This is a genomic window from Antiquaquibacter metalliresistens (genome assembly GCF_029211225.1).
Classification (GTDB): Bacteria; Actinomycetota; Actinomycetes; order Actinomycetales; family Microbacteriaceae; genus Rhodoglobus; species Rhodoglobus metalliresistens.
Map to the genome: position 1 here is coordinate 225616 of NZ_JARGEM010000001.1, position 224550 is coordinate 450165.

Annotated in this window: 234 protein-coding genes and 6 tRNA genes (2 of these 240 cut by a window edge); 134 read left to right on the forward strand and 106 right to left on the reverse strand. The window is 68.7% G+C overall.

Annotated features, from left to right (window positions below):
• Together PYV02_RS01115 and PYV02_RS01120 are read right to left on the reverse strand one after the other, a co-directional pair.
• A protein-coding gene (locus tag PYV02_RS01115) for an FAD-dependent monooxygenase (protein ID WP_275755333.1) crosses the window boundary here: on the reverse strand, positions 1-1391 show its 5' portion. The gene continues 220 nt to the left of window position 1, outside the view; the window shows 1391 of its 1611 coding nt (coding positions 1-1391); it begins with the start codon at positions 1389-1391; its stop codon lies beyond the left edge, outside the window.
• A 5-nt stretch (positions 1392-1396) separates the two neighbouring features.
• Positions 1397-2239, reverse strand: coding sequence for a fumarylacetoacetate hydrolase family protein (locus PYV02_RS01120; protein ID WP_275755335.1), 843 nt, complete (start codon positions 2237-2239; stop codon positions 1397-1399).
• A 131-nt stretch (positions 2240-2370) separates the two neighbouring features.
• Between PYV02_RS01120 and PYV02_RS01125 the strand changes: the two genes are divergently transcribed.
• Positions 2371-3072 carry a GntR family transcriptional regulator gene (locus PYV02_RS01125; RefSeq protein WP_275755336.1) on the forward strand — a complete coding sequence of 234 codons (702 nt, stop codon included), beginning with the start codon at positions 2371-2373 and terminating at the stop codon, positions 3070-3072.
• Between the two features lie 16 nt (positions 3073-3088).
• Here the strand turns inward: PYV02_RS01125 and PYV02_RS01130 are convergent, their stop codons facing one another.
• The 17 genes from PYV02_RS01130 to PYV02_RS01210 all read right to left on the reverse strand — a co-directional run bounded on the left by PYV02_RS01130 (position 3089) and on the right by PYV02_RS01210 (position 17083).
• The gene (locus PYV02_RS01130) at positions 3089-3964 is read right to left on the reverse strand and encodes a VOC family protein (protein ID WP_275755339.1); all 876 of its coding nucleotides are present in this window, start codon (positions 3962-3964) and stop codon (positions 3089-3091) included.
• A gap of 22 nt (positions 3965-3986) precedes the next feature.
• On the reverse strand, positions 3987-4700 hold the full coding sequence (locus tag PYV02_RS01135; RefSeq protein ID WP_275755341.1) for an SDR family oxidoreductase: 714 nt from the start codon (positions 4698-4700) through the stop codon (positions 3987-3989).
• Positions 4697-5317 (reverse strand): TetR/AcrR family transcriptional regulator, encoded by a 621-nt coding sequence (locus PYV02_RS01140; protein ID WP_275755343.1) that lies wholly within the window; start codon positions 5315-5317, stop codon positions 4697-4699. Before PYV02_RS01140 ends, PYV02_RS01135 begins: the two co-directional genes overlap by 4 nt.
• 77 nt (positions 5318-5394) lie before the next feature.
• The gene (locus PYV02_RS01145; RefSeq protein WP_275755345.1) at positions 5395-6231 is read right to left on the reverse strand and encodes an ABC transporter ATP-binding protein; all 837 of its coding nucleotides are present in this window, start codon (positions 6229-6231) and stop codon (positions 5395-5397) included.
• Complete coding sequence (locus PYV02_RS01150; RefSeq protein ID WP_275755348.1) at positions 6221-6994, reverse strand: ABC transporter permease; 774 nt, start codon at positions 6992-6994, stop codon at positions 6221-6223. The genes PYV02_RS01145 and PYV02_RS01150 overlap by 11 nt, the downstream gene beginning before the upstream one ends.
• Positions 6991-7794, reverse strand: a complete 804-nt coding sequence (locus PYV02_RS01155; protein ID WP_275755350.1) for an ABC transporter permease — start codon at positions 7792-7794, stop codon at positions 6991-6993. Before PYV02_RS01155 ends, PYV02_RS01150 begins: the two co-directional genes overlap by 4 nt.
• Positions 7795-7937: 143 nt before the next feature.
• On the reverse strand, positions 7938-8930 hold the full coding sequence (locus PYV02_RS01160; protein WP_275755352.1) for an ABC transporter substrate-binding protein: 993 nt from the start codon (positions 8928-8930) through the stop codon (positions 7938-7940).
• Between the two features lie 132 nt (positions 8931-9062).
• Positions 9063-10715: a bifunctional 3-(3-hydroxy-phenyl)propionate/3-hydroxycinnamic acid hydroxylase gene (locus tag PYV02_RS01165; RefSeq protein WP_275755354.1), complete on the reverse strand. Its 1653-nt coding sequence runs from the start codon at positions 10713-10715 to the stop codon at positions 9063-9065.
• On the reverse strand, positions 10712-11464 hold the full coding sequence (locus PYV02_RS01170; protein WP_275755355.1) for an HpcH/HpaI aldolase family protein: 753 nt from the start codon (positions 11462-11464) through the stop codon (positions 10712-10714). Before PYV02_RS01170 ends, PYV02_RS01165 begins: the two co-directional genes overlap by 4 nt.
• Complete coding sequence (locus tag PYV02_RS01175; protein WP_275755357.1) at positions 11461-11913, reverse strand: nuclear transport factor 2 family protein; 453 nt, start codon at positions 11911-11913, stop codon at positions 11461-11463. The genes PYV02_RS01170 and PYV02_RS01175 overlap by 4 nt, the downstream gene beginning before the upstream one ends.
• Positions 11906-12703 carry a 2-keto-4-pentenoate hydratase gene (locus PYV02_RS01180; RefSeq protein ID WP_275755359.1) on the reverse strand — a complete coding sequence of 266 codons (798 nt, stop codon included), beginning with the start codon at positions 12701-12703 and terminating at the stop codon, positions 11906-11908. The genes PYV02_RS01175 and PYV02_RS01180 overlap by 8 nt, the downstream gene beginning before the upstream one ends.
• A gap of 5 nt (positions 12704-12708) precedes the next feature.
• The gene (locus PYV02_RS01185; protein WP_275755361.1) at positions 12709-13572 is read right to left on the reverse strand and encodes an alpha/beta fold hydrolase; all 864 of its coding nucleotides are present in this window, start codon (positions 13570-13572) and stop codon (positions 12709-12711) included.
• The gene (locus PYV02_RS01190) at positions 13569-14510 is read right to left on the reverse strand and encodes a 3-carboxyethylcatechol 2,3-dioxygenase (protein ID WP_275755363.1); all 942 of its coding nucleotides are present in this window, start codon (positions 14508-14510) and stop codon (positions 13569-13571) included. Before PYV02_RS01190 ends, PYV02_RS01185 begins: the two co-directional genes overlap by 4 nt.
• Before the next feature lie 181 nt (positions 14511-14691).
• A complete protein-coding gene (locus PYV02_RS01195) occupies positions 14692-14934 on the reverse strand; it encodes a hypothetical protein (protein ID WP_275755365.1) in 243 nt (80 codons plus the stop codon).
• Positions 14931-15536: a DUF308 domain-containing protein gene (locus PYV02_RS01200; protein WP_275755367.1), complete on the reverse strand. Its 606-nt coding sequence runs from the start codon at positions 15534-15536 to the stop codon at positions 14931-14933. The genes PYV02_RS01195 and PYV02_RS01200 overlap by 4 nt, the downstream gene beginning before the upstream one ends.
• A 21-nt stretch (positions 15537-15557) precedes the next feature.
• Positions 15558-15995 (reverse strand): DUF6326 family protein, encoded by a 438-nt coding sequence (locus tag PYV02_RS01205; protein WP_275755369.1) that lies wholly within the window; start codon positions 15993-15995, stop codon positions 15558-15560.
• Positions 15992-17083 (reverse strand): head GIN domain-containing protein, encoded by a 1092-nt coding sequence (locus PYV02_RS01210; RefSeq protein WP_275755371.1) that lies wholly within the window; start codon positions 17081-17083, stop codon positions 15992-15994. Before PYV02_RS01210 ends, PYV02_RS01205 begins: the two co-directional genes overlap by 4 nt.
• A gap of 58 nt (positions 17084-17141) precedes the next feature.
• Here PYV02_RS01210 and PYV02_RS01215 point away from each other — a divergent pair, with 58 nt between their 5' ends.
• Both PYV02_RS01215 and PYV02_RS01220 read left to right on the forward strand, forming a co-directional pair.
• On the forward strand, positions 17142-17807 hold the full coding sequence (locus PYV02_RS01215; RefSeq protein WP_275755373.1) for a MerR family transcriptional regulator: 666 nt from the start codon (positions 17142-17144) through the stop codon (positions 17805-17807).
• A 73-nt stretch (positions 17808-17880) separates the two neighbouring features.
• Entirely contained in the window at positions 17881-18798 is a 918-nt protein-coding gene (locus PYV02_RS01220; protein ID WP_275755375.1) for an NAD(P)-dependent alcohol dehydrogenase, read from the forward strand.
• A gap of 36 nt (positions 18799-18834) precedes the next feature.
• Here the strand turns inward: PYV02_RS01220 and dnaB are convergent, their stop codons facing one another.
• The 6 genes from dnaB to PYV02_RS01250 all read right to left on the reverse strand — a co-directional run bounded on the left by dnaB (position 18835) and on the right by PYV02_RS01250 (position 23880).
• The gene (gene dnaB, locus PYV02_RS01225; RefSeq protein WP_275755377.1) at positions 18835-20214 is read right to left on the reverse strand and encodes a replicative DNA helicase; all 1380 of its coding nucleotides are present in this window, start codon (positions 20212-20214) and stop codon (positions 18835-18837) included.
• Between the two features lie 407 nt (positions 20215-20621).
• On the reverse strand, positions 20622-21074 hold the full coding sequence (gene rplI, locus PYV02_RS01230) for a 50S ribosomal protein L9 (RefSeq protein ID WP_275755379.1): 453 nt from the start codon (positions 21072-21074) through the stop codon (positions 20622-20624).
• A 9-nt stretch (positions 21075-21083) separates the two neighbouring features.
• On the reverse strand, positions 21084-21347 hold the full coding sequence (rpsR, locus tag PYV02_RS01235) for a 30S ribosomal protein S18 (RefSeq protein ID WP_097061567.1): 264 nt from the start codon (positions 21345-21347) through the stop codon (positions 21084-21086).
• A 33-nt stretch (positions 21348-21380) separates the two neighbouring features.
• Positions 21381-21878 carry a single-stranded DNA-binding protein gene (locus PYV02_RS01240; RefSeq protein WP_275755385.1) on the reverse strand — a complete coding sequence of 166 codons (498 nt, stop codon included), beginning with the start codon at positions 21876-21878 and terminating at the stop codon, positions 21381-21383.
• Positions 21879-21881: 3 nt separating this feature from the next.
• Positions 21882-22310, reverse strand: coding sequence for a 30S ribosomal protein S6 (rpsF, locus tag PYV02_RS01245; protein ID WP_420833586.1), 429 nt, complete (start codon positions 22308-22310; stop codon positions 21882-21884).
• Positions 22311-22455: 145 nt separating this feature from the next.
• Positions 22456-23880, reverse strand: a complete 1425-nt coding sequence (locus PYV02_RS01250; RefSeq protein ID WP_275755389.1) for a CCA tRNA nucleotidyltransferase — start codon at positions 23878-23880, stop codon at positions 22456-22458.
• A 103-nt stretch (positions 23881-23983) separates the two neighbouring features.
• Here PYV02_RS01250 and PYV02_RS01255 point away from each other — a divergent pair, with 103 nt between their 5' ends.
• The 6 genes from PYV02_RS01255 to PYV02_RS01280 all read left to right on the forward strand — a co-directional run bounded on the left by PYV02_RS01255 (position 23984) and on the right by PYV02_RS01280 (position 30961).
• A complete protein-coding gene (locus PYV02_RS01255; RefSeq protein ID WP_275755390.1) occupies positions 23984-25582 on the forward strand; it encodes a DUF6049 family protein in 1599 nt (532 codons plus the stop codon).
• Positions 25575-27236, forward strand: a complete 1662-nt coding sequence (gene murJ / locus PYV02_RS01260) for a murein biosynthesis integral membrane protein MurJ (protein WP_275755392.1) — start codon at positions 25575-25577, stop codon at positions 27234-27236. The genes PYV02_RS01255 and murJ overlap by 8 nt, the downstream gene beginning before the upstream one ends.
• A gap of 66 nt (positions 27237-27302) precedes the next feature.
• Positions 27303-28271, forward strand: a complete 969-nt coding sequence (gene trxB, locus PYV02_RS01265) for a thioredoxin-disulfide reductase (protein WP_275756003.1) — start codon at positions 27303-27305, stop codon at positions 28269-28271.
• Positions 28272-28290: 19 nt separating this feature from the next.
• The gene (gene trxA, locus PYV02_RS01270) at positions 28291-28617 is read left to right on the forward strand and encodes a thioredoxin (RefSeq protein ID WP_275755394.1); all 327 of its coding nucleotides are present in this window, start codon (positions 28291-28293) and stop codon (positions 28615-28617) included.
• 89 nt (positions 28618-28706) lie between these two features.
• Positions 28707-30011, forward strand: a complete 1305-nt coding sequence (locus PYV02_RS01275) for an aminotransferase-like domain-containing protein (protein WP_275755395.1) — start codon at positions 28707-28709, stop codon at positions 30009-30011.
• Positions 30011-30961 carry a D-alanine--D-alanine ligase family protein gene (locus PYV02_RS01280; protein WP_275755397.1) on the forward strand — a complete coding sequence of 317 codons (951 nt, stop codon included), beginning with the start codon at positions 30011-30013 and terminating at the stop codon, positions 30959-30961. The genes PYV02_RS01275 and PYV02_RS01280 overlap by 1 nt, the downstream gene beginning before the upstream one ends.
• On the opposite strand, the gene PYV02_RS01285 is transcribed toward PYV02_RS01280, so the two are convergent.
• From PYV02_RS01285 to rpmH, 9 genes are read right to left on the reverse strand one after another with little or no spacing between them, the layout of a single operon-like run.
• Positions 30958-31248 carry a DUF4287 domain-containing protein gene (locus PYV02_RS01285; RefSeq protein ID WP_275755399.1) on the reverse strand — a complete coding sequence of 97 codons (291 nt, stop codon included), beginning with the start codon at positions 31246-31248 and terminating at the stop codon, positions 30958-30960. The two genes, PYV02_RS01280 and PYV02_RS01285, sit on opposite strands and share 4 nt — an antisense overlap.
• Positions 31249-31252: 4 nt before the next feature.
• Complete coding sequence (locus PYV02_RS01290; protein WP_275755401.1) at positions 31253-32218, reverse strand: ParB/RepB/Spo0J family partition protein; 966 nt, start codon at positions 32216-32218, stop codon at positions 31253-31255.
• Positions 32218-33135, reverse strand: a complete 918-nt coding sequence (locus tag PYV02_RS01295; RefSeq protein WP_275755403.1) for a ParA family protein — start codon at positions 33133-33135, stop codon at positions 32218-32220. Before PYV02_RS01295 ends, PYV02_RS01290 begins: the two co-directional genes overlap by 1 nt.
• Before the next feature lie 55 nt (positions 33136-33190).
• Positions 33191-33811, reverse strand: a complete 621-nt coding sequence (gene rsmG / locus PYV02_RS01300; protein ID WP_275755405.1) for a 16S rRNA (guanine(527)-N(7))-methyltransferase RsmG — start codon at positions 33809-33811, stop codon at positions 33191-33193.
• Between the two features lie 19 nt (positions 33812-33830).
• Complete coding sequence (locus PYV02_RS01305) at positions 33831-34352, reverse strand: Jag family protein (RefSeq protein ID WP_420833587.1); 522 nt, start codon at positions 34350-34352, stop codon at positions 33831-33833.
• Between the two features lie 5 nt (positions 34353-34357).
• Positions 34358-35323: a membrane protein insertase YidC gene (gene yidC, locus PYV02_RS01310; protein ID WP_275755407.1), complete on the reverse strand. Its 966-nt coding sequence runs from the start codon at positions 35321-35323 to the stop codon at positions 34358-34360.
• Positions 35324-35330: 7 nt separating this feature from the next.
• Positions 35331-35657, reverse strand: a complete 327-nt coding sequence (gene yidD / locus PYV02_RS01315; RefSeq protein ID WP_275755408.1) for a membrane protein insertion efficiency factor YidD — start codon at positions 35655-35657, stop codon at positions 35331-35333.
• The gene (rnpA, locus tag PYV02_RS01320; RefSeq protein WP_338056597.1) at positions 35654-35992 is read right to left on the reverse strand and encodes a ribonuclease P protein component; all 339 of its coding nucleotides are present in this window, start codon (positions 35990-35992) and stop codon (positions 35654-35656) included. The genes yidD and rnpA overlap by 4 nt, the downstream gene beginning before the upstream one ends.
• A 9-nt stretch (positions 35993-36001) precedes the next feature.
• Complete coding sequence (gene rpmH, locus PYV02_RS01325; RefSeq protein ID WP_022895130.1) at positions 36002-36139, reverse strand: 50S ribosomal protein L34; 138 nt, start codon at positions 36137-36139, stop codon at positions 36002-36004.
• A gap of 291 nt (positions 36140-36430) precedes the next feature.
• Between rpmH and dnaA the strand changes: the two genes are divergently transcribed.
• The 10 genes from dnaA to PYV02_RS01375 all read left to right on the forward strand — a co-directional run bounded on the left by dnaA (position 36431) and on the right by PYV02_RS01375 (position 47313).
• Positions 36431-37840 carry a chromosomal replication initiator protein DnaA gene (gene dnaA, locus PYV02_RS01330; protein ID WP_275755410.1) on the forward strand — a complete coding sequence of 470 codons (1410 nt, stop codon included), beginning with the start codon at positions 36431-36433 and terminating at the stop codon, positions 37838-37840.
• A gap of 334 nt (positions 37841-38174) precedes the next feature.
• Positions 38175-39320: a DNA polymerase III subunit beta gene (dnaN, locus tag PYV02_RS01335; RefSeq protein WP_275755412.1), complete on the forward strand. Its 1146-nt coding sequence runs from the start codon at positions 38175-38177 to the stop codon at positions 39318-39320.
• Between the two features lie 9 nt (positions 39321-39329).
• Complete coding sequence (gene gnd / locus PYV02_RS01340) at positions 39330-40214, forward strand: phosphogluconate dehydrogenase (NAD(+)-dependent, decarboxylating) (protein WP_275755414.1); 885 nt, start codon at positions 39330-39332, stop codon at positions 40212-40214.
• Between the two features lie 7 nt (positions 40215-40221).
• A complete protein-coding gene (gene recF, locus PYV02_RS01345) occupies positions 40222-41376 on the forward strand; it encodes a DNA replication/repair protein RecF (protein ID WP_275755416.1) in 1155 nt (384 codons plus the stop codon).
• Complete coding sequence (locus PYV02_RS01350; RefSeq protein ID WP_275755419.1) at positions 41369-41863, forward strand: DciA family protein; 495 nt, start codon at positions 41369-41371, stop codon at positions 41861-41863. Before recF ends, PYV02_RS01350 begins: the two co-directional genes overlap by 8 nt.
• Positions 41864-42030: 167 nt before the next feature.
• On the forward strand, positions 42031-44025 hold the full coding sequence (gyrB, locus tag PYV02_RS01355) for a DNA topoisomerase (ATP-hydrolyzing) subunit B (protein ID WP_275755421.1): 1995 nt from the start codon (positions 42031-42033) through the stop codon (positions 44023-44025).
• A 9-nt stretch (positions 44026-44034) separates the two neighbouring features.
• Entirely contained in the window at positions 44035-46605 is a 2571-nt protein-coding gene (gene gyrA / locus PYV02_RS01360) for a DNA gyrase subunit A (protein ID WP_275755423.1), read from the forward strand.
• Positions 46598-47005 carry a DUF3566 domain-containing protein gene (locus tag PYV02_RS01365; protein ID WP_275755426.1) on the forward strand — a complete coding sequence of 136 codons (408 nt, stop codon included), beginning with the start codon at positions 46598-46600 and terminating at the stop codon, positions 47003-47005. Before gyrA ends, PYV02_RS01365 begins: the two co-directional genes overlap by 8 nt.
• Before the next feature lie 50 nt (positions 47006-47055).
• Positions 47056-47129, forward strand: a tRNA-Ile gene (locus PYV02_RS01370).
• Positions 47130-47237: 108 nt separating this feature from the next.
• Positions 47238-47313: transfer RNA gene (locus tag PYV02_RS01375), tRNA-Ala, on the forward strand.
• Between the two features lie 276 nt (positions 47314-47589).
• Here PYV02_RS01375 and PYV02_RS01380 read toward each other — a convergent pair.
• Positions 47590-50943, reverse strand: coding sequence for an AAA family ATPase (locus tag PYV02_RS01380; RefSeq protein WP_275755428.1), 3354 nt, complete (start codon positions 50941-50943; stop codon positions 47590-47592).
• An 84-nt stretch (positions 50944-51027) separates the two neighbouring features.
• Between PYV02_RS01380 and PYV02_RS01385 the strand changes: the two genes are divergently transcribed.
• Positions 51028-51519: a hypothetical protein gene (locus PYV02_RS01385; protein WP_275755430.1), complete on the forward strand. Its 492-nt coding sequence runs from the start codon at positions 51028-51030 to the stop codon at positions 51517-51519.
• A gap of 102 nt (positions 51520-51621) precedes the next feature.
• Here PYV02_RS01385 and PYV02_RS01390 read toward each other — a convergent pair whose 3' ends face one another.
• From PYV02_RS01390 to PYV02_RS01405, 4 genes are all read right to left on the reverse strand, one after another.
• Complete coding sequence (locus PYV02_RS01390) at positions 51622-52539, reverse strand: DUF2637 domain-containing protein (RefSeq protein WP_275755431.1); 918 nt, start codon at positions 52537-52539, stop codon at positions 51622-51624.
• Positions 52540-52551: 12 nt separating this feature from the next.
• Positions 52552-52845 carry a hypothetical protein gene (locus PYV02_RS01395; RefSeq protein WP_275755433.1) on the reverse strand — a complete coding sequence of 98 codons (294 nt, stop codon included), beginning with the start codon at positions 52843-52845 and terminating at the stop codon, positions 52552-52554.
• Positions 52846-52975: 130 nt separating this feature from the next.
• Positions 52976-53266, reverse strand: coding sequence for an HU family DNA-binding protein (locus tag PYV02_RS01400; protein WP_275755435.1), 291 nt, complete (start codon positions 53264-53266; stop codon positions 52976-52978).
• 168 nt (positions 53267-53434) lie between these two features.
• Positions 53435-54832 carry a hypothetical protein gene (locus tag PYV02_RS01405; RefSeq protein WP_275755437.1) on the reverse strand — a complete coding sequence of 466 codons (1398 nt, stop codon included), beginning with the start codon at positions 54830-54832 and terminating at the stop codon, positions 53435-53437.
• A 127-nt stretch (positions 54833-54959) separates the two neighbouring features.
• Between PYV02_RS01405 and PYV02_RS01410 the strand changes: the two genes are divergently transcribed.
• Entirely contained in the window at positions 54960-55424 is a 465-nt protein-coding gene (locus PYV02_RS01410) for a helix-turn-helix domain-containing protein (protein WP_275755439.1), read from the forward strand.
• Positions 55425-55435: 11 nt separating this feature from the next.
• On the opposite strand, the gene PYV02_RS01415 is transcribed toward PYV02_RS01410, so the two are convergent.
• The 3 genes from PYV02_RS01415 to PYV02_RS01425 form a co-directional block, all read right to left on the reverse strand.
• Entirely contained in the window at positions 55436-55558 is a 123-nt protein-coding gene (locus tag PYV02_RS01415) for a hypothetical protein (RefSeq protein ID WP_275755441.1), read from the reverse strand.
• 160 nt (positions 55559-55718) lie between these two features.
• Positions 55719-56030 (reverse strand): hypothetical protein, encoded by a 312-nt coding sequence (locus tag PYV02_RS01420; RefSeq protein ID WP_275755444.1) that lies wholly within the window; start codon positions 56028-56030, stop codon positions 55719-55721.
• Positions 56031-56071: 41 nt separating this feature from the next.
• On the reverse strand, positions 56072-57874 hold the full coding sequence (locus PYV02_RS01425) for a type IV secretory system conjugative DNA transfer family protein (RefSeq protein ID WP_338056598.1): 1803 nt from the start codon (positions 57872-57874) through the stop codon (positions 56072-56074).
• Here PYV02_RS01425 and PYV02_RS01430 point away from each other — a divergent pair.
• Genes PYV02_RS01430 through PYV02_RS01445 form a run of 4 tightly spaced genes read left to right on the forward strand, consistent with a single transcriptional unit; the run spans position 57792 to position 59990 of the window.
• A complete protein-coding gene (locus tag PYV02_RS01430; protein WP_275755446.1) occupies positions 57792-58025 on the forward strand; it encodes a hypothetical protein in 234 nt (77 codons plus the stop codon). The genes PYV02_RS01425 and PYV02_RS01430 overlap by 83 nt on opposite strands.
• The gene (locus tag PYV02_RS01435) at positions 58022-58876 is read left to right on the forward strand and encodes a hypothetical protein (protein WP_275755448.1); all 855 of its coding nucleotides are present in this window, start codon (positions 58022-58024) and stop codon (positions 58874-58876) included. The genes PYV02_RS01430 and PYV02_RS01435 overlap by 4 nt, the downstream gene beginning before the upstream one ends.
• Positions 58873-59640 (forward strand): hypothetical protein, encoded by a 768-nt coding sequence (locus tag PYV02_RS01440; protein WP_275755450.1) that lies wholly within the window; start codon positions 58873-58875, stop codon positions 59638-59640. Before PYV02_RS01435 ends, PYV02_RS01440 begins: the two co-directional genes overlap by 4 nt.
• 2 nt (positions 59641-59642) lie before the next feature.
• Positions 59643-59990, forward strand: a complete 348-nt coding sequence (locus tag PYV02_RS01445) for a hypothetical protein (protein WP_275755451.1) — start codon at positions 59643-59645, stop codon at positions 59988-59990.
• A gap of 52 nt (positions 59991-60042) precedes the next feature.
• On the opposite strand, the gene PYV02_RS01450 is transcribed toward PYV02_RS01445, so the two are convergent.
• Complete coding sequence (locus PYV02_RS01450) at positions 60043-60846, reverse strand: helix-turn-helix domain-containing protein (RefSeq protein WP_275755453.1); 804 nt, start codon at positions 60844-60846, stop codon at positions 60043-60045.
• A 79-nt stretch (positions 60847-60925) separates the two neighbouring features.
• Here PYV02_RS01450 and PYV02_RS01455 point away from each other — a divergent pair, with 79 nt between their 5' ends.
• Positions 60926-61198: an antitoxin VbhA family protein gene (locus PYV02_RS01455; protein WP_275755455.1), complete on the forward strand. Its 273-nt coding sequence runs from the start codon at positions 60926-60928 to the stop codon at positions 61196-61198.
• A 3-nt stretch (positions 61199-61201) separates the two neighbouring features.
• Here the strand turns inward: PYV02_RS01455 and PYV02_RS01460 are convergent, their stop codons facing one another.
• Together PYV02_RS01460 and PYV02_RS01465 are read right to left on the reverse strand one after the other, a co-directional pair.
• Positions 61202-61819: a recombinase family protein gene (locus PYV02_RS01460; RefSeq protein ID WP_338056599.1), complete on the reverse strand. Its 618-nt coding sequence runs from the start codon at positions 61817-61819 to the stop codon at positions 61202-61204.
• Between the two features lie 141 nt (positions 61820-61960).
• Complete coding sequence (locus PYV02_RS01465) at positions 61961-63004, reverse strand: MT-A70 family methyltransferase (RefSeq protein ID WP_275755459.1); 1044 nt, start codon at positions 63002-63004, stop codon at positions 61961-61963.
• Between PYV02_RS01465 and PYV02_RS01470 the strand changes: the two genes are divergently transcribed.
• Together PYV02_RS01470 and PYV02_RS01475 are read left to right on the forward strand one after the other, a co-directional pair.
• Entirely contained in the window at positions 62984-64708 is a 1725-nt protein-coding gene (locus PYV02_RS01470; protein WP_275755461.1) for an McrB family protein, read from the forward strand. The genes PYV02_RS01465 and PYV02_RS01470 overlap by 21 nt on opposite strands.
• Positions 64701-66080: an McrC family protein gene (locus PYV02_RS01475; RefSeq protein ID WP_275755463.1), complete on the forward strand. Its 1380-nt coding sequence runs from the start codon at positions 64701-64703 to the stop codon at positions 66078-66080. Before PYV02_RS01470 ends, PYV02_RS01475 begins: the two co-directional genes overlap by 8 nt.
• Before the next feature lie 53 nt (positions 66081-66133).
• On the opposite strand, the gene PYV02_RS01480 is transcribed toward PYV02_RS01475, so the two are convergent.
• Positions 66134-66526 (reverse strand): hypothetical protein, encoded by a 393-nt coding sequence (locus PYV02_RS01480; protein ID WP_275755465.1) that lies wholly within the window; start codon positions 66524-66526, stop codon positions 66134-66136.
• 113 nt (positions 66527-66639) lie between these two features.
• Positions 66640-66801: a hypothetical protein gene (locus PYV02_RS01485; protein ID WP_275755468.1), complete on the reverse strand. Its 162-nt coding sequence runs from the start codon at positions 66799-66801 to the stop codon at positions 66640-66642.
• A gap of 169 nt (positions 66802-66970) precedes the next feature.
• Between PYV02_RS01485 and PYV02_RS01490 the strand changes: the two genes are divergently transcribed.
• Positions 66971-67234 carry a hypothetical protein gene (locus tag PYV02_RS01490; protein WP_275755471.1) on the forward strand — a complete coding sequence of 88 codons (264 nt, stop codon included), beginning with the start codon at positions 66971-66973 and terminating at the stop codon, positions 67232-67234.
• A 261-nt stretch (positions 67235-67495) separates the two neighbouring features.
• On the opposite strand, the gene PYV02_RS01495 is transcribed toward PYV02_RS01490, so the two are convergent.
• The 4 genes from PYV02_RS01495 to PYV02_RS01510 form a co-directional block, all read right to left on the reverse strand.
• Complete coding sequence (locus tag PYV02_RS01495) at positions 67496-68308, reverse strand: hypothetical protein (RefSeq protein WP_275755473.1); 813 nt, start codon at positions 68306-68308, stop codon at positions 67496-67498.
• A 9-nt stretch (positions 68309-68317) separates the two neighbouring features.
• Positions 68318-68983, reverse strand: coding sequence for a hypothetical protein (locus PYV02_RS01500; protein ID WP_275755475.1), 666 nt, complete (start codon positions 68981-68983; stop codon positions 68318-68320).
• Between the two features lie 54 nt (positions 68984-69037).
• Positions 69038-70849 carry a DNA primase family protein gene (locus tag PYV02_RS01505; protein ID WP_275755477.1) on the reverse strand — a complete coding sequence of 604 codons (1812 nt, stop codon included), beginning with the start codon at positions 70847-70849 and terminating at the stop codon, positions 69038-69040.
• Positions 70850-70936: 87 nt separating this feature from the next.
• Positions 70937-71164: a helix-turn-helix transcriptional regulator gene (locus PYV02_RS01510; RefSeq protein ID WP_275755479.1), complete on the reverse strand. Its 228-nt coding sequence runs from the start codon at positions 71162-71164 to the stop codon at positions 70937-70939.
• Positions 71165-72031: 867 nt separating this feature from the next.
• On the opposite strand from PYV02_RS01510, the gene PYV02_RS01515 reads away from it, so the two are divergent.
• Positions 72032-72337: a hypothetical protein gene (locus PYV02_RS01515; RefSeq protein ID WP_275755482.1), complete on the forward strand. Its 306-nt coding sequence runs from the start codon at positions 72032-72034 to the stop codon at positions 72335-72337.
• A 107-nt stretch (positions 72338-72444) separates the two neighbouring features.
• Positions 72445-73440, forward strand: a complete 996-nt coding sequence (locus PYV02_RS01520; protein WP_275755484.1) for an IS481 family transposase — start codon at positions 72445-72447, stop codon at positions 73438-73440.
• Here the strand turns inward: PYV02_RS01520 and PYV02_RS01525 are convergent.
• The gene (locus tag PYV02_RS01525) at positions 73437-74447 is read right to left on the reverse strand and encodes a hypothetical protein (RefSeq protein ID WP_275755486.1); all 1011 of its coding nucleotides are present in this window, start codon (positions 74445-74447) and stop codon (positions 73437-73439) included. The two genes, PYV02_RS01520 and PYV02_RS01525, sit on opposite strands and share 4 nt — an antisense overlap.
• A complete protein-coding gene (locus PYV02_RS01530; RefSeq protein ID WP_275755488.1) occupies positions 74444-74704 on the reverse strand; it encodes a helix-turn-helix domain-containing protein in 261 nt (86 codons plus the stop codon). The genes PYV02_RS01525 and PYV02_RS01530 overlap by 4 nt, the downstream gene beginning before the upstream one ends.
• 105 nt (positions 74705-74809) lie before the next feature.
• On the opposite strand from PYV02_RS01530, the gene PYV02_RS01535 reads away from it, so the two are divergent.
• Positions 74810-75292 carry a helix-turn-helix domain-containing protein gene (locus tag PYV02_RS01535; protein ID WP_275755490.1) on the forward strand — a complete coding sequence of 161 codons (483 nt, stop codon included), beginning with the start codon at positions 74810-74812 and terminating at the stop codon, positions 75290-75292.
• On the forward strand, positions 75289-76467 hold the full coding sequence (locus PYV02_RS01540) for a tyrosine-type recombinase/integrase (RefSeq protein WP_275755492.1): 1179 nt from the start codon (positions 75289-75291) through the stop codon (positions 76465-76467). The genes PYV02_RS01535 and PYV02_RS01540 overlap by 4 nt, the downstream gene beginning before the upstream one ends.
• A 40-nt stretch (positions 76468-76507) precedes the next feature.
• On the opposite strand, the gene PYV02_RS01545 is transcribed toward PYV02_RS01540, so the two are convergent.
• Entirely contained in the window at positions 76508-77413 is a 906-nt protein-coding gene (locus PYV02_RS01545; RefSeq protein ID WP_275755494.1) for a Fic family protein, read from the reverse strand.
• Positions 77414-77712: 299 nt separating this feature from the next.
• Here PYV02_RS01545 and PYV02_RS01550 point away from each other — a divergent pair, with 299 nt between their 5' ends.
• The gene (locus tag PYV02_RS01550) at positions 77713-78744 is read left to right on the forward strand and encodes an Abi family protein (RefSeq protein WP_275755497.1); all 1032 of its coding nucleotides are present in this window, start codon (positions 77713-77715) and stop codon (positions 78742-78744) included.
• Between the two features lie 204 nt (positions 78745-78948).
• On the opposite strand, the gene PYV02_RS01555 is transcribed toward PYV02_RS01550, so the two are convergent.
• A complete protein-coding gene (locus PYV02_RS01555) occupies positions 78949-79320 on the reverse strand; it encodes a hypothetical protein (protein WP_275755498.1) in 372 nt (123 codons plus the stop codon).
• A gap of 96 nt (positions 79321-79416) precedes the next feature.
• Between PYV02_RS01555 and PYV02_RS01560 the strand changes: the two genes are divergently transcribed.
• The 5 genes from PYV02_RS01560 (at position 79417) to PYV02_RS01580 (ending at position 81885) form a co-directional block, all read left to right on the forward strand.
• Positions 79417-79740, forward strand: a complete 324-nt coding sequence (locus tag PYV02_RS01560; protein ID WP_275755500.1) for a hypothetical protein — start codon at positions 79417-79419, stop codon at positions 79738-79740.
• A 1-nt stretch (position 79741) separates the two neighbouring features.
• The gene (locus PYV02_RS01565) at positions 79742-79900 is read left to right on the forward strand and encodes a hypothetical protein (protein ID WP_275755502.1); all 159 of its coding nucleotides are present in this window, start codon (positions 79742-79744) and stop codon (positions 79898-79900) included.
• 370 nt (positions 79901-80270) lie between these two features.
• Positions 80271-80795 carry a dihydrofolate reductase family protein gene (locus tag PYV02_RS01570; protein WP_275755504.1) on the forward strand — a complete coding sequence of 175 codons (525 nt, stop codon included), beginning with the start codon at positions 80271-80273 and terminating at the stop codon, positions 80793-80795.
• The gene (locus tag PYV02_RS01575; protein ID WP_275755506.1) at positions 80795-81274 is read left to right on the forward strand and encodes a GNAT family N-acetyltransferase; all 480 of its coding nucleotides are present in this window, start codon (positions 80795-80797) and stop codon (positions 81272-81274) included. Before PYV02_RS01570 ends, PYV02_RS01575 begins: the two co-directional genes overlap by 1 nt.
• A gap of 2 nt (positions 81275-81276) precedes the next feature.
• Positions 81277-81885 carry a GyrI-like domain-containing protein gene (locus PYV02_RS01580; protein ID WP_275755508.1) on the forward strand — a complete coding sequence of 203 codons (609 nt, stop codon included), beginning with the start codon at positions 81277-81279 and terminating at the stop codon, positions 81883-81885.
• On the opposite strand, the gene PYV02_RS01585 is transcribed toward PYV02_RS01580, so the two are convergent.
• On the reverse strand, positions 81882-82958 hold the full coding sequence (locus PYV02_RS01585) for a DUF998 domain-containing protein (protein ID WP_275755510.1): 1077 nt from the start codon (positions 82956-82958) through the stop codon (positions 81882-81884). The genes PYV02_RS01580 and PYV02_RS01585 overlap by 4 nt on opposite strands.
• A 156-nt stretch (positions 82959-83114) precedes the next feature.
• Between PYV02_RS01585 and PYV02_RS01590 the strand changes: the two genes are divergently transcribed.
• Entirely contained in the window at positions 83115-83735 is a 621-nt protein-coding gene (locus PYV02_RS01590; RefSeq protein WP_275755512.1) for a hypothetical protein, read from the forward strand.
• A gap of 25 nt (positions 83736-83760) precedes the next feature.
• Here the strand turns inward: PYV02_RS01590 and PYV02_RS01595 are convergent, their stop codons facing one another.
• A complete protein-coding gene (locus tag PYV02_RS01595) occupies positions 83761-84324 on the reverse strand; it encodes a DNA helicase (RefSeq protein WP_275755515.1) in 564 nt (187 codons plus the stop codon).
• A gap of 115 nt (positions 84325-84439) precedes the next feature.
• Here PYV02_RS01595 and PYV02_RS01600 point away from each other — a divergent pair, with 115 nt between their 5' ends.
• Together PYV02_RS01600 and PYV02_RS01605 are read left to right on the forward strand one after the other, a co-directional pair.
• A complete protein-coding gene (locus PYV02_RS01600; RefSeq protein WP_275755517.1) occupies positions 84440-84973 on the forward strand; it encodes a peptidylprolyl isomerase in 534 nt (177 codons plus the stop codon).
• On the forward strand, positions 84974-85801 hold the full coding sequence (locus PYV02_RS01605) for a rhomboid family intramembrane serine protease (protein ID WP_275755519.1): 828 nt from the start codon (positions 84974-84976) through the stop codon (positions 85799-85801).
• 60 nt (positions 85802-85861) lie between these two features.
• On the opposite strand, the gene PYV02_RS01610 is transcribed toward PYV02_RS01605, so the two are convergent.
• Entirely contained in the window at positions 85862-86107 is a 246-nt protein-coding gene (locus tag PYV02_RS01610; RefSeq protein ID WP_275756011.1) for a cell division protein CrgA, read from the reverse strand.
• A 73-nt stretch (positions 86108-86180) separates the two neighbouring features.
• Between PYV02_RS01610 and PYV02_RS01615 the strand changes: the two genes are divergently transcribed.
• Genes PYV02_RS01615 through PYV02_RS01625 form a run of 3 tightly spaced genes read left to right on the forward strand, consistent with a single transcriptional unit; the run spans position 86181 to position 87744 of the window.
• Positions 86181-86951: a class E sortase gene (locus PYV02_RS01615; RefSeq protein WP_275755521.1), complete on the forward strand. Its 771-nt coding sequence runs from the start codon at positions 86181-86183 to the stop codon at positions 86949-86951.
• A complete protein-coding gene (locus PYV02_RS01620; RefSeq protein ID WP_275755523.1) occupies positions 86951-87109 on the forward strand; it encodes a hypothetical protein in 159 nt (52 codons plus the stop codon). The genes PYV02_RS01615 and PYV02_RS01620 overlap by 1 nt, the downstream gene beginning before the upstream one ends.
• Entirely contained in the window at positions 87106-87744 is a 639-nt protein-coding gene (locus PYV02_RS01625; RefSeq protein ID WP_275755525.1) for an anthranilate synthase component II, read from the forward strand. The genes PYV02_RS01620 and PYV02_RS01625 overlap by 4 nt, the downstream gene beginning before the upstream one ends.
• Before the next feature lie 12 nt (positions 87745-87756).
• Here the strand turns inward: PYV02_RS01625 and pknB are convergent, their stop codons facing one another.
• The 7 genes from pknB to PYV02_RS01660 form a co-directional block, all read right to left on the reverse strand.
• Positions 87757-89466 (reverse strand): Stk1 family PASTA domain-containing Ser/Thr kinase, encoded by a 1710-nt coding sequence (pknB, locus tag PYV02_RS01630; RefSeq protein WP_275755527.1) that lies wholly within the window; start codon positions 89464-89466, stop codon positions 87757-87759.
• A gap of 65 nt (positions 89467-89531) precedes the next feature.
• A complete protein-coding gene (locus PYV02_RS01635; protein ID WP_275755529.1) occupies positions 89532-91187 on the reverse strand; it encodes a protein kinase domain-containing protein in 1656 nt (551 codons plus the stop codon).
• Complete coding sequence (locus PYV02_RS01640; RefSeq protein WP_275755531.1) at positions 91184-92635, reverse strand: peptidoglycan D,D-transpeptidase FtsI family protein; 1452 nt, start codon at positions 92633-92635, stop codon at positions 91184-91186. Before PYV02_RS01640 ends, PYV02_RS01635 begins: the two co-directional genes overlap by 4 nt.
• A complete protein-coding gene (locus PYV02_RS01645) occupies positions 92632-94077 on the reverse strand; it encodes an FtsW/RodA/SpoVE family cell cycle protein (protein WP_275755533.1) in 1446 nt (481 codons plus the stop codon). The genes PYV02_RS01640 and PYV02_RS01645 overlap by 4 nt, the downstream gene beginning before the upstream one ends.
• Positions 94061-95305, reverse strand: coding sequence for a PP2C family protein-serine/threonine phosphatase (locus tag PYV02_RS01650; RefSeq protein WP_275755535.1), 1245 nt, complete (start codon positions 95303-95305; stop codon positions 94061-94063). The genes PYV02_RS01645 and PYV02_RS01650 overlap by 17 nt, the downstream gene beginning before the upstream one ends.
• 2 nt (positions 95306-95307) lie before the next feature.
• Positions 95308-95814, reverse strand: a complete 507-nt coding sequence (locus tag PYV02_RS01655; RefSeq protein ID WP_275755536.1) for an FHA domain-containing protein FhaB/FipA — start codon at positions 95812-95814, stop codon at positions 95308-95310.
• Positions 95814-96548: an FhaA domain-containing protein gene (locus PYV02_RS01660; RefSeq protein ID WP_275755538.1), complete on the reverse strand. Its 735-nt coding sequence runs from the start codon at positions 96546-96548 to the stop codon at positions 95814-95816. The genes PYV02_RS01655 and PYV02_RS01660 overlap by 1 nt, the downstream gene beginning before the upstream one ends.
• 71 nt (positions 96549-96619) lie before the next feature.
• On the opposite strand from PYV02_RS01660, the gene PYV02_RS01665 reads away from it, so the two are divergent.
• The 13 genes from PYV02_RS01665 (at position 96620) to PYV02_RS01725 (ending at position 107068) form a co-directional block, all read left to right on the forward strand.
• Entirely contained in the window at positions 96620-97321 is a 702-nt protein-coding gene (locus PYV02_RS01665; RefSeq protein WP_275755540.1) for an MOSC domain-containing protein, read from the forward strand.
• Positions 97322-97358: 37 nt separating this feature from the next.
• A tRNA-Leu gene (locus tag PYV02_RS01670) sits at positions 97359-97441 on the forward strand.
• A gap of 138 nt (positions 97442-97579) precedes the next feature.
• Positions 97580-98305, forward strand: coding sequence for a hypothetical protein (locus PYV02_RS01675; RefSeq protein ID WP_275755542.1), 726 nt, complete (start codon positions 97580-97582; stop codon positions 98303-98305).
• Positions 98306-98441: 136 nt separating this feature from the next.
• Positions 98442-99083, forward strand: coding sequence for a M15 family metallopeptidase (locus PYV02_RS01680; RefSeq protein ID WP_275755544.1), 642 nt, complete (start codon positions 98442-98444; stop codon positions 99081-99083).
• A complete protein-coding gene (alr, locus tag PYV02_RS01685) occupies positions 99080-100207 on the forward strand; it encodes an alanine racemase (protein ID WP_275755546.1) in 1128 nt (375 codons plus the stop codon). Before PYV02_RS01680 ends, alr begins: the two co-directional genes overlap by 4 nt.
• Positions 100204-101148: a D-alanine--D-alanine ligase family protein gene (locus PYV02_RS01690; RefSeq protein ID WP_275755548.1), complete on the forward strand. Its 945-nt coding sequence runs from the start codon at positions 100204-100206 to the stop codon at positions 101146-101148. Before alr ends, PYV02_RS01690 begins: the two co-directional genes overlap by 4 nt.
• On the forward strand, positions 101145-102149 hold the full coding sequence (locus tag PYV02_RS01695; protein ID WP_275755550.1) for an acyltransferase family protein: 1005 nt from the start codon (positions 101145-101147) through the stop codon (positions 102147-102149). Before PYV02_RS01690 ends, PYV02_RS01695 begins: the two co-directional genes overlap by 4 nt.
• The gene (locus PYV02_RS01700; RefSeq protein ID WP_275755552.1) at positions 102146-103321 is read left to right on the forward strand and encodes a sensor histidine kinase; all 1176 of its coding nucleotides are present in this window, start codon (positions 102146-102148) and stop codon (positions 103319-103321) included. Before PYV02_RS01695 ends, PYV02_RS01700 begins: the two co-directional genes overlap by 4 nt.
• The gene (locus PYV02_RS01705) at positions 103318-103983 is read left to right on the forward strand and encodes a response regulator (protein ID WP_275755554.1); all 666 of its coding nucleotides are present in this window, start codon (positions 103318-103320) and stop codon (positions 103981-103983) included. The genes PYV02_RS01700 and PYV02_RS01705 overlap by 4 nt, the downstream gene beginning before the upstream one ends.
• A 58-nt stretch (positions 103984-104041) precedes the next feature.
• Complete coding sequence (locus PYV02_RS01710; protein ID WP_275755556.1) at positions 104042-104440, forward strand: hypothetical protein; 399 nt, start codon at positions 104042-104044, stop codon at positions 104438-104440.
• Positions 104441-104484: 44 nt separating this feature from the next.
• Positions 104485-105537: a type III polyketide synthase gene (locus tag PYV02_RS01715; protein ID WP_275755558.1), complete on the forward strand. Its 1053-nt coding sequence runs from the start codon at positions 104485-104487 to the stop codon at positions 105535-105537.
• Complete coding sequence (locus tag PYV02_RS01720; RefSeq protein WP_275755560.1) at positions 105534-106058, forward strand: isoprenylcysteine carboxyl methyltransferase family protein; 525 nt, start codon at positions 105534-105536, stop codon at positions 106056-106058. Before PYV02_RS01715 ends, PYV02_RS01720 begins: the two co-directional genes overlap by 4 nt.
• Complete coding sequence (locus tag PYV02_RS01725) at positions 106055-107068, forward strand: NAD(P)/FAD-dependent oxidoreductase (RefSeq protein ID WP_275755562.1); 1014 nt, start codon at positions 106055-106057, stop codon at positions 107066-107068. Before PYV02_RS01720 ends, PYV02_RS01725 begins: the two co-directional genes overlap by 4 nt.
• Positions 107069-107395: 327 nt before the next feature.
• On the opposite strand, the gene PYV02_RS01730 is transcribed toward PYV02_RS01725, so the two are convergent.
• The gene (locus PYV02_RS01730; protein WP_275755564.1) at positions 107396-108274 is read right to left on the reverse strand and encodes a bile acid:sodium symporter family protein; all 879 of its coding nucleotides are present in this window, start codon (positions 108272-108274) and stop codon (positions 107396-107398) included.
• 34 nt (positions 108275-108308) lie between these two features.
• Positions 108309-108764 (reverse strand): MarR family winged helix-turn-helix transcriptional regulator, encoded by a 456-nt coding sequence (locus tag PYV02_RS01735; RefSeq protein WP_275755567.1) that lies wholly within the window; start codon positions 108762-108764, stop codon positions 108309-108311.
• 42 nt (positions 108765-108806) lie between these two features.
• Here PYV02_RS01735 and PYV02_RS01740 point away from each other — a divergent pair, with 42 nt between their 5' ends.
• The gene (locus tag PYV02_RS01740; protein WP_275755569.1) at positions 108807-109028 is read left to right on the forward strand and encodes a hypothetical protein; all 222 of its coding nucleotides are present in this window, start codon (positions 108807-108809) and stop codon (positions 109026-109028) included.
• Here the strand turns inward: PYV02_RS01740 and PYV02_RS01745 are convergent.
• Genes PYV02_RS01745 through PYV02_RS01755 form a run of 3 tightly spaced genes read right to left on the reverse strand, consistent with a single transcriptional unit; the run spans position 109006 to position 111653 of the window.
• Complete coding sequence (locus PYV02_RS01745) at positions 109006-109665, reverse strand: HAD hydrolase-like protein (RefSeq protein WP_275755571.1); 660 nt, start codon at positions 109663-109665, stop codon at positions 109006-109008. The two genes, PYV02_RS01740 and PYV02_RS01745, sit on opposite strands and share 23 nt — an antisense overlap.
• Positions 109666-109669: 4 nt before the next feature.
• Complete coding sequence (gene nucS, locus PYV02_RS01750) at positions 109670-110365, reverse strand: endonuclease NucS (protein WP_275755572.1); 696 nt, start codon at positions 110363-110365, stop codon at positions 109670-109672.
• A gap of 10 nt (positions 110366-110375) precedes the next feature.
• Positions 110376-111653 carry an MFS transporter gene (locus tag PYV02_RS01755; RefSeq protein ID WP_275755575.1) on the reverse strand — a complete coding sequence of 426 codons (1278 nt, stop codon included), beginning with the start codon at positions 111651-111653 and terminating at the stop codon, positions 110376-110378.
• A gap of 70 nt (positions 111654-111723) precedes the next feature.
• On the opposite strand from PYV02_RS01755, the gene PYV02_RS01760 reads away from it, so the two are divergent.
• The 8 genes from PYV02_RS01760 (at position 111724) to PYV02_RS01795 (ending at position 126518) form a co-directional block, all read left to right on the forward strand.
• Positions 111724-112779 carry a LacI family DNA-binding transcriptional regulator gene (locus tag PYV02_RS01760; RefSeq protein ID WP_275755577.1) on the forward strand — a complete coding sequence of 352 codons (1056 nt, stop codon included), beginning with the start codon at positions 111724-111726 and terminating at the stop codon, positions 112777-112779.
• Positions 112780-112790: 11 nt separating this feature from the next.
• The gene (locus PYV02_RS01765) at positions 112791-114749 is read left to right on the forward strand and encodes a M13 family metallopeptidase (RefSeq protein WP_275755579.1); all 1959 of its coding nucleotides are present in this window, start codon (positions 112791-112793) and stop codon (positions 114747-114749) included.
• 32 nt (positions 114750-114781) lie between these two features.
• Entirely contained in the window at positions 114782-115651 is an 870-nt protein-coding gene (locus PYV02_RS01770) for a serine hydrolase (protein ID WP_275755581.1), read from the forward strand.
• Positions 115652-115910: 259 nt separating this feature from the next.
• Positions 115911-117968, forward strand: a complete 2058-nt coding sequence (locus PYV02_RS01775) for a hypothetical protein (protein WP_275755582.1) — start codon at positions 115911-115913, stop codon at positions 117966-117968.
• 226 nt (positions 117969-118194) lie between these two features.
• Positions 118195-120321 (forward strand): hypothetical protein, encoded by a 2127-nt coding sequence (locus PYV02_RS01780; protein WP_275755584.1) that lies wholly within the window; start codon positions 118195-118197, stop codon positions 120319-120321.
• A gap of 230 nt (positions 120322-120551) precedes the next feature.
• On the forward strand, positions 120552-122963 hold the full coding sequence (locus PYV02_RS01785) for a hypothetical protein (protein ID WP_275755586.1): 2412 nt from the start codon (positions 120552-120554) through the stop codon (positions 122961-122963).
• Positions 122964-123037: 74 nt separating this feature from the next.
• Positions 123038-124282: an MFS transporter gene (locus PYV02_RS01790; protein ID WP_275755588.1), complete on the forward strand. Its 1245-nt coding sequence runs from the start codon at positions 123038-123040 to the stop codon at positions 124280-124282.
• Positions 124283-124286: 4 nt separating this feature from the next.
• Positions 124287-126518, forward strand: a complete 2232-nt coding sequence (locus PYV02_RS01795) for a glycoside hydrolase family 3 C-terminal domain-containing protein (protein WP_275755590.1) — start codon at positions 124287-124289, stop codon at positions 126516-126518.
• Here the strand turns inward: PYV02_RS01795 and PYV02_RS01800 are convergent.
• Entirely contained in the window at positions 126498-127064 is a 567-nt protein-coding gene (locus tag PYV02_RS01800; RefSeq protein WP_275755592.1) for a GNAT family N-acetyltransferase, read from the reverse strand. The two genes, PYV02_RS01795 and PYV02_RS01800, sit on opposite strands and share 21 nt — an antisense overlap.
• Positions 127061-128284, reverse strand: coding sequence for a glutamyl-tRNA reductase (locus tag PYV02_RS01805; protein WP_275755594.1), 1224 nt, complete (start codon positions 128282-128284; stop codon positions 127061-127063). Before PYV02_RS01805 ends, PYV02_RS01800 begins: the two co-directional genes overlap by 4 nt.
• Positions 128285-128300: 16 nt before the next feature.
• Here PYV02_RS01805 and hemE point away from each other — a divergent pair, with 16 nt between their 5' ends.
• The 11 genes from hemE to PYV02_RS01860 all read left to right on the forward strand — a co-directional run bounded on the left by hemE (position 128301) and on the right by PYV02_RS01860 (position 137572).
• The gene (gene hemE / locus PYV02_RS01810; RefSeq protein ID WP_275755596.1) at positions 128301-129359 is read left to right on the forward strand and encodes a uroporphyrinogen decarboxylase; all 1059 of its coding nucleotides are present in this window, start codon (positions 128301-128303) and stop codon (positions 129357-129359) included.
• Entirely contained in the window at positions 129352-130563 is a 1212-nt protein-coding gene (locus tag PYV02_RS01815; protein WP_275755598.1) for a protoporphyrinogen/coproporphyrinogen oxidase, read from the forward strand. Before hemE ends, PYV02_RS01815 begins: the two co-directional genes overlap by 8 nt.
• A gap of 52 nt (positions 130564-130615) precedes the next feature.
• On the forward strand, positions 130616-131278 hold the full coding sequence (gene hemQ / locus PYV02_RS01820) for a hydrogen peroxide-dependent heme synthase (protein ID WP_275755600.1): 663 nt from the start codon (positions 130616-130618) through the stop codon (positions 131276-131278).
• A gap of 38 nt (positions 131279-131316) precedes the next feature.
• Positions 131317-132483 (forward strand): ferrochelatase, encoded by a 1167-nt coding sequence (locus tag PYV02_RS01825; protein WP_420833588.1) that lies wholly within the window; start codon positions 131317-131319, stop codon positions 132481-132483.
• Positions 132480-133373 carry a hydroxymethylbilane synthase gene (gene hemC / locus PYV02_RS01830; protein ID WP_275755602.1) on the forward strand — a complete coding sequence of 298 codons (894 nt, stop codon included), beginning with the start codon at positions 132480-132482 and terminating at the stop codon, positions 133371-133373. The genes PYV02_RS01825 and hemC overlap by 4 nt, the downstream gene beginning before the upstream one ends.
• Entirely contained in the window at positions 133370-134335 is a 966-nt protein-coding gene (hemB, locus tag PYV02_RS01835) for a porphobilinogen synthase (protein ID WP_275755605.1), read from the forward strand. Before hemC ends, hemB begins: the two co-directional genes overlap by 4 nt.
• Positions 134332-135618: a glutamate-1-semialdehyde 2,1-aminomutase gene (gene hemL / locus PYV02_RS01840; RefSeq protein WP_275755607.1), complete on the forward strand. Its 1287-nt coding sequence runs from the start codon at positions 134332-134334 to the stop codon at positions 135616-135618. The genes hemB and hemL overlap by 4 nt, the downstream gene beginning before the upstream one ends.
• Positions 135619-135749: 131 nt before the next feature.
• The gene (locus PYV02_RS01845; RefSeq protein WP_275755609.1) at positions 135750-136082 is read left to right on the forward strand and encodes a YtxH domain-containing protein; all 333 of its coding nucleotides are present in this window, start codon (positions 135750-135752) and stop codon (positions 136080-136082) included.
• 7 nt (positions 136083-136089) lie between these two features.
• The gene (locus PYV02_RS01850; protein WP_275755611.1) at positions 136090-136509 is read left to right on the forward strand and encodes a phage holin family protein; all 420 of its coding nucleotides are present in this window, start codon (positions 136090-136092) and stop codon (positions 136507-136509) included.
• Between the two features lie 14 nt (positions 136510-136523).
• Positions 136524-136751: a DUF3618 domain-containing protein gene (locus PYV02_RS01855; RefSeq protein ID WP_275755613.1), complete on the forward strand. Its 228-nt coding sequence runs from the start codon at positions 136524-136526 to the stop codon at positions 136749-136751.
• Between the two features lie 44 nt (positions 136752-136795).
• Positions 136796-137572 (forward strand): uroporphyrinogen-III synthase, encoded by a 777-nt coding sequence (locus PYV02_RS01860; protein ID WP_275755615.1) that lies wholly within the window; start codon positions 136796-136798, stop codon positions 137570-137572.
• Here PYV02_RS01860 and PYV02_RS01865 read toward each other — a convergent pair.
• Entirely contained in the window at positions 137569-137973 is a 405-nt protein-coding gene (locus PYV02_RS01865; protein WP_275755617.1) for a DUF1304 domain-containing protein, read from the reverse strand. The genes PYV02_RS01860 and PYV02_RS01865 overlap by 4 nt on opposite strands.
• A gap of 60 nt (positions 137974-138033) precedes the next feature.
• A complete protein-coding gene (locus PYV02_RS01870) occupies positions 138034-139059 on the reverse strand; it encodes a 6-phosphofructokinase (protein ID WP_275755619.1) in 1026 nt (341 codons plus the stop codon).
• Positions 139060-139187: 128 nt separating this feature from the next.
• Here PYV02_RS01870 and PYV02_RS01875 point away from each other — a divergent pair, with 128 nt between their 5' ends.
• The 3 genes from PYV02_RS01875 to PYV02_RS01885 all read left to right on the forward strand — a co-directional run bounded on the left by PYV02_RS01875 (position 139188) and on the right by PYV02_RS01885 (position 141129).
• A complete protein-coding gene (locus tag PYV02_RS01875) occupies positions 139188-139532 on the forward strand; it encodes a DUF4190 domain-containing protein (RefSeq protein WP_275755622.1) in 345 nt (114 codons plus the stop codon).
• Positions 139533-139601: 69 nt separating this feature from the next.
• Positions 139602-140525 carry a DNA-3-methyladenine glycosylase family protein gene (locus PYV02_RS01880; RefSeq protein ID WP_275755624.1) on the forward strand — a complete coding sequence of 308 codons (924 nt, stop codon included), beginning with the start codon at positions 139602-139604 and terminating at the stop codon, positions 140523-140525.
• A gap of 55 nt (positions 140526-140580) precedes the next feature.
• Positions 140581-141129, forward strand: coding sequence for a thioesterase family protein (locus tag PYV02_RS01885; RefSeq protein WP_275755626.1), 549 nt, complete (start codon positions 140581-140583; stop codon positions 141127-141129).
• Positions 141130-141141: 12 nt separating this feature from the next.
• Here PYV02_RS01885 and PYV02_RS01890 read toward each other — a convergent pair whose 3' ends face one another.
• The 4 genes from PYV02_RS01890 to PYV02_RS01905 are packed head-to-tail and all read right to left on the reverse strand — an operon-like array spanning position 141142 to position 145049.
• The gene (locus tag PYV02_RS01890; RefSeq protein WP_275755628.1) at positions 141142-141609 is read right to left on the reverse strand and encodes a cytochrome C5; all 468 of its coding nucleotides are present in this window, start codon (positions 141607-141609) and stop codon (positions 141142-141144) included.
• A 41-nt stretch (positions 141610-141650) separates the two neighbouring features.
• A complete protein-coding gene (locus PYV02_RS01895) occupies positions 141651-143009 on the reverse strand; it encodes an FAD-binding oxidoreductase (RefSeq protein ID WP_275755630.1) in 1359 nt (452 codons plus the stop codon).
• Positions 143010-143035: 26 nt separating this feature from the next.
• Positions 143036-144562, reverse strand: a complete 1527-nt coding sequence (locus tag PYV02_RS01900; RefSeq protein WP_275755632.1) for a phytoene desaturase family protein — start codon at positions 144560-144562, stop codon at positions 143036-143038.
• Positions 144555-145049 carry a MarR family winged helix-turn-helix transcriptional regulator gene (locus PYV02_RS01905; RefSeq protein WP_275755634.1) on the reverse strand — a complete coding sequence of 165 codons (495 nt, stop codon included), beginning with the start codon at positions 145047-145049 and terminating at the stop codon, positions 144555-144557. Before PYV02_RS01905 ends, PYV02_RS01900 begins: the two co-directional genes overlap by 8 nt.
• Before the next feature lie 79 nt (positions 145050-145128).
• Here PYV02_RS01905 and PYV02_RS01910 point away from each other — a divergent pair, with 79 nt between their 5' ends.
• Positions 145129-145716, forward strand: coding sequence for an NADPH-dependent FMN reductase (locus PYV02_RS01910; protein WP_275755637.1), 588 nt, complete (start codon positions 145129-145131; stop codon positions 145714-145716).
• A gap of 87 nt (positions 145717-145803) precedes the next feature.
• Positions 145804-149259, forward strand: coding sequence for a bifunctional proline dehydrogenase/L-glutamate gamma-semialdehyde dehydrogenase (locus PYV02_RS01915; RefSeq protein ID WP_275755638.1), 3456 nt, complete (start codon positions 145804-145806; stop codon positions 149257-149259).
• 13 nt (positions 149260-149272) lie between these two features.
• Here the strand turns inward: PYV02_RS01915 and PYV02_RS01920 are convergent, their stop codons facing one another.
• A complete protein-coding gene (locus PYV02_RS01920; RefSeq protein ID WP_275755639.1) occupies positions 149273-150517 on the reverse strand; it encodes a sensor histidine kinase in 1245 nt (414 codons plus the stop codon).
• A complete protein-coding gene (locus PYV02_RS01925) occupies positions 150514-151224 on the reverse strand; it encodes a response regulator transcription factor (protein ID WP_476693112.1) in 711 nt (236 codons plus the stop codon). The genes PYV02_RS01920 and PYV02_RS01925 overlap by 4 nt, the downstream gene beginning before the upstream one ends.
• A 94-nt stretch (positions 151225-151318) precedes the next feature.
• On the opposite strand from PYV02_RS01925, the gene PYV02_RS01930 reads away from it, so the two are divergent.
• From PYV02_RS01930 to PYV02_RS01945, 4 genes are read left to right on the forward strand one after another with little or no spacing between them, the layout of a single operon-like run.
• Positions 151319-152068, forward strand: coding sequence for a hypothetical protein (locus PYV02_RS01930; protein WP_275755642.1), 750 nt, complete (start codon positions 151319-151321; stop codon positions 152066-152068).
• Entirely contained in the window at positions 152065-153108 is a 1044-nt protein-coding gene (locus PYV02_RS01935) for a peptidoglycan-binding protein (RefSeq protein ID WP_275755644.1), read from the forward strand. The genes PYV02_RS01930 and PYV02_RS01935 overlap by 4 nt, the downstream gene beginning before the upstream one ends.
• Positions 153105-153809 carry an ABC transporter ATP-binding protein gene (locus PYV02_RS01940; protein ID WP_275755646.1) on the forward strand — a complete coding sequence of 235 codons (705 nt, stop codon included), beginning with the start codon at positions 153105-153107 and terminating at the stop codon, positions 153807-153809. The genes PYV02_RS01935 and PYV02_RS01940 overlap by 4 nt, the downstream gene beginning before the upstream one ends.
• Positions 153806-155002 carry an ABC transporter permease gene (locus PYV02_RS01945; protein ID WP_275755649.1) on the forward strand — a complete coding sequence of 399 codons (1197 nt, stop codon included), beginning with the start codon at positions 153806-153808 and terminating at the stop codon, positions 155000-155002. The genes PYV02_RS01940 and PYV02_RS01945 overlap by 4 nt, the downstream gene beginning before the upstream one ends.
• A gap of 20 nt (positions 155003-155022) precedes the next feature.
• Here PYV02_RS01945 and PYV02_RS01950 read toward each other — a convergent pair whose 3' ends face one another.
• On the reverse strand, positions 155023-155418 hold the full coding sequence (locus PYV02_RS01950) for a GntR family transcriptional regulator (protein WP_275755651.1): 396 nt from the start codon (positions 155416-155418) through the stop codon (positions 155023-155025).
• 36 nt (positions 155419-155454) lie between these two features.
• Here PYV02_RS01950 and PYV02_RS01955 point away from each other — a divergent pair, with 36 nt between their 5' ends.
• Positions 155455-156447 carry an MBL fold metallo-hydrolase gene (locus tag PYV02_RS01955; RefSeq protein WP_275755653.1) on the forward strand — a complete coding sequence of 331 codons (993 nt, stop codon included), beginning with the start codon at positions 155455-155457 and terminating at the stop codon, positions 156445-156447.
• On the opposite strand, the gene PYV02_RS01960 is transcribed toward PYV02_RS01955, so the two are convergent.
• Positions 156425-156862 (reverse strand): Lrp/AsnC family transcriptional regulator, encoded by a 438-nt coding sequence (locus PYV02_RS01960; RefSeq protein ID WP_275755655.1) that lies wholly within the window; start codon positions 156860-156862, stop codon positions 156425-156427. The genes PYV02_RS01955 and PYV02_RS01960 overlap by 23 nt on opposite strands.
• Positions 156863-156965: 103 nt before the next feature.
• Here PYV02_RS01960 and ddaH point away from each other — a divergent pair, with 103 nt between their 5' ends.
• The 3 genes from ddaH (at position 156966) to PYV02_RS01975 (ending at position 160183) form a co-directional block, all read left to right on the forward strand.
• Positions 156966-157772: a dimethylargininase gene (gene ddaH, locus PYV02_RS01965; protein WP_275755657.1), complete on the forward strand. Its 807-nt coding sequence runs from the start codon at positions 156966-156968 to the stop codon at positions 157770-157772.
• Between the two features lie 110 nt (positions 157773-157882).
• Complete coding sequence (rocD, locus tag PYV02_RS01970) at positions 157883-159142, forward strand: ornithine--oxo-acid transaminase (RefSeq protein ID WP_275755660.1); 1260 nt, start codon at positions 157883-157885, stop codon at positions 159140-159142.
• Between the two features lie 9 nt (positions 159143-159151).
• Positions 159152-160183, forward strand: a complete 1032-nt coding sequence (locus PYV02_RS01975) for a Gfo/Idh/MocA family protein (protein WP_275755662.1) — start codon at positions 159152-159154, stop codon at positions 160181-160183.
• Positions 160184-160199: 16 nt separating this feature from the next.
• Here PYV02_RS01975 and PYV02_RS01980 read toward each other — a convergent pair whose 3' ends face one another.
• Complete coding sequence (locus tag PYV02_RS01980) at positions 160200-160778, reverse strand: GNAT family N-acetyltransferase (protein ID WP_275755664.1); 579 nt, start codon at positions 160776-160778, stop codon at positions 160200-160202.
• A 131-nt stretch (positions 160779-160909) separates the two neighbouring features.
• Between PYV02_RS01980 and PYV02_RS01985 the strand changes: the two genes are divergently transcribed.
• The 8 genes from PYV02_RS01985 (at position 160910) to PYV02_RS02020 (ending at position 168933) form a co-directional block, all read left to right on the forward strand.
• Positions 160910-161659, forward strand: coding sequence for a GntR family transcriptional regulator (locus tag PYV02_RS01985; RefSeq protein WP_275755667.1), 750 nt, complete (start codon positions 160910-160912; stop codon positions 161657-161659).
• The gene (locus PYV02_RS01990) at positions 161656-162579 is read left to right on the forward strand and encodes a BadF/BadG/BcrA/BcrD ATPase family protein (RefSeq protein ID WP_275755669.1); all 924 of its coding nucleotides are present in this window, start codon (positions 161656-161658) and stop codon (positions 162577-162579) included. Before PYV02_RS01985 ends, PYV02_RS01990 begins: the two co-directional genes overlap by 4 nt.
• Positions 162576-163316 carry an SIS domain-containing protein gene (locus PYV02_RS01995; RefSeq protein WP_275755671.1) on the forward strand — a complete coding sequence of 247 codons (741 nt, stop codon included), beginning with the start codon at positions 162576-162578 and terminating at the stop codon, positions 163314-163316. The genes PYV02_RS01990 and PYV02_RS01995 overlap by 4 nt, the downstream gene beginning before the upstream one ends.
• The gene (locus PYV02_RS02000; RefSeq protein WP_275755674.1) at positions 163313-164707 is read left to right on the forward strand and encodes a protein O-GlcNAcase; all 1395 of its coding nucleotides are present in this window, start codon (positions 163313-163315) and stop codon (positions 164705-164707) included. The genes PYV02_RS01995 and PYV02_RS02000 overlap by 4 nt, the downstream gene beginning before the upstream one ends.
• Positions 164704-165963 carry an ABC transporter substrate-binding protein gene (locus PYV02_RS02005; RefSeq protein ID WP_275755676.1) on the forward strand — a complete coding sequence of 420 codons (1260 nt, stop codon included), beginning with the start codon at positions 164704-164706 and terminating at the stop codon, positions 165961-165963. The genes PYV02_RS02000 and PYV02_RS02005 overlap by 4 nt, the downstream gene beginning before the upstream one ends.
• Before the next feature lie 86 nt (positions 165964-166049).
• Complete coding sequence (locus PYV02_RS02010; protein WP_275755678.1) at positions 166050-166919, forward strand: carbohydrate ABC transporter permease; 870 nt, start codon at positions 166050-166052, stop codon at positions 166917-166919.
• The gene (locus PYV02_RS02015; RefSeq protein ID WP_275755681.1) at positions 166919-167740 is read left to right on the forward strand and encodes a carbohydrate ABC transporter permease; all 822 of its coding nucleotides are present in this window, start codon (positions 166919-166921) and stop codon (positions 167738-167740) included. The genes PYV02_RS02010 and PYV02_RS02015 overlap by 1 nt, the downstream gene beginning before the upstream one ends.
• Positions 167740-168933 carry a kynureninase gene (locus PYV02_RS02020; RefSeq protein WP_275755683.1) on the forward strand — a complete coding sequence of 398 codons (1194 nt, stop codon included), beginning with the start codon at positions 167740-167742 and terminating at the stop codon, positions 168931-168933. The genes PYV02_RS02015 and PYV02_RS02020 overlap by 1 nt, the downstream gene beginning before the upstream one ends.
• A gap of 2 nt (positions 168934-168935) precedes the next feature.
• On the opposite strand, the gene PYV02_RS02025 is transcribed toward PYV02_RS02020, so the two are convergent.
• Positions 168936-169391, reverse strand: coding sequence for a winged helix-turn-helix transcriptional regulator (locus PYV02_RS02025; protein ID WP_338056600.1), 456 nt, complete (start codon positions 169389-169391; stop codon positions 168936-168938).
• Positions 169392-169427: 36 nt separating this feature from the next.
• Between PYV02_RS02025 and PYV02_RS02030 the strand changes: the two genes are divergently transcribed.
• Genes PYV02_RS02030 through PYV02_RS02055 form a run of 6 tightly spaced genes read left to right on the forward strand, consistent with a single transcriptional unit; the run spans position 169428 to position 174438 of the window.
• Positions 169428-169799, forward strand: a complete 372-nt coding sequence (locus tag PYV02_RS02030; RefSeq protein ID WP_275755685.1) for a DoxX family protein — start codon at positions 169428-169430, stop codon at positions 169797-169799.
• A gap of 16 nt (positions 169800-169815) precedes the next feature.
• On the forward strand, positions 169816-170910 hold the full coding sequence (locus PYV02_RS02035; RefSeq protein ID WP_275755687.1) for an acyl-CoA dehydrogenase family protein: 1095 nt from the start codon (positions 169816-169818) through the stop codon (positions 170908-170910).
• A 54-nt stretch (positions 170911-170964) separates the two neighbouring features.
• Positions 170965-171912 (forward strand): 1-phosphofructokinase family hexose kinase, encoded by a 948-nt coding sequence (locus PYV02_RS02040; RefSeq protein WP_275755689.1) that lies wholly within the window; start codon positions 170965-170967, stop codon positions 171910-171912.
• Positions 171913-171932: 20 nt separating this feature from the next.
• The gene (locus PYV02_RS02045; RefSeq protein ID WP_275755691.1) at positions 171933-172379 is read left to right on the forward strand and encodes a nitroreductase family deazaflavin-dependent oxidoreductase; all 447 of its coding nucleotides are present in this window, start codon (positions 171933-171935) and stop codon (positions 172377-172379) included.
• A gap of 9 nt (positions 172380-172388) precedes the next feature.
• Positions 172389-173747, forward strand: coding sequence for a TrkH family potassium uptake protein (locus PYV02_RS02050; protein ID WP_275755693.1), 1359 nt, complete (start codon positions 172389-172391; stop codon positions 173745-173747).
• Positions 173740-174438 carry a potassium channel family protein gene (locus tag PYV02_RS02055; RefSeq protein ID WP_275755695.1) on the forward strand — a complete coding sequence of 233 codons (699 nt, stop codon included), beginning with the start codon at positions 173740-173742 and terminating at the stop codon, positions 174436-174438. Before PYV02_RS02050 ends, PYV02_RS02055 begins: the two co-directional genes overlap by 8 nt.
• Here PYV02_RS02055 and PYV02_RS02060 read toward each other — a convergent pair.
• A complete protein-coding gene (locus PYV02_RS02060; RefSeq protein WP_275755697.1) occupies positions 174435-175061 on the reverse strand; it encodes an alpha/beta hydrolase in 627 nt (208 codons plus the stop codon). The genes PYV02_RS02055 and PYV02_RS02060 overlap by 4 nt on opposite strands.
• 17 nt (positions 175062-175078) lie before the next feature.
• Entirely contained in the window at positions 175079-175468 is a 390-nt protein-coding gene (locus PYV02_RS02065) for a DUF4260 family protein (protein ID WP_275755699.1), read from the reverse strand.
• Between the two features lie 116 nt (positions 175469-175584).
• On the opposite strand from PYV02_RS02065, the gene PYV02_RS02070 reads away from it, so the two are divergent.
• Genes PYV02_RS02070 through PYV02_RS02080 form a run of 3 tightly spaced genes read left to right on the forward strand, consistent with a single transcriptional unit; the run spans position 175585 to position 179005 of the window.
• A complete protein-coding gene (locus PYV02_RS02070) occupies positions 175585-177237 on the forward strand; it encodes a circularly permuted type 2 ATP-grasp protein (RefSeq protein WP_275755701.1) in 1653 nt (550 codons plus the stop codon).
• Positions 177231-178160, forward strand: a complete 930-nt coding sequence (locus PYV02_RS02075) for an alpha-E domain-containing protein (protein ID WP_275755703.1) — start codon at positions 177231-177233, stop codon at positions 178158-178160. Before PYV02_RS02070 ends, PYV02_RS02075 begins: the two co-directional genes overlap by 7 nt.
• Positions 178157-179005, forward strand: coding sequence for a transglutaminase family protein (locus PYV02_RS02080; RefSeq protein WP_275755705.1), 849 nt, complete (start codon positions 178157-178159; stop codon positions 179003-179005). The genes PYV02_RS02075 and PYV02_RS02080 overlap by 4 nt, the downstream gene beginning before the upstream one ends.
• Here the strand turns inward: PYV02_RS02080 and PYV02_RS02085 are convergent.
• Positions 179002-180327 carry an MFS transporter gene (locus PYV02_RS02085; protein ID WP_275755707.1) on the reverse strand — a complete coding sequence of 442 codons (1326 nt, stop codon included), beginning with the start codon at positions 180325-180327 and terminating at the stop codon, positions 179002-179004. The two genes, PYV02_RS02080 and PYV02_RS02085, sit on opposite strands and share 4 nt — an antisense overlap.
• Positions 180324-180740 (reverse strand): MarR family winged helix-turn-helix transcriptional regulator, encoded by a 417-nt coding sequence (locus PYV02_RS02090; protein ID WP_275755709.1) that lies wholly within the window; start codon positions 180738-180740, stop codon positions 180324-180326. Before PYV02_RS02090 ends, PYV02_RS02085 begins: the two co-directional genes overlap by 4 nt.
• Positions 180741-180810: 70 nt before the next feature.
• Here PYV02_RS02090 and PYV02_RS02095 point away from each other — a divergent pair, with 70 nt between their 5' ends.
• From PYV02_RS02095 to PYV02_RS02115, 5 genes are read left to right on the forward strand one after another with little or no spacing between them, the layout of a single operon-like run.
• On the forward strand, positions 180811-181674 hold the full coding sequence (locus PYV02_RS02095; RefSeq protein ID WP_275755711.1) for an alpha/beta fold hydrolase: 864 nt from the start codon (positions 180811-180813) through the stop codon (positions 181672-181674).
• A 24-nt stretch (positions 181675-181698) separates the two neighbouring features.
• Complete coding sequence (locus PYV02_RS02100) at positions 181699-182748, forward strand: lipoate-protein ligase LplAB (protein ID WP_275755713.1); 1050 nt, start codon at positions 181699-181701, stop codon at positions 182746-182748.
• The gene (locus PYV02_RS02105) at positions 182745-183785 is read left to right on the forward strand and encodes a FecCD family ABC transporter permease (protein WP_275755714.1); all 1041 of its coding nucleotides are present in this window, start codon (positions 182745-182747) and stop codon (positions 183783-183785) included. Before PYV02_RS02100 ends, PYV02_RS02105 begins: the two co-directional genes overlap by 4 nt.
• Positions 183782-184540, forward strand: coding sequence for a heme ABC transporter ATP-binding protein (locus PYV02_RS02110; protein WP_275755716.1), 759 nt, complete (start codon positions 183782-183784; stop codon positions 184538-184540). Before PYV02_RS02105 ends, PYV02_RS02110 begins: the two co-directional genes overlap by 4 nt.
• A 14-nt stretch (positions 184541-184554) precedes the next feature.
• A complete protein-coding gene (locus tag PYV02_RS02115; protein ID WP_275755718.1) occupies positions 184555-184863 on the forward strand; it encodes a hypothetical protein in 309 nt (102 codons plus the stop codon).
• Here PYV02_RS02115 and PYV02_RS02120 read toward each other — a convergent pair.
• From PYV02_RS02120 to PYV02_RS02150, 7 genes are all read right to left on the reverse strand, one after another.
• Positions 184853-185137, reverse strand: a complete 285-nt coding sequence (locus PYV02_RS02120; RefSeq protein ID WP_275755720.1) for a GNAT family N-acetyltransferase — start codon at positions 185135-185137, stop codon at positions 184853-184855. The genes PYV02_RS02115 and PYV02_RS02120 overlap by 11 nt on opposite strands.
• 10 nt (positions 185138-185147) lie before the next feature.
• The gene (locus PYV02_RS02125) at positions 185148-186173 is read right to left on the reverse strand and encodes a LacI family DNA-binding transcriptional regulator (protein ID WP_275755722.1); all 1026 of its coding nucleotides are present in this window, start codon (positions 186171-186173) and stop codon (positions 185148-185150) included.
• Positions 186174-186199: 26 nt separating this feature from the next.
• A complete protein-coding gene (locus PYV02_RS02130) occupies positions 186200-187642 on the reverse strand; it encodes a GH1 family beta-glucosidase (RefSeq protein WP_275755724.1) in 1443 nt (480 codons plus the stop codon).
• A 12-nt stretch (positions 187643-187654) separates the two neighbouring features.
• Positions 187655-188560, reverse strand: a complete 906-nt coding sequence (locus PYV02_RS02135; RefSeq protein ID WP_275755727.1) for a carbohydrate ABC transporter permease — start codon at positions 188558-188560, stop codon at positions 187655-187657.
• Entirely contained in the window at positions 188557-189543 is a 987-nt protein-coding gene (locus PYV02_RS02140) for a carbohydrate ABC transporter permease (protein WP_275755728.1), read from the reverse strand. The genes PYV02_RS02135 and PYV02_RS02140 overlap by 4 nt, the downstream gene beginning before the upstream one ends.
• A gap of 92 nt (positions 189544-189635) precedes the next feature.
• Positions 189636-190898 carry an ABC transporter substrate-binding protein gene (locus PYV02_RS02145; RefSeq protein WP_420833581.1) on the reverse strand — a complete coding sequence of 421 codons (1263 nt, stop codon included), beginning with the start codon at positions 190896-190898 and terminating at the stop codon, positions 189636-189638.
• 246 nt (positions 190899-191144) lie between these two features.
• Positions 191145-192881, reverse strand: coding sequence for an MDR family MFS transporter (locus PYV02_RS02150; RefSeq protein WP_275756017.1), 1737 nt, complete (start codon positions 192879-192881; stop codon positions 191145-191147).
• Between the two features lie 211 nt (positions 192882-193092).
• Here PYV02_RS02150 and PYV02_RS02155 point away from each other — a divergent pair, with 211 nt between their 5' ends.
• Entirely contained in the window at positions 193093-193920 is an 828-nt protein-coding gene (locus PYV02_RS02155) for a M15 family metallopeptidase (RefSeq protein ID WP_275755732.1), read from the forward strand.
• On the opposite strand, the gene pgm is transcribed toward PYV02_RS02155, so the two are convergent.
• Positions 193911-195536, reverse strand: a complete 1626-nt coding sequence (gene pgm / locus PYV02_RS02160; RefSeq protein WP_275755734.1) for a phosphoglucomutase (alpha-D-glucose-1,6-bisphosphate-dependent) — start codon at positions 195534-195536, stop codon at positions 193911-193913. The genes PYV02_RS02155 and pgm overlap by 10 nt on opposite strands.
• Before the next feature lie 35 nt (positions 195537-195571).
• Here pgm and pheA point away from each other — a divergent pair, with 35 nt between their 5' ends.
• On the forward strand, positions 195572-196504 hold the full coding sequence (pheA, locus tag PYV02_RS02165) for a prephenate dehydratase (protein WP_275755736.1): 933 nt from the start codon (positions 195572-195574) through the stop codon (positions 196502-196504).
• Here the strand turns inward: pheA and PYV02_RS02170 are convergent.
• Positions 196501-197484, reverse strand: a complete 984-nt coding sequence (locus tag PYV02_RS02170) for a diacylglycerol/lipid kinase family protein (protein ID WP_275755738.1) — start codon at positions 197482-197484, stop codon at positions 196501-196503. The two genes, pheA and PYV02_RS02170, sit on opposite strands and share 4 nt — an antisense overlap.
• A 39-nt stretch (positions 197485-197523) precedes the next feature.
• Between PYV02_RS02170 and serS the strand changes: the two genes are divergently transcribed.
• From serS to PYV02_RS02195, 5 genes are all read left to right on the forward strand, one after another.
• Complete coding sequence (serS, locus tag PYV02_RS02175) at positions 197524-198789, forward strand: serine--tRNA ligase (protein ID WP_275755740.1); 1266 nt, start codon at positions 197524-197526, stop codon at positions 198787-198789.
• On the forward strand, positions 198782-199579 hold the full coding sequence (locus PYV02_RS02180; protein WP_275755741.1) for an HAD family hydrolase: 798 nt from the start codon (positions 198782-198784) through the stop codon (positions 199577-199579). Before serS ends, PYV02_RS02180 begins: the two co-directional genes overlap by 8 nt.
• A gap of 58 nt (positions 199580-199637) precedes the next feature.
• A tRNA-Ser gene (locus tag PYV02_RS02185) sits at positions 199638-199722 on the forward strand.
• Between the two features lie 43 nt (positions 199723-199765).
• Positions 199766-201076: an LCP family protein gene (locus PYV02_RS02190; RefSeq protein WP_275755743.1), complete on the forward strand. Its 1311-nt coding sequence runs from the start codon at positions 199766-199768 to the stop codon at positions 201074-201076.
• A 46-nt stretch (positions 201077-201122) separates the two neighbouring features.
• Positions 201123-201211: transfer RNA gene (locus PYV02_RS02195), tRNA-Ser, on the forward strand.
• 54 nt (positions 201212-201265) lie between these two features.
• Here the strand turns inward: PYV02_RS02195 and PYV02_RS02200 are convergent.
• On the reverse strand, positions 201266-202384 hold the full coding sequence (locus tag PYV02_RS02200) for a tyrosine-type recombinase/integrase (protein WP_275755746.1): 1119 nt from the start codon (positions 202382-202384) through the stop codon (positions 201266-201268).
• Positions 202381-202590 (reverse strand): helix-turn-helix transcriptional regulator, encoded by a 210-nt coding sequence (locus tag PYV02_RS02205; RefSeq protein ID WP_275755748.1) that lies wholly within the window; start codon positions 202588-202590, stop codon positions 202381-202383. Before PYV02_RS02205 ends, PYV02_RS02200 begins: the two co-directional genes overlap by 4 nt.
• 110 nt (positions 202591-202700) lie before the next feature.
• On the opposite strand from PYV02_RS02205, the gene PYV02_RS02210 reads away from it, so the two are divergent.
• Positions 202701-203417, forward strand: a complete 717-nt coding sequence (locus PYV02_RS02210; RefSeq protein WP_275755750.1) for a hypothetical protein — start codon at positions 202701-202703, stop codon at positions 203415-203417.
• A 231-nt stretch (positions 203418-203648) separates the two neighbouring features.
• Here PYV02_RS02210 and PYV02_RS02215 read toward each other — a convergent pair whose 3' ends face one another.
• The gene (locus PYV02_RS02215; RefSeq protein WP_275755752.1) at positions 203649-205955 is read right to left on the reverse strand and encodes an MMPL family transporter; all 2307 of its coding nucleotides are present in this window, start codon (positions 205953-205955) and stop codon (positions 203649-203651) included.
• Positions 205956-206105: 150 nt separating this feature from the next.
• Between PYV02_RS02215 and PYV02_RS02220 the strand changes: the two genes are divergently transcribed.
• The 5 genes from PYV02_RS02220 to PYV02_RS02240 are packed head-to-tail and all read left to right on the forward strand — an operon-like array spanning position 206106 to position 210598.
• Positions 206106-206681: a TetR/AcrR family transcriptional regulator gene (locus PYV02_RS02220; protein WP_275755753.1), complete on the forward strand. Its 576-nt coding sequence runs from the start codon at positions 206106-206108 to the stop codon at positions 206679-206681.
• A gap of 30 nt (positions 206682-206711) precedes the next feature.
• Entirely contained in the window at positions 206712-207476 is a 765-nt protein-coding gene (locus PYV02_RS02225; protein WP_275755756.1) for a patatin-like phospholipase family protein, read from the forward strand.
• A 28-nt stretch (positions 207477-207504) separates the two neighbouring features.
• Positions 207505-208665 carry a glycosyltransferase gene (locus PYV02_RS02230; protein WP_275755758.1) on the forward strand — a complete coding sequence of 387 codons (1161 nt, stop codon included), beginning with the start codon at positions 207505-207507 and terminating at the stop codon, positions 208663-208665.
• Positions 208662-209780 (forward strand): thiamine pyrophosphate-dependent enzyme, encoded by a 1119-nt coding sequence (locus PYV02_RS02235; protein WP_275755760.1) that lies wholly within the window; start codon positions 208662-208664, stop codon positions 209778-209780. Before PYV02_RS02230 ends, PYV02_RS02235 begins: the two co-directional genes overlap by 4 nt.
• Positions 209777-210598: a glycosyltransferase family 2 protein gene (locus PYV02_RS02240; protein ID WP_275755762.1), complete on the forward strand. Its 822-nt coding sequence runs from the start codon at positions 209777-209779 to the stop codon at positions 210596-210598. The genes PYV02_RS02235 and PYV02_RS02240 overlap by 4 nt, the downstream gene beginning before the upstream one ends.
• A 37-nt stretch (positions 210599-210635) precedes the next feature.
• Here the strand turns inward: PYV02_RS02240 and PYV02_RS02245 are convergent, their stop codons facing one another.
• Positions 210636-210839 (reverse strand): Sec-independent protein translocase subunit TatA/TatB, encoded by a 204-nt coding sequence (locus PYV02_RS02245; RefSeq protein WP_275755764.1) that lies wholly within the window; start codon positions 210837-210839, stop codon positions 210636-210638.
• Positions 210840-211157: 318 nt separating this feature from the next.
• On the opposite strand from PYV02_RS02245, the gene PYV02_RS02250 reads away from it, so the two are divergent.
• From PYV02_RS02250 to mobF, 5 genes are all read left to right on the forward strand, one after another.
• Complete coding sequence (locus tag PYV02_RS02250) at positions 211158-212477, forward strand: phytoene desaturase family protein (protein WP_275755767.1); 1320 nt, start codon at positions 211158-211160, stop codon at positions 212475-212477.
• A 1-nt stretch (position 212478) separates the two neighbouring features.
• Positions 212479-213852, forward strand: coding sequence for a protoporphyrinogen/coproporphyrinogen oxidase (locus PYV02_RS02255; RefSeq protein ID WP_275755769.1), 1374 nt, complete (start codon positions 212479-212481; stop codon positions 213850-213852).
• Positions 213853-213911: 59 nt separating this feature from the next.
• On the forward strand, positions 213912-215243 hold the full coding sequence (locus PYV02_RS02260; protein WP_275755771.1) for a phytoene desaturase family protein: 1332 nt from the start codon (positions 213912-213914) through the stop codon (positions 215241-215243).
• 79 nt (positions 215244-215322) lie between these two features.
• Positions 215323-215898, forward strand: a complete 576-nt coding sequence (locus tag PYV02_RS02265) for a TetR/AcrR family transcriptional regulator (RefSeq protein ID WP_275755773.1) — start codon at positions 215323-215325, stop codon at positions 215896-215898.
• 293 nt (positions 215899-216191) lie between these two features.
• The gene (gene mobF / locus PYV02_RS02270) at positions 216192-219662 is read left to right on the forward strand and encodes a MobF family relaxase (RefSeq protein ID WP_275755777.1); all 3471 of its coding nucleotides are present in this window, start codon (positions 216192-216194) and stop codon (positions 219660-219662) included.
• On the opposite strand, the gene PYV02_RS02275 is transcribed toward mobF, so the two are convergent.
• Positions 219652-220101 carry a PIN domain-containing protein gene (locus PYV02_RS02275; protein ID WP_275755779.1) on the reverse strand — a complete coding sequence of 150 codons (450 nt, stop codon included), beginning with the start codon at positions 220099-220101 and terminating at the stop codon, positions 219652-219654. The two genes, mobF and PYV02_RS02275, sit on opposite strands and share 11 nt — an antisense overlap.
• A complete protein-coding gene (locus PYV02_RS02280; protein WP_275755781.1) occupies positions 220098-220379 on the reverse strand; it encodes a type II toxin-antitoxin system Phd/YefM family antitoxin in 282 nt (93 codons plus the stop codon). Before PYV02_RS02280 ends, PYV02_RS02275 begins: the two co-directional genes overlap by 4 nt.
• 150 nt (positions 220380-220529) lie before the next feature.
• Between PYV02_RS02280 and PYV02_RS02285 the strand changes: the two genes are divergently transcribed.
• Together PYV02_RS02285 and PYV02_RS02290 are read left to right on the forward strand one after the other, a co-directional pair.
• The gene (locus PYV02_RS02285) at positions 220530-220901 is read left to right on the forward strand and encodes a hypothetical protein (protein ID WP_275755783.1); all 372 of its coding nucleotides are present in this window, start codon (positions 220530-220532) and stop codon (positions 220899-220901) included.
• Positions 220902-221092: 191 nt separating this feature from the next.
• A tRNA-Ser gene (locus tag PYV02_RS02290) sits at positions 221093-221183 on the forward strand.
• 254 nt (positions 221184-221437) lie between these two features.
• Here the strand turns inward: PYV02_RS02290 and PYV02_RS02295 are convergent.
• The 3 genes from PYV02_RS02295 to PYV02_RS02305 are packed head-to-tail and all read right to left on the reverse strand — an operon-like array spanning position 221438 to position 223856.
• Complete coding sequence (locus PYV02_RS02295; RefSeq protein ID WP_275755785.1) at positions 221438-221908, reverse strand: RidA family protein; 471 nt, start codon at positions 221906-221908, stop codon at positions 221438-221440.
• 26 nt (positions 221909-221934) lie between these two features.
• Positions 221935-223113 carry a MalY/PatB family protein gene (locus tag PYV02_RS02300; RefSeq protein ID WP_275755787.1) on the reverse strand — a complete coding sequence of 393 codons (1179 nt, stop codon included), beginning with the start codon at positions 223111-223113 and terminating at the stop codon, positions 221935-221937.
• Positions 223110-223856: a helix-turn-helix transcriptional regulator gene (locus tag PYV02_RS02305; RefSeq protein WP_275755789.1), complete on the reverse strand. Its 747-nt coding sequence runs from the start codon at positions 223854-223856 to the stop codon at positions 223110-223112. Before PYV02_RS02305 ends, PYV02_RS02300 begins: the two co-directional genes overlap by 4 nt.
• A 158-nt stretch (positions 223857-224014) precedes the next feature.
• Between PYV02_RS02305 and PYV02_RS02310 the strand changes: the two genes are divergently transcribed.
• Positions 224015-224550, forward strand: partial view of an APC family permease gene (locus tag PYV02_RS02310; RefSeq protein ID WP_275755791.1) — the 5' end (the start) only. The gene runs 910 nt beyond the window's last position; the window shows 536 of its 1446 coding nt (coding positions 1-536); it begins with the start codon at positions 224015-224017; its stop codon lies beyond the right edge, outside the window.

A 224550-nucleotide genomic window follows, 5' to 3' on the forward strand; every position in this document is an offset into this window, starting at 1 on the left:
TACTGCGTGCCGAGCGCGGCCCAGTACGGGTCGGTGGGGGATGCCTCGGCTCCGCCCCCGAGCTCGACCAGAGCCCACCCCTCGCCGAGGTGGTCGTCGAGGGGTGACGTGCGGCCATCCGCCGCCGCCACCGTGGGCTGGCCGAGCGCGAAGCCGACCCACGCGGCGAGCCGGCGGTCGATGTCGCGCGACGCCGGCACCGCGACGCCGTTGCGGTAGTCCGGCGGGGTGATGAAGCGCATCCTCGCCAGGTACTCGTGCACGGCGGGCACCACGCTGACGGTGCGGAACAGCGCGTCCCGAGCTCCCGCCCGCACCCGACCGACCGCCATGACGACGGCGCCGGTGCGACGGGAGATCTTCATCATCTTGGCGCCGTGACGGCGACGTTCGCTCTGGTAGGTGTCGAGCAGCCGAGGCCCGGCGACGCCGCGTCGCGCCTCCAGCAGCTTCCAGGAGATGTTGAGCGCGTCGCGCAGGCCGGCGTTCAGACCCTGCCCCGAGAAGGGCGGCATGAGGTGGGCGGCGTCGCCGACCAGGAAGGCTCGACCGACGCGGTACGAGCGCGCCACGCGCTGGTGCGCGACGTACACCGCGGCGCGCCTGATGTGCTCGGGTCGCACGTGCGGATGGAACGGTCGCACCAGTTCGAGGATGCGCGCGGGCGCCGTCATCACGTCGGGGTCCTCGTGGGCGAACAGCATGTACTCGAGCCGCAGCCGCCCCTTGATGCCCGGCACCAGCACGTAGGGCCGGGTGCCGTTGCCGTGGAACTCGGCGAACGGCTCGCGCTGACCGGGCACATCGAGCAGGTCGATCACGATCCAGCGCTCCTGCTGGGTCGAGCCGACCAGGGGCACGCCGAGTGCGTCGCGCACGAAGCTGCGTCCGCCGTCGGCACCGATCAGCCAGTCGCCCGTCACCGAGTCCGGTGCCGCAGGGTCGCCCTGCTCGAGGGTCGCCGTGACGCCGGTCGCGTTCTGCGTGATGGCGACGGCGCGCCTGCCCGTCAGAAAGTCGATGCCGGGGGCGCTCGCGGCGCGATCCCAGAGCAGCTCCTCGAGCACCGGTTGGTCGAACTGCGACTTCGCCGGATGCCCGATACGTGACGGCACCGGACGCGATGATGCGAGCAGCCGATCGTTGCGCCCGAAGTACCGGCTGCCCGTGTCGAGCAGCGACTCCGCCTTCAGCGCATCGGCGATCCCCAGCCGCGACATGATGCGGAAGGTCTCGTCGGCGATGCTGATCGCGCGCGGCAGGTCGCCCGGTCGCTCGGCCGCCTCGATCAGCGCGACCCGTGCGCCCCCGCGCTCGAGCAGCAGCGCCGCCGTGAGTCCGACCGGACCCGCGCCGACGACCACGACGTCGTACCTCCGCGCGCTGTGCATGATCGTCAGCCGACGAGCACGTTCCGCAGCGTGCCGAGCTTGGTGATCTCGACCTCGACCACATCGCCCGGAACGAGGAAGGTCGGCGGCTCCATGAAGAGGCCGACGCCGCCCGGGGTACCGGTCACGATGACGTCGCCGGGGGCGAGAGGAGTGAACGAGGTGACGTACTCGATGATCGAGGGGATGTCGAAGATGAGGTCGGCGACGCTCGCGTGCTGGCGCACCTCGCCGTTGACGCGGGTCTCGACGACGAGCTGCTCGACGTCGCCGAGCTGCTCGGCCGTGACGAAGTAGGGGCCGAACGCGCCGCTGGCGGGGAAGTTCTTGCCCGGGGTCCACTGGCCGGTGTGGCGCTGCCAGTCACGCGCACTGAGGTCGTTGAAGGCGGCGTATCCCGCGATCACGCCCCACGCGTCATCCTTGCTGACGTGGTCGGCGGGCGCACCGATCACCAGGGCGACCTCGCCCTCGTAGTCGTACATGGTGCTCTCGGCCGGAACCGGCAGCGCCTCGCCGTGCGCGGCGAGCGTGTCGGCGAAGCGGGTGAAGACCGTCGGCGCCACCGCGTCCGCTCGACCGGTCTCCTGCTGGTGGCTGCGGTAGTTGACGCCGATGCAGATCACCTTGTTCGGCATCCCCACCACCGGAAGGAATCGTGTGCCGTCCACGGCCTGCACGGGGGCGCCGTCGAGGGCCGGCTCGGGGGCGAGCAGTCCCGCGGTGATCGCGGCCTGCAGGGTGTCGGCGACGGCGAGTCCGGTCGGCCCCAGATCGTGCAGTGCACCATCGCGTTCGGCGCCCCAGGTGGCCTCGCCGGTCTCGGTCAGGTAGCTCGCGTACCGCATGTGCATCCTCTCGCCGTCATTGGCGTCTCTCGTCGGCGTCGCTTACGCCGGTGTCAGCATATCCAAATACTGCATTCTTTGGCAAAGAATGCATCCTTTGCGTTGGTATGCCCTTTGCTAGTCTGAGGTTCATGTCACGCAGGGAGAACGCCGAGACCATCAGCGGCGAGGTCCGGGAGTCGCTCAGGGCGGACATCTTCGCCGCGCAGTGGGCGCCCGGCACACGCTTGCAGATCGGCGAGCTGTCGGCGCGCTACGCCGCGAGCTCGACGGTGGTGCGCGATGCGCTCACCCGTTTGGCCGGCGAGAAGCTGCTGCAGTTCCAGCCCAATCGGGGGTACTACATCGCGGAGTACACCCTGGACGAGCTGCGCGACATCGGCGAGCTCCGCTGCCGCATCGAGGAGTACGGCCTCACCCTGTCGATCGAGCGCGGCGACCTGACCTGGGAATCCGACCTCATCGCCGTGCACCACCGGCTCGAGCGCACGCCCCGGCGCGTCCCCGACGATCCGCACCACATCTCGGCCGAGTGGTTCCACGCGCATCAGGCCTTCCACGCGAAGCTGCTCGAGGCCTGCCGAGTGCCGATGCTGGGCGACTTCGCGGCGACGCTCGGTGACGCGACGGCCCTGTACCGCCTGTGGACGGCCCCGGCCCCGCGGGCGGAATCCCGGGACATCGAGGCCGAGCACCAGGCGATCGTCGACGCCGTGCTGGCCCACGACGCACCCACCGCGCGGGCGCTGCTTCGCGAGCACTACATGAGGACGATCGCGATCATCGGTGAACTCGAGTTCGCGGCGACGGCGGAGGAGACCGCCCGCAGCTGAGTTCCCGGCCATCGGCTCAGGAGAGCGCGAGCGGGAACGCGCCGTGCGAGCGGAAGTCCTCGCCGTTGTAGACGCCCCACCGGTTGAACCAGGTGCGGTCGTCCTCGGCCCACTCGATCGGCGGCCTCGTCGCGTCGTAGATCTGCTCGAGGTCGGTGTACAGCTCGACGACCGTGCCGTTGGGCTCGACGTAGTACGCCGCGATGTTGTGTCCGGCGCCGTGGCGCACCGGCCCCCAGATCAGGCGGCGACCCAGCGCGAACAACCGGTCGCCGAGACGGCCGAGGTCCGCGATGCTCTGCGTCTGCCAAGCGTGGTGGTGCAGGCTGCCGCGGCCCTTGATGAGCGCGATGCCGTGGTGGTCGGGGTTGCAGCGCACGAAGTATGCGAAGTCGTTGCCGATGACGTCGGAGACCATGAACCCGAGCAGGTCGACGAAGAAGTCCTTCATGCGGGTGGGATGCTGCGGGTGGATGTTGATGTGACCGTAGCGGTCGGGCCCGAACGCCGCCGGCCCGTGCCGGAACGAGCTCATGCCGGTGTAGATGTGGAAGAGGTAGCCCTCCGGACCCTCCACCAGGAACCCGTCGCCGATGGCACGCTCGAACGGCGTGCGGGAGAGGATCGGGAAGCCGGCATCCTCGAGTCGACTCCGGATGAGCTCGAGGGACTCGACGCTCTCCGCGACCAGACCGATGTGGTCGATGCCGTCGGTGTCGCCCTTGATGTAGACCAGTTCGTGGTGCGTGTCGGCTGCCGACAGGTAGGCGCGGTCGCCGACATCCAGCGTCACGCGCAGCCCGAGCGCTCCCGTGGCCAGGGCGAGGCTCTCGTCGTAGTCGCGCGTGCGCATCGCGATATAGCCCATCTCGGAGATCGCACCAAGGGTCATCGTTCCACTTCCTGTCGTCGGGTCAGACCGAACGCGACGCGCCGCCGTCGGCACGCAGGTTCTGTCCGGTGATGTAGCTGGCGTCGTCGCTCACGAGGAAGCGGATGACGCGACCGATCTCCTGCGCGCTCGCGGCTCTGCGCAGCGGTATCCGCGCCGTCCACTCCGCGGGCACCGTCGTCGGGTCTTCCTTGGTGAAGCCGGGCAGCACGTTGTTCATGCGGATCCCGGCCGGCCCGTACTCGTCGGAATAGAGCTTCGTGAAGGCGGCCAGGCCGGCACGCACGGTCGCCGAGACGGGATAGTTCGGGTTCGGCTCGAACGGCGAACTCGTGGAGACGTTGACGATCGCGCCGCCGCCGGCCGCGATCAGGTGCGGGGTCACGAGCCGGGCCATGCGCACGACGCTCAGCAGATAGAGCTCGAAGCCCTCCACCCAGTCCTCGTCGCTCAACTCGAGCACGGGCTTGCGGGCCGCGTGACCGGAGCCGTTGACGACCGCATCGATGCGCCCGTACTCGTCGACGGCCAACTGCACCAGCGCCGCGAGATCGTCGGGGGAGCGATTGGAACCGGTCAGGCCCACGCCCCCGAGCCGCCGGGCCAGGTCCGCCGCGCTCCCGGAGGGCGACATCGCGGCCACGCGGTAGCCGTGCGACGCCAGCTCGCGCAGCGCGGCGGCGGCGATGCCCTTACCCCCGCCGACGACGATGGCGACCCTCGTTGACTCGCTCATCGCTGCGCCCGCGCGCCGATCTCCTCGTAGTGCTGCACGAGCTTCTCGATGGCCAACGCGCTCAGCGCCGCGGCCTCGACGAAGTCGACGTCGTCCCCCGCGGACGCGGAGATGTAGAAGCCGTCGGTGAGAGCCCGGCCGAGCATCACGACCTTGCGGGCGAGGTCGGGTTCCGCCGCGAGAGCGGTCGCCGGAAGACCCGCGCCCACGGTCTCCACGAGCAGCTCGTACATCTCGCCGCGCACCGCCAGGTAGCGCTGCCGTGCCGCGTTGTCCTCGAGTCGCTTCTCGAGCGCGAAGATGAGGCCGATGATCCAGAACGCCTCCTCGGCGTGCTCGGCACTCGTCGAGTTGGCGGCCGAGCCGGCGATGCTGGTGTGCAGGATGGCGCGGTTGGAGGGCCCGCGATGACGCTCCTTCCACACCTCGAAGCAATAGTCGATGAGCGCCGCGAACAGCTGCTCCTTGTTCTCGAAGTGCCAGTACACCGAGCCGATCGGCAGGCCGGAGACCCGTGCGACCTCGGCCATCGTCGTGCCCTCGTAGCCGGTGGTCACGGCGAGCGAGAGCACCGCCTCGAGAATCGCACGCTCGTTCTCCGGTGTGGACTGGTGCACCCTCCGGCCTCGAGGCATGCCAGACGTCCCTCCCGCGCGCGATCCTGCGCGCGCCTCGGTCAGCCTAGTCTTCGCCGTCATCGGCTCTCCGGCGCCGTCGCGATCGAGCGGGTGCCGCCCGGATTGCTCTTGGCGAACTGCACCTGCTCGTACACATGGGCCCGCAACTCGCCGAATCGAGCCAGCGAACGCGTGTCGACCTGGTCGCGCTCGGCCGGGAGGTCGATGGTCAGATCCTCCTGGATGATCGTCGGCGAGCTCGAGAGCACGAGCACGCGCTCCGCGAGATACACCGACTCGTCGATGTCGTGGGTGATGAACAGGATCGTCATGTTCAGCCGCTTCCAGACGTCGCGAACCAGGTCCTCGAGTTCGCCGCGCGTCTGCGCGTCGACCGCCGCGAAGGGCTCGTCCATGAGCAGCACGCTGGGGTGGGATGCGACGGCCCGCGCGATCGCGACCCGCTGCTGCATCCCGCCCGAGAGCTGCCAGGGGTAGCTCTTGGTCGCGTGCGAGAGGCTGACCGCCTCGAGGGCCTCCGCCGCGCGGCGACGACGTTCGTCCTTCGGCACACCGGCCGTCTTCAGCGGCAGCTCGACGTTGGCCTCGACGGTGAGCCACGGGAAGAGGCTGCGGCCGTACTCCTGGAAGACGACCGCCATGCCCTTGGCCGGCCCGTCGACGCGCTGGCCGTCGAGCACGATCTCTCCGGAGGTCGGCTCCAGCAGACCCGCGATGCACTTCAGCAGGGTGGTCTTGCCCGAGCCGGAGGGCCCGACGAGGCACGCGAACTCGCCGGCGTGCAGGTCGAAGGAGAGCGAACGCACCGCCTCGACCTCCTTGCCGGTGCCGAGACCGTAGACCTTGCGGACGTCCTTGACGCTCAGCCGGACTTCAGCGGGGTTAGCCGTCATTCGATGCCTCCTTGAGACCGTAGTACCAGCGCAGAGCGCGCTTCTGAACCGCCTGGAACGCCACCGACAGCAGCACGCCGATGATGCCCAGCAGCACGATGCCGCTCCACATCTCCGGGATCGCCACGCGGTTCTGGAAGTTGATGATGGCGTGGCCGATGCCGTCGGTGGAGGCGAACATCTCCGAGACCACCATGAGGATCAGGCCGATCGCGAGGCTGTGACGGATGCCCGCCATGATCTGCGGCAACGCACCCGGGAACACCAGGTAGCGCACGCGCGCGAAGCCGCGAATGCCGTAGACCCGCGCCGTGTTGGTCAGCACCTCGTCGAGGGAGCGCACGCCCTCGATCGTGTTCAGCAGCACCGGCCACAGACAGCCGAGCACGATCACGGTGATCTTCATCGCGTCGTTGATGCCGATCAGCAGCAGCAGCACGGGAATGAGGATCGTCGAGGGGATGGCGCGCACGAACTCCAGCAACGGCTCGAGCAACCAGCGCAGCGGTCGGGTGAGCCCGATCGCGATGCCGAGCGCGATGCCGATGACGATGGAGATCGCCAGTCCCAGCAGCAGTCGTCCGATGCTCGGCACGACGTCGGCGAAGAACCGCTCGCTGAACCACACGCTCACGAACTTCTCCGCGAGCTTCGCCGGGGTCGGCACGAAGAAGTTCACGCCCTGCGAGGTGGCCAGCCACCAGATCGCGATCAGGATGACGGGCAGGCCCAGCCACATCCCGAGCTTCTTGAGGAATCTCATGCCGCGACCTCCGATCGCACCGAGGCGTGCCAGAACAACACCTTGCGCTCGATGAAGCGGAACACCACGTTCACGATGATGCCCAGCACCCCGGCGGTGAGGATGAGTGCGAACATCGCGGGCGGGTTGTCGTTGAGCTGCGCCTGGGCCACCGACTTGCCGAGACCCGGGGTGCCGATGATCAGCTCCGAGCTGATGGCCAGGATGAGGGCGACGGTCGCCGCGAGCCGGATGCCCGTGATCAGGTACGGCAGCAGGGTCGGCAGCACGAGGAATCGAACGCGGTCGATCCAGTTCATGCGCATCGTGCGCACGGTGTCATTGGCGACCTTGTCGACATCGGCCACGCCGTAGAGCACCTGGATGAGCACGATCCAGAAGCATCCGTAGATCACGACCAGCAGTTCGGAGCCGATGCGCGGGCCGAACAGCAGCGCGGCGAGGGGGATGAGACCGACCGAGGGAATGGGACGCAGGAACTCGATCGTCGAGTGCGTCGCCTCGCGCAGGAACCGGCTCGACCCGATCACGAGGCCGACCGCGAGGCCGCCGAGCGTCGAGAACGTCAGGCCGAGGAACCAGGCCCAGAGCGTCTGGCCGATGGTCTCCCAGAACGCCGTGAAGCCGAGGTTCTGCACGAACACGGGGATGACGAGCGTGGGGGGCGGCAGGTGGCGGGAGTTGACCGGGCCGAACATGGAGAAGAGCTGCCAGAGGGTCAGGAATCCGAGGATGCCTGCGAGGCCGAGCGCGTACGGCCCGACGGCGACCCAGCGCGCACGTCGACGCTCGGTCGACACGCGCTCAGGGCGAGCCGGCATGCTGCCTGCGCTCTGCGGTGATGAGTGCGGATCCACGCTGTCCCTGCCCCTCGGCCTTCCTGGTGTGATGCGGTGATGGCTGGGGCGGACGGGAACCGCCCGCCCCAGCCTTCGGGGTGTGCCTACGGCTGCCACACGATCGCGGCGACGTCGGGCTCAGTCTCCACGATCTTGTACTTGAACAGCAGGTCCGCGAACAACTGGATCGTGTCGTTGTCCAGACCGGCGTCGTAGATCGACAGCTTGGCCCGGTCGGCGGCGGCGGGGTCGGTGCCCAGCACCTCCGGCATGGCGGCGCGCACGAGGTCGTTGTTGTCGTGCAGGAAGCTCAGCGCGGCCGTCATCGCCTCGGAGAACTGGGCGACCAGCTCCGGGTCGCTGTCGACGAGCTGACCGCTCGCGATCGTCACCAGTTCGTTCGCGCCGAGGCCCGTCTCCTGGATGAAGTCGCTGACGACACGGCCGCCCGCGCCGATCACCTGCTGCATGAACGGCGAGCCGGCCATGCCCGCGTCGATCTGACCGGCTTCGAGCTGCGCGGCGACCTCGGGGAAGGAGAGCTGCACGAAGTTGATCGTGCTCGGGTCCCCACCGTCGAGCTCGACGGCCTCGCGGATGCCGATCTCGCCGACGCTGCCCAGAGCGTTGACCGAGACGGTCTTGCCTGCCAGGTCCTTGGCGCTCTCGATGGACGATCCGGCGCCCACGACGACGGCGGTGGAGTCCTCGACGGTCTCCGGGTCGTTCTGGGTGACACCGGTGACGATGCGCACGTCGAGGCCCTGAGCCGACGCGGTCAGCGCCGTCACGGGGCTGGCGAGCATGAAGTCGAGCTCGCCCGAGGTGAGCGCCGGCAGCTGCGCGGCACTGCTGCCGGCTCCGACGACGAGTTCGAGGTCGATGCCGTGCTCCTCGAAGATCCCCTCGTCGATCGCGACCTGGAGGGCGGCGACGGTGCTCGAGGGGAACAGTCCGTAGGTGACGTGCGTGAGCTCGCCCGAGGCGGTCTCTTCGGGGGTGCTGCCGCCGTCGATCGAGCCGGAAGCGCAACCGCTCAGCGCGAGGGCGAGCCCCGCGACGCCGACGACGAGGGCACGAGTGCCGAGTGATTTCATGTGATTCGCTCTCCTTTGAGTGACCAGTGCGCGATCGGTCGCGCCGTCCGTCTGCTGTGAGGGACTGACGTAACCGTACGTCCCGTCAAACGCATTTGTCAATGTTTTGTGCAGTCTGGATTCAGTTATGCATTATCGGGATGCCGGGTCCGGCACCCGCTCGGACGATGCGGCCGCGATCACGCGCCGCACGGTCTCGTCCAGATCCTGGGCGAGGCACTCCGCGGCGGCGACGTGATCCGGGCGGACGATCACGGCCGAGACCGGCCGGGCATCGAACCAGCTCTTGAGCACCCCGTCCGGATCGCCGACCACGGTCACGCCGGCGGGCGCCGTGGCGCGCACCCACGGAAGCTGTGCGGCCGGCACGACCTGCACCAGCGTCGCGCCCAAGCGATCGAGTTCGTCTCGGGTCGATTCCGACAGCAGCGCGAAGGGGTCGTTGTTCCACACCAGCACGCGCCAGCCCTGTCCGGTCGCGTCGTCGAGCAGCATCGGCTGCCCCGAAGCGTCGCACACGCGCGGCTGCGGGAAGATCATCCCCGTCACCCGAGGGGCCTCGTCGCGGTCGGGCAGCGACTTGTAGCGCGGCACGTCGGTGAAGACCACCACGCCGCGCTCGTACTTCGGCATCGGCTTGAATCCCTGGCTGTTGACGCGAGCCTTGGTTCGCGGCATCCGGTCGACGACCGAGGCGACCAGGTCGCGCACCGCGGTGCGCACCCGATTGTGGTCGGTCACCAGGTTCGCCATGCTGAGCGAGAGGGCCACCATCGCCTTCACGTGGTCGCGCCGCTCGGCCTCGTAGCTGTCGAGCAGCGCCTCGGTGGCGTCGCCGCGCACCACCGCGGCGAGCTTCCAGCCGAGGTTGAGCGCGTCGCGCATGCCCGAGTTCCAGCCCTGCCCGGCGACCACCGGCATCACGTGCGCGGCGTCGCCGGCGAGGAAGCACCGGCCGACCCGGAATCGCTCGGCGACCCGCGCGTGGTGCGCGTAGACGCGGCGGCGGATGATGTCGAGCCGACTCGGATCCGGCACGTGGCTCTTGAGCAGCCCGTGCACGAACGCGTCGTCATCGGCGAGGTCTTCGGACTCGCCCTCGAAGAGCGTGAACTCCCAGCGACGGATGCCGTGCGGCAGGCTCAGCGTCGCGTACCCGCGACTCGGGTCACCGCCGAAGACGGCGTGCGGCGTGCCGATCGGATCGTTCGCGACGTCGATCACGAGCCCGCGCGTGCTACGCGTCTCTCCGACGAAGTCGAGCCCCAGGTGCTGGCGGGTGAACGATCTGCCGCCCTCGCAGCCGACCACGTACCGCGCCGAGACACGCTCCGTCGTGCCATCGGTCGTCGCGATCGTGACCGTGGCGGACTCGTCATCCTGGGTCAGATCGGTCACCTCGGTGCCGAAGCGCACCGTCACGTTCGGGAATCGATCGAGCCCCTCCAGCAGCACCTTGTCGACGAGCGGCTGCACGAATCCGTTGCGGCGCGGCCAGCCGAACTCGCGCGTGGTCGGGTTGATCTCGGCGATCACCTTTCGATCACCGTTGATGATGCGGATCTTCTGGTCCGGCACGGTGTGCGGCAACACCCGGTCGACGAGACCGATCGTCTGCATCGTGCGCAGCGCCTCGTCATCGATGCCGACGGCTCGCGGGTAGTCGATGAGTTCGTCGCGGGCCTCGAGCACGGTCACCTCGATGCCGTACTGGCCCAGCAGGTTGGCGAGCGTGAGACCGACCGGTCCGGCGCCGATGATCAGGACATCTGTGTCGTGCGTCATTGCTTTCCTCTCAGTGCGGCGACCGATTCCTGCAGGCTGCGGTTGAGCAGCACGAGGTCGATGCCGAGTCCGACGTAGTCGATGAGACCGCGGTGCAGAAGGTCCGCGGCATATGCCGGCGTTCCCGAATAGATGCCGACGGTCTTGCCGTGGGCGTGCGCCAGCCGCGAGACATGGTCGATCGCTTCGCGCACCGGCCCCTCGGTCCAGTCGCCACGACCGGGCAGGCCGTAGGAGACCGCGAGGTCGGCGGGGCCGATGTAGATGGAGTCGATGCCCTGCACCGTCACGATCTGCTCGGCATGGTCCACCCCGATCGCGGTCTCGATCTGGGCGATGGTGGAGACCGCGGCGTTGCCCGCCTCCGTGTAGACCTCGCCCGGGTAGAGGCCCGGCCGGCTCGGGCCGAGGCTGCGGTTGCCCAGCGGCAGGTACTTGGTCGCCGCCACGAGCGCGGCCGCCTGGTCGGCGCTCTCGACGGTCGGTGCGATGATGCCGCGAGCGCCGCTGTCGAGCAGGCGAAGGATCGGCCCCGCGTCGATGCTGCCGACGCGCGCGTACGCGTAGGCGACGCTTCGCGGGATGGCGCGGAGCATGCCGCACGCCGCCTCGAGTCCCACCTCGCCGTGCTGCAGGTCGACGATCACGCCGTCGTACCCGGCCGCGAGCGCCCACTCGGTCACCGACATGGAGGGGAGCGCCTGATGCAGCAGGGCGGGTGGCACTGCCGGGTTCGCCGTGGGCTTCACCGCTGCATCCCCTCGGCCAGCCTGGCCGCGTGGGCCGCGGCGTTGGCGCCGCCGAAGACCGGAACGATCTCGCGTCGGGCGATCAACCAGCGACCGTCGACCAGCCGATACTCCTCGCGGAACTCGCCGACGCTGGCGGGCACGAGCGGATCCGGCGACGAATCGCGGAAGGTCTGGTAGGCCGTGCATCCGGTGAGCACGCCATCCACCCAGGCCAAGCGGATGCCACCGATGAAGTGCCGCCCGACCACATCGGTCACGGCCGCCCGCTTCTGCCCCCACGCCTTGATCGCGTCGCGACCGTCCATGGTGCCGAGCGGACCGGTGGACACGGCGTCTTCGGTGTACAGCTCCCAGGTGGTGTCGGCCTTGCCGTGATCGAGGCGCCACAGCAGCTCGGAGACCAGTTGCTCGATGGCCACTCGGGTCTCGACGTCGACCTCAGTCATGGTTCTCCTCCGTTGCCAGCAGCGCGGTGATCTCGCCGAGCCCGTGCGAGTAGCGCGCGGTGTAGGGGATGTCGGCATCCCAGTCCACGATCAGTCCGATCGAACCGGAGAGCACGATCTCGCCCGCCAGCAGCGGCTTGCCGATGCGCAGCGAGGTCTCGGCGATCCACTGCATCGCGTTGATCGGGTTGCCCATCACGTTCGAAGCGAGCCCGCGCGTGATCTCCTCGTCGCCCCGATACAGGATCATCTCGACCTCGCGCAGGTCGATCGACCCGTACGGCACCCGCACCGCGCCGGTGACCAGCCCCGCGCAGGCCGCGTTGTCCGCGATCGTGTCGACGATGTTCATGCGGTAGTCGAAGTAGCGGTTGTCCACCAGCTCGATCGCGGTGGTCACGTAGTCGATCGCGGCCTCGATGGTGTCGAGATCCGCGCTGAGGATGTCCTCCTTGAGCACGAAGGCGAGTTCCGCCTCGATCTTGGGGTGGATGTACGCGGAGCGCGGTCGCACCACCGGCGTCTCGAACACCATGTCGTCGAGCACGATGCCGTAGTCGGGCTCGTCGACGCCGGCGCGCTGCTGCACGATCGGGTTCGTCAGGCCCACCTTGCGGCCGACCCGATGCCGGTGCTCCTCCACCTCGCGGCGGTGGGTGTTGATCTCCGAGATTCGGTACGCGAGCTCCTTGTCGCCCTCGGGCAACCGAAAGCGCACGAAGTCGATCGGCGTGCCCGTGATCCGGGCGCGGTAGAGGTCGTCGGCGACCTCGTCGATGAGATCCGACATCGGCGTCAGCCCTTTCTGTGCAAGAAGTCGAGTGCTCGCTGGTTGAAGGTCGCCGGGTCCTCCCATTGCGGCCAGTGCGCGGCATCCCGGATGGTCACCAGCTCGCCGTCGGGAAGCAGTCCGGCGAGGTGCTCTCCCACCGCGGTGCCGCCGGTGGGCTCGTGGTCGGTCCACACCAGCAGGGTCGGCACCGAGATGGCGGCATAGTCCTCGTCGGTCGCCTGGTTGCGCGCGCGGATCTCGGGCACCTGCAGCGCCATGATGTGCGCCATCGACGCAGCGAAGCCCGGTCGCGAGTAGATCGCACGCCGGATCTCGACGAGTTCGTCGGTGATCTTGGCGGGATCGTGGATCACCACCTGCAGTCGCGCCTTGACGTTCTCGAAGGTCGGGTCATCCACGGCCGCCCTGCTGATCGGGCTGACACGGTTCATCGAGGGAGCACTGATCATGCGGCCGCCCGGGGCGCTCAGCACGAGCGTGCGTACCCGATCGGGGTGGTGGATCGCGAACTTGATGGCGATCCACCCGCCGAGGGACTCACCCATGAGGTGCGGCTTCTGCAGCCCGAGCACGTCGAGCAGTTCCAGCAGGTGCTGCTCGTAGTCCGCGATCTCGAGGTCGGCATCCGCGAGCGTCGTGTAGCCGTGCCCGGGGTAGTCGTACGCGACCACACGGTACTGCTGCGCGATCGCCCGGATGTTGTGCGTCCAGGCCTCGAGGTGACCGCTCGTGCCGTTCATCAGCACGACGGTCTCGTCACCGTCGCCCACCGTCAGCACGCGCGTGCGCCACCGACCCACCTGCACGTACTCGAGGGTGTGGGGAAGGTCGGCGACCTCGCCCCACAGCGTGCCGAGGTGGCTCATGGCCGATCGCTGATCGCGGCGGTGACGCCGAAGCCGGCGCCCCACGTCTTCACCGGCCAGTACTTGTCGACGACCAGGTGGTAGTCACCCGCGGTGGTGAGCGCGCTGAACGCCGCGATCCAGGTGCGCATCTCGTGCGCCGCGCTGCCGCCCTCGTCGATGAACTGCTGGTTGTCCCAGCCGTCGACCGTGGTCAGAGCGCCCGTGCGGAACACGTCGAGCAGCATCTGGTCCCACTCGACGTTCAGCGGGGCGCTGCTTGCGCGGCCCTCGGCGATGGCCTGGATTCCCTCGATGATCTTGCCCTCACGCTGCGCGCGCTCGTCCTTCGTCGGCGCGTAGGAGATGAGGCGCTGCTGCACCGGCTCCGGCGCACCGTCGTAGGCGGGGATCGGCGGGTTGTGCGAGAGCCCGCCGGAGGCCATGAGCAGCACGCGCTTGTCCAGCTGCTGCGCCGCGCGTCCCACCGCCTCGCCCATCAGCCGCACTCGGTTCATGGGGGTCAGCGGCATGCCGATGGCGTTGACGAAGATCGGCACAAAGGGCTGCTGGAGGTCGTGGCCGAAGAGGAACTCGAGCGGCTGCAGAATGCCGTGGTCGACCATGAGCCGTTCGGAGCGGGCGATGTCGATGCCGGCGGCGAGGATCGCGGCGTGCAGTTCACGAGCGGTGGCGCTGTCGACCGGCAGTGGACCCTCGGACGTGCCGTAGTCACCGACCCCCTCGGCCTGCGCACCGATCGCGAACGGCGGCATCATCGAGTAGAGCACGCCGTTGAAGTGGTCGGGCCCGAAGGCGATGACGACCTCGGGCTGGTAGTCGTCGACGAACGCGCGCACCTCGTCGATCGCCGCGTTGATCTCGGCGAACGTGGTGCCGCCGGGATCGACGTTGCCGAAGGACGGTGCGTGGGACAGTGCAGCTACTGCGAGCGTCATTGCTCAACCTCTCTTCGGGGTCCTTCGTTGGACCGCGCGGATGATTGCTTCTAGAACCTAGATTCTAGATTCAGATTATGCACAATGTCCAATGTTGTGCGCGAATCGAGGGCATGCCGGGGCCGCAGGGCGCGCGAAAGCGCCCCGGACTGCGCGCTGGCCGGGGCGGAGAGAGCGTGAGCTAGTGGCCCTTGCGGTCCTGCTCGTCGATATCGAGCTGCTCGTCGCCGGTGGGGCGGGTCGCGAGGGCGAGCATCGCGAGCACGACGAGACCGACGATGAAGGCCACGCCCGCGAAGATCAGCGAGAGCACGAGATCACGAGTCGACAGCAGCACGACGAGGCCCGTGAACAGCCCGAACCCGCCCGCCAGTGCGAGGAGCTCAACCGGCCGGGTGCGGTCGCGACGACTCGGCTCGGTCATGACCGGGCTCCGCGCGGTTCGGGCGCGACAACGCCGGTCTCGGGCGACCACTTCAGTGAGAGGGCGCCGATCGTCAGGAAGACGCCGAGCAACGCGGCGTACGCGCCGAGCAGCCCGACCACGACCACGGCCGCCGTGAGCTCCCGCGTCACGCCGTCGGGGCCGGTGAAGGCCTGGGCGAGTCCCGGCGGCACGAGCAGCACCGCGACGGCGAGCAGTGCGGTCAGTGCGCCGGCGAAGATCCAGTCACGCGCCGCACGGTCGCGCCCGCGGTACCGGATGCCGAGCCAGAGCTCCAGCATGCCGGTGACCGCCGCCCACGCGGTGACGAGGAACACCAGGAACGGCAGCCCGCCGCCCGACAGCACGAGGCCGACGATGCCCGCGACCAGCGTGATCGCGCCCTGCACCAGCTGCACGCGCCCAGCGGGCGTGGTGCGCGAGCGCCAGACCAGGGCCGAAAGCAGCACACCGGAGACCGTGGCGAACGCGCCGAAGCACAGCAGCCCGAGTCTTGCGGAGTGATCGGCGCTGAACGTGATGACGGCAGCGAGCGCAAGCGCGGGGATCGCGCGCCCCAGGGGCGGGTACCAGTCGGACACGCGCTCAAGTCTACGTTCAGGTCAACCTGTCACCGGTTCGTTCCTCCGCCCGTTTGCGCGCGGCCACCGCCAGGCAAGCCAGACGATCGACACGGTCAGGCAGACCTCGACCACGGCGTAGAGGACGTAGAAGGTGCGCCAGAGCTGGAGAGAGTTCACGCCGACGAGTCCGACGAAGATTGTGAAGAACACTCCCACGATCAGATTCAGGCGGCGGTTGGCTGGCGCCCTGAGCAAGAGGGACAAGCTGACCATTGCTGCTGGGATCAGCAGGAGGGTCGCGGCGGCGAGCAGAGCGGTTGGCGAGTTCAAGTTGTTCTTCCCGCGGAGGAGTCCCTCCACGGTTCCGGGCACGTAGAGATCGAAGTAGTCGCCGTACAGGTAGCACAGTGTGGCTGACGCCCACAGGGCGGCGAGCTTGTACTTGACGTGGACGGGGGGATCCTGCAGGTCGCTCAATGTTCCTCCTGAGAAGCGTCTCGGTCGGGGTTGTAGAGAGTGATCTCGCCGCTTCCATCGAGGGAAGTGACCACGTTGCCAGGGTTGCCGGTGTAGAAGATGTCGCCGCTTCCGCTCACAGCCGCGGTGAGATCTCGGAGTGCAACGACATGCGCGCTACCGCTGCCACTCAGGTCGACGTTCGCGATCCTGGCTTCCAGGAGACTCCCGTCGAAGTTGCCGGACCCCTCACTGGAGAGCCGCAACGAGAGTGTCGTACCTTCGATGGTGATGTCGCCCGATCCCGTCATCGTCACGGCCAAATCGGTGGTCGTGCTCGAGCTGAGGGATACGTCGCCGGAGCCGGTATCGTCGATCGTCGCGCTCTCGGCGAGGATGCTGTTGCCCGAGATGTCGCCCGATCCCGCCAGTCGAATGAGATCGACCCGAGGCACAGTGAGGGTGTACTCGATGCGGCCCCATCCCGAATCGCCAGCAGCAGCGTCGAGGATGAGCGTGCCGTCCCTCACGTCGGAGGTGAGGTTGTCGATCATGCTGCTCTCGGCCGTGATGGTGAGGGATTCGGCGGCGCCCGAAACGATCGTGAGATCGCCGCTCGTCCGAAGCTCCACTCCCTCCACGCCGGACAGCTCGCGAATCTGCGTGGTGGGCGTTGCCGGTGTGAAGGTCGATGCACACGAGGTGAGCAGCAGAACCGCCATGGTCGCGGCGGCGGCGATCGAACGACGTACGCCTGATCGCGTGTTCATGACCGCTCCGTCAGGGGACGAGAAGGCCGCTGACGACGGCGTGGGCTGCTGCGCCCAGATGCGCGGAGCGACCAACGACCACCGCAGCGTCCCCAGCTCGCGGCGCAGGATGATGACGGAGAGGACGAACTGCCACATCATCCCCACGACCATGAGGAGCCAGAAGAGCATTCCGGGGTTCAGGTCCGTCGCGTTGGTCAGCAAAGGCCATGCGATCCAGGCCAGCGCAGTCATCGGCGCGGTGGCCGCTGCCCAGATCGCCAGCACCTGCCATGCGGTGTACTGGCGATCGGGTGCGCGTGTGGCGGGGGAGGAGGTCGTCTCGGTCGGAGTGAACATGCAGACAGCGTAACTAACCGTTAGTGCCACTGTCTATAAGTGTGGCAGACTGGTTCTCGTGCAACCAGGCGACCTGCGACTGACGATCAGCCAGCTGGCCGACGTCAGTGGCGTCCATCCTTCGACGATCAAGTTCTACATCTCGGAAGGCATCCTGCCGCGGGGTCACCTGATCGCGTCGAACCGCGCGGTCTACGGCCGCGAGCATGTCGAGCGATTGGGCTTCATCCGCACGCTCGTGACGGTCGGCGGGGTGAGCATCGCCACCCTCAAGCGAGTGACGGTGGCGCTGGAGGGCGGTTCGCTGACCTCGGTGCTCGCCGCTGCCCAGGATGCCGTGCGCAGTCCTGACGACGCACCACAGTCGGCAAGAGACGAGACGGAAGATGCTGTGCGGCGAGCGTTCGGCATAGATGCAGGCGACCCGCTCTTCCATCACCCGTCGATCCGCCGTATCGCGGCGGCATTGGACGCGAGCGAACCGTATCTTGGCGCGACGTTCCAGGCCTGGGTGAGTTCACTCATCGGCTCGGGCCGCGACGCGGCACTCGCCGATCTCGACATGGTGAGCGGTGCGGAGCCTGAAGCGGCCGCCAGATACGCCGTCGTCGGCATCCCGCTCGGCGATGTGGTGATCGCGCAGTCGCGGCGACTGTGGCAGTCGGTCTACGCATCGCGTACGTACGGACCCGGCCCTGCTCGGGCGCCTGAGGACGGCAAATGAAGCGAGAGTGCGGATGCACCGGAGAGGATAACCGATGAGAGCTGTCGTACGTCGCGAGTACGGGGACGCATCCGTGTTGCGCGTCGAGGATGTCGAAGAGCCCGCAGTGGAGACTGGCCGGATCATCGTCGATGTCGCCGCGGCCGGTGTGAACATGGCCGAGTGGCACCTGCTGTCGGGAGAGCCGGCTCTCGTGCGACTATCCATGGGGCTGCGACGGCCCAAGCAGCCGGTCCTCGGTCAGGACGTTGCGGGCGTCGTGGCCGCGATCGGCCCGGGCGTCACGAGATTCGCCGTGGGCGACCCGGTGTTCGGATCGGCCCGTGGCTCCTGGGCGACGCGAGCGAGTGTACGTGAGGATCTCCTGCAACCGTTGCCGCAGGGCGTGAGCTTCGAACAGGCGGCCGCCGTGCCGATGTCCGGCTACACGGCGTTGCAGGCCCTCCGTGCGGCGGGTGATCTGACGGGAAAGCACATCGCAATCACCGGGGCGGGCGGAGGCGTTGGATCGTACGCGATTCAGCTCACTTCAGCTCGCGGCGCGCACGTGACCGCCGTGTGCAGTGGATCAAAGGGTGCATTCGTCCGCGCCCTCGGCGCGCAGGACGTGCTCGACTACACGAAAGTCGACCCGACAGACGGCTCGCGACGCTTCGACACCGTTCTCGACTTCGCCGGGAGCTTGCCCCTCGCCCACTGGAAGCGAGCCATCCGAACCGGTGGCACGCTCGTGCTTGGCGGCGGTGAAGGAGGGGGCAAGGTCCTCGGGCCGCTGTCCCGGTCTATCAGGGCGTTGTTCGTTCGGGGCATCAGGATCGTCACCCTCATGGCGTCTGCGCGCGGTGACGACCTCGCTGAAATCGCGGCAGGACTTGCCTCAGGATCATTACGCTCGACGCACTCCCAGACCTACGCCTTCGTCGACGCTGCACAGGCCGTCGAGGCGCTTCGCGCTGCGACTCATCCAGGCAAGATCGTGCTGACGCCATGATTCCGCGTGACACGCAGAGAACCTACGGCGACGGACTCAGCCCGGCGGCAGGTCGACGAACCGCGAGAAGTGCCCGTGGAACCCGACCGTGATCGTGCGCGTTGGGCCGTTGCGGTGCTTGGCCACGATGAAGTCGGCCTCGCCGGCCCTGGGGTTCTCGGCCTCGTAGGCGCTCTCGCGGTGCAACAGGATCACCATGTCGGCATCCTGCTCGAGTGAACCGGACTCACGCAGGTCGGAGAGCGCGGGCTTCTTGTCGGCGCGCTGCTCGGGGCCACGGTTGAGCTGGGAGATCGCGATCACGGGAACCTCGAGCTCCTTGGCGAGCAGCTTGAGCGCCCGCGAGAACTCACTGACCTCTTGCTGGCGCGACTCCACCTTCTTGCCACTGGTCATGAGCTGCAGGTAGTCGATGATCACCATCTTCAAGCCGACCTTCTGCTTCAGGCGTCGGCACTTCGCCCGAATCTCCACGAGGGTCATGTTGGGGCTGTCGTCGATGTAGAGCGGCGCGTCGTTGATGCGCCCGCGGGTCTGGGCGATCGTGGTCCAGTCGTTGGAGTGCACCGTGCCCTTGCGCATGTGCTGCAGCGGCACGGATGCCTCGGCCGACAGCAGACGCATCGCGATCTCACTGCGCCCCATCTCGAGGGAGAAGATGATCGTGGGCATGTCGTGCTTGATCGCCGCCGAGCGAGCCAGGTCGAGACCGAGCGTCGACTTACCCAGCGCGGGGCGCGCGGCGAGGATGATGAGCTGCCCCGGGTGCAGGCCGTTCGTGATCTCGTCGAGCTCGTGGAACCCGGTCGGAACGCCGATCATCTGTCCATCGCGACCGCGCGCCGCTTCGATCTCATCGATCGCGGTCGTGACCGCCTCGGTCAGCGGAACGAAGTCCTCGCTCTCGACGCCACCGGTGACCGCGTAGATCTCGGCCTGGGCATTGTTGACGAGATCGACGACCTCGCCCTCGCTGGCGTAACCCATCTGCACGATGCGCGTACCCGCCTCGACCAAACGGCGCAGCACGGCCTTCTCGGCGACGATGGAAGCGTAGAAGCCGGCGTTGGCCGCGGTCGGCACCAGCGCCGTGAGCGTGTGCAGGTATTCGGCGCCGCCGGCACGCGTGAGCTCGCCGGTCTTGGTGAGCTCGTCGGTGACCGCGATCACGTCCGTCGGCTCGCCGTGCGAATAGAGGGTGAGCACGGCGTCGAAGATCGTCTCGTGCTTGGGGATGTAGAAGTCGACACCGCGCACGGCCTCGATGACGTCGGCGACCGCATCCTTGCTCAGCAGCATGCCGCCGATCGCGCTCTGCTCCGCCAGCAGATCGTGCGGGGGTACGCGGTCTCCCCGGGAGTCGCTCCTGCCGTCCTGCCGCTGCTCGCCGGCCAGTCCCAGGTGCGCGATGGACACGTGATGCCAACCCTTCCGATGTCTCGACCGTACGCCTCAGTTGTAGCTTCCGGCGCCGACACTCCGCGTGCGCGTATGGTCCGGCGCGCGGTCCTTCGCACCGGGCTGCACCACAGTACGGAGGCCCCCGCGCGACTCACAAGCGACCCTGTGGATGGTCCTGTGGGGAATGTGCGCGAAACGCCGGGGGCGATGTGGGCAAGCTGTGGATGAACCTGTGGACTTCTGGTGGATTTTCCCCGGGTTCTGCAGCCTGACCTGCACTTTTCTCGTTCTCCCCGTGTGTGGGAAAACTAGTCTGTACTTGCGCTTGAGGGTTTGTCCGAATTCGACTCTCCTGTGCACAAACGACGACAGCGGCGGACTTTCGCCCGCCGCTGTCTACCCCCAGTGAGGGGGCACATCGGTTACTTCGCCGCGACGACCTTCAGCGTGATCGTGGCGACGAGATCGTCGCGCAGACGCACGGTGGCCTCGTGCTCACCGATCGCCTTGATGGGCGAGGTGATCTCGATCTTGCGCTTGTCGATGCCGGTGAATCCGGCGGCTGCCGCCGCCTCGGCGACCGTCGCGGGCTTCACGGAGCCGAACAGACGACCGCCCTCGCCGGCCTTGACCGTCAGGGTGACGGGGTTGGCCTGCAGACGCGCCTTCAGGTCCTGCGCCTCCTCGAGGGTGGCGTGCTCGCGAGCTGCACGAGCGGCCTTGATGGACTCGATCTGCTTCTCGCCACCGCGCGTCCACGCCACCGCGAAGTTCTGCGGGATGAGGTAGTTGCGCGCGTAGCCGTTCTTGACGTCGACGACGTCGCCGGGGGCGCCGAGGCCGGTGACCTCGTGCGTGAGGATGAGCTTGGTCATGATGCTCCCTTACCGGCCAGAACCCGCGTACGGCAGCAGTGCCATCTCGCGGGCGTTCTTGACGGCCGTCGCGATGAGGCGCTGCTCCTGCACGGAGACACCGGTGATACGGCGAGCACGGATCTTTCCACGCTCGGAGATGAACTTGCGAAGCGTCGCGACATCCTTGTAGTCGATGACGCCCACGCGGATCGCCTTGGCCGGGGCGGCGTTCTTGCCGTCCTTGCCCTTGCGAATGGGCTTGCGGCGGTCGCCGCTGCTCTTTCCTGCCATTGTCTTTCAGTCCTTTAGAAGTTGTCGGGCGCCTTAGAAGGGCGTCTCGTCCGAGTAGTTGCCGGGCGTGTTCCAGACGTCGCCGCCCGCGGGCGCACTCGCGGCCCACGGCTCGTCGGCGACCTGGCCGCCACCACGCGGAGCCCCGCCGCCGGCACCGCCGGTGGAGGCGGCACGCGTGACCTGGGCGGTCGCGTAGCGCAGCGAAGGACCGATCTCATCGACCTCGAGCTCGATGCTCGTGCGCTTCTCGCCTTCCTTCGTCTCGTAGGAGCGCTGCTTGAGGCGGCCGGTCGCGATGACGCGGCTGCCCTTCGTCAGCGACCCCGCCACGTGCTCGGCGAACTCGCGCCAGCAGGACGCGCGCAGGAACAGTGCCTCGCCGTCCTTCCAGTCGTTCGTCGCACGGTCGAAGTTGCGCGGCGTCGAGGCGATCGTGAAGTTCGCCACCGCGAGCCCGGACTGCGTGTAGCGCAGCTCGGGATCGCTGGTCAGGTTGCCCACCACGGTGATGATGGTCTCGCCGGCCACGACTTACTCCGCGTCCTTGGCGGCGGGCTTGGCCGGAGTAGCCTCTGCGGCGGGCTTCTCGGCGGGCGCCTTCTCCGCAACGGGAGCGGCCTTCGCGGGAGCAGCAGCCTTGCGGGCGGCCTTTTCGTCCGCGAGCTTCTTGGCCGCCGCGACCTGCGCGAAGCCTTCCTCGGCCCGCAGCACCTTGGTGCGCATGACGGCTTCGGAGAGCTTGAGCTGACGGTCGAGCTCGACGGTCGCCGCCGAGGTGGCGGTGAAGTTGACGACGGCGTAGATGCCCTCGGACTTCTTGTTGATCTCGTAGGCCAGGCGACGACGTCCCCAGATGTCCACGTTGTCGATGGTTCCACCATCGGTGCGAATCACATTGAGGAACTTGTCCAGGCTGGGTGCCACGGTGCGCTCATCGATCTCTGGATCGAGGATCACCATGAGTTCGTACTGATGCGTCACAAACCCACCTCCTTCGGACTAGAACGGTTGCAGACGATCTGCAACAGGAGGGTGTTGACGGTCGTCCGCAAGCGGACAACCTGTACAGCATAGGCCAGCAGCGACCTCCGCGGCAATGCGTCCGTCAGCGCGCTGCCCACCACGCCCGCAGGCGCGCCTCGGCCTCGTCCGCGCCCAACGGCCCCTCGTCGAGGCGCAGATCGAGCAGGTAGCGATACGCCTCCCCGACCTCCCTGCCGGGCTTGAGTCCGAGAATCCGCATGATCTGCTCGCCGTCGAGATCGGGTCGCACCGCCGCGACGCCCTCGGCCTCGGCGATCGCCGCGATCCGCTCCTCGAGGTCGTCGTACGCGAAGGACAGCCGGTCGGCCTTGCGCACGTTGCGCGTCGTGACGTCGGCGCGCGTGAGGATGTGCAGTCGTTCGAGCAGCGGCCCGGCGTCGCGCACATATCGGCGCACGGCGGAATCCGTCCATGCGCCCTCGGTGTATCCGAAGAACCGCAGGTGCAGCTCGATGAGCCGCGCGACGGAGGCGATCGTGTCGTTGTCGAAACGCAGCGCCTTCAACCGCTTCGTCGCAAGCTTGGCGCCGACGACGTCGTGGTGGTGGAAGGTCACCACCCCTCCCGCCTCGATCTTGCGGGTCGCCGGCTTTCCGATGTCGTGCAGCAGGGCCGCCAGGCGCAGCACGAGGTCGGGCGACTGGATGCCGTCGCGGGCGTGCTCGAGCTCGATGGCCTGCCGCAGCACGGTGAGGCTGTGTTCGTAGACGTCCTTGTGATGCGCGTGTTCGTCGCGCTCCAGCCGCAGCGCCGGCACCTCCGGCAGCACCAGTTGCGCGAGGCCGGTATCCACCAGCAGACGGATGCCGGGCACCGGGTCATCCGTCAGCAGCAGCTTGCGCAGCTCGTCCGCGATGCGCTCGACGCTCACGATCTCCAGCCGCGGAGCCAGCTCGCGCATGGCCTGCTCGGTGGACTCGTCCACCACGAAGCCGAGCTGGGACGTGAATCGGGCGGCGCGCAGCATCCGCAACGGATCGTCGCCGAACGAGACCTCGGGCCGCCCCGGCGTGGTGATGCGCGAGGCGATGAGGTGCTCGAGCCCCCCCGAGGGATCGACCAGCACGCGCTCGGGCAGCCGAAGCGCCATGGCGTTGATGGTGAAGTCGCGGCGCGCCAGGTCGTCCTCGAGGGAATCGCCGAAGGCCACGGCGGGCTTGCGTGTGAGCCCGTCGTAGGCATCCGCCCGATAGGTCGTGATCTCCACGGTCTGCCCGGCGATGCGCGCCGCGATGGTGCCGAACTGGCGTCCGACGTCCCACTGCGCGTCCGAGATCGGCGTGACGAGGGCGAGGATCTCGTCGGGCCGGGCATCGGTCGCGAAGTCGAGATCGGTGACCGCGCGACCGAGGAAGGCGTCGCGCACCGGCCCGCCCACGAGGGCGAGTTCCCGACCCGCCGCGGCGAACGCGGCGGCGAGGGATGCGACGGGGCGCGAGTCGGCCAACTCGCCGAGCCGCTCGATGGCTGTGGCGACGCTTTGCATGGTGCGACCAGCATGTCACGCGCACGCGGCGTCTCGCCGGACGCACAGGTCTCAATGAATAGACTCATCGCATGCTGGCCGAGCGACATTCCTGGGTCGGCCCATGTCGGTGAGGTTCTCGCGCGCGGCGGTGGCCGTCGGACTCGGGCTGCTCGCACTCCTTGGGGTTCTCTCTCCGGCTCCCGCGCTCGCGGTCGACTCCGGCGGCACCCGCCTGGCCATTGCGGTGCCGCTCGTGGTCCCCGCGAACTCGACCGGTCTCATCCCGGCTCAGGCGCTGGCTGTCTACACCGCGCCGGGCGGACTGCTCACTCGGCAGCTCGATGCCGTGATCGACACACCGGTCGCGATCGGGATCGATCCGATGATCCTGGCGTCGATCCGGGTGCTCGGCACCTCCGCCCCCGGCTCGGCCCTCGCCTGGCTCGAACGGCTCAAGGCCGCGACCAACGAGACCTTCGCCCTCGGGTACGCGGACACCGACCTCGCTCTGGTCAGTCAGGCCGGCGGCGCACTGCCATTCGGGCCGGGCGACCTCGAGTTCGCCCTCGACCCGGCGCTGTTCACCGCCGTGCCCGACTCGGGGGCAACCCCGTCGCCCACCGCGACATCCGAGCCGATCGAACCGGTGCTGCCGACCACGGAAGACCTGCTCGATTGGCCGTACGCGCTCGACGGCATCGCCTGGCCGCGTGACGGCTCGCTCATCGCGGGCGACCTCGAACGGATCTCGGCGGCGGGCTACGGCGAGACGATCGTCGCGTCGAGCAATCTCAGCGGTCTGAACGGCGGTGCGCGAGCCGATGTCGGCGGGGCGCGAGTGCTCGTCTCCGACGATGCCGTGTCGGGCGCGCTGCGATCGGCGGCGACCGGCGGCGCGGACGCCGGTGCCGTGCGCGCGGCAGCGGTGGCCGCGGGGAGCACTGTGTTCGCCACCATCGGCCGGGGCACGCCCGCCAGCGACGACCGTCTCGGCTCGGTGATCGCCGCCCTCGCCGCCGACCCGTCGATCCAGCTCGTGCCCCTCAGCACCGTGCTCGCGGATGCCCCGGCACCGGCGAGCCTCGCCGATGCCGCCGTCTCGGAGCGTGCCGATCGCGTCGCTGCACTGCTGGCCGCAACGGCGGAGGACCGCGCCTTCTCCTCGATCGCCGCGAACCCGGGCGCGATCGTCGGACCGCGCCAGCTCGCGCTCGTCGCCCTGCTCTCGAACGCCTGGAATGTGAACCCAGCCGGCTGGATGCGGGCGAGCGGAACTTTCCTGCAGGACTCGGCCGATCTGCGCGCATCCGTGCAGGTCGCGGAGATCTCGAGCCTGCTGCTCGTCGCGGACAACAGCCAGTACCTTCCGGTGAACGTCGACAACGCGCTCGATCAACCGGTGACCGTCTACGTCACGCTGCGACCGGCGACGGCCGTGCTCGTGGTGCTCGAGGAGCGCGTGGAACTCACCGTGCCCGCCCAATCCCAGGCACGCGTGGACATCCCGGTGCAGTCCCTGACGAACGGCACCGTCGACTTCGTGGTCACTCTCGCCGCGGCCAGCGGACAGCAGATCGGCAGCGACGTGATCGGCGACGTGAACGTGCAGGCCGGCTGGGAGACGCCGATCGTGATCGCCATCGCCGCCGTCGTGGTGCTGATCTTCGGCGTCGGTATCGTGCGCACCATCCTTCGGCGTCGGCGGGAGACGGATGTCTGACCCGAACGCCGGGGAGACGGACGCCGCCTCCGCGTCCACCGCCGCGATCCCCACGCGCGGCACCGGGGTCGGGCGCGCGAGCGCGCTGCTGGCCTCCGGAACGATCGTCTCGCGAATCCTCGGGTTCATCAACGGAGTGGTGCTCGCCTACGCGATCGGCGCCACGGGCAACGGCGCCGACTCCTTCGCACTGGCCAATCAGCTGCCCAACAACGTCTACTCGCTCGTGGCCGGCGGACTGCTCAGTGCCGTCATCGTGCCCCAGATCGTCAAGGCGGCCGTGCACCTCGACGGTGGTCAGGCGTTCATCAACAAGCTCGTGACGCTCGGCGTCGTGGTGTTCCTGCCCGTGACCGTGATCGCGACGCTGTGCGCACCGCTGCTCGCGGCGCTGTACGTCGGCCCGGGCGGCCCCGACGTGCTCTCGTTGACGACCGCGTTCGCGTTCTGGTGCCTGCCGCAGATCTTCTTCTACGCGCTCTACAGCCTGATCGGCGAGACGCTCAACGCGCGCGGCCTGTTCGGCCCCTTCACGTGGACTCCGGCGCTGAACAACATCGTGGCGATCGCCGGTCTGGTGATGTTCGTGGTGCTGTTCGGGCGGGAGGGGCATGCGGACGCGGCATCCTGGACCCCGGAACAGGTCGCGGTGCTCGCCGGCAGCGCCACACTCGGCATCGCGGTGCAGGCGTTCGGCCTGCTGCTGTTCTGGCGCCGTGCCGGACTGACCTTCCGCCCCGACTTCCGCTGGCGCGGGGTGGGCATGAGCGCCACCGGTCGTTCGGCGGCGTGGGTGTTCGGCATGTTCCTGGTCAGCCAGGCCTCCGGCATCGTGGAGGCGCGGGTCGCCGCTCCCGCCTCGGGCGCCGACGCCTCGCTCGCGGCGCTCAAGTACGCGTGGCTGATGTTCATGCTGCCGCACTCGGTGGTCACGGTGTCGGTCATCACCGCGTACTTCACCCGGATGAGCGCGCACGTGCGCGACGGAGCCCTCGCCTCGGTGCGCGACGATCTCGTCTCATCGCTGCGCACGATCCTGATGTTCATGGTCTTCTCGGCGATCGGCCTCGCCGTGCTCGCCTATCCGTTCTCGGCCGTGTTCGGCGATGCCCAGGCGATCGCCCCGGTGTACCTCGCCTATCTCGTCGGGCTCGTGCCGTGGACGATCTTCTTCGTGCTGCTGCGCGTCTACTACGCGGTCGATGACACCCGCGGGGCCTTCTTCATCCAGGTGGCGCAGACCGCGTTCTACTGCGCCGGGGCGATCGCACTCGGCACCGTCGTGCCGAACGCCTGGATCGCGGTGGCGCTGGCCGGGTGGACCTCGATCGCGCTGATCCTGCAGGCCCTGCTCTCGGCGTTCTTCCTGCGCAGGTGGCTCGGCGGGCTCGGCACGCTCGAGGTCGGCCAGCACGCGCTCTGGTATCTCGCCGCGGCGGTCCCGGCCGCGGCCGCCGGCATCGGCGCGCTCTGGCTGCTCGGCGGCATCGCGGACGGGGCGTTCCCGGTCTCGAGCATCGGCGGCGGACTGGCCTCCATGGCGGTTTCCGGCACGGTCATGGCGGTCGTCTATGCTGCGGTGCTGTGGCTGACCCGCAACCCCGAGTTCCGGGCCACGGTCGAGCCCATCGCGGCGCGCCTGCGTCGCCGCTGAGCGCGGAATAGCGCGCGGCTAGGATCGGTTGTACCGGCTGTGAACAGCCAGAGGGAGACGCAAGACGTGCGCCAGGTGATCATCATCGGATCGGGTCCCGCCGGATACACCGCGGGCATCTATGCCGCCCGCGCGAGCCTCGCGCCACTCATCATCGCCTCCTCCGTCGAGGCCGGCGGTGAGTTGATGAAGACCACCGAGGTGGAGAACTACCCCGGGTTCGCCGAGGGCATCCAGGGCCCCGAGCTCATGCTCGCCATGCAGGCCCAGGCCGAGCGCTTCGGCGCCGAGATCGTGCTCGACGACGTCGTGAAGCTCGAGCTCGAGGGTGACGTCAAGCGCGTGCACCTGGGCAACGGCGACGTGCACGAGGCACTCACCGTGATCTTCGCCACCGGCTCGGCCTACCGAAAGCTCGGTCTGCCCGACGAGGAGCGCATGAGCGGCCACGGCGTCTCGTGGTGCGCCACCTGCGACGGCTTCTTCTTCCGTCAGAAGACGATCGCTGTCGTCGGCGGCGGCGACTCCGCGATGGAGGAGGCCACGTTCCTCACGAAGTTCGCCGACAAGGTGTACCTCATCCACCGCAAAGACACGCTGCGCGCCTCGAAGGCGATGCAGGAGCGCGCCTTCAGTGACCCCAAGATCGAGTTCCTGTTCAACAAGGAGGTCGCGCACATCTACGGCGACGAGCTCGTGACCGGCATCGGCATCGTCGACACCGTGGATGGCACGGAAACCACGATCGACCTCTCCGGCCTGTTCGTGGCGATCGGCGCCGACCCCCGCACGCACCTCGTGCACGGTCAGCTCGACCTGAACCCGGACGGTACGGTCGCCGTGCAGGGTCGATCCTCCCGCACCAACATCCCCGGTGTGTTCGCCGCGGGCGACGTCATCGACCCGACCTACCGCCAGGCCGTCACCGCGGCCGCGTCGGGCACGGTCGCGGCCCTCGACGCCGAGCACTACCTCGCCGCCCTCCCCAAGTCCGTGGTCGAGGCTGCCGTGCAGTCCGAGCCCGTCACCGCCTAACCAACAGAAGGAAGCCAACATGTCTTCAGCCAAGGACGTCACCGACGCCACGTTCGCCGACGAGGTGCTCAACTCGAAGGACACCATCATGGTGGACTTCTGGGCCGAGTGGTGCGGCCCGTGTCGCGCCGTCTCGCCGATCCTCGACGCGATCGCGCAGGAGAACCCCGACAAGCTCAAGATCGTCAAGCTCAACGTCGACGACAACCCGCAGATGGCGATGAAGTACCAGATCACCTCGATCCCCGCGATGAAGGTGTTCCGCGGCGGCGAGGTCGTCAAGACCGTGATCGGCGCGAAGCCGAAGCCCGCCCTCGAGGCCGACCTCGCCGAGTTCCTGGCGTAACCGTCACGGCCGAGGCCAAACAGCGACACCTGGACCCCCTCCCCTTCGCGGGAGGGGGTTTTCGCATTCGCTGCACATATCCTTGACGGATGACCAGTCAGGGCAACAACCTCGATCAGTGGTACGGGCACTACGCGCAGCGAACTGCCGGTCTCGCCGCCTCCGAGGTGCGCGCCCTGTTCGCCGTGGCATCCCGGCCTGAGGTCGTTTCGCTCGCCGGCGGCATGCCGTTCGTCTCCGCTTTGCCAAAAGAGCTGATCAACGGCGCAATTGAGCGAGTGATGCACGAGTCCGGCCCCACCGCTCTGCAGTACGGATCCGGTCAGGGGATGCCCGCCCTGCGCGAGCACATCCTGGAGGTGATGGCGCTCGAGGGCATCCGCGCCAGCGTCGACGACATCGTCGTGACCACCGGATCCCAGCACGCGCTCGAGCTCGTCACCAAGCTCTTCGTCGACCCCGGCGACGTCGTGCTCGCCGAGGCCCCCAGCTACGTCACCGCGCTCACGGTCTTCAAGTCGTTCCAGGCGGACGTGCATCACGTCGCGATGGACGAGTTCGGGCTCATCCCGGAGGCGCTGCGCGAGTCCATCGCGCGCATCAAGGCCGCGGGCAAGCGCATCAAGTTCCTCTACACGGTGCCGACCTTCTCCAACCCGGCGGGCGTGACCCTGCCGTGGCAGCGCCGACTCGAGATCCTCGAGCTGTGCCGCAGCGAGGGCATCCTCGTGCTCGAAGACAACCCCTACGGCCTGCTCTACTTCGAGGGCCAGCCGCCGCACGCCATGCGCTCCGTCGAGGAGGACGGGGTCATCTACCTCGGCACCTTCTCGAAGACGCTCGCCCCCGGCTTCCGGGTGGGCTGGGCGCTCGCACCGCACGCGATTCGCGAGAAGCTCATCCTCGCCAACGAGGCGGCCGTGCTCTCGCCCTCCTCGTTCACGCAGCACATCATCAGCGAGTACCTGGCGACCGCCGACTGGAAGGGCCAGATCGACACCTTCCGCGGGGTCTACCGCGAGCGTCGCGATGCCATGCTCACCGCGCTCGACGACTACCTGCCCGACCTGAGCTGGACGAACCCCAGCGGCGGCTTCTACGTGTGGGTGACCCTGCCCGACAACCTCGACGCGAAGTCGATGCTGCCGCGCGCCGTCAAGGAACTCGTCGCCTACACTCCGGGCACGGCGTTCTACGCCGACGGCAGCGGTCGCACCAACATGCGGCTGTCGTTCTGCTACCCGACACCGGAGTTCATCAGGGAGGGCATCCGTCGCCTCTCCACGGTCGTCAACGGCGAGCTGGAGCTGCTGTCGACCTTCTCGCAGACCGCGCCGCTGCCGGTGGTCGCCCCCGAGGCCTCGTACAGCAACCCGCCGGCGAACCTCGGCTGATGGCACCGAAGGTTCTCGTCCTCGCGGGCGGCATTTCACACGAACGCGACGTCTCGCTGCGCTCCGGGCGGCGGGTCGCCGACAGTCTGCTCGAGCACGGCATCGAGGTCGAACTGCGCGATCCGGATGCCACGCTGCTGCACTACCTGCGCGAGACGCGCCCCGACGTGGTGTGGCCCGCCCTGCACGGCGCCAGCGGCGAGGACGGAGCGCTGCGCGGACTGCTCGACTTCATCGGCATCCCCTATGTCGGCTCCCGTGCCGACGCCTCCCGCCTGGCCTGGGACAAGCCCACCGCCAAGACCGTGGTCTCGCGAGCCGGCGTGCGCACACCGGTGTCGATCACGCTGCCGCGGGACGCGTTCCGCGAGCTGGGCGCCAACGGCATCCTGGAGGAGATCTCCGACGAGTTCAGCGGGCCACTCGTGGTCAAGCCTGCGCAGGGCGGCTCGGCTCAGGGCGTGACCATGGTCGAGGACCGCAGCCTGCTGCCGCGCGCGATGGTCGATGCCTACACCTACTGGGATGTCGCGCTCATCGAGCAGAAGATCACCGGCACCGAGATCGCCGTCGGCATCATCGACAGCGGAGATGGACCGGTCGCGCTGCCCGCGGTGGAGATCGAGCCGCTCTCGGGCGTCTACAGCTTCGAGGCACGCTACAACGCGGGGGAGACCCGATTCTACGTTCCCGCGCGGATCGGGCCCGAGATCGCCGCACGGGCCGCCGAGGCGGCACTCACCGCGCACACCGCGCTGGGTCTCAGGCACCTCTCCCGCGTCGACATGATCGTCGACGGCGCGGGTACCCCGTGGTTCCTCGAGGCGAACGTGCTGCCGGGGCTGACCGAGACCTCGATCATGCCGCAGGCGCTCGAGGCGGCGGGTCACGACCTCGGCTGGGTGTATTCGGCGCTCGCCGATGCGGCGATGGCCGAGGCCCGGGGCTAGCGCACCGGCTTGGTGGCCACGCCGTCGAGCCAGAGCTCGGTCGACTCGTCGCGGTGCACACCGTCGGAGCCGACGTGCTTCTCCGAGATGGTCGCGCCGTTCTTCAGCACGTGAAAGAAGGCCATGGCATGGCCACGGCCCAGACCGTAGTCGTCCGCGAGCCAGGCGACGATCTCCGCGGCCTTGGTGGAAGCGTCGAAGCCGCGATCGTGCGCCTTCGCCAGGAGCTCGCGGGGCGTCATCCCCGTCTTCGCCTCGATGGTGTCGAGGTACGCCTGGAACGACATTCGGTCACCCTCCTCGCGTGAATCCATCCTGACCGAGCTCGGCGAGGATGCGGTTGAGATCGGCGACGGTCGCGAAGTCGATCACGATCTGCCCCTTGCTCGCGCCGAGCGTCACCTTGACCCGCGTGTCGAGTCGATCGGCGAGCTGCTCGGCGATCTCGTCGAGCTGACCCTGCCGCTTTCCCGCGGTCGGCTTCGGCGCACGCGGGGGCTTCGTGGAGAGCTGCCCGGCGGCGGCCTCGGCGGCGCGCACCGACAGGTCTTCATTGACGATCTTGTCGGCCAGACGCTCCATGGCCGCCGCGTCACCAGCGGCAAGCACGGCGCGGGCGTGCCCGGCACTCAGCACCCCGGCCGCGACCTTCTTCTGCACGCTCGGCGGCAGACGCAGCAGACGCAGCGTGTTCGTGATCTGCGGGCGGGAGCGCCCGATCCGCTCGCCGAGTTGCTCCTGCGTGATGCCGAAGTCCGCCAGCAGCTGCTGATACGCGGACGCCTCTTCGAGCGCGTTGAGGTTCGCGCGATGCAGGTTCTCGAGCAGGGCATCCCTGAGCATGTCCTCGTCGGCGGTGCTCTTGATCACGGCCGGGATGGTCGCCAGGCCGAGGTGCTTCGTGGCCCGCAGACGACGCTCGCCCATGATGAGCTCGTACTGGGGCTCGCCTGCTGCGGCACCCTGCAGCGGGCGCACCACGATCGGCTGCAGCACCCCGATCTCGCGGATCGAGACGATCAGCTCGTCGAGCTCCTCCTGACGGAACTCCGAACGCGGCTGCTTGGGGTTCGGCACGATGTCGTCGGGCGAGAGGTTCGCCAGGCGGGCACCGGGCACCGCGAGCAGTGCGTCGCGATCTCCGCGGTCTCCGGCATCCGGAAAGAACACGTCGACGGGGCTGCGCGAGCTGTCCTCGCTACCGGGGATGAGGGCGCCGATGCCGCGGCCGAGGCCGGTGCGCTTCGGGGCGGCCATCAGCTCGGCGCTCCGCGACGGGCGATCTCCGCCGCCGCCTCGAGATAGGAGAGGGAGCCGGGGGATGCCTCGTCGTAGCTGATCACGCTCTGCCCGTAGCTCGGGGCCTCCGAGATGCGCACCGAGCGCGGGATGAGCGTGTCGAGCGTCTCCTTGGGGAAGTGCTCGCGCACGTCCGCGGCCACCTGGTTCGCGAGATTGGTGCGGGAGTCGTACATGGTCAGCAGGATCGTGGACACGCGCAGTCGCGGATTCAGGTGGCGCTCGATCAGCTGGATGTTGGTCAGCAGCTGGCTCAGGCCCTCCAGCGCGTAGTACTCGCACTGGATCGGGATGAGCACCTCGCGCGCGGCGACGAAGGCGTTGATGGTCAGCAGGCCCAGCGAGGGCGGGCAGTCGATGAAGACGTAGTGGAACAGCTCATCCGAGGCGCCGAGGAACTGGTCGAGGGCGGTGCGCAACCGCTGCTCACGGGCGACGAGCGAGACGAGTTCGATCTCGGCGCCGGCCAAGTGGATGGTGGCGGGCACGCAGTACAGGGCCTCGAACTCGGGGCTCTTCTGCACGACGCCCGCCATCGGCTCGTCGTTGATGATGACGTCGTAGACGCTCACCGTCTCGGAACGGTGCTCGACGCCGAGCGCGGTCGAGGCGTTGCCCTGGGGATCGAGATCGATCACGAGCACCCGTGCACCGGCGCGCGCCAGTGCGGCGGCGAGGTTCACCGTGGTGGTCGTCTTGCCGACGCCGCCCTTCTGGTTCGCGATGGTGAACACTCGCGTCTCGGTCGGCAACGGCAGCGACTCGGCCGCGAGCAGCTGACGGCGTCGGGTGATCTCGGCGAGCTCGCGCGCGAGTGGCGTCGAATCGTCATAGTCGGTGCTCGCCCCGGCGAGCCCGCCCTCGGGATGTTTCACGTGAAACCTTCTGGTGGATGGATGCGCGGGCGGTGCGCCCAGCCTGTCGATCGTGTCAGACCACTGTAGCCCGAAACACCCGGGTGACCTCGGGCGCGATGCCCTCGCCCAACACGAGCACCTCGGGGTCGATCAGACGCGACTTGCGGATGACCTTCTCGGCCGCAGCGAGCTCTTCAGCGACACGCTCGCCCTTCATGAAGACGAGTTCACCGCCCGAGCGCACCAGCGGTGCCGTGATCGGTATGAGCTTCGAGAGCGCGCTGACGGCGCGGGCGGTCACCTGATCCAGCGGTCGTTCGAGCCTGGCCTCCTCGGCCCTGGCTCGGAGCACAGCGACGTTGTCCAGACCGAGCGCGGCCGCCTCGCTTCGCAGCCAATCGACGCGACGTTCCATCGGCTCGATCAGCACGAAGTCGACGTCGGGACGCGCGATCGCCAGCACGAGGCCCGGGAGCCCTGCACCGCTGCCGACGTCCCCGACGAGGCCGGGCCGAAGCAAGGGTGCGACCAGCACGCTGTTGATGATGTGCCGAGACCACAGGCGCGGTGGCTCGAGGGGCCCGATGAGGCCCAGCTCCTCGCCGCGACGGGCGAGGTCATCCGTGAATCGACGGGCGAGATCGATGCGGTCGCCGAACAGTTCGGCTGCGACCGCCGGCTCTGCCTCAAGCATGTTTCACGTGAAACATCGCTCAGGCGCGCGTGATCACCGTGTGGCGATCACGCCCCTCGCCTTCGGATTCCGACGTGAAGCCTCGTTCGGCGACGAGGTCGTGCACGAGCTTGCGCTCGTAGGAGGACATCGGGGGGAGCGCCGCGGAATCCGCGCCCGCCTCGATGCGCGCGACGGCGGTGTCGACGAGCGCTGCGAGCTCGCTCGCACGCGTCTCGCGGGAACCGCCGATGTCCAGGATCAACCTGGAGAACGCACCCGTCTTGGTCTGCACCGCAATGCGGGTCAGCTCCTGCAGGGCGTTGACGGTGTCGGGGCGCGAGAGCACGCGAAGTGCGTCGGGCTCGGTGGAGGTCACCGAGAGATAGGCGCGGCCGCCGCGGGCGTCGATCTCGATGTCGCCGTCGAGGTCCGCGATGTCGAGCAGCTCCTCGATGTAGTCTGCGGCGATGTCGCCCTCATCTTCGAGCTGGGTCGCGGTCGGGGCATCCGACTCGATGGGCTCGTCGACGGATGCCTCGGATGCCTCGGTCTGGGTCACGTCGGTCACTTCTTCTTCCCTGTCTTCTTGGCCCGGTTCTTGCTCACGGGCTGCTGGCGCTGAGGCTTCACGGGCTCGATCACCATCGTCGTGCCGCCCTCTTCGGTCTCTTCCACGATGCCCTTACGCTGCCGCCGCTTGGCCAGGCGGGCCTCGCGTGCGAGTGCCGCCTCGCTGCCGGGCGTGGGCATGTTGCGGATCACGAGGAACTGCTGCCCCATCGTCCAGAAGTTCGAGACGAGCCAGTAGGTCATCACGCCGAGCGGGAACGTGAAGCCGGAGAAGGCGAAGACGAGGGGGAGCAGGTAGAGCAGGATGCGCTGCTGCCGATACATCGGCGAGGCCTTCATCTCGGCCGACTGATTCTTCGACATGATCTGCAGCTGGGTGATGAACTGCGATCCGGTCATCAGCACGACCATGATCGACGCGATCACGATGACCGCGACGTTGCCGTCGGCGGTGCTGATCGCCAGGCGCAGGGGAGCGCCGAAGATCTCGGCGTTCGCGAACTGGCTGGACAGTTCGGCGTTGAGCAGGCCGACACCCGACTTGTTGTGCTGGGCGTCGTTGAGCACCGAGAAGAGGCCGAAGAAGATCGGCATCTGCAGCAGCAGCGGCAGGCAGGAACTCAGCGGGTTCGTGCCGGTCTTCTTGTAGAGCTCCATCGTCTCGCGCGACATCGCCTCGCGAGAGAACTGATCCTTCTTGCCCTTGTACTTGTCCTGGATCTTCTTGAGCTGCGGCGCGACCTCGAGCATGCGGCGCTGGTTCTTGATCTGCCGCACGAAGATCGGGATCAGGGCCGCGCGCACGACGAGCACGAGTCCGGTGATCGACAGCACCCAGGTCACACCGGCGGTGGGGGCCAGCCCCACGTTGGTGAGCAACCAGTGGAACGCCACGAGGATCGCCTCGATGACCCACTTGATCGGCCACAGCAGTGTGCCGAAGAAGGCAAAGATGTCCATTGTCGGGTCAGCCCTTTCCGTGGCTTGTGGAGGTGACCGTGCTGGGCACGGCGAAGCCGAAGCGTGTGATGGTGTAGCGGTGATGGTGCGCGGCGGGAACGTCGTCGATTCCGCCCTCGGCCCACGGGTGGCAGCGGGCGATGCGACGGGCTCCGAGCCATCCGCCCTTGACGACACCGTGCTGCTGCACGGCCTGCAGCGCGTAGTGAGAGCACGACGGGTAGTACCGGCACACATCGCCGTAGAGCGGAGAGATCACCGCACGGTAGCCCCGCAACGCGAGCACGACGAGATTGCGCGGCACCAGGATCAGGAACGCGATCGTCCGGTTCACGTCACTCCTCCGCGGTGGAGACCGTCGGCGATCTCCGAATGCAGGGTAGCCCAGTCGGCTCGATCGCAACCTGGAAGCGCTCGCACGACCACATCCCGGCCGACGGCCATCATCGGCAGGAGCTCGTGACCGACGGCGCGAAGACGGCGCCGAACCAGATTGCGGGTCACGGCACCACCCACGGCCTTGGTCACGATGAACCCGAACCGGCTCGGCTCGGCGACCTGTCGGTCGAGCACGTGCAGCACCGCATTGGGCGTCCCGATACGCCGGCCGCGGCGCACCGCAGCGCGGAAGTCACCCGGCCGGGTCACGCGATTGGCCCTGGCGAGCACCGCTGAGCGTCAGGCGGAGAGTTCGGTGCGGCCCTTGCGGCGGCGAGCCGAGAGGATCGCACGGCCGGCGCGGGTGCGCATGCGCAGACGGAAGCCGTGCACCTTGGCGCGGCGGCGGTTGTTCGGCTGGAAGGTTCGCTTGCTCATGATGGTCTCTCCAAAGCCCAGCTTCGAAGGGCCGGTAGAAGGAATGGCGGCACGTGGCCGGAAGTCAACTGATTAAAAGTACGGCGTTAAACCGCTGCGGTCAAACGCCGCACTGAAGTCGCAGGCCATTATCCACACTTGCGGAACTGGGGTTGGTAACGACACCCTGTGGACAACTAAGGTGAAACCTCAGCCGTTTCGGGGGATTCGCGCGGTGCATCACGCCGCACGGCGACCCCGACCCGGTGGATAACCCTGTGAATATCAGCATGACCCAAGGACGTAGCAGCAATGGCCGAAGCACCGGACTCCACACGTGAGCTCTGGCAAGCGGTGCTCTCCCGACTCACCACGGACGATCGCATCACCCCACAGCTGCTCGGGTTCATCAATCTGGTCGAGCCCAAGGGCGTGATGGCCGGCACCCTCTATCTCGAGGTGCCCAACGAACTGACCCGCGGCATGCTGGAGCAGCGCATCCGGCTTCCCCTGCTGAACGCGATCGCCGATCTCAGTGACGAGGTCTCGACCTTCGCCATCGTCGTGAACCCGGACATCCAGCACGACTACCTCGACCCGGAGCCGGCGAGCGAACCTTCCTATATCGAGCCGACCATCGCGAGCAACGAATCCAGCGGTCAGCAGTCGCGACGCTCGGACTCGCGGTTGAACCCCAAGTACAGCTTCGACAACTTCGTCATCGGCGGGTCCAACCGATTCGCCCACGCGGCCGCAGTCGCCGTGGCCGAGGCTCCGGCCAAGGCCTACAACCCGCTCTTCATCTACGGGGAGTCCGGGCTCGGCAAGACCCACCTCCTGCACGCGATCGGACACTATGCGGAGAGCCTGTACCCGGGCATCCGTGTTCGGTACGTCAGCTCCGAGGAGTTCACGAACGACTTCATCAACTCGATCGCCAACAACCGCGCCTCGGTGTTCCAGTCGCGGTATCGCGAGATCGACATCCTGCTGATCGACGACATCCAGTTCCTGCAGGGCAAGGACTCCACGCAGGAGGCCTTCTTCCACACGTTCAACACACTGCACGACCACAACAAGCAGGTCGTCATCACGAGCGACCTGCCGCCCAAGCACCTCACCGGTTTCGAAGACCGCATGCGGTCGCGGTTCGAGTGGGGACTCATCACCGACGTGCAGGCGCCCGATCTCGAGACCCGCATCGCCATCCTGCGCAAGAAGGCTCAGAGCGAAAAGCTCCAGGTGGATGCCGACATCCTCGAGTACATGGCCTCGAAGGTCTCGAGCAACATCCGTGAACTCGAGGGCACGCTCATCCGAGTCACCGCCTTCGCCAACCTCAACCGGCAGCAGGTCGACCTGGCTCTGGTGCAGACCGTGTTGAAGGATCTGATCACCCTCGACGAGGACAACGTCATCGCGCCGGTGGACATCATCAATCACACCGCGGAGTACTTCAAGCTCACCGTCGACGATCTCTACGGTTCATCCCGCTCGCAGGCCGTGGCCACCGCACGACAGATCGCGATGTACCTGTGCCGCGAGATGACCAATCTCTCCCTGCCGAAGATCGGTCAGCTGTTCGGCAATCGAGACCACACCACCGTGATGTACGCGAACAAGAAGATCACCGAGCTCATGAAGGAACGTCGCTCGATCTACAACCAGGTCACCGAGCTGACCAGCCGCATCAAACAGAATCACCGATTCTCCAAGGGATGACCCTCTCCACACAGTGTGGATAACCTGTGGAGAACTACCGCGGCGCGCCGAGCCGCCTGTTGATGCGAAACACAGAACCTGTGGATACCGATTCGGGCGGCTCAGCGCCGTGCCACTGTCTCCACGATCTCCACCACAGATTCCCCACATCTCACACGGTTGTAGTTCCCAGCGTCTGAGCGGGCCGAACGGAGTTACCAACATTCCCCACAGCGGTTAAGAGTGTTGTCCCTTAAAGAACTTGAATTGAGAGAAGTCAACCTCTCGTCCGTGCGTCGGTGACCCTGTGCCAGTATTAACCCGGCCAACGCAGTACACCGGTGAGGGGTGATTCGTGAAGTTCCAAGTCAACCGTGACGTGTTCAGCGAGGCCGTCTCCTTCGCGGTGAAGCTGTTGCCGCAGCGCACCACCCTGCCGATTCTGAGCGGCGTGTTGATCGAAGCCGCCGGCGACGGTCTCATGTTGTCGTCGTTCGACTACGAGGTCTCGGCCCGCACCGAGATCGGTGCCCAGGTCGACGAGCCCGGTCGCGTGCTCGTCTCGGGTCGACTGCTCGCGGAGATCGCGAGCCGCCTGCCGAACGCGCCGGTCTCGTTCGCCACCGAAGACGGTCGCATCACCGTCTCGTGCGGCGCGAGCCACTTCACCTTGCTGAGCATGCCGGTCGAGGAGTACCCGACCCTGCCGACCGTTTCCGATGAGGCCGGACTCCTGCAGGCGGAGGATTTCGCGGCCGCGATCTCGCAAGTCGCCGTCGCGGCCTCACGCGACGATGTCACTCCGGTGATCACCGGCGTGCAACTCGAGGTCTCCGAGAACTCGCTCTCGCTCGTGGCCACCGACCGGTATCGTGTGGCCGTTCGCGAGATCGCCTGGGATGCCGGCACCTCCGGGGTTCAGAACGCCACCGCACTCGTCCCGGCCCGAACCCTCACCGAGATCGGCAAGACGTTCGGGCACTCCGGCACCATCGCGGTGGCGATCACCAGCACCGACGATCGTGAGCTCATCGCGTTCTCCGCGGACAAGAAGACCGTCACTTCGTTGCTCATCAAGGGCAATTTCCCGCCGGTGAAGCGGTTGTTCCCCGAGACGGTGGACAACTATGCGGTGATGAACACGGCCGAGTTGATCGAGTCGGTGCGGCGCGTCTCCCTGGTGCTCGAGCGCGAGGCCGCACTGCGATTCACGTTCTCGATCGAGGGGGTGACCCTGGAGGCGATCGGGTCGGAGCAGGCCCAGGCATCCGAGTCGATCGATGCGTTCCTCACGGGCAGTGACACGGTGGTCTCGCTGAAGCCGCAGTTCCTGCTCGACGGGCTGAGCTCTGTGCACTCCGAGTTCGTGCGCATCTCGTTCACCAAGACGGAGAATCCGAACAAGCCCGGTCCGGTGCTGATCACGAGCCAGTCCTCGAAGGATCAACCGGGCGCGGACAACTACAAGTACCTGCTGCAGCCCAACCTGCTGCTGCGCTAGGAGCCTCGCATGCACATCGGTCTGGTCGGTCTCGGCAAGATGGGTAACAACATGCGGGCTCGCCTGCGTGAGAAGGGCGTCGAGGTCACCGGATACGACCCGAACCCGGGTGTGACCGATGTCCCGGATCTCGCCGCGCTCGCGGCGGCACTGCCGACGCCGCGCGTGATCTGGATCATGGTGCCCTCCGGTCAGATCACCGATGACGTCATCCACCAGGTGGCCGACGTGCTGGAACCCGGCGACCTCGTGATCGACGGCGGCAACTCGCGATTCACCGACGATGCGATTCACGCGACGTTCCTGGCCACCAAGCAGTTGCGGTTCATGGACGTGGGGGTCTCCGGCGGAATCTGGGGCTTGAAGAACGGCTACGGCTTGATGGCCGGCGGCGACGCCGCCGACGTCGAACTCGCGATGCCGGTGTTCGATGCACTGCGGCCGGACGGTCCGCGAGACGAAGGTTTCGTGCACGCGGGTGCGGTGGGCGCCGGACATTACGTGAAGATGGTTCACAACGGCATCGAGTACGCGCTCATGCAGGCCTGGGCCGAGGGCTACGAGCTCATGGACAACCGCAAGGACATCGTCCATGACGTGACCGGCACGTTCAAGGCGTGGCAGCGCGGCACCGTGGTGCGCTCCTGGTTGCTCGAGTTGCTCGTGCGCGCGCTCGAAGAGGATCCGGAGTTCAAGGACATCGCGGGGTACGTCGAGGATTCCGGCGAAGGACGTTGGACGGTGCACGAGGCGCTCGATCGCGCCGTGCCCGTGCCGACCATCAGTGCCGCGATCTTCGCGCGCTTCGTCTCGCGCCAGAAGGAATCACCGTCGATGAAGGCCGTGGCCGCATTGCGGAACCAGTTCGGCGGGCACGCAGTCCGCAAGAGCTGAGCGGGCGGTGTTCGTCAGCGCCCTCTCGCTCACCGACTTCAGAAACTACGAGCGCCTCGAGGTCGAGCTCACGCCCGGCGCGAACCTCTTCGTCGGCAGCAACGGTCAGGGCAAGACCAACCTCGTCGAGTCGCTCGGGTATCTGAGCACCCTCGGATCGCACCGGGTTTCCAGCGACCACGCGATGATCCGCCAGGGTCGGGATGCCGCCATCGTGCGCGCGCGACTTCGGCATGGCGAACGGGAGGTGCTGGCCGAGGTGCAGATCAACCGCACCGGAGCCAACCGCGCGCAGGTCAACCGCTCGCCGATCAAGCCGCGTGAGCTGCCACGGTTCTTCTCGAGCGTGCTGTTCGCTCCGGAGGACCTCGCGCTCGTGCGCGGCGAGCCCTCCGGGCGGCGACGGTTCATGGACGAGCTGCTCGTGCTGCGCACCCCGCGGCTGGCCGGGGTCCTCGCCGACTACGAGCGCGTGCTGCGGCAACGCAACACCCTGTTGAAATCCGCCCGCGGGCTCGGCGGCGAACGTCTCGGCACACTCGACCTCTGGGACGAACGCCTGGTCGCACTGGGTTCCGAGCTGGTCGAGGCTCGCACCAGACTGGTCACCGAGCTCGACCCCGAGGTCACGAGTGCCTACGAGGCGATCGCCGGCGCCGACCACGCGGCCAGTCTCAGCAACCGGTTGAGCATCTTCGGCGCCAGCGCCGACGACGACGAGTCCGGTGAGTCGCGCACCGGGATCGTGAGCGCGGATGTCGCGGCCGAGGCATTCCGGGCGACGCTCGCGCGCATCCGCCGCTCCGAACTCGACCGGGGTGTCACGCTCGCGGGCCCGCACCGAGACGACCTGACCCTCGAGCTGAACGGCATGCCGGCCCGCGGCTACGCGAGTCACGGCGAATCGTGGTCGTTCGCCCTCGCGTTGAAGCTCGCCTCCGCGGCGGTGCTGCGGCGCGAATCGTCGACCGGCGACCCGGTGCTCATTCTCGACGACGTCTTCGCCGAACTCGACGAATCGAGGAGGGGTCGGCTCGCGGACGCCGTCGCCGATTTCGAGCAGGTGCTCATCACCGCGGCGGTGTACGACGACGTGCCGCCCGCCCTCGCGGGCACGGTGATCCGGATTCGAGCCGGCGCGGTGGTGACCGCGGATGACTGAGGAGGCTGCGCAGCCCGAGCACGTCGGCGTATACCTGCGATTCCGCAGCGTCTTCGGCGACGGCGCGAGCCGCTCGCTCGCCGCACGGAAGAAGAAGACGAAGGACTCGCGCAGCGTGCCGTTCTCCGACGGTCGCGATCCGCTCGGTCTCGGTGAGGTCATCGACTCGCTCACGGTGAAGCTCGGCTGGAGCTCCCCGCTGGCACGATCGGAGCTGCTGATCGGGTGGCCGTCGATCGTCGGTGCGGAGACGGCGGAGCATGCCGAGCCGATCGGCATCGAGGAGGGCGTGCTCACCATTCGCTGCGACTCCACGGCCTGGGCGACCCAGTTGCGGCTGATGCGCGCGCAGGTGACGACCGAGATCGCGCGCCGATACCCGGAGGCGGGCATCCAGTCCGTGCGATTCGAGGGACCCAACGCCCCTTCCTGGAAACGCGGTCCCAGATCGATCCCAGGCCGCGGCCCACGCGATACCTACGGCTGAGTAGGCAAATACGGTCACCCGTGGCGTGAAATGTCCGCAGCGGGCGGAATACCGGGTTTCGGACAGCCTCGTTTGGTAGAATCGTTACCGGTCGCCGAAGGCACCTCCCTACGCGGAGATTTCGCCCCGGATGACGCGCGAGACCAACGGCAGGAGCCCAACTTCACATGACCACCACCCCCGACGAAGACCTGCCAGAGAGCACCATCATCTCGAACGGTCACGTCGCCGCAGACAGCTACGGCGCCGACCAGATCCAGATCCTCGAGGGACTCGAGGCGGTGCGCAAGCGCCCCGGCATGTACATCGGCTCGACCGGTCCGCGCGGTCTGCACCACCTGGTGTACGAGGTCGTCGACAACTCCGTCGACGAGGCATTGGCCGGATACTGCGACACCATCGAGGTGACGTTGCGTCGCGACGGCGGTGTGCGCGTCACGGACAACGGCCGCGGCATCCCGGTCGATCTCAACAAGCAGGAGAACAAGTCGACCGTCGAGGTCGTCATGACCATCCTGCACGCGGGCGGCAAGTTCGGCGGCGGCGGCTACGCGGTCTCCGGTGGTCTGCACGGCGTCGGCATCTCGGTGGTCAACGCGCTCTCGCGCGAGGTCGACACCGAGGTGCGCAGGCAGGGTCACGTCTGGCGCATGAGCTTCGAGAACGGCGTGCCCACCGCACCGCTGGTGCAGGGCGAGCCTTCGAACGAGACCGGCACCACCCAGACGTTCTGGCCTAACCCGGAGATCTTCGAGACGGTCGAGTTCGACTTCGAGACCCTGCGGGCGCGGTTCCAGCAGATGGCGTTCCTGAACAAGGGCCTGCGCATCACCCTCACCGACGAGCGCGGCGACGAGGACATCGTCGAGAGCTACCGCTACGAGCGCGGTCTCGTCGACTACGTCGAGTACCTCAACCGGGCGAAGAAGAACGAGCTCATCCATCCCGAGGTGATCGCGTTCGAGTCCGAGGACACCGAGCGCCGCATCTCGCTCGAGGTCGCGATGCAGTGGACCAACGGTTACACGGAATCGGTGCACACCTACGCCAACACCATCAACACCCACGAGGGCGGCACCCACGAAGAGGGATTCCGCGCCGCGCTCACGACGCTCGTCAACAAGTACGCGCGCGAGAAGGCGATCCTCAAGGAGAAGGATGAGAACCTCTCCGGCGACGACGTGCGCGAGGGCCTGACGGCGGTGATCTCCGTCAAGCTCGGCGAACCGCAGTTCGAGGGCCAGACCAAGACCAAGCTCGGCAACACCGAGGCGAAGTCGTTCGTGCAGAAGGTCGCGGGCGAGGCGCTCGCCGATTGGTTCGACCGCAATCCCACTCAGGCCAGGGATATCATCCGCAAGGCGCAGCAGGCGGCGATGGCTCGCATCGCTGCGCGCAAGGCGCGCGAGCAGACCCGACGCAAGGGACTGCTCGAGTCCGGCGGCATGCCGGGCAAGCTGCGCGACTGCTCGAGCCGCGACCCTTCGCTGTCCGAGATCTTCCTCGTCGAGGGTGACTCGGCCGGCGGCTCCGCCGTGCAGGGGCGCAACCCCGAGTTCCAGGCGATCCTGCCGCTGCGCGGCAAGATCCTCAACGTGGAGAAGGCGCGGCTCGACCGCGCCCTGGCCAACGCCGAGGTGCAGGCGATGATCACCGCGTTCGGTGCGGGCATCGGCGAGGACTTCGACCCCGAGAAGGCCAGGTATCACAAGATCGTGCTCATGGCCGACGCCGACGTCGACGGCCAGCACATCACGACCCTGCTGCTGACGCTGCTGTTCCGGTACATGCGACCGCTCATCGACCACGGCTACGTCTACCTCGCGCAGCCGCCGCTGTACCGGTTGAAGTGGACGAACGCCGAGCACCAGTTCGTGTACAGCGATCGGGAGCGCGACGCGTTGCTCGCCGACGGGATCGCGGCCGGCAAGCGCATTCCGAAGGAGAACGGCATCCAGCGCTACAAGGGTCTCGGTGAGATGGACTACACCGAACTGTGGGAGACCACGATGGACCCCGCCACCCGCACGCTGCTGCAGGTGACCCTGGATGATGCGGCCGCCGCCGACGAGATCTTCTCCACGCTCATGGGCGAGGACGTCGAGTCCCGCCGAAACTTCATCCAGCGCAACGCCAAAGACGTTCGCTTTCTGGACATCTAGAGGATCACGATGGCTGACGAAACCCCCAACGAGCCCAGGTTCGAGAACGCACCGGTCGACGACCGGCACGACAAGATCGACCAGGTCGATCTGCAACTGGAGATGCAGCGCTCCTACCTCGACTACGCGATGAGCGTGATCGTCGGGCGCGCGCTGCCCGACGTGCGCGACGGGCTCAAGCCCGTGCACCGTCGCGTGATCTACGCGATGTACGACGGTGGCTACCGTCCCGACAAGGGATTCAACAAGTGCACCCGCGTCGTGGGCGAGGTGATGGGACAGTTCCACCCACACGGTGACTCCTCGATCTACGACGCACTCGTGCGACTCGTGCAGCCGTGGAGCCTGCGCTATCCGCTCGCGCTCGGTCAGGGCAACTTCGGCTCGGCCGGCAACGACGGCGCCGCCGCGCCGCGATACACCGAGACCAAGATGGCCCCGCTGGCCATGGAGATGGTCCGTGACATCGACGAGGAGACCGTCGACTTCAGCGACAACTACGACGGCAAGACGCAGGAGCCCGACGTGCTGCCGGCGCGGTTCCCGAACCTGCTGGTCAACGGGTCGGTGGGTATCGCGGTCGGTATGGCCACGAACATCCCACCGCACAACCTGCGGGAGGTCGCTGCCGCCGCGCTCTGGGCGCTCGAGAACCCCGAGGCGCCCCGCGATGAGCTGCTCGAGGCGCTCATCCAGCGCGTGAAGGGGCCCGACTTTCCGACCGGGGCGCAGATCCTGGGCGTGAAGGGCATCCAGGATGCCTACCGCACGGGGCGAGGCTCGATCACGATGCGGGCCGTCGTCAATGTCGAGGAACTGCAGGGGCGCACCTGCCTCGTGGTGACGGAGCTGCCGTACCAGGTGAACCCGGACAACCTCGCGTTGAAGATCGCCGACCTCGTCAAGGAGGGCAAGATCGCGGGCATCGCCGACATCCGCGACGAGACCTCCGGCCGCACCGGCCAGCGCCTGGTGATCGTGCTCAAGCGCGACGCCGTCGCCAAGGTCGTGCTCAACAACCTGTACAAGCACACCCAGCTGCAGGAGAACTTCGGCGCGAACATGCTCGCGATCGTCGACGGGGTGCCGCGCACCCTGCCGATCGATGGGTTCATCACGGCGTGGATCGAGCACCAGGTCGACGTGATCGTGCGGCGCACCACCTTCCGGCTTCGCAAGGCGGAGGAACGCGCCCACATCCTGCGCGCCTACCTCAAGGCGCTCGATGCGCTCGACGAGGTGATCGCCCTCATCCGCCGTTCGCCCACCGTCGAGGAGGCCCGCGATGGGCTGATGCAGCTGCTCGACATCGACGAGCTGCAGTCCCGCGCCATCCTTGATCTGCAGCTGCGTCGGCTCGCCGCACTCGAGCGGCAGAAGATCCAGGAGGAGGCCGAGGAGATCGAGCGGCAGATCGCCGAGTTCAAGACGATCCTCGCCACCCCGAAGCTGCAGCGCGACATCATCGTCGAGGAGCTCGGCGAGATCGTCGACCGGTTCGGAGACGACCGTCGCACCGAGATCCTGATGGGCTTCGACGGCGACATGAGCGTGGAAGACCTCATCCCCGAAGAGGAGATGGTGATCACGGTCACGCGCGGGGGCTACATCAAGCGCACCCGAAGCGACAACTACCGCAGTCAGCACCGCGGCGGCAAGGGCGTCAAGGGCGCGCAACTTCGGGCGGATGACGTCGTCGACCACTTCTTCGTCACGACCACGCACCACTGGCTGCTGTTCTTCACGAACACCGGTCGCGTCTACCGCGCCAAGGCCTATGAGGTGCAGGAGGCCGGCCGGGACGCGAAGGGCCAGCACGTCGCGAACCTGCTCGCGCTGCAGCCGGGCGAGGAGATCGCGCAGATCCTCGACATCCGCGACTACACGGCGGCGACCTACCTGGTGCTCGCCACCCGGGGCGGCCTGGTGAAGAAGACCGCGCTGAGCGAATACGACACGAACCGCACCGGCGGCATCATCGCGATCAACCTGCGCGAGGGCGACGAGGTCGTCTCGGCCCTGCTCGTCGAGGAGACGGATGAGGTGCTGCTCGTCTCGCGCAAGGGCATGTCGATCAGGTTCCTGGCATCGGATTCGACGATGCGCCCCATGGGACGCTCCACCTCCGGGGTCATCGGCATGCACTTCCGCGACGACGACCAGCTGCTGTCGGCGAGCGTCGTCAGCGACACGGGCTTCGTGTTCGTGGTCACCGAGGGCGGTTACGCCAAGCGCACCTCCGTCGACCAGTACCGTCCGCAGAACCGCGGTGGTCTGGGCATCAAGGTGGCGAAGCTGAGCGATGAGCGCGGCGACCTCGCGGGAGCCCTGATCGTGGACGACGAGGACGAGGTTCTCGTGGTTCTTGCCAGCGGCAAGGTGGTACGCTCGTCTGTCGCCGAGGTGCCGGCCAAGGGCCGTGACACCATGGGAGTGGTGTTCGCGAGGTTCGCGGACGACGACAAGATCATTGCGATCGCACGCAACAGCGAACGAAACCTAGACAACCAGGAACTCGAGGCCGCACCCAGCGCGGACGGCGACGACTCCACCGGGAAGGACGAACCAGCCGATGAGTAGTGTCGCGGAGAAGCTCCAGCGCAAGTCGCAGCGCCAGGTCGCCGTCAAGCAGGTGCGCCTCAAGCTGGTGTACATCGACTTCTGGTCGGCGGTGAAGTTCTCCGCGCTCGTGGCAGCGAGCCTGGGCATCGTGCTGGTGGTGGCATCCATCCTGGTGTGGATCGTGCTGAACTCGACCGGGATCTTCTCCGATCTCGACGACATTCTGCGCGACATCCTCGGAGACCCGGAGTTCAGTGTGGCGAGCAGCTTCTCGCTTCCGCAGGTCGCGCTGTTCGCGTTCGTGATCGCGCTGCTGAACGTGGTGGTGGGCACGGCGCTCGGCGCCATCGCGAGCATGCTGTACAACTTCAGCGTGCGACTGACCGGTGGTCTGCTGGTGGGCTTCACCAACAGCTGACCCGTTTAGGTCAAACCCGAGCGGGTGCGATACTCTCGTATCTGCTTCTCGGGGCTATAGCTCAGGCGGTTAGAGCGCTTCGCTGATAACGAAGAGGTCCCAGGTTCAAGTCCTGGTAGCCCCACGGTGTTTGTATTGTGCGCCGCCGCCTCTGCGGCGCACAGCCGCTTCGCCGGCCGCGCGCGAGCGCCCGGCTTCGCGATGCAGGCCCACGTTCACGACGAGGCAGCGCGGGGCCTTAGCTCAATTGGTAGAGCGCCTGCTTTGCAAGCAGGAGGTCAGGGGTTCGATTCCCCTAGGCTCCACCACTTATCGAAGCCGCATCTCGGTCGCCCCCAAGGGGCACTAGAACGCGAAAATCCCTGTTCAGAGGCCGTTTCCGACGTTTGGGCGCGATTTCCTTCAATCCGCCGAAGGTGATAGCCATTGGTAGATGACGTGTGAACACGTGTTGGGTTGGGCGCGCCCTCGCGTGCCCTGAGCCCCAGGCAACATCCCTGAGTTTCCGGGCTTCTTCGCAGCGCCCGCAAGCCAGGGCACGCCGAGTGTGCCCTGGAGCGTGCTCTGAAAACGAGGTGGGCGGGCTAAGCGCGACCGCGTCCTCGCTCCCGATTCTGGCTGGCGGCTTCGAGTACACGATCCGCTTCCTGCGCTGCGGCGAAGACCTTCTCGTGGCGCTCGGCGGCACGCTGACGTGCCGCATCCTCCGACTGGCGTTGCCGGTCGAGAACCGACTTGTCGATGGGTGCGCTCTGGGACGGCTTCGCGCTGGCTACGTCGACGGCGTAGCCCGGCCTCCCGTCGCGGCGTGCGGCGAGGTCCGCGCGCACTGCGTAGATCTGACGGCCGTGGACTGTCGTGTGTTGCGCGCGGGCGGCCTCGATCAGCTGCTGGTGCTGCTCGGCAGTCAGAGTCTGGGCGATCGCCACCCGTCCGTCCGCGGTCTCGTCGGCGCGGAGGTTCAGTCCCGACATCTCAACCGCGAGAGGCGACGCCGCGGAAAGCTGGAACTCCACGCGGGCGCCACGTTCATCGGACTGGTGGACAACCGCCACGAGTTCGTTATCGCGCAGGTCTCCGAACGCGATAGTGTCCACGACACGCGGTTGCCGCTGGACCTGCTGCTGCACGACCGTCGGCTTGGCCAGCTCTGCAGGCTTGATCGGCTGTGCGGCCGCGGCGGGGGCGTCCGACTTCACCGCGTCGCCAGGTGCGAGCTGCGTCGCCGGCTCGACGAGGCTGTGGAGCGTGACCTCCGCCTCTGCGCGAGCGCCATCAAGACCGAGGTCAGCTCGCGAGCGACCCATAGCCTCGACGAACTGTGACTTGGCGTCGTCGATGTAGACCGCGACCGCGTGGAGCACGTTGGCCCGGCGACCGCGAGTCAAACCCACGTAGGTGCCAGCTCCGTCCATCTGTTCGCTGACCAGCGTGTGTGCGGTATCGACCGTCATGCCTTGTGCGCCGTGAGCCGTCACAGCGTAGGCGAGCTGAAGGTTGTCTCGGACGTACTCCTTCGACAGGGTGGTTCGGAAGCCACTCTCCTCGTCCTTGACGATGACGCGACCATCCCGGTTGACCTTGTCGACGACCCACGTCTGGCGGTTCGCGACCTGAGTCTCGCGATCGTTCAGGCGAGTAGCCACCTTCGCGCCCTTGGCGATCCGGTCGCCCTCACGGCCCTCGACAACTGGCGAGGCAAGACGACTCTTCCGCCGACCGGGGAACGCCTCGCCTGCCGCGACCATCTGGTGGTACAACTCGGCGTCGTCGATCGTGCCCGACGCCACGAGTCGCTTGTAGACCTCGCTGTTGACGCGGTTCGCCACAGCGTTGGTTGCTGCGACCGCGATGGAGCTCTGGCCGGCGTCGATCTCGAGCGCCACATTCTCGGCTACTCGGGACACGACCTCTTCCGTCTCCCCGATCTGCACCTGGCCGCGGCTCTCCAGCAGCTCGAAGAACTCGTCCGCGCCGCGGCGCTCGCGCAACTCCAACGATGCGTCTGCGTACTCCTGGTCAACGCCTCTGCCGTCGGGGGTGCGGAACCGGCGAACATCCCGGAGGTCGTGCGTCACGGCTGCGACGTGCACCGCCTTGGTCAGGTAGCCACCGCGGCCGACGGCGGCGAGCTGCTTCCGGTCACCGAGCAGCACGAGCTGGACCCCGGTGTCATCGCAGTAGCGGTGAAGTGCCGCAGCGGTCCCCATGTCCAGCATGCCGACCTCGTCCACGACGAGGACGGTCTTCTCGTCCATCGTGAGCGTCTCGGGCTGGCGCCGCCATTCCTTTGGAAGCTGCCAGTTGCCGTTGTCGTCGAAGGAGGCACCGACCCGTACGAGCATGCCGTGCACGGAGTTGCCCTGGATACCGATCTCGCGAGCCATCTCCAGCGCGCCGCGCTTGGTGGGTGAGACCGCCACGATCCGACGACCTTGGCGGACGATCTCCTCATTGGCTGCTGAGAGCATGGTCGTCTTACCGGTGCCTGCTGCACCTTCGATCACCACGAGCTTGTGTGTGCCGGTGACAGAGCGGGCCGCCGCCGCCTGTCCGTCCGACAGTACGAAGCCGCCGCGGTCGACCTTGACCTCGCCATCCTGACCGGGGGTCTGAGCACGACCACGCAGGCTCTCTTCGATCGCTCGGTCGGTGGCGAGAACCTGCTTCGAGGTCCAGTGGTAGGTGCCTTCGATGTCGATGCCCTCGTCGAAGAAGTTGACCAACTCACGACGGGCCGCCTGCATCGCAGCCTCGCGGAGTTGGTCCAGCCCGACGTCGCCGAGCAAGTAGGTCTCAGCGAGACGGCGGTCGATCGCGGCCTTCATGTCAGCTGTTGACCACGCAGAGCGGGTGGTCGAGAGGCGGGCGACCGCATCCTGGGCGATGATCTCCGGCGAGATCTCGTCAGCACGATGCTTGAAGAGCTTCCGTCCGGTGTTGGTAGGCACTGCGGTCGCGAGACGAGCGGCCTGGTCGTCGCGTTCCTCCTGCGCGAGCTCGTGCTTCTCGGGACGGGTCGCGCTCCACGAGTGGTTGTCCCACTGGCGGACTAGCCGTGCACTCGGCTCCTGGCCGGGGTGCTCCGCACGCCACTGCGCCTCAACCGTCTCTCGCCGAGCCGCGATCTGTTCGCGTCGCTGGGAGAACTCATCGGTTAGTGCCTCGAACTCGGCGACTCGCCCACCGCCCTCGCCGGGCTCCCACGTGAAGCCGGCCTCTGCGAGCGCACGGCGAAGCTCGACGTCGGTGGCCAGGGCGAGGTCCGCTGCAGCGTGCACACGCTCGGCCATCCGGTAGAGCACAGCGCCGTCAACCGCGCGCCACTCCTGTCGTCCGTCCGGAAGGGTGACCAGGCCACTGCTGAGGAACTGCACGTGCCGGTGCATGTGCGGGTCGCCGGTGCGGGAGGTGTGGTGCTGCACCGACGTGAACTCGATGCGGTCGAACTTCAACTGCTCCTGCGCACCCCGCGGGCCGATCCGAGTGACGGCGTGCTCGTGGAATGCGCGCGCGGCCGCCACGGTTGCACGCTCCATCGCCGCCGCGAGCGCCTCCCAGATCGCGGGGTTCGCGGCCGCCGCCAGCGACAGGCTCTTCGACGACGACACCGTCGTCTCCTGATAGAGCGGCGTGCCGCCGGTCTTTGTCTCGACCTGACCGTCGGCACCAACTCTGGTGATCGTGCGCGAGCGGATCTGGCTCCGGGACTCACCGGTGGCCGGGTCGACGTGCTCGGCCCAGAGGCGGAAGTTGTCCCGCGAGATGCGGTCAACCTCGATGCCGTCGACACCCACGGCGCCGTGCTGGAACGGCGTGGTCTCGGCGGCGAGATAGTTCGCCGCGGTGCCCGCGCCACCGATGTCGATGTGTCCAGCAAGATACGCCGCAGCGACATCAGAGGAGCCACGGAACGCGACAAATCCACCCTTGCTCATGCCCCAAGTGTACCGAAGCAGTAGCGTTTGAACGTAGTGATTAGCAGTGTTCACTAGCCCCTACGCGCAGCGTAGCTTACGTGCGTGTTCTTCTTCATAAACCTCCTTCCTTCTCCCCCACTAGCCCTTCAACCATCACTGGCTCAACTCCTCTGTTGCATCCTTGGCCTGTCCATAGACCTGACCTCTGCTGAAAAAGAGAAACCCCCGGCGGGCGCGTTAGCGCCGACCGGGGGTCTCAGTGTGGTGGTTGTTGTTCTACGCGGCAACGGTTGCATCCCGTCGAAGGGCGCGTTGCTCGCGGGCAGCCAGACGCTCACGGCGACCGGCCTCGTCCTGCTCCTGCAGTCGACTGATCAGTTGCGGATCGGCCGAAGCGATGAGCGCGTCGAGCACCACCCGCAGACGCTGCACTCGCTGCGTGCCTTGCGGATCCGGATCGCGGCGGTGGGTGTACTCGGGTCCGAGCTCGAGCTTCTCGAGCAGCTCCAGTACGAGCATCGAGGCTGCGGTTGCGATGCGGTCGGCCTCACGGCTGCGATCACGAGCTCGCTGGTGCTGCTCTCGCAGGGCTGAGCGGAGCGCTCTCTCGGTTTCGATCTTCTGCGCGCGAAGCGCAGCGAGTCGAGGGTCGTGCTTGTTCAGCGCCATCGCACCTCCTCTTCTTGGTTCGACTGGTCATCCGGCCTTGAGCCACCGGGTCAGCGTGGGCCGGCTCACCTTGAGCTCGTCCGCGATGGACCGCAGCGACCGCCCCTCCTTGAGGAGCTGGTGCGCTGCCGCCACTGCTTCCTCGCGGTCCACCGGAAGGTGAGCCACCTCATGGTCGGGCTGCTCGTGGTTACCGTGGTCCACCGAGTGGTCCACCCGAGGCGAGCCGGTCTGGTCCGGCTCACCGTCGACGTGGGCCACCGGGTGCCGATCGCCGTGGTCCATGCGGTGGTCCACCCGGCCACGGACACCCTGGTCCGCTGAGTGGCTCGCCTCGTGGGTCGGCCCGTAGACCGGCCCACTGTCGGCCTGGTCCACCAGGCTGCGGGTGCTGTGGTCCACTGAGCCGTGTGTGCCGTGTGCCGGCACGCGGTCCACATGGTCCACAACTGCATGGCCCGCAGACCGGCCCGGCCCGTGGTCCACCCGGACCACTTGACTCGGCTGGTCCACCAGGTCCACCTGGCCCACCGGGCCGGTGGTCCGCGGCAACGTGAGCAGTTGGACGAGCAGCTCCGCGAGGATGGCGAGTGCCAGCGGCGGCACAGCCCCGACGGCGACGGCTACGGCGAGCGTGATGCCACGCGCAGGGTCGAACGCAGCACTGGTGTGCAGCGCGTTGCCGAGCACCGAGATGATGCCGAACACGATGAGGGCAAGCCACGCGAGCGCGGCGCGCTGACCGTGACTGCGGCGAAGCACGACGAGCAGCATGGCCAACACCGTCGTGCCGTCGACGACGGTGGGGAAGCCCCAGGCCATCCCCGACGGGATGCCCGAGCGTTCAGCGAGGTCGGCCAGGGCCATGAAACTCATGCCGAACGCCACGAGCGCGAGCAGCGCGACCGCGACGGTCGCAGCTTTGGTCCATCGTGCGATAGTCATCGGCCCCTCCTCTCAGGCCGCGTAGTGCGGCAGAGCGCTGGGACTCGGGCGGCGTTCCCTGAGCGGCTCCGGGTAGCTCTCCTCCTCGCGCGTCTGAAGCACGTCGAGGTAGTTCGCGACATCGCGGGCGTAGACACGCCAACGAGAGGTCCGAGCCGGGTCAGCCGCGCGCGGCGTACGGAGCAGGCCGGCGCGGACGAGGATCCGCACGTGGTGCTCGGTCGTACCGAGGTAGGCCGACGCGTTGCGGATGGTCATGGTGCCGGCGGTCGGAAGCGGAGACGGCTGGCGGCGGTGCGTGGTCATGGGGTGGTCCCTTCGGGGAGATCGAATGAAGAGGAGAGAGCGACGCCCCGGGAGGAGATGTCCGGGGCGCCGCTCAGCGGCATGGAGCTGCCACGGGGGCGCGGACTACCGCGCCACGGGTCTGGGTCGCCTAGGCACGCAGCTCATCGCGGAGCGCCTTGGCTGCGGTGAACTTCAGCACGGGGTACGCATCCGTCGGCGGCGCGTTGAACCCCTGCGGGTGGCCCTTGTGGATCGTCATCCTGAACGTGCCGAAGCCGGTGAGTTCGGTAGGCGTGCCGGCGCAGGCGTTGTCGAGGATCGTCTCCAGCAGCGCATCGTAGACAGCGCGCGTGCCCTCGAGGGACATGCCGGATCGACGAGCGACCTCGCGGATGAGGGGTCGGAGGGTGGTCTTGGTGGCGGTGTCGGTGCTGCTCATGAGTGCGATGTCCTTTCGTGCTCGGCGGGGCGGATGTCCTGCCTCTCACAGGCACACCCGGCACCGGCCTGCCGGTGCCCAGCACGATCAGGTGGGCCAAAGGCCCGCCTGGCAAGACAGAAGGCCCCCACCCTCGGGTGGGGGCCTTCTGTTCCTGCATGGCTGGGATCAGCCGCGACGCATGAGGAGGCCGCCGCCGACTCCCGCGCTGAGGAGCGCGGCGATGCCGCCGCCCAGCAGGGCGACGTTGACGCCGGTGCGGGGCAGCTCATCTGCGCTGGCACCGGCGATCACCCCTTGCTTCGCTGAGAGGACTTCCTCTCCGGCCTCGGGGGCGGCCGCCGTGTCTGGAGTCACCGTGTCGGGCGTGGGCTCGTCCACGGGCGCCTTCTTGGGGTCCTCCTCCGTGACCGGGTCGGTCTCGTCCGCGGGCTCCTCCTCCGTGATCGGAGCGGTCTCGCACGACTCCGCAGCCAGGTCGAACGTCCAGCTGGCCTGGACGCCGTCCTCGAGCACGTAGCCGTCCGCGGCGGCCGCCGTGACGGTCGCGGTGTCGCCGGCACGGGTCACCGTGTAGACGACGCCCTCGGTCGCGGGGACCGCGACGGTCGGCTCGGTGCCGCACTCGTCGGCGGGGTTCACCGACGGCGCGACGGGCACCACCGTGGCAGCAGCCGCAGCCTCGGCGTTGACCACGGTCGCGGTGACCGGGCCGCCGTTCACCGCGTCGCGCGAGCCGATGCCCGAGGTCAGCGCGAAGGCGTCACCGATCTGACGATTGCCCGAGATCGACACGTGATCGCTCGAGTCCGGGTCGCCGACCAGGAGATTGGTGACCCAGCCGTCGTGCCTCCACGGGCTGACATCGTCGTTGAACTGCGCCTGCCCGACCCACCAGTAGGCGTTCGGGTCGAACGTGGTGGTGTCCGCGTACACCTCACTGGCCGCCGTGACGGTCTTCTCGAGGCTCAGCACAGCAGGCGCGCCGGCGACGAAGCCCTCGGGGGCGGCCGTCTCGGTCACAGTGAGCGAGCCGGTGGCCGACTGCATCAGGCTGTGGTTGTACGCCACGTAGACCGAGGCATCACCACTCTCATCCGTCGTCACAGTCACGGTGCGCTGGCCTCTGTGGGCGTTGACGATCGCTCCCATGACCGACCAGGTGTGCCCAACCTCCTCGGTCTGCACGATCGTCTCCGGCGTGAGTCCCGTATTGGTCGTGTTCCAGAGCTCGCAATCGCTGGTCTCGGGTGTGTACGGCTCTGCGCAGTGCTCCACAGTAGCGAAGTCCTCGTAGTCGAGCAGCACCATCTCCGAGGTGCCGCCGTTCAGCTCGACGTCGAAGGTCGCGCCAGCGAGCGGCTGACCCGAGGCGTCGGTCTTCTGGAGGACGACTTCGTAGTAGTCCCTGGAGACGTTCGCGAACGCACCGCCTCCGCTTGAGGCGGCGAGGGCTGGCGTGCTGCTGGCCAGAGCGGTCCCGAGACCGATGGTCACGGCCGCGGCGGTCATGGTGACCTTGCGGAGGGTGCGCCGGCGTGCGACGCGGTTGAGTGACTGATTCATACTTGGTGTTTCTCCTTCTATTGGGGCAAGGCAGCGACCATTTCGCTGCCAAGACGTGCCGCTCATCACTGCCATGCGGCTGAGCGGGATGTAGTGAGTGCGTAGCGGTGAGGTGTAGATTCAGGCCATGGCGCGCCGACAGGGAGAGAAGACCCAGGCGCTTGAGGTCTCGGCGGAAAGCCGTCTTCTCCGTCAGCGGTACGAGCAATCGGGCTTGACGATTGCTGAGCTCGCGGCAGCCACCGATCTGAGTGAGGCGACCGTGACGGTTGCCGTGGCTGGCTTCCGCTACCGCGACGGCCAGCCGATAGTGGTCGCTCCGACCGACCGGACGCTCGTGCAGCTCGCGCCGGCGTTGCGGATCGGCCCGGAGCAGTTGCGAGCGGTCGATCGCGTAAGGGCTGCCGAGTTGCTCGAGGCGGCCGCGGTGGACATCGAAGGACTCGCCCTCGAGAGCTCCAACCTGATCTCGGCGTCGATCGCGGCCCAGGCGGCCGCATCGGCGCGTCGTTCACTCATGCGGTCGGTACTCGCGGTCTTCTCGACCGACGATCTGCGCGATGAGATCGCTCTGCGGGAGAACGGCGAGTAGCCGGTACTCGGCTACTCGGCCACCGAAGCGATCACGCCAGCGCCGAGGGCGCAGGCCAAGATCGTGCCGAGCGCAATGAAGGCAACTTCAGCACCGCGGGGGTGGCGGTGGAAGAAGGCGATGATGGTGCTCACGATCTCTCCTTCCTAGGGGTCCTGGTGGATCCCTCTCACCCGGTCCCCCGGCGGCCGGTTACGGCCGCGGAGGGCGGCGGCGGAGCCGCCGGTTCCTTGCCATAGACAACGAAGAGCCCCCGCGCCACAGCGGGGGCTCTTCGTTCCTTGTCAGCGTCGGCTAGCGACCCATGCCCTGCGACCGGCTGCGGTCGGTCGACTTCTCGAGGGCCTGATCGGCCTCGGCCACGCGACGCGCGCGCGCCTGCTCGAGCGCGAGGCCGTGCGCCTCGGAGAGAGAGTCGCGACTGGACGCCTCGCGCTCCTGCTCAGCCTTCTCGAGCTGCTTCGCCGCTCGCTCGGCGTCCTCGCGGGACGCGTACTCGGGCTCCTTGCCGCGCCGGCCGGAGCCGTGCGCGAGGGTGACCTCGTTCTGGAACTCGGCCTGCTCGCGGTCGAGGTCGGCGATGTTCTTCTGCTGTACGGTCGCCATCAGCTACCGCCCTTCTCTTGTTGTTGGGTGGGATCGACCGCTCACGCTGCAGTCGTGATCGGACGTTTGGGGAACTGCTCGATGTTCGGTAGCTCCACCAGGTGGGTACGGCCTCCCGTGAGAATGAGGCGTCCGTGGTCGGAGTCCGGGGGGAGCAGCTCGTGGGCGGTGCGTCGCGGGAATCGCTCGCTGGAGACCGACATCACGTTGCCGGCGGCGTCTGTCGTCTGCCGCTGACGGTCTTCATCGCCTTGCCACTTAGTCGCCGCCTCGAGCAGATCCCACTCGTCGGCGTTGCGGAGGATCAACACCGCGGGCACCGTCTGGCGTATCGCCTTCGCACCCGACGTGCCGTAGCGCAGCTCGAGCTGCCCGTCGGTCGACTGCACGCCGAGAAGCATCGAGATCCGAAGACCGCGGAGCTCGGTGATGTGTGAGACGAGCAGGTCTGCGGGAATGGGCGCCGTGTTCGTGAGCTCGTCGATCGCGATGAGCAGCCACGGCAACTGGCGGCGCAGGTTCCGTCGCCAGTGCTCGATGACGCCTTCGATGGTCGTCACGGCGGCCGTGGCCTGAGGGCCGGAACTACCGGAGAGGATGAACAACGTCGGCTCTCCTGGCCCCTCAAGCATCGACGGTGTGAAGGGGACTGCACCCGCATCGCCGCGAACGGAGTGAAGGGTCCACGCCTTGAGGGCGCTGCGCACGGTCGCTGCGACGTTGTCGCGGAGCTTCTCATCAGCCCCGAGCGTTGTGAGCAGGTCCGCAGCGTGGAACGAGTCCTCGATCAGGCCGTACGCATAGCTCCAGGACGGGGTGTTTTCGGGTTCGGCTTCCCGCCTCGTGAACTTGCCAGCCGCGCGGGTCGTCCACACGATCCCACCGCCGGCGGCCTTCCCCGCCAGGAGAAGTGCGGCCAGGGGCTGCTGCGCGAGCTGCTCCCATATCGCGTTGTCGCCGCCGCCGTTCGAGCCCCCCGACGTGCCGAGCGCTGCGGTCTGCAGCAGCAGCGTCGCCATCCGCGACGCGTCGTCGTCGTTCTGAATCGCCAGGGTGGGATCGGGAACGACCTTGATGTATTCGGAGCCGGTGAGCCAGTCGACGCCCTCGAGCTCGTTGTTGAGGTCCATCACGTACACCGCACCGGCGTCACCGAGGCCGCGGTTCAGCGTCAGCTCGAGGAAGTCGGACTTCGATGAAACGAGGATGCGGGCACCGCGGTGCATCAGCGCGGCAGGGGCGAGGGCACAGCGGGTCTTGCCAGACCCGGTCTTTCCGACAAACATGCCGTGCGGCTCCGTACGCAGCTTTCGGCCGTTGAGCAGGCCCATGTACGGCGTCGGGGTCTCCGGAGGGGCTGTCTGCGGCGGGACACCGCCAGCCTTCTTACCGATCTTCGGCTTCAATCCGTCACTCCTTTGGTTGTTGCAGGTGACTCCGGGACTCGTCCCGGCCAGCGGTGAGCGACGCCCACTCGTGATGCCTGAGTGCGACGTGCCGCCGCATCTCGTTGTTCGGCGTCCAGTGCCGCATCCAGCGATGTGGTCGAGATGTGCGCTCTGGCCCACTGAATGAGCGCGCGCGCGTAGATCCCGACCGTGACGCCCGAGGACTGGGCCGCGCTGCGCAGGCTCGTCCGCTCGTCTTCCGTGAGCGGGACGGCCTGACGCGATGTCAGCGAACCCATGCCCCTCCTTTGATGTAGTTGTACGGTAGTTTACGATAGTAGCGTAACGTACAAAATAAAGGAGGTGCCAAAAGATGAAGGTGAAGCTGATCGTTGGCGCGATCTTCGGGGCGCTCGTAATCAGCGTCTCGATGTTCGCCGGCGCAGTGCTCGGCATGTCCTTCGCCGGAGGAGAAGCCGAGCGCGAGGTCTGGGAGGCCGTCCACGCGTGTGAGTCGGACGACTCTCAGGCGTTCCGCGAGTGCTTCGTGGGCAAGGGCGCGAACCCCGCGATCGACGAGAGCGTGCGGGAGGTGGGCTCCGAATGACGACCGACAGGCACGAACTCGAACGGGCCAACTGGCTCCTGGAGCACGGAGCGAGCTGGCATCAGGCCGACCGGCGGATGGCCCTGCGTCTCAAGCGCCGCGCGTCCCGGCGGTCCCGCTCCGAAGCGGACGCCGCGGAGACCAGCCACCACGACGCGAAGGTCCACTGGATTGGTGCGCGCTTCGTCGCACGTGGGGAGGATGGCAGCGAGAAGTTCGCACGCGCGGTGCTGCTGTGGCTTGTGCTCGTGCCGGCCATCGCGGTGTCGCTTGGCCCCGCACTGCTGATCAGCGCGGGGCTGTACTACGCGTACACGACGCTCGCGCTGAGCCTCGGGCGTATCCCACGGTCGTGGCCGCTGTACTTCGGCGCCGGCGCTGCGCTCGTCGCTGCCGCACTGACATGGCCCTTGACGCGGGACGGACGCGAGCTGTGGACGACTACGGTCTGGCCGGAGGTCGGATTCGACGTTGACTGGGCCGGTGTCGGTCTTGGCACGCTCATCGTGCAGGCCACCGTAGCGCTAGCGCTCACGGGTTGGCATGTGCGCCATCGCGGCTGGCCCGGAGTTATCACCCGGAAGCTTCACGGCTTTGGGACCGAGGCCGTTCTCGTGCACGGCAACGCTGCGTCCACGCCAGTCCAGGACCCCTTCGCCGCCGTGTTCGACGACGACATCTACGCCACCGATGAGGTCGACAACGGCCACGACGTGGACGAAGGGACGTCTGGCGCCGACCTCGACGACTTCGACGTATACGCGCAGACGACCGACGACGACGGCGGCGACGAGTACCTCGCCGGCCTGGACGACCCCGAATACGAATACGAAAGCGAGGCTTCGCGATGAATACCAAGATGAACAAACTCGAGGTGCCCGCCCTGCAGGAGATGATCGGCAGGGTCGTCTTGGCGGCGATCGCGATCGGTGCCGCGATGGCGCTGGCGATGGGGCTGCGGGAGAGCGGGACCGCCCTGGCGTTCCTGCTGACTGCGGCAAGCGTCGCGGTGAGCGTCTATCTCTCAGGGACGCTCGACCGGGTGCGGCCGATCAGCCGCCCGGTCGGCGGGTTCGAGTCGATCATCGACGGGCTGCGTCAGCATTGGCTCGCCCGGTTCCTGACCACCGACAAGACCGCCCAGTGGCTCTGCGCCGGCTTGCTCGGTCTGCTCATCGCGACGATCGACTCGGCCGTGCAGAACTGGTTCTGGTCGGGGCAGGAGGTCGGTCCGTGGCAGCAGCTGCTGTCGCTCGCCATCGTGTTGCTGCCCGGCTATGTCGCGGTCGGGATCCTGTTCCCCCGCAACCGCGCCGCGTGGGCTATCCAGGTCGAGGCCGGCATCCGCGAGGTTCTGAAGATCAAGCCGCGCGAGCAGGAGCCGAACGTGATCGCTCGAGCCATTCAGCGCGCACTCGCGCGCACGGCGGCGACGGTGGTCGCCCGCACGCTGGCGATCGTCCTCGTGTCGTTCCTGACGAGCTCGTGGCTGCTCATGCTTGCCGCCGGCCTCATTGCACTGTTCCTGCTGGTAGGTGGCGAAGTCATCGGTCAGCTGCGGACGATGCTCGGCGAGGCGAAGGTGGTCACCTCCGGCAACGCCGGGGAGGAGTAGAGATGGGGGCACGCACGGTGACGTGCAACGCGGCGGATCGGCTGGGCAAGCTGGCGGAAACCTGGAAGCGCGAGTCGAGTGAGACTCGCCGGTCGGCCGCCTACGTCATCATGGCGACGTTGCGCCCTGCCATCATGCAGCTCCTCCGCGAGGAGCCGCCGATGCTCAACTTGACACTCGTCGACGTCGATGCGGAGAGCCTCCTCTTCGTGGTGGCCGTGCGATTGAGCGACGGCTCGCGCACGACGTTGCTGCTGAGCGCAGGTCTCGGAGAGATGCTCGCCCTGTACGCCCAGCATCCCTTCGCGACGACGGTCGCAGAAGCCCTCGAGTGCGATGACTTCGACTGATCAAGCCGAGAGAAGAAGCCCCGCTGAACACGGCGGGGCTTCTTCTTTGCTCTCAGACGAACGCGCCCCCCGAGTCGGTATGTTCGTCGCGTAGCTCGGCCGATAGGTCGATCTTCTCGAACCAAGTAAAGGGGTGGCGGTTGTGCAGCAAGATCTGCAGTTCAGGGTGGTTGTAGGTGACCGGTACACACCAGTCCTCCCATCGGCTGATCTCGTCGAACCACTCCCAGATGACGTCCCAGTCCTCATCGTCGACGGCAGGCGTCTCGTCGGGATCAGTGCCGGTCCGCGCCATGAGCCCCTCGAAGGCTTCCGGCGTCTCCTCCCAGTAGGTCTTCGCGGCAGGTAGCGCTGCGGCGAGCAGCACCTCGTCGATAAAGGCGCTCGGGCGATCAAACGGAAGGACGCCTCGCTCGACTTCATCGACGAGCGCTAGGCAGCGAGCTCGTACCGCGTCCGCCCAAGCCCGATTGCCGTCCACGTGGAAAAGCACGCGGTAGTCGAAGTGGACGAAAGGACCGACCTCATGCAATGGCTCCCGCGGATCCTCAATCCACGTTCGAAGATCGTGCTCCCCCCACCAGGCAAGCGTCGACGCGATCGCGTAGGCCTGACGCGGAGTCAGGTTCGGGTGCTCACCCCAAGCACGTTCGAAGAGGGCGATCTGGTCGGCCGCCATTGCCGAGCCCACCGACCTGCCCATCAACACTCGAGTGCACGCCTGATGCGTCTTCGCGCCGACCGACTCAGGATCCTCCTCCCACCGTCTCCAAGAAGCGAGGCTTACGCCCGCCTTCGCGGCGGCGTCCGACTGGCTGAATCCCAACTCCACGCGACGCGGGACCCGTTCGTTCATACCCCGAGCATACTGAGCGGTCAGTGAGTAGTCAGAACCGCGGAAGGCGCCCTCGGGGTCCGTGCACGAGAATGTGGTGGTGGAGTTGACGCCGGAGGAGCGGGAGAGTCTCATCAACCGAAAGCTCCAGGCGCGCGCCGCGTATGTCCGCACACCAGAGGGCCGGCGTGAACTCGCGATCGACACGATGGCGAGCTGGAGGCTGGAGGGCCTGGAGCCCACACCAGAGGCACTCGAGCGGATCCGTGACTACGTCGAGGGCCGGGTCTCGATCGAGGAGTGCATCGACGCGGTGAAGGCCTGGGCCGCCGCCCGAGCGCACCCGGAGAACGGCACGCCGTCCACAGGCTGAGGGTCAGGTCGCGGCGTAAACGCCCTCGCCGGCAAGGGCTGTGTAGAGGGTTGTGCGGCTCACACCGAGGTCGCGGGCGACCACAGCCTTCGGCACCTTCGCCTCGATGCGCTGGCGAGCCTCGTCGATCTGCGCGTCGGTCAGTCGCGGCGCCTTCTGGTAGACGCCCTTCTTCTTCGCGATCGCGATGCCCTCGGCCTGCCGCTCACGGATGACCGCACGCTCCATCTGCGCCACTGCTGCCAGGATCGTCAGCATGAACTCGCCCTGCGGGGTGTCGGTGTTGAGGGCCGGGTTGTCGACGAACTCGACTGAGGCGCCCTTGGACTTGATCTTTTCGACGAGGTCGAGCAGGTCGGCCGTCGAGCGCGCCAGGCGGTCGGGGCTCTTGACGCGCACCACGTCGCCACCGCGGATATGGACCAGCAGCGCCTGCAGACCGGGGCGGTTGGTGTCCCGACCGCTGAGCTTGTCGGTGAACAACTCGTCGACGTCACCGAGGGCGACCAGCTGGCGATCGAGGTTCTGGTCCGCACTGCTCACCCGCGCGTATCCGACAACTTGACCATTCACGTCTAGACCCCCAACGGTATTGTTCAATTGTAACGGAAGCGATGTCATTGAACATTTGGGAAGCCTGGATTTCCGGCGCCCGCTGCTACGGCTGTATCTGTTCAGTGGGGTGTACCTCGTGGATACCTGACGCGCGGGGATATGGATACGAAAAGGCCCCACCACTTAGGGCGGCGGGGGGCGATTCAACTAGCCGAGGTGCGTGCCACCTCGGGGTCGAAGATCCGCTCCGGCATGCTGGAGAAGCGTGCGAACGCGCTGGATGCTATAGCCGGTGGTGGACGCGATGTCGCGGATGCTCTGCCCAGAGTCGTAGAACGCCCGGATCAGCTTCGCGAGCTCGTCAGCCACCGCCTCGTCGAGCCGCTGATGACGAGCGAGCTTCGGTGCCTCGTCGGGATCCCAGGTCCGCTCGATCTCGCCACCCTCGTAGCCCTTGTGTGCACGCCCGCGCGGCTCGACTTCGTCCGATGCCTCGTCCCCGAAGGCGAACCACCCGGGCTGCGCGCGACGAGCGAACATCTCGAGGTAGGGGCCGGGCGAGCAGGCTTCGATCAGCGGATAGAACTCGTCCGGCTTGCGGCTGTGTTCGCGCTTGCGGGTCTCGACCATGTTGACCTGCGAACGCGCCGGCGCCAGTGTGCGCAACGAGCCGCGCACTCCGAAGAGCAGGATCTCGGTGACGTTACGGAAGTAGAAGCCCACGCCGCGGCCGTCAGGTCCACCGTCCTTGCGTCGCTTGGCCCAGACGATGTTTGAGACATAGCGGAAGCCCCACGCCTTCATCACGTCGAGGCCCTCAGGGAGGAGCGCGTTGGGCACCCAAAGGTAGAGGTGCGCGTTCTTCGCGACGTGGTCCGCGACGGGCAGCGCCTTGATAGCGTCCAATGTCATTGTGGAGTAGCGGTCGAGTCGACGGTGCTCCGGCGCGACCTTGCCGGTCCGGTTCTCGAACTGCCAAGGCGGGTCGGCGTAGACGGTGGAGAACCCACCCTCGACAGTCGGCAACTCCGGCGGGGCCTGGTCCTCACGGAGCGGCTGGGCTGTAGATTTGCGGGCCTGGAGCGGCTCGGCTGTCAGTGTCACGTGGTTGTCTCCGAATAGATCTTGGGAATGGGACAACTTTAGATCTTGGGCCCGACATTCACGGGCTGTGCGGCGCGCGTGTCGGAAAGACTGAGCACGAGCTAGGTCGGCCAGTACGATTCGGCCATGGATGTCGGCCTTGAGCACATGTCGCTTACGCGAAACACGACCCTCGCGAGCCTCATCGCGACCGCGGCGCAGGTCGAGCCCGGGATGACCGTGCAGCAGGTCATGAGCATCGCGGAGAAGAACTCCGCTGAGTCCGCATCCAGCTGGGTCGAGAGCCTGTTCACGTTCCGCGATGGAGTCCTCGTGGAGGACCGCTGGTTGCGTGCGGCAAAGGAGGGTGACACCGCGACCGCGAACGCGCTCGCTTGGGCCGCGCGGGTGTTCGCGGAGCCGCGCATCGCGAAGGTGGTGGAGGAGACCTTTGCCCGCGAGGACGGCACGTTCGATCCCGCAGGCTTCTCGACTGACGTGGTCGAGAAGGCTTTCGACGCTCTGGGAGTCGGAGCACAGGCTCGCAAGGCAGCGTCCACGCTGGTGAACCAGGCCGTCGCGGTACCGCTGTTCGAACCCGAGCGCTATGGCTCCACCATTGTCGGGGCGGCAAGATTCCTCCCGACGGCGCAGTTCGTGCCCGCCGTCATCGAGTTCCTCGAGGAGCGCATCCGTGGGCAGGTCAGCGAGGTCGTCGCGCAACGCGGTGACTCAGTCGAGCTCGCTTTGCTGTGGAAGACGAACCGCTGGTTCGGCCTGACCAAGGACGAGTTCCGTGCGGCGGCGCGGCCGCGCCCGAAGGCAGAGTCGCTTGAGCGCGAAGAGCCGCCGGCGCACCTCGATCTCCTTCACAAGGAGGCACGTCGTCGTCGCCAGGTCGTACTGCAGGGGGCGCCAGGCACCGGCAAGACGCACGTGGCGATGGAGTACGTGGACTGGGCCGCAGCGGGAAAGCGCGCGGAGTCGAATCTCTCCGCCATCCTCGAGACTCTGCCGACCAACGAGCGCACCCCGGGTGACATCGCTCGCGAAGTGATCCGGCGTGGCCTCACTGCGCTCTGGGACATCGCGCAGTTCCACCCGAGCTATGGGTACGAGGACTTCGTGCGCACGCTGGCACCTGCGCCTACGGCCAACGGGGTGACCTTCCGCGCTGAGCACCGCGTTCTGAGTCTGCTGGCTGCGGTTGCCGTGGAGCTCAAGGCGGCGGGGAGCGACTGCGACGTGATCCTCATCGTCGACGAGATGAACCGCGCTGATATCGCGCGCGTTTTCGGCGAGCTGCTCTACGCGCTCGAGTACCGGGATGCACCTGTCCGAACCCCATACGCCGTCGACGGAAACGCGTCGATGACGCTGCCGTCCAACCTGACCCTCCTGGGCACGATGAACACAGCGGACCGGTCGATCGCGCTCATCGACTATGCGCTGCGTCGCCGTTTCACCTTCATCACCCTGGCACCCGACGCCGAGGTCATCAGCAGTGCAGCGTGGAAGGGTACCACCGACCGCGCGGCAGCGCGCCAGCTCTTCGAGGTCGTGTCTGGTCTCTTCACGGCTGCTGACAACAACGCGGCCCTCGCCGTCGGCCACAGCTACTTCCTGCCGTCGGGTGATGCGAAGGACGAGGACGAGTCGCGCAGTGCGATCGTGCGACGCTTCGCCTACGAGGTGCTGCCGCTGCTCAACGAGTACGCAGCTGAGGGCCTGGTCGACGCGACCCGACTCGCATCGGCATTGGGCACCCTCGGGATCGAGGGAGACGCGACAGAGCAGGAAGCCGTGGAGACGGCCCTTCTCTCATGGGCCGCGGGCCTTGGCGCGGGAGGCGACTCTCCAGCGCATGAGTGAGGCAACGTCCACTGCCGAGTGGGATGTCGGCAACCCGCTCCTGGAGATCGTCGAACAGTCGACGACTCGTGCAACCGGCGCGCTCGTCGAGGCGGTCGCGGCCGACCGCTGGCAGGAGCTCAATCTCAGCTTCCGGAAGGCACCGGGTGAAGACCACTGGACGGTGCGTTCGGCGGACTTCGCAGGGATCGCTCGACTCGACATCGACGGACAGCCGGTGCACCTCCGCGTCACACCGAAAATCTCAGGTCTCGACTTGTTCTTCCTGGCCGACTGGGCATACGGCACCCGGAGCGTCGGAAAGAAGCTGAAGGACGCACGCGCCAACCTCGACGCGCTCCGACCGGAGCCGGCTGCGTGCCTCCTCGGCTGGTACGTCGCTGAGGTCCTCGCGTTCGCAATGCGCTGGCTTCGTCGTGGATATGTCGTGCGCGAGGAAGACCTGGTGGGCCGCGTCCGCGGCCGCATCGACGTCACCCGCTATCTCAGCCATTCCGTCGCTCAGGCTCGGCCGCATGTGATCCCGGCGCGGTTCACCGAGCCGACTCACGACACTCCGGCCAACCGTTACCTCAAGGCCGGCCTCCGACAGGTCGCCGTGCTCGCTCGAACAGTTCCGTTGGAGAGTGCCCGGACGGCGCTCGACGAGCTCACTCGCCGGGCACTCTCGTTGTTCGCAGGAGTGGGCGACGTGCAGGCTCGCCCACAGGACGCCCTGCGACTCAACCTCTCTGGACCACTGCGCCACTACAAGCCGATCATCGAGTTCACCAAGGCGCTGCTCGAGGGCACGTTCGTGTCGACAGAAGTGGGCAGCCACTCGCAGGACGCGATCATGTGGTCGCTCAACGGCCTCTACGAGCAGGCGCTCGGAAACGTGCTCGAAGCGTGGCCAGGCGCATCGCGTGTCAAGAAGCCTCACCGCGCCACCCTGCTCACGGCCGATGGGCGAAAGAACGGGTCGACTGCGGTCAAGCCGGATTACGTGATGCAGAGAGCAGACGGTGTCAGGCTGGTGCTGGATGCGAAGTACAAGGACGTGCTGCCATCGGCTCCCACGACCGAAGACGACGCGATCGACGTCGCACCCACGCGCGGCCAGCGCGTCCGCGTACGTCGCGCGGACATTTACCAGGTCGTCGCGTACGCCAGGCACTCAGGGTTGAAGACCGACCGAGTGGTGCTTCTGTATCCGATCTCCGTCGGCCCGGGTGAGGACTACCCGCAGCCGCTGCAGGTGAAGGAGTTCGAGCCCGCCTGCCACGTCGTCTTCTTCGACGTCGGACCCAACGCCGACGCGCATCGCGGCGACCTCTACAAGGCTCTCGACGCCATCCAGTCGGCAGGTTCGGAAGTCAAGGACGCTGCGTAGCTGATAGGCGAAAGGCAAGACCCCGACCCCACGTAGGGCCGGGGTCTCTCCGGTCAGATCTGCACCAGCGCCACGACGCGCGTGCCCTGGTTCTTGTCCTCCCGGCAGCTCTGGATGTAGGCGTCTCCTCCGAGGGTCTCGACCTGGTCGTAGGAGGCATTCCAGCTCACGAAGGGCAGTCCCGGCGCGTTGTAGCCGGGACGCGGGATGGCCGTCGCGCCGATCACCTGGTAGCGGACGTTGTCGATTGTGACGATCTGACCGGTGCTCAGCGCGAGCGCCGACCACCCACCGCAGTGACGGTGCAGACCGAAGTAGCGGCCCCCCTCCCAGTTGTTCCCGGTGAAGGTGGTCATGTCGGTCAGGCCGCCGGTGCAGCGGTCGATCTCCGCCTGCCCACCGGTGTTGGTTACGAAGGTCTCCCAGGACACGTCCGAGACGGGCACCGGTGGCGCAGCCTGCTCGGCGGCGGCGGTCTCCTCGGCGGTCTTGGCGATGCCTCCGGTCTCCTCGACCTTGACGAGCGCGCCGAGGATCGCTGGACACCAGGACGGGCGAGTTACACCGCGACGCCGACGGCGCAGACTGCCGTGGCGGCGCTGGCCACGCCAAGCGTGATCGCGAGGGCGGTGCGGCCGCGCGAGCGCTTCCGGTGAACGACGCCATCCCAGCCGGGAAGAACGAAGGGGGCCGGGGTGCCCTCGGGGTTGGTGTGGTCCATGGGTACTCCTGATCGTGTGCGGGGCGAAACCCCGGGCCTTCTGTGGGGTCTGCGGAATGCATACCTCTCACCGGACCCCCGGGGCGGGGCTACCCGCCCGGGCTGACTGAATCCGGCCCGCAGGTCGGGGAGTGGACGCGAGCTAAGGAGTGGGGGCAAGGTTGACGGCATGGACGAGCACGCGGCGCGGCGAGAGCGAGGGACGCCGCCGCCTGAGAAGTGGTGGAACATCCGGTGTGAGCACGGCTTCCACCACAACGTCACGCCGCACTCATGCGACTTCGGGAACCACCCCGAGTGCCCGTACTGGGCCTGGCTGGATGAGCAGGAGCGCCTCGAGGAGCAGGCCGATGTCGCGGCCTACGACGAGGCGAAGGCGCAGGACGACGGCACCAGAGTGAGCGCCGACGAGGCGTTCTCCGAGACGGACTGAGTCACGCAGAGATCTGCCGCCTCGAGGACCCCGGACAGCAAGATGCCCCGAATCAGCGCTCCGGGGCATCTCGTCGTCAGCGGTGCGTTAGCGGCGGTTCGCCCATGCCCGCCTCGAGGCGGAGATGATCCCGCAGCTCCTCGGCGGTGAGCGTCGGTTCGGCGGCGAGCATCTCAGTCGCGCGGTCGCCCGCGGCGTGCGGCTCGTGACATGTCGTCGAGCAGAGCATCGCCACCGGCGTCGCGGAACCGCTTGATCTCGTCAGTCCTCGTTACGCTCCCATCCGTCGCCCTCGGTCGTGTAGTAGTGGAGAACGGTGGCGTCGGAGATGACGATAGTGCCGGCCTTCGTCGCGCCGACTCGGAACTTCGCTGCGGACGCCATCAGATCTTCAGGTACGCCGTCGAGGTCCGAGTCGCGGCCGCCGTCGTCGACAAAGTAAGGCAGAGACACCCACGAGCCCTCGAACGGCGGAGCCACGCACCAGCTCGCGACCAGGAACGACGTGTAGTCCTCGTTCGCGTAGACGCCGCCGTGCAGACCCCGGTAGCCGAGCTCCTCCGCCTCGGGCACCGGGAAGTGGGCGACGTTCAGCGACACGCCAAGCGCCGCGACGATCTTCTCGTCGGCGATCGGCATCCAGTCCTTGTAGGGACGGGTGCTGAGGTCGTACTTCGCTGCGTAGGCGAGACCCTGCGGTGCCCAGTTGACGTCGAGCCGCATGACGCAGACGCCCTCCTCGAGACCCTTCAGGTCGAGCGCCGTGAAGGTCATGCTCTCGACGGTGCGGTGCACCTTGTACGGCACCGGATCGTCGTAGCCAGCGAGCATCTCGTCGAGCAGGTCGTCGGGGATCCGGACGGTGATCGACTCGGCCTCAGCCGCGCTGGATCGGAACTCGAACGCGCCGTCCTGGTTGGGGGTGCCCGAGGACGAGCCGCTCCCCTCGGCGGACGAGGCCGTGCTGCTCGAGCTCGGGGCGGGGCTCGCGGCATCGGAGCTCGCACAGCCAGTCAGGCCCACCAGTCCGGCGCCGACGAGCACGGTCGCGACCGTCTTGGTGATCGTCTGCATGTGAGCCTCCTACTCGTCGATCCTGCCGCCGGCGTACACCGAGCCCGAAGCGGTCGCGGCGGCATCGGCCGACGCGATGCGCTTGAACTTGAGCTCGCCGTCGCTCTCGGTGAGACGCGTGAACCCGATCGTCACGGCGCGCTCGGGCTGCGACTTGCACGTGTGCAGCGCGACGATCGAGTCGCCGTCGTCCGCGATGGACAGCCGCTCGGTGAGCACCTCGTAGCCATCGGGCGCCGCGATGCCCTCGACCTCGGAGTCGTCGAGGTAGTTGTCGAGCGCGATCGCGCGCACGGCGACGGCCTGCTCATCGCTCAGGCGATCGACGCTCTTGAGGAAGGTGCTGCGCGCGTCGACCTCGCGGGCACGGGACTCGCCGTCTGCGGCCCAGTCGATGTCGATCAGCACGGCGCAGCTGTAGCCGTTCATCTCACCGTCGATGTCGAGCGCCGTCACGAGGAACGACTCGACCAGCGCTCCGTCGGCGATGTACTCGGGCAGCTCCATCTTCACGGACTGTGCCGGACCAGCGGCGTACGTCTCGTAGGTGAACGTCGGGTTCATGTAGTCGTCGTCGTGGCTGCCCGAGCCGTTGTCGGCGGTACAGCCGGCGAAGCTGAACGCGCCGACGCCGGCGAGCATAGCCGTGGCCAGCAGCTTCTTGTTGATGGTCATGTGGATCTCCTTGGTGTGTTGGTGCCGGAGCCCATCCCGGCGTGAGGGCGGTCTCTAGGCATCCGTAGTGCTGGGCGACGGTGCCGACGATCGGCTGACGCGCAGATAACCCCGGGCACGTTCCGGGAAGTCGGGCATGCAGATCTGCCGGGGGTCGCGGCCGGCGTAGCCGGGCTGCATCCAGGCGGTCAGGTTGTAGGTCAGGATCAGGGGCTCGGGGTGGTCGACGAGGCCCCGAGTCGAGACTGCGTTCTCAAGGGTGAACCATTCGCCGTCGCGCGCCATCAAGACCTCGAGCTCTCTGCAGAGCTTGGTCTTGCCGATCACCTTCCCCGACGGATTGTTCTTCGCGAACCACGACTGGTAGAGGTCGCGCAGGAACTCCTTCGGCAGCAGGTCCCACTTGAAGAGGTCCTTGTGCTCGGCCCAGAACTCGCGCACGGGGTCGTTGAACTCCTTGTACTGCGCGAGCAGGGCCTCCGAGGCATCCGGCACGTCGAACTCGTAGTACGGGGGCAGGTCGACCAGGACCTTCTTCGCGACGTACTCGAGCACCTCGCGACGGGCCATGTAGTCGCGCTTGATGTACTTGTGTTCGACGCCGGTGTAGCTCTTCGTGAAGGGGATGAAGAGCTGGCGACGGTAGAAGCTCTCGCTACGGTCGCGGACCTGCGGCAGATCGTTCACGCACTGGATCATGAAGCCGCGGAAGCGGAAGCTGATCGGCGTCAGGCCCTTGCGGTTGATGGATACCACGTCGTTGGTGATGACGGCCTTCAGGTTCGCGACTCGGTCGAGGTACAACCCGACGTCGTTCTCGTCGACGATGACAGCAGACGCCTTCGTCAGCGGCTCAAGCATGAAGTCCTTGCCGAAGTCCGCGAGAGGAATCGAGACGTGGGCGTGCTGACCGACGAGGTTGCGCATTAGCTCACACAGCGTGCCCTTGCCGTTGTTCCCCACCTCCGAGTAGAAGAACGCCGCTTTGTCCCAGGCGACGAGGGGGCGCAGCGTCGCCCCGATGACCTGCCAGATCACCAGGGAGAGTTGCTCGTCGCCGTCGGCGAGCTCGTCCATCCACGACTCGACGTCCCACTCGGTGCCGTCCTCGTGGTGAAGGACCGGGCTCGTCGCGTCGGGTTTGAAGCAGACACCGGCCTTGGCGCGAAAGACGTAGTCCGGTGAGAAGGGCAGCAACGTCTTCGTCTGGTAGTCGAAGACGCCGTTCTCCATCGGCACGAGGTCGGCATCGACGGTCTCGGTTCGCAGCGGAGCGATCTCGCGGAGGTGGTCGAACACGTCATTCGCGGCGCGACTCAGTTCCCAGTTGTATCGGCTAGCGACCTCACGCACATCGATCTCGTCCACCGAGTACGTCCCTCGGCGCGGTCCGGAATCGCAGTAGATGCCGATGAGCGCGGAGCGCCGCGGAGCAGCTCCGCCAGCCCCGATGGCGATCACGTGGTGCAGCCGTACGAGGATCATCGCGATCTGCCGGGGAGTGAGCGCCTTCAGGATCGGCAAGCGCTCCTGGCCCTTTCGGCCGATGTTGATGACGCCGACACGCAGGTTGATCCGCCGCAGTAGCTCCTCCTTCACTTCCGAAGCGGCCGGGACAACGGACCCAACTTCCGAAGCGGCCGGGACAACGGACCCAAACGCGTTGTCGGCGTTGGCGAGCTCGTCCAGGTACGACTGCGTGATCACTTTCACGATCTCGTCGAACACGTAGACGTCGGAGCCCATCGAGCGGGCGCGCTTCTCCTCGTCGATCAGCGCGGGCTCGAACTCCTGCTCGAGGTCAGGAATCTCGTCAAAATCAGGTGCGTCAACACCTTCAGCGTCGACAAACGTTACAATGCTCATAAGGAACATGTCTCCTTCACGGTCCCGCGCAGTTCACTCCTGCGGCGGGGCCATAACTCTTTCTGGGCGTATGGGCGCGCAGGAGCGCTATGCCGTGCGGACGGTGAGATTGAGGGGAAGAACCTCGTAAGCGCCGGCGGTACGGACGCGGCGGGTGTTGATCCACGCTTCGACATCCGCGATCGCGTAGGCGACGCGACCCTTCTCTTCACCAGGACGGATGAACGCCGGCCCGATACCCTCCTGGCGCCACCGCTTCAGGGTGTCCATGTTGACGCCCAGCAGCGCGGTCAGCTGCCGCGGCGAGATCAACACGGGAGTGAGCGCAGGCGCAGGACAAGTCGGCGCAGAAGTCAGGGGGTGCGATGTCATCGGATCCTCCGGGTTGGGAACGGCGAAGTTTCCGTTTTCCAGGCAGAACCCGAGGACGCCCCGACGGGACGCGGACCGTAGAGCCGTCAATCGTGGACGGATACAACCTTGGCCAGGAGTACCTGGCTCGGCTTATTGAGTGATTCGAGCCTATCACCCCTGTCAAGCCGCTGCAACACGACACACCGCCGTATCGCCACCCAGCCCGGCCCCCCGCCGCCCCGCTCACACCCATCTCTTTCCCGCGCCGCTTCCCGCCGAGCACTCGCTCTGATTCCCTGCTGCACACTTTGTGGTCGCCCTGCACACTTTTCACCACACTTTTCGGGGCGCCAGAACGAGATTCTGTGCAGGCAGATCACCGTGTTTCCGGGCTTCCGGGGGTGCTGCGCACAGAACGCACGGTTTTCAGAGCGTTCACCATCAGGCGTACGCAGGCGCGTGTGCACGATCGGGATGCTGAAACTTCCCTATCTAGAGTTCAAAAAGAGTGTGCACTCTGTGCCGAAGGGCTCTCGATCCCCGGAAACACGGCGATCGAGCTGCACAGAAGTTGCGAAATGACACCCGAAAAGTGTGGTGAAAAGTGTGCAGCACGGCAAAAAAGTGTGCGGTAGAGCACCTCAGCCCTTGGGCTGAACACCCCGCCGGCCGGCAGGCCGGTCTAACCGACTAGCCCGCCCGCAGGGCGCTGACCCGCTGCGCCGCGGATCTCCACGCCGACATTGGCGTCGGCATTCATAGGCTGGAGTCACCCGCCAGGCCCGACATGGCCCTCCCACTCTTCCGCTTCAGCAGCAGGGATCAGCCATGCCATCGTCAACAGCCGTCGCCGAGCTACTCGTCCTCGTCGACCTCGCTCACATCTACTGGTGTGACCAGAAGCCCGAGCGCCATCTCCCCTCCGCGAGGGAAGGACTCGTCCGGATTCGCTACGGCACGCTGCTGGAGCGGAAGCATACGCCGCACGCGCCTGGCGAACCCCCGCCCATCCAGCAGATCGAGATCTACTCGTCGCTCTTCGCGCCGGCCAAGTGGGTCAAGTTTGACGACATCGACGACGCGATCAAGGCTGCGCGCGACTGGTACGAGTACGCGAAGAGCCTCGCGGGCTAGATGTAGTGCCCAGGGACGTTGCTTGATCTGGTTGCCGTGACATGACGAGAACCTCCGGGCGAGAGTGGAGCTGCTTAGTTCACCGCTCTTGAGCCCAGGAGGTTCTCGTGTCTCACGGTAATGCGGCGTTGACGCCGCGCCAACGGCTTCGTCTTGCCCGCAAGGTTGTCGAGGAGGGGTGGTCGGTCGCCGCGGCGGCTGACTACTTCCGGGTGTCGTATCCGACCGCGGCGAAGTGGTCGAAGAGGCTCGTCGAGCTCGGCCCGGAGGGGATGGTCGACAGGTCGAGCCGCCCGCACTCGCATCCGAACCGGACCCCGCAGGTCGCGGTGAAGAAGATCGTGCATCTGCGGATCAAGAAGCGGCTAGGTCCGGTGCAGATCGCGGGCCGACTCGGGATGCCGGCGTCCACCGTCCACGCAGTCCTGGTCCGCTGCCGCCTCAACCGGCTTTCTCACGTCGATGTGAAGACCGGAGAACCCGCGCGACGTTACGAGCACGACACCCCGGGCGCGATGATCCACGTCGACGTCAAGAAGCTCGGCAACATCCCACACGGCGGCGGTTGGAGATTCGTCGGCAAAGTCCAGGGTGGGAAGAACCGTCGCACGACACCGGGCCTGGCTCGCGATAAGCATCGACACGAGATCATCGGCTACGCCTTCGTTCACACCGTCATCGACGACCACTCCCGAGTCGCCTACGCCGAGATCCACGACGACGAGACCGCACAGACCGCGATCGGAGTGCTCCGACGCGCGACATCCTGGTTCGCTGACCGCGGCGTCACCGTCGAACGCGTGCTCTCCGACAACGGCTCCGCCTACCGCTCACACGCCTGGCGCGACGCCTGCAACGACCTCGGGATCCGACCGAAGAAGACCCGCCCCTACCGACCCCAGACCAACGGCAAGATCGAACGCTTCCACCGCACCCTCGCCGACGGCTGGGCCTTCAGCAAGCACTACGCCACCGAGTCAGCCCGCCGAGCAGCGCTCCCCGCCTGGCTCCACTTCTACAATCACCACAGACCCCACACCGCCATCGGGAAACTCCCACCCATCAGCCGAATCTCAAACAACCTGGCTGGGCACTACAGCTAGAACTCGCAGGTGCCGACTGCGGCAACGTACTCGTGCGTCGGGCGCTGGTAGACGTTGACGCCGTTGCCCCACTCGTCCGTAAAGCCCTGGCTGATGGCCCACGCGGTCGCAAACAGCTCGACCTCGTCCTGATTGACCAAGTCGAAGTGCTGTGCGCATACCGTGCCGACGACGTGGCCGACCTCGTGCGCCATAAGCGACTTCATCGTCTCCGTTGGCCACGACGCCGCCACAGACTCGGTGAGAAAGATCACGGCTTCGCCCGGCGCGACCCAGTTCCACATCGTGTAGCCGGCCCAGCCGGGGTTGACCTCGTTCCGGCCACCCAGGCTGGGGACGAACTCGACCTCGAGAAGAAGGTTCTCCCCAGCGAGTTCGCGGGCGAACGCCTCGATCTCGAGCTTTTGAGCCCCGCGGAGGTCACCCACGGGGTACTGCCGCTCGTCATCGCTTGCGCGCATCCACTCGACCGCATCAGCGAAGGCGTTCACCGCAGATACCGCAGAAGAGTCGATGTCGCGCTGATTGCCCAGGAGCTCGGCGGTGTTGCGGAGCGTCTTTACGGCCTGGATGCCCGCGTGCGGGTACTGCTCCTCGACGCTCCGACGAAGCGCATCTGCCCGCTCGAAGAACTCGAGGGCGGCGGTCAGCGTGTTCTCGGCTGACGACTCGGCCTGCCGTGCAGTGGCGTCGCTCTGGTCGCCGAACAACGCATTGATGCGGTCGAGCAGCGCTGGCTCCCCTTCGGCCCTGACCAGAGCGGTTTCGAGTAGCGCCGCCTCCGCCTTGATCTGGTCGATCGAGTCGGTCTCCAGGTCCCGCGGGTACGCCTCGATGATCGACTGGACGTTCCAGAGCAGTCGATCGAACTCTCGTTGCTCGGCGACGGAAATCGGCTGCTTCGGCTGAGGCAACACGGCGGCGGTGACGACCATCAGAGCGCAGACAGAAGACGCGGCGGCCAAAGCCACCGCGCCCTTTGTTGTGAATACCCTCTTGTCGATCACGCGACCCCCGCTCCGGTGAGGTCGCGCGCGCGGTTCTCGCGGCCTGCGATGAACGCCCGGAGGTCCTCCGGGTCGACGCGCCACCGTGCTGCCTTCTCGGCGCCCCCGACGTTGATGGCGCGCAGCTCGCCGCTGTTGATCAGCTGGCGCACCCACCACTCGGTGATTCCGAGCGCCGCTGCGGTGTCCTTGACTGATAGCAGCGCGCTCTCGCGGCGCAGCATGCCCAGCAGGGCGGAGATGGTGGGAGCGGTCATGCCTACAATTGTACACGTCATAGATACCTACGCAACTACACCTGTCTATACGCGTGTAGTCAGTCGCGTTGAGACTTTGTTCACCGCGCTGACATCATTGAGCATGTGACGGACAGCACTGAAGACCCAGAACTCGAGATTCCGGCAGCGTCGCGCCTGCTCAATAACGCGCGTCAGCGCGCCGGCATGACGACTCGAGAGCTGGCCGTCGCGGCTGACATGCCGATCTCGACGCTCAACATCATCCTGACCGGAAAACGGTGGCGGAAGGGTGTCGCGACTATCGTCAGCCCCAAGGAGGTAGACGTCGCGCGGCTGGCGATGGTGCTCCCTGTCTCGCAAGAGGAGCTGGACGCGATTGGCTACTTCTACGCGTCGCAACTGATCTCCCAAGAAACCTTCGGATTCGGCGATGGCCTCCCCGACCGCAATCGCAGCATCGCGGACCGCCGTCACGGGCGTATCCAGGCGCTGGTCGACATGCTCGAGAAGTTCACCGACCATGACATCAAAGAGGCTTTGGAGCTTCGTTCCGTCGCGCGCGGCGAGAAGGTGACGAAGAAGTCGAAGGAGCCTTCCTCCGAATGACGGTCCGAGATCTCTGGGAGGACCGGACCAAGACCGAGATTGCCGAGCTTCGCGCGAAGGGAGCGCCGCGATACCAGCGCCGGTGGCGTGGCCCCGACCGCGACGCACAGGGTCGACTCCGCCAGCACAAGAAGAACTACCCCGAGTCGAAGCGGGCCGAGGCCTACCTCCACGACGCAGAGCACGCCGGCAATCCGACGAAGGTCGCCATCGTCCGCGGGTCGTTGACCGTCGCGACGCTGATGAGCCGCCACCTTGCCGCCATCGCCGATCGCGCACCGAGGACCGTAGAGGCCAACGAGTATCACGCGAGCAAGGTGGTGCAGCAATTCGGTGATCGAGTGGTGAACACCATCACGCCCACCGAGGTCGAGATTTGGTCGCAGCGACCCGAGGTCGCTGCCGAGAGCCGCAAGAAGCAGCTCGAGATCCTGCGTGCGGCCGTGAAGCGCGGCGTCCGCGACAAGCTCGTCGCGGAGGACTTCACGGACGGACTCGTCGTGTCGCTGCGACGTAAGGAGCGACCCCACTACTCGTCAGAGCACCTGAACGCGCTTGTCGCTGCGGCGCCGAGCGCGGTTGATCGCGCGTTCCTGATCTTGATGGGGTTCATGGGGCTTCGCGAAGAGGAGGCACGCGAGCTCAAGGTGGGTGATGCCAGCGGGGGCCAGGTCACCGTGCGCGACCCGAAGACGAACGCCGGCAGGCGTACGCTCCCGATCCCGGCGAGGGGCCGTGCGACTATCGAATCACTGACGGCTGGCCGACCCGCGGGTGCCTACCTATTCGAGAGTCGCCGCAAAGCCGGGCACCCCGTGGCCAAGGGGTTCGTGAACAACGTGCTGGACCGATGCGTCACCATCGCGAACCGGACTCGCGCCGAGAAGATAACGACGTACTCCTCGCACGCGCTCCGCCACACCTTTGCGGCGATCGCGCTGTCTGAGGCGGGAGCGAATCTCTTGGCCGTCTCGCGCGCGCTCGGACACGCCCGACCCTCAATCACCCTCGACCGCTACGGGCATCTCGCGCCGGCGGGGCTCGAACCCCTGATGGACCAGGTTGACGCCTTCATCGACGATTTCACGGACCCCGTCGACGTAGATGAAGTCGAAGAGGATCTAGACGACGAAGTCGATGAAGATGACGAAGGTGACGATGAGGACGCGGCTTGAGTGCCGCACGCACATTCGGAGGATCTAGCGCAGCACCGGCTTAGCGCATTGTCCTTCGGATGCGGGTGTCGAGCTCGTCGAGTTCACCGGCCAAGTGAGTCGCAGCCCCGGATAGCGGCCTCATCCGCTCAATCGAGACGAGCGCTTCATGGCAGCCGGCTGTCACCGCCCGAGTTACGAGTGACACCAGGGGTGCAGCGTGGCCGCGCCGGTAGGACGTGAGCGCGGCGAAGTACTCGTCGCGACGGGCGTTCAGCCCCGACGCGATCGGCACGATGGTGTTGCGCATGACGCCGCGGCGGCGCAGGATCGCGCCCACCAGGGCGCGCCCGATGCGGCCGTTGCCGTCCCCGAACGGGTGGATCGTCTCGAACTGCGCGTGCGCGATCGCAGCCTGCGCGAGCACAGGCACGTCGTCGCGGTTCGCGAACGCCATGAGGTCCGCCAGCAGTTCGTCGACGCGCTCCGGCACCGGAGGCACGTGCAGGGCGCCGCGCGGCGAGAAGTCGCTGCCGCCGATCCAGTTCTGCTCGGTACGCACCTGGCCGGCGTGGAGGCGCTCGTAGCGATCATCCTTCATGAGGGTGCGGTGAGCCGCCAACAACGCCTCGAGTCGGATCACGCCGTTAGCATCGACAGACTCGAGCAACTCCGCGATTGCGTGCGAGGCCGCCACCATGCTCTTCGCGGAGTCGTTGCCCTTCGCGCCGGCATGAACGCGGATGAAGTCGGCGGCGCTGGCCTGGACATACTCGATTCGCGAGGATGCGATAGCTTCGGCGGCCAGTGTGAACCGGGTCATCCCACCCCGTGAGTCAGCGGCGCCGGCTTCCATTCGGGCTGCGGCCAGGAGGGCCTCCTCGGCACCACGACTCAGCTCACTCGGGACCGTGTAGTTGAGCTCGGCGATGAGCGGCGGGACGGCAGCTTCAACCTCGGTGAACATTCGGTCGGCCCTGGCGCCGCCCCTGTGCTTCTGGCTCCACGGCACCGTCTCGGTCCCAGTGGGCGGCCAGTCGAGGGCCTTGTCCCTTGCCAAGTCGCCACCCCCCGCTCATTCGTAGGTCGGCTTCTGCCGAGCGTCCCATCAATAACAACAGCAATCGCGCCAACATCGTCGCCATCAATGATTGAAGCGTCAGTGGTGTCGTGATACCTTCGGAGCACCACACGCCCCACGCCTCTCCTTGGAAGCGCAACCCGGGGCGTTTTCTTTGCCCGCGCAACGACGACGCTGGAGGGGACATGGCGCAGCACGGTCGGTATGGGCAGCGCCAGGAGCGCGCGCGCGGAACTCGCGTCTTCGAGAAGCCAGCGCGCTCGACAGACGAGCTCGTCGACCAGCTCGACCAGCGTGGCCTCGCCATCCCTGACCGTGATCGCGCGAAGCGCTACGTCCGACAGCTCGGGTACTTCCGCCTCTCCCCGTACACGATCCCGTTCCAAGAGTTGCCGCGGACGAGCGAGCACCTCTTCAAGCCGGAGGTCGAGTTCGACCACGTGCTCGACCTCTACGTCTTCGACCGGCAGCTGCGGCTCCTGGTGATGGACGCGCTCGGGCGCATCGAGGTCGCCGTCCGGGCTGCTATCACCGACCACATGGCGATCACGTATGAAGACCCTCATTGGTACACCGACCCCGACCACTTCCACAATGTCGACCGGCACGGCAAGTTCATCGAGATCATCGAGAAGGAGGTGCGGGACCAGCGGAGTCGAGACGCGGAGCATGATGGCTCGGACGAGACCGCCGGCATCGTCTTCCGCTCGGCGCTCGAGCACTACGTCGTGACCTACGGCGAGCCGGAGCTCCCGCCGTCGTGGCTCATGGTCGAGCTGCTGACGATCGGCCAGCTCGATGGGCTCTACGGCAACCTGAAGCGCCGAAAGGACATGGACACCATCGCCAAGGGCCTCGGGCTCAGTTGGGCGATCCTGCAGTCCTGGCTGAAGACATACGTCCGCGTGCGCAACGTCTGCGCTCACCACGGGCGCCTGTGGAACGTCGGCCTCGGCGTCTACCCGAAGATCCCGACGTCGCGCGACATCTCGTGGCTGCAGGGTGGGGATGCTCTGCCCCAGAGTTCTGAGAAGAGGCTCTACCCTGTGCTCGTGTCGCTGCAGGCAGTGCTGAATGAGATCTCGCCGCACAGCAGCTGGGCCAGCCGGCTCCACGCGCTGCTGGGCTCGCGCCCCCCGATGAACCTGCGGGGGATGGGCATCCCGGAGGAATGGGCCAGCGACCCATTCTGGGCTGCGCACATTGAGTCGGCGTGACGAGCGACTCACCTGTGCCCTCGCTTCCCGGCGCCGATGCCGGCGAGGCGAGCGACGGCACCGAGCAGTGGTGGGATTGCCGGTGCCCTCGCTGGGAGCCGTGCCGCTGCGGGTAGGGGCCTCCTGCGGCAACGCCACACCCCCGTATCCCGGCCACGTCCCAGATGATGGACGAGTCAGCCGAGCCTTCGGGCAGTCGGCCGACTAGGGGTAGCGCAGCGAGATGAACGTCGAGGGTAGATCCTCGCGCGTGACCGTCTTCGAGACGCTGCCGATCTCGAACTTGTATGTCTCGCGCTCCGGCAGCGTCCTTACCGTGAACCCGTAGACGCACTCGTTAGGTCCAACCGGGACCCCCGCGTTGAGCCGCGGCGACTGCAGGACTTCACCGTTCTCGTCGGTGATGGTAACCACCGCGCCGAGCCCAATCTCCGGGTGGTGAGTCGGGTTGCAGTTCTCGTCTGCGCCCACCTTGACGATGACGGTTCCCCGCTCTTCCGGCACGTTGAGTCCGGCGCACCCCACGAGCAGCAGGCCAAGAGCAGCTGTCGTCAGGGGGACCAGAGCGCGGTTCACGACCTCAAGATACCGGTGAGGTGGCCGTCTCCACCCCCACGTATCCTTGAATCCGCAGCGGCCGGGCTGATCTCGAGATCAGAAGGGTCCGGCCAGGTGGGGACGAACAAGCGCTACGCGAGGCAGATCGACGCCCGCATGGACGCGAAGATCCTGCGCATGGCCGCCGAGGGCAAGAAGCCCGACACGCTGCTCGCGGAGGAGCTCCAGCTGGACCGTCTACCCCTCACCCGGACGCCGGTACCCAAGCGCGTGCGCGCCTGGGTCAGGTACGGCAGCACGCCCTTCGAGGTCGACGCCGAGATGGTCGCCTGGACGCCACGCGCCGCGGCCATCCGCTGGACGATCGGTGACGAGCAGCACCGCGCGTGGGTCTGGGGCTCGGCCGTGCGGGAGCTGTCCGATGCTGAGGGGGCGTAGCGTGGAGTTCGTGGGCGAGCCCGCATCATCCCAGGAGCACGACCCCGAACTCCGGGCCTGGGCAGAGCATCTGGCTGCGGAAGCGCCGCCGCTGACGGATGAGCAGATTGACGTGCTCGTCGACGCGTTCGGCAAGCCTTGCAACCGGAGCGTGCCCTAAGCGCGCCCCGGCGTTTCAAACTTCCTTTATAGATCAAGGGAAAACGAGCCTTCTCTCATGCTTTGCAAGCAGGAGGTCAGGGGTTCGATTCCCCTAGGCTCCACCACTCCGCCACGGCAGGCGCCACAACCCGACGAATGCGTCGCCCGGCCTTGTCTGTGGGCCATCCGCCATTGTTCGTTCCCGTTGTTCGTTGTGTTCATTCTCGTTGTTCGTCCTGTTCGTTCTCGTTCTGAAGGAGATCCTTCATAACGGGAGTGCGCGCACGGAAGCCTCCAGCCGAGGATCGTTCGCGTCGGGCCATCCGTCGTGTCTGGGCAGTGCCGGACGGAAGCTCACCCGTGTCAGCGCGGGGCGCGACAATAGAGCGATGGCCCCCCAATGCTCCGTGTACATCGCTACCAGCCTCGACGGCTTCATCGCGGAGGAGGATGGCGGTCTCGCCTTCCTTGAGAGCGCGGAGAGCGCGACCGAGGACTACGGCTACAGCGAGTTCATCGCCACCGTCGACGTGATCGTGATGGGTCGCGGCACCTACGAAGTCGGCCTGAGCTTTCCGAGCTGGTGCTACGAGGGCAAGCGCGTGATCGTGCTCACCACCGGCCCGGAGCGCCCGTCGGTGCACGGCGAGGAGTTCTCGTCCGAGACCCCCGCCGCGCTCGTCGAACGCCTCGGTCGCGAAGGGGTTCGTCGCATCTACGTGGACGGCGGCGTGACGATCCGCTCGTTCCTCGCCGCGGGACTCATCGACGACCTCACGATCTCGGTGGTTCCGGCGATCCTCGGCCGCGGCATCCCCCTCTTCGGGCTCGGCACCCCCGCGCTGGCGCTGACCCTCGAGAGCGCGGAGTCTTACCGCACGGGGCTCGTGCAACTGCGGTATCGGCGGGCCTGATGCTGATTCGCCCGCCGCGACCCGACGAAGCCGAACCGCTCGCCGACCTGCACCTGGCGACGTGGCGGGAGACCTACGCCGACCACTTTCCGCCGAGCGCGTGGGGGGCGGAGGCCCGAGAGGCGCGCGTGCAGCTATGGACCGCGATCTGCTCGGCGCCGCGCCCGGACTCCCGCACCGCGGTCGCCGAGCTCGACGGTCGCGTGGTCGGCTTCGCCCACGCGGGTCGGAACGTGGATAACCCACCACCGCGCGAACGTCAGCTCTGGTTCATCTACCTGCTCGCATCCGCCCAGGGCTCGGGGGCGGGGCAGGCCCTGCTCGACGAGGTGCTCGGAAACGACCCGGCGAGCCTGTGGGTGCTCGAGGCGAATCCCCGTGCGCGGTCGTTCTACGTCAAGAACGCCTTCGCTCCAGACGGCGCCCGACAGCCGTCGGGTTTCGATGGAGCTCCCGACGAGATAAGGATGGTGCGTTAGCGATGGAGAAGACCGACTTCAAGAAGACCCTCGACTCCTATCAGGCTCGACACCACGAGTTCAGGATCATCGACGTGCCGCCGATGCAGTACTTGATGATCGATGGCCACGGCGACCCGAGCTCGGCGCCGGAGTTCTCGGCGGCGATCGAGGCGCTCTACCCGGTCGCCTACGCTCTGAAGTTCGCGAGCCGAAACCGGCTCGGCCGCGACTACGTCGTCCCGCCGCTCGAGGGGCTGTGGTGGTCACCGGACATGAGCACGTTCACGAGTGCCCGGAACAAGTCGCGCTGGAACTGGACGCTCATGCTGATGGTGCCCGAGTGGATCACCCGCGAGATGTTCGACGCCGCGGCCACGCTCAAGGCCGACCCGATGGCCGTCAACCCTGTGCGACTCGAGTCGCTCGACGAGGGTCGCTGCGTGCAGACGCTGCACATCGGCTCGTTCGATGATGAGACCTCGATCCTCGCCACCATGCACGAGGAGTTCATTCCGAAGGCCGGCCTGGGCATGGCGGGTAAGCACCACGAGATCTATTTCAGCGACTTCCGCAAGGTCGCTCCCGCGAAGCTGCGCACCATCCTGCGTCAGCCGGTCACCACCGGCTAGGCCTTCGCCTGCGCCGTCTCGACGGTGGCTCCGAGGAAGCGGATGAACGTCGCGATCCATCCGAAGATGATCATGAACACGACGAGCTCGAAGAACGTCAGGTTGAAGTACCCGGTGACGGCGAAGAGGATCACGGCGCCGACCATGGCAAGGAAGAACGCGCCGGTGGTGGCGAAGAAGGTCCACGGCATCCCCCGCAGCACGATGGGTGAGCTCAGGAGCAGGAGGAAGAACGCGACCGCCATGCCCGAGGCGCAGAGGTTGTGCAGCAGCACGCTGACGGTGAGCGGGAAGAGGCCGACGCCGGCGAGCATGAGTCCCATCACGATGAACAGGGTCGAGATCGCCCGGGCGCTCCATCGATAGCGCAGCACGCCCAGCTCGACGAGTGAGTGGATGTCGCGCTGAAGGTACAGCGAGAACGTGGTCACGAGCAAACCCGCGATGATCAGCGCGATGTTGAACAGGCCTGCCGACCCATCGCCGAGCGTGCCCAGCAGGCTGAAGTGGTACTCCCACCACTTCGGATCGGACGCCGTGGCCATGGAGGTGAGCGTCGTCACCGAGATGAAGATCACCAGCAGGCTCGAGAGCTTGCCGGTGTCGATCTTGGAGACCGACAGATAGATCCAATAGCTGCTGAGTCCGGCGGCGGTGCCCACCGATGCCGCGGAGACCCAGCCGTCGAGCGTCACGCCCCGAAAGCTCAACGACAGCAGCACGAAGACCGCGACCGTGCCGATCGTCGCGATGAGCGCGTGCACGGCGGCGACGTTCGTGGCATCGAGGATGAACTTCCAGGGGGCGAGGTTCAGCCGCCACTGCTGGCCCGGCAGGTGGCGCGCGCGCCAGTAGCCGATGTAGCTCGCCAGCACTCCGGCCGCGAACACTACGATCGCGGCGAGCACGCCGATCGACCAGCCGCCCCAGATCGGCGGGTTGGAGCCCGCGAAGACCGAGCCGCCGACGATCAGGCCGACCCCGCCCGCGATCCCGCCGGCGATGAGCGCTTCGGATTCGAGCCCGACGTTCGTGCGCGATTCGGAGTCGATGTCGAGGACCGATTCAGCCATGTCGCAAGCCTAGGGGTGGGGGTACGGTTGCGGCATGCGACCCGAGGCGCCGACAGCAGCACCGGTCGCCGGCGCCACGCCGGAGCGGATTCTCGCGATCGACCGATACCGCGGTCTGCTCGTCATCCTGATGGTCGGCGCAACTACCTTGCGGGGGTGCAACTCGTGCCCGCCGCGCTCAAGCACGCTCCCGACATCGGATTCACGATCGCCGACACCGTCGCCTCGGCGTTCGTCTTCACGGTGGGTCGCTGTGCGCCTACCAACTGCTGCTGGATCGCTGGGCGCTCGACGCGGTGCTCGGGTCGGTGCACGGGCGGGTTCATCGGCGCCCTGTCCTGGGGCGCGCTGCTGATCCTGTCGACCGCGGTCGCCGACGTGTGGCGCGCCGGCAGCGGCCCGTTCGCCCTGTGCTGCGTGGCGATCGTCGCGGTGGCGGCGATCACGGTGTTCATCGTGCCGGTCAGCAAGCACCGGGTTTCGCTGAGCTTCGTGCTCATCACGCTCGCGATCAGCGCCCTCTCGTTCCTGCTCGTGCTGCTCGCGGCACGCGTCGGCCCCGCGAAGGCGGGCGTGCTCTGCTGGTGGGGCGAGAATGCGCTCGCGCTCTACCTCGTGCACCTCGTGCTGATGTCGCTCGTCGTGCTCCCGCCCGCGGCGTGGTGGTACGCGCAGGCACCGGCCTGGCTGGTCGTGGCACAACTGAGTGCAACCCTCGCCATCATGACCGTGCTGGCGTGGTTGCTGCACCGCCGCCGGTGGCGTCTCGATCTCTAGTGCGTGGCGCTCGGCTCGAAGCGCGTCAGAGCTCTTCGTCCGACGACGACGCGGTCTCCGCCGCCTCGTCTTCGATCCACAGATCGTCGTCGGCACGCAAGGTCTGCCACGCGGCGTACGCGACCGCGGCGACGGCCACGACGCCGAGGCCGATCAGGATGTAGCGGCCGGGCCCGGCAGGCTTGGGCTGGATGATCCCCGCCTTGGTGCCGAGATCGTTGCCGATCTTCGTGGCGCGCGAGATGGCATCCCGCACCTGCTTGTCCTTGGCGACCTCGATGGCGGCCAGCGCCGTGCCGAGCGCGCTGGTCACGGTGGGCAGCACCTCGCGGGTGAACTTGTCGCGCGCCGTGCCTGCCGCCGAGCGCGCACCGGCGATGCCGGCGCCGACGGCGGGCACGATGCGGTCTTCGTAGGTGTCCTTCACGCGGGGGCCGACCTCTTCGCGGGCGAAATTGGAAGCCTGGCGGCTCGCTTCGCGCACGACCTTGGCCGCGTGGTCCAGCAGCTCCTTCTGGTCGTCCCAGACGTGCTCCGCCTGCTTCTTGAGCCGTTCGAGTTCCTTGCGCCGTTTGCGGGAGAGTGCCATGGCTATTCCTCCAAAGAATCGGTCGAGCTCTGACATCCATCCTTCCACGCAACCGGGGAAGTGCGCACGGGGGTTGACGGGAAGCGTCCAGGGGCCGCTATGGGAGAATCGAGGCATGCACACCGCTGTCGCGCACATGAAGACCAACAAGGGCACCATCAACCTCAACCTCTTCGGCAACCACGCCCCGAAGACGGTCGCGAACTTCGTCGGTCTCGCCACCGGCACGAAGGAGTGGACCGACCCGAAGACCGGCAAGGTGACCACCGAGCCGCTCTACGACGGCGTGATCTTCCACCGCATCATCAAGGACTTCATGCTGCAGGGCGGCGACCCGCTCGGCCAGGGCATCGGCGGCCCGGGGTACCAGTTCGACGATGAGATCCACGGCGAGCTGCTCTTCGATCGGCCCTACCTGCTCGCGATGGCCAACGCCGGCATCCAGGGGGGCCGCGGTACCAACGGTTCGCAGTTCTTCATCACCACCATCCCGACCGGCTGGCTGCAGGGCAAGCACACCATCTTCGGCGAGGTGGCCGACGAGGAGTCGAAGCGCGTCGTCGACGCGATCGAGGCCGTGGAGACGGATGCCCGCGACAAGCCGCTCGAGCCGGTCGTGATCGAGAGCATCACCATCGACGAGGTCTAGGTGGCCGATTCCGCGACCGAGCGGTCGTCCGACACCTGCTACCGGCATCCCGATCGTCAGAGCTACGTGCTGTGCCAGCGCTGCGGGCGAACCATCTGCCCGCAGTGCCAGACGCAAGCGGCGGTCGGCGTGCAATGCCCGGAGTGCGTTCGCGAGGGCCGGGCATCGACGCCGAAGCGCGCATCGCGGGTGGTGCGCGCGTTCCGGCCGGGTGGTACGCAACCGGTCGTGACCTGGAGCCTCATCGGCGTCACGGTGCTGGTGTTCATCGCGCAGCAGGTGTCGGGCGGGCTGGTGAACGCCTACGGCGTCTACCGTCCGCAGCTGACCCTGCTGCTGCCGTGGACGCCGATCACCTCGATCTTCCTGCACGCTTCGGTGCTGCACATCCTGTTCAACATGTACTCGTTGTTCGTGTTCGGGCCGATCCTCGAGCACCTGCTGGGCAGGGCGCGGTTCCTCGCGCTCTACCTGATCGCGGGCTTCGGCGGGTCGGTCGCGGTGCTGCTGCTGAATCCGTTCGGCGGCGTGCTCGGCGCGTCCGGCGCGATCTTCGGGCTCATGGGCGCGTTCTTCGTGATCCAGCGGGGGCTCGGTGGCAACAACGTGCAGATCTTCATCGTGATCGCGATCAACCTCGGGGCGGGGTTCTTCATCCCCGGCATCTCGTGGCAGGCGCACGTCGGCGGGCTCATCGCCGGTGCGGCGGTGGCTTTCGTGTATCTGCGCACCCGGCGGGTGGATCAGCGCGTCATGCAGATCGGTCTCGTCGCGGCGATCGCTGCGGCGCTGGTCGTGATCACCGTCGTGCGCGCGCTGACCCTCTGATCGAGTTATCCACAGGGCTTTCCACAGTGGGGGTAACTACACCGATGTAGTTCTCGGTGGTCAGCGCCAGCGCGTGGTCATCAGGAAGCCGATGAACATGATCCCGAAGCCCACGAGGATGTTCCAGGAGCCGAGGTCGCGGATGGGCAGTGTGCTGCCGCTCACGTAGAACACGATGATCCACACCAGGCCGAGCAGCATGAAGCCGAACATGACGGGCTTGAACCACACCGGGTTCGGGGCGCTCTCGCCGGATGCGGTGTCGATGGGACGCTCGGACTTGCTGGTACGGGCCATGGCAGCGATTCTAGCGTGAGAGCGACTGTGCTCGACCTGGGCGATCAGGTCGCCAGGCACCGCGAACGCCTAGAATCGGGGCATGTCGATCGTCGAGACTCGGGCATCGCGCCGGAGTGCGGCCAAGCGCACTCCGCGCGTGAGCGTCATCGGTGTGCTCGGTGAGCTGTTCATCACCGCCGGCGTGATCGTGCTGCTCTTCCTGGGGTGGCAGCTCTGGCTCGACAACCTCATCGTCGGCAACGAGCAGAACGCCGAGGCTCAGGAGCAGAGCATCGAGTGGAACCGCGGCGAGTCCACCGCACCGGCACCGGCGGAACGACCCGATCCGGGTGAGCCGGTGGTCGCCACCGCGCCGGGCAACGCCGAGCGGTTCGCCGTGCTCATCATCCCCAGACTCGGAGCCGATTGGGCCAAGCCGGTGCGCGAGGGCGTCGGCACGAAGGACGTGCTCAATCTCGGCATCGGACACTACCCAGGCACCGCGATGCCGGGCCAGGTCGGCAACGCCGCATTCGCCGGCCACCGCACCGGCTACGGCTCGCCGCTGTTCGACATCGTGAACCTGCAGGTCGGCGACAACATGTACCTCGAAACGGAGGCCGGCTGGTACCAGTACGTCTATCGCAGCATGGAGTACGTGCTGCCCGACGGCGTCGGCGTGCTCGACCCGGTTCCCCAGTTCGCGGGCGCGAGCCCCACCGATCGGATCCTCACCGTGACCAGCTGCAATCCCGCGTACAGCGCCGACGAGCGCGTCATCGCCTACGCCGTGTACGAGACCTGGTACCCGCGCGCGGGCGGCCCGCCACCCGAGATCGCCGGTCTCGTGAGCGCATCGGCGGCGGGCTGATGTACGGCGCGCTGTGGCGGGTGCTGCCAGGCCCGGTGTGGCTGAAGATCATCATTCTGATCGTCGCGGCCGCGGCGATCCTCGCCGCGCTCGTGCAGTGGGTGTTCCCGTGGGCGCAGAGCTTCATCGAACCCCCGGAAGTGACGGTCGGCGAATGACCCGCGTGCTCGTTGTCGACAACTACGACAGCTTCGTCTACACCCTCAACGGCTACCTGCTGCAGTTGGGGGCCGAGACCGAGGTGGTGCGCAACGACGCATTCGGTGCGGATGACGCGACGGCCGTGATCCGCGACTACGATGCCGTGCTGCTCTCCCCGGGGCCGGGCACGCCCGCGCAGGCCGGTGTCAGCATCCCGATCGTCACCGCGGTGCTGGCCTCAGGCCAGCCGCTGCTCGGGGTCTGCCTCGGACACCAGGCGATCGCCGAGGCCATGGGAGCCACCGTCACGCACGCCGACGAGCTCATGCACGGCAAGACCAGCCTGATCAACCACGACGACAGCGCCTTCTACGAAGGCGTTCCCCAACCGTTCACCGCCACCCGCTACCACTCGCTGGCCGTCGTCGACGGCACCGTGCCCGACGACCTCGTGGTCACCTCGCGCACGCAGGGGGGCGTGATCATGGGGCTTCGGCACGAGAGCCTGCCGATCCACGGGGTGCAGTTCCACCCCGAGTCGGTGCTCACCGAGGGCGGCTACCGCATGCTCGGCAACTGGCTGGCCGCCGCCGGGCTGCCCGAGGCGGCCGAGACCGCCAAGGGGCTGACTCCGCTGGTCAAGATCGGCTGATCGCTCAGCCGATCAGGGGCACACCCGGATCGTGATGGTCGAGCGCTGAGGCTGCTCGCCCACGATGGACTGGCCGGCGACGATACCGCCGCTGCAGCCCTGGTCCACGTCCACCTTGATCGTGAGCATGAGCGCGCTCAGTGTGGTGTTCGCGTCCTTGATGGGCTGGCCCGCGACATCCGGGATGCTGATCAGACCGTTCGAGACGAACAGATTGACGGTGTCGCCCTGTCGCACCTTCACGGTCGCGTCCGGGGCAGGATCCGACCGGATGACCGTGCCCGAGGGCAGGTCGGCCGAGTACTCGGCCGTGGTGGTGCCGTACTTGAGCCCGGCGGCCTCGATCGCCGCGATCGCGTCGGCCTCGGACATGCGCGCGACATCGGGAATCGTCGCGGACGGCACGCCCGACGACACGTAGACCTTGATCTCCTGGCCGGGAGCGACGGTCGTTCCGGCGACCGGATCGGTGCGCAACACGGTGCCCTCGGGGCTGTCGTCGCTGGGCTCGTCGAAGCGCTGCGGGGTGAGCTTCTTGTCGGTGAGCACCTGCGCCCCCTCGACGTAGCTCTGACCGACGATGTCCGGCACGTCGATCGCGACGTTGTCGGTGAGCTGCTGCGGGGTGAGGCTGAAGGTCCAGAACACGACCGCGACGATGATCACGACCATGCTCGCGATGCCCGCCCAGATCCACGCGACCGGCGGTCGGTTCTGGGTGCGCTGCACGCGGTCGTCCGTGTCGACGCTCAACTGGCGCAGCGTCGCCTCGGAACCGGAGACGGCGCTCGGGTTCACGCCGAAGAGCGTGGCGTTGAACGCGTCGTTGACGGCGAGTTCCTTGCGTTGCGGCACCTCGCCGGCTGTGGCCGCCTCGACGTCCTGCCGGAACTCCGCCGCGGACTGGTATCGCTCGAAGCGGTCCTTCGCGAGTGCACGCAGCACCACGGCGTCGAGCGCGGGTGAGACCTTGGGGTTGAGGGAACTCGGGGGCACGGCATCCGAGTTCACGTGCTGATAGGCCACCGCGACCGGGTTGTCGCCGCGGAACGGCGGCCGGCCGGTGAGCAGCTCGAAGAGCACGATGCCGGTCGAGTAGAGATCGGTGCGGGCATCCACCGATTCACCGCGAGCCTGCTCGGGCGAGAAGTAGGAGGCGGTGCCGACGATGGCGGAGGTCTCGGCGATCGTCGCCGAAGAGTCGGAGATCGCTCGCGCGATGCCGAAGTCCATGACCTTGACCTGCCCGGAGGTGGTGATCATGATGTTGCCCGGCTTGATGTCGCGGTGCACGACACCCGCGCGGTGCGAGTACTCGAGCGCGGTGAGCACCTGCGCGATGATGCGGCAGGCCTCGGCGGGCTCGAGCGGGCCCTCGGCGAGCACGTCTTTGAGCAGGCGACCGTCGACGTACTCCATCACGATGAACGGCACGACCGACTCGACGCCGTTCGCGTCGCGCACGGTCTCCTCGCCGGCGTCGAAGATGCGCACGATGGTCGGATGCGCCATCTTGGCGGCATCCTGCGCCTCACGACGGAAGCGCGTGCGGAAGGCCGGGTCATACGCGAGCGCGGGCTTCAGGAGCTTGATGGCCACCTTGCGACCCAGGCGGTTGTCGGTGCCGACGTGCACGTCGGCCATGCCACCGCGACCGATGAGGTCACCAACGTCGTAGCGGCCAGCGAGTTGCCGCACGCCCTGAGCCACGCCGTCGATCAATGGATTCTCCTGGTGCACTGGACAGTCTTGCAGCCAGTGTAGCCCTCGCCATCAGTGTGAAATCGTCAAGAACCTGTGATCGTGATGGCATCGGAAGGCGGCGACTCGAGGTCGGTGCACAACGCGGTGTAGGTGATCACGGTCTGGCCGCCGGCCGTCGCATTGAGGATCACGTCGACACTCGTCGCTCCCGCGCCGACCGAGGGCGGGCCGTCCACGCTGCCGCCGGTGACCTGCACGTTGAATCCGCTGTGCGGATGCCCGGCCGGGCATCCGGCATAGGTCGTCCAGCTGAACGTCACCGTGTCGCCGGCGGTGTACGGCGGTGCGGGGGCCACGGTGCCCGCGGAGGGCTTCGTCGCGACCGGCTCGGGGATCTCGGCGTAGAACCGCACCGTGATCACCTCGCCCTTGCGCACGTTGCCGACCGGGTTGACGGCGTAGGCCAGACCGACCTGGTCTTCGGACGGCGCGACCTGGCCGACCTGGGCATCGAGCTGCAGGCCGAGTCCGGTGAGGTAGTCCTGCACCACCTGCTGCGTGCGGCCGACGATGTCGTCCTTGTTGAGCGGCACCAACGTCGAGGTGGGAGTGGAGCTCGGTGTCGAACTGTTCGTCTTCGTCGGTGCGCTCGAGCTCGGCACCGGATCGCCACCGCCGCCGGGCAGCAGCAGCGCGATGATCGTGCCGATGAGCACCACCGCCAGTAGCGAGACGAGCGCCACGAGCGGCCACGTCCACGGGTTGCGCTTCGGGGCTTCGGTCGGCATACCCGGCGTGTTCACACCCCCGGCGGACGGCAGCAACTGCGTCGCCTGGGTGGCCTGGGCGTTCGCGGGCGCCAGGGCGCCGAGGGTGGCGCCGCCGAGCACGCCGGGCACCGCCGCGGCGGCGGCCGCGACATCCCCTCGGCGCAGGGCCTGAGCGGCACGCGCGAGGTGCGCCGCCGACTGCGGGCGGTCGGCGGGGTTCTTGGCGATGCACGCCATCACCAGATTGCGCACCGGCTCGGCGACCGTGACCGGCAGATCCGGCGGACGCTCGTTGATCTGCGCCATCGCGATCGCGACCTGCGACTCGCCGGTGAACGGGCGCTTGCCCGCGAGCGCCTCGTAGGCGACGATGCCGAGCGAGTAGATGTCGGTGGAGGGGGAGGCCGGATGCCCGCTCGCCTGCTCGGGCGAGAGATACTGCACCGTGCCCATCACCTGGCCGGTTGCGGTCAGGGGAACCTGGTCGGCGATGCGCGCGATGCCGAAGTCGGTGATCTTGACCCGGCCCTCGGGCGTGATCAGGAGGTTGCCGGGCTTGATGTCGCGGTGCACGAGGCCGGCGGCGTGCGCGGCCTGGAGCGCATTTGCGGTCTGGGCGACGATGTCGAGCACCCTGTCGGTGGGCAGCACGCGCTCGCGTTCGAGAATCGCGCTGAGCGCCTCGCCCGGCACGAGCTCCATCACGAGGTAGGCGCTGCCGTCCTCCTCGCCGTAGTCGAAGACGTTGGCGATGCCCTCGTGGTTGACGAGTGCGGCGTGACGCGCCTCAGCGCGGAACCGCTCGAGGAACCCCGGGTCGCCGAGGTACTCGTCCTTGAGGATCTTGATCGCGACCGTGCGACCGATCACGAGATCCGTCGCCTGCCAGACCTCGCCCATGCCGCCGATCGCTACACGCGACGACAGTTGGTACCGGCCACCGAAGGTGAGCCCGCTCGTGGGCCTCATCTGCTGAGCACCGCCTCAAGTACTTGCCGACCGATGGGAGCGGCGATCCGGTTGGAGCTTCCGCTCTGCCCGAGTCCTCCGCCGTTCTGAATCACTACCGCTACGACCACTTCCGGGTCTTCCGCCGGGGCGAACCCGGTGAACCAGAGGGTGTAGGGATCGTCGTCGTTCTCAGCTGTGCCCGTCTTACCCGCCACCGTGATCCCGTCTATTGTGGCACCACTCGCGGCGCCGTTGTCGACGCTCGCGACCATCATCTGAGTCAGCGCCGCCGCCGTCGGCTGGCTGATCGCGCGCCGGAACTCGGTGGCCTGGAACTGCTCGATCGGGGTCAGATCGGGAGCGACGATGCTCTCGACCAGGTTCGGCTTCATGATCACCCCGCTGTTGGCGATCGCCATCGAGACCATCGCCATCTGCAGCGGGGAGGCGCGAACGGTGTACTGGCCGAACGCGGAGAGCATGGTCTGCGGGTCGTCGAGCGCCCGGGGGTAGACGCTGGCCTGCGACACCAACGGCACCTCGATCGACTCGTTGAAGCCGAACAGGTTCGCCTGGTCGCGGATGGCGCGGTCGCCCAGTTGCAGGCCGAGTTCGGCGAACGGGATGTTGCACGACAGCTGGATCGCGGTCGCGATGGTCACCTCGGCACCGGCGCCGCAGGGCCCACGGTCGGCGTTGAAGATCGTGGAGTCGGTCTGCGGCAGCACGAGTGACACCGGGTTCGGGAAGGCACTGTCGGGGGTGTAGGCCCCGCTCTCGAGCGCGGCGGAGGCGACCACGAGCTTGAACGTCGATCCCGGCGGATCCAGGTCGCCGTCCAGCGTGCGGTTGATGAGCGGGTCGAGCGGGTCGGCGAGCAGGGCGTCGTAGGCGTCGATCGCCGCATCCGTGTCGTGCACGGCGAGGAGGTTCGGGTCGAACGTCGGCTTGGAGACCATGGCCAGGATCTCGCCGGTCTTCGGGCGGATCGCGATCACGGCGCCCTCGTAGTCGCCGAGCGCGTCCCATGCCGCCTGCTGGACGACGGGGTCGATGGTCAGCTCGACCGCGGCGCCCTTCGGGTTCTGCCCCGTGAGGATGGCGTTGAGCTGGTCGAAGAACTGGTCGTTCGAGGTGCCGGTGAGGTACTGGTTCAGGGCCGACTCGATACCGGTGTTGCCCTGGTTGAGAGTGAGGTAGCCCGTCACCGGCGCGTAGAGCGGACCGTTGGTGTACACCCGCTGGAACTTGAACTCGTCCGCGGCCGGCGCAGAGTACGCGATCGGCTGCCCGTCGACGAGGATCGGGCCGCGCTCTGCCGAGTAGCTGGCGTACAGCGTGCGAGCGTTGCGTCCGTCGGCGCGCAGGGAGTCGGCCGCGACGACCTGGATGAGACTCGACGACAGGAAGAGCGCGAGGAACATCACCAGCACCACGGTGCTGACGCGCTTGAGCTCCTTGTTCATGATCCGATCACCAGCTTCGGCTCGGTGTCCTCGCCGACCACGAGCAGCGGCTGCTGCCGCACCGTGTCGGAGAGGCGCAGCAGCAGGGCGGCGATGATCCAGTTCGCGACGAGCGACGAACCTCCGGCGGCGAGGAACGGCGTGGTGAGACCGGTCAGCGGGATCACCCGGGTGACGCCGCCGATGACCACGAACACCTGCAGGGCGATGACGAAGGAGAGGCCGACCCCGAGCAGGCGGCCGAAGTCATCCTGCCCGGCGAAGCCGATGCGGAAGCCGCGCGAGACGAAGAGCAGGTAGAGCGCCAGGATCGCGAACAGGCCGATGAGGCCGAGCTCCTCCCCGAGGGCCGAGATGATGTAGTCGCTCTCCGCCAGCGGCGTGATGTCCGGGCTGCCCCGCCCGAGCCCGGTGCCGATCAGGCCGCCGTCCGCGAGACCGAACAGCCCCTGCACGAGCTGGTAGCTGCCGCCGTCGGCGTCGTAGTTCTGGTTGCTGAACGGGTCGAGCCAGGCGTCGACGCGGCCGCCGACGTAGCTCAGCAGTCGGCTCGCGACGAACGCGCCGACCAGGAACAGGGTCAGCCCCAGCACGATCCAGCTCGAACGCCCGGTCGCGACGTAGAGCATCACGAGGAACAGCCCGAAATACAGCAGGGCGGTGCCGAGGTCGCGCTGGAAGATGAGCACGAGCATGGAGGCGGCGAAGACCACGAGGATCGGGCCCAGGTCGCGAGCGCGCGGCAGGCGCATGCCGAGGAAGCGGCGACCCACCATGGAGAGCGAGTCCCGCGCGGTCACCAGGTAGCCGGCGAAGAAGATCGCCAGCGCGACCTTGGCCAACTCGCCAGGCTGGAACTGGAACGGCCCGATGGCCACCCACAGGCGCGCACCGTTGACGGTGAGCCCGATGATCGGCAGCATCGGCAGGATCAGCAGCACGATGCCGGTGAACATGGCGACGTAGCGGTAGCGCTGCAGCACCCGGTGGTTGCGCACGACAATCAGCACACCGCTCGCGATCACTACCGCCAGGGCCGTCCACGCGATCTGGCGGATGCCGGCCGACTCCCAGCCGACCAGTCCGTCCGCGAGATCCAGTCGGTAGATCATCGCGATGCCCAGTCCGTTGAGCACGGTGATGATCGGCAGGATGAGCGGGTCGGCCTCGGAGGCGACGACCCGCAGCACGACGTGCATGGCCAGCAGCAGCACGCCGAGCATCCCCATCAGCGAGAGCACGGTCAGCCCGGTGTGGCCGAGCGCTCCGAGCTGCACGAGGGCGATCGCGGCGATGTCGATGCCGATCGCGAAGAGCAGCAGCACGAGTTCGAGGTTGCGCAGGCGTGCGGGCACGCGCAGCTTGAGCCGGATGGTGGTGGTGAACGTCGACAGCGGGCCGGCCTCGACCGGCGAGCCGACGGCGCTACGGGACCCGGGCATCCGACAGCAATTCCACGATTCGACGGGCGTCGCTCAGATCGTCGGCGTTGATGGTCGCCTCGACGCTCTCGCGCCGCCACATGGGCAGCTCGTCGAGACGGATGGTGGTGGTCTCGACCACGTGCGAGAGCTCGATCGGCCCGATGTCCTGTTGCACGCCCTGGAAGATCGCCACCCGGTCACCGGAGGCCCCGACGAAGTACTGCCGCTGGGTGTACTGGTAGCCGAGCACGAGCCCCGTGATGATCGCGGCGACCACGATCAGCAGGAAGGCCAGCCACGTGATGCGGCGTCGGCGGGCGCGTCGACGGTCCTCGGCGATGAGGGCGTCGAGGTACTCGTCGGACTCCGGCTCGAAGTGGCTGTCGTCGGTCTGGGTCGCCTTGAGCGGATGCAGCAGCAGGCTCGGCAGCCGCAGCGGTCGACGCTGCGACTCCGGCTCGAACGACAGCGGTGCGGCGGCGGAACCCACGGTGACGGGCGGGTTGCTGGAGGAGTCGTCCGTGTCATCCACGTCGACCAGGACGACGGTGACGTTGTCGGGCGCGCCGGCGTCGAGGCTTTCCTTGACCAGACGCTCCGCCGCGGTGTGCGCGAACGGCACGGTCGACAGGATCGCGGACATCTTGTCATCGCTGACGTAGCTCGACAGGCCGTCGGAGCACAGCAGCCAGCGATCGCCCGGCTGCGTATCGAAGATCGCGGTGTCGACCTCGGGGGCCGCGTCGACGTCGCCGAGCACCCGCATGAGCACGGATCGGCGGGGATGCACGGCCGCCTCCTCCGGCGTGATGCGCCCCGAATCGACGAGCCGCTGCACGAAGGTGTGGTCGTTGGTGATCTGGCGCAGCTCGCCGTCGCGGAACAGGTAGACGCGCGAGTCCCCGATGTGGGCGAGGGCGACCTTGTCGCCGACGCGCAGGATGCCGCTGACCGTGGTGCCCATGCCGGTGAGCTCCCCGTGCTCGAACACGGTCTCGGCGAGCAGCGTATTGGCCGCGAGCAGCGCCTTGCGCAGCGCGAACTCCGCGTCGGCGGCCGAGGGATAGGACTGATCGGTCTCGGCGATGCGCTTGACCGCGATCGCGGAGGCGACGTCCCCGCCGGCGTGCCCGCCCATGCCGTCGGCCACGACGAAGAGGTGACGACCGGCGTAGCCGCTGTCCTGGTTGTTGGCGCGGATCTTGCCGACGTGCGAGACGGCAGCGCTCTTGTCGCTGGGGGCCACGGCTACCGTCGCAGCTCGAAGCTCGTGGTGCCGATCTTCACGGGGACCCCGAGCGGCACCGCGGTCGGCACGATCACGCGCACTCCGTCGAGGAAGGTGCCGTTGGTGGAGTCGAGATCCTGGATCACCCAGCCCTCCGGCCAGCGCAGCAGGCGGGCGTGATGGGTGGAGGTGTAGTCGTCGCGGATGACGAGGCCCGACTCGTTGGATCGTCCGATGGTCAACTGCTCGTCGGGGAGGTCGACCTCGAGCCCTTCCTTCGCGCCGGAGGTGATGACCAACCGGGTTGCGACCGTGGAGGGGGTGGGCTCCGGCCCGACCACCGCGGGGCGCGGCGGGGCGACGGGGGCGGCCGCGGGTGGAGCCGCTGCGGCGCCGGCGGGCTGGGGCATCCGTCGCGGCTTCTGACCGAACAGGTCGGAGCGCAGGGCGTAGACGATGGCGAAGACGAAACCCCACAGCACCGCGAGGAACGCGATGCGCAGCAGCAGCAGCGTCAACTCACCCATCAGAGGTCCCGTCCCGGCTCGAACCGCTCGGTGGAGGGGTGGCGCAGGTCGGCGAACTGGTCGACCTCGGCGGACTGCGCGAGCACGCGGAACACGATGCGGGTGCGACCGATGTCGATGATCGAATCCGGTGGCAGCGGGGCCTTCTTCACCGGGTTGCCGTTGAGCAGCGACCCGTTCGTGGAGCCGAGATCGTTGACCTGGGCGCGCGTGCCATCCCAGAGGATCTCGACGTGCTTGCGGGAGATGCCGGTGTCGTCGACCGTGATGTCGGCGTCGCTGCCGCGACCGATCACGGTGTGCGAGTGCGTGATGGGGTAGCGCTTGCCGCCGATGTCGAGCACGGGAGTCCACGATACGGCCCCCTGCACGTTCGTCGACTGCACCTCGATCATGCCCTGGCTCAGTCGGGGGTCGTCGACGAACTGCACCGAGATGCCGCCGGCGAAGGAGTAGTGCTGCGCGGTGGCGTGGCGTTGCACCTGCTGGATGAGCTCGTCGGTGAGCGCCGGCCCGAGCGCGGTCATGCGCTCGTGATCGACGCGGCTCAGCCGCACCGTGAACTTGTTGGGCACGAGAATGCGGTCGCGCGCGACCACTGCCGCCTTGGTGTCGAGTTCGCGGCGCAGGGCGCTGGTGATCTCCACCGGCTGCAGACCGCTCTTGAAGGTCTTGGCGAAAGCGCCGTTGACGGCGCGCTCAAGACCTTTCTCGAAGCTGTCCAGAAGACCCAACGCACTCCTCGGTTCATCGCCCGGCTCGACACTCGATGTTAGCTGCTGGCGTTGTGAGTACCTTAGGGGGCGTGCGAGTCGCTCAGATCTGGCGTTACCCGGTCAAATCGCTGCAGGGCGAGACTCTCCCCGTGGCCGAGCTCGGCCCGCAGGGCGTGGAAGGGGATCGACGCTACGCGATCTTCGACGCGCAGACGGGGATGGGCCTGACAGCGCGGCGTGAGCCCGCGTTGTTGTTCGGTGCGGCATCCCTCGCTTCAGGCTCCCTCGAGATCACCCTGCCCGACGGCACAGTGGCCTCGGATGACGCGGCCCTGAGCGAGTGGCTCGGCAGGCCGGTCATCCTCCGCAGCACCTCGTACTCGGGTCCGCGGCGGTACGAGAGCCCCGAGGACTACGAGGCGGAGGCGGACTGGGAGCCGTTCGACGGCGCGAACGGCTCGTTCCGCGACTCGGAACGCACGGTCGTCTCCCTCGTCTCCACTGGCACCCTCGGGGAGTGGAACGCGCGCCGTTTCCGCTCCAACCTCGTGCTCGAGGGTTCGGACGAGGATGCCCTGGTCGGCACGCGCGTGCGCGTGGGCGGTGCCGAACTCGAGGTCGTCAAACGCGTCGGGCGATGCGTGATGGTCACGCGCGCGCAGCCCGACGGGGTGGAGAAGGACCTTGATGTGCTGCGCACCATCCATCGGGAACGCGGCGGACGGTTCGCTGTCGGCGCCGAGGTGCTCGTGCCGGGGACGGTCTCTGTGGGCGATCGGCTCTCAGCGTGATAATCTCGCATGTCGGTTCTTCGCGAACCGTCGGTGAGCGCGAGTGGCGGAATGGCAGACGCGCTGGCTTCAGGTGCCAGTACTCGCAAGGGTGTGGGGGTTCAAGTCCCCCCTCGCGCACCGAAATGAATGAAGGCGTCCCCCTGGGGCGCCTTCATTCGTTTCCGGGCGTGGGTGCGTCTCTTGTATCTTCGGGCGTCAAGTCCCCCCTCGACCGGGTGTCTAGGCTTGGGGAATGGCCGTGACCGGGCAGTGCCGATGATCGGCCCGCTGGTGGCCCTGCTCGGCCTCGGACTCGCGCTCAACCTGTCGCCGACGGTCTACGCCGTGGAGCTCGCGATCCTGCGCCGAACCGTGCAGCCGACCGTGCAGGTGCTCTGGTTGTGCGGCGGCCTGCTCACCGGCATCGCGCTGGTCTCCGCCGTGTGCCAGGTGCTGGATCCGGCGACCATCGTGCGGTTCGTGCAGGGCGACATCGCCTCGGTGCTGCTGAATCGCTGGGTCGACATCGCGTTCGGCGCCGTGTTCGCGAGCATCGGCGTGGGAGTGCTCGTCCGCCGCCATCGCGAGCCGAACCCGCCGCACCGTGCGCGTGAAGTTCACCGGCGACCGTCGCGCGGTGCCTCGGCCGGGGTGTTCGCATTCGGGCTCTCGAACTCGGTGCTCACGGCGACGGGCGTCGGGCTCGTGTATGTCGCGAACCGCATCCTGCGGGCCGCGCTGCACGAACCGCTCGTCTTCACCGTCGGCATCCTGGTCTTCGTCGCAGCCGTGGTCGGACCGTATGCGCTCGTCGCCTTGCTCTGGCATCGCCTGCCCGGCATGGTCACCGTCATCGAGCGCGCGATCGGCTGGTTGGGGCGGGCGGATCACCGCCTGACCGCGGGAATCGTACTGATCGCCATCGGCGCCGGCCTGGCGGTGTACGGGATCGGTCAGGGCATCTGGTGGTCGATGGCGACGGTCGAACCGCCCGCCACCTAGCACCCGAACGGGCGGCTCGCCCCTCGGTCGGATGTCGGGCACCGGCACCAGCGCGCGACGCGCGCTCATCCTCAGGTACCGATTCGCGGCACCTCGGGCCGACGCGCGGGCGCTGCCGGGTTCGTAGCGTCGAATCATGATCACTCTGCTTGCCGACCCGGAGATCACCGGTATCCCGGTCCGCGACAACGGCGAGCCGCTCGTCGACCTCACCGCCCTCGGGTTGCTCTTCGAGGGCGGAAACGCGGCCGGTGCCTCCGTGCGCGCGGGTGTGGCTGAGCGTCTCGTGCGTGCGGATGCCGCCTTGCCGGCCGGGCATCGCCTGCTGATCCGCGAGGGGTACCGGGCGGCGAGCGAGCAGTTGCGCATCATCGCCGGCTACTCGGAGACGCTGCGCCGCCGGCAGCCGGAGTTGGACGAACTGGCGCTGCGCTGGCTCTTGAGCCGGTTCGTCGCGCCGATCGAGGTGGCCCCGCACGTCGCGGGTGCCGCCGTCGACCTGACACTCGTGGATGCCGCGGGCCGGCCTCTCTGGATGGGTACGCCCATCGACGCCACCCCGGAGGAGAGCGCCAATGCGTGCCTGTTCGACGCAGACAACATCGACGCGCTCGCGCGCTCCCACCGGGTGCTGCTCGGTTCGGTGCTGAGCGGCGCCGGACTCGTGAACTACCCCACCGAGTGGTGGCACTGGAGCTTCGGCGACCGGTACTGGGCGTTCGCGACGGGGGCCGATCACGCCATCTACGGCGCGATCGCCGATGAGGCGGCGGCGTGAGCGCGGTGCCGGTGCTCGCGGCCCGACCCCGCACCGCCCCGACGCTCAGCGTCGACCTCGCCGCCATCGCGGCGAACGCCCGAACCTTCGGCGCACTCACCGGTGGGCGGCTGCTGGCCGTCGTGAAGGCGGACGCGTTCGGCCACGGCGCCGTCGCGGTCGCTCGCACGGTACTGGAGCACGGGGCCAGCCGCCTCGGCGTCGCGACGATCGGCGAGGCGCTGGTCTTGCGATCGGCGGGCATCGCCGCGCCCGTGCTCAGCTGGGTGAACCCGGTCGCCGCCGACTTCGAGGCTGCCGTGCGCGCCCGCGTGGAGCTCGCGGTGCCCTCGGTGGCGCACCTGAACGCAATGGTCGCCGCCGCGGCATCCTCGCAGACCCCGGCGCGGGTGCACGTGCAGGTCGACGTCGGCATGTCCAGGGAGGGCGCGCCACGTGCCGAATGGGATGCGCTCGCGCGGGCAGCGCGCACGGCCGAGCTCCGCGGCCTGGTCGAGGTCATCGGCGTCATGGGGCATCTGCCGTGTGCGGAGGATCCGCAGCATCCGAGCAACGACGCCGGGCGCGCCGCGTTCCTCGAGGCCGTCGTGGTCGCGCGTCGGGCCGGCCTGCGTCCGCGCATCCGCCACCTCGCGGCGACCGCCGCTGCGCTTTCCCGACCCGACACGCGCTTCGACGCGAGCCGTGTGGGCGCGGGCCTCTACGGCATCGACCCGATCGGCGCCGGCGGGCTTCGGGGCGCGCTGACACTCACGGCACCCGTAGTGGATGTGCGCGACGTGCCCGCGGGAACGCCGGTCGGGTACGGCCACCGCCACGTGACGACCGCGCCGACCAGGCTCGCCCTGGTCGGACTCGGCTATGCCGATGGCATTCCGAGGAGCGCGGATGTCGCCGAGGTGCTCGTGCACGGCCGGCGCCGCCCGGTGGTGGGGGTCGTCTCCATGGACCAGACCGTGATCGACGTCGGCGATGCCGCGGTGGCGCTGGGCGATGAGGTGACGATCCTCGGTCCCGGCGACGGGGGCGAACCGACGGTGGCCGAATGGGCTGCCTGGGCGCACACGATCCCGCACGAGCTGATGACCGGGTTCGGCTCACGCGTGACGCGAGTGCACACGTGAGCGGGCTGCGTGTGGCGGTGATCGGGGGCGGGGAGAACTGCGAGCACGACGTGTCGCTGGCCTCCGCGGCATCCGTCGGCGGGGTGCTCGCCGAGCAGGGCATGGAGGTCGTCGGGTTGACGATCGATCGCGACGGCAGTTGGCGGGATGCCGCCGATGCCCCGCTCACGCTGCCGGCCGCCATCGCGGTGCTGCAGTCGTGCCAGGTGGCGTTCCCGCTCGTGCACGGTCCGCGTGGGGAAGACGGCAGCCTCGCGGCGCTGCTGGAGTTCGCGCGCGTGCCCGCGGTGGGCTCCGGAGTGGCGGCCGGCGCGATCGCGATGGAGAAGTGGGCCACCAAGCTGGTGGCGAACTCGGTGGGCGTCGCGACCGCCGGTGCCACGATGGTGCGCGCAGGCGACCCGTTGCCCGCGGTGACGCTGCCGGTGGTGGTCAAGCCGGTGGCGGCTGGATCGAGCTTCGGAGTGGCGGTCGTCGAACGGCCCGACGAACTCGCGCCCGCGATCGCTGCCGCACTGCGTCTCGACGACCGGGTGCTCGTCGAGACCTTCGTCACGGGCCGGGAAGTGGATGTCGCGGTGCTCGAGCTGCCCGACGGCTCGCGACGGCTCGGCGCCCCCCTCGAGATCGTGCCGACCGGGCGCATCTTCGACACCGAGCGCAAGTACGGCGGGCACCCGGAGTTCTTGGTGCCGGCCCCGTTGACCGAAGGGGAACGGCGCGCTCTGGAGCGAGCCGCGCTCGCCGTCTTCGATGAGATCGGCTGCGCGGGACTGGCGCGCATCGACTTCTTCCTCACCCCCGACGGGCCGGTGCTCAACGAGGTGAACACGACCCCGGGCATGACCGCGCACTCGCAGGTGCCCAGGATGTTCGAGGCGGTGGGGTTGGGGTATCCCCAGCTGCTCGTGACCCTGCTCGAGACCGCGCTCGCCGCATGATCCGGCCGGCAGCACGCATTCAGAGCATCGATCTGATCCGCGGCATCGCGGTGGCGCTCGTGATGCTGCGTCACGCCTACCCGGAGCAGTTCGCGGGGGCCGGGGTGGTGGGTGTCGTGATGTTCTTCTCGCTCAGCGGCTATCTGATCACCGGGGTGCTGCTCGACGAGGTGGCCAGGAACGGCGGGGTGCGCTTCGGCGGCTTCTACGCCCGTCGCGCGGCCCGGCTCGTGCCCGCGCTCGTGGTGTTCGTCGCCGTGTTCGCGCTCGTCACGCTCGTCTTCGACCCGCTGAGCGACCGGCAGGTGCTGCCGCGCACCGTGCTCGTCGCGTTGACGTGGACGGCCGACCTGCCCTTCGACCACGGCAGCGACGCGATCTTCCACCTCTGGACCCTCGCGGTCGAGGAGCAGTTCTACCTGCTGTGGCCGGTGCTGCTGGTGGCGGCCGCGCGGGCGCGACGCGTTGGCTGGCTGTTCGCCGCGGCATCCCTCGCCGCGCTCGCCGGGTGCGTGGCCACGCTCGTGTGGCTGTGGCCGCATCCGGACCTCGCCTACGCGCTGCCGACGTCGTGGGTGGGATGCCTGCTGATCGGCGCGGCGGCGCGGGTGTGGCGGGACCGCCTCGTGGTGCGCGGCGCTCTCGGGCCCGTCGCGCTGGTTGTGCTGCTCGCCGTGAGCGTGGTTCCATTGCGGGGTCATGCGAGCACCTATCTGGTCTGGGGTCCGGTCATCGCGGCGCTGACCGCGATCATGCTGCTGGCATGGCGGGACTGGCGCACCGTGGGCGCTCCCGTGCTGCGACCCCTCGTGCTGCTCGGCACGGTGTCCTACGCGGCATACCTCTGGAACTACCCGCTCACGCTCTGGCTGCGCGGAACGACGGAGTTCGCCGGGCTGGTGTCGATCGTGCTCACGCTCGTGGCGGCATCCGCGAGCTGGATGCTCGTGGAGCGCCCGATCGCACGGTTGATGCACAGTCGACGGGCGGTGCCGGCGTGACCCCCGCGCGCTGGGTAGACCTCGGCCTCGGGATCGCGGTCGCGGCGTTCGGACTGTGGCGCACCACGGGCGTGCTGTACTACGACCCGACGGTGCCCGTGCTGATCGCCCTGCTCATGGGCGTCGCCGTGGCCTCGTTCCGAGTCGCGCCGGCGGTGGGCCTCGGGCTGGTGTGGCTCACCGGCATCATGCAGGTGCTGCGCGGGCTCGACATCGCCCTGGTGCAACTCGCGGCGGTGCTCGTCGCGTACGGGGCGGCGCGATACGGTCGCACCGTCACGGTGTGGGCGAGCGGTCTGTCGATTCCGCTCGGCGCCTCGGTGGCGCTGCTCTACGCCTCGTATCAGGGCACCGCGGTCATCCAGGAGTCGGGCCTGTGGCAACTGTTGGGCATCGCGACGTCCGCGACGGACCTCGGCTACAACTCGCCGGCGATTCTCGGGTTGGGGTTCGTGCTCGCGACGGCGCTGCTCGCCGGGCCGTGGGCGCTGGGCCTGGTGCTGCGGCTGCGCGCCCGCGCGCGGGAGGCCACGGACGCCCGCGAGCGGGCGCAGCAACTCGCCTCGGCACGCGAGGAGCAGGCCCGGCTCGCACGGGACGTCCATGACGTGGTCGGCCACTCACTGGCCGTGATCGTCGCGCAGGCCGACTCGGCTCAGTCACTCGGCGACGACGAGATCGCCAGGATCCGCGAGGCCATGGCGAGCATCGCCCAGTCCGCGCGCGCGTCGCTGCGGGATGTGCGCGACGTGCTCGCCGAGGGGATGCGCGACGCCGGGCCGCCGCCCGACCGCACCGACCTGGACTCCCTCATCGAGGGCGTGCGCTCCGCGGGCACCCCGGTCGCTTCCGGCGTCACGGGAGCCGCGCGCCCCCTGCCGCCGGACCTCGCACTCGTCGCGTACCGCACCCTGCAGGAAATGCTGACGAATGCGCTCAAGCACGGTCGAGCGGGAGACGAGATCGTCGTCGACCTGGACTGGCAATCCGATCGCCTGATCATCACGGTGCGCAACCCGGCTGCGGGACCGGTCGACGGGTCCGGCGGCAGCGGGGTCGAGGGGATGCGTGCGCGGCTCGCCTCCGTCGGAGGCGAACTCGACGCGGCGCTCGTCGGTGACCGGTTCGTGGCGTCGGCCAGCATGCCGCTTCGAGCGAGGGGTGCGGCATGACTCGGGCCATCCGCGTGCTGCTCGTGGACGACCAGCCGCTGTTCCGTTCGGGTGTCGCGGTCAGTCTCGCCGCCGACCCCGGGCTCGAGGTGGTTGGCGAGGCCTCCGATGGGTTCGAGGCGCTCCGCCTGATCGAGGACACCCAACCCGACGTGGTGCTCATGGACGTGCGGATGCCCGAACTCGACGGTGTCGAGACCACCCGCCGCATCTTCGCACCCAGTGCCGTCGCCGCTCGAGCCCACGCAGTGAAGGTGATCGTGCTCACGACGTTCAACCTCGACGAGCGGGCCGCTGCCGCGATCCGTTACGGGGCGAGTGGATTCCTGCTCAAGGATGCCTCCCCCGAGTTCCTGCGCGCCGCGATCGGCACCGTGCACGCCGGCAGCGCCGTGCTGACCCCGGACGACCTCGAAGCGCTGATGGAAGGAGGCGCTCGCGGCGCCATCCCGCTTCCCGCCGCTTACGAGACCCTGACCGAGCGGGAGCGCGAGGTGCTGCTGTGCGTCGCCGAGGGGCTCAGCAACGCCGAGATCGCCAGCCGCCTCTACTCCAGCGAGTCGACCGTGAAGACCCACGTCGGAGCGGTGCTGCGCAAACTGGGTCTGCGCGACCGCGTGCAGGTGGTGGTGTTCGCCTTCGAGCACGGCCTGCGCGGGTGAGGTTGACCCACGCACGGGGTGCTTTCCACCCCGGGTTCGCAGGTGGATACTTGGCGGCATGAAGACTCTCCGCGTCACCGCCGCCGCCCTCGCGCTGTCCGCCGCCCTCGCCCTCACCGCGTGCGCGCCGACCCCCGTGGTCGCACCCGTCACCGTCTCCGCGAACGAGTTGCAGGGCGAGACCGTCAAGGTCGCGATCAACCAGGTGCTGAACATCAACACCGGCGACCTCGCCGTCGACAGCTACACCGCCGAGATCGCCGACCCGTCGATCGTGGAGTTCGTGCAGGGCCGCACCGACGACAGCGCGGAGTTCAACCCGGGCTTCAAGCCCTTGAAGGTCGGCTCCACCGAGGTGACGATGACGAACGAGCAGGGCGGCATCCAGCCGTTGACCTTCACCATCGAGGTCACCGAGGTTCCGGGTGGCGCGAACCTGGGCGGCGCCGGCCGCTGAGCCGCCCTGTCAGCACGAACCGGCCGCCGTGCTACGGTCTCGAAATGAGCCGTATCGCGGCCGTCGCACCCGTGCTGCCGGCGTTCGCCTACACGCAGGCCGAGATCACCCGTGAACTCGCGCCACTGATCTCGCCCGCGCCGGAACGGCGGGCGGTGCTGGAACGGATGCACGCGGCATCCGGCATCGGCACCCGCCACACCGCGCTGCCGCTCGAGAGGTATCGCGACCTCGGCAGCTTCCGGCAGGCCAACGACGTGTTCATCGAGGTGGCCACCGACCTGGCCGAGGCGGGCCTGCGCGCCGCGCTCGCGGAGGTGGGACTGGAGCCGCCGGATGTGGACTTCGTGCTCTTCACGTCGGTGACCGGCATCTCGGCTCCCTCGGTGGACGCGCTGCTGGTCTCGCGCATGGGGCTGCGGCCCGATGTGAAGCGGTTGCCGTCGTTCGGTCTGGGATGCGTCGGTGGTGCCGCGGGGCTCGCGCGTGTCGACGACTACCTCGCGGGCCACCCCGACGAGGTGGGCGTGCTGCTGAACGTCGAGCTGTGCTCGCTGACCCTGCAGCGGGATGACGCGACCATGGCCAACTTCGTCGCGACGGGGCTCTTCGGCGACGGCGCCGCCGCCGTGGTGCTCGTGGGCGACGCGCGGCAGGAGCCGGGCATCCGCATCGTGGACGCTCGGAGCTGCTTCTTTCCGGACAGCCTCGAAGTGATCGGCTGGAACGTCGGCGGCACCGGTTTCGAGATCGTGCTCACGGCCGGGGTCGCGGAGGTGATCGCCGAGCACTTCCCGGGGGAGGTCGCGGCGTTCCTCGGCGACCACGGGTTGACGGTCGACGACGTCGGGGCGTGGGTCGCCCATCCCGGGGGCCCGCGGGTGCTGGAGGCGTTCGCGAGTGCGGTCGGGGTGCCGCGGGCGGGGTTCGAGCGCAGTTGGGCATCCCTGGAGCGGGTCGGCAACCTCTCCTCGGCGGCGGTGCTGCATGTGCTCGCCGACACGATCGCGGAGGGTCAGCCCGCGGGAACCCACGGGCTGCTGTTCGCCCTCGGCCCCGGAGTGGCGGCCGAGTTCGTGCTGCTGGAGTGGCCGTGAGTGTGATCCTCTATGTGGCCTTCGTGCTCGCGACGGGCGTCGAGCGCCTCTATGAGTTGCGGGTCTCCAAGCGCAACGCTGCAGCGGCCTTCGCGCGCGGCGGGATCGAGTACGGGCAGCGGCACTTCCCGTGGATGGTCGCTCTGCACACCGGGCTGCTGCTGGCGTGCATCGCCGAGGTCGTGCTGCTGAACCGGCCGTTCATCCCGTGGCTGGGCTGGCCGATGCTCGGCGTCGCGCTCGCCTGCCAGGTGGGGCGGTACTGGATCATCCGCTCCCTCGGCGCGCAGTGGAACACTCGCGTGATCGTGGTCCCCGGCGCGGGACGCGTTGCGGATCGCGGGCTCTACCGCTGGTTCACCCACCCGAACTACGTGATCGTCGTCATCGAGGGCATCGCGCTGCCGCTCGTGCACACGGCGTGGATCACGGCGATCGCGTTCACCGTGTTGAACGCGATCCTGCTGCTGGGGTTCCGCATTCCCACCGAGAACCGAGCGCTGCGGGAGCTCACGCGGTGATCGACGTGCTCGTCGCGGGCGGCGGGCCGGTCGGGCTCGCGGCGGCGATTCAGGCGCGACTCGCGGGGCTCAGCGCGACGATCGTCGAACCCCGCGAGGGTGTGATCGACAAGGCCTGCGGCGAGGGGCTCATGCCGGGCGCCCTGCCGCTGCTCGCGGGGCTGGGCGTCGACCCGGCGGGGATGCCGCTGGCCGGCATCGGCTACCGCCGCGGTTCCACGCGCGTCGACCATCGGTTCGCGACGGGGGTTGGCCGCGGGGTGCGCCGCACGGTGCTGCACTCCGCGCTCGCGTCGCGTGCCGCCGAGCTCGGCGTCGAGCGGGTGGTGGGCCGGGTCTCCGCGGTGGAACAGCACGCCGACGGGGTCGTGGCGGGGGGCATCCGCGCACGCTGGCTGCTGGGATGCGACGGACTCCACTCGAACGTGCGCGATCTGCTCGGCGTCGCACGTGCATCGCACGGCCCGCGGCGGTTCGGGCTCAGCCGGCACTACGAGCTCGCCCCCTGGAGCGACCTCGTGGAGGTGCACTGGGCTCCCCGCGCCGAGGTCTACATCACACCGCTCGCCCCGAACCTGGTCGGCGTCGCGTTCCTCGGCCCGCCGCGCACCGATCCGGATGCCGTGCTCGAGACACTCCCCGAGCTCGCCGACCGGCTCCGCGACGCCGCGCACGGCGGCACCCGCGGCGCCGGACCGTTCCGTCAGCGCGCGTCCCGCGTGCGGGTGGGGCGCGCATTGCTCGTGGGCGACGCCTCCGGCTATGTCGATGCCATCACGGGTGAGGGGCTGCGACTCGGATTCGAGCAGGCCCGCGCGGCGGTCGCGTGCATCGTCGCGGGTCGGGTGGGCGACTACGAGCGCGACTGGCGGCGCATCACCCGGGAGTTCCGGGTGTCGACCCGCAACCTCGTCGTCGCCGCGACCTCCCCGCTGCGCCCGGCGATCGTGCCGCTCGCCGCCGCGCTGCCCGGGGTGTACGGCGCGGCCGTCGAGCGGCTCGCGCGCTGAGACGGTGTCGCCGCACCTCGGCCCGTGGGGGCGGGGCCACTCCCGAGCGCCCTGAGCGCTCGGGTTGCGGGTCCTTCCAGACTCGGGAGTTCAAGGACGTTGTCCTTGAACTCCCGAATGGGGCTGGGGCCAGCCTCCTCGGCGGGGATGGGTGAGCTCCGGAGGGCGCCGCGCCTCCTGAGCGGGGATGTGTCAGCTTCGGAGGGGCCCGTCTCCTCGGAGGGGCCCGTCTCCTCGGCGGGGCGGGGTGAGCTCCGGAGGGCGGCGGTCTCCCGGACGAGGCCGGGCCGACTCCCGGAGGGGCCGAACCCCGTGGTCGAATGCGGCTCAGGTGGTGGCGGGGGCCGTGGCATCCACCTTGCGTCCGCGGATCGCGAAGCCGAAGGCGGCGGCGATGAAGAACATCAGCACTCCGTAGACGGCGCCGGGCAGCGACATCTCGAAGTTGTCGAGCACGCTCTGGGCGATGACGATCGCCAGCGTGGCGTTGTGGATGCCGATCTCGAATGAGCTCGCGATCGACTGCTCGCGCGAGACTCGGAAGGCGCGCGGGATGAGGAAGCCCAGCGTGAGCGAGAGCAGGCAGAACAGCACGGTGATGCCGGCGAGCGCGCCGATGTTCTGCATGAGCGGCGTGAGGTTGGAGACCACGGCTCCGGCGATCACGACCACGAGGATGATGACGGAGGCGATGCGAACCGGCTTGTCCATCGCCGCGGCGAAGCTCGGCCGCAGTCGGCGCACCAGCATGCCGAGCGCCACCGGTCCCAGCACGATCGCGAACACCTTGAGCGCCTCGACCACGTCGATGCCGAGCTGGCCGCCCGCCGGGTAGAAGTAGCCGAGGGAGAGGTTGACGATCAGCGGCAGGGTCACCACCGAGATCACCGAGTTGATCGCGGTGAGGGAGATGTTGAGGGCGATGTCGCCACGGAAGAGGTGGCTGTAGAGGTTCGCGGTGGTGCCGCCGGGGGAGGCCGCGAGCAGCATCATGCCGACCGCGAGCACGGGCGGCAGGTTGAACAGCAGCACGAGGCCGAAGCACAACGCGGGCAGCAGCAGCAACTGGCAGACCAGCGCGATGATCACCGCCTTCGGGTGCTTGGCGATCCTGGCGAAGTCGCCGAGCGTGAGGCTGAGCCCCAACCCGAACATGATGATGCCGAGGGCGACGGGCAATCCGATGGTGGTCAACGCTGATCCCATGGGGGCCATTGTGGCCTACCCGCAGGGCCGTCGGCTAGGAGCGATCTGGTGCGGCGGCGGCGATGAGGCGGGTAAGGTCGTCGCGGATGCGCTCGAGATCGGTTAGCTGCATCCCGAGGCGCTCGAGGAGGGCGGGTGGCACCTGCTCCGCGCGGGAGCGCAGCGCGCGCCCCGCCTCGGTGAGGCTCACGTCGAGGGCGCGCTCGTCATCCGTGCGCCGTGCGCGCGTGACGTAGCCCGCGCTCTCGAGTCGCTTGAGCAGCGGCGAGAGCGTGGCCGGTTCGAGCGAGAGCGCACCGGCGAGATCGCCGACCGTGCGCGGCTCGCGCTCCCAGAGCGCGAGCATCACGAGGTACTGCGGGTGGGTAAGCCCCATCGGCTCGAGCAGCGGGCGGTAGAGCGCGATGACGCTGCGCGATGCCACCGCGAGCGCGAAGCAGACCTGACGGTCGAGCGCGAGGGCGTCGGTCACGCTGGCACCTTTCCGCATCGTGGGCTAATGTACTTAGTGTACTAACTATAAGGACACGAAATGAAGTCGACCGAGCGCTGGTGGGACCGGCTGAACCGTTCGCTGCTGCCCTTCATGGGGCCGGCCCAGGTCGGTCCGTACGAGGACAGCCCGCCACCGCCGACGGCGAAGAGCGCCTGTCCGCTGTGCGGCGCTCCCATGGACGAGCACCACTTCGAGCGCGTGCCCGGCGCCCCCACGCACATGCACTGCCCCGAGGTCACTGCAACAACAGCGGCCTGAGCTGCTCGGCCTCGTCCACCGCCGCGATCGTATTGGCCTCCTCGGCGGGCGAGCCGTAGCCCCACCGCACGAAGATGGTGGGGATGCCGTGCGCCGCGGCACCGCTGACGTCGTAGTCGCGGTCGCCGACCATCACCGGCCGACTCGTGTCGACCCCGATCATGCGGAACCGCTGCAGCGCCTCGGCGATCACGTCGGCCTTCGCGGAGCGGATCTCGTCGATCGAGGCCCCCGAGATCACGCGGAAGTACTGCGTGAGGTTGCCGTGGTCGAGGATCACCGACGCGGGGAACTCGGGCTTCGAGGTGGCCACGGCCAGCGGCACACCCGCCCGATGGATGTCACGCAGAATCCGGGGCACGCCGGGGAAGATCGGGCTGCCGAGGGTGCCGTTCTCGAGGTAGTGGCGGCGGTAGACGGCGAGCGCCTGCGCGGCCTCGGCCGGCGACATCCCGGCCCGGTCCCGAAAGGCGTCGAGGATCGGCGGACCGACGTAGCCGAGCAGCTCTTGCTGGCTCGGCACGGGCAGGCCGAGCTCCTCGAACATGAACCCGAGGGACGCCGTGATGCCGGGGGCGGAGTCCGCGATGGTGCCGTCGAGGTCGAAGAGGATGCAGGTCCATTCGGACTGGGTCACTCCCTCAGAATAGGCGGGAGTGGGAGTCGTCGAGACCGCGCATGGCGTCGTAGTCGAGCAGCAGACAGCGGATGCCGCGGTCCTGGGCCAGGGTGCGGGCCTGCGGTTTGATCTCCTGCGCAGCGAACACGCCGCTGACGGGCGCGAGCCGCGGGTCCCGGTTCATGAGCTCGAGGTAGCGCGTGAGCTGCTCGACGCCGTCGATGTCTCCGCGCCGCTTGATCTCCACCGCGACGCTCGCGCCGCTCGCATCGGTGGCGAGGATGTCGACGGGGCCGATCGCCGTCATGTACTCGCGCCGCACCAGCCGGTGCCCCTCGCCGAGCAGTTCGATCTGCTCAGCGAGCAGGCGCTGCAGGTCGGCCTCCACCCCGTCCTTCTGCAGTCCCGGGTCGATGCCGAGCTCGTGCGCGGAGTCGTGCAGGATCTCGTGGATGCTGATCACCAGCAGGTCGGCGGTCTTCGCCTGGGCGACACGCCAGATCTCGGTCACGCCGGCATCCGCCTGTTCCGGCTCGGGCTCCATGACCGCGATCGTGCACGGCGGACTCATCCAGTTCAGCGGCTTGTAGCTGAGCGAGTCGGAGTGCACGAGCACGCTGCCGTCGGCCTTCACGACGAGCAGGCGCGTGGCGAGGGGCAGGTGCGCGCTCAGTCGCCCCGCGTAGTCGACGGAGCACTTCGCGATGACCAGACGCACGGCGTCGAGTCTAGGCGTCGACCTGCGGGTCCTCGAACGTGTCGACTGGCTGGGTCGCCGCACGGCGACCCGGCTCGCGCGCCGCACCCGCGACGATCGCGCCCACGGCGCAGAGCACGAGCGCGACCAGCAGAGCGTTGAGCAGTCCGACCTGTTCGCCGAGCACGCCGATGACTGGCGGTCCGACCAGGAACGCCGCGTACCCGATCGTCGCGACGGCGCTCACGCGGGCCGCCGCGGTGCGCGGGTCGTCGGCGGCCGCGGACATGCCGATCGGGAAGCCGAGCGCCGCGCCGAGACCCCATGCCACAGCGCCGATGGTGGCCACGATCGCGTTGGGCACGAAGATCATGACGAGCATGCCGCTCGCCGCGAGCAGGAACGACCCCCGCAGCACCGGCACTCGACCGAAGCGGTCGAGCAGGAACACCCCCACGAGTCGTCCGCCGGTCATCGCGGTGAGGAAGGCCCCGAGCACGAGGGCGGCGGCGGTGCGGTCGACGCCGTGACCGTCGACCATGGCGAGCGTGAGCCAGTCGTTCGCGGAGCCCTCGGCGAACGCGGCGGCGAGCACGAGCACGCCGATGAGCAGGGTGCGCGGGTCTTTCCAGATGGCGAGGCGTCCTCGCCAAGTGCGCGAGTGATCCTCCTGCGGCGCGGCCTCCTCGCCGTCGGCGACGAGATCCTCGGACTGCAGGCGCGGGGCGGCGACGAGCACCGCGGCCACGATCACGGCGGCGATCGCGCCGAGATGCACCACGAGCGGCACGTGGGCGTACTCCGCAAGGGCGCCGAGGCCGGCACCGATCATGGTGCCGAAGCTGAAGAAGGCGTGGAAGATCGGCATGATCGAACGGCCCAGCACGCGTTCGTTGGCCGCACCCGAGACGTTCATCGCGACATCCGTGATGCCCGCGACGAAGCCGAAGATGGCGAGCCCCGCGAACACCACGCCGAACACCCCGACGGTGACGCCCACACCGGCGGTGACCAGTCCGAGTGCCGTGCCGACGATGCCCCAGATGATGGCGCGACGCGCACCGAAGCGGGCGATCAGGTGGCTCGAGAGCACGAGCCCGATGATGGAGCCTGCGGCCATGCCGAACAGCAGCACGCCCACGCGGTCGACGCCGATGTCGAGGGAGTCCCGCACCACGGGAAGCCGTGCGGCCCAGCTCGCGATGCTCAGGCCTGGCAGCAGGAACACCAGGAAGACGGCGTTGCGCCAGGCGACCACCTGCTTGCGGCTGAGCCCGCCGGGATAGGTGGTGGGAATGGTGCGCGTCATGCTGCCTCGCCGTTCTGGTTCTCTCGTCCGGCTCGCCGCGGTCGAATCGATTCGATTACGCTAGCAACCGATGATCAACGAGGCAAACCAACCCCGGCCGACGCTCGCGGCGGTGGCCAGGCGCGCCGGGGTCTCGGCCTCCACGGCATCCCTCGCCTTCAGCGGCGCCGGCCCGGTCTCGCAGCAGACGCGCGCGCGGGTGCACCAGGCGGCGCTCGAACTCGGGTACGCGGGACCCGATCCGCGAGCCCAATCGCTGCGCCGCGGGCGATCGGGCGTGATCGCGGTCGTGATCGAGGATCGCCTGCAGGATGCCTTTCGGGATCCGATGAACATCGCCCTGCTCGACGGGATCGCGGCCGAGGCCGGTGCCGAGGGTGCCGGTCTGCTGCTGCTCACCGACGCCGGGGGGCGCGCGGACATCGCGACGGCGGCGATGGACGCGGCGATCCTCGTGGGATGCAGCACGCGACTCGACGTCTCCGTCGCCGCCCTGCGCCAACGCGGCGTTCCCGTCGTCGCCGTGGAAGCGGATCCGCGGCTCGACGTGCTCGATATCGCCCTCGACAACCGCGCCGCGACCGCACGACTGGCGCGACACCTCCGTTCGCTCGGCCACGAACGCGTCGCGGTGGTCTCGCTGCCGCTCGCGTCACCGCGTCGCCGCGGTCCGCTTCCCGAGCATTGGCGTCGGCACAGCACGGTCCACGTCGCGCGGGAGCGGCTCGAGGGACTCGCCGAGGTCTATCCGGCGTTCGAGGGCCGGGTGGCCGCGGACAGCTCCATCGACGAGGGCCGGGTGGCCGCACTCGACCTGCTTCGAGCGCCGCTGCGGCCGACCGCGATCGTGGCGCAGAGCGACCTGCTCGCCGTTGGAGTGCTGCGCGCCGCAGACGAGCTCGGCATCCGGGTGCCCGACGAGCTCAGCGTCGTCGGCTTCGACGGCATCCGGCGAGAGGACGCCGACGACAAAGACCTCACGACCATGGTGCAGCCGGCGGTGGAGAAGGGTCGGGCCGCGGGCCGGGCGGCCCTCTCACTCGTGGAGGGCGTCGACGCGAGCCGGGTCGAACTGGTCAGCGAACTGCATGTCGGCGCGACCACGGGCCGGGTGCGCTCGAACTAGGCTCAGATGCCATGACAGCTCTCCCCTCCGGCATCCACACCGACGAGCTCGACTCGGCGATCCGCCCGCAGGACGACCTCTTCCGACACGTCAACGGCAAGTGGATCGCGCGCACCGAGATCCCGAGCGACAAGGCCCGCTACGGCTCGTTCTATCTGCTCGCGGAGGAGGCCGAGAAGGCGGTGCGCGACATCATCGTCGAGTCCCAGTCCGCGGATCCCGGAACCGAGGCGCGCAAGGTCGGCGACCTCTACGCGAGCTTCATGGACGAGGCGCGCGTGCAGGCTGCCGCTGCCGAGCCGCTCGCGCCGCTGCTGGCGCAGGCCGGCGCTGTCGACTCGATCGATGAGCTGCTCACGACCCTCGGTCGGCTGGAGCGGGGCGGCTCGAGCGGGTTCTTCCAGCTCTTCGTCGACAACGACCCGGGTGACCCGGAGCGGTACCTCGTGTTCATCGAGCAGGGCGGGCTCGGGCTTCCCGACGAGTCCTACTACCGCGAGGAGAAGTTCGCCGAGATCCGCACCGCGTACCTCGCGTTCCTGGGCCGGATGCTGCGTCTGGCAGGCGTCGACGCCCCCGACGAGCGCGCCGCCCGCATCCTCGCCCTCGAGACGGAGATCGCGAGCCACCACTGGGACAACGTGGCCAGCCGCGACAGCGAGAAGACCTACAACCCCATGCGCTGGGAGGCCGCGAACGCCCTCGTGGGCACGGTCGACCTGGATGTCTGGCTGACCGCCCTCGGCGTGCCCGAGCACGCCTTCGACGAGGTGGTCGTGCGGCAGCCCAGCTTCGTCGCAGGGCTCGAGTCGACGCTGCGGGAGGAGAACCTCGACGCCTGGCGCGACTGGCTGGCCTGGCAGGTCATCCGCTCGAACGCCGCGTACCTCTCGAACGCCTTCGTCGAGGCCAACTTCGACTTCTACGGCAAGACGCTCACCGGCACGCCGGAGCTGCGGGCACGCTGGAAGCGGGGCGTCTCGCTGGTCGAGGGCGCGCTCGGCGAGGCGGTGGGTCGCATCTACGTCGAGCGGCACTTCCCGGAGGCGGCGAAGACGGCGATGGACGTGCTCGTGGCCAATCTCGTGGAGGCCTACCGCCAGTCGATCGAGACCCTGGACTGGATGGGGCCGGACACCCGTGCCCGCGCGCTCGACAAGCTCGCGAAGTTCACGCCGAAGATCGGCTACCCGGTGAAGTGGCGCGACTACTCCTCGCTGCACATCGACGCCACCGATCTCATCGGCAACGTGCGCGCGACGAACGAGTTCGAGTTCCAGCGCGAGCTCGGCAAGATCGGCAAGCCCCTCGACCGCGACGAGTGGTTCATGACGCCGCAGACGATCAACGCCTACTACAACCCCGGGTTCAACGAGATCGTGTTCCCGGCGGCGATCCTGCAGTTCCCGTTCTTCGACGAGAACCGGGATGCCGCGGCCAACTACGGCGCGATCGGCGCCGTCATCGGTCACGAGATCGGCCACGGCTTCGACGATCAGGGCTCGAAGTACGACGGCGACGGCCGGCTCACCGACTGGTGGACGCCCGAGGACCGCGCCGCGTTCGAGCAGCGCACGAAGGCGCTCATCGAGCAGTACAACGCGTTGGCACCCGCGCAGGTTCCAGACCATCACGTCAATGGAGCCCTCACGATCGGCGAGAACATCGGCGACCTCGGCGGCCTCGCCATCGCATGGAAGGCGTACCTGATCTCGCTCGACGGTCAGGAGCCGCCCGTCATCGACGGGATGACCGGAGCGCAGCGCTTCTTCCTGTCCTGGGCGCAGGCGTGGCAGCTCAAGGCTCGCGACGAAGAGGTCATCCGGCTGCTCGCGATAGACCCGCACTCGCCGAACGAGTTCCGGTGCAACCAGATCGTGCGCAACATCGACGAGTTCTATGGCACATTTGGTGTCACCGAGCACGATGCACTCTGGCTCGACCCGAAGGATCGCGTCACCATTTGGTAGATACCGCACGGACCCGAGAGCGCTGGGAACGGGTGCGCACCCCGCGTGCGCCCCGTCACTCAGGAGCCGGAGAGGCCGAGAACTTCTCCGGCACCTTCGCTGCGCTCGGAAAGCTCGCCTACGAGGGCGCGCAGGTGTCCGCGAGCGTCGTCGACCTCAATAGCGGGCGCACCCTGCTGGCGATCGACGACCGCATCGTGCTGCCGACGGCATCCATCGGCAAGATCCTGCTGCTCATCGAGGTCTCGGCGCGGCTGACCTCGCGCGACTTCTCGGGGTTCGGCATCCTCGACAAGACCCCCCGCGATGCCGTCGGAGACTCCGGCATCTGGCAGCACCTGCAGGCGCCGTCACTGCCGGTTGCCGACCTCGCGACCCTCGTCGGCGCGACGAGCGACAACCTCGCGACGAACGTGCTGCTGCGCCAGGTGGGTCTGAACGCGGTGCGGGCCCGCACCGAGTCGCTCGGGCTCATGCGCACCGCATTGCTCGATCTGGTGCGCGAGAACCGGGGGCCGGATGACGCTCCCCAACTCTCGGTCGGCTCGACCGCCGAGCTGAGCTGGCTGTTCGGGGCGCTCGCCCGCGGCGAGGTCGTGGACCCGCTGACGAGTCAGCGCGTGATGGGGTGGCTCTCCCTCAACACCGACCTCTCGATGGTCGCCAGCGCCTTCGGGCTCGACCCTCTGTCGCACCGCGGCGCAGACCACAACACGCTGCTGGTGAACAAGACCGGCACGGATTCGGGCGTCCGTGCCGAGGCCGGCGCACTGCGCGGGTCCAATCGAGCGGTCTCGTATTCGGTGTCCGTGCAGTTCAACGACGACGGCCTCGCAGCCCGCCTGCGAGTGCTCGAGGCGATGCGCACGGTGGGGTACGACCTGCTCGAATATGTGCACTGAATCGTCCCCCGAAAGACTCTTGTCCGCCTTTGTGGGGACATGGTAGGTTTTGCGACGAATACCCAGCTAAGCGACCCGAAGACCTCAGCTGACCCGAAGGTATTCACGAAACGAAGGTGATACCCGAGCGCCGCCGCACGTCCCCGACGCGTGGCGACGTACCCGATTTCCCGATGCCGCGCAGACCCGACTGCGCCGAGGCCGCAGGCCTCAGTGTTCGTGGTGCGCGTGGCTTTCTCCAACCCGAAAGCACCCGAACATGCTGAAGAAAATCCTGGCCGGTCTCACGACCCTGGCCCTGGCGCTGGGGATGGTGGCCCTTACGGCCGTACCTGCCAGCGCGCATCACAACACCATCGAGTCCAGCGTCGCTTGTTCCGACGATTACAAGTACACCGTGACCTGGACCATCACGAATTCCGAGCGATACAAGGATGAGACGATCACCGCGTCGTCCGACACGGCACTCGTTCCCGTGGGCACGATCATCCCCGCCGGTCAGAAGCTCGTGGTCTCCGAGACCTTCAACGCTCCGGCCGACAAGACGCTGACGCTCTCCGCGGCGTGGACCGGCGCCACGAGCACCGACAGCGGCACGGTCAAGGAGCGCAACTTCCCGACCAAGAGCTGCGAGCCGCAGCACGTCCAGGTGTACATCTGCCACGCGAACAACGGCGTCAACGGCTGGAACTACATCAAGGTCGACGACGACTCGATCGTGAAGTCCAGCGGCCACGACTCGCACGAGGGCGACATCATTCCCGCCTTCACCTACTGGGAGAAGGTCAGCGGCGTCTGGACCGAGAAGTACTACCCCGGCAAGAATCTGACCACTGACTTCCAGGGCTTCACGGGCCAGCAACTGCTCGACTCGCGGTGTGACATGGAGGTGGTGGCGACTGCGCCGACCGTGCAGGCGACGTGCTCCGCGCCCGGCGTGCCCAGCGGGAGCTACACCATTCCCAGCACCCCCGGCGTGACCTACTCGGTCAAGCTCCCCGGTTCGAGCCAGTACGTCACCCAGACCGCCGGCACCTACCCGGCCGCCATCGGTGCCGTCATCAAGTTCAAGGCGGCGTCCAGCCAGAGCTGGGTCGAGTTGAGCGGCAAGACGAGTTGGGAACTGACCGTGCCCGATCCCGGTGACTGCATCGTGACGGTGGCGCCCGTGGAGCCGACGATCAACCAGATCACGGTCTGCGGAACCTACGGCTCGATCAACTACCCCACCACCACGGGTGTCGTCTACACGCTGACCTCGGGTGACGGAAAGCAGGGCGCCTACACGGTTACCGCGACCCCGGCATTCGGCTACGAGTTCGTCGGCGCGCAGTCGGTCGAGTTCAAGGGCAACCTGGGCACGTACACCGATTGCGCCACCCCGGTCGCGCCCAAAGTGACCGTGATCCAGACGTGCGGCACCTATGGAAAGATCGAGCTCCCCACCACCGATGGCGTGGTCTACGCGCTGACCTCGGGTGATGGACAGCAGGGCGCCTACACGGTGACCGCGACCCCCGCCCCGGGCTACTCCTTCGTCGGCGACCAGGTCGTGGAGTTCAAGGGTGACCTTGGTACGTACACCACCTGTGCAATCCCGCTGCCCGCCACCTTCGCGAACGGCAACTGCTCCGCTTCCGACCAGGGCGGTCAGCTGCCCGGTCAGTTCACGATCCCGACCAAGACCGGGGTGCAGTACAGCGTGAGCTTCGACGGCGGCACCACCTACACCGACTACCTCGCGGGCACGTATGACGCCACCAACGGTTCGACGGTGATGGTCAAGGCCACGGCGTTGCCGACGTACTCGCTCGTGGGCACCAGCGAGTGGAGCCACACGTTCGACGTGAAGTTCTGCCCGCCAACGGAGGCCGACTACGAGGTGTTCCTCAGCTCGGCGAACCAGGCCTGCACCACCGACGGTGGCGTGACCTCGGGTTCGGTCACCGTCTCGGTGATCGCCGGACCGGAGGAGAACCCGGTTCCCGCGGTGTTCATCCTGAACAAGGGCACGGCCAGCGAGCAGACCATCACCGGCACCACGCAGCTGCCCCCGGGCAACTACACGGTGACGGCACTGCCCAAGCTCGCCAAGGATGCCGTGTACAGCTCGACCGGCTCCTCACTGCCCAAGGGCGGCTGGCTCTGGCCCGTCACCATCGGAGCGGCGAGCACGTTCGACTGCCTCGAGCTGACGACGCTGGCATACACCGGCACCTCGCTTGCGGTGGGCGGCTTCGCGCTGGCCGGCGGGCTCGTGGTGCTCGGCGGCATCATCCTCGTGATGCGTCGCCGTGAGCACGAGCACTCGGCCTAGCGGTCGCTGAAAACACGCCCCCGACCGATGGTCGGGGGCGTGTTTTCGTTCGCACTTGTCCGCCGAGGCCGCGAACCGCTAACGTGAGCAATGCACCGCGTTTGGCGCAACCCGACATTTCGCCCGACACCCCCAAACGGTGCAGTCGCCTTACCCGATACGCTCTCGTGCGCCCGAAACGTTCGCGAGCCGGTTGAGCCGAACTCCCTTACCCAGGAGATCGACTGTGTTCAAGAAGACCCTCGCTGCCCTCGCTGCCTTCGCGCTCGGCGCCGGCCTGTCCGTCATCGCCGTCGCCGGCCCGGCGGCCGCCCATCACAGCACCGTCACCGCCGTCTCGGTCATCTGCGATACCGCGACGTCGGCGACCATCACGTGGACCGTGCAGAACTGGGACGGCAACAAGGTCGGCACCGTCGTCGAGTCGACGAACAACCTCGTGCCGAAGGACTCCACGTTCGCCTCCGGTGAGACGAAGACCTTCACGCAGGTGGTGACGAGCCCCGGCAACAAAACACTCAAGGTCAAGATGGACTGGGAGGGCGCCAACCCGGTCGAGAACTCCGGCTCGATCACGGTGAAGCAGTCGGACTTCGACAAGTGCAACTTCGTCACGGCCAACCCCCCGACCGTGACCAACCCGGTCTGCGGCGCGAGCCAGGGCAGCTTCACGATCCCGACGACCACGGGCGTGAAGTACTACGTCGAGGTCACCGGCCCCGGTGACGGCAACCGTGGGCCCGGGCAGTTGAGCGCAGGCACGTACTCGATCAAGGCGGGCAAGACCCTCACCATCTGGGTGGTCGCGAACAGCGGCTACGTGCTGAGCGGCACGACCTCGTGGGGCCCCTACGTCATCGCTACCCCCGACGGGGCCTGCGTCGCCTCCGCCAGTGCGCCGGTCGAGACCCAGGCGACCTGCTCGGCCGGTGAGACGGTCTCGCTGCCGCTCCCGACCCCGACGAACGCCACCTGGGGCGCGATCACCTACTCGGGCGTCGACAACGCGGATTGGTCGGTCACGGCGACGGCGACCGCCGGATACACCTTCGACACGAGCCTGCCCGGCGTGAACGCGGCGGGAACCACACGCACCTTCACCGGCACGCTGGCCTCGAACCTGGGGCAGTACGACCCGCAGTGCTACACCCCGCCCACGGTCGAGGCCTGTGCGGCCACGTCGTCGGTGCTCGTGACCAACCAGAACCTGCAGGGCTTCCAGTTCGCCACCGGCAACGGCCTCTACGTCGACACCCAGGCCAACGGTCACTACGAGTTCGTCGACGGCGGACTCCGCCTGTACACGGTCGGTGCCAGCGGACTCAAGGTGCAGATGATGAAGGCCGTCGACATCCCCGTGACGACCTTCGGCGAGCTCAACGAGGTGCTGTTCAGCTTCAACTCGGGCACGATCGAGCCCGGAACGCAGGTGCGCATCGACGTGACCGGTGACGGCAACTCCGACGTCACGCTCGTCGGCGAGGACATCTACACGGAGCAGTTCTGGACGAACACGCCTGGATTCCTGCCCGCGGTCCCCGGCGGTCAGGGGGGCAGCTACGCCGGTGACCTCAACGATCTGCTCGCCGCGTTCCCGGGTGCGACGCCCACCGTCGTCGCCGTCGGCGTCTCGCTCGGTGGCGGTGTGCTCGCCGACGGCGTGCTCACCGAGCTGCAGCTCGGGTGCGTGACGTACACCTTCGACTTCGTGCCCACGGTCGTCGCCGCGCCGGAGCCGCCCACGGCGCGTGACATCTGCGGCACCGAGAACGACTCGCTGACCGTGCCGGAAGACACCGCCGATGCGACCTACGTGACCACGTGGAACCAGGACCGCACCCTGGCCACCGTCACGATCAGCCCGACCGCCGGAAAGGTCTTCCCGCCCGACACCAAGACCGTGTACGAGTTCCCGTTCACCGACGTGGTGTGCGAGCTGCCGGACCTCGCGGTGTTCACCGCCTCGGCGTCGGCAGCGAACGCGACCTGCTCGACCACCCCGAACGGCTCGATCTCGGTGGTCTTCCCGGCGGATGCGCCGACGGCGGTGCGGTACTTCGTGAACCGTGGTCTGCCGGGCGAGTTCGAGCTCACGGCGGCGAACACCGCGGTGCCGGTCGGCACGTACGCGGTGAGCGCCGAGGTGCGTGATCCGAAGGACAGCATCGACGGCACCAAGACCTGGAACTTGACGGTCGGCGCAGTGAATGCGGCGGCGTGCGCCGAGCTCACGACGCTCGCCTTCACCGGCACGGGCCTCGGGATCGGCCTCGGCGTCTCGATCGCCGGAGGACTGCTCTTCCTCGGCCTCGCCGCCATCGTGATCCGTCGGCGCACCACGCGTACCCCGTAGTGCATCGTCATGCGGTCCACCCCCGGACTGGGGGCGCCGAGCGGCCAACTGTACCCTTGTCCGCATTAAGGGGGACTCCTACGCTAGAGGGGCACCGAGCGTGCGCGGACCCGAAAGAACGCGACGCTACCCGAACCGGTGCGGTTCGAGCCTTACCCGAGGTCTCTGCGTGCGCCCGAGTGCGCGCTGGACCGGTTCTGCCCGAGCTCCCCTACCCAGGAGATCGACCCTTGTTCAAGAAGTTCATAGCGACCGTTGCTGCCCTTTTCCTGGGTGTCGGTCTGTCCGTCATCGCCGTGGCCGCACCCGCGTCGGCTCACCACAGCGACCTCAGCGCCAGCGCCGCTTGCGCGCCAGGGGGCAGCTACCAGATCACCTGGACGGTGGTGAACTCCGAGAACAAGACCGCCACTGTGGTGGAGTCGAGCCTTCCCGATGTCGTACCGGTGGGCACGGAGTTCGCGAAGAACCCGAACTACAACAAGACCGGCTCGATCAAGGTGACCTTCACACAGAACGTGTGGAGCAAGTCCGCTCAGACCCTCAAGCTCAAGCTCAAGTGGTCGAGCGGCGAGACGCAGACCAGTGAGCTGAAGTTCACCTCGTTCCCGACCGGCTGCGAACGCACGCAGGACAACGCCATCGACTGTTCGGCCGCGACGCTGGTCGACGGTCGCGCGCTCAACAACAGCGACCACATCAACATCGACGTCACGCGCGGTGGCAGCAAGTTCCAGGTCAACATCGACATCGACGACGTGCAGGCCGGCGACGGCATCACGAGCGCTTCGGGGCTGCTCGTTCGCGTGAAGGTCGACGGCAAGCAGGTGCTCGTGCGCCCGGTGACGATTCTCGAACGGGACTCCGGCGTGATCTCCGTGAGCTACGGAAGCTACATCTCGGGCTCGTACGTCATCGAGTGGGCGCAGTTCTCCAGCACCGGTCGCTACTTCAACCAGGACCGCGACACGTCCAAGTTCCTCAAGTGCGGCAGCGATGTGGCGGATGCCGCGGCATCCGTCACGATCACCCCGGCCACCTGTGACGCCCCGGCGACGCTCGTGCTCGGTGCGACGACCCACGCGACCTGGGGCACCGTCACCGGAAGCTACTCGGTGACCGCGACCGCAGCGGACGGCCACGTCTTCCCGGCCGACACGAGCGCGGGTGTGACCGTCTCGGCCGACGGCAAGACGAAGACCTTCACGGGAACGCTCGACCCCAAGAAGAACCCGTACAGCGACGATTGCGGCGATCTCGCCACTCCCGTCAAGCCCGATGTGACCACGGTCGCCAAGTGCGGCGTCTATGGCTCAGTGACCCCCGTCGCCCGTGACGGTGTGGCCTACGTCGTGGACTTCGACCCGGCGACCGGCGACTACACCGTGACCGCGACCCCGAAGCAGGGCTACTACTTCGCCGGCGGTGCCGCAGACCAGATCGTCACCTACACGGGGAGCGTCGGCGCGTACTACGACTGCGTGGACACCAAGGTGAGCATCGACGCAGTCGGTGTGTGCGTCTACGACGCCAACGCCGTCGCAGGCAACCGCACCGCGACGATCACCTACGACAACACGGGCAGCACGAAGGCGATCCTGTTCACCGGCATCCCCGGTGGGCCGACCACCGCCGTGCCGGCAGGCCAGAAGGTGACCTTCGACATCACGGTGGCACCCACGGGCGCCAGCTACACGGTGACCGCCGACGGCAAGACCTACCCGGTCGAGATCGCCGCGTGCCCCGAGTACACCAAGCCCAAGGACGACGTCGTCCCGGTATCGACCGAGAAGATGATCTGCAGCCCTGACAACCAGGTCGAGATCTCCACGACCACCACGACGACCTCCTACGTCTTCAACACCACGACGAAGACCTGGGATGCCCAGACCCCCGTCGTGACCGGACCCGTCATCACCTACCGCGCCATGACCGACGACGAGAAGGCGCAGAACTGCGGCTTCACGCTCGACACCGACCCGCGCTCGTCCGAGTGCAAGGTCGTCGACAGCGGCACCGACCTCACCAGCTGGATCTACGTCGACACCGACCCGCGGGTGGTCTACACGATCACCAACGTCATCACGAACGCGGTCGTTACGCCGGCCTCCGGCTATGTCGCGGTGCCGGCCGGCAAGTACACGGTCACGGCCGTGGCGGCGCCGGGCTATGTGCTGAACCCCAGCGCCCCCAAGGTCTGGACCGACGTGTTCGTGCAGGACACCACCAAATGCAGCAACACCGACCTCGGTCTGCTGACGCCGACCGCGACGGCGACCCAGCCCACGTGCACCGCGGCGGGCAGCTACACGCTCGGCGGCCTCGAGGGCGCCCAGTTCAACTGGACCGTCAACGGCAGCGCCACGACCGTGCCCAACGGCACCTACGCGGCCCCGAAGGAGGGCGGGGAGATCGTGCTCGTCGCGACGCCGGTGAAGTCGACGGACGGCCTGCAGGACTGGGTCAACCCGGTGACGCTGAAGTTCAGCGCGGCGCCGTCGCCCGTCACGTGCGGTGACCTGCCGACCCTCGCCTTCACGGGCACCGGGGTGTCGCTGCAGCTGACCCTGATCGGCGCGCTTCTGGGCCTCGCCGGTGTCGGGTTCTTCGTCGCCGGACGCCGGTTGCGCAACGGGCAGTAGCCCACCAGAACCCGGGGCCCCGGCATCCACCCCTCTGCGGTGGGTGTCGGGGCTCCGTGCACTAGCCTCGGCCCATGACGATGACGTCCCTCAAGCCCGTCACCCCGGCCTTCATCGCGCTGTACGCGGTCGGATACGTGGGTTCCTACATCGCACTCATCACCCCGGTCGCGGCAACCCTCGCCTTCAAGGTCGCCGAGCTCGACCCCGCGGGCAAGGAGGCGAGCCTGGGCATGATCGCGGCGATCGGCGCACTCGTGGCCATCGTGTCCAATGCCGGCACCGGCGCCCTCAGTGATCGCACCCGCTCCCCACTGGGGCGGCGGCGTCCCTGGATCATCGGCGGTGCGCTCGGCGGGGTCGTCGCACTCGCGATCGTCGGGTTCGCACCGAGCCTGTTCGTCGTCGGGCTCGGCTGGGTGCTCGCGCAGTTGACGCTGAACATGGTGCTCGCGGCGCTGCAGGCCCTGCTGCCCGACCAGGTTCCGCTCGAGCAGCGCGGACGGGTGAGCGCCGTGCTCGGCATCGCCCAGCAGGTCTCACCGCTGCTCGGCATCGGGTTGGCGTTCGGCGTGCAGGCAGCGGGCGGCGGCATCGGACTGATGTTCCTCATCCCGGCGGTCGTCGGCGCTGCGCTCATGGTGCTGCTCGCGGTGCGGATCAGGGATGTCGCCCACGAGGTGCCGGCGAGGGCCTCCCTCGGCGAGTTCCTGCGCGGCTTCTCGATCGAGCGCGGCAAGCGGCGCGACTTCGGCTGGGCGTGGTTCGGCCGCTTCTTCGTGATCCTCGGCTTCGCCGTGTACACCACCTACCAGCCGTACTTCATCGCGGACCGACTGGGGGTGCCCGAATCGGGCGTGCTGCTGCAGCAGCTCATCGCCCTGCTCATCTTCGCGGCGGTGCTCACCGTGAGCGCCGTCGTGTGCGGGCGGCTCTCCGACCGCACGGGCCGCCGCAAGCCGTTCGTGTTCGCAGCGGCGGCCGTGGTCGGCGTCGGCCTCACGATGCTCGCCCTGACCACATCCCTGCCCGTGTTCTATGTGGCCGCCGCGGTCATGGGCGTCGGCATCGGCGCGTTCTTCGCGGTCGATCTCGCGCTCATCACGGATGTGCTGCCCGACAAGGAGCACAAGGCCGCGAAGGACATGGGCATCTTCAACATCGCCAACTCGCTGCCGCAGTCGGTGGCGCCCGCGATCGCCCCGCTCTTCCTCGCGGTCGGCAGCGGCGGCGGAAACTACACCGTGCTCTTCATCGCCGGCGGCGTGTTCGCGGTGATCGGGGCGGTGCTCATCGCCCCGATCCGAGCCGTAAAGTGAGGCCATGACGCGCGAGCTCACCCTCGAGGAGAAGGCCGCGATCACGGTCGGTGCCGGCTATTGGCGAACCGTGGCGGCGCCCGGTCTCGAGTCGATCGTGCTCGCCGACGGCCCGCACGGCCTCCGGCGGCAACCGGAGGAGCGCGAGGACCACCTCGGGCTCGGCGGCAGCCTCCCGGCGACCTGCTTTCCACCGGCGGCCGGGCTCGCCTCGAGCTGGAACCCGGCGCTCGTGCAGCGGGTCGGCGCCGCCATCGGCGACGAGGCCCGCGAGCAGGGTGTCGCCGTGGTGCTCGGGCCCGGCGTGAACATCAAGCGCTCGCCGCTGTGCGGGCGCAACTTCGAGTACTTCAGCGAGGATCCGCTGCTGTCGGGCGAGCTCGGGGCCGCGTGGGTGCGGGGGGCGCAGTCGCGAGGCATCGGGGCATCCCTGAAGCACTTCGCCGCGAACAATCAGGAGACCGACCGGATGACGGTCAGCGCCGAGGTGGACGAGCGCACGCTTCGCGAGATCTACCTCCCGGCCTTCGAGCGCGTCGTCACCGCGGAGCAGCCGTGGACGGTGATGTGCTCGTACAACCGCATCAACGGCGTTCCGGCGGCCGAGCACCACTGGCTGCTCACCGAGGTGCTGCGCGACGAGTGGGGCTTCGAGGGCCTCGTGGTGTCGGACTGGGGTGCCGTCGACACCAGGGTGCCCGCCCTTCAGGCCGGGCTCGACCTGGAGATGCCGGGGCCGCAGTCCGACAGCGTCGCCGCGATCGTCGCCGCGGTGCGCGACGGGAGCCTCGCCGAGTCGGTGCTCGACACCGCGGTGGCGCGCGTGAGGGCGCTCGTCGATCGCGCTGTGGTTCGTCGAGATCCTGTCTCAGCAGGCTCGACCACCGCCCACCATCACGCGCTGGCCCGCGAGGCGGCGACGCAGTCCATGGTGCTGCTGCGCAACGAGGGCGACCTGCTGCCGTTGGAGACCGCGCAGTCCATCGCCGTGATCGGAGAGTTCGCGCGCACGCCGCGCATCCAGGGCGCCGGCTCGTCACAGGTGATTCCGACCCGAGTCGACACCGCGCTGGAGGCGATCGCCGAACTGGCCCCGGTCGAGTTCGCGCCCGGGTACGCCCTCGGGCGTCACGACGACGCAGACGCCCTGATCGCCGAGGCGGTCGAGGTCGCCGAGCGGGCGGATGCCGTGCTCCTCTTCGTCGGTCTGCCCGCCGGCGATGAGTCCGAGGGCTACGATCGCACCCACCTGGCCCTCCCGTCGGCGCAGGTGCTGCTCATCGCCGCCGTCGCCGCGGTCAACCCGCGCACGGTGGTGATCTTGACCAACGGCGGCGTGGTGAGCCTCGAGCCGTGGCACGATCTGGTGCCGGCCGTGCTGGAGACCTGGCTGCTCGGCCAGGCGGCCGGGTCCGCGATCGCGGAGGTCGTGTTCGGGGTGGTCGCGCCGTCCGGGCGGCTCGCGGAGAGCATCCCGTTGCGGCTGGAGGACAACCCGAGCTACCTGAACTTCCCGGGCGAACGGGACGTCGTGCGCTACGGCGAGGGCGTCTTCGTCGGCTACCGCCACTACGAGACGGTCGGCCGCGCGGTGCGCTACCCCTTCGGCCACGGGCTGACGTATACGCGTTTCGACTATGCGGACCTCGAGATCGCCCGCGATGGCGTGCGCGTCGCCGTGACGGTGACCAACGTCGGCGATCGGGCCGGCGCCGACGTGGTGCAGCTGTACATCGGGGCGCCGAAGGGGCCGCTCGCGGTGCCCCGACGCGAGCTGCGGGCCTTCGAGCGCATCGAGCTCGAACCGGGCCAGGCGCAGCGGGTGGTGTTCGAGCTCGACCGACGCGCCTACAGCCATTGGGACGTCGAGTTCGGCGGCTGGAACGTCGCGGGCGGTGACTACGCGGTCGAGATCGCGCGTTCGGCGCACGACATCGCACTCGCCGGCACCGTGAGCCTGCGCGGCCCGCGACCGCGCAGGCTGACCCTGGACTCTCGGGTGAGCGAGTATCTCGAACACCCCGTGACCGGCCCGATCCTCGCCAGGGCGACCCGCGGATCCGTGCACGAGGACACGGGGCACGCCGACGGGCTGCGGATGGTGGCCTCGATGCCGATGCGTCGGCTCATGCGGTTCCCCGGCGTCGGCGACGGGTTCCGCCGCATCGGCCTGCTGCTGGCGGTCGCGAACAACCGCGTCATCCGCGGCCTCGCCTCAGCGTTGCGACGGCGCTGACCACTCCCGTTCCAGCACCGCATACACACCGGTATCGGCCCACGCGCCCTTGAACATCAGCTGCTCGACGAAGTGCGCCTCGTGCCGCATGCCGAGCCGCAGGCACAGCGCGATGGAGGCCTCGTTGCGCGGGTCGAGCTCCGCGGTCACGCGGTGCAGGCCGAGTTCGCCGAACGCGAGGTCGAGCACGGCGCTCGCCGCCTCCGCGGCGTATCCCCGGCCCTGGTAGGCGCGCGTGAGCGCCCAGCCGATCTCGCCGGTGCGATCGTCGACCGAGGAGATCGTGAAGTAGATCAGGCCGATCACCCGCCCGTCCAGCTCGATCGCGAACTCGACCCAGTCGTGCTTCTCCGCGAGCCGTGTGGCGGCGACCGCCTTCGCGATGTGCTCCTCGACCTCGGCACGGGAGCGGGGCTCGTACAACTGGTAGCGGGCGACCTCGGGATCGCCCATCCAGGCGAGCACGTCGTCGACATCGGACTCGGCGAGCCGCCGCAGCACGAGTCGTTCGGTCTGCAGGGGTGCCGCGAAGTCCCAGGGCTTCACGCCGTGTCCGCCCGCTCGATCCGCGGCTTTCGGGCGGGCCGGATGCCGAACAGCGCCTCGAGGCCGTCCACGAACGCCTCGGGCCGCCCCTCGCTCGCGAGCTCCCGTGCCCGCTGCGACGGGCCGTGCAGCAGCACCCCCGCCAGGTGTCGCAGGGCGGCCTCGGTCTCGTCGCCCGCGCCACGCCCGCGTGCACGCGCGATCTCCGCGTCGAGCAGGTCGAAGATGTGGGAGCGCAGGGCGATCACCGCCGGCTCGGCGATCGTCTCGGCCGCGAACTCGGCCGCCGCGGAATGCACGAGGTGCCGCGCGGTGTCGTGCGCGCCCAGCTCCTCCAGCGGAGCATGCCTGCGGATCGTCTCGAGGTCGAGCAGCTCGATCCCCTCGATCGCGGCCACCGCGGCATCCACGTTGCGCGGCAGGCCGAGATCGATCACGAGGCGCCGTGCCGTGCCGGTGAAGTACTCCGGGCCGAGCACGGAGGTGGCGGTGCAGGTGAGCACCACGTCCACCTCGAAGTCGGCGCTCTCGACGATGCCGTGCTTGAGCGCGAAGGCCGCGCCGCGACCCGTGCGCGAGAAGACCCGCACATCCCGCGCCCCACGATCACGCAGGGCGGCGACCGTGGTCGCCGCGTAGCGCCCCGTGCCGACGACGAGCACGCGCGCCGCGCTCCAGTCGGCGACCCGGCTCGACGCGAGCTCGAGTGCGAGCCGCACGAGCGAGCGCTCGGCACCGCCGAGCGACGCGGTGTTCTTGACACCCCGGCTGGTGCGGGTGGCGCGCTGGAACAGCCGCTCCAGGTCACGACTCGTGGTGCCCTCGGCGCGGGCGCGGCCCAGGGCGCGGGCGACCTGTCCGGCGATCTCGTCTTCGCCGACGACGACGGACTCGAGCCCGGAGGTGACGGCGAAGAGGTGCCGCGCGACATCGTCGTCGCGGTGCACGGCGACGGATGCGACGAGCCGTTCGATCGGCACCCCCGCGGCATCGCTCAGTGCGGCGAGCGTCGAGGCGACCGCGACGGCCGCGGCCGCCGTGAGGGGTTCGTCGATGTCGAGGTAGGCCTCGAATCGGTTGCAGGTCGCCAGCACCACGGCCCCGCTGACGAAGGGACTGGTCGCCACGATCTCGGCGGTCGCCTGAGGAGCGGTGAGCGAGAGCCGCTCCAGGAGGTCGAAGTCGGCGTTCCCATGATTCGAGCTGAGGCACAGGAGCACGACCTAATGTTAACCCGTGCCTCTCGCCAGCGATCATCCCCTCGTCGATGGGCGCACCGCCGCCGCCCCCCTCGTGCGCGCCTACCGCGGGGATCGCCCCGCGACGCCGCCGGTGTGGTTCATGCGCCAGGCCGGTCGATCGCTGCCCGAGTATCGCCAGTTGCGCGTCGGCAACGCGATGCTCGACGCGTGCCTGACTCCCGAACTCGCCAGCGAGATCACGCTGCAGCCGGTGCGCCGCCACCACGTGGATGCCGCCATCTTCTTCAGCGACATCGTGATCCCCGTGAAGCTCGCGGGCGTCGACGTCGAGATCGAGCCCGGCAGGGGTCCCGTGATCGCATCGCCGATCCGCACCGCGTCGGATGTGGCAAAACTCCGCCCGATGGATCCGGCGGCGCTGGATCCGATCCGGGAGGCGGTGGCCCGCACCGTGGCCGAGCTCGGCAGCACTCCGCTGATCGGCTTCGCCGGCGCCCCGTTCACGCTGGCCTCCTACCTCGTCGAAGGCGGCCCGTCCAAGGACCAGCTTCGCGCTCGCTCGCTCATGTATTCGGACCCGCACACCTGGGCGGCCCTGCTCAATTGGTGCGCGGATGTCTCGGGCGAGTTCCTGAAGGCCCAGGTGGAGGCCGGGGCATCCGCGGTGCAGCTCTTCGACTCGTGGGTCGGCTCGCTGTCCGAGCAGCAGTACGTGCGCCGGGTGGCCCCGCACTCGGCCCGGGTGTTCTCGCACCTGCGCGGCTTCGACGTGCCTCGGGTGCACTTCGGCGTGGGCAGCGGCGAGCTGCTCGTGGCGATGCGCGCCGTGGGTGCGGACGTCGTGGGCGTCGACTGGCGGATACCGCTGGACGAGGCATCCCGTCGTCTGGGCGGCTCCGTGCCGCTGCAGGGCAACCTCGACCCGGCGCTGCTCAGCGCGCCGTGGCACGTGTTGGAGGAGCACGTTCGCGACGTGATCGAGCGGGGACGGTCGGCGCCCTCCCACGTGCTCAACCTGGGCCACGGCGTGCCCCCGGAGACCGACCCCGACGTGCTCACCCGCATCGTCGAGATGGTGCACGCCGGTGACTGAGCTCGAGAAGGTCACCGTCGTCGGCGGGGGCGTCGCGGGCCTCGTCGCGGCCCGGCGCATCGCCCTGCGTGGCCATCCGGTCGATATCATCGAGGCGACCGATCGGCTCGGCGGCACCGTGGCCCATCGCCGGGTCGGCGGCATCGACCTGGATGTCGGTGCGGAGAGCTTCGCCGTGCGTGGTGGGCACGTCGCCGCCCTCGCCGCCGAACTCGGGCTCGGGGACGACATCGTGTCCCCGTCCGCGGCGGGAGCGTGGCTGCAGCGCGTGTCGGGCGAAGCGGTGCCGCTGCCGGCCACCGGCATCCTGGGCATTCCGGGCACCCCGCTCGCCGCCGACGTGATCGCGGCGATCGGAACCGGTGCTGCGATGCGGGCACAGCTCGACGCCATCATCCCTTCGGTGTGGACGCGCAAGTCGGAGACGCTCGGCCACCTGGTGCGTCGCCGGATGGGTCGCGGCGTGCTCGAGCGCCTCGTCGACCCCGTCGTTCGTGGCGTCCAGTCCACGCCCGCTGACGAGTACCCGATCGATCGCGTGCCCGGGCTGCGGGCGGCGTTGGCCCGTGAGGGATCGCTCGCGGCCGCGGTGCGGTTCCTGCGCGACAGCGCGCCTCCCGGGTCGGCGGTCGCGGGCATCCGCGGCGGCATGAACCGGCTCGTCACCGAGCTCGTGGCCGACCTCGAGTCGTTGGAGGTCGGCTTCGAGTTCGGGCGGCGCGTGGCATCCCTCGACGAGCTCGACGGCGCGGTGGTGCTCGCCGCACCGCTGACCACCGGCGGCACCTCGATCGTGGTCGCGACGCTCGTGGTGGATGCGCCCGAGCTGGATGCCGCCCCGCGCGGCAGCGGCGTGATCGTGGCCGAGGGTGCGCCCGGTATCCGGGCTCGCGCCATCACCCACTCGACCGCGAAGTGGGAGTGGCTGCGCGAGCGCGCCGGCGGACGCCACGTGCTGCGCCTGTCGTACGAACGGGATGCCGCCGACCTCGAGACCGTCGCGCTCGCCGACGCCGCGGCGCTGCTCGGTGCGCGCGTCGAGTCGCTCGTGGACTTCGAGCGCACCGTCTGGAGCCGGGCGGCACCCGCGACCGCACCCGCCGGCGTCGTCGCGGTCGGCGAGACCATCGCGGGCACCGGGCTCGCCTCGGTGGTGCGTCAGGCGGAGGACGCGGCGACGGCGCTGGTCGAGACCCTCGGCTAGGGCGACGTCCGCATCGGCAGAGCCGGGCCGTGCCCGGAGCGAGAATGGAACCATGACCAGCGACACCCAGACCCTCGGCTACACCCTGTGGGCCGTGCTTCGACGCGACCCGCAGCGCGAGGCGGGCGGGGGCGACCTCGCGCCCGCCGTGGCGGAGGTCGAGGCATCCGGGGTCACCGTGCGCGGCTTCTACGACGTCTCCTCGATGCGCGCCGACGCCGACCTGATGGTCTGGCTGCACGGCGACGACCCGGTCGCGCTCCAGGCGGCGCTGCGGGTGCTGCGGCGCAGCGAGCCGCTCGCCACGCTGCTGCCGACGTGGAACGCGATGGGCGTGCACCGCGACGCCGAGTTCACCGCCAACCATCTGCCCGCCTTCATGCGCGGCAAGGAGCCGGAGGCGTGGCTGACCGTCTATCCCTTCGTGCGCAGCTACGAGTGGTACCTGCTGCCCGACGAGGAGCGCCGTGCCATGCTCGGCCAGCACGGACGCAAGGGCGCCGAGTACACCCAGGTGCTCGCCAACACCGTCGCGGGCTTCGCGCTCGGCGACTACGAGTGGATCCTCGCGCTCGAGGCGCCGGAGCTCGTCGACCTCGTGGATCTGATGCGCCACCTGCGGCAGACGGATGCCCGTCGCCACGTACGCGAGGAGATTCCCTTCTACACGGGCCGCCGTATCCGCCTCGCCGAGATCGCCGAGGTGCTGCGGTGACGGCGACCAACGGTGAGGTCGCCCCGAGTTCGGTGGGCATCGTTGGGCAGGGCGAGCTCGCCCCCACCGTCCCCGGCGCCACATCCGCGGCTCAGGACGGCCCCGAGCACGTCGAGGTGCCGGTCGCCTACGACGCGATCCTGCTGGCGAGCTTCGGCGGGCCGGAGGGGCAGGACGACGTGATCCCGTTCCTGCGCAACGTCACGCGCGGTCGTGGCATCCCCGAGGAGCGCCTCGAGGAGGTCGCGCATCACTACCGCGCGTTCGGCGGCGTGAGCCCCATCAACGATCAGAACCGCGAGCTCAAGGCGGCCCTCGAGGCCGAGCTCGCCCGCCGCGGCATCGACCTGCCGGTGCTGTGGGGCAACCGCAACTGGAGCCCCTACCTGCGCGACGCCCTCACCGAGGCGAACGAGCGAGGCTTCACGAAGCTCATCGCGATCGGCACCTCGGCATACTCGTCGTATTCGAGCTGCCGCCAGTATCGCGAGGACTACGCGATCGCCCTCGAGGAGACGGGCCTGGGCGGCGTGATCCAGATCGACAAGGTGCGCCAGTTCTTCGACCACCCCGGGTTCGTCGAGCCCTTCATCGAGGGCACGCGACAGGGGCTCGCGGATGCCGCGGCGCAGGGCATCCCGCCCGAGCAGACCCACGTGCTCTTCGCCACGCACTCGATCCCCACCGCCGACGCCGAGCGCAGCGGACCCCGTGATCGCGACTTCGGGGAGGGCGGCGCCTACGCCGCCCAGCACCTCGCCGTCGCGGAGGTCGTGATGGCCGGGCTCGACGTCGCCTGGGACCTGGTCTACCAGTCGCGCTCCGGCCCGCCGACGCAGCCCTGGCTCGAACCGGACATCAACGACCGCATCGCGGAGCTCGCCGAGCGCGGCGTCGCGGCGGTGGTGATCGTGCCGCTCGGCTTCATCTCCGACCACATGGAGGTGAAGTGGGATCTCGATACCGAGGCGGTCGAGACGGCGCGTGAGCACGGCATGCTGGCGATCCGGGTGCCGACGCCCGGCGTGCATGCGGCGTTCGTGAGCGGCCTCGTCGACCTCGTGTTGGAACGTCGCGACGGCGTGCCGACGAGCGAGCGCCCCGCTCTCACCGCGCTCGGGCCCTGGTTCGACGTGTGCCGACCGGGCTGCTGCGAAAACGTGCGCCTCGGCTTCAAGCCCGCGCTCGCCGGGATCGCGCCATGAGCGCCCTGAGGCTCGGCACCCGCGCCAGCGCCCTCGCCATGTCGCAGGCCGGATCGATCGCGTCCGCGCTCGCCGCCAAGGGCGCCGAGGTCGAGCTCGTGCAGATCGCCAGCGAGGGAGACCGGTCGACGGAGTCGCTCGCGAGTCTCGGCGGCACCGGCGTATTCGCCAGTGCGCTGCGCGACGCGCTGCTGGCGGGCGAGGTGGATGTGGTCGTCCACTCGCTCAAAGACCTCCCGACGGCCGCAGTGCCGGGCCTGTCCATCGGCGCCGTACCCAAGCGTGCCGACCCTCGGGACGCGCTGTGTGCGCGCGACGGCCTCACGCTGGAGACCCTTCCGTCGGGTGCGCGCGTCGGCACGGGCTCGCCGCGCCGGGCCGCTCAGCTGCGCTCCCGACGCACCGACCTGGAGATCGTCGATCTGCGCGGCAATGTCGACACCCGTCTGGGCAAGGTCGCCTCGGGGGAGCTCGACGCGATCGTGCTCGCCGTCGCCGGCCTGGAACGGCTGGGACGGGCCGACGCGATCACCGAGACGCTGGGCATCGACGGGTGGCCCACGGCTCCCGGGCAGGGTGCCCTCGCGCTCGAGGTGCGGGCGGGCCAGGAGAAGCTCGTGCGCGGGCTCGAGCACGCGACATCCCGAGTGCTGGTCGAGGCGGAGCGGCGCACGCTGGCACTGCTCGAGGCGGGCTGCTCGGCACCCGTCGGCGCGCACGCCCTCGTCGACGACGGCATGCTGTTCCTCTCGGCGCGCGTCTATGGACCCGACCGCTACCTGACCAGCTCGCACGCGCTGTACCTCGACGACGCGAAGGATCCGGCCGGCGATCTCGCCGCCCGCGTCGCCGCCGAGCTGCTCGACCTGGGCGCCGGGGAGTTCATGTGATCATCCGTCCCCGGCGACTCCGCTCGACCCCGGCGCTGCGGCGACTCGTCAGCGAGACCCGACTGCATCCGGCCGAGCTCATCCTGCCGATGTTCGTGCGCGAGGGGGCGAACGCGCCCGTGCCGATCGTCTCGATGCCCGGGGCCGTGCAGCACTCGCTGGATTCCCTGCGGCGTGCGATCGTCGAGGCGGCCGAGGCCGGGATCGGCGGCGTCATGCTCTTCGGTGTGCCCGAGCACAAGGATGCCGAGGGCAGCGGCGCGACGGACCCCGACGGCATCCTGAACGTCGCCACGCGCGTCGCCGTCGAGGAGGCCGGGGACGCGCTCGTCGTGCAGACGGACCTCTGCCTCGACGAGTTCACCGATCACGGCCACTGCGGGGTGCTGGATGCCGCGGGCCGCGTCGACAACGACGCCTCCCTGCTGCGCTACCGCGACATGGCGATCGCGCAGGCCGAGGCCGGGTCGCAGCTGCTCGGGCTGAGCGGCATGATGGACGGCCAGGTCGCCGCCGTGCGCGACGCCCTCGACGGTGCGGGATTCCCCGACACCCCCATACTCGGTTACGCCGCGAAGTACGCCTCCGCGTTCTACGGCCCGTTCCGCGAGGCGGTGCAGTCCTCGCTCTCCGGCGACCGCATGTCCTACCAGCTCGACCCCGCGAACCGCCGCGAGGGGGCGCGGGAGGTGACGCTCGACGCCGAGGAGGGCGCCGACGTCGTCATGGTCAAGCCCGCGATGAGCTACCTCGACGTGCTCGCGGACGCGGCGCTCGCCAGCCCGGTGCCGGTGTGGGCGTACCAGGTCTCCGGGGAGTACTCGATGATCGAGGCCGCCGCGGCGAACGGCTGGATCGATCGCGAACGCGCGATGCTCGAGTCGGTCACGAGCATCCGTCGCGCCGGTGCGGACGCCGTGCTCACCTATTACGCGACCGAGCTGGCGGGGATGCTGCGATGACGAGCAACGCCGAGGCGTTCGAGCGGGCCCGCCGAGTGATCCCCGGCGGGGTGAACTCGCCGGTGCGCGCCTACGGCTCCGTCGGCGGCACCCCGCTGTCGATCGTCTCCGGCAGGGGCCCGTATGTCACCGACGTCGAGGGCCGCGAGTACGTCGACCTGGTCGGCGCCTGGGGTCCCGCGATCCTCGGGCACGCGCATCCCGAGGTCGTGCGGGCGGTGCAGGACGCCGCGGCACGCGGCCTCGGGTTCGGCGCTCCCACCCCCGCCGAGACCGACCTCGCCGAACTCATCCGCGCCCGTGTGCCCTGGGTGGAACGCGTGCGCCTCACGTCCACGGGCACCGAGGCGACGATGACCGCGATCCGGCTCGCGCGCGGCGCCACCGGTCGCGACCTCGTGGTGAAGTTCGCCGGCCACTACCACGGTCACTCGGACGGACTGCTGGCCGCGGCGGGCTCGGGGCTCGCGACGCTCGCCATCCCCGCCTCCGCCGGCGTGCCGGCCGCGATCGCCGCGCAGACCATCGTGATCGCCTACAACGACGAGACCGCCGTGCGCGCGGTGTTCGACGAGCACGGCGATCGCGTCGCCGCCGTCATCGCCGAGGCGGCGGCCTGCAACATGGGCGTCGTGCCGCCCGCACCGGGATTCAACGCGTTCCTGCGCGAGATCACCCATCGGCACGGCGCGCTGCTCATCCTCGACGAGGTGCTCACCGGGTTCCGCGCGAGCGCCGCCGGCTGGTGGGGGATCGAGCAGGTCACCCCCGACCTCGTTACCTTCGGCAAGGTGGTCGGCGGCGGCCTTCCGCTGGCCGCGCTCGCCGGGTCGGCGCAGCTGCTCGAACGGCTCGCCCCGCTCGGCCCCGTCTACCAGGCGGGCACGCTCAGCGGTAATCCCGTCGCCGTCGCGGCCGGGCTCGCGATGCTGCGCGGTGCGGATGACGCGGCCTACGCCCGCCTCAGCGCCGCGTGCGACGTGGTCGCCGCCGCCGCATCCGCCGCACTGGCCGCCGAAGGCGTGCCGCACACCGTTCAGCGCGCCGGCACCCTCTTCTCCGTCTTCTTCACCGACGAGCAGGTCACGAACTACGCCGCGGCGCAGGCGCAGCACGCCGCGCGCTACCCCGCGTTCTTCCACGCGATGCTCGCCGCCGGGGTCAGCCTGCCGCCGAGCGTCTTCGAGGCCTGGTTCCTCTCGGCCGCCCACGACGAGGCCGCTCTCGGAAGGATCGTGGCCGCACTGCCCGCGGCGGCTCGCGCCGCATCCGCCGCGAACTGACGTATTCCGTCCGCGGCATGCGTGCGCGAGGATGGAGGGTAGCGCGCCAGCGTCGTCGCGTCGACCCGGTCCACCGATCCCGAACACGGGGCTAGTGTGGACACAGCACTGGCAAACGATCGGAGAGCCCCATGAAAGGCAAGATCCTCCTGCTGGTCGGACTCGGCGTCGGCTACGTGCTCGGCACGCGAGCCGGGCGCGAGAAGTACGACCAGATGAAGGCCGCCGCGCTGAAGTTCTGGAACGACCCGCGCGTGCAGAAGCGCGTCGACGACGCCCAGGAGTTCGTCAAGGACAAGGCGCCGGACGTCGCGGAGTTCCTCGCCGACGGCGCCAAGACCGTCGTCTCGAAGGTCTCGGGCTCGAAGGCGCCCGCGGCCACCACCGCATCGCGCAAGCCGACCACGTCGAGCAAGTCGACCACCTCGAAGCCGGCCACGCGCACGTCGACGACCAAGAAGTAGTGCGGCGATGACCGGCACGACTTCCGGGCCGACGACGCCGAAGCGGTCCCTCTTCAAGCTCATCGGTGACCTGCCGACGCTCGTCGTGGATCTCTTCCGCGCCGAGATCGAGTCCCTCAAGCAGGAGCTCGCAGACAAGCTCAAGCACGCCGGGATCGGGGTGGGACTGCTGGTCGGCGCCGCGATGTTCCTGTTCTTCGCGCTGCTCGTGCTGTTGGCGGCGGCGGTGCTCGGGCTGGCCACGGTGCTGCCCGCGTGGGCGGCGGCGTTGATCGTCGGCGGGGGCATCCTGCTGATCGCGGCCGTGCTGCTGCTGGCCGGCGTCGCGAATCTCAAGAAGGGCGTCCCTCCGACGCCGAACACGACCATCGAGTCCGTCAAGCGGGATGTCAGCGTCATCAAGGGCACCGCGCGACGGACCGTCTAGGAAAGCGAGACACCATGTCCGACATCCGTTCCAAAGTCGCCTCCACCCGCGCCGACCTCGAAGCCACGCTCGACGCGATCGAGGACAAGCTCGACGTGCCCAAGCGCGTCAACGAGCTGGGCACTCGGGTGAAGGCCTCCTACGAGTCGAACCCCGTGCCGTGGATCATCGGAGCGACCGCGGCCGCCGTGGTGGTCGCCGGTCTCGTGGCCTGGGCGATCCTCAGCGGCGACGACGACTGATCGGCGCGCTGTGACACAGCCCGCATCCGCGGGAGACTGAAGGCATGCCTACCCGACCCCTTCGAGGCTGGCGCGTGCTCGTGCCGCGCGGCGGCAAGTGGGGCGACCACGTCGCCGCCCAGTTGCGCGCCCGCGGGGCCACGCCGGTGATCGCTCCGATGATCAACTTCGCGAGCGCCGATGACGGCCCCGCACTGGCGAATGCCCTGCACGAGTTGCAGGACGGTCAGTACGACTGGCTCGTCGTGACGAGCGCGACCACCGTCGATGTGCTCGCCGGCCACGGCGTCACCGTGCCGCCGACCACGAGGATCGCCGCCGTCGGCGAGACGACTGCGGCGGCCCTCACCCTCGCCGGATACCGGGCCGATCTGGTGCCGCAGCTCGACAACTCCGCCCGCGGCCTCGTCAAGGAGTTCGCGACGCGCGCCATGACCGGCCGGGTGCTGGTGCCGCAGTCCGACCTCGCCGAGCCGACCCTCGTCAGCGGGTTGACCGCGCTCGGGCTGCACGCGCACTTCGTCGCGGCGTATCGCACGATCGGGGTGCCGGTCTCCGACGCGGTGCGGGCGGATGTGGCATCCGGTCACATCGCGGCCGTGCTGGTGACCTCGGGTTCGGTCGCACGGCAGATCGCGGCGCAGCTCGCACCCCTGCCGGAGGCGACCGTGATCGCGTGCATCGGTCCGCGCACCGCCTACGACGCCCGGGCGGCGGGGCTCAGGGTCGACGCGATCGCCGAGGACCGCTCGATCGAGGCCCTGGTCGAGGCGCTCGTCGAGTTCGTCGCGCCCCTCGACCAGAGCGGCTCGACGGACTAGGGCAGCACGACCGACAGCAGCAGGAACACGATGCCCACGAGCGGGGCGACGCCCTGCAGTGCGGCCGCGCGCGCGAGCTTCGGCGATGAGGTGATGAGCACGAGGGCGGCGAGCACCATGCTCGCGCACGCGAAGATCGCGATCGCGATGCCGCCCTGCGACCACTGCGCCGAGCCGAGCATCACGAGACCGACGCCCGCGCCGATCGCCAGGAACACGTTGTAGAAGCCCTGGTTGAAGGCCATCGGCTTGACGATGTCAGCCTCCTGCTGGGTCTTCAGACCGAAGCGCTTCCAGACGGCGGGCTTCGACCAGAGGATGCTCTCCATGAAGAAGATCACGATGTGGATCACCGCCGCGAGGAAGACGAAGGCGGAGCCGATGATGACGAGAATGTCCATGCGGATCAGTGTGGCAGGGTCTCGGCGGCCTCGACCACCGGTGATCGAGGCCGCTGCGATTCAGCCGAAGAGGATCGCGGCCTCGTCGTAGCGGGACTGCGGCACGGTGTTGAGCTTGCCGAGCGCATCCTCGAAGGCGACGTGCGTGATGGTGGTGCCCGACAGCGAGACCATGCGGCCCCATCGGGCGTGGATCACCGAGTCGATCGCCGCCAGTCCGTACCGGGTGGCCAGCACGCGGTCGTAGGCCGTGGGCGTGCCGCCGCGCTGGATGTGGCCGAGCGTGGTCGCGCGCGTCTCCATGCCGGTGCGCGCTTCGATCTCGGGCGCGAGCAGGTCGCCGATGCCGCCCAGCCGCGGCCGGCCGAACGCGTCGAGGCCGCGCTCGGAGTGCGCATCGTCCATGGTGTCGAGCTTGAACCCCTCCGCGACGACGACGAGTGGCGCGCGCCCGCGGTCCTTGACCGAGTTCACCCAGGTCACGATCTGATCCATGCTGGTCTTCTGCTCGGGGATCAGGATGGCGTGTGCGCCGGCGGCCATGCCCGAGTGCAACGCGATCCAGCCGACGTGTCGACCCATCACCTCGGCGACCATGCAGCGGTTGTGCGACTCGCCGGTGGTGCGCAGGCGGTCCATCGCCTCGGTCGCGATCTGCACCGCGGTGTCGAAACCGAAGGTGTAGTCGGTGGCCGACAGGTCGTTGTCGACCGTCTTGGGCACGCCCACGATCTTGACCCCGGCATCCGAGAGCCGCTTGGCCGCGGCCAGCGTTCCCTCGCCGCCGATCGCGATGAGTGCGTCGACGCCGAGATCCGCCATGTTCTGCTTGACACGGTCGGCGCCGCCGTCGCCCTCGAACGGGTTGGTGCGCGAGGTGCCGAGGATGGTGCCGCCCTGTTTGGCGATGCCCTGGATGTCCTTGCGCACGAGCGGGATCACGTCGGCTTCGACCACGCCGCGCCAGCCATCGCGGAAACCGACGAACTCGGTGTCGTAGATCTGGATGCCCTTGAGCACCGCCGCCCGGATCACCGCGTTGAGACCGGGGCAGTCGCCGCCGCTGGTGAGGATACCGACCTTCATGCGACCCATTCTGCCGTGTTCCGATGGGCGACGATTGCACCCCGGCAACCCATTGCCCGGCGGGCGCGCCCGCCGATACTGTCATCCCAGCGGCGCACGGAGCGCCGCCTCACGTACAGGAGATCGTCATGACTGAAGCCGCACCCGCATCCGCCCCGGTTCCGGCACCGCCCGGCACCGACTACCCCGGCAAGACCCTCGGCATCGTGGGTCTCATCCTCGCGTTCGTGTTCACGATCGTCGGGCTCATCCTCAGCATCATCGCCAACGGCCAGTCCAAGGCCGCCGGCTACACGAACGGCCCGGCGAAGGCCGGCATCATCGTGAGCATCGTGCTGATCGTGCTCGGCATCATCGGCGGCATCATCTTCGCGCTGACCTTCGGTGCGCTCTTCGGCGGTCTCGCCCAGATCTGCAACGAGCTCGGCCCCGGTGTGCACGAGGTGAACGGCGTCACCTACACCTGCGGCTAGTCCGCACCATGCGAGGGCCCCGGTTCGCCGGGGCCCTTTCTCGTCGGCACCGCCACGTATCCTCGACGCATGCCGGATGCGCCGCCCGTGAGCACCACGTACGCGCCCGCGCACCCCGTGGATCTGCACCTCACCCTCCGTCCCCTGCGCCGCGGGCACGGCGATCCGACGTACCGCGTCGAGGGCACGGTCATCTGGCGCACCCTGCGCGCCCCCTCCGGCCCGGCGACGCTGCGGCTCGAGCGCGCGCAGCACGGCATCCGCGCGACGGCGTGGGGTGAGGGTGCGGCGTGGGCGATCGAGGGGGTGCCAGAGCTGCTGGGTGCCGGCGACGACTGGAGGGGGTTGGACGTGGCATCCGTTCCCCTGCTCGCGGAGGCCCGCCGCCGCAACCCGGGCCTGCGGCTGACGCGCACGCGGCAGGTGTTCGAGATGATGGTCGCCGCCATCCTGGAGCAGAAGGTCACCGGCGTGCAGGCCAGAGCGTCCTGGCGCGCACTGCTGGCGAAGTACGGCGAGGCGCCACCCGGACCGGCGCCCGCGGGGATGCGCGTCTTCGCGCACCCGGAGGTGTGGCGGCGCATCCCCTCCTGGGACTGGCATCGCGCGGGTGTGGGGCCGGAACGCGCGGCGACGTGCGTGCGGGCGGCGCGGGTCGCGCCATCCCTCGAGCGCACCCTCGACGAGGGTCGCGGCGGCGCGGGCGTCGAGCGCGCCCTGCGCAGCATCCCGGGGGTCGGGGTGTGGACGAGCGCCGAGACCACGCAGCGCGCGCACGGGGATCCGGACGCGCCGAGCGTCGGGGACTACCACCTGCCGGCGCTGGTGGGGTGGGCGCTGGCGGGAGCCCCGGTCGACGACGACGGCATGCTCGCCCTGCTCGCGCCGTTCGCGGGCCACCGCCAGCGCGTGATGCGCCTCATCGAGGTCAGCGGTGCCGTGAAGCCTCGTCTCGGTCCACGGATGACCATCCAGGATCACCGCTCGCATTAGTGCGGAACCTCCAAACGTTTCGAGCGTCGGCATTCGGAACCTCTAGCCTGGCGCGGTGAACAAGCTGCTGCGCACGTGGTGGGCCCTCGTTCGTGCCCGCCGATCCAGTCGACTCGCGGTGACGGACGTCGGTCGCGTGCGTTTTCGCGTACGCCTGACCGACATCGACACGCTCCGCCACATGAACAACGGCGTGTATCTCTCGATCGCCGACCTGGGCCGATTCGACCTGCTCGTGCGCACGGGCATCTGGGACGTGTTCCAGCGGGAGGGCTGGTACCCGGTGGTCGCGAACGCGACGATCAGCTACCGCAAGTCACTCGACTTCGGTCAGCGCTACGTGCTCGAGTCGAAGCTCATCGGCATCGACGCTCGCGCGGTGTACGCGGAGCAGCGCTTCACCGTCGACGGCGAGATCTACGCACGCCTGGTGATGCGGGCCAGGTTCCTGAAGCGCAAGGGCGGGGTGGTGAGCGCCCACGACATCGCCGAGGCGCTCGGCATCGAGCTCGCCGACTTCGTCGTGCCCGAATGGATGTCGCGCTGGAGCGACGACGTCGCCCTGCCCTCCACGAAGCAGCCGGCGCGCTCGCACTGGCTCTAGTCGAGTTCTGGCCTAGTCGAGCTCCTGCTTCGCATCGACCTCGAGATCGTCGACCTCGAGGTCCTCATCGAGCTGCACTCGGATCCAGGCGTCGGGGAACTGCTTCGGCGCGGCGAAGCACAGCAGCGTCGCGTCGGGGAGCACGTCGATCGAGCTGATGCTGAGGTCGGCACGCAGATCCGTGGTCTCCACGACGTCGCCGTCGACCGCGTCCTCGATCTCGGCAGCGATCTCGTCGATGATCGCGCTCCACCGGGCCTCGGTGATCTCCAGAATGCGTGCGACGCCGGCGACCAGGGATGCCTCGTCGAGCTCGGGCTGTTCCTCGAGGTCGGGGTCGACCGTGAGCGTCACATCGGTCACCGCGGCCGCGAGGCGGGCGCGGCCGGTCACCGAGTCGCCCTCGATCGTGGGCGATTCGAGTAGACCGCGCTCGCGGATGGCGGACAGCAGACGTTCCGCCGGATCGGGGTGGTTCATCCGGGCATTCCTCTTCGTGCGTTCGAGCCTATCCGGCCGGGCTAGCGCGTCGGGCCGTAGGCGAAGGTGCCGCTCGGGTCGACCTCGGAGCGCACCACGTCGAGACGGGTGAACGACTCCGCAGGCCAGAGCGAACGGAACTCCTCGGGCGTGTGCCACACCCGGAAGTTCACGTTCATGTCGGCGGAGACCCAAGGGGCGATCGCGTCGAGGAACGCGCCGAAGGCGTCCGGGAGCACGGTCTCGAAGAGCGCCGGGTTCGGCATCCCGACGACGTTCATCAGGTAGCCGGCGGAGCGGCCGCCGACCGCAGAACCGCCCTCGACGTCGTGCCGGGTGGCGCCCCCGATGTGCCGGATCTCGGTGGCGAGGAACGGGGTGTCCACGCCGGTGCCGACGGTGGCGAGCACCGCGCTCGCGAAGCCCTGGTCGAGGTCGCGCAGCATCAGGCCCGATGCCCAGCCGAGGCCGGGCTCGGTCGGATCGTTGTGGATCGTCGCGATGGCGCTCGCCGGCAGCTCGTCCAGGGTGTCCATGAACGGCGTCGCGAGCGCCCGAAGCGGGGCGGCGAGCGTGACGCCCTCCGCAGCATCCCCGGGGAATGCGAAGCGCAGCATGAGCAGGGTGCGGCCCCGCATCGGCTCCGGCACCTGCTCGATCGGCGGGAAGTGCATGATGGCGACGCTCGTCGTGACCGAGTCCGGTGCCGTGTGCGTCCAGTCGATCCACCCGCGCAGCACCGTCTCGATGTCGTCCTCCGCGAACACGAGCGAGCCGCCGTAGAGCGTCGCCAGGTCGATGAGCTGCACCCGCGACTGCACGACCACGCCGAAGCCGCCCTTGCCGCCGCGCAGCGACCAGAACAGGTCGGGATGCTCGTCCCGGCTCGCCCGCATCACCTCGCCGTCCGCCGTGACCACCGTGAACTCCCGCACGTAGTCGCTCGAGAAGCCGTGGCTGCGGGCGAGCGGCCCGAGGCCGCCCCCGAGCAGGTATCCGGCCGCGCCCACGTTCGTCGAGGAGCCGGCGATCGGCGCGAGTCCGTGCACGCCGGCCGCCGCGACGACCGCGGCCCAGCGGGCACCACCGTCGATCGTGGCGATGCGGCCGACCGGATCGATCTCGACGGCGTCGAGGCGCTTCAGGGTGATGACCATGCCGTGGGTGATCGTCGCGTGGTCGCCGTGGCCGGTCGCACGCACGGTCACGTGCATTCCGTGCTCGGCCGCGAAGCGCACCGCGAGCTGCACGTCGCCGACCGAGGCGGCGCCGACGACGAGCTCGGGGGTGTGCACGTAGCTGAGATTGGAGCCGCTCAGCTCCGAGGCGAAATCCGGGTCGGCCGGGGTGAGCAGGGGGCCCTCGAGGGCGCCAGCGAGTTCGGTGAGATCCATCGACATGACCGATACCGTAGCGCCAGCGGGCGTCACTGACTCTCGAGCACCGCCATCGCCGCGTTGTGCCCGCCGATGCCGCTGACGGCACCGCCGCGTCGGGCGCCGGAGCCGCACAGCAGGATGCGCGAATGCTCGGTCGCGACCCCCCAGCGCTGCGCCGGGGTGGTCAGCTCGGCGTCATCGTCCACGAAGGGCCAGGAGAGCGGCCCGTGGAAGATGTTGCCCCCGGGCATCGCGAGGGCGTGCTCGAGGTCGCGGGTGGTCTTGGTCTCAATCGTAGGGCGGCCGGAGGCATCCCGCAGCAGCAGCGGCTCGACGGGTTCGGCGAGCACGCTGTCGAGGCTGGCGAGCACGGCGGCCTGCAACTGCTGCCGTCGGTCGTCGTTGTCGTGGTCGCCGATGAGCCGATCCGGGGTGTGCAGGCCGAACACCGTGAGCGTCTGCGCGCCGCTCGCCTGCAGTTCGGGCGAGAGGATGCTGGGGTCGGTGAGCGAGTGGCAGTAGATCTCACAGGGCAGGGGCTGCGGTACCGTGCCCGCCTCGGCCGCACCATAGGCGGAATCCAGCTGCGACCAGGTCTCGTTGATGTGGAAGGTGCCGCCGAATGCGGCAACCGGATCCACGCTCGCGTCGCGCAGTCGCGGCAGCCGCGAGAGCAGCAGATTGACCTTCACCTGCGCGCCCTCCGGTCGCTGCGGTGCCGGTTCGTGGAGCAGCCGGGTCAACTCGGTCGGCGCCACGTTCGCCAGCACCCAGGTCGCCGCGATCGTGCGGTCGCCGAAGGTCACCTCGCCGTCGGGGGTGATCGCGGTCACCTCGGCACCGGTGATGATCTCCGCGCCGGCGATGCGTGCGGCGCGGGCGAGCTCGCCGGTGACCGCGCCCATGCCCCCGACGGGCACGTCCCAGTCCCCGGTCTCGCCGCCGATCACGTGATAGAGGAAGCAGCGGTTGGCGGCGAGGCTCTCGTCGATGTTCGGCGCGAAGGTGCCGATGAGCGCGTCGGTGAGCACGACCCCGCGAACCAGGTCGTCATCGAAGGCCGACGCGATCGTTTCCCCGATGGGCCTCTCGATGAGGTCGCGCCAGAGGGCGTCGTCGCCGAGGGCGGCGCGGGCCTCCGCGCGGGTGAGCAGGGGTTCCGTGACCGTCGGGAACAGCGCGCGTGCGGCGCGTGCGGTGCCGGCGGTGAAGTCGGACCAGGCGGCGGCATCCCTGCCGAGCGCGGTGGCGGTGGCCGTGGCATCCGCGTTGTCGATCAGCAGGCCGTCGTCGCCACCCGGCCGCGGGGTGTAGCTGGAATAGCGCCGCCGGGCGAGTGTGATGTCGAGCCCGAGGTCGCGGATGATGCGCTTCGGCAGCAGTGACACGAGGTAGGAGTATCGCGAGAGCCGGGCATCCACCCCGTCGAAGGCGGGCGCGGACACGGCGGCACCGCCGACCTGATGCAGCCGCTCGAGCACGGTGACCCGCTGGCCCGCGAGGGCGAGATAGGCGGCAGCGGTGAGGCCGTTGTGGCCTCCGCCGACGATCACGACGTCACGGCGTTCAGGCAACGTTCTCCTTGGCGCCCTCGGCGGCCTCCTCCTCGCACAGCGGAGGATCGATGATGTCGAGCACCTTCCTCGAGACGGTGAGCAGCATCGCCCTCTCCCGCTCGTCCAGCAGGTCGAAGAAGTACTCACGGATGGCCGCACCATGGTCCCGAGCCGCACGCAGTGCTGCGCGGCGGCCCTCAGGGGTGAGGCTCACCCAGACGCCCCGGGCATCGTCGTCGCACGTCTCGCGCACCACGAGCCCGCGCTGCTCCATGCGGGTGATCTGGTGCGAGACGCGACTCTTCTCCCACCCGATGATGTCGCCGATCTGGCCCGACCGTCGCCGATGGGTGGGCTCTTCCGCGAGAGAGGCGAGGATCTCGAAGTCCGCCCCGGAGATGCCGGAGTCGGACTGCAGCCGTCGTTCGAGGTTGAGATCGAGCTGTCGACGCATGACGAAGAAGGTGCGCCAGAGTGTGCGCTCCTCTTCCGTGGACTCGATCATCACCCAAGTCTACGTTGGTTGACACGTCATCAACAGAGGAGTTATGGTGACGCGTCAACTTCTTCTCGAAAGGCTTCACGTGACTGACCTCAGCATCGGCATCATCCTCGGCAGCACCCGACCCGGTCGCAATGGCGAGCAGGTGGCGAAGTGGGTGCTCGAGCAGGCCGCCAAGCGGGATGACGCGCAGTTCGACCTCATCGACCTACTCGACTACAACCTCCCCCACCTCGACGAGGCCGTGCCGCCATCGATGCAGCAGTATGCCAACGAGCACACCAAGGCCTGGTCGAAGACCATCGACGCCTACGACGGCTTCGTGATCGTCACGCCCGAGTACAACCGCTCCCCATCCGGCGCGCTGAAGAATGCCCTGGACTTCCTCTACAAGGAGTGGAACAACAAGGCCGTCGGCTTCGTCAGCTACGGCGCTCAGGCGTCGGGGCTGCGCGCCGTCGAGCATCTTCGCCAGATCGCCGGCGAGTTGCAGCTGGCCGACGTGCGCACGGCCGTCGGCATCTCGCTGATCACCGACTTCGAGCAGTTCAGCGTCATGAAGCCGGTCCCGCACCACGAGCCCACGCTGAGCACGATGCTCGATCAGTTGGTCGCGTGGTCCGGTGCGCTGCGCGGCGTGCGCGAGAGCGCTGCGCTCGCCGCCGCGTAGCGGAATCCTGCGCGCGGCGGCGTGAGCACGCGGGAGTTCGGCGTCCCGCAGCGAACGTCGCCGCCCGCGCGTCACTAGGCTTTTCGCATGCTCCCCGCGGAGACCGGACCTCTCGTGCGCCCCGCCGACCTCGGCGATGAGACTCTCGCGACCGTTCGCCGCTGGCTCGCCGCCAGCGAGGGCGTGCCCGCCGATGCGAGCGCGGCGCGACTGGCGGGCCTGCTGAAGGACCCGCTCGGCCTCGAGTTCACGATCGGGTTCGTCGATCGCGTCGTGCGTCCCGAGGATCTGCGCGTGGCCGCCCGCAACCTCGAGCGATTGAGCCGTCGCATCCCGGCGTTCCTGCCCTGGTATCTGCGCGTCGCGATTCAGCTCGGCGGCGGCTTCGCGCCGCTGCTGCCGTGGCCGATCGTGCCGCTGGCCCGATGGGTGTTCCGCCGCATGGTGGGCCACCTCGTGATCGACGCGACGCCGAAGCGGCTCGACACCACGCTCGCGCGGCTGAGGGGACGGGGCATCCGCCTGAACCTCAACCTGCTCGGCGAGGCCGTGCTCGGTGATGACGAGGCCGCCAACCGGCTCGCCGGCACTCGGGAGCTGCTCGAGCGGCCGGACGTCGACTACGTCTCCATCAAGGTCTCCTCGATCGCCAGCCAACTGTCGATGTGGGCCTTCGACGACATGGTCGACCTCGTCGTGGAACGCCTGACCCCGCTCTACGAGTTCGCGGCGCAGTCCCCGACCGCGAAGTTCATCAACCTCGACATGGAGGAGTACCGCGACCTCGATCTGACGGTCGCGGTGTTCCAGCGGCTGCTCGACCAACCGGCCCTGCGCGATCTCGAGGCGGGCATCGTGCTGCAGGCCTACCTGCCGGATGCGCTCGCCGCGCTCCAGGGCCTGACGCGGTGGGCGGTCGAGCGTCGGGCGCAGGGGGGAGCGGGCATCAAGGTGCGTGTGGTCAAGGGCGCCAACCTCGCCATGGAGCGGGTCGACGCCACCATGCACGGCTGGCCGTTGGCGACCTGGCACTCGAAGCTCGAAACCGACACGAACTACAAGCGGGTGCTCGAGTGGGCCTTCACACCCGAGCGCACCGACGCCGTGCGGATCGGCGTCGCCGGGCACAACCTGTTCGACGTGGCCTTCGCCTGGTTGCTCGCCAAGGCCCGCAAGGTGGAGCACCGCGTCGAGTTCGAGATGCTGCTGGGCATGGCCACCGGCCAGGCCGATGCCGTGAAGCACGACGTGGGCGGCCTGCTGTTGTACACGCCCGTCGTGCACCCGCGCGAGTTCGACTCGGCGATCAGCTATCTCATCCGCAGGCTCGAGGAGAACTCCAGCCAGGAGAACTTCATGTCCGGCGTGTTCGAGCTCGCGACCGACGAGACGGTCTTCGCGCGCGAGGCGGAGCGGTTCCTCGATGCACTCGCCAGGCTCGACGACACCGTGCCGTCGTCGCACCGCACCCAGCACCGCGGGCGCATGCTCGCCGTCTCGGGGGTCGAGTTCCAGAACGAGCCGGACACCGATCCCTCGATCGCGGCGAATCGAGTGTGGGCCAACGCGGTGCTCGAGCGCAGTGCCGATTCGCAGCTCGGTGTCGACACCATCGCTGCGGGCCGGGTGGCGGATGCCGCGGCCCTCGAGTACCGCGTCGAGACCGCACTTCGCGCCGCCGCCGAGTGGGCCGCGCGCCCCGCCGCCGAGCGCGCGCGCGTGCTGCGCGACGCGGGGGACGTGCTGGCGGCCTTCCGTGGACGCCTTGTCGAAGTGATGGCGAGCGAAGCTGGCAAGACGATCGCGGAGGGCGATGTCGAGGTCAGCGAGGCCGTCGACTTCGCGCGGTACTACGCGAGCCGCATCGGCGAGCTCGAGTCGGTCGACGACGCGACGTGGCGACCGCCGAGACTCACCGTGGTGACGCCGCCCTGGAACTTCCCGGTCGCGATCCCGGCGGGCGGGGTGCTCGCCGCGCTCGCCGCCGGTGGTGCGGCGATCATCAAGCCGGCCTCGCTGTCCAAGCGCAGCGCCGCGGTGATGGTGGAGGCGCTCTGGGAGGCCGGGGTGCCGCGCGAGCTGCTGCAGCTGGTCGAACTGGGTGACCGCGACCTCGGCCCGCGACTCATCGCGCACCCCGCGGTCGACAGGGTGATCCTCACCGGGGCCTACGAGACAGCACAGCTGTTCCGCTCCTGGCGGCCGGACCTGCCGCTCGTGGCGGAGACCAGCGGCAAGAACGCCATCATCGTCACGCCGAGCGCCGACCTCGATCTCGCCGTCGCCGACATCGTGCGCAGCGCGTTCGGGCACGCCGGGCAGAAGTGCTCGGCCGCGTCGTTGGCGATCCTGGTCGGTTCCGTCGCCCGCAGCGAACGCTTCGCCAGGCAGCTCGAGGATGCCGCACGCACCCTGCGCGTCGGCTGGCCGCAACAGCGCGCCACCCAGATGGGGCCGCTCGTCGAGCCCGCGCACGGCAAGCTCCTCGACGCACTCACGACCCTCGGGCCGGGCGAGCAGTGGATGCTGCAGCCCCGCCGTCTGGACGACCGCGGCCTGCTGTGGTCGCCCGGCATCCGCACCGGCGTGCAGCCCGGCAGCGAGTTCCATCGCACCGAGTACTTCGGGCCGGTGCTCGGCATCATGACCGCCGCGACACTCGACGAGGCCATCGAACTGCAGAACGCGGTGGAGTTCGGGTTGACGGCGGGCATCCACTCGCTCGACACCGCCGAGGTCGCCCGCTGGCTCGACACCGTGCAGGCCGGCAATCTCTACGTCAACCGCGGCATCACCGGCGCGATCGTGCGTCGTCAGCCCTTCGGGGGGTGGAAGCGCTCCGCGGTCGGCCCCGTCGCCAAGGCCGGCGGCCCCAACTATGTCGCATCCCTCGGGTCGTGGGCGGCGGTCGAGCGCGAGCCGGTCAACGACATCCTGCTCGACGGCATCTCCGATCGGGTCGCCTCGGTGATCAAGAAGGCGCAGACCGGCATGGACTTCCCCGGCTTCGATCGGGTGCGCGCTGCCGCGCAGAGCGACGAGCTCGCCTGGCGAGCGGAGTACGGCGTCAGCCGGGATGTCTCGGGCCTCGGTGTCGAACGCAACGTGTTCCGCTACCTGCCGACGACGGTGACCGTTCGGCTCTGCGAGGGCGAGCCGCTCGATCGGCTGATCCGGCTCATCGCGGCCGCCGCCCGCGCGGGGGCGACCATCGACATCTCGAGCGCGCTGCCGTTGCCGACCGCGCTGGTGCAGTCGTTCGCGGCTCCGGTGCCGCCCGTCACGGTGCGTTCGCTGAACGTCGAGTCCGACGCGGCATGGCTGGCGCGGGTGCCGGGAACGGATGCCGCACGCATCCGCCTCGTCGGCGGTGACCCGGTCGCGCTCGCCGCCGTGCTCGACGCCGACACCGCGATCGTGGCGGGACCGGTGACCACCTCGGGCCGGGTCGAGCTGCTGCCCTTCCTGCGCGAGCAGTCGGTGAGCATCACCGCGCACCGCTTCGGCAATCCCGATCGCGAGTTCGCGGAGCTGCCGATCTGAGGAACGCGGGTGTTCAGAGCGCCGGAAGACCCAGTCGCGCGATGAGTCCGCCGCCCGCCCGGCCTACGACTTCGAGTCGACCGCCGTGGGTCGCTGCGACGCTCTCCACGATGGCGAGGCCGAGGCCGAGACCGATGCCGTCCCCACGCGCGGTGCGACTGGCGTCCGCGCGGTAGAACGGCTCGGTGAGCAGGGCGAGCGTCGACGCATCGATCTCCTCGCCGCTGTTGGCGACATCCAAGACCACCATCGGGCCTTCTCGCCGCATGTGCACCTCGAGCAGTCCGCCCTCGACGTTGTGCCGGATGGCATTGTCGAGGAGGTTGCGCACGGCCCGCGCAAGGAGCACGGGCTCGGCCTTCACCGACGCATTCGTGAGCTCGGCCCGCACGCGAATGCCCCGGGCATCTGCCGCCTCGGCCAGGTCATCCAGCTCCGCCCTCACGAGAGAGCCGAAGTCGACCTCGTCCGCACCGTCGATTCGAGCGCGCGAGCGTGCGAGCGCCAACAGCGAGGTGATGAGTCGCTCGCTCTGCAGCGTCGCCCGCAGCGCGCGTCGCAGAGCGGGCTCGAGCTCCGCTGGCACGACGCCCTGGTCGAGCGGTATTTCGAGGGCGATTCGCGTCGTGGTCAGCGGCGTGCGCAACTCGTGCGAGGCATTGGCGACAAAGCGGTCCTGGGCGGCGAACGCCAACTGAAGGCGATCGAGCATGCCGTCGATGGTGTCGCCGAGCTCCTTGATCTCATCGTTCGGCCCCGGCAGCTCGAGACGCCGACCGAGGTCGCGCTCGGAGATATCGCGTGCGGTCGCGGTCACCTCGCCGATGCGATCGAGCGAACGGCGAGCGAGCCAGAACGCGACGGCCGCCGCGACGACCGTGAACGCTGCCAGCAGCGCGATCGACCAGGGCAGCAGACCCTCACCCACCGTCGCGGAGAGGAAGGCGGATTGCTGGAGCACCGGCCCGCTGGAAACGGACATCGTCCCGGCTGCAGGCAGTGCTTCCTCCACTGACGTGGATGCGTCCCCCGACCCGCTGCCGAGCATGCACCCGGTCGCGACCAGAGTGCCGTTCGAGTCCGCGGGCGCCATGGACCCGGACTCGACGCAACTGCTGAGCGTCACCCGGATCGCCGAGGCGAACAGCTCCTGCACGACGAGGTACTGCGCCGCGAGCAACCCCGCGCCCGCGGCGATGAACACCGCCATGATGATGAGGCCGAGCCGAGCGCGGAAGGTCAGTCGAGGACGCTTCACGGCTCGCCCACCCGATAGCCGTAGCCGGGGGATGAATGGATGATGCCCGGCGATCCGAGCTTGCGCCGCAGCGTGTGGACGACGACCTTGACCACTCCGCGTGTCCGCTCGCGCGGATCCTCCCAGACTTCATCGAGCAGCTCCTCCACGCGGACATAGCCCCCGGATGCCACCAGCAGCGCCTCGAGCACCCCGAACTCCTTGGGCGTCAGCGATACCGGAACGCCATCACGTTCGGCCACACGGCGCACGCTGTCGAGGCGTACGCCCGCGGCCTCGAGCACGCCCGTCGCACCGCCGGCACCGCGTCGTCGGGCGAGCGCGCGGATCCGAGCCGTGAGCTCGAGATAGGCGAAGGGCTTCGCGAGGTAGTCGTCCGCGCCGAGATCGAGGCCCTCCACACGATCACCGAGGGTGCCCGCCGCCGTGAGCATGAGGATCCGCGCGGGGTGTCGCTCCGCCACGAGCGTGCGACAGACGGCATCGCCACTGAGCACGGGGAGGTCGCGATCGAGCACGATGACGCGATGTCGGCGGCTCCGGCGGCCACGAGCGCGGCAGACCCGTCGCGGGCGACGTCCACGAGGTAGCCCTCCCGTCGCAGGCCCTCGGCGAGGGCATCCGCGAGGTCGGTTTCGTCTTCGACGAGCAGCAATCTCATGTCGCCTCCTTCGCGAACCGAGATTGGGCTGCCGGCGGTTAGGGATGGGTTAGGCGGACTCACACCGGAAGCAAACCACGGCATCCGTAGAACTGGCCAGGAGAGTCGCGGGCCCATCGCGACCGAAAGGAGCAGACATCATGTCGATCTACCAACGGCCCCTCCTGACCCTGCTCGCACTCGGCGCGCTCGCGCTGGCGGGCTGCACCGCACCTCCGCACACCCAGGACGGTTCGGATGACGGAGCCAACGATGCGGCCGCCTCACGTTTCGTCGCCTGCTTGGAAGGGCACGGCCAGATCGCCAAGATCGTCCCGAGCGGCATGGTCGGAGTGCTGATGCCCGAGGGGACTGGTCCGGACGGCAGCCTCTCGGCCGAGGGCGGCACATCCGGCACGCTGGGTGAGCCTCTGACGGTCGTGAGCGTCTTCGTCGACGAAGAGGGACAGTGGATGGCCGCGTCCGACGCCGATGCGTATCCCGAGGAGGGCGGCATGCGCGAGGCGTGGGCCGCGTGTGTGAGCGAGGTGCCAGAGTTCCAGCAACCGAGACCGAGCATGACGAACCCCGACGCGGAGGCCAACCGCATCAGCCAGGAGGAACAGGTCGACGCGAGCCTCGCGTTCGCCGCCTGCGCTCGCGAGAACGGGTACGCGGACTTCGCCGACCCCAGCGGGGGCGGGGTGATCACCTTGCCCAGGGGCATCTCCGAGGACGAGTTCCGCTCCCTCCTCGAAGCCTGCTCCGAGGTGCTCGGCGGGCTCGGGCTTCCGCTGGAACGCGAGACCGTCGAGTCGCTCGACTTCGATGTGTTCGCGGTGATGTCCGAGTACATCACCGGCAGCATCCAGAGCGGGACCTCGGTGTCCGGTGGTCCGGAGAACGGATGAGCCGCCGCCTCGCGTTCGCGCTGATCTGCGTGCTCGGTGCGATCGTGATCGCGATCGCCGTGCTGCAGCCCTGGCGATCCGACCCCGAGCTCGAGACCGAGTCGAGCGGGCCAGTCACCGAGGTCGTCGAGCGCACAACGCTCACCTCGAACCTCGTGCTCAACGGCAACCTCAGCTACGGCGAGTCCATCGACCTTCCGGGTCGCTCGGGGACGATCACCGCCCTGCCGAAGGCCGGCCAGATCGTCTCCGTCGGGCAGGCCCTCTATGAGGTCGACGGCAAGCCGGTCGTCGCCGTGCGCGGTGACAGGCCGTTCTGGCGACCACTGAGCTATGACTCGCCTGACGGGCCGGACATCCAACAACTGGAGCAGTTTCTCGTGAGCGCGGGCTTCGGAACCGAACTCGACGTCGACACCGTCTTCACCCGCGGCACCGAGCGCGCCGTCGAGGCTTGGCAGGAGGCATCAGGCTTCGAGGTCACGGGCACCGTTGGGCTCGGTGACGTGGTCGCTGTCGGATCGGACTCGATCCGGATCGATTCCGTGATCGCCGAACTCGGAGATCAGGCGGTCGCGGGCTCGTTCGCCTATACGAGCACCTCGCTACGAGTGATCGCGAAGCTCACGGATGCACAGGCTCGTGAGATCCTCCCGGCGACGGTCGTGACCGTGACTTTGCCGGATGGCACCGACCTGGCGGGCGAGATCACGGCGATCGACCCCGGAGGCGAACCCACTGGCAAGGACGAGGAGACGACATCGCCTACGGCCGTCGTCGAGCTCGATGACCCGGGCGCAGCCGAGGGCATCGGTCTGCGTGCGGTCAAGGTGTCTCTCGCGGCGGCCGCGGTCGCTGACGCCCTCGTCGTGCCGGTGACCGCGCTCGTTGCGACGATCGACGGCGGCTATGCGGTCGACGTCGTGCGTGAGGAGGAGACGGTGCGCGTCCCGGTCGAGCTCGGCCTCATCGCCGACGCGCGTGTGCAGGTGATCGGCGGCGATCTCGTCGAGGGCGACCTTGTGGTGGTGGCTCAGTGAACGCTACGCCGGTCGTCGAGCTCGTCGATGTCGTCAAGGAGTATCCGGGCTCGCCTCCCTTACGCGTGCTGCACGGGGTGAGCCTCGCGCTCGGAGCCGGAGAGCTCGTCTCGGTCGTCGGGGCCTCCGGCTCCGGCAAGAGCACGATGCTCGCGATCATGGGGATGCTCGACGAGCCGACTGCGGGCAGGGTGCTCGTCGACGGCATCGACGCGGCGAGTCTGGGTGAACGCGACCGGGCCGCGTTGCGGGCCCGCCGAATCGGCTTCGTGTTCCAGCAGTTCTTCCTCCTGCCGGCGCTCGACGCGCTCGACAACGTCGCCCTGGGACTGCTGTACGCCGGTGTTCCCGCGGGTGAGCGCGCGCGACGCGCGGCGGACGCGCTCGAGCGCGTCGGCCTCGGGTCTCGCATGAGGCACCGTCCGGGGGAACTCTCGGGCGGGGAGCAGCAGCGCGTCGCGATCGCACGCGCGGTCGTGGGCGAGCCGGCCGTGCTCTTCGCCGACGAGCCGACCGGAGCCCTCGATTCGACGACGGGGGAGAGCGTTCTCGAGCTGCTGACCTCGATCGCGTCCGACGGGACGGCGGTCGTGATCATCACGCACGACCTGCGCATCGCAGACCGCACCGAGCGTCGGGTGAGCATCCACGACGGTCGCATCGTCGCCGACACTGTCGCGCTTGTCGGGAGCGATCGATGAGCCGGGACGTCATCCGACTGAGCATCGCCGACACGATCCGCACCGCGCTCATCGGGCCGCGCAGCCGGAAGCTGCGCACCGCGCTCTCCGCTCTGGGCGTCGCGGTCGGGATCGCCGCCCTCACCGCGATCACCGGGATCGCGGCGTCGAACCAGGCTGCGTTGCTCGCCCGGCTCGACGCACTCGGCGCCAACCTGCTCGTCGTGCAACCGGGCTATGGGCCCAGCAACGAGAAGGTGCCGCTGCCCGATTCGGCACCCGGCATGATCGGGCGCATCGACGGCGTCGAAGAGACGGGAGTGCTCTACAGCACGCCCGAGGGCACCGGTGCCTACCGCAACGATCTCATCCCGGAGACCCGCGGAAACGGACTCACCGTGTACGGAGCGAGTCCGGGCTTCCTCTCAGCGGTCGAGGGGAGACTGGCGAAGGGCGTGTGGTTCGACGAGCATTCGCGCGCGCTCCCCGTCGCGGTGCTCGGCGCCGCCGCCGCCGCTCGACTCGGGGTCACCGACCCGGGCGTGCGGGTATGGATCGGCGAGCAGTGGTACGCGGTCACCGGCATCCTCGCGGGTGCGGGCCTCGCCGAGGCCGTGGACACGGGCGTGTTCCTCGGCGACGCTTGGGCAGCCGGCCGGGTGTCCGAGGGGGAGGAACACGCCATCGCAGCAATCTACGTTCGCTCGACAGCGGGCGAGGTCGACACGATTCGCGACGCGGTGACGCGGGCCGCGAATCCCACCTCGCCCTACGTGCTGGTTGCCGACCTCGCCGAGCTCGTCGGCGCCCGCCAGACGACCGACGAGACGCTCTCGGGTCTCGCGGTGGGTCTCGCGGCCATCGCACTGCTCGTGGGAGGGGTCGGCATCGCCAACACGATGGTCGTCGCCGTGCTCGAGCGACGAGGCGAGATCGGCCTTCGGCGAGCGCTGGGGGCGCGACCGGGTCAGATCGCGGGGCAGTTCGTCGGCGAGGCCCTCATCCTCGGCGCTCTCGGTGGCGCCGCCGGCATGGTGATCGGGGCCCTCGCCGTGTTCGGCTATGCCGCGGTACTCGGGCAGATCGCCACGATCCCGATGCCGGTGGTCGTGGGCGGGCCGCTCGTTTCGGTCGTCGTGGGCGCCGTCGCGGGGCTCTACCCCGCGTTGAGCGCGGCACGTCTGGCCCCGACGTCGGCGCTTCGTGCGGTGTGAGCGGGGGCCCGGACCGCTGCTCAGCCGCCGATGGCCGCCCTGACGAACGCCACGGCCCGATCGGCGTCGATGCCGAGCGTCAGGGCGCGGGCGGCATAGGCCTGCGCGTCGAGCTGCAGCAGGGCCGCGGCATCCCCGCCCTTCGCCTTGACGACCGTGCCGTTGCGACCCCGGGTCTCGACGAACCCGTCGGCCTCGAGCTCCCGGTAGGCCCGCGCGACCGTATTGGGGGCGATGCCGAGGTCGGTCGCGAGCTGGCGCACGGCGGGCAGTCGCGTGCCCGCGATGAGCTCGCCCGCGCCGATGCGGGCGATCACCTGGGCCTTGAGCTGCTCGAAGGGGGGCAGCTCGCCTCTCGGATCGATCTCGAACGCGACGCCGCTGGAGGTCTCGGGGCGACGCCAGGACTGACTCATGCCAACACCCTGCCACGGTTGCGTTAGCGTGGCGGAGTGCGACCCACGAGCCAAGCCCAGGTCGAGGCGACTGCAGAACGCCGTGCCGCCCCGATGGAGCAGATCCGCGACGGCATCTGGGCGATCGCACAGCCGTTCGCCTCGCGCGCCGAGATCTACACGCTCGACTACATCATCGAAGACGACCGCGGCGACCTGCACCTCATCGACCCGGGCGCCGATCTCGACGAGAACTTCCTCGCGCTCCAGGAGCAATTGCGCTCGATCGGGCACGGCATCGAGGATGTCGCGACCATCACCCTCAGCCACCTGCACCACGACCACCTCGGCCTCGCCGAGCGCGTGCGCAGTGCCTCCGGCGCCCGCATCGCCATGCACCGTGAGGAGCAGGCCGCCCTCGACGGGGACCTCGCCCCGTTCTGGGCCAATCGCGAGCACTTCGCCGCCTGGGGGTTGCCGCCCGAGGCGATCGCCGAGCTGGAAGCGGTGCTGCACGCGCGGGAACTGCAGTCCCGGGTGAGCGCGGATGCCCTGCTGGAGCACGACGAGCTGCTGCCGATCCCGGGGCGCGAGCTGCGGGTCATCCACACGCCGGGGCACACCGTCGGACACATCTGCGTCGCCTCCGACGAACTGCTGTTCACGGGCGACCACCTGCTGCCCAATCAGTTCCCGGGCGTCGGACTCGGCGGCGACCGCGGCACCAATCCGCTCGAGGACATGATCGGCTCGCTCGAGGCCATCGCGCCGCTCGACGGGCTGGAGGTGTGCCCCGGGCACGGCTGGCGGTTCCTCGGACTCGCCGAGCGCTGCGCGCAGACCATCGCGCACCACGATCGCCGCACCGCCGAGGTCGCCGAGGTGCTGGAACGCGAGCCGCACGCGACCGTCTGGCGGATCGCATCCCAGCTGACCTGGAGCTCGGGGTGGGAGCGGTTGAACAGCTTCTACCTGGGCTCCGCGCTCGGCCAGACCCAGATGCACCGCGACCGGGTGCTCGCCGGCGTCAGTCGTGCGGGCGGTGAATGAGGCGCGAGAGCACGATCGCGCTGCGGGTGTGATCGACGTTCGGCGCGATCCGCACCTTCTCCAGGGCCAGTTCGAGTGAGGGGATATCGCGCGAACGCATGTGCACGATCGCGTCCGCCGAGCCGGTGACGGTGCCGGCATCCACCACCTCCGGCACCCCGGAGAGGATGCGCTTGAGCTCGTCGGGCGCGACCGTGCCGCGGCAGAACAGCTCGACGTAGGCCTCCGTCGCGAGCCCGTCGACGTTCGGGTCGACCTGGATCGTGAACGAGCGGATGACCCCCTCCGCCACGAGCCGGTCGACGCGGCGCTTGACCGCCGAGGCGGAGAGCCCGACGACCTCGCCGATGTCGCCGTAGCCGGCACGCGAGTTCAGTCGCAGCAGGTCGATGATGCCGTAATCGAGCGCGTCCATCCGACCACGATACGAGGAAATCCTGCGTGGCGGGGGCGGTTCAGGCAGCATCGATGCGCCCTACGCCCGAACAGTGCGGATCGCTGCGTGAAACACTGGAGACATGACGCGAACCGCCACGCCCCGATCCGTTCTCATGTGCCGCCCCCAGTTCTTCACCGTGAGCTACCGGATCAACCCGTGGATGCACCCGGAAGACCCAACCGACACCTCGCTCGCGGTGCGCCAGTGGGACGTGCTGTACGAGACCTACCTCTCCCTCGGCTTCGACGTGCACCTGATCGAGCCCATCGAGGGGCTCAACGACATGGTCTATGCCGCCAATGGCGGGCTCGTCATCGACGGCATCGCGTACGGCGCGAAGTTCACCTACCCGCAGCGCCAGCCCGAGGGGCCTGCGTACATGGAGTGGTTCGCGAGCGCGGGCTTCGACGTGCGCGAGCCCGAGTTCACCAATGAGGGCGAGGGCGACATCCTGCTCGTCGGCGATCGCATCCTCGCCGGCCAGGGCTTCCGCACCGACCCCCGGGCGCACGCCGAGATCGCGGGCATCTACGGTCGCGAGGTCGTCTCGCTGAACCTCATCAACCCGAGCTTCTACCACCTCGACACCGCGGTCGCCGTGCTGGACGACACGAACATCGCCTACCTACCCATCGCGTTCGACGAGCCCTCCCTGGCCGTGCTGCGCGAGCTGTATCCGGATGCCGTGATCGTCACCGAGGAGGACGCGGCCGTGCTCGGACTCAACTCGTTCAGCGACGGCTACAACGTCGTGATCGCCTCCCGTGCGAAGGACTTCGAGCGTCAGCTCACCGAACGCGGCTACAACCCGATCGGCGTCGACCTCTCGGAGCTGCTGCTCGGCGGCGGCGGCGTCAAGTGCTGCACCCTCGAGTTGCGGCGATAGGCGGGTACGCGATGCGGATCGGCGACGAGAACCGAGCGGTCGGCGAGGCGGGGATCTCGGGGTTCGGCGGGGGGACGGCTGACGGCTCCGCCGCGGGTTCCCGCCCAAAGATGCCCGCCGAACCCCGGAACCCGCGCCGGAGCCGTCAGCCTGAGCTGATCGAACTCGAGGAAGCGCATCTCGCGCAGAACTACCACCCGCTGCCGGTGGTGATCGCCGAGGCGCAGGGCGCGTGGGTGACCGACGTGGACGGGCGGCGGTACCTCGATTGCCTCGCGGCGTACAGCGCGGTGAACTTCGGGCACGGGCATCCGACCCTTGTCGCGGCGGCGAAGGCGCAGCTCGACCGGGTGACCCTCACCAGCCGGGCGTTCCACAACGACCGGCTCGGCCCGTTCGCGGCCGCGCTCGCGGCGCTCGCGGGCAAGGACATGGTGCTGCCGATGAACACCGGCGCCGAGGCGGTGGAATCGGCGATCAAGCTCGCGCGCGCGTGGGGCTACCGGGTGAAGGGCGTCGCGCCGGAGCGGGCGATCGTCGTCGTCGCCGACGGCAACTTCCACGGGCGCACCATCACGATCGTCGGCTTCTCGAGCGATCCCGCCGCCCGCGCCGACTTCGGACCGTTCACCCCCGGCTTCGTGAGCGTGCCCTACGGGGATGCCTCGGCCATCGAGACCGCGATCGCCGAGGCCACCGCGGTCGGCGCCGAGGTCGTCGCCGTGCTGATCGAGCCGATCCAGGGGGAGGCGGGCATCCTGGTGCCGCCCGCGGACTATCTGCCGCGGGTGCGGGAGGTCACCCGCCGGGCGAACGTGCTGATGATCGCGGACGAGATCCAGTCCGGCCTCGGCCGCACCGGCTCGACGTTCGCGTGCGACCTGGTCGGGGTCGTGCCGGACCTCTACCTGCTGGGCAAGGCGCTCGGCGGCGGCATCGTGCCGGTGAGCGCGGTCGTCGGTGATCGCGACATCCTGGGCGTACTGCAGCCCGGTCAGCACGGCTCGACCTTCGGCGGCAACCCGCTCGGCGCTGCGGTCGGCCTCGCCGTCGTCGAACTGCTCGCCGCCGGCGAGGTGCAGCGGCGCGCAGCGGAACTCGGTGCGCACCTGCACTCGAGCCTGGCCGCGCTCATCGGCTCCGGGGTCACGCAGGTGCGCGGCGCGGGGCTGTGGGTCGGCATCGACATCGATCCCGCGCTCGCGACCGGTCGCGAGGTGTGCGAGCGGCTGATGGCACGCGGCGTGCTCGCCAAGGACACGCACGGTTCGACGATCCGGCTCGCGCCGCCGATCGTCGTCACCTCGGAGGAGCTCGACTGGGCGGTGGAGCAGTTGCGGCTCGTGCTCGCAGAGCTCGCCGCCCGCTAGATTCGAGCCATGAGCTCGTTCCCCACCACCCTGCCCGCACCCACCAACACGCCGCTGCGCGGCGGTCCGGTCCTGCGCTGGGGCGTGCTCGCCCCGGGGGGCATCGCGAACGACTTCGTGACGACGTTGCACGCGAACACCGACCAGCGCGTCGCGGCCGTGGCCTCGCGTTCGGCGGAGCGGGCGGGCGCCTTCGCGGCCAAGCACGGCATCCCCACCGTGCACGTCAGCTACGAAGCCCTCGTCGGCGACCCCGGGGTCGATGTCGTCTACATCGCAGCGCCGCACAGCGAGCACCTCGCGCTCGCGCTGCTGACGATCGCGGCGGGCAAGCACGTGCTCATCGAGAAGCCGATCGCGGTCTCGGCGGACCAGGCGCGCGAGATCAGGGCCGCCGCCCGGGCGGCCGGCGTGTTCGCCATGGAGGCCATGTGGTCGAGGTTCCTGCCGCAGTCATCGGTCGTGGCGCAACTGCTCGCGGATGGCGTGCTCGGCGAGATCGGCATGGTCACCGCCGACTTCAGCGTGAAGTTCGACTTCGACCCCACCAGCCGCGCCTTCGACCCGGCCCTCGGTGGGGGTGCGCTGCTCGATCTCGGCGTCTACGCGACCTGGTTCTCCCACTTCGTGCTCGGAGCGCCGAGCGCGGTGACCGCGCGCGGCAGCCTCGCCTCGACGGGTGTCGACGAGCAGGCGGTCGTGACGTTGGAGCACCCCGGTGGCGCGCTCGCCGCCGTCACCACGAGCATGCGCGCGCAGGGTCCGGTCGGCGCGAGCATCGCCGGTACGAAGGGCACGCTGGTCTACCCGACCGGCTTCCCCGGCCCGGCGCCGTTCGAGCTCGTGTCCCTGGACGGCGATCGCGTCGCGTGGCATGAGTCGGACGGTTTCCAATGGCGGGATGGCCTGTGCTACCAGGCGACGGCGGTCGCGCAGTACATCGCCGACGGGCTCACCGAGTCGCCCATTCACTCGCTGGATGACACGATCGAGATCCTCGAGGTGCTCGACGAGGCCCGGCGCCAACTCGGGGCGCGCTGACTCGGCGCGCGCTGACTCACGTCAGGCGGCGGGCCATCCAGAGCGTGTCGTCGTCGCCCTCGAGGGCCGTGAACCCGAGGTGCCCGTAGAACGCGATCGCGTTCTCGTTGTCGCTGCCGACGCCGAGGTGCACACCGGGGATGCCGCGCCCGGCGAGCTCGGCGCACAGCCACTCGATGAGCGTCCGACCGTACCCCTGACCCCGCGTGCGGTCGAGCAGGTCGATGTGCAGGTGCGCGGGATGCTCGCGCACCACCGCGTCGGGCGAGCGCGGCGGCTCGTGCAGCAGCTGCACGAGCTCGCGGTCCGCGTCGCGCGCCGACGCCACGGGGTACTGCGCCCGCAGGGCCGGCCACCACTCGCGCTCGCACCACTGCTCGAAGGCGCGCGTGTCGGCGCATCCGAACAGGTAGCCCGCGATGCCCTCGTCGTCGGCGACCACGCGGGCGAGGTCACGCTGCCCGAACAGGTACGGTCCGGCGTAGACGTGGCCGAGCAGGTCGGGGTTCTGCTGCGGCTGGGGATCGCCGGTCTCGTGGCACACCCGATAGGCCCCGGGCACATCGGCATCGATCACGGCGCGCTGCTCTCGCATGCCCGCCACCCTAGCCGAGGGCCTCGGCATTGCGAAGTGGTCTAGCGCAGTCGCCAGGAACGCTGCATCCCCAGCACCAAGTGGTCTAGTCGATGCTTGCGCACACGGCGCGGGTCGGCTCTACTTGCTGAATGCCCCCGAGCCCGCAGTCGCCGACCCGACAGCTGCTGCGGGCTCGGCTGCGTGAGCTCGTTGCCGGTCTGCCCGTCGGCGAGCGGCTTCCCGGGGAGCGCGAGCTCAGCGAGCGTTGGCAGGTCGCGCGCATGACGCTTCGCGGCGCGATCGACGCCCTGGTCACCGAGGGGCTGCTCGAGCGTCGGCACGGGTCGGGCACCTACGTGCTCCCGCGTCCGCTCGTGCGGGCCCTGGGACTCACGTCGTTCTCCCAGGACATGCGGTCGCGGGGCCTGGTGCCCGGGAGCCGTCTGCTGAGCTTCCGCACCATCCCCGCCGACGGCGCCCTGTCGGAGCAGATGCAGATCCCCGCCGGCGACCCCGTGCACCAGTTCGCCCGGTTGCGGCTGGGCAGCGGCGAGGCGATGGCGGTCGAGACCACCTGGATTCCCGCGCAGACCGTGCCGGGCCTCGCGGAGTCCGACCTGGCGGGCTCGCTCTACGAGGTGCTCGCCGAGCGATACGGCATCCTGATGGGCGCCGCTCGCGTGACCATCGAGCCGGTGCTGCCCGACAGCCGGGTGCGCGAGCTGCTCGGCATCGCGAACGACCAGGCCTGCCTGCGGCTGCGCATGGTGGACACCGACACGCGTGGCCGCGTGCTCATGGTGGCCAACTGCGTCTACCGCGGCGACAAGTACCAGCTCACCGCCGACGTCTCCGGCGCCGCGTTCCCGGTCGCCGCCGGCGTCAGGAGGGCGGGATGACCGCCGTGCTGGCCGTGGACGGCGGACAGTCCGCGATCCGTGCCCGCACGTCCGGCTCGAGCGACATCGTCGAGGTCGACGGGCTCAGTCGCCTCGAGGGGGATGTCGCACCCCTCGTGATCTCCGCCTGGCAGGCCCTCGGGTCCCCGCCGGTGCACCGCGCCGTGCTCGGCCTCACCACCGCACCCGCCGCGGCGGAGGCCGCGGCCACGCTCGCCGCCGAGGTCGCGGGCGCCATCGGGGCGCGCGAGGTGTGGGTCTACGACGACACGATCTGCGCCCATGCCGGGGCGCTGCGCGGCGGATGGGGGGTCGCGCTCTGCGCCGGTACCGGCGTCGCGTGTCTGGCCGTGCCGTCGCATCCCGCGCCCCCGGTCGTCGTCGACGGCGACGGCTATCTGTTAGGGGACGACGGCGCCGGATTCTGGATCGGTCGCGAAGGCCTGCGCGCCGCCCTGCGCGCCGCCGCCGGGCGGGGCGAGCAGACCGCGCTCTCGGGTCGCGCCGTGGCGCGGTTCGGCCCCATCCCCGGGCTTGCGGCGCGGGTGCACGAGCTGCCGCGCGCGGTGAACGAGATCGCCCAGTTCGCGCAGGAGGTGCTCGCGGCGGCGGACACCGACCCGGTCGCGAGCCGGATCGTGGACCGCGCGGCGGTCGCGCTCGCGGAGACCGCGGCGGTGGCAGTCGCGCTCGCCGGTGCCGGGCCGGCCGTGCCGCTGGCACTGGGCGGTCGCCTGCTCGAGCAGACCGAACTGCGCCGTCGCCTCGAGGGCGCGCTGCGCGAGGTCGCACCGAACGCGATCGTCGAGAACGCCGCAGGCACACCCCTGGATGGTGCACTCGGCCTCGGCACCGGCGAGATCCCGGCACAGCGCTACGAGAGCGCGGTCCACCGTTGGAGCAAGGAGCACGACCGATGACTGACGAGCAGGCTTCGGCCGGCCGCGAGTACCTCGCCACGGCGAGCGCACTGATCGACCGCGTGGCGAACGTGGAGTGGCCGAACCTCGCCGCGGCGGCGGAGGCACTCGCCGCCGCGCTCGCCGCCGGCCGCACGCTGCACGCCTTCGGCACGGGCCACTCGCACATGCTGGCGGAGGAGCTCTACTACCGGGCCGGCGGCCTGGTTCGGGTGAACCCGATCCTGTTCGAGGGGCTCATGCTGCACAGCAGTGCGCGCATGTCCACGAGCCTCGAGCGGCTGCCGGGACTGGCAGAGGCCCTGCTCGGCGAGCATCCGGTGCAGGCAGGCGATGTCGTGATCGTGGCTTCCAATTCCGGCAGCAACGCCGCGACCGCCGAGCTGGTCTCCGGAGTGCGCGAGCGCGGGGCGACCGTGATCGCCATCACCAGCATCGCCCATGCCACGTCGTCCGCGGCGCGCGAGACGGGGTATCCGCGCCTGCACGAGATCGCCGACATCGTGATCGACAATGGCGGCGTCGTCGGCGACGCCGCCATCGCGATCGAGGGCTTCGATCAGCGGGTCTCACCGACCTCGACCGTGGTCGGCGCCGCGATCCTCAATGCGATCGTCGCGGAGACCGTGCAGCGGCTCGTCGCGGCGGGCATCACCCCCGAGGTCTACACCAGCAGCAACACCTCCGGCGGGGATGCCGCCAACTCGCGCTTCTCCCCGATCGGAGGCGCCGGATGACGCAGCGCCCGAGCGGATACGGTCGCGCCAAGCGGGGCGAGCCGGCGTTCGCGGTGCGCGGCATCGTGGAGGGCTTCTACGGCGCGCCGTGGAGCAGGCAGGAGCGCATCGACATGGTGCACTTCATCGCCGACCGCGGCATGAACACGTTCGTGTACGCGCCGAAGGACGACGCACTCGTGCGTCGCGACTGGCGCGAACGCTATGCGGGCGAGCAGCTCGAACAGCTGTCCGAGCTCCTCGAGACGTGTCGGGCGCGGGGCGTCGATCTGGTCTACTGCCTCTCGCCCGGTCTCAGCATCCGGTACAGCGACGAGGCGGACGTCGCCGCGCTGGTCGCGAAGTTCGAGAGCGTCGCCGCACTCGGCGTGACGACGTTCGGGCTGCTCCTCGACGACATCCCGCCCGTGCTGCAGCACGACGGCGACCTCGCCGCCTGGCCGGACCTCGTCTCGGCGCACATCGATCTGGTCGGCGTAGTGCACGCCGGTCTCGGCGGGCGCCGACTCATGGTCTGCCCGACCCAGTACTACGGCTACGGCACGGAGGACTACGTGACGCGGCTCGGCGCCGGCATCGCGCCGGAGATCGATCTGTTCTTCACCGGACGACTGATCTGCTCGCCGAGCCTCGACCTCGACGACGCCGAGACGTTCGCGGCCGCGACCGGACACGCTCCGCTCTACTGGGACAACTACCCGGTCAACGACGTCGCGATGACCCACGAGCTGCACCTCGGCGCGTACCGCGGGCGGGACGCGCGGCTCGACCGGGCGGCGCGCGGCGTGATCGCGAACGGCATGGAGCTCGCCGAGGCATCCAAGATCGCGTTCGCCACCATCGCCGACTACCTGTGGTCGCCGTCCGACTACGACCCAGAGGCGAGCTGGCGGGTCGCGCTCGCCGACGTGGTCGGCGCCGACGATCTCGCCGCGTTCACGCGGTTCGCGGACACCGTGCGCTCCTCGTGCCTGAACCTCGAAGACGCTCCCGAGTTCACCGCCGCGCTCGACCGGTTCGCCTTCCTGCTCGAGACGGGGCATGAGGATGCCGCGGCCGCCGTGCTCGTCGCCTACGCCGATTCCGCCCTCGACGCCGCCGCACACCTGCTCGACGGCCCGGTGACCAACCCCGCACTCATCGCGGACGTGCGCCCCTGGATCGAATCGTTCCGCACCGGTGCCCAGGCCGTGCGGCACCTGGCCGAGCTCGCGGCCGAGCACCGTCTCGAGCGCGATGCCGCCGTCGAGCTCGCACCGTATCGCGATGCGCTCATCGCCGCCCGTCGCCGTGTCTTCGGTGATGCCCTCGACATGACCCTCACCGACCTCGTCGCCCCGCCCGTCGCCCGCACCACCCGTCCCGTCACATCACACCAGGAGGCATCATGACCACCCGCTGGAAGAAACTCGCCGCCGTCGCGGCGGCGCTCGCCGCGACATCCCTCGTTCTCACCGCCTGTGCTCCCGCCGGTGACGACAAGGTGATCCGCGTCGCGATGGGCTCGCCCGGTGAGGCCCAGATCAGGGTCTGGGATGCCGCGGCCGCCGAGTTCGCCGAAGCCAACCCCGGCTGGACCGTCGAGATGAACTACCAGGACGACGACCAGTACCAGACCATCGGACTGCCCAACCTGCTCAACGGCCGCAACGCCCCCGACATCTACTTCGAATGGGTGGGCAGCCGCCTCGAGACCCGCACCGCCGACGGCTTCGCCGCCGACATCACCGAGTACGTCGAGGATGGCCCCCTCGCGGGCCTGCTCGAGGAGTCCGCGTACGCACCGGCCACCGTCGACGGTGGCATCCGGCTCGTGCCGCACATCGCGGATGTCACCAACGTGCTCTGGTACAACGAGGACATCTTCGCCGAGCAGGGTCTGACCCCGCCGACCACCTGGGAGGAGCTGCTCGACACCTGCGACGCGCTGGATTCGGCCGGGATCATCCCGATCGCCAGTGGCAACAAAGACCTCTGGGCGGCCGGCAACTGGCTCGGACACCTGGTCTCGCGGGTCGTCGGTGAAGACGTCTACGACAGTGCACTGAAGGGCGAGACCTCGTTCGACACCCCGGAGTGGGTCGAGGCCTTCGGCTACGTGCAGGAGCTCGCCGACCACAAGTGCGTCAACGAGAGCGCGAACGCGATCGACGACAACGAGGGCGCGCAGCTGTTCTTCCAGGGGCAGGCCGCGATGCACGCCATCGGCTCGTGGCTGGTCAGCTGGGCGATCGACGAGGCCCCGGACCTGAACTTCGACTTCGTGAACCTGCCCGAGATGCCGGGAGCGGGTGACCAGCAGAGTGTGATCGGGGTCATCACCGGCTACGTCGTCAACGCCAAGTCGACGAAGATCGAGAAGGCCGTCGAGTTCCTGGCCCTCGTCAACGACGAGGAGAACGTGAACGCGTTCATCGAGGCCGAGGCGATCCCGCTCGCGCTGAGCGCCGCGAACAGCGACGCGATCGACGAGCGCACGCTGCGCCTGAACGCGCTGCTCGCCGACAGCGGCACGGTGATCAACCCGCCCGACACCGGCTACGACCTCGGCACCGCGGAGGCCTTCTACGCCGCGCTCGCCGCGGTGCTCGGCGGCCAGGCCACGCCCGAGGACGCGGTCGCGACCCTCGCGGGGGCCGTCGGCTAGCGCCCCGGGATGCCCGCCCGCTCCGTCGGCTGCGGGCGGGCATCCCGGCTCCTCCACCCTCCACACCCCGTCACGAAGGTCCTGCCATGAAGCCAACCCGGCCCTGGGTGCCGTACCTCTTCGTCGTGCCGGCGCTCGCCGTGTTCGGGTTCGCGGTGCTCTACCCGGTCGTGATGACGGGCTTCTACTCGTTGACCGAGTGGAACGGCTACGGCGCACAGGTGTTCGTCGGGTTCGAGAACTTCCTGAGGATCGCGGGCGACACCCTGTTCGCGCGGTCGTTCCTGCACGTGATCATCTACATCGGCGTCACCCTCGTGCTCGAAGTGCTCGTGGGCCTGATGCTCGCGGGGATCGTGGCGGCCAGGAAGAGCGGCACGATCTGGTTCCGGGTCGCGATCTTCACCCCGGTGATGCTGCCCATGGTCGTGGTGGCGGTGCTGTGGTCGTTCATCTACAACCCGGACTTCGGCCTCATCAACGCGTCCCTGCAGGCGCTGGGGCTGGGAGAGTGGCAGCGCGTCTGGCTCGGCGACCCGGCCACCGCGCTCCTGGCGATCTGCGTCGTCTCGGGCTGGGTGTTCGCGGGCTTCTACATGACGATCTTCTACGCGGCCCTGCGCCAGATCCCCACGGAGGTCGTCGAGGCCGCCCGACTGGACGGGGCCAGCGAGTGGCAGCTGTTCTGGCGCATCAAGGTGCCGATGATCCGCAGCGCCGTCGAGGTGGGGGTGCTGTTGTGCGTCACCGGCGGCTTCCAGGGCTTCGACCTGTTCTACGTGCTCACCAACGGAGGGCCGTACTACTCGACCGAGATCCCGACGACCTATCTCGTGCGCGAGGTGTTCAAGAACGGCGACGTCGGGTACGGCTCGGCGATGGCCGTGGTGCTCACGCTCGTGGTGGTCATCGTGGGCGTCGGCTTCACCCGCCTTCGCCGGATCGGAGTCCGGTGATGAGTGCTCGCGTCCTGCGCGGCCTGCTGGCCGTGCTGCTCGTCGTGATCGCGGCGGTCTTCTTCCTGCCGTTGATCTGGATGGTGCTGTCGAGTTTCAAGACCAACAGTGAGATCTTCCGCACCCCCTTCTCGCTGCCGACGAGCATCGACTTCTCGCAGTGGGCGCGTGCGTGGGAGGTCGGCAACATCGGGCAGTACGCGCTGAACAGCGTCATCGCGACCGGCGTCTCCGTGCTCGCGATCCTCGCCATCTCGTCGGCGGCCGCGTTCGCGTTCAGCCGCTACCGCTTCCGGGGCAGCGGCCTCATCCTCGGGGCGCTCGCGCTGGGTCTGGTGCTGCCGCTGCAGTCCTACTTCATCGCGCAGTCGACGATGTTCCGTGACCTGTACATCACCGACACCCGCATGGCGCTGATCATCCCGTACACCGCGATGGGCATCCCGCTGGCGACCTACCTGCTCAAGGTGTATCTCGACGCCCTGCCCGGTGAGCTGTTCGAGGCGGCGCGCATCGACGGTGCAGGCGACTTCCGCATGTTCACGCTCATCGCCCTGCCGCTGCTGCGACCGGGCATCGCGACCGTCGCCGTGTTCTCCGCCCTCAACACCTGGAACGAGTTCCTGCTCGCGCTGCTGTACATCCAGGATGATTCGCTCAAGACCATTCCCACCGGCCTTCTCGCCTTCTCGAGCCGGTATGTCACGGACTACGGGCTGCTGTTCTCCGCGCTGTCGATCGTGACGCTGCCGATGGTGGTCATCTACATCGTCTTCAACCGCCAGATCACGGAGGGCATCACCGCCGGTAGCCTCAAGTGATGCACGAGTTCGACCGCGCCGACCCGCTGCGGCACTGGCGCGACCGCTTCGTGCCGATGCCGGGGGTGGCCGCCTACCTCGACGGCAACTCCCTCGGCCGGCCGCTGGCGGCATCCGTCGATCGCGTCGAGCGCTTCGCGCGCGACGAGTGGGCCGGGCGGCTGATCCGCGGCTGGGACGAGGGCTGGCTCGAGCTGCCGTTGCGGCTGGGTGACGAGCTCGGCCGGGTCGCGCTCGGTGCGGCATCCGGCCAGGTCGCCATCGGCGACTCGACCACGGTGCTGCTCTACAAGCTCGTGCGCGCTGCCCTCGACGCCCGGCCAGGCCGCACCGAGGTCGTGCTCGACCGGGACAACTTTCCGACCGACCGCTACGTCGTCGAGGGCATCGCCGCGGATCGCGGGCTCACGGTGCGCTGGATCGAGACGGATACCACGGCCGGCGTCACCCCCGAGCTCGTCGCCGAGGCCGTCGGCCCCGGCACCGCCCTCGTGCTGTTCTCCTCGGTCGCCTACCGCTCGGCGTTCATCGCCGACGTGCCCGCGATCACGGAGGTAGCGCACGCCGCGGGCGCGCTCACCCTGTGGGATCTCAGTCATGCCGCGGGGTCGGTGCCCACCGAACTCGACGCGTGGGGCGTCGACCTCGCGGTGGGGTGCGGCTACAAGTACCTCGGCGGAGGTCCGGGCGCACCCGCGTTCCTCTACGTGCGCGGCGAACTGCAGGCAGAGCTCGAGCAACCGATCCACGGCTGGCTCGGCTCGCGCTCGCCGTTCGAGATGGGGCAGGGCTACGAGGCGGCGGAGGGCGTCCGCGGGTTTCTCAGCGGCACGCCGCCGATCCTCGCCATGCAGGCGATGCGCGATGTGGTGGCCGCGATCGGCGAGGTCGGCATGGCGGCGATCCGGGCCAAGTCGGTCGCGCTCACCACGTATGCGATCGCGCTCGCCGACGAGCTGCTGCCGCAGGCCCGGCTCGCGAGTCCTCGGGAGTCCGAGCGTCGGGGCGGGCACATCACGATCGACCACGACGCGTTCGCCGGCATGCTGCCCGCGCTGCACGCCCGCGGCGTGATCCCCGACTTCCGGCGGCCCAACGGCATCCGACTGGGCATGTCGCCGCTGTCGACGAGCTTCGCGGAGGTCGAGACGGGCATCCGGGCCATCGCCGAAGAGCTCGCCGCAGACGCCTGAGGTCAGTCCGACTCCGCGTCGAACTGCTCGCGATTGGCCCGGATCTGCGCCTCGTGGTCGATGGCCCAGCCGGCCAGGGCGATCACCGGTGGCAGCAACGTCTCGCCGAGCGGGGTGAGGGCGTACTCGACTCGGGGTGGCACCTCCGCGAAGACCGCGCGCGAGACCAGGCCGTCGCGCTCGAGCTGTCGCAGCGTGAGCGTGAGCATCCGCTGCGAGATGCCTAGCACCGATCGTCGTAGCGTCGTGAATCTGGTCGGTCCGGCGGCGAGCATGCGGATCACGAGCAGCGTCCACTTGTCGCCCACTCGATTGAAGACCTCGCGCACGATCGCGTTGTGATCGGACTCGCAGGTCTCGGACTCCCAGGGCTCGGTGATGAGCGTGATGGCGTGCCTCCCGGTTACCGCGGTGTGGCCGAGGCACAGTGCAGTGCCTCGATCGCGTCGTGTAGACACGTTACCAAGAGTGTGTTGGTAACTGAAAGGAACTGAATGATCATCGCCGTGTGGATCGTCTCCGGCCTGCTCGCCGTCGTCTACCTGGGCGTGGGCGCCATGAAGCTCGTCTCGCCGAAGGAGAGGCTCGCCAAGAACATGGGCTGGGTCGAGAACGCCTCCGCCCCCGTCGTCAAGCTCGTCGGCGCGCTCGAGATCCTCGGTGCGCTCGGGTTGGTGCTGCCGGTGCTGCTGAACATCGCACCGGTGCTGACCCCGCTCGCGGCGAGCGGGCTCGTGGCGGTGCAGCTCGTCGGGATCGTCGTGCACTTGCGCCGCGGCGAGCGGGCGATCGTGCCCAACATCGTGCTGCTGCTGCTCGCGCTGTTCGTGGCCCTTGCCCGCTTCGGGGCGTTCGGCGCGCTGTAGCGCGTACCCTCATGGCATGACCGTGCTCGACCAGGCGCTGCTCGATCGCATCCGCTCACGGGCGGCAGGCTATGACCGGGAGAACGCCTTTCCCTTCGAGGACCTCCAGGAGCTGCGCGACGCGGGATACCTCGCGCCGCGCAGCCTCCTGCAGACCGCCCTGGACCAGCGCCTGCTCGCGGCATACGCTCCGGCCACCGCGCTCGCGATCAACATGCACCTGGTGTGGGTCGGCGTCGCGCGCGTGCTCGGCGAGCGGGGCGATCACAGCCTGGACTGGGTGCTCGCCGATGCCACCGCCGGCGAGCTGTTCGCCTTCGGCAACAGCGAGGCCGGCAACGACCTCGTGCTGTGGGACTCGCTGACCGCCGCGGACACCGTCGAAGGCGGTTACGCCTTCACCGGCACGAAGATCTTCACCTCGTTGGCTCCGGCGTGGACTCGCCTCGGCATCTTCGGTCGACACGGCGACGAGCTCGTGCACGGCTTCATCACCCGCGACACCCAGGGATGGCGCACCCTCGACGACTGGGACACGCTCGGCATGCGCGCCACCCAGAGCCAGAGCACCGTGCTCGAGGGCGCGATCGTGCCGACCGAACGGGTGAGCCGCATCTTGCCGGTCGGGCCGAACGCCGATCCGTTCGTCTTCGGCATCTTCGCCAACTTCCTCCTGCTCATCGGCTCGGTCTACGCGGGCATCGCCGACCGCGCGCTCGAGCTCGGCGTCGAGGCGGTGCGCCGACGCACGTCGCTGAAGACCGGCACGACCTACGATCAGGATCCGGACTTCCGCTGGCGCCTGGCGGATGCCGCGCTCGCCCTCGACGCCCTCGCGCCCCAGCTTCGGTCGCTGGCCGCCGACGTCGACAGGATCGTCGAGCACGGGGCATCCTGGTTCCGGCTGCTCACCGGGGCCAAACATCGTGCCACCGAGACCGCGCGATACGTCGTCGACCAGGCGATGCGCTCGGCGGGCGGGGGCGGATACCGCAACTCCGCCGAGCTCTCGCGGTTACAGCGCGACGTGCTCGCCGGCGTCTATCACCCGAGCGACACGGAATCGGTGCACGCCACCGTGGCCGCGAACCTGCTCGGCCCGCTGCGCTAGCGTCGGCCGGTCATCGACCTGGCGGCTGGGTCCGCGCGGTTTCTACACTGGACCATGCCCGCCGATCGTGCCCAGAGGCCCATCGTCACCCTCACGGTGAATCCCGCGCTCGATGTGAGCACCGCCACCGACCGCGTCATCCCGGGGCACAAGCTGCGCTGCGGCACGACCGCGCTGGATCCGGGTGGCGGCGGGGTCAACGTCTCGCGGGTCATCCAGCGGCTCGGCGGCCAGTCGATCGCGATCTATGCCGCGGGCGGCCCGACCGGCGAGGCGTACCGGCAACTGCTCGACGGCGAGGGGATCGTCTCGCGTGTGGTGCGCATCGCCGGGAGCACCCGGGAGTCGTTCACCGTAGACGAGCGCTCCACCGGTGAGCAGTATCGCTTCGTGCTCGAGGGACCCGACATGCTCGAGTCGGAGTGGCGCGAGTGCCTCACGGCGACCGAGGCGCTCATCGCTCCGGGCGGCATGCTCGTCATCAGCGGCAGCCTGCCACCCGGGGCGCCCGACGATCTCTATGCGCAACTGGCCCGAAGGGCGCGGGCGTTGGACGTGGACTGCGTCGTCGATGCATCGGGTGCGGCCCTGCGTCATGCTCTCGAGGAGGGCGTGACCCTCATCAAACCGAGCCTGCGAGAGCTCGGCGAGCTCGTGGGCGAGAGGCTGGACTCGCCCGAGCAGCAGCTCGCCGCGGCGCAGCGGTTGGTGCACTCCGGACGCACCCGACTGGTGGCCCTCAGCCTCGGCGCCGAGGGAGCCATGCTGATCACCGCGGATGAGGTGCTGCGGCTGGCATCTCCGTGGGTCGAGGTCAAGAGCACCGTGGGCGCGGGAGACAGCTTTCTGGCCGCCCTCGTGCTGCGTCTGGCTCAGGGCCGCTCGATTCGCGAGGCGTTCCGTTCCGCCGTCGCGGCAGGCAGCGCCACGGCCATGTCCCCCGCGAGCGACCTGTGCACGCGCGACGACGTCGAGCGCCTCGAAGCCGAGCTCGCGCGCTGACACCTGCGAGGATGGGGGGCATGCCACTCGAGGGAGATTACGCACCAAGCACGTCGGACTGGGCCCGCACCCAGGCCGAGAAGTACGAGGCCACCGGCGGCGCCGAGGCGGGTGACCTGCGGGGGATGCCCGTCGTGGTGCTCACGTCGGTGGGTGCGAAGACGGGCAAGCTGCGCAAGACCGCGCTCATGCGCGTGGAACACGACGGCGTGTACGCGGTCGTCGCCTCGCTGGGCGGGGCGCCGAAGCATCCGGTCTGGTACTTCAACATCACCAAGCAGCCCCTGGTCGAGCTGCAGGACGGCCCGGTCAAGCGGGACTATCGGGCTCGCGAACTGCACGGCGAGGAGCGAGCGCTGTGGTGGCACCGTGCCGTCGCGGCATATCCGCCGTACGCGGACTACCAGACCAAGACGGAACGGGTCATCCCCGTGTTCGCGCTCGAGCCGGTCGACGGGGCACAGTAGGGTCACCGTGTGACACAACCGGGACGTGCCGCAGCGCGGTGGCGGAGAAGACCGCACCCGGCGCAATGGACCGTCGGCGGGTTCGTGCTGCTGATCGTCGTCGGCACCGGGCTGCTGCTGCTGCCGATCTCGAAGGTCGGGCCGGGCGGGGCCTCGTTCATCGAGGCGTTCTTCACCGCGGTCTCGGCGGTCTGCGTCACCGGTCACATCATCGTGGACACTGCCACCCACTGGACCGGGTTCGGTCAGGTCGTGATCATGGTGCTGATCCAGGTCGGCGGCTTCGGGGTGATGACCTTCGCCTCGATCATCGGCGTCGTGGTGGTGCGCAGGCTCTCGCTCACCTCGCGACTCACGACCGCCGCCGAGACCAAGAGCCTGGGGCTCGAGGACGTGAAGTCGCTCGTGCTGAACGTGCTGAAGATCTCCCTGGTGATCGAGGGGGCCGCGTCCGCCATCCTGTTCCTGTGGTTCTGGCTGCGCTACGGGATGACTCCCGCCGAGGCCGCCTGGATCGGGCTCTTCCACGGCGTCTCGTCGTTCAACAACGCGGGCTTCTCGCTGTTCAGCGACAACCTGATGGGCTACGTCGCCGACCCCGTGGTCTCGCTCACCATCTGCGCGGCGATCATTCTGGGCGGCATCGGCTTCCCCGTGATCATGCAGTTGCGCAAGCACTGGATGCGGCCCCTGGCCTGGACCATGAACACCCGCATCGTGCTGTGGGCCACTCCCGTGTTGCTCGTGAGCGGCACGATCTACATCACCGCGATCGAATGGAACAACCCCGGCACGCTCGGGCCCCTCGACTGGCCGAGCAAGATCCTCGCCGGCTTCTTCCAGTCGGTGCAGACGCGCACCGCCGGCTTCAACTCGATCGACATCGGTGCCGCCGACGACTCGACGCTGTTCGGGATGAGCGCCCTGATGTTCATCGGCGGTGGCCCGGCGGGCACGGCCGGCGGCATCAAGGTCACGACCTTCGCGGTGCTGCTCTTCATCCTGCTCGCGGAGGTGCGCGGCGAGGGCGTGGTCAACGTATTCGGCAAGCGCCTCTCGCGTTCCGTGCACCGGCAGGCGATCGCGGTCGTGCTGCTGTCGACGGCGGTGGTGGTCGCGGCGACGGTCGCGATCATGCTGCTCTCCGGCCTCGGACTCTCGGCCGTGCTCTTCGAGACCGTGTCCGCGTTCGGCACCGTCGGGCTGTCGACGGGCATCACCGCGGATCTGCCGGTCGCGGCGCAGGTGATCCTCGCCGTCCTTATGTTCCTCGGACGTCTCGGCCCCATCACGTTCGCGTCCGCGCTCGCCCTCAGACGGCGCGAGATCCTCTATCAGCTCCCCAAGGAAAGGCCGATCATTGGCTAAGTTGCACATCTTCTCGAAGGGCGAGACCGAGCGGGTCGCACAGGCGGACTCGGTCGCGGTGATCGGCCTCGGCCGCTTCGGCAGTTCGCTGGCGCTGGAGCTCATGGCCAACGGCACCGAGGTGCTCGGCATCGACGAGAACGAGGAGAGCGTCCAAGAACTCAACGGCCGACTGACCCACGTCGTGCAGGCGGACTCGACGAAGGAGGAGGTGCTCCGGCAGCTCTCGGTGCCCGAGTTCGACCGCGTGGTCGTCGCCATCGGCAGTGATGTGCAGGCGAGCATCCTCACCACGTCGCTGCTGCTGCGCTTCGGCATCAAGCATCTCTGGGCGAAGGCGGTCAGCCAGGCCCACGGCACCATCCTCGAGCAGCTCGGGGTGCAGCACGTGATCTACCCGGAGAGCGATATGGGCCGCCGCGTCGCGCACCTCGTGCGCGGCTCGATGCAGGACTACCTCGACATCGGCGACGACTTCTCGCTCGTGAAGATGGCACCGCCCGCGCACATGGTCGGCAAGTCGTTGGGGCAGTCGGAGGCACGCTCGCGATTCGGGGTGACGATCGTGGCGATCAAACCGGCGGGCGGGCGATGGGACTACACCAGCGCCGACACGATCGTTTCCGCAACCGACACGATCCTGGTGGCGGGCGCCACCGAGAAGGCGGAGTCGTTCAGCCAGTTCCGCTAGCGGCGCTGTTCCAGCCAGGCCTCGGCGAGCGATCGCCAGAGCTGCGCGGGGGTGCCTTGCGCGAACCCGAGCCCGTGGCCACCGCGTTCGAACACGTGGAGGTCGTACGGCACACCGTGACGGGCGAGGGCGGCGGCGAGCGGCAGGGAGTGATCGCGCGGCACGACGGCGGTGTCCTCCCCGGTGGTCCAGATGAACATCGGCGGCGCCTGCCGGGTGACCATGCGCTCGAGCGAAACGGCGCGGCGCGCCCACCAGCTCGGTCGCGGGCCGAGCAGCTGGTCGCGCGAACCGCGGTGCGACTCGGCGAGCATGCTGACGACGGGATAGCTCAGCAGCGCGAAGTCGGGCCGCGGTCCCGTCGGAGCGAGGGCGGCGTGTCCGGCGAGGTGGCCGCCGGCGGAGAACCCGATCACGCCGACCGGCCCGACTCCGCGTTCCCGCTCGACCGCGAGCTCGCGTTGCACCGCCTGCAGGGGGCCGGGATGCCGCGTGCGCACCGGATACTCCACGACCCGGGCATCCCAGCCGAGCCCGCGCAGCCACTCGGCGACCGGCTCGCCTTCGTGCGGTGCGAGCACGGAGTAACCGCCTCCGGGCAGGACGAGGATCGAGCCGTTCATGCCACCACTGTATTGGCTCAGGCGAAGGTGAACGCCGTTCGCTGACGGCCGTCCCAGGTGCGGAAGCGGAAGCCCAGCGCGCGGTCGGCGGCGATGTGCAGCGCCCAGCCGAGCCCGGCCAGGAAGAGCTCGAGCCCGGGGCTCAGCCAGAGGGTCGGCATCCCGGTGAACGAGATCGCGATGAGCACGATCGGCACCGCGAAGCTGTGCGCGATGTTGTAGGGCACGACGTTGCGGCGGGCGATCTGACCGCGTTCGAGCCCGGGCTGCGCGCCGCCGATGAGCGTCAGATCGCCGGCGATCGCCCCGATCACGATGGCGGCGGTGGCGATCCAGCCGTGCTTGACGCCCTCGAAGATCGCGAAGGCGAGCAGCGCGGTTGCGGCCAGGGCGTAGATGACCCTCATGATTCCCTCCACTGGCTAATTGCATTAGCTTTCAGATAGAGGCTAACACGATTAGCCATTCGAGGCGAGCGACGAAGTGAAACACGTCCGCAACACGACGGCCCTAGGCTCAGACCATGGCTGACCTCTTCGACGGCTACGGCGCCACCGCCGCGAAGACGTCGGGAGTGCCCGCGTGGGACGAGATGTTCGCCTCCCCCGGCAGGGCCCGCGACATGTACAAGGACATCCACGCCGCGCTCGCGCAGATGACGCAGGAGGAACTCCGCGGGCGCACCGACGCGCTGGCCAGTTCCTATCTCGCCCAGGGCGTCACCTTCGACTTCGCCGGCGAGGAGCGGCCCTTCCCGCTCGATGCCGTACCGCGCGTGATCGACCAGCTCGAGTGGTCGGCGGTCGAGGCCGGCATCAAGCAGCGCGTGCGCGCGCTCGAGGCGTTCCTCGCCGACATCTACGGGGCGCAGAACGCGATCAAGGACGGCGTGATCCCGGCCGGCCTGGTCACCAGTTCGGCGCACTTCCACCGCGAGGCAGCGGGAATCGAGCCGGCGAACGGCGTGCGCATCCAGGTCTCCGGCATCGACCTCATCCGCGATGAGGCGGGCACGTGGCGCGTGCTCGAAGACAACGTGCGAGTGCCCTCCGGGGTCAGCTACGTCATCTCCAACCGCCGGGTGATGGCCCAGACGCTGCCCGAGCTCTTCGTCTCCATGCGGGTGCGACCCGTCGGCGACTACCCGCACAAGCTGCTCGCGGCCCTGCGGGCGAGCGCGCCCGCGGGCGTCGACGATCCGACCGTCGTCGTGCTCACGCCGGGCGTCTTCAACTCGGCCTATTTCGAGCACACGCTGCTCGCGCGGCTCATGGGCGTCGAGCTCGTCGAGGGCCGCGACCTGTTCTGCTCGGGCGGTCGGGTCTGGATGCGCACGACCGCAGGGCCCACCCGCGTCGACGTCATCTACCGCCGCGTGGACGACGAGTTCCTCGACCCACTGCAGTTCCGCGCCGACTCCATGCTGGGCAGCCCCGGTCTGCTGCTGGCCGCACGGCTCGGTAACGTCACGATCGCCAACGCGGTCGGCAACGGCGTCGCCGACGACAAGCTGGTCTACACCTATCTGCCCGACCTGATCCGCTACTACCTGGGTGAGGATGCGCTGCTGCCGAACGTGCAGACCTGGCGGCTCGAAGACCCGGGCGCCCTCGAGGAGGTGCTCGACCGCCTCGACGAGCTCGTCGTCAAGCCCGTCGACGGATCGGGCGGCAAGGGCCTGGTGATCGGTCCCGCCGCCTCCCGCGATGAGCTCGAGGAACTCCGGCAGCGGCTGCTGCGTGACCCGCGCGGGTGGATCGCTCAGCCGGTGGTGCAGCTTTCGACCATCCCGACCCTGGTGGACGCGGGGATGCGCCCGCGCCACGCCGATCTGCGTCCGTTCGCGGTCAACGACGGCAACGACATCTGGGTGCTCCCCGGCGGCCTGACCCGGGTGGCGCTGCCCGAGGGCGAACTCGTCGTTAACAGTTCGCAGGGCGGCGGCTCGAAGGACACCTGGGTCGTCGGCCAGGACCCGCTGCAGGTCGCGCGGCACTCGATCCAGGGCCTCGTCGCCGGACAGGCGAGCGCGACCGAGGCCGTCCCCGTCATCACGGCCGAGCACAGCGCACACGCGCAGGACCAGGCCCCCCGCGATCGACCGCTCGGGCACGGTCAGCAGGAGCAGCAGCAGCAGGCTCGTGCCGCGACACCACCCGGGGGTGACGCATGCTGAGCCGCATCGCCGAGTCCCTGTTCTGGATCGGCCGCTACATCGAGCGCTCCGACGGCACCGCGCGCATCCTCGACGTGCACCTGCAGCTGCTGCTGGAAGACCCGTGGATCGAGGAGGACCTCGCGTGCCGCTCGCTGCTGAGCGTGATGGGCAGCGACGTGCCGGACGATCGGGTGCTCAACCGGCAGAGCGTGCTCGAGATCCTCGCGGTCGACCGCTCGGAGCCGGCCTCGATCGCCTATTCCCTCGCCGCCGCTCGAGAGAACGCCCGGCGTGCTCGCGAGGTGGTGAGCACCGAGCTCTGGGAGGTGCTGAACACGACCAGGGCCCGGATGCCGCGTCGCGTCGCCAGCGACAAGGTGCACGAGTTCTTCGGCTGGGTGCGCGAGCGTTCCGCGCTCGCGGTCGGCATCATCGAGTCGGCGACGAGCCGGGATGAGGCCTGGCAGTTCTTCACCCTCGGCCGCTCGATCGAGCGCGCGGACATGACCGCGCGATTGCTCGCCACGCGCAGCCTGACCGAGGCGAGCGGGCCGAGCTGGACCACGATCCTGCGCTCCTGCGGCGCCTACGAGGCGTACCTGCGCACGTACCGCGGCGTGCCGAGCGCCCGCAACGCGGCGGAGTTCCTGCTGCTCGACCGACTGTTCCCGCGCAGCATCCTGTTCTCCGTCACGCGCGCCGAGCAGTGCATGCGCGACATCGAGCCGCGCACCGACCGCGTCGGCGTCTCGGATCACGCCCAGCGACTGCTGGGTCAGATCCGCAGCGAGCTCGAGTACCGGCCGATCGCCGAGATCCTCGACGACCTGCCGCTGCACATGGACAACGTGCAGGCGGCCACGTCCGCGGCCTCCGAGGCGATCAGGCAGCGCTACTTCCCGACCAACGCGGCACCGAGCTGGGTGGGTGAGACCACGTGAACCGTCTGCGCATCAAGCACATGACGGGCTTCCACTACGGCGGCGACGTCACGGCCTCGTACAACGAGGCACGCATGCTGCCGGTGAGCTCCGATGGCCAGCTGGTGCTGTTCTCCAACCTGGAGATCCTGCCGATCTCGAGCCACCACAGCTATGTTGACTACTGGGGATCGCGGGTCTCGTCGTTCGAGATCCTCACTCCCCACAAGGAGCTCGCGCTCACCGCGACGAGCCTCGTGGAGGTGCGCGCGCGTCCCCACGACGAGTCGAGCATCGGCTGGGACGAGCTGACGGTCGCCGCGGAGCGCACGACCGCCACGATCGAGCAGCTCAAGCAGACCGCTCGCACCAGCCCGCCCGACGAGGTGATCGAGCTCGCGCGCACCATCGCCGCCAGGCACACGGATGCCGGCACCGCCGCCCTGGCGATCTCCGGTGCCGTGGGCGACGCCGTCGAGTACATGCAGGGCGTCACGGGAGTGCACTCGACGGCGCAGGAGGCCTGGGCGCACCGCAAGGGGGTCTGTCAGGACATCGCCCACCTCGCGCTCGGCGCGCTGCGTGCGGTCGGCATCCCGGCCCGGTACGTCTCCGGCTACCTGCACCCGAAGCCGGACGCCGAGATCGGCGAGACCGTCGCCGGTGAGTCCCACGCCTGGGTCGAGTGGTTCTGCGGGGAGCAGTGGCGGGGGTTCGATCCCACCAATCAGATCGAGATCGGCGACCGGCACGTGCTCGTCGGCCGGGGCCGGGACTACAACGACGTGCCGCCGTTGCGTGGCGTGTACGCGGGGCCGTTCGGCTCGACGCTGTTCGTGACCGTGGAGATCACCCGCGAGGCCTAGCTCGTTCGACGTGCGGTCGATTCGACGATGGCGATCTCCTCCGTGGCCAGTTCGCGTTCCTCCTCGGCGGGGAACGCCACGGTGAGCGCGAAGCGGCGCCTGGGGTGGCGCACGACGCGCATGCCGCGGCCGGCCATCAGCCAGATGACGGCGATCGCCGCGGCCAGCAGGCCGGATGCGGTGCCCGCGACGATCGCCACGCGCGGCCCCGCGAGGTTCGCGATCGCGCCGATCAGTGGGGCCCCGATCGGGGTGCCGCCGGCGAAGATCGCCATGTAGAGCGCCATCACCCGCCCGCGCACGAGCGGGTCGACGGTGGTCTGCACGTAGGCGTTCGCGGTGTTCATCATGGTGGTGGATGCCGCCCCGACGAGCACGAGCACGATGGCGAACACCCAGAGGGCGGGTGCGAACGCGGCGGCGATGCCGACCAGACCGAACGCCGCGGCCGAGATCGCGACGACACCGAAACGGGCCCGTTCCCGACGGGCGGCGAGCAGCGCACCCGTGACCGCTCCGACGGCGATCGCCGAGGAGAGCAGACCGAAGGTCGCCGAGCCCTGCGCGAACGCGACGGTGGTCATCGTCGAGATGAAGATCGGGAAGTTGAAGCCGAACGTGCCGACCAGGAACACCATCGCGAGCACGACCAGGATGTCCGGCCGCGACCGCACGTACCGCAATCCATCACGGAACTGCCCGCGCGCCTTGGTCAGCCGCGGTGCGGGAACCAAGCTCGAGCGACGGATGAGGGCCAGCGAGACGAGTACGCCCGCGTAGGACGCGGCGTTGATGAGGAACACCGGGCCGGCCCCGAGCAGGGCGATGAGCACCCCGGCGAGAGCCGGACCGATCAGCCGCGCGGTCTGGAACGACGTGCCGTTGAGTGCGACGGCGTTGGCGATGTCGGCGTCCTGCACGAGCTCGGTGACGAAGGTCTGTCGCACCGGGGTGTCGATCGCGGTGACCACGCCGAGCGCGAGCGCGAACGCGTAGACGTGCCAGAGCTCGGCGATGCCGGCGATGACGAGGATGCCCAGCCCGAGTGCGAGCACCAGTTGCAGCGCCTGCGTCCAGGCCAGCAGTCGCTTGCGATCGACCCGATCGGCGAGCAGCCCGGAGAGCGGCATGAGCACCAGCAGCGGACCGAACTGCAGGGCCATGGTGATTCCCACCGCGACGGCGTCGTGGTCGGTGAGCTCGGTGAGCACGATCCAGTCCTGGGCGGTGCGCTGCATCCAGGCACCGGTGTTCGACACCAGCGCCCCGGCGAACCAGAGCCGGTAGTTCGGCACCCGCAGACTGCGGAACATCGCACTCACGAGTCGGCGAGCCTCCGCAGCAGCGGGGCAGCCGCCGTGAGCAGCGCCCGCTCGTCGTCGTCAAGCGCCTCGAGCTGATGCGAGAACCAGGCGGCACGCCGTCGCCTGGTCTCCAGTGCGAGCGCGATGCCCGCCTCGGTTGCGTTGACGACGACCTTGCGACCGTCGTCCGGAGCATCGCCGCGCGCGGCGACGCCGGCTTCGACGAGCGCGTTGACCGTGCGGTTCATCGACGGCGGCGTGACGCGCTCGTGCTCGGCGAGGGAACGCAGGGTCTGCGGACCTTCCTTCCAGAGCACGAAGAGCACGGAGAGCTGGGAGTCGGTGAGGTCGCCCTCCGCGCGCTCGAGTCGCAGCCGGCGCGCGAGTCGCATGACGGCGATCCTGAGATCGGTCTCCGCCTCGTCTGTCATATCGTTAGTCTAGCAAATTAGTTCTGCTAACGACTTTGCGGCGATACACTGGCGACGGCGAGGAGGCCCCGTGGCGAAGACCGTGACCCGCACCGATCACACGTTCGTGGATGCGCATGGCGTGACGATCCACTACTACGTCTGGGCTGCTCCGAAGCCCAAGGCCGTGTTCCAACTCGCTCACGGGCTGGGCGAGCACGCGCTGCGGTACGAGCGCCTGGCGCAGGATCTGGTCGCGGCCGGGTACAGCGTGTGGGCCGACGATCACCGCGGTCACGGCGCCACGGGCATGCAGCAGCACGACGGTGACGTCAGCCGGCTCGGACGTCTCGGCCCCGGCGGGCTGCGCGCGACCGTGGACGATGTGCGGCACTTCACCGCGATCATCCGCGAGCACAACCCCGGAGTGCCCATCGTGCTGTTCGGTCAGTCGTGGGGTTCGCTGATGGCCCAGAAGGTGATCGACGGCAACGCCGGTGACTACGACGGCGTGGTGCTGGCCGGCACGGCGTACCGCACGCTGCTCGACATGAACAGCGGAGACCTCAGCAAGCGGCACCGTCACCTCGGCGACACCGGCTACGAGTGGCTCAGCCGGGACCCCGCCGTCGCACGGGCGTTCCTCGACGACCCGCTGACCTTCTTCGCCGACGTGCCGAAGCTGTTCGGCATCCCGGACGGGTTGCGCCTCCTCGGTCGCCCCACCCGCAGGATGGAGAAGAACCTGCCGATCCTGATCCTCGTCGGCAGCGATGACACGCTCGGCGGCGAACGCAGTGCGGCCAAGCTCGCGAATGCGTACGTGCGCCGGTCGAAGCTCACCGATGTCGAAGCGATCATCTATCCGGATGCCCGCCACGAGGTCTTCAACGAGACGAACCGCGACGAGGTCGTCGCCGACCTCATCGCCTGGCTGGACGCGCACTTCGCCTGAACCATCGCAAGTAGGCTGGCCTTCATGCATGGCGAGTTCAAGGTACCCGGCGGCAAGCTCGTCGTCGTCGATCTCGACGTGGTCGACGGGCGCATCGCCGACTTCCAGCTCTCGGGGGACTTCTTCCTGGAACCCGACTCCGCGCTCGCCGACATCAACGCGGCGGTGAACGGCCTGCCTGCCGACTTCGAGAGCGCGAAGATCGCGTTCGCGATCCAGCAGGCGCTGCCCACAGACGCCCTGCTGCTCGGCTTCAGCCCCGAATCGGTCGCGACGGCGATCCGACGTGCCCTGCAGCACGCCACCGGATGGCGCGACTACGAGTGGCAGCTCATTCAGGGGCCCGCCGTCGATCCCGTGATGCAGATGGCGCTCGACCAGGTGCTCGCGGAGGAGGTCGGCGCCGGCATCCGCAAGCCGACCCTGCGCATCTGGGAGTGGGAGAAGCCTGCGGTGGTCATCGGCAGCTTCCAGTCCGTGAAGAACGAGGTCGACCTGGAGAACGCCACCAAGTACGGCTTCGACATCGTGCGGCGCATCTCCGGCGGGGGCGCGATGTTCATGGAGGCGGGCTCCGTGATCACCTACTCCATCTACGCGCCCACCGAGCTGGTGCACGGCATGACCTTCGCGGACTCCTACGCGTTCCTCGACGAGTGGGTCATCCTGGCGCTCAAGTCGCTCGGCATCGAGGCGAGCTACGTGCCGCTCAACGACATCACGAGCCCCACCGGCAAGATCGGCGGGGCCGCCCAGAAGCGGCTCGGTACGGGTGCGGTGCTGCATCACGTGACCATGAGCTACGACATGGACGGCGACAAGATGGTGCAGGTGCTGCGCATCGGTCGCGAGAAGATGAGCGACAAGGGCACCAAGAGCGCCAACAAGCGCGTCGATCCCTTGCGCAGCCAGACCGGTCTCGAGCGCGCGCAGATCATCGATCGCATGGTCGAGACCTTCCGCGGCCTCTACGGCCTGCACGACAGCGCCATCACGGACGAGGAGTTCGCGAAGGCGCAGCAGCTCGTCGCGGAGAAGTTCGGCACGGACGAGTGGCTGCAACGAGTGCCGTGAGGCGTGGCGCCCGGGGTGCCGTGCTGTCCGTCGTGCTCGCCGCGCTGGTGGTGGGCGGGGTGCTGCTGTCCGCGGTCGTCGGCCAGCTGCCGATCGCGCCCACCGAGGTGCTCGGCTCGATCCTGCGAGCGAGCGGCATCCCGAACGGATGGGCGCCCACCGATCCGGTGATCGAATCGGCCCTGTGGGCGGTGCGCTTCCCGCGCATCGGCATGGCGCTCGCCGTGGGCGCCGCGCTCGCCGTCGCCGGGGCCGTGATGCAGGCGGTGTTCGGCAATCCGCTCGCCGAACCCGGCGTGGTCGGCGTCTCATCCGGCGCGGCCCTCGGTGCGTCGGTGGCGATCGTGCTCGGGATCACGGCGATGGGCACGGGCACCATCGCGATGTTCGCGTTCTTCGGCGGCCTCGGCGCGACGCTGCTGGTCTATCTGGTCTCGCGCGCCAACGGACGCACCGAGGTCGTCACGCTGCTGCTGACCGGCATTGCCGTGAACGCGTTCGCCGGCGCTGGCCTGGCGTTCCTGTTGTTCATCGCCGACTCCGGCGGGCGCGAGCAGATCGTGTTCTGGCAGCTCGGCTCGCTGAACGGCTCGCGTTGGCCCGAGGTCGGCATCGTCGCGGGTGTGACCTTCGCCGGCACCATCGTGGCGTTCCTGCTCGGGCGGCGCTACGACATCCTCGCGCTCGGCGAACGCAACGCCCGGCACCTCGGCGTGAACGTCGAGGGACTACGCATCGGCTCGATCGTGCTCGTCGCGCTGCTGACCGGGGCCGCGGTGGCGTTCTGCGGCATCATCGCCTTCGTCGGCCTCGTCGTGCCGCACGCGGTGCGCATGCTGCTCGGGCCGTCGCATCGCTCGCTCATCGTCGCGAGCGCGTTCGGCGGCGGTGCGCTGATGCTGTTCGCCGATCTGCTCGCTCGCTCCGTGGTCGCCGGCGCCGACCTGCCCATCGGTCTGCTCACCTCGCTCGTGGGCGGTCCGTTCTTCTTCTTCCTGCTCTTCCGTCAACGGCGTCGCAGCGGGGGGTGGGCATGATGATCTCGGCCGCCGACGTGCGCGTCGAGCTCGACGGCAACGTGGTGCTCGACGGCATCTCGCTCGAGGTCGTTCCCGGCGAGGTGCTCGTGCTCGTGGGCCCGAACGGCGCGGGCAAGTCCACGCTGCTCGGCGTGCTCAGCGGGGAGCGCAAGCCGAGCCGCGGTTCCGTCACGATCGACGGACGCGAGTTCGCCGCGATCCGTCACGCCGAGTTGGCCCGGATGCGCAGCATGCTCACGCAGGAGAATGCGGTCAGCTTCCCGTTCCTCGTCTCCGAGGTCGTCGCGATGGGACGCAGCCCCTGGGCGCGCACCGTCGAGGGTCGTGACGATGTCGCGATCGTGCGCGACGCGATGGATGCCGCGGACATCGCCCACCTCGCCCGCCGCCGCTACACGGCCCTCTCCGGGGGTGAGCGCGCTCGCGTCTCCCTGGCACGAGTGCTGGCGCAGAACACGCCGATCGTGTTCCTCGACGAGCCCACGGCATCCCTCGACCTGCGCCATCAGGAAGACGTGATGCGCATCGCGCGGCGACTCGCCGCCGAGGGCAGATCGGTCGTCGTGGTGCTGCACGACCTCAGTCTCGCCAGCGCGTATGGCGACCGGCTCGCGCTGATCTCGGGCGGCCGCTTGGATGCCGTCGGCAGTCCCGCGGAGGTGCTCACCGAGGAGCGCGTCGAGCGCGTCTACGGGCTGCCGGTGCAGCTGCATCTCGTGAACGGCAGGCCCGTGGTCGTTCCAGTGCGCTGACGTACACTACTCGGGTGGAACCCTGGCTCGTCACCCTGCTCGTGGTCGCCGGGCTCGCGGTGCTCTTTCCGCTCGCCCAGCGCTTCGGCTGGATCGACCTCAGCAACAAGCGCAAGTCGTCCGGCAACGCTGGGGTCATGGGCATCGGCGACGAGGTGTTCCACCCGACCAGGCACGAGGCCCAGATCGAGCTCGATCGCCAGACGGTGCTTCCGGCTCCCGCGCCGCTGCCCGGCGACGGTGACAAGGGCATCTACGAGGGGCAGGTGCGCATCGATCTCACCGAGCGCGCCAAGCACCGCGCCGACGACGTCAGCGAGTGAGCAGGTCGGCGTATGAGGGGTTCTTCTCGATCCACGCCGCGATGAACGGGCAGCTCGCCACGAGCCGGTAGTCGGTCTCGGCGCGCACGAGATTGAGGGCACCGCGAGCCAGTTCCGAACCGAGACCCTCACCCCGGCGGGCGGGGTCGATCTCCGTGTGGGTGAAGACGATCGAGTCGCCGCGCAGTTGGTAGTCCACGAGACCGACCTGGGTGCCGTCGACGAGCAGCTCGAAGCGGTTCATCGCCGCATCCTGCACGACCTCGGTAGGCATGAGCAGCAGTCTAGGCGCTGTCGCGCACGACCATCCGGGTGGGCATCACGCGGGCGCGCTCCGTGGGCTCGCCGCGCAGCAGCGCGAGCATCATGCGCGCCATCTCCACGCCCATCTCCCGCGACGGCTGGTGCACCGTGGTCAACGGGATCTGGCCCGAGGTCGCCGCCGAGCTGTCGTCGAAGCCGACGATCGCGATCTGCCGGGGCACCGCGATCCCGCGATCGCGCAGCACGCCGATCGCGCCGGTCGCCATCAGGTCGGATGCCGCGAACAGCCCGTCGATCTCGGGTGCGCGCTCGAGCAGCTCACGCATCGCTGCGGCGCCCCCGGCCATCGAGAAGTCGCCCTGGGCGATGAGGTCGGCCCGCAGCCCTGCGGCACCCATGGCGCGCACGAACCCCTCGGTGCGGTCGACGGCCGCCTGCATGTCGAGCGGTCCGGCGATGGTCGCGATGCGGGTGCGCCCGTGGTCGATGAGGTACTGCGTGCCCATCGCGGCACCGGCGGCGTTGTCGACGTCGACGTAGTGGTTGGCATGCAGCTCGGGCAGGTAGGGCCGACCGCCGAAGACGACCGGGATGGTCTCGTCGAGCGTGGTGAAGAACTCGTCGCCGGAGTGATGCGAGACCACGATGGCGCCATCCACGTTGCCGCCGAGGAGGTAGCGGATGGTCTTCTCGGAGGGCGCGGTCGGACTCGCCAGCTGCAGGTTGAGCACGTAGTCGCTGTCCTCGAGCCCCTGCGTGATCCCGAGCACGATCTCCGCGAAGAAGGGGTCGCCGAAGAAGCGCGACGTGTCCTCCGGCACCACGAGGGCGATCGCCATCGTCTGGCGATTGGCCAGTGATCGAGCCGCGCGATTGGGCACGTACTTCAGGCGATCGATGGCGGCGTTGACCGCGGCGACCACATCGGGGCTCACCCGGTCGGACCCGTTGACGACCCGCGACACCGTGGAGCGGGAGACCCCCGCGGCCGCGGCGACGGCTTCGAGCGTTGGCGGCACGCGCCGCGCCGCTGTCGGGGAGGTCATGGTGGCGATTCTAGCCAGCCGCCGGATCAGAGCCCGCGGGCCGAGATGATCCGGGCGTAGGCGAGGGCGCTGTCCTTCAGCGTGCGAACCTGGGTGTCGTAGTCGACGCGCACGATGCCGAACCGCTTGTCGTATCCCCACGCCCACTCGAAGTTGTCCATGAGCGACCAGTAGAAGTAGCCGTGCACGGGCACTCCGGCGTCGATCGCGTCGAGGATCGCCTCCAGATGCAGTTCGATGAACTCGGCACGCTCCGCGTCGTGCACGAACCCGTCAGCGGCGACGACGTCGTCGTACGCCGCGCCGTTTTCCGTGACCGAGAGTGCCACCGAGGCGGGGCCCGCATACTCCTCGTGGATGCGTACGAGGAGCCTGGTCAGGCCCTCGGGCTGCACCTCCCACCCCATGGCGGTGCGGGGAAGATCGCGCAACTGCCAGTGCACGCCCTCGGCTGCGGGGAACGGCGAGCGCTTCGGGCGCTCGCTCGGTGCGGCCGTCGACATGGTCTGGGTCGTCGGGTGCCCGCTGACGAGTTCGCCGTGGTAGTAGTTGATGCCGAGCGCATCGATCGGGCTGGAGATGATGTCGAGGTCGCCGGGCTGGATCACCTCCGCGAAACCGAGGTGGGCGACATCCTCGAGCACGTCCTGGGGGTAGGCCCCGCGGAAGATCGGATCGAGGAAGAACCGGTTGAACTGGCCGTCGATGCGTCGTACCGCCTCGAGGTCGGCCGGGTCGTCGGCATCCACCGGGTCGGCGACCGTCAGGTTCAGGGTGATCCCGAGGCTCAGCTCGGGATCACGTTCGCGCAACTCCTTGATCACCAGACCGTGCGCGAGCAGCAGGTGGTGGCCGGCGGCGAGTCCGGCAGCGGGCTCCTGTCGGCCGGGGGCGTGCTCGCCGCCGATGTAGCTGAGGAACGACGAGCACCAGGGCTCGTTGAGCGTGGTCCACGCCGTGACCCGATCTCCGAGCGCGTCGTGCACGGTGCGCGCGTAGTCCGCGAAACGGTAGGCGGTGTCGCGGTTGGCCCACCCGCCCTGCTCCTCGAGGGCCTGCGGCAGGTCCCAGTGATACAGGGTCAGCCACGGCTTGATGTTCTTCGCGAGCAGCTCGTCCACCAGGCGCGAATAGAAATCGATGCCCTTCTGGTTCACCGGCCCGCCGTCGGGGTTCACCCGCGACCAGGATGTCGAGAACCGGTAGGTCTGCAGCCCGAGCTCCGACATCAGGGCCACGTCATCGCGGTAGCGGTGGTAGTGGTCGCAGGCGACGTCGCCGTTGTCGCCGCCCACCACGGCTCCGGGAACGCGGGCGAAGGCATCCCAGATGGAGTCGGTGCGACCGTCTTCGTGGGCCGCGCCCTCGATCTGGTACGCGGCGGTGGCGGCGCCGAACAGGAACGCCTCGGGGAATCGACGGGGAGTGCTCGCGCTCATGCGGGCAGACTCCTCTCCGGTGATCGTCATGGTGGTGGTTCCTTAGCCCTTGACCGCGCCGGCCATGATGCCACTGACGAGCTGCCGGCCGGCGAAGATGAACAACAACAGCAGTGGGATCGTCGCCAGCACGACGCCGGCGAGCACGATCGAGTAGTCCACGAAATAGTTCGACTGCAGCAGGGAGAGCGCCACGGGCAGCGTGGGGTTCTGGCGGTCGAGCACGATGAACGGCCAGAAGAAGTTGTTCCACGCGCCGACGAAGACGAAGAGGAACAGCATCGCCGCCGCGGGGCGCGCGGCGACCACGCCCACCGTCCAGAACGTGCGGATCATCGAGGCGCCATCGACGCGCGCGGCCTCGATGAGCTCATCCGGCACGGCCTGGCGCAGGTACTGGGTCATCCAGAACACGCCGAAGGCGCTGGTCAGTGCCGGCAGGATGATCGCGCCGATCTGACCGGTCCACCCGAGTTCCGAGAACAGGATGTAGAGCGGCACGACTCCGAGCTGCTGCGGAACCGCCATCGTCGCGACCACGAAGGCCAGCAGGGCGGGGCCGCCGAGGAATCGCAGCTTGGCGAAGGCCCAGCCGGCGAGGGTCGAGGTGATCACGACCGCGGCGGCGATCAGGAACGACGAGTAGATCGAGTTCCAGAGCGCGGCCCAGAAGTTGACCGCGGGGTTCGACACCACCGAGATGGCGTTGTCGATGAAGTTGCCGCTCGGCCACCAGGGGCGCGACCGCAACGATGAGGCGTCGCCGGATCCGATCACGAACGACCAGTAGAGGGGGAATGCGGCGCTGATGAAGACCACGGTCAGTCCCGCATAGACCCAGAACCCGGGCCGATTGCCGCGGATGCGGATCGTGCGCTCGCCCCGGCGACGCTTCTTCTCGTCGGGGATGGCTTCTTCGATGATCGCGATCGGTGGGACGGTGCTCATCGTGCGACCTCCTTTCGCGTGCGGCGGCCGACTCTGTCGCCGCGTCGGCCCTCATCCCGCACGAGGGAGCGGGTGATGAACAGGTTCAGCAGTCCGATCGCGAGGATGATGATGAACAGGATCCACGCCATCGCCGCCGCGCGACCGAAGTTCCATTGACCCCAGCCGATGTCGTAGAGATAGAGCGTGATCGTCAGCCACTGCTGACCGGCACCGCCCCGCCCGAACTGGTCGAACACACGCGGTTCGTCGAAGATCTGCAGGCCACCGATGGTCGCGGTGATGATCACAAAGATGAGGGTGGGGCGCAGCGAGGGCAGCGTGATGGCGGTGAACTGCCGGAAGAGGCCGGCGCCGTCGACGGTGGCCGCCTCGTAGTACTCGCGGTTCACGGCCTGCATGGCCGCCAGCAGGATCAGGGTGTTGTACCCGGTCCAGCGGTAGTTGACCATCGTCGCGATCGCGACGTGACTCCAGAACGGATCCTTGTGCCACGGGATCGGGGTCAGACCGAGATCGGTCAGGACGCCGTTGACGAGGCCGAAGTTGTCGGCGAAGACGACGTTGAAGATGAGGCCGACCGCGACGGGTGCGATGACGAAGGGCAGCAGCACGCCCATGCGCCAGAAGGTCTTGGCCCGGATGTTGCGGTCGAGCATCGCCGCGATGAACACGGCGAGCAGCAGCTGCGGCACCGTCGAGATGAGGAAGATGCTGAAGGTGTTGCGCAGGGCGGTCCAGAAGTGGGGCTGCTGCAGGATCCAGATGTACTGGTCGAATCCGACGAAGGTGCCCGAGTTGCGCACCAGGTCCCAGTCCATGAACGAGATGAACGCCGTGTACCCGATGGGGAAGAGTCCGACGATCGCGAACATCACGAAGAACGGCGAGATGTAGAGGTAGGGGGAGAACTTGAGGTCCCAGCGGCCCACCTTCTGCGAGAAGGAGAGAACTCTGACTGGCTTCGGCGATGCGGTGCTCATGGTTCGGCTTTCAGGTCCGGCGCGGAGGGGAGATCGACCGAGTGGTGCGGGCCGCCGGGTATCGGCCCGCACCACTCGTCAGAGGTGTTCGCCTAGAAGGCGGAGACCTCGGTGACCCACGTGTTCCAGCTCGTGGTCTCGTCTTCGAGGCCGTCGAAGACTCGGGTGACCGCGTTCTGGAGCGCGTCGTGGAACTGGAAGTACTTCGGGCCCTTGAAGGTGGCGACCGTGATGGCCTCGGCGCGCGAGGTCAGGATCTCACCGGTGGGGGCGTTGTTGAAGTACTCGTTGGTCGCCGCGGCCAGCTCGGAGCTGGCGAGCGCCTCGACCTGGCTCGGGAAGGTGCCGGCGTTGGTGAACGCCTTGAGCTGGGTCTCGGGGGAGGTCAGCCAGTCCGCGAGCTTCTGCGCGGCCTCGACGTTGGCTCCGTTGGCCGGAACGGTCAGGTACGAACCGCCCCAGTTGCCGCCGCCGCCGGGGAACGCGTCCGCGATGTCCCAACCGGTGATGTCGGGCGCGTTGCCGGAGATGACACCCAGCATCCAGCCCGGGCACAGCATCGCGGCGAACTCACCGCTGGCCATGGAGGCGAACCAGTCCTCGCTCCACTGACCGGCGTAGGCCGCGATCGGAACGGCCTTCTCGACGACCGCCTTGTACGCGGCTTCGATGTCGGGGTTCTCGGTGGCGATGATCGCGCCGTCCGGCTCCTCGTAGGCGAACTCGAGCTGGTTGACGATGCCCTGCAGCACCGAGTTGGCCGAGTCGATGAACGGCTTGCCGGTCTTGGCGGTGTAGTCGGCGCCGATGGTGAAGAAGTTGTCCCAGTCACCGTCGAAGAGCGCGGCCACCTCGGTGCGGTCGGTCGGCAGGCCGGCGGCCGCGAACAGGTCGCCGCGGTAGCAGATGCCCTGCGGGCCGATGTCCGTGCCGTACGCGATCAGGTTGCCGTCGGCGTCGGTCGCGGAGGCTTCCTTCCAGTCGAGCCAGCGGCCCTTCAGGTCGTCCGGAACCGGAGCGAGGAGGTCGGCGTACTGCATCGCCTCGGTGAACCAGTCGATCTCGACGGCCTCGACGTCCGCGAGGCCGGACTTGCCGAGCTTCTGGAAGTAGTTGGCGCGCGCGTCGTTCGACGTGGCGGCCTTGTTGTGCACGACCTCGATGCCGGTCTCGGCCGTGAACTCTGCGAGGAGCTCGTCGGTGTAGCCGAAGTCGTTGAAGGTCGCGAGCGTGAGGGTGGTGGTTCCCCCGCTCGACTCTCCACCGCCGGTGGCGCAGCCGGTGGTGACGAGGGCGATGGTTGCGACGCCGGCGAGTGCGGCGGCGATAGTGCGTCGTGATGTTCTCACGGTCACTCCTTTGTGTGCGTGTTGGGTGTGGACCGACGAGGTTGGGAGCGCTCCCACACGTTCCGATGAGAGCGCTCCCACGCGGTCGAGCACAGACTAGGCGGGCGCCCGAAACCCTGTCAACTACGGCGTGAGAGCGCTCCCAGGGCCGCAAGCGCTTGCTCCCGCGGAATCCCGGCGAAGTTCACCCCCGACGGGCCCGGAAAATTCGGTCGCGAGCGACACCGACACCCGGGCCCGCCGGTCGTGAAATCAGCGGGGGTTGACCTCTGACGAGGTCGTCTCCTCGTCGGTGAGTTCGTCCTCGGCGGTCGTCGTGTCGGGGGCGATGAGCGCTCCGGCGGCAGCCGCCTCCTCCTGCGCGAGCACGTCTGCCGCCGCGTTCTCCTGCAGCGCCGAGTGCTGGCGCAGGGGGGCGGCCTTGAGGAAGAAGCTCAGCACGAACGCGAGCAGCACGACGCCGAGCGCGATCCAGTAGATGGTGATCGATGCGTTCGCGAAGCCCTCGAGGAATGGGGCCGTCAGCCGCGGATCGGCACCGTTCAGGAACGAGGTGTCGCCGTTGAGCGCCCCACCCAGGTCGCCACCGGCCTGCCCCTGCTGGTAGAGGGCGATGATGTCGGCGTTGGCCGGGTCGGCGAGCACCTTCGGGTCGGCGAGCGCCTCCTGAATGCCGTCGGTCACGGCCGGGAGCTTGAACGCGTCGGCGATGAGCTCGGGGATGCGCGTGAAGAGCACCGAGAGCAGGATCGCCGTGCCCAGCGTGCCACCGATCTGCCGGAAGAACGTCGACGAACTCGTCGCGACGCCGATCTCGCGAGGGCCGACGGAGTTCTGGCTGGCGATGGTGAGCGTCTGCATGAGCTGGCCGAGGCCGAGGCCGATGAACAGCATCCCGATCATGACGAACCAGACGGGCTTGTCTGCCGTTGCGAAGGTCAGCACGAAGAAGCCGACCGCGAGAGAGCCGGTACCGATCTTCGGGAACATGCTGTAGCGACCGGTGCGGGCGATGATCTGGCCGCTCGCGATCGAGGAGATCATGAGCCCCAGGATCATGGGCAGCATGAGGAATCCGCTCTCGGTCGGGGTGGCCCCGTTGACGAGCTGCAGGTACAGCGGGATCGTCATCATCGCGCCGAACATGCCGAAGCCGACGAGCACGCCGAGCACCGTCGCCATCGAGAATGTGGGGTGCTTGAACAGGCGCAGGGGGATCAGCGCGTCATCGCCCATCACGCGCTCGATCAGGATGAAGGCGACGATGCCGAGCGCGCCCACCACGTAGCAGGCGAATGCTGCGGGTGAGGCCCAGCCCCACTCGCGTCCGTTCTCGGCCACGAGCAGCAGCGGGACGAGGCCGATGATCACGGTCGTCGCACCCCACCAGTCGATGCGCACGCTGCGGCGCGTGTGCGGGATGTGGAGGAAGCGCAGCACGATCGCGAGGGCGACGAGGCCGATCGGGAGGTTGATGAGGAACACCCAGCGCCATCCGGTGATGAACAGGATCTCGGGGGTGCCCGCGAGGAGGCCGCCGATGAGCGGACCGATGACGCTGGAGATGCCGAACACCGCGAGGAAGTAGCCCTGGTACTTGGCGCGTTCGCGCGGCGCGAGGATGTCACCCATGATCGCCAGGGGCAGCGCCATGAGTCCGCCGGCCCCGAGGCCCTGGATCGCACGGAAGGCGGCGAGCTGCGTCATGTCCTGCGCGAAGCCGGCCGCCACCGACCCGACGAGGAAGATCGAGATCGCGAGCAGGAACAGTGGACGACGACCGAAGATGTCGCTGAGCTTGCCGTAGAGCGGCGTGGAGATCGTCGCGACGATGAGGTATGCGGTCGTCACGCCGGCCTGTTGGCTCAGACCGTTCAGGTCGTCTGAGATGGTGCGGATCGAGGTGCCGACGATCGTCTGATCGAGCGCCGAGAGGAACATGCCCGCCATGAGCCCGAAGATCACGAAGAGGATCTGGCGGTGCGTCATCACCCCGCCCGCCTCGGCGATCTCTCGTGCCTGCTGCTGGCCCCTGGATTCGACCTTTGCCATGACTGCCTTTTCACTGGATGGGCACCCGAAACGTGCCGAGAAGAAACTTGCGGAGACTGCAAAGTTACACGTCGCGCGGACTTGCGGCAAGCCGATTCGTACTCCCGGGGGAGTCAGTTGCGTGGCGGCCTCGCCCTAGGATCGAGGCATGTCCGAGTTGCGCCCGAGGAACCGGCCGAGCCGCGAGGTGCGTCGTCGGCGCACGATCGTGATCGCCGTCGCGGTCGGCGCGATCCTCGTGATCGGCGTCGTCGTGGCCGTGCTCGCGCTCACGCCGAAGACCGAGGAGGCTCCGATGCCCACACCCTCCGCAACGCCGTCCACGACACCGAGCCCGACTCCCACCCCGACTCCGACTCCCACCCCGACGTTCGACAAGAACGCGCAGTCGATCGACGATCCCAACAGCAACTGGGTCGTCGTGAACAAGCTGCGTCCCCTCAACCCTCCGGAGTACGAGCCCGATCTGATCTTCGTCGACGTGCCCTACGTCTACGAGCCCTATATGCGCCCGGAGGCGGCGGCCGCACTCATCAGCATGTTCTCGGCGTTCACCGCGGAGACCGGCCTGCAGATGCAGTCGCAGAGCGCCTACCGAAGCTACTGGAGCCAGGAGAGCGTCTACGCGGGATGGGTTGCGCAGCTGGGGCAAGAGCAGGCGGACCTCGAGAGTGCCCGCCCGGGCCACAGCGAGCACCAGACCGGGCTCACGATGGATGTCAGTGCGGTGCCGAACGTGTGCGCGCTCGAGGCCTGCTTCGGTGACACCCCGCAGGGCCAGTGGCTCGCCGCCAACAGCTGGAAGTATGGCTTCATCGTGCGCTACCCACAGGGCAAGACCGACATCACGGGGTACATCTGGGAGCCGTGGCACATGCGCTACGTCGGGGTGGAGCTCGCCACCGAGATGCACGACACGGGCATTCAGACGCTGGAGGAGTTCTTCGGACTTCCGGCGGCGCCGACCTACGGCTGATCGCCCAGCGCGGCGTCGACGATGCGCTTGGCCTCCGCCTGCACCTGCGCGAGGTGTTCCGGTCCCTTGAAGGACTCTGCGTAGATCTTGTAGACGTCCTCGGTGCCGCTCGGCCTCGCCGCGAACCACGCGAACTCGCTCGACACCTTCACCCCGCCGATCGGCGCGCCGTTGCCTGGCGCGGTCGACAGCGTCGCGGTGATCGGGTCACCGGCCAGCTCCGTCGCGGTGATCGCGGCGGGGTCCAGCTTGGCGAGGCGGGCCTTCTGGTCCTTGGCGGCGGCGGCATCCACCCGCTCGTAGGCCGGGTCGCCGAACTCGGCGGTGAGTTCGGCGTAGAGCTGCGACGGGGTCTTGCCGGTGACCGCCGTGATCTCGCTCGCCAACAGCGCGAGCAGGATGCCGTCTTTGTCGGTCGTCCACGTGGAGCCGTCGAGGCAGAGGAAGCTCGCACCCGCGCTCTCCTCGCCGCCGAAGGCGACGGAGCCGTCGACGAGGCCCGGCACGAACCACTTGAAGCCGACCGGAACCTCCCAGAGGCGCCGGCCGAGCGAGGCGGCGACTCGGTCGATCATGGAGCTCGAGACGAGGGTCTTGCCGATCGCGGCATCCGCTCGCCAGGCGGGTCGATGCGTGGAGAGGTACTGGATGGCCACGGCGAGGAAGTGGTTGGGATTCATCAGGCCGGCGTCGGGGGTGACGATGCCGTGCCGGTCGGCATCGGCGTCGTTGCCGGTGAGGATGTCGAAGTCGTGCCGGCGGGCGACCACCGAGGCCATCGCCGATGGCGACGACGGGTCCATGCGGATCTTGCCGTCCCAGTCCAGCGTCATGAACGCCCAGGTGGGATCGACCTCGGGATTCACGACGGTGAGGTCGAGCCCGTACCGTTCGGCGATGAGCTGCCAGTAGTGCACGCTGGCGCCGCCGAGCGGATCGGCGCCGATGCGCAGGCCCGAGCGCTTGATCGCATCCAGGTCGATGATCCGCGCGAGGTCGTCGACATAGGCACCGCGGAAGTCGTAGGTGCCGACCGCCGAGGGCTCGCCGCGCTTGACATCGCGGTTGCCGTCGGCGATGAGGGCGTTGGCCCGGTCGGCGATCCAGGTCGTCGCGTCGCTGTCGGCGGGGCCGCCGTGCGGGGGGTTGTACTTGAATCCGCCGTCACGAGGGGGGTTGTGGCTGGGGGTGATGACGATGCCGTCGGCGAGGTCGTCGTGCCCGGCCGCGTTGTAGACGACGATCGCGCGGCTGAGCGCGGGCGTCGGCACCCAGTCGTCGTACTCGTCCACGAGCACCTCGACACCGTTGGCGACGAGCACCTCGAGCGCCGTCGTCTCGGCGGGGCGGGACAGGGCATGCGTGTCCTTGCCGATGAACAGCGGCCCGGTGATGCCCTGACCGGCGCGGTACTCGACGATCGCCTGGGTGATCGCCGCGATGTGCGTCTCGTTGAACGCGGTGTCGAGGGAGGAGCCGCGGTGGCCGCTCGTGCCGAACACGACGCGCTGCTCGGGGACCGCGACATCCGGCACTCGTTCGTAGTAGGCCGCGATCAGTTCGTGCACATCGATGAGGTCGGATGCCTGTGCCTGCTGTCCAGCGCGGTCGCTCATGCCGCCTAGTCTTGCAGCACCATAAACTCGTGACCATGTCAGCCGACGAGACCTATTCCTACCTTGGACCCGCCGGCACGTTCACCGAGGCGGCCCTCAAGCAGGTACCGCAGGCGGCGGGCAAGTCGTGGCGGCCCGTCAACAACGTCGGCGAGGCTCTCGACGATGTCGTCGCCGGGCGCAGCATCGCCGCCATGATCGCGATCGAGAACTCGATCGAGGGCGGCGTGAGCGTCGCGCAGGATGCGCTGGCGACCATTCCGGGCCTGCGAATCATCGGCGAGTACCTCGTGCCGGTCGACTTCGTACTGGTGGCGCGGCGAGGCACGACGCTGGCCGACGTGAAGGTGGTCAACGCGCATCCCGTCGCGTACGGCCAGACGCACCTGTGGCTCGACCGCAACCTGCCGGAGCACGGCCACATCCCCGCGACCTCGAACGTGGCCGCCGCGGCGGCCCTGCTCGAGAACGACCTCGCGGATGCCGCGGTCGCCCCACCCGGCATCGAGCAGCACCACGACCTCGAGGTGCTCGCCGAGGGCATCGGGGACAACCCCAATGCGGTCACCCGCTTCGTGCTCGTGAGCCGCATCGCGCGGTTGCCCGAGCCGACCGGCAGCGACAAGACCTCGATCATCGCCGAGCTACCGGATGACACGGCCGGCCGCCTGCTCGAGATGCTCGAGCAGTTCGCCACCCGCGGTGTGAACATGAGCCTGCTCGAGTCGCGCCCCATCGGGGACGCTCTCGGGCGGTACCGCTTCGTCATCGACCTCGACGGGCACATCATGGACGAGCGAGTCGCCGACGCCTTGCTCGGCCTCAAGCGCTTCTCGCCGAGCGTGATCTTCCTCGGTAGCTACCCGCGGGCCGATCATCGGCGCATCAGCGTGACTCCGCGGTACGACAACGACGCGTTCGTGGACGCCCGGGATTGGTTGCGCGGACTCATCGCGGGGGAGAACTAGGGCGCGGGCATCCGCACGTGCAGCGCACCGGGTTCGACCCAGAGGCGCACGGAATCGGCCTCGCCGAACTCGTCGCCATCGAGTTGGAACTCCTCGGGACGCTCGACCGACAAGTTCAGCTCACGCCCGCGCAGGTAGGTCACGTCGCGCACGTCCTTGGACAGATCGATGATCTTGCGGCCGATCGCAGACTTGCGCAGCACGCCATTCTCCCACGCCACCTTGCGCCACACCTTCGCCCAGCCGAAGGGGCCGCGCGGTCGAAGGGCGGCGATGTCGAGCAGGCCGTCGTCGGGCTTCGCATCGGGCATCAGCAGCAGGCCGCCGGGCAGCAGCCCGCAGTTGCCGACGATGATCGTGTGGGCGCTCATCGAGCGGGTCGGCGCATCGTCGAGCCGGTATGCGACGCGAAGCGGGCGCAGCTCCGGCAGCGAGCGGGCGATGCCGTCGACGTAGGCCAGCCAGCCCACCGCCTTCTTGAGCTTCTGGTTGGTGTGCTTGATCATCTTCGCGTCGAGGCCGAGTCCGGCCATCACCAGGAACGCGTGCTCCTCGCTGTCACCGTCGGCGCGCACGATGCGGGCCATGCCGAGGTCGATCGCGCGATCGACTCCGGAGAAGGCCACGGCGACGGCGGCCTCGAGATCGGTCAGGGGCAGGTCGAGGTTGCGCGCGAGGAGGTTGCCGGTGCCCGACGGCAAGAGGGCCAGGGGCACGTCGCTGCCGCGCAGGCCCTCGGCCACCGCCCGCACCGTGCCGTCACCGCCTGCGGCGAGCACGACATCCGCGTTGCGTCGCACGGCGCTGCGCGCGACTTCGGCCCCGGTGTCGTCCGGAGTCGTCTCGAACCAGATCGACGCGCCCCATGACGCCTTCCGCGCTGCCGCATCGACCGCCGTGCGCAGCTTCTCGACGTCGACCTTGGTGGGGTTGACGATCACGGCCGCGTGTCGCCGGTGCCCGGTCCGAGGGTTCGCCACGGGGCCAACGGTAGTGCATGCGCTCGGTAGGCTGGGAGGGTGATCGACCCACAATTGCTCCGCGACGACCCGGACGCGGTGCGGCGGTCCCAGCAGGCCCGCGGTGCGTCAGTAGCCCTCGTGGACGACGCCATCGCCGCCGACCTGCGCCGCCGTTCCGGCATTCAGGAGTTCGAGAACCTGCGCGCGGAGCAGAACGCCTTCGGCAAGACGGTGGCGGCCGCACCCAAGGACCAGAAGGCCGCACTCGTCGCACAGGCTCAGGAACTCGCCGCGCGAGTCAAGTCCGCGCAGCAGGCGTCGACGGATGCCGAGGCCGAGTTCACCCGGATCGCCGGCGCCATCGGCAACCCCATCATCGACGGCGTCCCCGCCGGCGGCGAGGACGACTGGAGACTCGTGCGCGAGGTGGGAACCCCGCGCGGGTTCGACTTCGGGGCGCGCGATCACGCCGAGCTCGGGGAACTGCTTGGGGCGATCGACATCGCCCGGGGCGTGAAGGTCTCCGGCAGCCGCTTCTACTTCCTCAAGGGGGTCGGAGCCCGCCTCGAGCTCGGGCTCATGTCGATGGCGCTCGACCGGGCGATGGCCGAGGGTTTCACACCTCTCATCACGCCGACGCTCGTGCGCCCCGAGATCATGGCCGGCACCGGCTTCCTCGGCGAGCACGCCGACGAGATCTACTATCTGCCGGCCGACGACCTCTACCTCACCGGCACCTCGGAGGTCGCGCTCGCCGGCTACCACTCCGACGAGATCCTCGACCTGTCGTCCGGGCCGCTGCGGTACGCCGGGTGGTCGACGTGCTATCGCCGGGAGGCGGGGTCTGCGGGCAGGGACAACCGCGGCATCCTTCGCGTGCACCAGTTCAACAAGCTGGAGATGTTCAGCTACGTGCTGCCCGAGGATGCCGAGGCCGAGCACGAACGCCTGCTCGGCTGGCAGGAAGCCATGCTGCAGGCGTGCGAGCTGGCGTACCGGGTGATCGACGTCGCGGCGGGCGATCTCGGCTCGTCCGCGGCTCGGAAGTTCGACGTGGAGGCCTGGGTGCCCACGCAGGGCACGTACCGCGAACTCACCTCCACGAGCAACTGCACCACGTACCAGGCGCGACGACTCGACATCCGGTACCGCACGGAGTCCGGGCGCACGACGCCGGTCGCGACGCTGAACGGCACGCTCGCCACCACCCGCTGGATCGTGGCCATCCTCGAGACCCACCAGCAGGCCGACGGCTCCGTCGTCGTGCCACAGGCGCTGCGCCCCTACGTCGGCGGTCTCGAGGTCTTCGAGCCCCATGACTGAGTGGTTGATCGCCCTCGACATCGACGGCACCGTGCTGCGGGAGGACGGCGGCATGAACGACGCCGTCATCGGCGCGGTTGCACGGGTGCGGGACGCGGGTCACGAGGTGATGCTCGCGACCGGACGTTCGGTCGCCATGACGCTGCCGATCCTCGACCGGCTCGGTATCACCCCGCAGTATGTGGTCTGCTCGAACGGCGCCATCACGCTCAGGCGCGACCCGGAAGCGCCGACCGGATACTCGCGCGAGTTCGTCGAGACCTTCGATCCGACCGCGGTGCTCACCACGATCCGCGGCAGTCTGGAATCGGCCAACTACGCCGTCGAGGATGAGCAGGGCATGTACCGCTACACCGGGTACTTTCCCGACGGCACCCTCGGTGCCGTGAGCGAGCAGGTGGAGTTCGAGGACCTGCTCGTGGCCCGCGCGACCCGAGTGGTGGTGATCTCGCCCGGGCATGCGATCGAGGACTTCCTCTCGGTGGTCGAGCGCATGGGGCTGCACAAGGTCAGCTACAACGTCGGCTGGACGGCGTGGCTCGACATCGCCCCCGACGGAGTGAACAAGGCCACCGCGCTCGAGCGTGTGCGCGAGCTGCTGAACGTGCCGCGGTCGCGGGTGCTCGCGGTCGGGGACGGGCGCAACGACATCGACATGCTCGCGTGGGCGGCCGCCGAGGGTCGCGGCGTCGCCATGGGCCAGGCGCCGGACGAGGTGCGCGCCGTGGCCAACGAGGTCACCGCGACCGACCTCGACGACGGCGTCGCGCTCGTGCTCGACACTCTCTGATCGGATCCTCAGGGTCCGCGCGGAACCCATCGGATACACTCGGAGACTGGTTATGCCGGGAGGGCTGTCCGAGCGGCCGATGGAGCCAGTCTTGAAAACTGGTGGGCAGCAATGTCTCGTGGGTTCGAATCCCACGCCCTCCGCCGCAGGTATCATCCCACCGCCGGGCAACGAAAGGGAACCACCATGAGCGAGCTCCGCCCCCGCTCCGAGTCGCAAGGCTCGGGCGAGCTGCGTTCACGCTCTCGCGGCGCCGCGAAGCAGCCGGGCATCGCCCGTCACGGTCGGTTGCGCAAGCGCTCGCCGCTCGGTGCGATCTTCGGGTTCATCGCCGCCGCGCTCGCCGTGGTTCTGGTCTCGGGCGCCTCGATCGGTGCGGTTGCCTTCAACGCCCTGTACTCCCAGGCGGATGTCGTCGAGATCATCGGCGAGACCGACGGCCCGCCGCCGCAGATCGGTGCCATCGAGGGTGGGTTCAACATCCTGATCGTCGGCAGCGACCGCTGCGAGAACGAGGGATGCGAGGAGGGCGAACGCGGGTCGAGCGAGCTCAACGACGTCAACCTTCTGCTTCACGTCTCCCAGGACCAGACCAACGCCGTCGCGATCAGCTTCCCTCGAGACATGGTCGTGGGCATCCCCGAATGCCCGTGGCGCGACGGAGACGGAACCAAGGCCTACTCGACCGAGCCCATCAACGTCGCGATGTACTACGGGGGCCTCAACTGCGTCGTGATGACCGTGTCCGAGCTGACCGGGCTTCCGATCCAGTTCGCAGGTGTCATCACCTTCAACGGCGTCATCAACATGTCGAACGCCATCGGCGGCGTCGAGGTGTGCGTGGATGCGCCGATCTACGATCCGTACACGGGACTGGACCTGCCGACCGCTGGTACTCACACGCTGCTCGGCCCAGACGCCCTCGCGTTCCTCCGAAGCCGCCACGGGGTCGGCGATGGGAGCGACCTCACGCGCATCAGTTCCCAGCAGGTGTACCTGTCTTCGCTCGTCCGCAAGCTTCAGGCGGACGGCACGCTCGGCAACCCGAGCGTGCTCTACAACATTGCGAACGCCGCGTTGGGCAGCATGACGTTGTCGTCGAATCTCGCGGACGTGCCGACGATGGTGTCGATCGCCCTTGCGCTGAAGAACATCCCCCTGGAGCGGATCACCTTCGTGCAGTACCCGGGCAGCACCGGTGGCACCGGCATCTACGCGGGCAAGGTGCGACCCAACCTCGCGCTCGGCGATGAGATGATGGCGCTCGTGCGAGCGGACCAGCCGTTCCTGCTCACCGAGGCGGGTGACGGGGCGGGCTCGGAAGAGGTGGCGCCGCCGGTGACGACCCCGGTCAAGAAGCCGACCGACCTGACCAACCCCGAGCCGGTGGCCACCGAGGAGCCTGTCGCCCCCGTCGACAACACCGGGCTGCCGGTGCTCTCCGGCATCCGCGGGCAGACCGCTGCGAACTACACCTGCTCGATCTCGAACGAGTAGTTCGAGCGGCCGTCGCGCTGCGGCTATGATGGCTCAGGTACTACCGGGAGACGTCGCATAGTTCGGCCTAGTGCACCACCCTGCTAAGGTGGAGTCCCCTCACGGGGACCGAGGGTTCAAATCCCTCCGTCTCCGCTGGAAATCCCTGGTCAGAGCCTGTTTCTTCCGGCTCGCCAGGAGGCGTTGAGTTCAGCGTCCGAGGTTCGGACCGCGCCGAGTGTCCCGTGAGTGTCCCGACTTTCTGCCGAACTCCTCGGCAGCGGCGAGACGCCGCACATGGTCGCGGCGCTGACCTTCGCCGAGGACGTGCGCGTAGACCGCGAGGACGGTGCGTGCCTCGTCGCCTAGGTACTCCGCGACCTCGTGGACGGGCGTGCCGAGCCGCAGCCAGGTGGACGCGGCGTAGTGGCGCAGCGCGTGGCGGCGGAAGCCGAGCGGGAACTTGCGGACCACGCCGACCGAGAGCTGCCCCCCCTGCTGGTTGGTGAACAGGTAGTCGTCGGGCTGCTTGCCCGCGGCGTACTGACGGAAGATCGCCAGCGCCCGCGGCGACAGCGGCACCGGCCGAGTGCCGCGCGAGGACTTCGGGTTCTTCTCCTCGTAGCGGTCGGAGTGGGAACGCTCGACGTTGAGTTGCGCGAGTGGGACTTCTGAGAGCCAGCCCACCCGGGTCGCGCGCAACTCGCCCCAGCGCACGCCGGTCAGCGACATGAACTCGAACACGTCCGCGATGTCGCTGCGCCGCTGCCGCAAGGCGGCGAGCACTCCGGCGACTCGGCGCGGGGAGGGAATCTCGTTCGGGCTCACCGCGCGCTGGGCGACGCTGCTCAACTCGGGAATCTTCTTCATCGTCCGCACCGGGTGCGGCTGGTGCAGGTAGCCCTGCTCGTCCGCGTAAGTGAACAGCGCGCTCAGCGTCGTCTTGGCGCGGGCGACCGTCGCCGGTGCCTTCCCACCGCGCAGCTCGGCAAGCAGATGCTCCCGGATGTCCCCGGCCTGCACGGTGGCGAGCGACCGCCTCAGCAGCGAGGCGGGAAGCGCGGCGAGGTTGTTCCTATCGGTGTCCACCGTGTGCGGGTTCCCGCCCTCACGTGCCACGAGAAACCTGTCGACCAGTTCCTGCATCGTGAACTTGCGCTTCGGCGGCAGCGGCCGGCCGGTGTCCAGCAGGTGCTTCTGCTCCCGCTCCCACGCCTCAGCGTCGCTCTTGCGGTCGAAAGTGCGGGACGCGACGAGTTGCGTGCCGGAGCGGACGCGCGCGAGGTAACGGGTCTTGCCCGCCTTGGTCTTGCGCGCCTCGATGCTCAATCGACCACCCCCGCCAGGCGCTCCACGTCGATGCGTCGGTAGACGCGCTTGTGCGGGGTGAGCCGAATCGGCTCCACCGGAGCGCGGCCGTCCAGAGCGAGGGTGCGTAGCGTCGTGCGGTGGATACCGAGCAGTGAGGCGGTCTCCTCCTCGGAGTAGAACAGGGGCGCCCGACCGAGCGCGCTGCCCGTCTCGCCGTCGCTCATACCTTCCTCCTCGCGTATATCGCGTTTCCGCGAATACACGACATTAGACCACGAAACGCGCCGACTCGCAACTACATGAGTTTACGCCTCCGACTCGTTAGACTCGGGACGTGACCACTTCCGCGCAGGACTCCGATCAGCAGCCCGACTTCGCGCTGCTGATCGACGCGGACCTGCCGGATGGGTGGTGGTTCCCCGAACGGTCCCCGCTCGACACGGAGGGCGAGAGCGCCGGCATCGACCGCTCCCTGCATTACGAGGACTGGATCGACAACGCCCCAGGCCTCGATCGCAAGCTCCGTTCCGAGCACAGCAACCTCGATGCGGGGCGCTGGTTCCTGATCCAGCACACCGAGAGCGGCACCCGCGTGCTCCTGCGCCTTCAGCAGCAGGTGCGGGTCTATGAGAACCGGATGGGGGAGGTGCGGATCACCGGCATCGTCCACATGCCGTTCTTCGCCGGCGACCCGATCACCAGCCAGCTGTTGCGCGAGCTGCCGACCGCGAAGATCGAGGCCGCGATCAACAAGCGCCTGTTCGCCGTCACAGGTGCCACCCGCTTCCAGAACGGCAAGATCACCCTTCCCAGCGGGCGCACGCTGCGCGGGCAAGACCTCGTCCGACCGCTCGGTGACCCGAAGCGCACCCCGGACTTCTACGAACTCGTCGCACTCCAGCACACCCGCTTCGCCGAGGACGGCGACCCGAACCCGACCGCGAGAATCGCGCGCCTCAGCGACGTCGCCCTCTCCACAGCCCAGGGTTGGGTCGCCAAAGCCCGAGCCCGCGGACTGCTCCCACCTGGCCGCCGAGGGCGAGCGGGATAGCGCGCGAGGGAGTTGAGCTGCGCTCGACCCCTTCGCGCGCAGGGTCACGAACCGCGTTGAGGCCCGTAGATCCAATGGTCTTGAGGTTCCGGCCTGTGGATGACTGCATCGAGGTGCGCGCAGCTACACGTTGCTCAGCACCTGAGTTAGCACTCTTGGCGGCCGCGGCCGCGGCGTCGGGAACAGGAGTCGGCCATATGCCGTTCGCGTCCCGCGGGTGCACGCGTTCGGTCATGCTCGTTCGAGTTGCTTGTTGAGTTTGTCTCCTTCGATGTCGAGGTCGGGGAGGATGCGGTCGAGCCAGCGGGGGAGCCACCAGGCCTTGTCGCCGAAGATGGCCATGATGGCGGGGACGAGCGTCATGCGGACGAGGAAGGCGTCGACGAGGATGCCGAAGGCCAGGGCGAACCCGACCTGGGCGATCATGGGCTCGGGGTTGTAGATGAACCCGGCGAAGACGCTGGTCATGATGATCGCGGCGGCCACGACGACGCGACTCGCGACGGCGAACCCGCGGGTGACGGACTCCGTGCCCTTGGCGCCGTGGACGTGGGCTTCCTTCATCGAGGAGACGAGGAACACCTCGTAGTCCATGGCGAGGCCGTACAGGACGCCGGTGATGATGATGGGGAGCAGGCTGAGCACGGGGGCGGTGGCGTCCATCCCGAAGATCGGCTGCAGCCAGCCCCATTGGAACACGGCGGTGGTCGCTCCGAAGGTCGCGGCAACGGACAGGAGGAACCCGACGGTGGCTTTGATGGGGACGATGATGGAGCGGAACACGAGCAGCAGCACGATCAGCGACAGGCCGACCACGACGGCGATGTAGAGCGGAAGCACGTCAGCCAGACGATCGGAGACGTCGATCGCGAGGGCCGCGAATCCCGTGACGCCGACGTCGACTCCGTAGTCGTCGGTGAAGGTCGGTGTCATGTCACGGATCGCGGTGACGAGGTCGGCGGTCTCTTGGGAGGTGGGACCGGTCTCGGGTACGACGGAGAACACCGCGGTGGTGCCGTCCTCGTCGAGGCCGCCCAGGGAGACCGCTTCGACGCCGTGAATGCCGGAGAGGTCGCCGTAGATGCCGGCGAGGTCCGTAGCGGGGATGGTCTCGTTGTCGGGCGAGGTGGCGACGACGACGAGGGGCCCGTTGTAGCCCTCGCCGAACGCGTTCCCCACCACCTCGAAACTCTGCCGCTGCGCGGTGTCGGGGTGGTAGCTCGCGCCCGAGGGGAGGCCGAGGTCCATGTCGAGCACGGGGGCGGCGATGACACCGGCGATCGCGAGAGCGCCGACGGCGGCGACGTAGCGGTTCTTCACGAGCAGACGCGACCACGTGTTCGCGACGCGGTGCGAGGAGCCGTTGTCGTGGGAGGTGCCGGCGTTCAGCCGTGCCTTCGCCGAGCAGATCCGTTCGCCGACGAACCCGAGCAGCGCCGGCAGCAGGGTGAGTGCGGACAGGACGGCGATGACGACGGTGGCTGCGGCGGTGATGGCCATCGTCGTGAGGAGCTGGATCTGCACGACCGTGAGGGCGAGCAGAGCGATGACGACAGTGGTTCCGGCGAAGAACACGGCGCTGCCGGCGGTGCCGATCGCGCGGGCGGTCGCCTCTGGCGCGCTGAGGCGCTGATCGAGGATGAACCGCCGCTGCCGATTCACGATGAACAGGGCGTAGTCGATCCCGACCGCGAGCCCGAGCATGAGCCCGAGCACGGCGGTCAGCGAATGCATCGGGACGATGCTGGAGATCGCGAACGCCCCGCCGACCCCGAACGCGACACCGGAGAGCGCGGACACGAGCGGAAGGCCCGCGGCGATGAGCGAGCCGAGCGTCGCGATCAGCACGAGCGCGGCGATCGCGACGCCGACGATCTCTCCCGCGCCGATCAGCTCGGGAACCTGGATCATCGTCGACGACGGCAGCACGTCGATCGCCTCACCGGCGACGGCGTCCTCGGCGGTCTCGATCGTGTCGTCCACGGTGCCCTCGGGGAGCTCGAAGGTCTGCGCGTCGAACACGAACTGGAACAGGGCCGTCTGGCCGTCGGCGGAGACCACCACTCCAGGGACCGGGGTCTGGTCGACGACCAGAGCGGTCGGCGCACCGGCGTCCGTCCCACCGGTGGTCGCCTGCTCCTGCGCGATCGCAGCGGCCGCCTGCAGCAGCAGACTGTCCTGCCCCTTGGCCAGTTCCTCGGCGAGCACCTCGCGCGCGTCGACGACGTGTTCGCCGTCGTAGATCTCCTCGACCGCCTCCAGGACGGCGGCGAGGTTGTCCCCCTCGTCGATGCGCTCCCCGTCGGTGGAGTGAAACGCGATGATGCCCTGCCCACCGGAAGCATCCGGCAGTCGGTCCGAGAGATCATCGATCACTTCCTGGGCGGCTGTGCCGTCGATGCGGATCTCGTTGCTGAGCTTGGGCGGGTTCACCACGATCAGGCCCACGATCGCGGCGATCAGCACCACCCAGATCGCTGTCACCCACCACTTTCCCCGGTACGCGAGCGCACCCCACCGATACAGCCACGACGACATCCGATTCCTCTATTCCTCCGGGCGCACCAGCCCTCGCGAGGGCCGATCCCGCCGCCTCAATGCGAACAACTGATAGTTGACTATCAACTGATGTGAGAGTCTGGTATCGTTTTTCGGGGTTGTCAAACCGACGCGGAAGGAGCGGATTCGATGGACGGCAGCACGATGCGGGTGGATGCGGCGGCGAGCATGGCGAAGATCCTGGGAGCCGCGCGGCGGGCGTTCTCCCTCGGGGACGGGTCGGGGACGCTGAACCGGATCGCGAAGGAGGCGGGCGTGGGGATCGCGACGCTGTACCGGCACTTCCCGAACCGGGAGTCCCTCGCCCTCGCCGTCTACGACGACGTGTTCGCCACGGAGGTGCAGCCCGTCTTCGCACAGTTCGAACGCACCGACGCTCCGCGCGACGTGCTGCTCGAGCTCGGGGAGAGGCTCCTCGGTGTGCTGGACCGCGAGCGTGGGTTGGTGAGGTCGCTATCGAACCTGGCCGAGGCGACCCGCGAGCTGATGGGCCGGAACGCGGCCGCGATCGAGCAGACCGTGCGGCGTGCGCAGGCGGCGGGAACGCTCCGTGCCGACATCACGCCGGAGGACATCCCGAACCTGATGACGATGATCGCCGCCGGGTTCGGCAGCATCCCCTCCGGCGCCCATCGCCGCCGCTACCTCAGCCTCGTCCTCGACAGCCTGAACCCCGCGCAGGCGCACCCGCTCCCGAGCGTCTGACCGATGCTGGAGTCGAAAGCGATGTCAGACATGACGGCAGAAGTCGGGCATCCCCGTGCAGTCGTGGGGCTGGCGCTGGGGGGCGGAGGTGCGCTCGGCGCCGCCCACGTCGGCGTCCTGAAGGCGCTCCGAGAACACCATGTCCTCCCCAAGGTCGTCGCGGGGACGAGCGCGGGCTCACTGGTCGGCGCGGCGTTCGCCGCGGGCCTTTCCATCGCAAAGATCGAGGAGGCGGTGCTGGACGCGGACTGGTCGACGTTCGGCCGTCTGCGTCCCACCGCGCGGCTGGGGCTCCTCGACAGCGCCGCCCTGCTGGACACCATCGACCGGCTCGGTGGAGAGCCGCTCATCGAAGAGCTGCCGCGGCGCTTCGCGGCGGTCGCAACCGATCTGCGGACCCGTCGGGCCGTCATCCTCGACAGAGGCCGATTGGGTCCAGCCCTCCGTGCGAGCATCGCCGTCCCCGGCATGTTCTCCCCGGTCGTGACCGGCGACCAGATCCTCGTCGACGGTGGCCTGGCTGCGAACCTCCCGATCGCCGCCACACATCACCTCGGTGCGACGTTCACGATCGCTGTCCGGCTCCGGCCGGAATGGGAGCACGTCCCCGTGGTGCGTTCGGCGGCGGCGATCGCCGAGCTCGAACGGCGTCCCGACGTGCTGATGATCCACCCCGATCTCGACGGATGCTCACAGTGGTCCCGTGCGGACGTCCCGCGCATCATCGATGCGGGCTACGCCGCCGCGAGCACCGCCCTCCACGAATGGAAGACCCAGCAGACCCATGCCGCATAGCGAATCTCTCACCGGCCGCGCCGCCTGCGTGCTGATCGGCACAGACACGTTCCCGCCCGATGTCAATGGTGCCGCGCGGTTCGCGCGGGAGCATGCCGTCCGCCTCGCCCGCCGAGGGCACGACGTGCACGTCATCGCCCCCGCGACCCGCATGCGCTCCAGTTCCGGCATCGAGGTCTACGACGGGCAGCGACTCACGGTCCATCGGCTGCGCAGCGTGCGCTGGCCGCTGCACGACTGGCTCCGTGTCGCTCCGCCGTGGGAGGTGCGCGCGCAGACGCGTCGCATCCTCCTGCGGGTGCGGCCCGCCGTCGTGCACCTGCAGTCCTTCATCGACATCGGACGCGGCCTCGCCTACGAGGCCGAGCGCCTCGACATCCCGATCATCGCGACCAACCACGTCATGCCGGACAACGTCGTCGAGTTCAGCGGACTTCCTCGGCGTCTGCACCCTCGGCTGACGGCGTTCGGATGGAGCCTCGCCAGCACGGTGTACTCCCGCGCCGACATCGTCACCAGCCCGACCCCGGCCGCCGCCCACTATCTGGAGTCGAACACGCGGCTGCGTGGCGTGGTCCCCGTATCGTGCGGCGTCGAGAACGACAGGTTCACGCCCAAGCAGGACCGCCCGGCGGAGAATCGCGTGCTGTTCGTCGGACGCCTCGACCCGGAGAAGAACCTCGACACCCTGCTGAACGCGTTCAGCCTCATCCCCCGTGAGCTCGCGGCGCACCTCGACATCGTCGGAAGCGGCTCCGAGCGCAGCCACCTGGAGGGGCTGGCGCGTTCGCTGGCCATCGCCGATCGCACGACGTTCCACGGGTACGTCGACGACGACCGGCTGACCGAACTGCACCACCGGGCCACGGTGTTCGTGATGCCATCCACTGCCGAACTCCAGTCGATCGCGACCCTTGAGGCGATGGCCTCGGGCACCCCGGTGGTTCTCGCCGATGCCGTCGCGCTCCCGCACCTGATCGCCTCCGGCGCGGAAGGGTATCTCGTCCACCCCCGCAACGCGCACGAGTTCGCCGACCGGATCGAACGCATCCTGCACCTCGACCCCGACGCCTACCGGGCGATGAGCCGTGCGGCATCCGCCACCGCCTTGACCCATGACGCCGGGGTCATGACCTCCCGATACGAACAGCTCTACCAGGAGAGCTGGTCTCTCGCCGGTGCCGTGTGAGCACCCCGCGCGGCCCCGCCCTGATCCGGTTCTTGACGCCTCAGGGGCGTTACGCGCCGAGCCGTGCCGCGGCACCGTACGCGCCCCTCGTCGACGGGCTCGACACGGAGCGGCTCCTCTCGTTCTACCGCGAGATGACTCTCGCCCGTCGGCTCGATGAGGCGTCCACCGCGTTGCAGCGTCAGGGTGAGCTCGCCCTCTGGATCCCCTCCTACGGGCAGGAAGCCGCCCAGACAGGCTCCGCCCACGCCCTCAGCCCGCTCGACACCGTGTTCCCCTCCTATCGGGAACATGGCGTGGCTCTTGCCCGTGGTATCGACTTCGTCGACATCCTCGCTGTCCTTCGCGGCAACACGTTTCGCGGCTGGGATCCCGAGCGCACCCGGTTCCGGCTCTACACGATCGTGCTCGCCGCCCAGGCGCTCCATGCGGCGGGCTATGCGATGGGGATCAGCCTCGATCAGCAGGCAGGACGAAAGCCACCCGGCGAGGAGGCCGTGATCGTCTACATCGGCGATGGCGCGATGTCCGAAGGCGACGCGAGCGAAGCGCTGACCTTCGCCCGCACCTACGACGCACCCGTCCTGTTCTTCGTGCAGAACAACCAGTACGCCATCTCCACCCCGGCATCCACCCAGACCGCGGTCTCTTACGCGACGCGTGCGAAGGGATTCGGAATCCCCGGCCACCGCATCGACGGCAACGATGTCCTCGCCAGCTACGCCGTCACCAAACACGTCATGGATGCCGTCCGCGCCGGCGGCGGACCGGCTCTCATCGAAGCCGTCACCTACCGCCTCGGCCCCCACACCTCATCCGACGACCCCACCAAGTACCGGACCGTGCAGGAGCGCTCTTCCTGGGAGCGGCGCGACCCGATCCCGCGCCTGCGGGCCCACCTGAGCGAGCGCGGCGTCACCGATGACGTGTTCGAGAGCATCGATGCTCACAACGCCGAACACGCCGGCGACGTCCGCAGACGCCTGATCGCACTCCCCGCCCCGGACCCCGGCGGCATGTTCGACCACGTCTACAGCGACGCCCATCCCGTCGCCCATGCCCAGAAGGCGTGGTTGCGCGACTATCTGGACTCCTTCGAGGACGCCGCGGAATGACCATCGACGACGATGGGCGGCGCAGGGGCTCGCCACGGCCGAGGGTGTCGATCGTGATCCCCGCCTGGAACGAGCAGGACTACCTGGGCGAGTGTCTCGAGGCGATCGCCGCTCAGACGGACCCGCCCGATGAGGTCATCGTCGTCGACAACGGCAGCACCGACGCCACCGGCCGCATCGCGGCCTCATACCCCTTCGTCACCGTCCTCGAGGAGCCCATCCCCGGGATCGTCCCCGCGCGCAATCGCGGACTGAACGCGGCCACGGGCGATGTGCTGGGCAGGATCGACGCCGACAGCATCATCGACCCGGGCTGGGTCGCCGTCGTCCGTGCACACTTCACACGGGCGGGCACCGACGAGGTGGCGGGAATCACCGGCTCAGGCGACGCGCTCATCGACGGACACCCCGCCCTCGGACACCTCCTCGGCAAGGCCACCCTCGAATACGGCTACTACCCGATCAGCGAGATACTGACAGGCGGCCAGGTCATGGTCGGCTGCAACATGGCCATCACCCGCACCGCATGGGAGACCATCCGCGAGGATGCCTTCCCCGACCACACCAAGGTGCACGAGGATCTCGATCTCAGCGTGCTCATCCACCGTGCGGGCGGGCACATCCACCACCTCCCAGAGATGCGCATCCGGACCAGGCGCGTCGAACTCGAGCCGCCGGCGAAGCTCTGGTGGCGGCTGCGCATCTGGCCGAACGCCGTCACCCGGCATCAGCACGCTGTCCGCGTCGATGCGATGTCGGAGAAACACGGGCAACCGGAGCGGACCGGAGCAGCGGGCTCGGACCACACGATTGCGTGAGGGACGGCGACGCAGGCCGGACGAGTCGACGACTACCCTACATGTCCGTGCCAGCATGCGGGTCGGTGGCGCTCTGCTCGTCTGGGTGAGCGGCGCTGCTTGCCGGTCGGGATTCCGTGGCGAAGATCCGAATGGATTTGCCCAGGCTCCGCGCGATCTCCGGAAGCCGGGAGCCGCCGAACAGAACGAGAGCGAGAACGGCGATGACCAGCAGCTCGGGCGCCTCGATCCCGCGGATCATGCGCCCACTCCGGTTCCTGCCGAGTACGGGGACGCGCTCGTCAGCGGCATCAGGAGACCGCCCGTGTCGCGACCCGGCAGCGGACATCCGCCGTCGGACCGGACAGGAGCGTGCGGCACCGCTACGGGCCCGGCATGCGGAACGGTCATCATGATGCTCCCTCGAGATAGGACGGATCGGACTCCGGGTGCTCTGCCGCGATGATAGCTCGAAATGATAGTCATCTCTTGTTTCTGATTCGCGGTCGACATCCTCGCGGACACCGCCTCTTCCCAATAATTTGCTTTTAGGTAAAATATGCATGACGGGAAGGCGGAGATGACGACGCAGCGGCTCGAGGATCGGTGGGACGCGATCGTCCTCGGCGCAGGCGCCGGTGGCCTGTTCACCGCCGCGCGGCTCGCTGCCGTAGGCCGACGGGTGCTCGTGCTGGAGGCAGGGGAGCGGGCTGGCGGTCGCGCGGGTGTCTCGGAGCTGGACGGCTTCCTCGTCAACGACGGCGCGGTTCTGGTCGAGCTGGCCGGCATCCTCGAGCAGAGCTTCGCCGAGCTCGGGCATCCGCTGCGCCTCTACGTGCCGAAGCGCGCCCTGACGCTGCGCGCCGGGAAGCGGGACGTGTCGTTGAGCACGGGGCTCGCGGCGGTGGCCGTGCGCGGCGGCCTGTGGCTGGCGCGCACGGGCCTGCGATTGTTCCCTGGGCTCAAGCCCGCCGAGCAGTTGACGACCTCCGAGTGGCTGGCGCGGCTCACCAGGAGCGCGCGGGTGCACGGCCTGGTGCGGAACATGTGCGGGGCGCTGTTCGCCGCCGGTCCGGAACTCGTCTCGGCACGGTTCTTCCTGGACTACTTCACCAAGCCCGGTGCGCTGAAGTCCTTCGGCTTCGCCCCCGGCGGCACCGGGGCGATCTGGGCTCCGCTCGTGGAGGTGATCGAGGAGGCCGGCGGGCGCGTCCTGCTCGGCGCGACGGCGACCTCCGTCCAGCGGGATCATGCGGGTGGCGGCTTCCGGATCACCAGCGATCACGCCGGCGGCGGCCGGGTCGATCGCGCGCCGCAGTTCGTGAACGACGCGGGCCCGGCCGCGCTGCTGTCTCTGGCCGGCTCGCTGCTGCCCCTGGAATACGTGCAGCGGCTGCGGACCGCGGACAGCCCGAGCGCGCTCATCACGGTGCACTTCGCGTCACGGGAACCGCTCGCGCAGTTCCCGGCATTGGCCCTGTTCGCCGGCTCCCGTCGCCTGGCCTACGCCGGGAACTTCAGCGCCCCGGATCTCGCTCGCGCGCCGGAAGGCTGGCACCTCTACAGCGGCGCGTCGGTTCCACAGCCGGCCGTCGGAGACTTCGACGAGGAGGCCGAGACCGCTCTGCTCCTGGAGGACCTGCGGGAGCAGTTCCCGGGCTTCGATCGGGCCCGCATCCTCCGCATCGACGTCACCCGCGGCACCTGGCCCGGTGCCCGTTCCCTGCCCGGCCGCACGGTCGAGCCGGAGAGCCCGGTGCCGGGGCTGTGGAACGTCGGCGACGGCGCGAGCCTGTGGGCGACGGCTGGGATCTCCGCCTGCGCGCAGAACGCCCAGGTCGTCGCGGACCGCATCCTTGCCGCCCCGCACGGGGCCACCTCGAAGAAAGCGAGCGCATGAAATGAACGCCCCCACCACGGGGTCCGGTCCCTCCGTCATCGTCGTCGGCGGCGGCCCGTCCGGCTTGTCCGCCGCGTTCCGGCTGCAGCAGGCCGGCTGCACCGTCACGGTCCTCGAGGACGATGCCCAGGCCGGCGGCAAGGTCCGCACCGAGGTCCGCGACGGCTTCGTCATGGACCAGGGAGCGAGCGTCCTGCCACAGGCGTACACGTACGTCATGCAGCTGCTCCACGATGCGGGCGGCGACCACCTGCTGCAGCCCGGCGGGACCACGGTCGGGTTCGCCCGCGAGGACAAGATCCACTTCCTCGACTCCGCGCACCTGCTCCGGGATGCGATCGGCACGAAGCTCATCTCCTGGAAGTCGAAGGCGAAGATGGCGAACCTGGGCCTCGACCTGCTGAAGGTGCGCCCTTACATCAACGCGGAGAACCTCGCCCCGCTCGGGCAGTTCTGGGACGACGAGACCGCGAACGCCTACGCTCGGCGGCGCCTCACCCCGGAGGTGTCGGAGTTCATGATCGACTCGGTGCTGCGAGGCCTGCTCGGCACCAGCGGCGAGTTCAACTCGAAGATCGACTTCTTCTACTCGTTCACGAACATCATCGGCACGAAGCTGAACTCGCTCAAGGGCGGCATGCAGCGCTACGTCGACACCGTCGCCGCGCATCTGAACGTCGTCACGAACGCGCGAGTCCAGTCGGTCGAGGAGAGCGAGCACGAGGCCACCGTCACCTGGGTCGACGCCGCGGGCACGACGCACGTCGACACCGCCGACGCGGTCGTCCTTGCCGTCTGGGGCACCCAGGTCGCCTCGCTCTACCCGCAGCTGCACCCGAAGGCGGTCGAGTACTTCGACGACCTCGAATACACCACGAGCGTCAACCTCAACGTCGCGCTGTCGAAGCCGCCGGCGAAGAACCCCGCGTTCGTGGTGTGCATCCCGGAGTCCGTGGAGACGAACCTGTTCGCCGTCACGCTCGAGCACAACAAGGCACCCGACCGCGTCCCGGCCGGCAAGGGCCTGGTGGGGCTGTACTCGATGTCGAAGTGGGCGGAGGAGCTGATCGATCAGGATGACGAGACGGTCGTGGCGCAGTTGCTCGCCGCCGCCGACCGGGTCATCCCGCACCTCAGCGACGACGTCGAGTTCGCGCTCGTCAACCGCTGGAACCCCGTCGTGGTCTACAGTCACCCGGGCACCTACAAGGGCCTCGCGCAGCTGAACCAGTACCGGCCGCGCAAGCGTGTCCACCTCGCGGGTGACTACTTCTCCTGCTCCAACCTCAACACCGCCACCGCGGGCGGCGCCCGGGCCGCCCGCGAGCTCCTCGCCGCAGTCGCCTCACCGGCCCCGGCTCTGACCGGGCGGTGACGGCCGGCGCGCGAACCTGATGCCCACAACCAGTGCGACCGAATGAGAGGAGACGATCAATGACGATCGAACAGCATGCACACGTGCCGGAGGAGGTCGACGTCGTGGTGATCGGCGCCGGTGCCGGGGGCCTCGCCGCGGCTGCCTGGCTGGTGAAAGCCGGCTACCGCATCCTCGTCGTCGAGGCGAAGCCGCAGGTCGGCGGGCGCGCCTCGACCGAGCCGATCGACGGCTTCGGGGTGAACACCGGAGCGCAGATCTTCGAACTGGGCGGCGCGAACAAGGCCCTGTTCGACGACGTCGGCATTCCGATCCGGGCGAGGAAGCAGCCCGTCCCGCTGATCCTCCGGCTCGGCAGACGCGACGTTCAGGTGATGAGCGGCATCACGGGATTCCTCGCCAACAAGATCGGCATCCCCGTCATCGGCGGCCTCGCGCGTCGCTTCGGCTGGTTCCGGCCCAAGGAGGGCATCTTCCTGGACACCTGGCTCGACCAGCTGCACGCCCCCGTCAAGATCAAGCGGCTGTGCCGGAACCTCACCAGCGCCCTGTTCGCCGCCGAGCCGAGCGACGTCATCGCGACGCTGTTCTTCGACTACCTGACGAAGAAGGGCGGCATGAACACGTACGGCGCCCACCCCGACGGCTCCATCGGGCCGTGGCAGGACCTCGCAGCCGGCATTCAGCGCGCGGGCGGCACGATCCTGCTGGACACCAGCGTCACCGCGATCGGTGTCGGCGACGACGGACGCGCCGACACGGTCGTCATCCGGAAGACCGACGGCGCCACCGTCACCGTCCGCACCCGGGCGGTCATCAGCAACATCGGCCCCGTCGCCACGAGCCGCCTCTTCCCCGCCGAAGCCTGGCCCGCCGACGACAGAGAGAAGCTGGAAGCGGAGAGCTTCCCCGGCACTCTGATCACGATCAACTTCGCTAGCGAGCAGCCGATCCCGAACCTCACGACACTGGTGTTCTTCGGCTACACAGAACGCCTGGCCTATGCCTCCTACATGAGCGGCCCATCCCCGTCGCTCGCACCCGCCGGCTGGCACCTCTACTGCGTCACGAGCACTCCGCATCCGGCGAACACCGGCTTCGACCTCGACGAGGAGCTCGCCATCCTCCGCCGGGAAGCCGCTCGAGAGTTTCCCGAGTCCGCCCGGGCGCGTGAGGTCTCGATCGCGAACTGCACCGGCGACTGGCCCGGCCAGCGGGCCATCCCGGGCCGCGATTGGCCGAACGCGACGCCGATCCAGAATCTGTGGAACGTCGGCGACGCCGCACGTCCCTGGATGGCAGCCGGCCAGAGCGGCTGCGTCGAGTCCGCCCGGATCGCTGTCGACGCTCTCATCGCCACCGGTCTGCCCGCCTCGCACCTGAGAGACTGATCGTGTGAGCATCAGCACGCCGGAACCCGGGCGAGGCCGGGGACGGGGACGACCGGCACGCTCAGGAGATGACCCCGCGGTGCGCGAACTGATCCTCCGTGCCGCCCGGTCGGTGTTCGCGCGCTCCGGCTACCATGACGCGACCCTGCAACGGATCGCCCAGGAGGCGGGCGTCACCCGACCGGCGATCAGCCACCACTTCTCCAGCAAGGCGGCACTGTTCTCAGCCGTCTTCGAGGAGGTCCGCCAGAGGGTCGTGGTCACCGGCATCCATCGAGCCCTCGACGCATCCACCCATCTTCAGGATCGCCTGGCCACGTTCCTCATGTCATCGGTGGAGGTCGACGCGGAAGACCGCAGCTACGCCGCGTTCATCACGGCCTCGCTGCTGGACACGGCCAGGTCCCCGGAGCTGCACCACCTCACCCGCCGCCATCTCGATGACCTCCGCGCGTTCCTGAGGCGACTCTGCGAGGACGCCGTCACAGCAGAGGAACTGCCCGCCAGCACCGACATCGCCACCAGCGCAGAGGCATTGCTCGCGATCGTCTGGGGCACCGGCCTCTACGGCGCCTATCTCGGCGACCACCAGCAGCTCACCGCCGTCAGCGAGCGCGTCGTCGCGATGGTGCGCGGGCTCCTCACCATCGACTGAAGCCGCTTACCCATCTACCCGGGCCGACTCCAGCAAAGGCCTACGGTTCTCGCTGCACGCACGCCCTGTATCCCCGCTTCCCACGCCACCACTCTTCCGGCTCCTTGGGCATAAGCGAATGTGTCATAAGCGAATGAATGAATGAATCCTCTCCCTGAACTGAATCTTCTCCCTGAGTGTGTCACCGATGTCCTGATACAGAACTGTCACCAATGTCCTGAGACATCACATCTTCTCCCTGAGTACATCTTCTCCCTGAGTGGACGTATGCTACCGTAGGTAGTTGCAAGAACATGAGTTTGGAGGAGGCGGTGATGAAGGGCGGCGTGATTCTGTTCCGGGGCTCCGGCGCGGACGCGCGCCGCTACTTGGAGTCGGATCGGTCGCGCGCCGATGACTACTACTTGGAGGGCGGGACCGCTCTGGCGGAGTTCGCCGTGGTCGATGCCAGCGGCAGGGTGATCGGTGAGGGCGCGCTGACGGCTGACGAGTACGCGCAATGGGTGGACTGGATCAACCCGCTCACCAGTGAGTCGATGGGCAAGCCCCGGCTGCCCGGTGTGGGGCGGCAGGGGTCGCCGCGGTTCGCGGAGATGGTCGTGAACGCGCCGAAGTCCCTGTCGATCGCCGCCGTGCTGCACCCGGAGGTGTCGGAGGCGCTGGACGCCGCGCAGCGGGACGCGGCAGCGGAGATCCGGTCCTGGCTCGGCCAGCATTCGGTCACGAGGGTCGGGCCGCGCGGGAAGCAGGAGGTGGTGCCGGTCGAGCAGTTGGAGACGGTCGCCGTCTCGCACAAGACCTCCCGCGCGGGTGACCCGCACCGGCACATCCACTTCCAGATCGGCACCCGCGTATGGGCGGTCGGCGCGTGGCGCGGGCTGGACACCGGGGCGCTGTTCCGGCAGCAGGGCGCGATCCGCGCCCTCGGCACCGCCGTCATCGCCGCGCATCCGCAGCTCGCCCAAGTACTCGACGCGCACGGCCTCACGCTGGACCCGGTGACGGGTGAGGTCGCGGAGCTGACCCCCTACAACGCGATCATGTCCAAGCGCGGCGAGCAGGTCGCCCGCAACCTCGCCAAGTTCGAGGCCGAGTGGCGGGTGGCGCATCCCGGCCAGGAGCCCGGCCCGGTCGCCATGTCTCGGCTGACCGCGATGGCGTGGGATCACGAGCGGCCGGCCAAGAAGCCGGCCATGCTCGGCCACGAGGCCGCTTGGCGTGCGGAGCTGGACGTGGCCGGCTACCGGCCGAACCCCGAGCGGGTGCCGGTGCGCGCCACGGTGTCGCTGGACGACCTGAGGGTGCAACAGGTCGCATCGCGGGCGCTGGACCGTTGCGCGGCCGGCGCATCGACGTGGACGGTGCATGACGTTCAGGAGCACGTCACGCGCATCATCACCGAGGCGGGCGTGCGTGCAACCCCCGACGCGCTGCGCGACCTCGTTGCGATCACGACCCGCCTGGCCATCGAGGATTGCCTGTCCGTGCTGCCGCCCGACAGTGTGCAACCCGAGCACATTGCGCACCTCACGACCCTGCACGTCGTGGCGGTCGAGACGAACCTGCGCGACCGGCTGACCGCCCGCGCAACGTCCGGCACCGGCCGGGTGCCGGACGTGACGCGCCTGACGCGCGACGCCGGGCTGGACCCGGAGCAGGCGCAGGCCGCCGCCGCGGTCGCCGGGACCGACCTCCTCGTGGTCGTGGAGGGCGCGGCCGGCGCGGGCAAGACCACCATGCTCGGCGCGGCCATCGAAGCGGCCACAGACCACGGCCGCGCAACGCGCGTGGTGACGCCGACGAAGAAGGCGGCAGACGTGGCCGCGCAGGAACTCGGCGTGAGTGCCGACAGCGTGGCGAAGCTCGTCCACGCGCACGGCTGGCGATGGAACGCCGACGGCGTATGGACCCGCCTGGCCGTGGGCGACACCGACCCGGAGACGGGCACCACCTACACCGGCCCCACCGCTGCCGCGCAGCTCGTCCAGGGTGAGCGGATCGTGGTGGACGAGGCGGGGATGCTCGACCAGGGCACCGCCCTCGCGCTGCTGACCGTCGCGGACGAGCACGGCGCAACCCTCGCCCTCGTCGGCGACCGCGCGCAGCTCCCCGCCGTGGGTCGCGGTGGGCTGCTCGACATGGCAGCGCAGCTCTCGCCGCGCGCCCACGACATGACGACCGTGCATCGCTTCGCCGATCCCGAGTACGCGGCGCTGACGGTGCAGATGCGTCGCGGCGATCATCTGGCGCTGCTGTTCGACCGACTCCACTCCCTCGGACTCGTGGTGCTGCACGAGAGCACCGAGGCGGTGCAGGACGCGATCGCCCGCGACGCCCGCGACGGGGACGCGATCACGACCGCGACGAACGACGAGGCGCGCGAGCTGAACGAGCGCGTCCGCGACGAGCGGGTGCGGGGAGGCCTGGTCGACGACGCCCGCACGACGACCGGCAGCGACGGTCTGAGCATCGGCCGGGGCGACGTGATCCAGACCCGGCAGAACGACTCGGACGTGCAGGTGGCGAACCGGCAGACCTGGACCGTGCAGGCGGTCGGCCAGGACGGGGCGGTGTGGGCGAAGGAGAACGGCAACGGCCGGAGGCGGCAGCGCACGGTACGCTTGCCGGCCGAGTACGTCGCCGAGCACACCCACCTGGCCTATGCCGCCACCGCCTACGGCGTGCAGGGCGCGACCGTGCCCGGCTCGCACACGGTCCTGTCCGATGCGCTCGACGCCTCCGGCGTCTACGTCGGCATGACCCGAGGCCAGGAGACGAACCGCCTCCACGTCGTCGCGGCCGACGTGGACGACGCACGGGAGCAGTTCGTGGCCGCGCTCGAGCGGGACCGCGCCGACCGCGGCCTGGTCGCCGCGACCCAGGCGGCGCGCGAAGCCGTAGCCGGCCTCGCGGCCGATGGGCCGGTTCGGGTGGTGAACGCGGAGCGCGCCCGCCTCGCCCAGCGGATCGAGCGCGCCGAGCGCGAGGCGGGCAAGTGGGAGCGGGTCGTGGCGGCGCTGGACCGGCAGCGCGCGGCGCACCGGGCCGAGGCCGACGACCAGCAGGAAGTTGTCGCTGCTGCGGACGCCCGCGCCGCGCGGGTGCGCGCCGAGGTCGCGTCCCCGCTGATCGAGCAGGCCGCCGCAGACGGCCTCGCCTACCTCACCGGGCGGGAGCGGTTGTGGGAGGCGCAGACCGCGCACGGCCAGGCGGGACGACTCAGGAGGCGTGCCGCCGGCCGCGCGGCGACCGAGGCCGCAGACGCGCACCGTGCGACGGAGGACGCGGTGCGGCGACGCTGGGGCGGGCTGCCGAGCGGGGCGGGCGGCCTGGAGCCATGGGCCGAGACGGTCGCCGGGAAGCAGGCCGACGCCGACCCGCGCGTGACCGAGACGCGGCACGACGCGGAGCAGACTCACCGCGAGCAGAGCCGCCTGGCCGAGCGGCACCTGCGCGAGTCCGTCGCCCTGCGCCAGCGGGTGCTCGGCTCCGCGACCCCGAGCACCGCGATCACCCGCGCTGCCGGCTGGCGTGCCCGTGCGGAGCAGGCCAGGCACGACCTCGCGCAGATCGAGGCGCTGCCCGTCACCGAAGCCGCACAGTACGTCCGCGGCCTCGCCGCCCGAGCCGAGGCCGAACGGCAAGCGGCCGAGCGCGCCCAGGCCGCACGCGAGAAGCGCGCTACCCAGCTCGGCCGCTACCGGCCGTCGAGCGACCACGGCAGGACGGGACCGCAGCGCGACGCTCCCGGCCTCAGTTTGTGACGGCTCCCGCCTCGCCGTCGCCGCGCAGGTAGATTTCCACAAGGTCGCTGGTCCAGGTCGCGACACCTGCACCGAAGAAGTCCCTGTCCTCGGTCCAGATCGGACAATCCAACGTGAGCGCAGCGGCGACCATCGGCCAGTCCATCGGGTCGCGCGCGCCGATCCGGGCCATCGCCACAGGCTCCAGCGGAGCGATCACTTCGATCGGCACAGCCTCCACGACCACGCGGAGTCGGTCGAGCGAGTCCAGCAGGGGCGCGGGGTCAGCGCCGCGCTTGCCGGCGATGGTCGGGAGGTGCCGGGCGGCCTCGGCGAAGGCGAGGTCCGGGGAGAAGAAGGACGTGTCCTCCCCGTACTCCTCGATCAGCTCCCGGACGCGGGTTCCGAGCACCGCCCGGATGAGGATGTTCGCGTCGAGGACGATGCGCCTCGTCGTCACGATGCGGAAGCGGCTTCCCGCGGTTCCTTCCGGCGCGCCTTCCGCATCGCGTCGAACTCGGCGACCACCTCGTCCTCGGTCATCCCGAGCTGCTCCAGCAGGGCGCTGGCCTTCTTCGCCGCTTCGGAGTATGCGGCGATCTCGGCCTTCCGATCCCGACGCACTGGGATGAACAGGCCGACGGTCTGCCCGTGCCGGGTCACGGTCACCGGCTCGGCCTGGTCGATGTAGTCGGCGAGGTCCTGGCGGAACTCCCGCACTCCCACGGTCACACTCATCCTCGGCTCCTTCCCATTGCGTACCCAAGTGTAAACTTGCGTACACAATACCCGGATTCGGCAGCGATGTCGAGCACCCGGCGCCTCCCGGCCGCTCGGCTCATCGGTGTGTGCCGTCGCCATGTCAGACCGCGAGCGTAGCCTCGGACCATGACGCTCAACGTCGATGGAACCCGACTCGGAGAGCAGAGCACGCTCAGGATCGCCGCCACCGTGCTCGCTGGGACGGTCGAACCCGGCTGGGCGCTGCTGGAGGAGACGGCCGACGAGCAGTTCTCCGGGTGGACCATCTACGGGCCGGGGGACTTCACAGACAAGCGACTGCCTGAGCTCGGCGAGGGTGACGAGTTGGTGGAGGTCTCCTTCGCCGAGGGCGAGCGCGCGCTCCCAGAGGTGCGAGAGCTGCACGACTGGGGCAACGGCGAGTTCCCGCTGCTCATGGAGTCGTGGGTGCATCGCGGTAGGCGCAAGTGGATGCCCTGGGAGGACTTCAGCAAGTACCGCGAACCAGCCGACGAGTGACCCGGATCGAACGCCGGCCGTGGCTCTCAGGAACCCGCCCGAGTGTCCCAAAAGTGTCCCGAGTGTCCCGAGAATGGCGATTCGCCCCCTTCTCTGAGTGCGACGAGTGCGAGGCGTGCGGGAGGGGCAAGGCCCCGACATCCCAGTCACCACAAGGGATTCCGCGTATCCGCTACGCTGGTCGGGCACAAGGAGACGTCGCATAGTTCGGCCTAGTGCACCACCCTGCTAAGGTGGAGAACCCTTTATTGGGTTCCGTGGGTTCAAATCCCACCGTCTCCGCTCATGACAACCTGATCGCCCGAGAATCGGGTGATCAGGTTCGCGTCTGGCAGTTCCTGCTCGAGCATCGGCACATCGGCTGCGCGGCACAACTCCGTGCCGGGCATCGATGTGGTCGCGCTGCCGACCACCCGGTGCGGGCCCGCGCTTCGCCGTCGAGGCCGCCCCGCGTTCTTCCCAACAGTCGGCTCGCGGTCACGCCCTCGAGAAAGAGGAGACCGCCCTCGAGCGATGGAGGGTCGTTGGTCCTGCGTTCAGGAGCGGGCCGACACGACCAGCTCGACCTCGACTGGGGCGTTGCGGGGGAGAGCGGCCACGCCGATCGCCGACCGCGTGTGGGCACCCGCGCTGCCGAGCACCTCGTTCAGCAGCGAGCTCGCGCCGTTCATCACCTCAGACTGCTCGTGGAAGCCCGGGGCGGATGCGACGAAGCCTGTGAGCTTGACGACCCGCTCGATGCGCGAGAGATCGACCACCGCGGCGATCGCGGCGAGTGCGTTCGCGGTGCACAGGCGGGCGAGATGGCCGCCGCGCTCGACGGTCACGTCCTGCCCGAGCAGTCCGGTCGCCGCGAGGCCCTCGTCGTCGATCGGGAGCTGCCCCGAGGTGTAGACGAGGTCTCCCACCCGGTGCGCCGGGGCGAACTCGGGTGGCTTGCTGGGCGGGGTCGCCGCGAGCGCGCGGAGCTCTCGTTCGGTCGCGGCGATGACGACGGTGGTGCCCATGGTCGAGGGTGCTCTCCTCTCGATGCTCACGCGGCTGCGGTCCGGCGGGTGGACTCGCCGAGTGCGCGCACGATGTGCTCCAGGATGGGCTGCGGCGTCGCGAAGATGAGCCGCGCGAAGCCCGTGCCGGCCACCCCGCACATCGTGCCCTCGGTGAGCGCGATCGACGCCTCGCGCGCGAAGAACTCCGCGGGGCGTTCGCCCGCACGGGTGTCGCGGAAGTCGATCCAGCCCACATAGGTGCCCTCGGGTCGCGGCATCCAGGCCCCCGGGAGCTCTTCGGCGACCAGCTCGAGCAGGCGGTCGCGGTTCGACTCGAGGTAGGCCCCCAGGTCGTCGAGCCACGGGTCGCCCCTGCGGAACGCGGCGGCGTTCGCGATGGCGCCGAGGTTGCTCGTGCCGTGACCGGCGAACATGCCGATGCGGTCCCAGGTCTCGCGGTCGCGGTCGCTCGTCAGCACGAGCTCGGCGCACTTGAGCCCCGGCAAGTTCCACGCCTTCGAGGCGCTCATCGCCGTGATCGTGTGGTCGGCCGCTGCCGGCGAGACCGTGGCGTAGGGCACGTGCACCGAGCCGCTGTAGACGAGCGGCGCCCAGATCTCGTCCGAGAAGACGCGTCCGCCGTTGCGGGCCACGACCTCCGAGATCGCCACGAGTTCCTCGCGGGCGAACACCCGACCGACGGGGTTGTAGGGGTTGCAGAGCACGAGCAGGTTGCCGCCCTGGTCGAAGGCGCGCTGCAGTTCGTCGAGGTCGAACTCGTAGCGACCATCGCGCACCGCGAGCGGCATCTCGATCACCTCGCGGCCCCGCATGGGTGGCACCATGAGGAACGGCATGTAGGCCGGGGTCGGCACGATGATCTTCGACCCTGGCGTCGAGCAGTGCTCCATGGCCAGTTCGAGCCCCATGATCACGTCGGGGATGGCCCGCACGTCAGATGGGGCGACCTGCCATCCGTACCGCCGCTCGAGGAATTCGGATGTTGCATCGGAGAGGTCGGCGGCGATCCGCGCGGGCATGTAGCCGAACGCGCCATCGTCGACGGCGGTGTGGAGCGCGGCGGTGACGTGGGGGTCGATACCGAAGTCCATCTCGGCGACGAACGCGCCGATCGATCCATCGGTCGCCGACCACTTCGTGGCCCCGGTGGAGCGGAGCTCGTCGATCGTGATGGCGTTGACTCGCTGCGCGAACGCGCTCATGCGGTTTCCTCCTCTTCTCCGCCGACCTGTGAGCCTTCGGAGATCTCGTTCAGATAGTTGTAGATGGTGAAGCGACTGACGCGGAGTGCGGTCGCGGCCTTGTCGGCGGCGCCCTTCAGCATGAAGAATCCGCGCGCGTTGAGCTCGCGCACGATCTCGATCTTGTGCTTCTTGCGCATCAGCTCGACCGGGATGCCGGAGACCGCGGTCGCCTTGTTGATGAGGTGCATCGCAAGTTCGTCGACGTCGGAGGTGAAGATCTCCTCCGATTCGCTCGGGAAAGTCGGCGCCGGCTGCACCGGGGCGTCGGTCGTTGCGCCGGCGAGGCCGAGCATGAGCGCCGAGATGTGATGGATCTCCTCCCAGGCGGAGAGGTCAGTGTTGACACACATCGCGGCGATGGCCGTGCCGCTGGAATCCCGCACGATGACGGTGGAGGACTTCATGCGACGGCCGTCGCCGAGGCGGGTCTCGTAGCCGATCTTCGTCTGGAACTCGCCCTTCGCGGCCGCCCCGAGCAGCAGGTCAGTGGCCGGATCGCCGACCCTGCGGCGCGTGACCGTGCCGCTGATCGCGACGATCGAGTTGGGAAGCTTCGAGAGGTCGTGCAGCAGCAGTTCGCTCGTCGGCGGCAACGCCTCGCCGAGTGACTCCACCAGGGCCGCAAGCATCTGGATGAGGTACTCGCCCTCGCTTCGCGTGCCCGTGCCCCCCGCGTCGTGGCGCGAGTTGCTCGATGTCATGTAATCCCTTCCTCGCAACGATCGTTGGCACGAGAGTGACACAAAACGTTGCGCACCTCAACTCTATGTTGATACTATCCGAAATTGTCAACAACCGTTGATGCGTTCAACCGCATGTTAGATCCAGTTGCAATGAGGCAACTGATGAGCGAGGAGACATGGCTACCACTGCACAGGCACCCGAAACCCATGTCGGGGTCAATCAGGACAACTTGAAGCGCACCATCACCACCCCGCAGGCGACAGGGGTGGCCTTCAACCAGATCGTCGGAGGCGGCATCGTCTCGCTGACGGGTGTCGCCATCGCGATGACCGGCGGCGGGGTGCCGATCGCGTTCATCATCGCCGCCCTGTCGATCATCATCGTGTCGCTGCCGTACGCGGCGATCGGGTCGGCGATGCCCGTCACGGGCGGCGGATACACCTACGCCAGCCGGCTGCTGCATCCGATCGTCGGCTACGCGAACATGTTCGTCATGGTGCTCGCGCAGGCGAGCCTCGGCATCTACGGCATCGCGGCGGGCCAGTACATGAACAGTCTGAACCCGTGGTTCGACCCCACCGTCACCGCGGTGGTGCTGATCAGTTTCTTCTTCGTCGCCAACCTGCTGGGTGCGGCGATCGGCGCGCGCCTGGGCCTCGTCATGTCGGCGCTCATGCTCGCCGGGTTCGGACTCTTCATCGTCGTGGGACT

Bases quoted from the DNA above. Each gene is read 5' to 3' on its own strand.
- hemQ (WP_275755600.1), top strand. From the start codon at position 130,616: ATGACCAGCGACACCCAGACCCTCGGCTACACCCTGTGGGCCGTGCTT.
- PYV02_RS01950 (WP_275755651.1), bottom strand. From the start codon at position 155,418: ATGAGTCAGTCCTGGCGTCGCCCCGAGACCTCCAGCGGCGTCGCGTTC.
- PYV02_RS02295 (WP_275755785.1), bottom strand. From the start codon at position 221,908: ATGGGCACCACCGTCGTCATCGCCGCGACCGAACGAGAGCTCCGCGCG.
- PYV02_RS01860 (WP_275755615.1), top strand. From the start codon at position 136,796: ATGCCTACCCGACCCCTTCGAGGCTGGCGCGTGCTCGTGCCGCGCGGC.
- PYV02_RS02305 (WP_275755789.1), bottom strand. From the start codon at position 223,856: ATGACATCGAGCAACTCGCGCCACGACGCGGGGGGCACGGGCACGCGA.
- PYV02_RS02205 (WP_275755748.1), bottom strand. From the start codon at position 202,590: ATGAGCGACGGCGAGACGGGCAGCGCGCTCGGTCGGGCGCCCCTGTTC.
- PYV02_RS01475 (WP_275755463.1), top strand. From the start codon at position 64,701: ATGAGTGAGGCAACGTCCACTGCCGAGTGGGATGTCGGCAACCCGCTC.
- PYV02_RS01500 (WP_275755475.1), bottom strand. From the start codon at position 68,983: ATGACCATCAACAAGAAGCTGCTGGCCACGGCTATGCTCGCCGGCGTC.
- PYV02_RS01210 (WP_275755371.1), bottom strand. From the start codon at position 17,083: ATGTTCACTCCGACCGAGACGACCTCCTCCCCCGCCACACGCGCACCC.
- PYV02_RS02280 (WP_275755781.1), bottom strand. From the start codon at position 220,379: ATGAGTGTGACCGTGGGAGTGCGGGAGTTCCGCCAGGACCTCGCCGAC.
- PYV02_RS01570 (WP_275755504.1), top strand. From the start codon at position 80,271: ATGGCCCCCCAATGCTCCGTGTACATCGCTACCAGCCTCGACGGCTTC.
- PYV02_RS01715 (WP_275755558.1), top strand. From the start codon at position 104,485: ATGAGCCGTATCGCGGCCGTCGCACCCGTGCTGCCGGCGTTCGCCTAC.
- gyrB (WP_275755421.1), top strand. From the start codon at position 42,031: ATGACCACCACCCCCGACGAAGACCTGCCAGAGAGCACCATCATCTCG.
- PYV02_RS01540 (WP_275755492.1), top strand. From the start codon at position 75,289: ATGACGGTCCGAGATCTCTGGGAGGACCGGACCAAGACCGAGATTGCC.
- rpmH (WP_022895130.1), bottom strand. From the start codon at position 36,139: ATGAGCAAGCGAACCTTCCAGCCGAACAACCGCCGCCGCGCCAAGGTG.
- PYV02_RS01285 (WP_275755399.1), bottom strand. From the start codon at position 31,248: ATGTCGTTCCAGGCGTACCTCGACACCATCGAGGCGAAGACGGGGATG.
- PYV02_RS01790 (WP_275755588.1), top strand. From the start codon at position 123,038: ATGACGATGACGTCCCTCAAGCCCGTCACCCCGGCCTTCATCGCGCTG.
- PYV02_RS01250 (WP_275755389.1), bottom strand. From the start codon at position 23,880: ATGCAAAGCGTCGCCACAGCCATCGAGCGGCTCGGCGAGTTGGCCGAC.
- PYV02_RS01135 (WP_275755341.1), bottom strand. From the start codon at position 4,700: ATGAGCGAGTCAACGAGGGTCGCCATCGTCGTCGGCGGGGGTAAGGGC.
- PYV02_RS01600 (WP_275755517.1), top strand. From the start codon at position 84,440: ATGCACACCGCTGTCGCGCACATGAAGACCAACAAGGGCACCATCAAC.
- PYV02_RS01365 (WP_275755426.1), top strand. From the start codon at position 46,598: ATGAGTAGTGTCGCGGAGAAGCTCCAGCGCAAGTCGCAGCGCCAGGTC.
- PYV02_RS01380 (WP_275755428.1), bottom strand. From the start codon at position 50,943: ATGAGCAAGGGTGGATTTGTCGCGTTCCGTGGCTCCTCTGATGTCGCT.
- PYV02_RS02285 (WP_275755783.1), top strand. From the start codon at position 220,530: ATGACGCTCAACGTCGATGGAACCCGACTCGGAGAGCAGAGCACGCTC.
- PYV02_RS02245 (WP_275755764.1), bottom strand. From the start codon at position 210,839: ATGATCCGCGGGATCGAGGCGCCCGAGCTGCTGGTCATCGCCGTTCTC.
- PYV02_RS01880 (WP_275755624.1), top strand. From the start codon at position 139,602: ATGCCGGATGCGCCGCCCGTGAGCACCACGTACGCGCCCGCGCACCCC.
- PYV02_RS01855 (WP_275755613.1), top strand. From the start codon at position 136,524: ATGTCCGACATCCGTTCCAAAGTCGCCTCCACCCGCGCCGACCTCGAA.
- PYV02_RS01985 (WP_275755667.1), top strand. From the start codon at position 160,910: ATGCCCCCGAGCCCGCAGTCGCCGACCCGACAGCTGCTGCGGGCTCGG.
- PYV02_RS02005 (WP_275755676.1), top strand. From the start codon at position 164,704: ATGACCACCCGCTGGAAGAAACTCGCCGCCGTCGCGGCGGCGCTCGCC.
- PYV02_RS01675 (WP_275755542.1), top strand. From the start codon at position 97,580: ATGATCGGCCCGCTGGTGGCCCTGCTCGGCCTCGGACTCGCGCTCAAC.
- PYV02_RS02240 (WP_275755762.1), top strand. From the start codon at position 209,777: ATGACCATCGACGACGATGGGCGGCGCAGGGGCTCGCCACGGCCGAGG.
- PYV02_RS01435 (WP_275755448.1), top strand. From the start codon at position 58,022: ATGACGACCGACAGGCACGAACTCGAACGGGCCAACTGGCTCCTGGAG.
- PYV02_RS01490 (WP_275755471.1), top strand. From the start codon at position 66,971: ATGGACGAGCACGCGGCGCGGCGAGAGCGAGGGACGCCGCCGCCTGAG.
- PYV02_RS01705 (WP_275755554.1), top strand. From the start codon at position 103,318: ATGACTCGGGCCATCCGCGTGCTGCTCGTGGACGACCAGCCGCTGTTC.
- PYV02_RS01960 (WP_275755655.1), bottom strand. From the start codon at position 156,862: ATGGACGCGCTCGATTACGGCATCATCGACCTGCTGCGACTGAACTCG.
- PYV02_RS01125 (WP_275755336.1), top strand. From the start codon at position 2,371: ATGTCACGCAGGGAGAACGCCGAGACCATCAGCGGCGAGGTCCGGGAG.
- PYV02_RS01995 (WP_275755671.1), top strand. From the start codon at position 162,576: ATGACTGACGAGCAGGCTTCGGCCGGCCGCGAGTACCTCGCCACGGCG.
- pgm (WP_275755734.1), bottom strand. From the start codon at position 195,536: ATGAGCGACCGCGCTGGACAGCAGGCACAGGCATCCGACCTCATCGAT.
- PYV02_RS01145 (WP_275755345.1), bottom strand. From the start codon at position 6,231: ATGACGGCTAACCCCGCTGAAGTCCGGCTGAGCGTCAAGGACGTCCGC.
- PYV02_RS01945 (WP_275755649.1), top strand. From the start codon at position 153,806: ATGAGCCGGGACGTCATCCGACTGAGCATCGCCGACACGATCCGCACC.
- rsmG (WP_275755405.1), bottom strand. From the start codon at position 33,811: ATGCTTGAGGCAGAGCCGGCGGTCGCAGCCGAACTGTTCGGCGACCGC.
- PYV02_RS02060 (WP_275755697.1), bottom strand. From the start codon at position 175,061: ATGAACGGCTCGATCCTCGTCCTGCCCGGAGGCGGTTACTCCGTGCTC.
- PYV02_RS01935 (WP_275755644.1), top strand. From the start codon at position 152,065: ATGAGCCGCCGCCTCGCGTTCGCGCTGATCTGCGTGCTCGGTGCGATC.
- PYV02_RS01290 (WP_275755401.1), bottom strand. From the start codon at position 32,218: ATGGCCGCCCCGAAGCGCACCGGCCTCGGCCGCGGCATCGGCGCCCTC.
- PYV02_RS01470 (WP_275755461.1), top strand. From the start codon at position 62,984: ATGGATGTCGGCCTTGAGCACATGTCGCTTACGCGAAACACGACCCTC.
- PYV02_RS01585 (WP_275755510.1), bottom strand. From the start codon at position 82,958: ATGGCTGAATCGGTCCTCGACATCGACTCCGAATCGCGCACGAACGTC.
- PYV02_RS01875 (WP_275755622.1), top strand. From the start codon at position 139,188: ATGACTGAAGCCGCACCCGCATCCGCCCCGGTTCCGGCACCGCCCGGC.
- PYV02_RS01505 (WP_275755477.1), bottom strand. From the start codon at position 70,849: ATGAGCATTGTAACGTTTGTCGACGCTGAAGGTGTTGACGCACCTGAT.
- PYV02_RS01460 (WP_338056599.1), bottom strand. From the start codon at position 61,819: ATGACATCGCTTCCGTTACAATTGAACAATACCGTTGGGGGTCTAGAC.
- PYV02_RS01990 (WP_275755669.1), top strand. From the start codon at position 161,656: ATGACCGCCGTGCTGGCCGTGGACGGCGGACAGTCCGCGATCCGTGCC.
- PYV02_RS01425 (WP_338056598.1), bottom strand. From the start codon at position 57,874: ATGCCGAGCACTGCGCCGGCGAACATCGAGACGCTGATTACGAGCGCC.
- gnd (WP_275755414.1), top strand. From the start codon at position 39,330: ATGCACATCGGTCTGGTCGGTCTCGGCAAGATGGGTAACAACATGCGG.
- PYV02_RS01760 (WP_275755577.1), top strand. From the start codon at position 111,724: ATGATCAACGAGGCAAACCAACCCCGGCCGACGCTCGCGGCGGTGGCC.
- rpsR (WP_097061567.1), bottom strand. From the start codon at position 21,347: ATGGCAGGAAAGAGCAGCGGCGACCGCCGCAAGCCCATTCGCAAGGGC.
- PYV02_RS01975 (WP_275755662.1), top strand. From the start codon at position 159,152: ATGAGCTCGTTCCCCACCACCCTGCCCGCACCCACCAACACGCCGCTG.
- PYV02_RS01410 (WP_275755439.1), top strand. From the start codon at position 54,960: ATGGCGCGCCGACAGGGAGAGAAGACCCAGGCGCTTGAGGTCTCGGCG.
- PYV02_RS01180 (WP_275755359.1), bottom strand. From the start codon at position 12,703: ATGTCGGATCTCATCGACGAGGTCGCCGACGACCTCTACCGCGCCCGG.
- PYV02_RS01495 (WP_275755473.1), bottom strand. From the start codon at position 68,308: ATGCAGACGATCACCAAGACGGTCGCGACCGTGCTCGTCGGCGCCGGA.
- PYV02_RS02150 (WP_275756017.1), bottom strand. From the start codon at position 192,881: ATGACGCACCGCCAGATCCTCTTCGTGATCTTCGGGCTCATGGCGGGC.
- hemL (WP_275755607.1), top strand. From the start codon at position 134,332: ATGACGAGCAACGCCGAGGCGTTCGAGCGGGCCCGCCGAGTGATCCCC.
- PYV02_RS01255 (WP_275755390.1), top strand. From the start codon at position 23,984: ATGTCGGTGAGGTTCTCGCGCGCGGCGGTGGCCGTCGGACTCGGGCTG.
- PYV02_RS01275 (WP_275755395.1), top strand. From the start codon at position 28,707: ATGACCAGTCAGGGCAACAACCTCGATCAGTGGTACGGGCACTACGCG.
- PYV02_RS01450 (WP_275755453.1), bottom strand. From the start codon at position 60,846: ATGAACGAACGGGTCCCGCGTCGCGTGGAGTTGGGATTCAGCCAGTCG.
- pheA (WP_275755736.1), top strand. From the start codon at position 195,572: ATGTCAGCCGACGAGACCTATTCCTACCTTGGACCCGCCGGCACGTTC.
- PYV02_RS01730 (WP_275755564.1), bottom strand. From the start codon at position 108,274: ATGGGATCAGCGTTGACCACCATCGGATTGCCCGTCGCCCTCGGCATC.
- PYV02_RS02035 (WP_275755687.1), top strand. From the start codon at position 169,816: ATGACCGTGCTCGACCAGGCGCTGCTCGATCGCATCCGCTCACGGGCG.
- PYV02_RS01545 (WP_275755494.1), bottom strand. From the start codon at position 77,413: ATGTTCACCGAGGTTGAAGCTGCCGTCCCGCCGCTCATCGCCGAGCTC.
- PYV02_RS01440 (WP_275755450.1), top strand. From the start codon at position 58,873: ATGAATACCAAGATGAACAAACTCGAGGTGCCCGCCCTGCAGGAGATG.
- PYV02_RS01530 (WP_275755488.1), bottom strand. From the start codon at position 74,704: ATGACCGCTCCCACCATCTCCGCCCTGCTGGGCATGCTGCGCCGCGAG.
- PYV02_RS01895 (WP_275755630.1), bottom strand. From the start codon at position 143,009: ATGTCGATGGATCTCACCGAACTCGCTGGCGCCCTCGAGGGCCCCCTG.
- PYV02_RS01190 (WP_275755363.1), bottom strand. From the start codon at position 14,510: ATGACGCTCGCAGTAGCTGCACTGTCCCACGCACCGTCCTTCGGCAAC.
- PYV02_RS02220 (WP_275755753.1), top strand. From the start codon at position 206,106: ATGGACGGCAGCACGATGCGGGTGGATGCGGCGGCGAGCATGGCGAAG.
- mobF (WP_275755777.1), top strand. From the start codon at position 216,192: ATGAGTTTGGAGGAGGCGGTGATGAAGGGCGGCGTGATTCTGTTCCGG.
- PYV02_RS01680 (WP_275755544.1), top strand. From the start codon at position 98,442: ATGATCACTCTGCTTGCCGACCCGGAGATCACCGGTATCCCGGTCCGC.
- PYV02_RS02255 (WP_275755769.1), top strand. From the start codon at position 212,479: ATGAACGCCCCCACCACGGGGTCCGGTCCCTCCGTCATCGTCGTCGGC.
- rocD (WP_275755660.1), top strand. From the start codon at position 157,883: ATGCCCGCCGAACCCCGGAACCCGCGCCGGAGCCGTCAGCCTGAGCTG.
- PYV02_RS01615 (WP_275755521.1), top strand. From the start codon at position 86,181: ATGTCGATCGTCGAGACTCGGGCATCGCGCCGGAGTGCGGCCAAGCGC.
- PYV02_RS01430 (WP_275755446.1), top strand. From the start codon at position 57,792: ATGAAGGTGAAGCTGATCGTTGGCGCGATCTTCGGGGCGCTCGTAATC.
- PYV02_RS02140 (WP_275755728.1), bottom strand. From the start codon at position 189,543: ATGAGCACCGCATCGCCGAAGCCAGTCAGAGTTCTCTCCTTCTCGCAG.
- PYV02_RS02010 (WP_275755678.1), top strand. From the start codon at position 166,050: ATGAAGCCAACCCGGCCCTGGGTGCCGTACCTCTTCGTCGTGCCGGCG.
- PYV02_RS01420 (WP_275755444.1), bottom strand. From the start codon at position 56,030: ATGGCGACCGTACAGCAGAAGAACATCGCCGACCTCGACCGCGAGCAG.
- PYV02_RS01930 (WP_275755642.1), top strand. From the start codon at position 151,319: ATGTCGATCTACCAACGGCCCCTCCTGACCCTGCTCGCACTCGGCGCG.
- PYV02_RS02155 (WP_275755732.1), top strand. From the start codon at position 193,093: ATGTCCGAGTTGCGCCCGAGGAACCGGCCGAGCCGCGAGGTGCGTCGT.
- PYV02_RS01575 (WP_275755506.1), top strand. From the start codon at position 80,795: ATGCTGATTCGCCCGCCGCGACCCGACGAAGCCGAACCGCTCGCCGAC.
- PYV02_RS01185 (WP_275755361.1), bottom strand. From the start codon at position 13,572: ATGAGCCACCTCGGCACGCTGTGGGGCGAGGTCGCCGACCTTCCCCAC.
- PYV02_RS01870 (WP_275755619.1), bottom strand. From the start codon at position 139,059: ATGAAGGTCGGTATCCTCACCAGCGGCGGCGACTGCCCCGGTCTCAAC.
- PYV02_RS02045 (WP_275755691.1), top strand. From the start codon at position 171,933: ATGCCACTCGAGGGAGATTACGCACCAAGCACGTCGGACTGGGCCCGC.
- PYV02_RS01485 (WP_275755468.1), bottom strand. From the start codon at position 66,801: ATGGACCACACCAACCCCGAGGGCACCCCGGCCCCCTTCGTTCTTCCC.
- PYV02_RS02100 (WP_275755713.1), top strand. From the start codon at position 181,699: ATGCATGGCGAGTTCAAGGTACCCGGCGGCAAGCTCGTCGTCGTCGAT.
- PYV02_RS01595 (WP_275755515.1), bottom strand. From the start codon at position 84,324: ATGGCACTCTCCCGCAAACGGCGCAAGGAACTCGAACGGCTCAAGAAG.
- PYV02_RS01740 (WP_275755569.1), top strand. From the start codon at position 108,807: ATGAAGTCGACCGAGCGCTGGTGGGACCGGCTGAACCGTTCGCTGCTG.
- PYV02_RS01580 (WP_275755508.1), top strand. From the start codon at position 81,277: ATGGAGAAGACCGACTTCAAGAAGACCCTCGACTCCTATCAGGCTCGA.
- PYV02_RS02065 (WP_275755699.1), bottom strand. From the start codon at position 175,468: ATGAGGGTCATCTACGCCCTGGCCGCAACCGCGCTGCTCGCCTTCGCG.
- PYV02_RS02135 (WP_275755727.1), bottom strand. From the start codon at position 188,560: ATGAGCACCGTCCCACCGATCGCGATCATCGAAGAAGCCATCCCCGAC.
- PYV02_RS01165 (WP_275755354.1), bottom strand. From the start codon at position 10,715: ATGACGCACGACACAGATGTCCTGATCATCGGCGCCGGACCGGTCGGT.
- PYV02_RS01515 (WP_275755482.1), top strand. From the start codon at position 72,032: ATGCCATCGTCAACAGCCGTCGCCGAGCTACTCGTCCTCGTCGACCTC.
- PYV02_RS01550 (WP_275755497.1), top strand. From the start codon at position 77,713: ATGGCGCAGCACGGTCGGTATGGGCAGCGCCAGGAGCGCGCGCGCGGA.
- PYV02_RS01755 (WP_275755575.1), bottom strand. From the start codon at position 111,653: ATGACGCGCACCATTCCCACCACCTATCCCGGCGGGCTCAGCCGCAAG.
- PYV02_RS01890 (WP_275755628.1), bottom strand. From the start codon at position 141,609: ATGAACCACCCCGATCCGGCGGAACGTCTGCTGTCCGCCATCCGCGAG.
- PYV02_RS02130 (WP_275755724.1), bottom strand. From the start codon at position 187,642: ATGACGATCACCGGAGAGGAGTCTGCCCGCATGAGCGCGAGCACTCCC.
- PYV02_RS01710 (WP_275755556.1), top strand. From the start codon at position 104,042: ATGAAGACTCTCCGCGTCACCGCCGCCGCCCTCGCGCTGTCCGCCGCC.
- rplI (WP_275755379.1), bottom strand. From the start codon at position 21,074: ATGACCAAGCTCATCCTCACGCACGAGGTCACCGGCCTCGGCGCCCCC.
- PYV02_RS02180 (WP_275755741.1), top strand. From the start codon at position 198,782: ATGACTGAGTGGTTGATCGCCCTCGACATCGACGGCACCGTGCTGCGG.
- PYV02_RS01735 (WP_275755567.1), bottom strand. From the start codon at position 108,764: ATGCGGAAAGGTGCCAGCGTGACCGACGCCCTCGCGCTCGACCGTCAG.
- PYV02_RS01150 (WP_275755348.1), bottom strand. From the start codon at position 6,994: ATGAGATTCCTCAAGAAGCTCGGGATGTGGCTGGGCCTGCCCGTCATC.
- PYV02_RS01350 (WP_275755419.1), top strand. From the start codon at position 41,369: ATGACTGAGGAGGCTGCGCAGCCCGAGCACGTCGGCGTATACCTGCGA.
- dnaA (WP_275755410.1), top strand. From the start codon at position 36,431: ATGGCCGAAGCACCGGACTCCACACGTGAGCTCTGGCAAGCGGTGCTC.
- PYV02_RS01120 (WP_275755335.1), bottom strand. From the start codon at position 2,239: ATGCGGTACGCGAGCTACCTGACCGAGACCGGCGAGGCCACCTGGGGC.
- PYV02_RS01845 (WP_275755609.1), top strand. From the start codon at position 135,750: ATGAAAGGCAAGATCCTCCTGCTGGTCGGACTCGGCGTCGGCTACGTG.
- PYV02_RS02075 (WP_275755703.1), top strand. From the start codon at position 177,231: ATGCTGAGCCGCATCGCCGAGTCCCTGTTCTGGATCGGCCGCTACATC.
- PYV02_RS01865 (WP_275755617.1), bottom strand. From the start codon at position 137,973: ATGGACATTCTCGTCATCATCGGCTCCGCCTTCGTCTTCCTCGCGGCG.
- PYV02_RS01905 (WP_275755634.1), bottom strand. From the start codon at position 145,049: ATGATCGAGTCCACGGAAGAGGAGCGCACACTCTGGCGCACCTTCTTC.
- PYV02_RS01175 (WP_275755357.1), bottom strand. From the start codon at position 11,913: ATGACTGAGGTCGACGTCGAGACCCGAGTGGCCATCGAGCAACTGGTC.
- PYV02_RS01635 (WP_275755529.1), bottom strand. From the start codon at position 91,187: ATGAGGCCCACGAGCGGGCTCACCTTCGGTGGCCGGTACCAACTGTCG.
- PYV02_RS02225 (WP_275755756.1), top strand. From the start codon at position 206,712: ATGACGGCAGAAGTCGGGCATCCCCGTGCAGTCGTGGGGCTGGCGCTG.
- hemC (WP_275755602.1), top strand. From the start codon at position 132,480: ATGAGCGCCCTGAGGCTCGGCACCCGCGCCAGCGCCCTCGCCATGTCG.
- PYV02_RS02125 (WP_275755722.1), bottom strand. From the start codon at position 186,173: ATGACCTCCCCGACAGCGGCGCGGCGCGTGCCGCCAACGCTCGAAGCC.
- PYV02_RS02260 (WP_275755771.1), top strand. From the start codon at position 213,912: ATGACGATCGAACAGCATGCACACGTGCCGGAGGAGGTCGACGTCGTG.
- PYV02_RS02040 (WP_275755689.1), top strand. From the start codon at position 170,965: ATGCCCGCCGATCGTGCCCAGAGGCCCATCGTCACCCTCACGGTGAAT.
- PYV02_RS01625 (WP_275755525.1), top strand. From the start codon at position 87,106: ATGACCCGCGTGCTCGTTGTCGACAACTACGACAGCTTCGTCTACACC.
- PYV02_RS01980 (WP_275755664.1), bottom strand. From the start codon at position 160,778: ATGCGAGAGCAGCGCGCCGTGATCGATGCCGATGTGCCCGGGGCCTAT.
- PYV02_RS02000 (WP_275755674.1), top strand. From the start codon at position 163,313: ATGACGCAGCGCCCGAGCGGATACGGTCGCGCCAAGCGGGGCGAGCCG.
- PYV02_RS02070 (WP_275755701.1), top strand. From the start codon at position 175,585: ATGGCTGACCTCTTCGACGGCTACGGCGCCACCGCCGCGAAGACGTCG.
- PYV02_RS02215 (WP_275755752.1), bottom strand. From the start codon at position 205,955: ATGTCGTCGTGGCTGTATCGGTGGGGTGCGCTCGCGTACCGGGGAAAG.
- PYV02_RS02090 (WP_275755709.1), bottom strand. From the start codon at position 180,740: ATGACAGACGAGGCGGAGACCGATCTCAGGATCGCCGTCATGCGACTC.
- PYV02_RS02190 (WP_275755743.1), top strand. From the start codon at position 199,766: ATGAGCGAGCTCCGCCCCCGCTCCGAGTCGCAAGGCTCGGGCGAGCTG.
- PYV02_RS02030 (WP_275755685.1), top strand. From the start codon at position 169,428: ATGATCATCGCCGTGTGGATCGTCTCCGGCCTGCTCGCCGTCGTCTAC.
- PYV02_RS01775 (WP_275755582.1), top strand. From the start codon at position 115,911: ATGCTGAAGAAAATCCTGGCCGGTCTCACGACCCTGGCCCTGGCGCTG.
- PYV02_RS01795 (WP_275755590.1), top strand. From the start codon at position 124,287: ATGACGCGCGAGCTCACCCTCGAGGAGAAGGCCGCGATCACGGTCGGT.
- PYV02_RS01445 (WP_275755451.1), top strand. From the start codon at position 59,643: ATGGGGGCACGCACGGTGACGTGCAACGCGGCGGATCGGCTGGGCAAG.
- PYV02_RS01390 (WP_275755431.1), bottom strand. From the start codon at position 52,539: ATGACTATCGCACGATGGACCAAAGCTGCGACCGTCGCGGTCGCGCTG.
- PYV02_RS01405 (WP_275755437.1), bottom strand. From the start codon at position 54,832: ATGAATCAGTCACTCAACCGCGTCGCACGCCGGCGCACCCTCCGCAAG.
- trxA (WP_275755394.1), top strand. From the start codon at position 28,291: ATGTCTTCAGCCAAGGACGTCACCGACGCCACGTTCGCCGACGAGGTG.
- rpsF (WP_420833586.1), bottom strand. From the start codon at position 22,310: ATGGTGATCCTCGATCCAGAGATCGATGAGCGCACCGTGGCACCCAGC.
- ddaH (WP_275755657.1), top strand. From the start codon at position 156,966: ATGACGCGAACCGCCACGCCCCGATCCGTTCTCATGTGCCGCCCCCAG.
- PYV02_RS01915 (WP_275755638.1), top strand. From the start codon at position 145,804: ATGCTCCCCGCGGAGACCGGACCTCTCGTGCGCCCCGCCGACCTCGGC.
- PYV02_RS01395 (WP_275755433.1), bottom strand. From the start codon at position 52,845: ATGACCACGCACCGCCGCCAGCCGTCTCCGCTTCCGACCGCCGGCACC.
- PYV02_RS02250 (WP_275755767.1), top strand. From the start codon at position 211,158: ATGACGACGCAGCGGCTCGAGGATCGGTGGGACGCGATCGTCCTCGGC.
- PYV02_RS01655 (WP_275755536.1), bottom strand. From the start codon at position 95,814: ATGGGTGAGTTGACGCTGCTGCTGCTGCGCATCGCGTTCCTCGCGGTG.
- PYV02_RS02015 (WP_275755681.1), top strand. From the start codon at position 166,919: ATGAGTGCTCGCGTCCTGCGCGGCCTGCTGGCCGTGCTGCTCGTCGTG.
- PYV02_RS01620 (WP_275755523.1), top strand. From the start codon at position 86,951: ATGTACGGCGCGCTGTGGCGGGTGCTGCCAGGCCCGGTGTGGCTGAAG.
- yidC (WP_275755407.1), bottom strand. From the start codon at position 35,323: ATGGACATCTTTGCCTTCTTCGGCACACTGCTGTGGCCGATCAAGTGG.
- PYV02_RS01130 (WP_275755339.1), bottom strand. From the start codon at position 3,964: ATGACCCTTGGTGCGATCTCCGAGATGGGCTATATCGCGATGCGCACG.
- PYV02_RS01695 (WP_275755550.1), top strand. From the start codon at position 101,145: ATGATCCGGCCGGCAGCACGCATTCAGAGCATCGATCTGATCCGCGGC.
- PYV02_RS01160 (WP_275755352.1), bottom strand. From the start codon at position 8,930: ATGAAATCACTCGGCACTCGTGCCCTCGTCGTCGGCGTCGCGGGGCTC.
- PYV02_RS01195 (WP_275755365.1), bottom strand. From the start codon at position 14,934: ATGACCGAGCCGAGTCGTCGCGACCGCACCCGGCCGGTTGAGCTCCTC.
- PYV02_RS01850 (WP_275755611.1), top strand. From the start codon at position 136,090: ATGACCGGCACGACTTCCGGGCCGACGACGCCGAAGCGGTCCCTCTTC.
- PYV02_RS01400 (WP_275755435.1), bottom strand. From the start codon at position 53,266: ATGAGCAGCACCGACACCGCCACCAAGACCACCCTCCGACCCCTCATC.
- PYV02_RS01765 (WP_275755579.1), top strand. From the start codon at position 112,791: ATGACAGCTCTCCCCTCCGGCATCCACACCGACGAGCTCGACTCGGCG.
- PYV02_RS01645 (WP_275755533.1), bottom strand. From the start codon at position 94,077: ATGCCCGGGTCCCGTAGCGCCGTCGGCTCGCCGGTCGAGGCCGGCCCG.
- PYV02_RS01640 (WP_275755531.1), bottom strand. From the start codon at position 92,635: ATGAACAAGGAGCTCAAGCGCGTCAGCACCGTGGTGCTGGTGATGTTC.
- PYV02_RS02110 (WP_275755716.1), top strand. From the start codon at position 183,782: ATGATGATCTCGGCCGCCGACGTGCGCGTCGAGCTCGACGGCAACGTG.
- PYV02_RS02300 (WP_275755787.1), bottom strand. From the start codon at position 223,113: ATGAGCGCGTTCGCGCAGCGAGTCAACGCCATCACGATCGACGAGCTC.
- gyrA (WP_275755423.1), top strand. From the start codon at position 44,035: ATGGCTGACGAAACCCCCAACGAGCCCAGGTTCGAGAACGCACCGGTC.
- PYV02_RS02020 (WP_275755683.1), top strand. From the start codon at position 167,740: ATGCACGAGTTCGACCGCGCCGACCCGCTGCGGCACTGGCGCGACCGC.
- murJ (WP_275755392.1), top strand. From the start codon at position 25,575: ATGTCTGACCCGAACGCCGGGGAGACGGACGCCGCCTCCGCGTCCACC.
- PYV02_RS02120 (WP_275755720.1), bottom strand. From the start codon at position 185,137: ATGCCTACCGAGGTCGTGCAGGATGCGGCGATGAACCGCTTCGAGCTG.
- PYV02_RS01280 (WP_275755397.1), top strand. From the start codon at position 30,011: ATGGCACCGAAGGTTCTCGTCCTCGCGGGCGGCATTTCACACGAACGC.